The organism is Rhizobium sp. BK418 (assembly GCF_004341105.1).
Taxonomy (GTDB): domain Bacteria; phylum Pseudomonadota; class Alphaproteobacteria; order Rhizobiales; family Rhizobiaceae; genus Rhizobium.
In genome coordinates this window covers 172,640-403,325 of sequence record NZ_SLZK01000004.1, presented here as the reverse complement: position 1 = coordinate 403,325, position 230,686 = coordinate 172,640, and the positions used below count along the sequence as shown (strand labels likewise).

Below are 230,686 nucleotides of genomic sequence, written 5' to 3'. Positions count from 1 at the left end.
CACAGTCATGCGGCATGTCAGCGAGGGGATGATCGAACATGTTTCAACCCCTGCGATCGAGGATCAAGCCGAGCGCGTGCAGTCGTTGTTTTCCACCAATATGAATATCTACATGTTCAAGTTCGCGATGAACTTTCTGATGAATTTGATGACGCAATTTGGCTATGCGGGGATTTTTGCTCTCGGCAGCTATTACGTGATCACCGGAAAGACCGAGGTGGGCACCATCGTCGCCTTCGTCTCAGGCCTTTCGAAGATAACCGATCCCTGGGGCGCTTTGGTGGACTGGTATCGCGACCTCAAAGTTACACAGGTCAAGTATGCAATGATCCGCGACGCCAGCGACAAGATTGAAGCGTCGCAGGATGCCGCATGAAGCCGGCCGGCTGACTTTAGCCGTCGGCCGGCAACATGCGTCCGTTTACCCGCAGATTGTCCTGCCATGCCAGCGCCTCCTCGATCAGATGCGGAGTATGACCGCCCCGAAGCATCGCGCGTCTGAGGTAGTCCGCCAAGACGTCCCGGTATTTTGGATGAACGCAGTTGTCGATAACGACCCGTGCCCTTTCCCGCGGTGCGAGGCCCCTGATGTCGGCAAGACCGATTTCGGTGACAAGAACATCGACATCGTGCTCGGTGTGATCGACATGACTGACCATCGGCACGACGCGCGATATCGCGCCACCCTTGGCAAGCGACTTCGTTACGAAGATCGACATGTAGGCGTTACGAGCGAAGTCACCCGATCCGCCTATGCCGTTCATTATATGCGTGCCGCCGACGTGGGTTGAGTTCACGTTGCCGTAGATGTCGAACTCCAAAGCAGTATTGATGGCGATGATCCCGAGCCGGCGAATGACTTCCGGATGATTACTGATCTCCTGTGGGCGGAGTATGAGGCGAGATTTGTACTTCTCAATATCGTCGAGAACCCGCCGGTGCTTGTCCGTCGACAGCGTCATGGACGATCCGGAGGCGAAATTCAGCCTGCCGGCGTCCATAAGGTCGAATGTCGAGTCCTGGAGGACCTCGGAATACATGGTGAGATCATGAAACGGCGAGTTCGCGAAACCTTGCAGCACCGCATTTGCGATCGTGCCGATGCCTGCCTGGAGGGGCAAAAGCCTCTCTGTCAGCCGACCCCGCCGCACCTCGTTTGTCAGGAACTCGGTGAGATGTCCGGCGATGGCATTTGTGTCCGCATCAGCCGGTTCCACTGCAGAGGGGCTGTCGCTGTTTTCCGTCGCCACGATCGCAGCAATCTTCTCGGGAGGGATGGGAATGAAAGGCGAGCCGATCCTGCTTTCGGGAGCGACGACCGGAATAGCTTCTCGGGTCGGCCTCTTGGTGGGAATGTATATATCGTGGAGCCCTTCGAGGGCTTCCGGCTGCGACAGGTTGATCTCGACGATCACCTTCGGCGCAAGGATGGCGAAGCTCGCGGAGTTGCCGACCGATGTCGTTGGAACGATGCAGCCGTTTTCCGTAATGGCTGTCGCCTCGACGACCGCGACATCGACGGGCGGTAGCTGACCGCTGCGCAGGAACTCGACGGTTTCCGACAGGTGCTGGTCGATGAACATGACCTCACCGGTATTGATCGCTTTGCGCATGACGGGGTCCGATTGGAATGGCATCCTGCGCGCGACTGCATGTGCCTCGACCAACGTCTTGTCGAGATTGTTGCCGAGCGAGGCGCCGGTAATCAGGGTGATCTTCAACGGATCACGTCGTGCGCGCTCGGCCAATGCCAAGGGGACAGCCTTTGCTTCCCCCGCGCGCGTGAAGCCACTCATCCCCACGGTCATGCCGTCATGAATTAAGGCCGCGGCGTCATCGGCATTCACGATCCGGTCCCAGAGCTCAGGGTTCCGAAGTCGATCTTTGAACATGTATGTACCTTCAGTGCGATAGGAAGACGGGAAGAAGAACGTTCGTCAGCACCGATTTCGTCGCTCCACCGAGCACGAATTCGCGCAGCCGCGAGTGGCCGAACCCACCCATCACGAGGAGATCGGCACGTAGCTCGAACGCCTTTGCCTGCAGTACGTCTCCGACCGGTTGGCCGTCAGCCCGGGCGTGTATTATCTCCGCTTTGACGCCGCTTCTGTGCATGTTTTCAACGAGATGATTTCCGGTCTCGTCGTCAACGGCCTTCTCGTCGGTTACGCAGACAAGATAGACTTTCGAGGCGTACTCGATAAAAGGCTCGGCATCGTGTACCGCGCTGACAGCAGAGGCGCTGCCGTCCCACGCGACGGCCACGCTGTCCATTCTACCATTGAAACTCTGACGAGGATAAAGCATGAGCGGCCGGCCGGATTCAAACAGGACGGCCTCAACGACTGCACGGTGCAAGCCGGCTGCTTCGAGCAGAACGAGGTCGTAGGCGCGTGCGGCTTCTGCAAGCATGCCGGGGACGAATGGTTCGCCGACCCTCATCTTCCTCGTCCGGATTTCCACGGAGGCGGCCTTTGCTTCGTCGATCGCCTTCTGCACCAGAAACGCGCCTCGCTGCCGGCTCAACGCTTCAGCCTCCTGCGCCAGTTTGACAGGATCCAGGATCAGCGAGCCAAGCGCCGCTGAAACATGCGGGATCACAATCTCAACGACAGAGGTCGTCAAGCTAGCATTCATATGCCGTGCGAGGGACACGGCGTTGGCTATCATGAACTCCAATGTGGGGTCCGGATAGGTGAGAAGTGGCAGGAAGATATGTCTTTGCATCGAGTGTCGCGGCCTTGTCTTACTCGTTCCATTTTCAACGAAGATGTCACTTTCCCATTCTCGTGCATTGACTTGCCGCAAACGAGCGCCAGAGCGCCATGTGTCGTCGGGCACAGGCGCGACAGCGACGTTGCGACTATCCTTACCGGGATTATTGCATGGCTTAGCTTGCAATATCGGGGAAAGACCGAAATTGGCGCATCAATGCGCTCGCGTTTCACCCGCAGACCGCTCGCTGGCCGGAAAGCATTCTATGACTGGCTCGCCAGGACGATCACGATCGACGGCATCCAGAAGATCGAGCGCGATACCGAGTTCGACAATGAAAGTTATCGCCGCAGCGGCATCCGCCTCTACTACCCGAGACAACCGGAACGAAATCGGACCTCAAGGAGGGCGTGTTACCCGAAGCCGGATTCGACACTGTGGCGCCCAATATCAACAAGAATATCAACTCGTGGGCTTTCGATTACGCGTCATCGCGCGTCGAGCTGATCGATAATCGCGCGCTAGCCGTGCCCTGCTACGAGTCCGCTACACACTTGTCGAGAAGCTCCAGGCCATTTCCACCAAATATCGCAAGCAGCAGGAAACTGGACAGTTCCCGGCCAATTTTCTCCGGCATTACTACGACGTCTACTGCCTGCTCGACCAACCGGACGTGCGAGCTTTTATCGGCACGAAGTCGTATATTGCGCACAAGCAGAAGCGCTTCCCGAAGGCTGACAATCAGGACATTAACAGTAATCCCGCGTTCAGTCTTTCCGACCCCGAGACGTTCCGGCTCTACGAACGCTCATATGAGCGGACTTCGGCGCTCTATTTTCATGGCAGGCCCAGCCTGAAGGCGATCCTTGTCCGCATCATTTCCTACGCAGATCGTCTTTGACGACTCCGTTGAAAGACAATGTGCTTCACGATGGTCTTTTGGCGTCGACTGGCAGCGGCGCCACACGGCCGACTCCGGCCAGGCCTTCATGATCCCAACCATTGAGCCTGGACCTGACATCGCGCCTTACCATGATCGTCATCCTCCGACTGGTATCTTTTACTACCCAAGCGCGGATATTTCCAAACCAGTCGGGGAGTTTCAACTATTAGCAATTCCAAATGTTCCTGGACTGCATGCATCAGGGTTAATTTTTCGGTAACTCCCGTCGGCGTGTTTTCGATGCATGGCAGGTAGGCATCAACGAGCCGCACCTGTCTTCCTTCCTGGGCGAGGTGAGCCTGCGGCGCCTGCAAATCACCAATGGTTCGGTCGACGTCGCCATCAGCAGGTCGGGTCGCCATGTTGTGCTCGACGTTATTGATCGGCGAAGCAATGTTCGGATGCTCACGACAGCGTAGGCGAAGCAGCGTGCGAAAGGAAATCCCGGATATGGACGCTCAGGCCTCTGAGCCGATCGCGTCGGCGGTCACGCGAGCTCCGGCTGTCTTGGCGGCAATTGCCAAGGTCAAGCGACGGTAGTGCGCCATCTGCCCGGCCACCCAGGTCGCGAACTGAAGGAGGGTATCGTCGGGCATGAGCGCCAGTTCGCCACCTGCAGAAACGCAGTACCAGCCTTTCTCCGCCGCCTCGTCGAGGATGTTGCTGATATGCTGGCGCGATACGTCGAAGCGCTCGGCAAGCGCCCGATAGGATAGGCCTCCGGAGGCCTTGCGGATTGCGGCCGGCTGGCGCAACGCCTCCACCATGACGGCACAAAGGACGAGATGACCTGCATCTCTTTCGCTGTGTCGCACGATGATCGGAAAAGGACCAAACAGATCGTCCTTTCGCGCATAACGTTCGGCAGAGAGAGCTAGCCAGAACGCAAGCAGATTTTCATCCATGCCCAGGTCTTGCGGCCGGATCGGAACCTGGGGCGCGCATAATTCGGAAGCTGTCAGAATGGCGAGCGGTGAATGGGCGATCTCGCGCATCAATAACAGGCTGGGCTTGAGGATTTGCGTGCGACGGTCCGTTTCGAGCGACGTCGCAATAATAAGGCCGCGGTCACGCAATCCGGTGATGAAGTCGGAAATCTGGCGCGGGCTGCCCGGGGCCGACCGCTGGAGAAGGGCAAGCGCTGGTGCCGGGCCGCGTCCTTCGAGCCATTGCACATAAAGACAAATCAGTACGAAGCAGACGAGATAGCGTTGCTTCCGAGCAAACAGCTTGTTGGCCGGCAATAGTCTTGGCACTCGGGCCGTCACTGCCTCGCAATAGGACACGAGCGCGCTCGCATAGGATGGCTGCTGCATCAAGGCCGCCGCCTCGACCCACAGACTGTCCGCTGCGAACTCATCTACTCCGGCAAAGAGGCCTGTCTCGTTCAAGTTCATTCGTCTGCTCACATAATACATGCAATGTTTTGACTCTGCCGCACAACGGGACGCTTTATACAGCTTTTGCGATCAAATTTTCGGTAAAGCTGATTCTGATGAAAACACACGGCCGTTTTTCATTCCATTCCGTCACTGCCGGTACGGCCGTTGTCACCTTCTTTCTCTCAGCGGTTGCTGCCCGAGCCGATTCCTCGCTCAATTCTTATGTTGAGATCAGCAATGGCTCCGAGCTGGGAACGGATCAGGTCGACATGTCGACAGGGGGATGGATCAGGTCCGTGGCGGCCGGAACCGTCGATCTCGTTCCGGAAATCGATATCTTGAGCGGTGCCACGGTGCGTTTCTCCGCCATCCCCGGAAGCAACCTCAATCTAGACCTGTTTTGGCTCCGCGGGGGCGCGGAAGTTCATTTCGGCGGCGGCGCCGACAGCGGCACCGTCACGCTTGCAGATATATTCTTTTCCGACGGAGACAAAGACGTTTTTGTCGATTCCGGTACATTGGTGGTTCCAGGCCAAGGCCAAGGCGCGATTTTACGGTCCAGCGCGATAACCGTCGCATCCGGCGCAACCATCGATCTGGGGACACACAGCGATTGGATCGCCTCCCTTGCCGGCAACGGCACGATCCGTCTCAGCAACGCTGATCTGGAGATTCGGGACTTCACCTTCAATGGCACGATCGACGGCGCAAACCGCGTGATCTTCAGCCGGGGCGGAGATTGGCAGGGCAGGTTTGTCGATGTCGGCGGCGTCGTGCTATCGGCCAATCGGACGCTCAACATTCTCGATGCGGGTACCGCTGCAAATCTCTCCGCGCTGGATTCGGTTCAGCTCTCATCCGGCTCGGTCCTCGACTTGAGGACCTATGACGCGTCGCTCAACAGCCTCTACGGCGCTGGGTTCATCGGCACTACGGGAACGCTTTCGATCGGATCGGGCGACTATTCCGGCGCGATCGTTGCGAGCGGCGGGCTGACCATTGCCGGCGATTTTCGGTGGTCGGGACAGTCACAGGGAGCTTTGTCAATCAACGTCCTCTCGGGCGCGACCCTGACTGCGGACGGCGGCAACGTGTTCGCAGGCTCGGCCGACATCCGCCTCGACGGCGCGCTCGGCATAAATGCCAGCGAAGCTGTAGACGCGTTGACCGGCAGCGGCACCGTCGAGGTCGCCAGCAATGCCGTTCTGTCAGTCGGCGCCGGTGACAGTTCCGCGACCTTTAACGGCGAAATATCTGGTGATGGCGGTCTGACCAAAGCCGGCACCGGCACCTTCACTCTGGCCAACCGCCAGTCCTACACGGGCGCGACGACCGTATCGGCAGGTGAATTGCAATTGATGGCCGCCAACGCGCTTTCCGCCTCATCTCAGCTTGAGATACGCACCGGCGCGCAAGTGAACATGGCCGGTTTCAATCAGGCTGTCGCCAGCCTCTCGGGTAACGGTAACGTCCTGCTCGGCAGCGCGAGCCTATCGGTCGGCAGTTCCGGCGCAAGCGGATCATTCAGCGGCGTCCTATCCGGGAGCGGGTCGATCACGAAACTGGGTGCGGGCACTGTCGGTCTTTTTGGCAACAACAGTTTCTCGGGCGCAATGAATGTGCTCGGAGGAACGCTTTCCATCTCGTCCTCCGCCTCTCTCGGCGACGGGAGCGCCACCAACATCCTGACCCTCGATGGCGCGACGCTGCAAACATTCGGTACCGTGGCCTCTCCCGCAGCCAGAGGCGTTGTCATCGGAAGCGCCGGTGGAACGATCGATACGAGCGGTAATACGGTGACATTTGCCGGGACAGTCTCCGGGACGGGCCGTCTGACGAAGACCGGGGCAGGCACGCTCACGCTTTCGGGCAACAACACGCGTTCCGGCGACATCGAAATCGCACAGGGGCGGCTGGCGGTGCAGAATGGCAATGCCTTGGCCGACGACGCCCGCGTGAACCTTGCAGATCGTGCCGGCTCCGGGCTCGATGTCGCCGCCTCAGAAACAATAGGCTCTCTTTCCGGCGCCGGGTCTTCCGGAGGAAATGTCAATTTTTCCAATGGCGCGATCTTGACCGTCGGCGGCGACGACAGCTCTTCCATTTTTGGCGGCTCTATCACCGGAGACGGTGGTCTCGTCAAGACCGGGACGGGCCTGTTTCGGCTGAACGGCAGCAGCAGCTACGCCGGGGACACCGACGTGCTCGGCGGAACGCTTTCCGTCAACGGCAGCCTGAGTGGCGCCGTCAACATCGCGTCCGGAGCAAGGCTTCAAGGCACGGGAACTGTCGGGGCCACGTCGCTTGCTGCAGACAGCGTTCTTGCTCCCGGCAATTCGATCGGGACTTTGACCGTCGCAGGCGATCTGACCTTGGATCCGAGCAGCCTCTTCGAAATTGAAATCGGTAGCACTGGTCTCAGCGACAGCGTCGTCGTCAGCGGCACCGCGTTCCTGAAGGGTGCCAGCATGCAGACGATCCTGTGGGATCCGGCAGTCAGCTACGTCAACGGCCAGTCCTACAAGATCCTGTCGGCCGGTACCGTCTCAGGCGCGTTCGGGAATTTGGAGATCGATTCGGCATTTCTGAAGTCTTTCCTCAGCTATTCGGCCACTGACGTCACATTGACTCTTCGCACTGCTCTTAGCCCTGGCTCCCTGTTTCCGAGTGCGGCGCTGACGGAAAATCAGCAGCAATCCGCCTTGGGCCTCGACTTTCTCGATCAGACGAGCGGCTCAAGCAGCCTCGCGCTCTACAACGCCATCCTCTACACCGACAGGGGCGAAGCACGATACGCTTTCGACCAGCTTTCGGGTGAAATCCACGCCTCGCTTCAAAGCAGCCTTTTTGGCGAGGCGGACGACGTTCGCAATGCCGTTTACGACCGGCTGGACGAGGTGTTTGGAAACAGTGCCAGAGTGTGGACAACCGCCTACGGCAATTTTTCCGAGATGGGATCGGATGGAAACGCCTCCAGTACAACGAGCGCGCGGGGCGGGATGCTTTATGGTGCAGATTGGATGATCGACGATATGTCGGCAGGAATCTTTGCCGGTTTCGGACAATCCTCTTTCCGCATATCCGACCTCGGCTCGACCGCGAACATCGACAGCGTCCACCTTGGCGTCTACGCCGTCCATAAAATCGGCAATCTGCAGGTGAAGCTTGGTGCGTCGAACAGCTGGCATGATATCGAAACGCGCCGGAATATTGCCTTTGACGGTTTTTCCGATACGCAAGAGGCGAGCTACCACGGCAACACGGCACAGGTCTTCTCGGAGGCATCCTATGATTTCGCGGTCCCCCATGATCTGACGCTTTCGCCTTTTGGGAGGCTCGATCTTGCGATCGGCCGACGCGACAGCTTCCGGGAAACAGGCGGGGCGGCGTCGCTTTATGGTGACGGCGCACTGGAAGACATCTTTGCAACCACGATCGGCCTGCGGGCTGAGCGACAGGCAATGATCGCTGGCAAGCCCGCGACCGCCGGTCTTGGCGTCGCCTGGAGAACGATCATCGACCAGGACGTGCCGCGCTCCGATCTGACATTCGAAAACGGCGGCAGCTTTACGATAAAAGGACTGCGTGACATTGAAAACACGGTCTTGGCGGGCGGGTCAGTGGCGCTTCAGCTAGCAAATCAAGCAACCCTGTCCGTGTCCTACCGCGGAGAATTCGGCGATGGTCTCAACCGCCACAGCGCCAGCGCAGCGCTGAAGCTGCAGTTCTAAACGATCGCAGCATGCTCGATCGCAAGGGCGATCCGAAAGGACGGCCGGTTTCCTGACCGGCGAGGACAATCGCGCTTGGTCATTGGATCAGGCTCGACAAGGGGCCGCGGCGCATGCTCGTGCGCTTGATCTGACCCCTCGTGACGGGCAAATATGCTCGAGTTTCAGAGCATTTGATCGCCTACTTCACGACGGTGGCGCCCGATTACGATCTACCCGGGAGTGACCATCGCACGGACTCAGTATGTCTCGTTCGGCAGTGGTTGCTCGCCGACATTGAGCGGCAACAATATCTCAGCGATCAGGTTTCGAATCCAACGATGGGCGGGGTTGCCAGTCGCGCGCTTGTGCCACGCGCCGACAATGAGTGCCGGCGGAAGCGGCATGGGCGGGATATAAAGGGAGAGCCCGAAAAGATCGGCCAAACGTTCGGCCATTTGACGAGGGACGAGTGCAATATGATCGCTCTCGCTCACAGCTCGGCAGACGCCGAAGAAAACGGGAACCGTCATGACGACCTTCCGGGATCGTCCGATCTTGGCCAGTGCTGCATCACCCATGGCTTTTGTTTTTCCTTCGGGCGAGAAGAGGATGTGTCCGAGGGCGCAAAACAGGTCGATCGGCAAGGCTGCGCCAGCCTCTATTCCGGCTGCTTCGATCGCAGCGTTTCCTCTGCGGGCAATCGTTGTGAAGGACGATCGGAATAGCGGACGTCGGTCGATCCAGTCTGGAAATTCTGCATCAGGGATGAGAACCATGTCGGCTTCATACCGTTCAAGCGAGTCGATATAGCTGTTTGGCACGAGGTCGACCAATTGCACCCGAACACCCGGTGCACGCTGATGAATCTCTCGTGCCAGCCGCGGCATCAGCATCTCCGCAAAGAAATCGCTGCCTGCCAGCTTGAAGGTGAGGTTGGCGCTAACAGGATCGAAAGAGGTGCCGCTCAACAGCGCCTCCACCCTGTCCAGCGTCTCGCGAAGAGGCAGGGCCAAACCTCTTGCGTAATCCGTCGGGCGCAAACCTTGGCCATGACGGACGAACAACTGATCATCGAGCGCATGACGCAGCCTGGAAAGTGCGCCGGAAACCGCTGACTGGGACATTCCCAGTTTCTCACCCGCCTTCACTGTCGAGCCTTCTCGCAACAGTGCGTCGAGCACACGCAGAAGATTGAGATCAAAGGTCACGAAATTCATTTCACCGATAGCTTCTATATCATCAAACGATTTTTTTGAATAATGGACGTGATGGTAGAAACTACAAGACGAAAGCGCTTTCGTTTCATTCTCACAAGGAGGAAACGATGATTGACCTACTTCAATGCCCAGACACGATTGAATGGCTGGGAGTTACCTATCGAACTATTCTCACAGCTGCAGCAACTGGCGGGGCGATGTCGATCGTCGACAGCCTCTCGCCCCTTGGAAGCGGACCGCCACGTCACATCCATGAGCGAGAGGACGAAACCTTCGTTCTTCTTTCGGGCTTGTGCGAATTCTGGTTGGAAGGCGAGACTGTTACCAAAAAGGCGGGCGAAACGGTCTTTGTACCGAGGGGAGTGGAGCACACCTTCAGGGTTATCGGTGACAGGCCCTCGCGGCACCTTGTCATCCTTACGCCGGGTGGCTTCGAAGGCTTTTTCGCTGAAATGGCCGAAGCCCAGTTCCAGATCCCCCGGGATATGGATCGCATCGCAGAATCTGCCGGCAGGCACCGCCTTCGATTCACTGGACCGCCGCTTGGCGTAGCCTAGTCAGTGCGGCTGGGGGCTCGATCGCCCCCTGCCTAATCGAGAAAAAGCGAAGCGAGCCGATATGGTATTGTCCACCGGCCGAATGAAGCTGCCGACGGACCATTTCACTACCTCTCGTTTCAGCTCTGCCTATCCATCGCGGCTAAGGAAAGGCTCAGTAATCATCTCACAGCAAGTCTCTGCAGAAGCTCGGCTACTTCGCCTTGTTCAAAAAGCACGAAGGCTCCGCCGTCTCGCAGATATCGACGCTTTGCACGTCCAAGCCCCGAACCGTCGAGGTTTGTTTCCTCGGCAGCAGCATGGCGGATGAGCGGCGCCGGGCCAAACGGCGAGGTCATCCGCAAGGCAGGCATCACGACGATCGTTTTGAAGGGCGGTGACGTCATCGAGCAGAGACTACCCGCCCCGCCTTTCCTGCCATTGGAACGGGTCTGAAAGGCTCGCACAGGCTTTGCCTGGATCGAGGCTATCGGACATGTCGCCGAACTGGTGCGGCGACCGCCGATCCAGCTGTCATCGTGAGCGCAATGCCGCCTTTCACTTTTTCCCTGTGATAGAGCCGGTAGCGATCCGTCGGCATGCCATTTTCGGAGTAGGCCGGCTCATGAGCGGTGACATGACGCGGTTTTTCAGCGTCAGATGCTTGAGTTGAAACGACTGCAGAAGGGGGTCTTTGGAGGACATGTCCGCACTCGTGCTTGGGTAGGAGTGGCAATCGAACCACATTCTGACCCATGCCGCCTGAAATGACGATCAGATCGGCGTCGCTTTCTAGCCGACGTGCGCCCGTCGGCTACAGCTGAGGTCGACGGCTGTATGCCAGAGAACGGCTGCGAAGATGATGGCGCCGCCGAAGAAGGTGGCGATAGGCGGTTGCTCGGAGAACAGAAGCCAGACCCAAAACGGGGTCAGCACGATCTCCATCGTCCCGATCAGGGCGGCTTCGGCCGGCGGCATTCGCTTGGCTCCGGCCAGGAAAAGCACAAGCGCCAGCGAAAAATTGGTCGCACCGAAAGCAGCCAGCACGATCCAGTTGTGAAGATCAAGCGAGCCGACCGAGCCGAATGGAGCGAAGATGGCGAGCGTCAGGAAGGCACTGACGACTGTCGGCGGCAGGCTCGGCACCTCGGGATCGATGCGCGGGATGATGATGACGAGCGCGAAGGAAACCGTCATCCCAAGCGCCAGCAGGTCGCCGACCCCGGTGCCACCGCCGATCGACGAGGCAACGATAACCACGACACCCAGAAGGGAAATGGCTCCGGCAATCAGCGTGCGCCTTCCGACACCCTCTTTCAAAATGATCCATCCAAACAGGGCGGCGATGAAGGGTGCGGTCGAATAGATCATCGTCACATTCGCGACGCTGGTCATATAGAGCGCCCCGATGAAGCAGCCCTGGCTGACCGTCTGGCAGACAATCATCGCCAGACCGGACGGATGCAGGACCGAACGCCACTGCTTTCGTGATATCCCGCCTTCGAGGAACAGGCAGGGGATCAGCAGGAAAAGCCCCCCGAACAGCGATCGCCAGGCGATCGCCGTCCAGACATCTGTCGTCAGGAGCCGCGAGTAGACCCCGCTGGCACTCCAGGCAAGTGTCGCCCCGATGACGAGAAGGATGCCCTTCTCGCGCTCGCCGGCACCGAGGTGCCTGGCCGGATGGTCAATGGTCACGCAAGTTAGTCTCGAAGGAGGAAAAGTCGAACGCACCTCCTTTCTGCACCCGCTATTGACATCAGACAAACGAATAGTAGAGATGGATGTCATCGATTTTTTCTATGGCTGTCCATGCGCGAGCCCATCGAGAGCGATCTTCTCCGGACCTTCCTCGTCGTCGTCGAGACCACCAATTTCTCGGCGGCTGCACAGCGCGTCGGCAGAACGCAGTCTGCGATCAGCGCGGCGATCAAGAAGCTGGAAGACACGATCGGCGAAACACTGTTCGAACGCGGCGCCCGAGGGGTGGTGCTGACACGTCAGGGCGTCCAGCTCGTCCCCTATGCCCGCCGTGTCATCGATCTTCTGAGCGAGGCGGCCGCAACGATCCGCAGCAAACCGCTCGGCGGACCGGTTCGCATCGGCATTCCCGAGGAATATAGCCAGACCGTGCTGCCCGCAGCGCTTGCGGCCTTCGCCGTGCGTCATCCGGCTGTCGAGGTCACGATCTCCTGCGATTATACTGTCCGCAATATCGCCGCCCTCGAACGCGACGAACTCGATCTCGCCGTCGTCTTCGATTGGAGCGATCAGATGAGTGGTGAAGTGCTCTGCATCGACCCGACCGTCTGGGTGACCTCGATCGTCCACCGGCTGCACGACATCGACCCGTTGCCGATCGCAACCTATCGGGACTCGAGTTGGTGTCGCGACTTCGCATTGAAGTCGCTGCACCAGCTCGGGCGCAATTACCGGGTCGCCTTCATTGCCGATACCAGCTCCGGACTGAAGAACGCCGTGACTGCCGGTCTTGCCGTCACCACGCTATCGCGCAGCAACATCCCACCCGGCTGCCGGGAACTGACGACCGAAGACGGCTTCCCGCCGGTCGATTCCTCAAGAGTCGTGCTTCGTCGCAACACCTTCAGGTCCAGCGAAGCGGTTCGCGAGCTTGCCGAGATGGTGCGCGATGCCTTCCAGCCTATGGCTGGACCTCCGATGGTCTGACCGGACGCCGCAGCCTTCGCCGCGTTTGCGAGGGGCTTTCGGAATAGCTTGCCCGATAGCTTCGCGCGAAGGCGGAAGCTGAATTGAAGCCGGTCGCGGCTGCAATGTCGGCGAAGGACGCCGTCGTCTCTACTACCTTGCGCCGCGCCGCGTTCAATCTAAGGGCGAGATAATGGATATGGGGCGGCGCACCGATCGAGGCCTGGAAGAGATCCTGCAAGTGTCGGGCGCTGATCCCCACCCTCCGGGCAAGGCGCGCCAGCGCGATCGGCTGCTCGATATTGTCCTCCATCAGCCGCACGGCGTGGGCCACCCGCGGATCATTCATGCGCAAGCCTGCCGACAGCGCCTCGTCTGGATGAAAGGATGGCTGCTCGTAGCGGAACAGCCGGCTGACCTCGAGCGCCAGCGAATAGCTCTGGCGCCGCCGGATGACCTCCAACATCAGGTCCACGGTCGGTAGCGAGCCTGACGTCGTCAGCCGTTTGCCGTCGATGACGAACCGATCCTTGACCGCCGACACCTGCGGATACGCGAGCGCGAAATCCTCGTAATCCTCCCAATGCACGGTCGCCGACAGGTCGTCGAGCAGGCAGGCTTCCGCAAGCAGCCAGGTGCCGGATTCGATGCCGGCGATCATCGTCCGGTGGCGCGCCGCTTGCGATAGCTGCATCTTCAGGCCCGCTGTCGCGCTCTGCCGCCAGTTGTAGCTCGCCAGCACGAAGAGCGGCGTGTCCGATGCCGTCGTCTGGAACCTTCCTTGAGCTGGTATGGCAATGTGGCTGGTTGTCGGTATGGCTTCGCCGTCAGGCGTGAAAATGCGCCAACGGTACAGTTCACTGCCGGAGATGCGGTTTGCTGCGCGCAGCGGTTCGATGACGGAGGCAATGAGAATGAGATTGGTGTCCGGCAGGACAAGAAGATCGATATCGAGGCGTTCCGTCGATCGCTCCAGCATAATCCCCTCCCTGGTGTTCCGATAATGTATCGATCGATTCCGAAATTGCAAAGCATCGTCTCTGATCCTGGCGCGTAATGCCCTCAAGACGAGGGAGAACAACAAACATGCCTCTTGCGATGAACCGCGATGTTTTCATCACCTGCGCCGTCACTGGTGCCGGCGATACGGTTTCGAAATCCAGCCACGTTCCCATTACTCCCAAGCAGATCGCGGACTCCGCGATCGATGCCGCCAAGGCTGGGGCGGCAGTCGTTCACTGCCATGTCCGCGATCCTCAAACCGGTGCCGCAAGCCGCCGCAACGACCTCTACAGGGAGGTGACCGACCGCATCCGTTCGGCCGATGTCGATGTGGTGCTGAACCTGACGGCCGGCATGGGTGGAGATCTGATTTTCGGTGATGTCGAAAGCCCGCTTCCCTTGAAGACGGCAGGGACGGACATGGCAGGAGCAACCGAGCGCGTCAGCCATGTCGCCGAATGCCTGCCGGAAATCTGCACGCTCGACTGCGGCACGATGAACTTCAATCTCGGCGATTACGTCATGACCAACACGCCCGCCATGCTGCGGGCGATGGCCAGGAAAATGACCGATCTCGGCGTGCGTCCCGAGATCGAGGCCTTCGACACCGGTCATCTGTGGTTCGCCAAGCAGCTCGCCGAAGAAGGCCTGATAGAAGATCCGGTACTGATTCAGCTCTGCATGGGCATTCCATGGGGCGCCCCTGACGATCTCAACACCTTCATGGCAATGGTCAACAACGTGCCCGATAGCTGGACATTTTCGGCCTTTTCGATCGGCCGCAACGCCATGGCTTATCCGGCTGCCGCGGTTCTGGCGGGCGGCAATGTTCGCGTTGGCCTGGAAGATAACCTCTATATCGGCAAGGGCGCTCTCGCCACGAATGCGCAGCTCGTCGAAAAGGCCGTGCAGGTGGTCGAAGGCATGGGTGCCAGGATCATCGGTCCTGAAGACGTCCGCAAGAAACTGAACCTGACGAAGCGCTGAGGACGACATGACAGGGATCACCAAAGCGGCCTGTATCGGCGGCGGCGTCATCGGCGGCGGATGGATTGCACGTTTTCTGCTTGCCGGCATTGATGTGAGCGTCTTCGATCCGCATCCCGAAGCAAGCCGCATCGTAGGCGAGGTCCTTGCCAATGCGGAAAAAGCCTATGCAATGCTGACCGGCGCACCGCTGCCGCCGCGCGGCCGGCTTACCTTCGAAACGTCGCTGCAGGAGGCTGTCTCCGGTGCGGACTGGATCCAGGAAAGCGTGCCGGAACGGCTCGACCTCAAGCGCCGCGTATTGACGGAGATCGATGCTGCCGCACGACCGGACGCGCTGATCGGCTCGTCCACCTCCGGCCTGCTGCCGAGCGACCTGCAGCGCGACATGAAGCATCCCGAACGCCTCTTCGTCGCCCATCCCTATAATCCCGTCTATCTGCTTCCGCTGGTCGAAATCGTCGGCGGCGAAAAGACCTCGAAAGCGACCGTCGAGGCAGCGATGGCACGCCTTGCCCCGATCGGCATGAAGGGCGTCCATATCGCCAAGGAGATCGAGGCCTTCGTCGGCGACCGGCTGCTCGAAGCGCTCTGGCGCGAGGCGCTCTGGCTTATTCACGACGATATCTGCACGGTCGAGACACTCGACGACGTCATCCGCTATTCCTTCGGACTGCGCTGGGCACAGATGGGTCTGTTCCAGACCTATCGCATAGCCGGCGGCGAGGCCGGGATGCGCCATTTCCTCGCGCAGTTCGGGCCTTGCCTTGCCTGGCCCTGGACGAAGCTGACCGATGTTGTCGATCTCGATGAGGCGCTGATCGAAAAGATCGGAAGACAGTCAGACGAACAGGCGGCAGGTCTTTCGATCCGTGCACTCGAGCGCATCCGCGACGAAAATCTCGTCGGCATCCTGCAGGCGCTGAAGGCCGGAAACGGCGGCAAGGGCTGGGGCGCCGGCGAGTTGCTGAAGGATTTCGAACGGTCCCTGTGGGCCGCAGGCGACGGGAAAACCGCTGCTGCTGATCCTGAAGGCCCCCTCAAGCTCGTCGAGACCAAGGTGAGCCCGGCCTGGGTCGATTATAACGGCCATATGACTGAGCATCGCTACCTGCAAGTCTTCGGCGATACGTCCGACGCGCTTCTGCGCCTGATCGGGGTCGATCTTGCCTATGTCGAGGCCGGGCAGAGCTACTATACGGTCGAGACTCATATCCGCCATCTTGGCGAGGCAAAACTCGGGCAGGCGATCCATTCGACCTGCCAGATCCTCGCACTCGACGACAAGCGGCTGCACCTCTTCCACACGATCTGCGACAGCGAGAGCGGCGGCGTGCTCGCCACTGCCGAGCAAATGCTGCTGCATGTCGATACCGAAGCCGGCAAGGCGACACCGGCGCCAGGCGCAGTCCTTGACAAGGCAAATCTGATCGCAGCTGCCCATGCAAAGCTGCCTCCCCCCGATGGGGTTGGCCGCCATGTCGGCCAGAAACGATAGGAAGATCGACATGGATTTCGGCCTCAGCGAAGAACAGGAAATGATCGTCGAGACGGTCCGCGGCTTCGTCGAAACCGAAATTCATCCGCATGAGAACGAAGTCGAGCGCACGGGTTTCGTTCCGCCGGATCTTGCGGCTGATATCCGGCGCAAATGCATCGATCTCGGCTTCTACGCCTGCAATTTTCCCGAGGAGGCGGGCGGCGCCGGCCTCGACCATGTCACCTTCACGCTGGTCGAGCGGGAACTCGGCCGCGGCTCAATGGCACTGACGGTCTTTTTCGGCCGTCCCTCCGGCATCCTGATGGCCTGCGAAGGCGAGCAACGTGAACGGTATCTGCTTCCTGCCGTCCGCGGAGAAAAGATCGACGCGCTGGCGATCACCGAGCCCGATGCCGGTTCTGACATGCGCGGTATGAAATGCGCCGCTCGCAGCGACGGCAGCGACTTCGTCCTCAATGGCACCAAGCATTTCATCTCGCATGCCGATGTCGCCGATTTCATCATCGTCTTTGCCGCGACCGGCGAAGAGGAAACGCCGAGAGGCCTCAAGAAGAAGATCACTGCATTCCTCGTCGATCGCGGCACGCCAGGCTTCGAAATCCTAAAAGGCTATGATTCCGTCTCCCACCGCGGCTATCACAATTGCACCTTGAGCTTTGCCGATTGCCGGATTCCGGCAACCCAAGTGCTCGGCGAGGTGCATCATGGTTTCGAACTCGCCAATCAATGGCTCTACGGCACGCGACTGACAGTCGCCGCCACCTGCGTTGGCCGGGCGCGGCGCGTCTTCGACATGGCTTTATCCTATGCCGCCGAGCGCAAGCAGTTCGGCAGGCCGATCGGCGCCAATCAGGGCGTCTCCTTCAAGCTTGCTGACATGATCACCGAGATCGACGCGGCCGACTGGTTGACGCTTTCGGCAGCGTGGCGTCTGGATGCAGGCTTGAGTTCCGATCGCGAAATCGCCTCGGCCAAGCTTTACGCCTCAGAAATGCTTGCCCGCGTCACGGATGAGGCGATCCAGATCTACGGCGGCATGGGCCTGATGGACGATCTGCCGCTTGCCCGCTTCTGGCGGGATGCGCGGGTCGAACGTATATGGGACGGCACGTCGGAAATCCAGCGCCACATCATCAGCCGCGATCTGCTGCGGCCTCTGGGAGCGTAGCCGATGACAGCACGCGCGCTCGACCGCCTGTTCAGACCGCAAACGATCGCCGTCTTTGGCGGCCGCGAAGCGCGTCGGGTGATGGAGCAGTGCGACAGGATGGGGTTTGCAGGAGAAATCTGGCCCGTTCACCCGACGCTCGACGAGCTCCTCGGGAGGCAGTGTTACAGAAGCGTTTCCGAACTGCCGTCGCCGCCGGACGCCGCCTTCGTAGGGGTCAACCGGATATCGACCGTCGAAATCGTGCGCAGCCTGTCGGCGGCGGGTGCCGGCGGTGCGGTCTGTTATGCCTCCGGCTTCAGCGAGGCCGTGGCGGAACTTGCCGATGGCTGCCAGCTGCAACAGGCATTGGTTGGCGCTGCAGCTGACATGCCGATCCTTGGACCAAACTGCTACGGCTTCATCAACGGCCTCGACGGCGCGCTGCTCTGGCCCGATCAGCATGGCATGAAGCGCGTCGAAGGTGGTGTGGCGATCCTGACCCAATCGTCGAATATAGCGCTCAACCTGACCATGCAGACACGCGGCCTGCCGATCGCCTATGTCGTGACGTCAGGCAACCAGGCGCAAACCTCGCTATGCGATCTCGCCTGCGGCCTGCTTGCCGACCCACGCGTGACGGCGCTTGGCCTCCATGTCGAGGGCTTTGGCGACAAAGCTGCGCTCGAGCGCCTTGCCGCCACAGCCCGCCTGACGAAAAAGCCCGTCGTTGTTTTGAAAGTCGGCAAGTCCGAACAGGCAAGACAGGCAACGCTCTCCCATACCGCATCCCTTGCCGGCGGCGACGCCGTGGCCGATGCAGTGCTTACCCGCCTCGGCATCGGACGCGTCGAAACGCTGCCGGCGCTGCTTGAAACGCTGAAACTCCTGCATGTGGCAGGCCCGCTGCAAGGTGCCACTATCTCCTCGATGAGTTGTTCGGGCGGCGAAGCCTCGCTGATGGCGGATGCTGCAGTCGGGCGCTCCGTCACGTTCCGAGATCTCGAACCAAAGCAACTGCCGCGCCTGAGAAATATTCTCGGCGACATGGTGACGCTCTCCAATCCGCTCGATTACCACACGTTCGTGTGGGGCGATCTTGCGCGTCAGACGGAGGCTTTCGCGGCCATGTTCGAAGGCAGCTATGACCTCAATCTCATCGTCCTCGATTTTCCGCGCGGTGATCGATGCGAGGCGACAGATTGGATGACGGCGGCTGACGCGGTCACCGTTGCGGCGTCTACGACAGGCGCGCTTACCGGGATTCTGGCGACCCTTTCCGAAAACATGCCGGAAGCTGTCGCCGACCGTCTGATCGCCGAAGGCGTCGTCCCCTTCTGCGGTATTGATGAAACCCTGATCGCCGCGGAAGTCGCAGCCGGAATCGGCCATGCCTGGCGCAAACCCCCTTCCCTGCCGCTTCTCAACGTGGTGTCTGTCGAAGGCGCAATCGAAACGCTGAGCGAGGCCGATGCGAAGACGGAACTCGATATCGCCGGCCTTCGTATCCCCAAAGGCCGGGTTGCAACTTCGCCGCTTCAGGCGGCGGATTGTGCCGAGCGGCTTGGCTTTCCTGTTGTCCTGAAAGCCCTTGGCGTCGCGCACAAGACCGAAGCGGGCGCCGTCGCACTCAACCTGAAGGATGCTAAGGCCGTATTGGATGCCGCATCAAAGATGGCTGCGACAGACGGTTTTCTGATCGAGAAGATGATCGACCGGCCCGTCGCGGAGCTGATCGTCGGCGCTTCCCGCGACCCCGTTTTCGGATTATCGCTAACGCTGGGTGCCGGCGGAATTTTCGTCGAATTGCTGGAGGATTCCGTCATTTTGCCGCTGCCGACGACGAGATTGGAAATTTCGGAGGCAATATCGCGTCTTAAGATCGCAAAATTGATCGAGGGATATCGCGGGCGTCCGAAGGGAGATCTTGAAGCGACCGTGACGGCTGTCGCGCGGGCGGCAGATTATGTCGTAATGAATGCGGCACGGCTGGAGGAACTGGACATTAATCCATTGATGGTTCTTCCCGAGGGGCACGGCGTGGCCGCAGTCGATGCCCTGATCCGGCGGAGGAGGTAGCATAGGTTGAGCGAGCCCATTCGGACCCGACGGGTCGGCGCAGTGCTGGAAGTCATCCTCGAGCGGCCGAAGGCGAACGCCATCGACCTTGCCACCAGCCGCGCCATGGGACTGATATTCCGCGATTTCCGGGACGACACCGCGCTCCGGGTTGCAATCATCTCCGGCGCGGGTGAGAAATTCTTCTGCGCCGGATGGGATCTGAAGGCTGCCGCGGCAGGCGACGCGGTCGACGGGGACTATGGCGTTGGCGGTTTCGGCGGGCTGCAGGAACTGCGCGATCTCAACAAGCCGGTCATCTGTGCCGTCAACGGCATCTGTTGTGGAGGCGGACTGGAGATCGCACTTTCCGCCGATCTGATTCTTGCCGCCGAGCACGCGACCTTCGCCCTTCCGGAAATCCGCTCCGGCACGGTTGCCGATGCCGCCTCGGTGAAGCTGCCGAAGCGCATCCCCTATCATATCGCCATGGACATGCTTTTGACCGGCCGCTGGCTTGACGTCCATGAGGCGCATCGCTGGGGCTTCGTCAATGAGATATTGCCCGCGGACGGGCTGATGGAGCGGGCTTGGGATCTCGCCCGCCTGCTCGAAAGCGGGCCGCCGCTCGTCTACGCCGCAATCAAGGAAATCGTCCGTGAATCGGAGGGTTCGACCTTTCAGACTGCCATGAACAAAATCACCAAACGGCAGTTTGCGACGGTGGACCGGCTTTATTCGAGCGAGGACCAATTGGAAGGCGCACGGGCTTTCGCCGAAAAACGAAGCCCTAACTGGAAAGGACGGTAACAAGGCGGCGGCAACCGCATCATCTTCCCGCAAGCGTGCGGGCACCTGGGACGGAAGAGGAAACCGTTCGGGAATCTGCCCAAAAATCGAAGTCAACGCACCATAAGAAGGAGAAGGGGAATGAACGACTACACTAAATATCTCGCAAGCCGGGTGACCGCCGGTGGCCTCAGCCGCCGCGAATTCCTGGGACGCGCCATGGCGGCCGGCCTGACGCTTACTGTTGCCGACAAGCTCTTTACCGAAAGTGCCGAGGCCGCCGAGCCGAAGCGTGGCGGTCATTTGAAACTTGGGCTGGAGGGCGGGGCTGCAACCGACTCCAAGGACCCGGCGAAATTTCTGTCGCAATTCATGTTCTGCGTCGGTCGCTGCTGGGGCGACATGCTGGTTGAATCCGACCCGCTGACGGGCGCTGCCGTACCGGCGCTTGCCGAATCCTGGGAACCGTCGAAGGATGCGGCAACCTGGACCTTCAAGATCCGCAAGGGCGTCAAGTTCCACAATGGCAAGGAACTGACGATCGACGACGTAGTCGCCACACTCAAGCGCCATACCGACAAGAAATCGGAATCCGGCGCGCTCGGCGTCCTCGGCTCGATCAAGGAAATCAAGGCCGACGGCGGCAACCTCGTCCTGACGCTTTCGGAAGGCAATGCCGACATGCCGCTGCTATTGACCGATTATCATCTGGTCATTCAGCCGAATGGCGGTGTCGACGATCCGCTCGCCTCGATCGGTACTGGCCCGTACAAGCTCATGAGCTTCGAGCCTGGCGTGCGCGCCACTTTCGAAAAGAACAAGGACGACTGGCGCACCGATCGCGGTTATGTCGATTCCATCGAAATCATCGGCATGAACGATGCCACGGCGCGCATCGCCGCGCTTTCGTCCGGCCAGGTGCACTACATCAACCGTGTCGATCCGAAGACCGTCAACCTCTTGAAGCGCGCTCCGAATGTCGAGATCCTTTCGACTGCCGGGCGCGGCCACTATGTCTTCATCATGCATTGCGACAAGGCGCCGTTCGACAATAACGACCTGCGCCTCGCGCTCAAATACGCCATGGACCGCGAAACCATGGTTCAGAAGATCCTCGGCGGCTACGGCAAGGTCGGCAACGACTTCCCGATCAACAGCACCTACGCGCTCTTTCCCGAGGGGATCGAACAGCGTGCCTACGATCCGGACAAGGCGGCCTTCCACTACAAGAAATCCGGCCATAGCGGCTCGGTTCTGCTGCGCACTTCGGAGGTCGCCTTCCCCGGTGCCGTCGATGCGGCCGTCCTTTATCAGGAAAGCTGCAAGAAGGCAGGTATCGAGATAGAGCTCAAGCGCGAGCCCGGCGACGGATATTGGACCAACGTCTGGAATGTCCAACCTTTCTCGACCTCCTATTGGGGCGGCCGCCCGACGCAAGATCAGATGTATTCCACCGCCTATCTCTCGACGGCCGACTGGAACGATACCCGCTTCAAACGTCCGGATTTCGATAGGCTGCTTCTCCAGGCGCGTTCCGAACTCGACGATGCCAAGCGCAAGGAACTTTACCGCGCCATGGCAATGATGGTGCGCGACGAGGGCGGTGTGATCCTTCCGATGTTCAACGACTTCGTGAACGCCTCCACCAAGCAGGTGAAGGGTTATGTCCACGACATCGGCAACGACATGTCGAACGGCTACGTCGCGACCCGCGTCTGGCTGGAGGCCTGAAGCCGGGACATCTAAGTCCGATCTCCAGCGAAGCCGGGACCGCGGGACAAAACCCGCGGTCCTCCTGACGTTTCAGCGCGAGGCCTTCACCATGTCCAGTCCGACCTCAGGCAATATCCTGCCCGGCCTTAGGTTCCGGCAGCGTTTTCCGCTGCTTGCCCTCATTCTCGAGCGCTTCGTGCTCAGCATCATACTGCTCTTTGCCGTCTCCATCCTGATCTTCGGCGGTCTGGAAGCGCTTCCAGGCGATTTCGCCACGACCTATCTCGGTCAATCGGCAACGCCGCAGGCGGTCGCTAATATTCGCAAGGATCTTGGGCTCGACCGGCCAGTGACGACGCGATACGTCGAATGGCTTGGCAATGCCGTTCAAGGAGATTTCGGCACATCATGGGCCAGCAAGAACTCCGTCAGCGAACAGATCGGCAAGCGGCTCGGCAATTCGCTGTTTCTGGCCGGTTTTGCCGCCCTAATCTCCGTGCCGCTGGCCGTCGGACTCGGCATGGTCTCGGCGCATTTCCGGGGCCGCCTGCCGGATAAGATCATCAACATTATTTCGCTTGCGGCGATCTCGCTGCCGGAATTCTTCATTGGCTACCTGCTGATCATGTTTTTCGCGGTGAAGTTCGGCGTCGCGACCTTTCCCGCCACCGTCTATGAGAGCATGAGCGTTGCCGATCGTCTGAAGGCAATCGCCCTACCGACGGCGACCCTCGTGCTGGTCGTGCTTGCCCACATGATGCGCATGACGCGTGCTGCAATCCTGTCCGTGATGTCGTCTGCCTATATGGAGACGGCTGAGTTGAAGGGGCTTTCTGCGTTCCGCTCGATCGTCAAGCACGCCGCGCCGAACGCGCTCGCGCCGATCATTAATGTCGTGGCGCTGAATCTCGCCTATCTGATCGTTGGTGTGGTCGTCGTCGAGGTGGTCTTCGTCTATCCCGGCATGGGCCAGTATATGGTCGACGCCGTGAGCGTGCGCGACATGCCGGTAGTGCAGGCCTGCGGTCTGATCTTCGCTGCCGTCTACATCTTCCTCAACATGCTGGCCGATATTCTTGCGATCATCGCCAATCCCAGGCTGAGGCATCCGAGATGAAATTGAGAGATATCCCCACTACCGCCTGGATCGGCATGATCGGCATTGCGATTGCCTTCGTCTTCGCTCTCTTTGCACCCTTGATCGCGCCCTACGGGGAGACCGAGGTCGTCGGCAGCGTCTGGCAGACGCCTGATGCGCAATATGTCTTCGGCCTCGACAATCTCGGCCGCGACATCCTCTCGCGGTTGATCTACGGCGCACGAACCACGCTCTTCGTGGCGCTTGCCGCGACGGTCATCTCTTTCTCGCTCGGCGTCATCTTAAGCTTCACGGCAGCCGTGTCGCGCGGGCTGGTCGATATGATCTTCTCCCGTTTCAACGACCTGATGATGTCGATTCCGACGCTGATCTTCGCGCTCGTGGTTCTGGCCGTACTGCCACAGAACATCATCGTGCTGATCCTCGTCATGGCGATCCTGGATTCCACCCGCGTCTATCGTCTCGGCCGCGCCGTGGCACTCGATGTCGCTGTCATGGAATTCGTCGAGGCGGCCAAACTTCGCGGCGAAGGAAAACTCTGGATCATCTTCCGGGAGATCCTGCCGAACACGCTGACACCGCTGCTTGCCGAGTTCGGGCTGCGTTTTGCCTTTTCGATCCTGTTCCTCTCGACATTGTCCTTCCTCGGCCTCGGCATCCAGCCGCCATCGGCTGACTGGGGCGGCATGGTCAAAGACAACAAGGACGGCATTATCTTCGGCATTTCGGCAGCCCTCGTCCCGGGGAGCGCGATCGCCGCCCTCGCAGTCTGCGTCAACCTGGTCGTCGACTGGCTTTTGAAACGAACCTCGAGCCTCAAAGGAGGGCGTGGCGATGCCTGATCTTCTTTCCGTCCGTAATCTGAAGATCGAAGCCACCAGCTATCCGCCGGGTGAAGCGCCGAAACGCGTGACCATCGTTGACGGCGTTTCCTTTGATTTGCTGAAAGGCCGGGTGCTAGGGCTGATCGGTGAATCCGGGGCCGGCAAGTCAACGATCGGACTCTCGGCACTTGCCTATGGCCGAGGCGGTGCCGAGATCACCGGCGGGGAAGTGCTGCTCGACGGCGACAATATCCTTGCCCTTGGCAGGAATGGCATCAGACAGATCCGCGGCGCCCGCGTCTGCTATGTGGCTCAGTCGGCCGCAGCCGCCTTCAATCCCGCCCACCGGCTCGGCGACCAGGTGATTGAGGCTTCCGTCAAACACGGGCTCATGAGCAAACAGGAAGCGAAAAAGCGAGCGCTCTACCTCTTCCAAGTGCTTGGCCTTCCCCATCCCGAAAGTTTTGGCGAACGCTTCCCGCATCAGGTCTCGGGCGGCCAGTTACAGCGCGCCATGACGGCTATGGCGCTTTGCTCCAACCCCGAACTGATCGTTTTCGACGAACCGACGACGGCACTTGACGTCACCACCCAGATCGACGTGCTCGCGGCGATCAAGCATGCGATCGAGGCAACGCATACAGCGGCCCTCTATATCACCCATGATCTCGCCGTCGTTGCCCAGATCTCCGATGACATCATGGTGCTGCGCCATGGCAAGACGGTGGAATACGGCAGTGTCCAGCAAATCATCGAAGCGCCACGGGAGGACTATACCCGCGCGCTGGTCAACGTCCGGCAGACACTGAGGGACGAAGCTGTCGATCAGTCCGATGCACTGCTGAAGATCGAAAATGTCAGCGCGGAATATTCTAATGGCTTCAAGGTCCTGAACGATGTCAGCCTGCATGTGCCGAAGGGACAGACATTGGCGATCGTCGGTGAATCGGGCTCGGGAAAATCAACGCTCGCCCGCGCCGTCACCGGGCTGCTTGCGCCAACCGCCGGCACGATATCGTTTGCCGGCAAAGCGTTGACGCCCGACGTCCGACACCGGCCACGCGACGACCTGCGCCGCATCCAGCTCATCTACCAGATGGCCGACACAGCGATGAACCCGCGTCAGACCGTGCGCGACATCATCGGCCGGGCGCTGACCTTCTATTACGGCCTCAGGGGAGTCTCAAAGACGGACCGTGTGAAGGAACTACTCGACCAGATCGAGATGGGTAACGGCTTCCTGAACCGCTACCCGGCAGAGCTCTCGGGCGGCCAGAAGCAGCGTGTGGCGATAGCGCGCGCGCTGGCTGCAAAGCCCGAACTCATCCTGTGCGACGAGCCGACCTCGGCTCTCGATCCGCTGGTGGCTGAAGGCATCCTGAAACTGCTGCTGCGCCTGCAAGAAGAAGAAAAGCTATCCTACATCTTCATCACCCATGACATCGCCATCGTCAGGGCTATTGCCGACAGTGTCGCGGTCATGCATCGCGGCAGGGTCGTGCGGTTCGGCCCGAAATCGAAGGCGCTTTCCCCGCCCTTCGATGACTATACCGATCTGCTCCTGAAATCCGTCCCGGAGATGGAGATTGGCTGGCTCGAAAAGGTGCTGACCACCCGGCGGATGGAAAGTGCCGGCAACTGAACCGTCAACGCAGCCGGTTCCGCCGGCTCAACGATTGCTGCCAGGGAAAACACATGAGCCAACGCTCCTTCACGACGATCGAAAACCAGTGGATCACACTTGGCGATGGAACGCGCCTGGCCGCGCGGATCTGGATGCCTGATGGCGCAGACGCCGACCCGGTGCCGGCCGTCTTCGAGTTCCTGCCCTATCGCAAGCGCGATGGAACGAGCCTGCGCGACGAATCGACCTACCCCGTCTTTGCTGCCGCCGGCATTGCCGGAGTGCGTGTCGATATCCGGGGTTCGGGCGAATCCGAAGGCGTGATCGATGGCGAATATACCGAACTTGAGCTTGCCAACGCCTGTGAACTGATCGATTGGATCGCCAGCCAGCCCTGGTGCAACGGCGCGGTCGGCATGATGGGCATTTCATGGGGCGGCTTCAACAGCCTGCAGGTAGCGGCCCTTCGCCCCCCGGCATTGAAGGCTGTCATCTCGATCGCCTCGACTGTGGATCGTTACAATGACGACATCCATTACAAGAATGGCTGTCACCTGTCCGCCCAGCTTTCCTGGGCCGCGACGATGCTAGGCTACCAGTCCCGCCCGCCGGATCCGGCTGTTGTCGGCGATCGCTGGAGGGAGCTGTGGCTGGAAAGGCTGCAAAACGAGCCCTTCTTCATGGAGGAGTGGCTCGCCCACCAGCGACGAGACGCCTTCTGGAAACACGGTTCGATCTGCGAGAATTTTTCAAGTTTGGAAATCCCGGCGCTGGTAATCGCCGGCTGGGCCGATGGCTATCGCAATACACCGCTGAAGGCAATCGCGGGGCTTGGGACGAGAGCAAAGGCGCTGATCGGTCCCTGGGTTCATAAATATCCGCATTTCGCCTTCCCAAAGCCACGCGCCGATTTCCATGGCGAGGCGATCGCCTGGTGGAACTGTTGGCTGCGCGGAGAGAAGAACCATGCGGAAAACACGCCGCAACTGCGCGCCTATATACTCGATGCCGTGCGCCCTGCCCCGCGCCGGGAAGCTGATCCCGGCTTCTGGGTCGCAATCGACGCGTGGCGAGCACCAGCGGTGCAATATTTCCACGCAGGATCATCGGGCCGGCTCGACGAAGGAGTGGTTAGATTGCAGACGTTGGCGCAAGACGTCCATCTGCGCTCGCCACTTGATACCGGTACGGCATCGGGGGAATATTTCACACTGAAACCGGATGCCGAAATGGCGATCGACCAGCGAGGCGACGATGCCGGCTCTCTTGTCTTTGAAACCCCACCGCTTGCCGAGGATTGCGACTACCTCGGCCAGCCTGTCGTCACTCTGGCGCTACGCTGTGAGGCAGACACTGCAAATCTCTGCGCGCGGCTCGTCGATGTACATGAGGACGGCATGGCGACACGCGTTTCCTTCGGCGTCCTCAATCTTGCTCATCGCGATGGCAGCGCCGAGCCAAGACCCATGAAAAGCGGCGACCGCGTGATTGTACGCCTTGTTCTGGATGCCTGCGGCTATCGTTTCCGCGCCGGCCATCGCATCCGCCTTTCACTTTCTACCGCCTATTGGCCGATGATCCTGCCGCCGCCGACTGATCCCGGCCTTGTCATCGATACGACTTCAATCGAACTTGCCTTGCCGATGCTTGCCAATCATCGCCTAATTGCGGTGAAGGAGCCGGATAATCCCGATCCGCTGCCGAAATATATCGAACATGCGCCGGCTGACACGAAAAGGCAGGTCGTCAAAGAGCTTTGTGCCAATCGAACCGAATACCGTATCCATGAGGATACCGGGCTTTTCGAGCATCCCGATACAGGGCTCAGTACGCGCCAACTGCGCGATGAGACATGGTCGATCGCGCTAGACGACCCGCTCTCCATGACGGGCCAATCCACCTGGACCTGCGACATGCAACGTCCCGGCTGGTCGGTGACGACGGTGGCGACTGCCGCGATCGGCTGCACGGCAACACACTGGGTTATCGCCGCCAACGTCACGGCCTACGAGGGTGGGGTAAAGGTCTTCGAAAAGGATTTCGAAGAAAAGAAGATCGCGCGCGACCTGATGTAGCGATCAGCGCGAAGCAAAGAGTCTGACTGCCTCGCATATCGCCACGAACCCGGCGCGAGCGCCTTCACTCATGTAGCGCGCCCGCAGCCAAGCGTGCACCATCTGCGGTTCCTCTCGGAACCAGACTTCAACGCCGGCCTCCGCGAGCCGGCCTGCGTAGCTGCGCCCGTCGTCTCGCAACGGATCGAAACGTGCGACCGTGATAAAGGCAGGTGCAAGTCCCGCAAGTGAATCCGCGTGGAGCGGCTCGGCCACAGGATGTCCGGACGGAGCCCGCAGGACGGTTCGGTAATAGGCAACGTCGGCCGTTGTCAGGCCCGGCGCATTTGCCATGTCGACGTAGGAACCCTTCTCCAGGTCCCCGCCGAGCGTCGGGTAGATAAGAACCTGGCCAACCAACCCCGGCAGCGCTTCCCGTAACGATCTGACGGCAAGACCTGCCGCAAGATTGGCGCCCGCGCTGTCGCCGACTACCACCACCTTGCTGCGTGGAGACGACAACAGGTGCTGAAGGACGATGAAACAATCCTCGCTTTGCGACGGCCAGCGATGTTCCGGCGCCAGTCGATAATCGACGCTGATGAGTTCGGCGCCAGCGAAATCGGCGATTTCAGCACAGATCGAATGATGGCTTTCGAGCGATCCTGCGACGAAACCGCCGCCATGCAGATAGAGGAGAACGGTCGATGTCGTTATCGTGCGCGGGCGATATCGCCGGATCGGGATACGCGACACCATGCCATCGGCATAGGTCAGCCCCTGCGGCAAGGGGTGGTCAAATCGCGCGCAGAGCCGATCATACCACTGTCGCTGCTGTGAGATCGATGCGTCGACCGCGTCCGGCGGATAGAAGCTCTCGCAAATCTTCAGAAACTCCCGGATGCCTTCTTCCGTGGGTATGGGTCGGGCGATCGACATCAGGATCCTCCGCGCTCTCGCAAGATGCTGTCTGGCGGTGACGAGCCAGCCACCACTGCATCATGCATGGGTTAGGCCACGATGCACGTCTTGGCGCGACCCGTTGTGTCGCCTGCAGATCTGTCCCCGGAAGCGCTTTGAGCGAGCGTGCGGAACAACCAATGTCGGAGAAGCGATAGTGCGCAGTCATTAAGTCGGCTATCGTCAGAGTGCCGATTGCGTCCCACGCCGCCGAGAGGATCACTGATGCGACGACCAGTGCCGCTCCTGAAGATAATAATGGATCTGATCGACGCCTGCCGACGCGGACCGGTGGCCGATGCGAACGGGCAGTTCGGCCAGACAGTCGTCAACTGGTGGCGCATGCATCTCTGAGCCGCTCCCCCCAATAGAACCAACGAATAAGAGTAGCAGCGAGACATCATGGCGCGCCCCAATATTCTCATCATCATGGTCGACCAGCTGAACGGTACTCTGTTTCCGGACGGACCGGCTAATTTTCTTCATGCACCGCACCTGAGAAATCTGGCATCGCGTTCGGTCCGCTTCGCCAACAGCTACACAGCAAGCCCTCTCTGCGCTCCAGCGCGTGCATCGTTCATGTCGGGCCAGTTGCCGAGCCGGACGCGGGTCTATGACAATGCGGCCGAATTTGCCTCCGACATTCCGACCTATGCTCATCATCTGAGGGCAGCTGGCTATCACACCAGCCTGTCGGGCAAAATGCACTTCGTCGGCCCCGACCAGCTGCATGGTTTCGAAGAACGTCTGACGACGGATATCTATCCGGCCGATTTCGGCTGGACTCCCGACTATCGCAAGCCTGGTGAGCGTATCGACTGGTGGTACCATAACCTTGGATCGGTGACCGGCGCCGGTATCGCGGAAATCACCAACCAGCTCGAATATGACGACGAGGTCGCCTATAACGCAACCCGCAAGCTCTACGACCTGTCGCGGCGACTAGACGAGCGCCCTTGGTGCCTGACCGTCAGTTTCACCCACCCTCACGATCCCTATGTCGCCAGGCGCAAATTCTGGGATCTCTACGAGGATTGCCCGGCCCTTGATCCGACCATCGCGGCCCTGCCGTTCGATGAGATGGATCCGCATTCGAGGCGCTTGCTGGAAGCCTGCGACTACAAGGCCTTCGACATCACTACCGAGCAGATCCGCAGGGCAAGGCGCGGCTATTTCGCCAATATCTCCTATATCGACGAGAAGGTCGGGGAGATCCTCGACGTACTGGAGCGCACACGCATGCGGGAAAACACCGTCATCCTGTTCGTGTCGGACCACGGCGATATGCTGGGCGAGCGCGGTCTCTGGTTCAAGATGTGCTTCTTCGACGGTTCTGCGCGCGTGCCATTGATGATATCGGCACCGGGCTGGCAGCCTGGCGTGATCGATCAACCGGTCTCCACTCTCGATGTCACTCCGACGCTTGCCGGGCTTGCCGGGCTTGATATTTCTGCCATTTCCCCCTGGACGGATGGCGAGAACCTGGCCGAGCTCTTGGGCGGCAGCAAGGCCCACGGTCCGGTCCTGATGGAATATGCCGCTGAAGGATCGATTGCACCGCTTGTGGCCATTCGTGCCGATCATTTCAAACTGACGGTCTGCGAAACAGACCCGCCCTTGCTATTTGATCTTCGGGCCGATCCCCATGAGCTCTCCAATCTCGCAGATGATCCCGCCCATGCGAAAACGCTGGACGACCTGCTTTCTCAAGTCCATCTCCGCTGGAACCTCTCGGATTTTGATGCGCAGATCCGAGAAAGCCAGGCCCGTCGGTGGGTCGTGTATCCCGCATTGCGGGAAGGATCCTATTACCCGTGGGACTATCAACCCCTGCAGAAAGCCGCCGAGCGATACATGCGCAATCATATGGATCTCAACGTCTTGGAGGAGAACCAGCGGTTTCCTCGCGGTGAATGATGGGCAGCACGAATAATCACGACACCTGGACACTGGCCCGTTGCTCCGGGCGATTTCGGCGGACCGACTTTGCTGGCTCGACTTTCAGGCTCTCGCAGCGTCCTGCAACTTCCGGTGCGATGTCAGGCCCATGGCGAAAACGCGGCGTTGCTTGTTGGATTCCGTCGACTTTTCCGTTCTCGCTGAAGCGTGCCTTGAAGGCACAAAACAACTTGCGAGAGCGTGAGCTGTGCACCGATCGCCGGCAGGAAAGTGCGTAAGCACTGGTCGTGTTGAAGCTCAACCTCCAGGATCCGACCTCCGATATTGTGGGGCACTGGAAAAATGGCCAGATTCTGAAGAGCTTCCGAAACGTGTCACTTCATGCGGGACCCGGGTTGGCCGACATCATGTCGTCAGCCAATGAACAGCTGTCATGCTCAGCCCGATCAAGTCTGGCGAGCAATCCGCGAAATCTGTCATCGAGATCCTGCGGAATGGAGAAGGCCCCAAGCCGATGCAGCTGGCGCGCCGCCTCGGGATGACGTGAAAAGTGCGGGACCGTTCTTTTGAGGTTGTCCTGTTCCATCGTCCTAGAACTCGATAACCAAACCAATTGTTCCGTCTTAGCCGGCCGTCAAAAAGAGTCAGGATTTGGCTGGTGTTGAAAACGCCGCAGCACGTGGCTGACCAGCCTCCTTGGCGCTTTCGAACAAAAGAACGCCATTTGCGTTAATCGCGCAAAGGAGTTGTCCATGCGCGTGATCATCGAGAGCCGTTTAGGATATATGCCGGGAGAGTATCCTGATGCGGCGAGCCTGGACAGAGCTCAGCAGTGCGTCGATGAATTCCTCCTCTTCGTCAAGGCGAACGATATCGGCAGTGACATTATCGACGAGATCGAACTACCAGTTTCCAAGGCGTTTCTGATCGGTGCGTTCTCCATCGTCATCGCCGCAGAACGGCGGCCCGATGTCAGAAACCTGCTGATCAAAGCTGGGATCTCGCTTGCCCAATACCGGCCAGGCCTTGGCCCTCGCATCCGAATAAGGCCGGGTTCGCCCCGGTGGCGCCTAGAGCCATTCATGACGAAGGGAGCCGCTCTTCGTCTGGAACGCACCTTGGACAGTGTTGCTTGCGAGCGCGTCCAACTCGCCGAAGCCTACCTCGCGGCGATCCGTCGCTCTCTCAACTAGCTCGCATGTCGACAACGCGATATCAGAACCTGCCAAGCCACAGCCATGCGCTTTCGGGAATCAAAGGATCATCACCGACGAGGTCATTTTAATGCCCCTAGTCGCAAAGCAGTGTCCCTCTATCCGCGCCTTGGACTGACGCACTTCGGCGCCCTTGCCTGACCTTTCATGATCGGCTAAAAAGTGCGGCCGGAGCAATTCACCAACGGAGGCGTGCAATGACAGATATTTCTTCGTCCAACGCCTCTTTGGCATAGGCTTTCGAAGCTCCTAACCCTCGGCTTTCATCGAGACCTTTCAAGCTTCACCATCCAGAGATGGCACCCCGTTTCGCACGTAGCGTTTTGGCACGGCAACGCCTGCGCCGTCGCTGCGCATTCTCAGCTTGAAAGAAGGGCGGCCCCGAATTCTGGCCGCGAATACTCATGAACAAGCAAAACACCGGCGAGAACTTGTCGGCATCCGTGACCGAGCTCTGCTCGCGATTCAGCTTTCGAGAAATCCTCGTCGCGACCATTATTGCTCGATGGCGGCGTCGCCGCGTTGTTAACAGCGTCGACGCCTTCCCGTCATGGCTGCGCCACGACCTCGCTTTGTCTGATAAATAGATCGGATCCCTTGCAGATGTGCCCGGGACGACCGTTAGGATGATCTCCAGAGGAGATCATCCCGACAAGTCTGCTGGCATCAGGACGACGGCAATCAAATCGCGGCCCAGAGGTCGCGGAGCATCTGACGCAGTTGCAGGGCCTCCGCCCACCGACCAGTGCTGTCACTGCCGTCACGAGTGCTAATTGCATACGGCTTTGGCCCCAGTTCACAGGTGAAGACGAGCTCGGCATTGGCCGACGCCCGAGCGCGCCAGTCACGCATGCCGTAGTCCCACCACTGACGGAAGAGCCCGACCCACGGCCGATGATGCGGAAAGGAGATTTCGATCTGCACTTGTCCGCACGATGCGACCCTGCCGTGAAAGGCATGGGCATTTCGCAGGACGCGATGGATCATCGCGTGAATTTCGGCATCGACAGGATAGGCGAACTCGCGTGCGACCGTAAAGTGCGAGAGATCGGCAAGCAACGGCAGGTTCGGCCGTTTCTCCAGCAGATCGAGCGTAAAGAACAGGTCCGTCGTCATCCGGTTGCGATGTGTTTCGATAAGCACGGGAATGCCGGCATCGTCGGCAAGCTGCATCCAGCCATCCAATATTGGCAGGCAATCCTCGACGCGGCGCAGGCGGATATCGGGCTGCAGACAGATATGGCTGACCGGAAATTCCGTGGCGAGTTCGAGCGTCAGGCGCAAATCCTCCACTGACTGGGGAAAACAGACACCTTCGATCTTCAATCCGGTGCCGCGGATCGCATCATTCAGCCCAATGACATCGGCACGGTTCGTATAGTGGGCACTGATGCCGTCGAAGCCGGCCTCTAATATCATTGTAATATTCTCGTCGAGGCTACGCTCATACCCGTCAGGATGCCGACGCTCCATGGCCCAGAGCGACTGGAAGATCATGAGCTTCTGCATCAGGCCGCCCGCGCGCTCTTCAGAAGCGCCTTGAGGTTCAGGTTGGCATTGGCTAGCGCGGCGGTATCGGGACGAACGCCCGCAGCGATCAACATCTCGGCAAGCTTGATATCCTTGGCAACCGCGTTACCGATACCGAGGCCGGCTGCGGCGACGAGACGTCCTGCGTCCAGATAGAATTCAAGTTCGCCATCGCCAAGCGGCCGGACCACGCTTTGATGCGCCGGCTGCGGCAGCCCGACCACCTGGAGGCTGAGATCGTATTGATCCGACCAGAACCAGGGGATTGCGGTGAAAGGCTCCAACGAACCGATCATAGTGCGCGCCGCGGTTTCGGCTTGAGCTCTGGCATTCCGCCAGCTTTCGAACCTGATGTGGCCGCCATCAGTCTGGCTTACTGCCGCGCAGTCACCTGCAGCGAAGATATTTGCTGCGCTGGTGCGCAGATGAGTATCGGTCAGAATGCCGTTGCCCGTTGCCAGTCCAGCGTCTTGCGCCAGTGTGATCTCCGGCATGACACCGATGGCGCTGATGACAAGTTGTGCTTGAACCATGCTGCCGTCGGTCAGTATGACGCCATCATCGGTGATTGCCGCGACGCCTCGGCCGAGATGAAAATCGACGCCTTCTTCGATGTGCCTGGCATGCAGCTTTTCGGCAAAGCGCGCCGGGACAGCGCGTCCAAGGGTCTTTGGTGCGGCTTCGATGACGCTCACGGCAATGCCCTCGCCGCGCAGCACCGACGCAAGCTCCATTCCGATCAAGCCGCCGCCAATGACCGCGGTGCTTCGGGCTACCCCGGCACGGGAAAAAATCGCTTCAGCATCGCCATGCGTGCGGAAATCGAGCGCCCGCTCGGCACCGGGGCAAGCAAGCCGCCTCGGGCGCGCGCCAGTTGCCAGCAACAGCTTTTGATAGGCCAGCACGCGCCCATCGCTCAGCGTCACTGTGCCGGCATCGGCGTCCAGCTTCGAAGCCGACACGCCCTTGAGATAGTCGATGCCCGCGTCAGCCAGACCGTCCTTCGCGCAGATCAGCTTCATCCGCACAGCGTCACTCGCCGGCTTCGATAGTGGCGGCCGTTCATAGGGCAGATGCGGCTCGGCTCCGACCAGCACAACGGACCCTGAATATCCGGCTTCGCGCAAGGCGAATGCAGCACGCGTTCCGCACTCCCCCGCGCCGATGATGACAATGCCGCTCATAAAGCTCTCCATGGAAAAAGAGGCCGGCGCTCGTGAGGAGGAGACGCCGGCCAGGGAGGATCATCAGGCGAGAGCCACGCGCACTACCCCGTCGATCACTTCGGCCGGATAGGTTTTCAGGTTCTCGCAGGCGGGAAGCCGGAGAGCCTCGCCGGTGCGGTAGTCGAAGGCGCCGGAATGTTTGGGACATTCCACTTCGAATTCCATGACCAGTCCTTCTGCGAGATGGATCGACTCGTGGGTGCAGAGACCGGCGGTGCAATAGACGCTGTCGTCCGGGCCGCGATAGATGGCATAGGTACGGCTGTCGTGATCGAAACGGATGGCACCTTCCTGTTCGATGTCATCGAGTTTGCAGGCAGTGATCCAGCTCATTCGGCCGCTCCCTTGATTTCCATGCCGGCCTTGCCGGCTGCGAGCTTTTCCTTACGTCGACGATAGCGCTCCTGCATCCGGGCCTCGCCTTCGGGCGAGCCGTCGTGCCAGGTGCCGAACCACCGATCGAGCGGGATCAGCGTATCGCCGTAATTCACCTCGAAATATTTGTGGTGCAGGTAATGGGCATAGGCATGGCTATCGACCAGCTTGCCCTCGCCGATCTCGACCTTGTCGAAACCCACATGGCCGGGAATGGCTCCGTAACCCGCATAGTGGAGTTGATAGAGCATCAGGACCGGGTTGGATGGCAGGATCAGGTGATAGAAGGCCGTTCCGAGATAAAGCAGATGCTCGACCGGATGCATCGACAGCGACGACCAGGGCGATGGGTTGACTGAATTATGATGGACCGAGTGCACCCACTTGTAGAGAAACGGGGTGTGGATGAGCCGGTGGATGCAGAAGAAGTGGAATTCGTGAATGATCGGGACGATCAGCGCGACAATGGCAAGCGTCCAGGGATGTTCGGCAAAGCTCAGCCACGGCACGTAACCATTGGCATAGGCCAATAGCATGCCCGCCTCGATTGCCGTCCAGATCGTCACGCCTGACAGGAAGGTGCGCAACATATTGTCGACGTTCTGGCTTTCGAACCAGAAGGCCTTGCTTTTCTGCTCAGCCGGGAATTTTCCATTGTACTTGAACCGGTTTTCCTGGCGCTTCAGCACATAGAGATGCACCTCGAAGGCGCCGTAGAAGAGCAGAACGCAGATTGCATTCATGGCATAGAGCCAGGCAATCCAGCCGAAGCCGAAGGTTCGCATCGTCTCGACAGGCGGAATGACCCAGGCCCAATAGGCGACGGCGGACGCAGCAAAGATCGCATTCCAGGGAAAGAAATAGTGCGGCAGCCATTTCAGGATGGTCATCAGCCGCGGCGGAAAGGCAAAGAGCGGCGCGGTCTCGACGGGCTTGTTGGGTGCCCAGTCGCCGCGTTTGTTGCGCATGCCGAATTTCAGATCGTCCATTTCACTCTCCTCCAGGCGAAGCCGTCATTTCCGCTTCGCATACGTTCGTTTGAAAGAGAGCGCTGGCGCGCCTAATCCGGTGTCGCTCCTCTCGACGCTCCGGCTCTCCTCCTGGCATTGAAATTAACAGGAGAGCGTCGCGGCGCCGAAGGCATCGTTGATCAAATTAGATCAAAGCCCTTCCTTGGTGATGGTGATGAAACGGATGGGCGCCCGATCCGGCTCGATATCGGTCAGACCGATGCGGCGCAGGACGAGATCGAGCGATCGCCGCGCCTGCGCTTCCGGCGCCTGGTCGAGCACCACATCCATGACATCGTCCTGCAGGGCTTTGCGGGTGTAATCTGTGAGTTCATGGCCGACGAAGAAGATATTGCGCTCGCGCGCATGACGACGCAGCACATCGATCAGTGCGGAATTGGCGCCGCCGGCATTGTAGAGCCCGGCGAGATCCGGATAGGTTTTAAGGGCCGAGAGCAAAAGCTCGGCGCTGAAGTGCTCCTCATCAAGGCCGAAGCCCAGCCATTGAAAGCTGGTGGCACCCGGATGCTCCAGAAAATAATCGGAAAACCCGCGGATGCGATCGCGATGCACCTGATAGATCGGGTGACAGATTGCGACGACTGGCCCTTGCCTGCGGGCCATGCGACTGATGAACAGCGCGGCGGTCCGTCCGGCGGCATAATTGTCGATGCCGACGAATTCACCTGAACGGTCGGACGCGCGGGTGACGACGTGGACGACCGGCAATCCCTTGGCGACGACTTTCTCAACAGCTGCCTGGATCACCGGACTATTCGGCACCGCAAGGATCAGGCCGGCGCGCGGCATGTCGGTTGACAGGATGCGCCGGGCAATTTCCTCCGGCTTCATCTCCTCGGTGAAGCTGCGATGCACGACGACCAACGGATCGAGGGTCGCGGCGGTCCGCTCGAATGCCTTGGAGAGTCGCTGATAAAAGGTCGTCTCGGGGCGGACCATCAGCACCTCGATGCGCAACAGACTGCGATGGGGGTCTGGAAGCGTGCGCGGATAGTCGAGGCTGCGCGCGGCGATGATGACCTTCCCGACCAGTTCGGGACGAACTCCGCCGCGGCCATTCAGGACCCGTTCGACGGTAGCGGTTCCCACACCTGCCTGGCGGGCAATATCCCGATAGTTCGGCTTGCTCACTATATGTCCTCGATGCGCGAAGGCTGGATTTCTAATTTTCCAGCAATATCCATGAGTTAGAAGTCAGGAACAATTCGAATTGCCTTCCAGGATGCATAGAAATGCTCCTCAGAAACTAAACGATTGAATTTTCTGAAATCTAAATATTAAGTTGGACGGCAAATACATGAATCCCATGTCGCATCATCATGCGGCTCCAGATTGGCTGTTCACTCAAAAGTATCCCATCCCATGAGCCTCGATTCCGTACGCGCCTTCTTCGCAATCAATGCTCCCGATATTGCCATCGTCGAAACGGCCGAAAGCTCTTCGACCGTCGCGCTCGCGGCAGAAGCACATGGTGTCGAACCCGCGCAGATCGCCAAGACGATCTGCCTTCGCGTCGGCGACCGCACCATGCTGATCGTAGCAGGCGGCACGGCGCGTCTCGACAACAGGAAATTCAAGGACACTTTCGGCGGCAAGGGCCGCATGCTCGATGCCGAAGAGGTATTGGCGGCAACGAGCCACCCCGTCGGTGGCGTCTGCCCCTTTGGTCTGCCAGCCCCGCTGCCGATCTACTGCGACGTGTCGCTGAAGCAATTCGATGAGGTTGTGCCGGCCGCCGGCTCGACCAATTCTGCGGTACGAATCGCGACTGACCGACTGGCTAAAATCACCGGAGCTGAATGGGTCGACGTCTGCCAGTAGCAACGCGCAACTTCACAGGGCAGAAAGACTACCTATATTAGGCCCGACGTGCCGTTTAGCGCATGATAGGAGATTGCAAGAATGCCCAGTGCCGTTTCGCGTTTTGCTAGGATCGCGGCGATTGCCGTCCTCGCGAGCGCCACCGTCTTTGCCACGATCAGCGATGCCGATGCGCGCCGCGCCGGCGGCTTTGGCGGATTCGGAAGCCGCGGCACGCGGACTTTCAGCGCGCCTCCGGTTACCCGCACCGTTCCTGCCCCTGCTGCGCCCATCGAACGCTCGATGACCCCGCGCCCGCAGACGAACACACCCTATAACACGCCGCAGCCTGGCTATGCGCAGCAGCGCCCCGGCTTCTTCGGCGGTTTCGGCCGTTCGATGATCGGCGGCCTGATTGCCGGTGGCTTACTCGGCATGCTTCTAGGCCACGGTTTCGGCGGCGGTTTCGGCTTCCTGGGCATGCTGTTGCAGATTGCGCTGATCTTTGGCGCGATCACGCTTGCGATGCGCTTCTTCGCCAATCGCCGACAGCCCTCTTATGGTGCAGGCGGCCAGAGCTATGGCGGACAGCAATCCTATAACATGCCGCCGGCCAATGGCGGATCGTCTTTCCATATTCCGGCGATCGGTTCGGGCGCCGGCAACCAGCAGCAGCGTAATGCGCGCCCGAGTGATGAGATCGGCCTCGCCCAGGCGGACCTGGATCAATTCGAGGAATTGCTGACGAAAGTTCAGACCGCTTATGGCGCGGAAGATTACGGCGCGTTGCGCCGCCTGACGACGCCGGAAGCCATGTCCTACCTTGCTGAAGAGCTTGGCGAAAACGCCACCAATGGCGTGCGTAACAAGGTTTCCGACGTCAAGCTGCTGCAGGGCGACATTGCCGAGGCGTGGCGTGAGAACGGTCAGGAATATGCGACGCTTGCAATGCGCTATTCTTCGATCGACGCTATGGTCGAGCGCAATACCGGCCGCGTCGTCTCAGGCGACGACCGCCGCCCGAGCGAAAGCACTGAGGTCTGGACCTTCGTACGCAAGCCCGGCGCCGACTGGAAGCTTGCCGCGATCCAAGGCACGGGCCAGCGCGCCGCTTAATTAACGGACACCGGCTTGGAGCGCATGCGGAACACCGTTTCACGCTCCGCCCGCTTGCAGCGCATCGGCGGCAGGCCGCGATCCATTAGATCCATATCCTCGAGAACCATGTCGCCCATCTTCTTGAAGGCGACATCGAGCGCGCCGGCGCGATGGGCCGAGCGGATGAAGCCCTTGAGATTTCGAACCGGATGATCTGACGCCAGCGGTTCCTGCGGATAGACATCGCTTGCTGCAACGATATGGCCTGATGCGACAGCCGCCATCAGCGCATCGAAATCCACGACATCGGCGCGGCTGAGCAGAATGAAGGCTGCTCCCTTGCGCATGCTGGCAAAGGCATCCGCGCCGAGGAAGCCCCTGTTCTCACTGGTGACGGAAGCGACGACAAAGACGAAATCGCTCTGTGTCAGCACTTCGTTCAGGCTTGCCGGCTCAACTCCGTTTTCCTCCAGGATCGAACGCGGCAGCCAGGGGTCGAATACCCTGATCCTGGCACGGAAGCCGGACAGAACCCGCCGCAGCGCCCTGCCAAGATCGCCGAAACCGACGATGCCGATATCGGAACCCGATATTAGCCGGGCGCTGGCATTGCCCTCGCCACCCCAAAGTTCATGGCCCTCCCGGAAAGCCACATCGGCATCGATGATGCCTCGCGCCAGACTGAGTGCAAAACCGAGGCCAATCTCCGCCACTGGCTCGGCAAAGACCTGTCCTGTCGTCACGACATGAATGCCGCGCTGAAACAGGATATCATAAGGCATGTTGTTAAGGAGGTTGCTCTCGACATTCAGGATCGAGCGAAGCTGCGGCATACGTCCAAGCGTCTCCGCCGACAGCGGCGGCTGACCGATGATGTAGCGCGCCTTGCCGAGGACGTTGTCGCCAAGGCCATCAATGTTTTCGGGGTCGGCCTCGACGATCTCATATTTAGCGTTGAGTTCGGCGCGCGCTTTGTCGCTGAAAATCAGATCGAGCGTACGCGGCTCCGGCGCGCTGATCGCCAGCGGCCTTTCAGAATTCGTCATGGGATCCTCCTCAAGATGCGGTGGCTTCCGCCTCTCAATGTGATTGATAATCCGGTTCAACAGCGCTTGTGAAGCCACCTTTCGAAAACGGTTGTTCATGCTTTAAGCAGCTGAAAATTCTTCCTGTTTATCCGCTTTTCGTTTGACTTCATCGCAGATCGCAGGCGGCCTTGATGCCGACGTGGGCGTACCTGACCGTCTTGATCTGAGGCTCGCGCCTTTTCCGTAGTTCATCCCACATTGAGCACCCGACAGATGAGCGTCCTCTGGGCGCCTTATGTTTGCGGGATTTGACTCAAGTCAATTCCAAGCGCGCGCCGCCGATGTATGAAGAGACAGACGATCGAAGCGTGTATCCAAATTGACGCAGGTCAAGCCAGACAATTGCAGCACGAGCGCGAAAGTCTGTATAATAATTTCAGAAATTTCTGAAATCACAGACACAACGGAAATGACAATGAACCTTCCGCCGCTCGTCCAGTCCTTCGTTCTGCACTTCGGAGAAATGGGCTCCCGCTGGGGCATCAATCGAACAGTCGGCCAGATCTATGCCCTGCTCTACGTCTCGCCTTCGCCGCTCTGCGCCGAGGAGATCGTCGATGCGCTTGGCATATCACGCTCGAATGTCTCCATGAGCCTGCGCGAGTTGCAGGCCTGGAATCTCGTCCTGCTGCGCCACAAGCCCGATGACCGGCGCGACTTCTTCACCACACCCGACGATGTCTGGATCATTCTCAGAACGCTTGCCGAAGAGCGCAAGAAGCGCGAGGTCGATCCGACGCTGTCTGTGCTGCGCGAGATCCTCATGCAGCGCCCGGCAAGCGAGGCCGAACGTCACGCGCAGGAGCGCATGGCCGAGATGCACACGCTCATCGAGCAGCTGACGCACTGGTACGAGGACGTAAAACAACTTGAAACAGAAAGGCTTGCGACGCTACTCTCCTTAGGTGCAAAGGTGACTAAGCTGCTGGAGGCCAAGGACCGGGTCGTTTCGCTTGGCCGCCGCCGTCCTAATCCTGCGAACAAGAGCTAGCGCCATGGGCAGTGCTTTCTTTGACGCGAGAGACCGGCAAGAGCTGAGGGCACTTGTCGAGCGGGCTGCGGCGCGCAAGCCGGCCAAGGCCAGAAGCCGCCTGCGCATCGCTGCGATGCTCCAGGCATTAGCGGCTGCTCTCTGGATCCCACAGGCCGGCCTGCTCGCCTGGTCCATCGGCGGGCTCGCCAATGGCCGAAGCCTTGCAGATATCCTCTGGCCAGCCGTCTTCATCCTGCTACTCGGTATCGTCAAAAGCTGTCTCGATGCGGCCGGCGGCCGCCTTGCCTTCCGCACGGCGCGAGTCGAACTCAGTGAGAAGCGCGCTGCGGCAGCAGAACTGCTTGCCCGCCTCTCGCCTGTTGACGCCAGCCGGCCTGCTTCCGGCGAAGCCGCCAGCGTGCTCGGCGAACAGGCCGAATTGATCGTTCCTTACCTCTCCCGTTTCCAGCCGGCGCGGATGAAGGCGAGCCTGGTGCCGCTCGTCATCCTGGCCTCCATTTTTCCGATCTCCTGGATTGCCGCGCTCGTGCTGCTGTTTTCAGCACCACTCATTCCGATCTTCGTGGCGCTGATTGGCTGGCGTGCGCAGGCTGCGAGCGAAAAGCAGCTTGTCGCAACCGGCGGCCTCAACGCTTTCCTGCTCGACCGACTGCGCGGTCTTGCGACAATCCGCTCGCTCAATGCGGTCGATGCCACAGCGCTGAGACTTCGCGCGGAAGCGGAAGCGCTGCGTACGCGTACCATGGCGGTGCTGAAGATCGCTTTCCTGTCGTCGGCCGTGCTCGAACTCTTCTCAGCGCTCGGCGTGGCGATGACCGCGGTCTATGTCGGCTTCAGCTTGCTCGGAGAAATCCGTTTCGGCGCCTGGTCCGGCGGCCTTGACCTCTCGCAAGGCCTGTTCATTCTGCTCCTCGCACCTGCCTTCTTCGAGCCGCTGCGTGAACTCTCCACCGTCTGGCACGACCGCGCTTCGGGCGAAGCCGCGCTGAAGGCGCTGGAGGGGCTGGCTGCCGGAGGCATGGCACTCCCCAATGATAAACGTGCGCCGGACCCGGCTGCGGCCGCAAACTTCGATATCCGTCTTGAAAATATCGGGTTCCGCTATCGGCCCGACCATCAGCCCGTTCTCGATGGTTTTAGCCTTGCCATCCTCGCCGGCGAACATGTGGCGCTGCTCGGCGCCAGCGGCAGCGGCAAATCGACATTGCTGTCGCTGATCGCCGGGCTGGCGCCCTGTAACGAGGGCCGCGTTCTGATCGGCGGGGCAGCCGCAGATCGCAGCAGGATGGCCTGGATCGGCCAGAAGCCGCATATTTTCGCGGGCACCCTTGCAGGCAATATTAAGCTGGGCCGACCGGGCGTTACGAAGACAGATATCTCCGAGGCGCTCGATCTCGCCAGGCTTGGTGGCGTTGCGAAGGCCTATGGCCATCGCCCGCTCGGGGAAGGCGGCATCGGCCTTTCCGGTGGCGAGGCGCTGCGGCTTGCGATCGCGAGAGCAGCCTGCGACCCCGAGATCCACATCATCCTTGCTGATGAGCCTACTGCTCACCTCGATGCCGAGACGGCAGCCGGAATCACCGAAAGCCTGCTTGCTCTTGCGATCGGGCGCACGCTGATCGTCGCTACGCACGATCCTCTTCTGGCCGCGCGGATGAACCGCACCATCCGCCTCGATGCGGAACATCTTCGGGAGGCCGCCGAATGATCATCTTGTTCAAGGACCTCAAGCCGGTTCTGCGCCTGTTCATTCAAACTCGGCGAAAGGAATTGTTGCTCGGCGGCGCACTATCAGCCGCGACCGTTGCAGCGGGCATTGCCCTGCTTGGCCTTTCGGGATGGTTCATCACGGCGACCGCGCTCGCAGGTCTTTCCGTCACCGTTGCCGCGACTTTTGATGTCTTCGCGCCGTCGGCGGGCATCCGATTCCTTGCGATCCTGCGCACGGCTGCACGCTATGGCGAAAGACTGACGACCCATAATGCGACGCTTGCCGTGCTTGCCGCCTTGCGCGAGCGTCTATTCCGTTGCTGGGCCTCTGCCGGCGCAGCGCGCGCGCTACTCAATCGCCCAGCCCGGCTACTCTTCCGGTTGACCGCCGATATCGATGCGTTGGATTCGCTCTATCTGCGCGTTCTTGTGCCGGCAACTGTGGCAGTCGGCGCAGCGCTCGTCGCCAGTCTCACGCTCGGGCTGATGCATCCGCTATTCGGTCTGCTTTTCGGCCTCAGTCTCATTTTGACAGGGCTTGGCCTGCCACTCGCTGCCGGTCGGCTGGCGGTGAAGCCGGCGCGCCGCCGCGCCTACGGCGTCGAAACCATCCGCTCGCGGACTATCGATCTCGTCGCCGGACAGACCGACCTTCTCATGGCAAACCGGCTTGCGGCGCAGCAGCAGGCAATCGCCGCTGCCGACACTTATACCGCAAAGGCCGACGACTGGCTGAATCGTATCGAGACCGGCGTGAGCTTCGGCTTCGGTCTTTTCTCTACTGTGCTGCTAGTCGCGGCGCTGCTGACCGTTGCCGTACTGATGCAGTTCGGCGCGATCACCGCGCCCGTCGCGGCACTCGGCCTGCTCGTCGTCTTTGCGGCAACGGAACCCTTTGCCGCATTGCGTCGTGGGGCCATGGAATTCGGCAGGACGATACTGGCAGCCAAACGCATCGGGCCACGTCTTTCGGCCGCTGAAGCCGATTTCGCACCGATGGCTCCGGCGCATGAGCTTGCCTTTGCGCTCCAGAATATCACCGTCGCCCATGACGGCGCTGCGCTGCCAGCATTGCGAAATGTATCGCTCGAACTGCGCCGCGGCGAGCATATCGCCATCATTGGCAGGAGCGGCGCAGGTAAATCGACGCTACTGTCGCTGCTGGCTGGCGAATTGCCGTCGGCTGACGGCATTGCGGCAGCGCTCGACGCGACCTTGCTCACGCAACGTACCGAACTTTTCCAGGATACGCTGCGAGGCAACCTGCTGCTTGCCGCTCCCGGTGCCGATGACGATCGGCTGCGCGAGGCGCTCGATGCTGCCGGTCTGCTTGCCGATGTCGATGCGCTACCCTCAGGCCTCGATACGCCACTCGGCGAAGGTGGCATGGGGCTCTCCGGCGGCCAGTCGCGGAGGCTGGCACTCGCCCGTCTCTTTCTGCGCGACACACCACTCTGGCTGCTCGATGAGCCGACCGAGGGGCTTGATGGCCGCACCGCGCGCGACGTGCTGCACCGCCTCGCGTTGAGCGCCGAAGGTCGCGCGCTCGTCATTGCCACGCATATTCGCCGCGAAGCGGCGCTCGCAGACCGCATTGCGATCATCGCGAATGGCCGCATCACAGAATTTTCGCGCCGTGGAGAGGCGGCGTTCGAAAAGGCGCTCGATCAGCTTCGGCCGGATTGAGCGAACAGGCATGCCCGCAGGGCCAGCCGGCCATGCGGAACTCTTGATACCCCGTGGGACCGTGGGAGAAAGACAATGGAACTAGACATCGTAGCGCTATCGCGCTTCCAATTTGCGCTGACCGCGCTTTATCACTTCCTGTTCGTGCCCCTGACACTCGGCCTTTCCGTGCTGCTCGCCATCATGGAGACAACCTATGTCATGACCGGCCGCCAGATCTGGCGGCAAATGACGAAATTCTGGGGCACTCTTTTTGGTATCAACTTCGTGCTCGGTGTCGCAACCGGCATCGTGATGGAATTCCAGTTCGGCATGAACTGGAGCTATTACAGCTACTATGTTGGCGACATCTTTGGCGCGCCGCTTGCGATCGAAGGCCTGATGGCCTTCTTCCTCGAAGCGACTTTCGTCGGTCTCTTCTTCTTCGGCTGGGACAAGCTGTCGAAGGTTGGCCATCTCATCGCTACCTGGGCCGTCGCGATTGGTTCCAATTTCTCGGCACTCTGGATTCTCGTCGCCAATGGCTGGATGCAGAATCCCGTCGGTTCCGCGCTCAACCCGCAGACGATGCGGATGGAGATAACAAGCTTCTTCGACGTCGTCTTCAACCCGGTCGCCCAGGCGAAGTTCGTCCATACGGTTTCAGCCGGTTATGTCTGTGCCTCGATCTTCGTGCTGGGCGTTTCGGCCTGGTACATGCTGAAGGGCCGGCATATTGAACTTGCCAAGCGATCAATGACGGTTGCCGCATCCTTCGGTCTCGCTTCGGCGCTCTCAGTGGTCGTGCTCGGCGACGAAAGCGGTTATCTGGCAACCGAAAACCAGAAGATGAAGCTTGCCGCGATCGAAGCCATGTGGGGAACCGAGCCGGCTCCGGCTCCCTTCACCGCCTTCGGATTCCCGGATCAGCAAGCCCGCGAGACGCATTTCGCCGTGCGTATCCCATGGGTGATGGGGCTCATCGGTACACGCTCGCTGACGACGGAGATACCGGGCATTGACAAGCTGGAACAGCAGGCCGAGACCCGCATCCGCGATGGCATCAAGGCCTACGATGCACTGACGCAGATCCGCTCTGCACCGACCCTGGATCAAGTTGCCCAGGAAGTCCGCACCTCCTTCGAGGACCTTGGTCACGACCTTGGCTATGCTCTGCTCCTGAAGCGCTATGTCGACGATCCGCGTCAGGCAACCGACGAACAGATCACGCAGGCCGCACGCGACACCATTCCGCATGTGCCGACGCTCTTCTGGTCGTTCCGCATCATGGTTGGTCTCGGCATGTTCTTCATCGTGCTCACGGCAGCTTTCTTCTGGCTATCGGCCCGCCGGCATCTGGATAAGTATCCGCTTTTGCTGCGCGTCGCGGTATTCGCCATACCGTTGCCCTGGATCGCCATCGAGGCCGGCTGGGTAGTCGCCGAGATCGGCCGCCAGCCCTGGGTGATCGAAGGCGTTCTGCCGACGGCGGTCGCCGTCTCCAATCACGGGGCCTCGGCGGTTCTGCTGACGATCATCGGCTTTGCCGCGCTCTACACCACACTGATCATCGTCGAGATGAGCCTGATGCTCAAAGCGATCCGCCAGGGGCCGGAGCCGGACCATGAGCCGGAGGCCAAACTCATTTCTGAAACCCTCGTTCACGCCGCGGAGTGACCAGTCATGATCCTTCACGAACTCATAGACTATGAAACCTTGCGTATCATCTGGTGGGTGCTGCTCGGCGTGCTGCTGATCGCCTTCGCCACCACCGACGGCTTCGACCTCGGCGTCGGAACGCTGTTGCCTTTTGTTGCCAAGACCGATGCGGAACGCCGCGTCGCCATCAACGCGATCGGCGCCACCTGGGAGGGCAACCAAGTGTGGCTCATCCTTGCCGGTGGCGCCATATTTGCCGCCTGGCCGCCGCTCTATGCGGTCTCCTTCTCGGGCTTTTATCTGGCGATGTTTGCGATCCTTTTCGCGCTCATCCTTCGCCCGGTCGGCTTCAAGTACCGCTCCAAGCGCGACAGCGCACGTTGGAGGGCCGGCTGGGACTGGGCGCTTTTCATCGGCGGATTCGTGCCGTCGCTGATCTTCGGTGTGGCCGTCGGCAATGTGCTGGAGGGCGTACCCTTCCGCTTCGCCGACGACATGCGGATCTTCTATGAGGGCTCGTTCTTCGCACTTCTGAACCCCTATGCCCTGCTCTGCGGTCTGCTATCCGTTGCAATGCTTATGATGCATGGCAGCGCGTGGCTGGTGCTGAAGACAACGGGACCAGTAGCCGAACGAGCACGTCGCTTTGGCAGCATCGCAGCGCTAGCCGTCGTCCTGCTCTTTGCTCTCGGCGGCCTGTTCCTGTGGATGGGCCTCGATGGCTATCGCATCACCAGCGATATCAGCCCGATCGGCCCATCAAACCCGCTTTTGAAAACAGTGACACTGGAAAGCGGTGCATGGCTTGCCAATTACGGCGCCCACCCCTGGATGCTCATCGCTCCGATCCTTGGACTGCTGGCTGCGGCAGCTGCCTTCCTCACCATGCAGGCGCGCCGGGAGATCATGACCCTGCTCTTCAGCAATATCTCGATAACAGGCATTATCTCGACGGTCGGTCTGTCGATGTTCCCGTTCATCCTGCCTTCTTCACTCGACCCGAGGTCGAGCCTGACGGTCTGGGATTCATCGTCGAGCCACCTGACTCTGTTCATCATGCTGGTGGCCACGGTCATCTTCCTGCCGATCATCTTTGCCTACACCGCCTGGGTCTACAAGGTGCTATGGGGCAAGATCGACGAGAAGAGCGTCACCGACAAGAACAGCCACGCTTATTAAGGGGACGAGACGATGTGGTATTTCGCATGGATGCTCGGGTTTCCGCTAGCGGCCTCATTCGCCGTTCTCAATGCCATGTGGTACGAGCTAGCGGATGACGAAGCGAAGAAAAAGGCTTCAGGGGAACGCCGATAAAAAGTCGAGGGCGCGGTTCAAGCCGCGCCCTTATTCTTTAGATCATCGGCATACGGCCATCAGGAAAGACGGTTTCGGGACCGCTCCGCAAGCTCGACGACAATGCCGTCTGGGTCACGGACAAAGGCAATTCTGTGCAGCATCTCTGAATGGACGGCAAAACGCGGCCGTTCCTTGATCTCGACACCGGCTTCTTCCAGCCGCGCGAAAATCTCTTCAATATTCTCGAAGTGAAAAGTTATGTGCTTTACTCCAGCGGTTCCATCCGGAACGTCTTTGGCTCTTGTAGCCCCGCCGGGCGGCGCAAACACTTCCAGCATGCCACCACCTGCATCGAGGAAGGCGACCTGCATGCCGTCAGGCATCTGCTTGCGCAGATGCAATTTCAGTCCGAGCAGACCGCAATAGAATGCGACCGCGCGGTCCATGTTGCTAACCGTCATTCCGATATGTTCGAATGATTTCAGCATCGCATTCTCTTTAGGTCGCGGCTCCCAAGCGCAGCCCTTCCTCCGGCAGCCAGGAATGGTAGAGCGGATGGTCCGCCGTAATCGGCATCGGCGTCGGCCGGCCAGTTCGCTGCGAATGATAGGCGGCAGTTACCAGTTCCAGCGAATTGCGCGCATCCTGCAGGGTTACCGGCGGATCGCTATCCTCGGTGATCGCCCGATGGAAGAGTTCGAACTGCCGTGTATAGCCATCTTCCTTTACCTGAAAATCCGCCAGTACCGCGTCGATGCGGTTCTGATGTTCCTCCGTTCCGGCGATGAAGCTCCAGGGGTCGCGACCCATCGTATAGGGCTCCAGAATGCTTTCGGCGACGAGATCGCTGAAGCAGAAGCGCAGCCTCGAGATTTCCTTGCGGGAACCGAGCGTCATGGAGAGCGTGGCGAGCGAACCGTTCTTCATCTTCACCGACAGCGCGGCCGTGTCCTCAACCTCGATCGGGTTGACGAGCGTCGCGCCGTAGGAAAATACCTCAGCACAGGGACCATGCACGTAATTCAGCATGTCATGGGCGTGGATCGCATGACCGAGCAGGCCGCCGCCGAGCTCTGTCGCCCATTTGCCGCGCCACGGCACGGCATAGTAATCGGGACCGCGCCACCAATGCGTTTCGATGGTCGTGAGGAACGGCTTGCCGGCAAGGCCGCGCTCGATCAACAGTTTCAGCTTCTGCAGACCACTGCCATAGCGATACTGAAAAATCGGCATCAGCTTACGGCCGTTCGAACGCGCAAGAATCTTTGCCATTTCATCGACTTCGGCAATCGAACCGAAGAGCGGCTTTTCGCAGATCACGTGCTTTCCGCTTTCGATAGCCTTCTTGCAAAGCTCGAAATGTGAACTCGGAGGCGTGGCGATGTCGATGATATCGAGATCGTCACGTGCAAAGAGCGAATCCGCATCCTGCGTATATTCGGGAATCGTGTGCTCCTCGCAAAGCGGCTGGCCGCGATCTGCGTCGAGAGAGCAGAGAACAGGAACCTCGAAGAGATCGTTGTTCCAGCCGAAGCCTGTCAGATGCCGTGCGGCAATGCCCGCACCGAGGACGCCGACGCGCAATTTCCGTGTCATGATGTTTTCCTCAGCGGGTGCCTATACGGGCAGCTTTTGTCTGGGCCTCGAGCGAGAGACGGCAAACTTCGTAGACATGATCCTGCGTCATCGCCGTTTCGCTGCGGTCGCGCACATCCGCAGCGAAAGCATCGAAATAGTCAAGCTTTTCGCTGCTGCAATCGATATGCGTCATCTCCTTGCCGTTGACGAGGAAGAGGTGGTCCTTTCCCGGACGCCCGGCGATATCGATATATTTACGCAGCTCGATGTAGCCCTCAGTACCGAGGATGGTCAGACGACCGTCGCCCCATGTCGGCAGCGCCTCCGGTGTAAACCAGTCGACACGGATATAGCCGGTTCCCTTGTCTGAGCGCAGCAGCACTTCGCCGAAATCCTGGAAGGCTGGCTTTTCCGGCATGCCGAAATTGCCGACCGAGCTTGCGACCACCTCACCCGTCGTCGAGCCCGTGTAGAACAGGAACTGATCGACCTGGTGTGAGGCGATATCGACGATGATGCCGCCAAAAGCTTCCGGGTCGAAGAACCAGTCCGGACGTGTCGGCAGCTGCAGCCGGTGCGGCCCCATCCCAAGTGTCTGGATGACCTTGCCGATCGCTCCTTCTTTCACCAGCTTACCGGCCTTGACGGCGGAGCGCACGCAATGGCGCTCGGAAAAGCAGATGGAGAATATCTTGCCGGTTTCAGCAACAGTGCGCTTAACTTCTTCAAGCTGAGCAAAAGTCGTCACACCCGGTTTGTCGGTCATGACATCCTTGCCCGCCTTCATGGCGCGAACGGCAAGTCCGGCGCGGTCGCGCGGAACGGCGGCAATGCAGATCACGTCGATCGAGGGATCGGCGAAGATCTTTTCCCGGTCAATCTGCGGTGCATCCGGATAGGTCTTCTCGAACATCTCGCGGATCGCAGGTACCGTGGTCTGCGGACAGTAGCCGACGAATTCGGCGTCTGAGGCCAGCAATCCCTTCACATGATCGAACGTGTGCCCATGGTCGATCCCGACGACGGCAAATCTCAGCATCGCAATATTATCCTCCCGGGGAAAATTTCGCAGGTCGGCATCCGCCGACCCTCCTCCATGGTGCAAACCAGATAACGAAAGAGAGGTCCTGTCAAGGCGAGATCGGCGGCAAAATAGTTTTCCCCCATAGGTAAGTATATGAAACAGAAGAGTTATTTTGTATCTAAATAGTTATAAGTTATGACGAAATGCCGCTATGGCACGCAGTTGCTTCACCGGAGCATAAAGCCGGCGCAAACTTCTTTCTGCCTGATGAGCCTTGCTCTTGCCCGACGAATGTGCTCGATTTTCAGGCGCCGTCGGGTAGGAGGACGGCAGCTATCCATATCTGCAGGAGCGCTCCCCGCTCCATCTGTGACGGAAGATCACCATGTCCCATTCTCCCCTCGATGCTGCCGCTTTGGGCGGCCTGTTTGTCGGCCGTACCTGGAACCCGGAAGTTGCCGGACCGAGCATTGTGACGCTGCGCGACGGCGCCCTCGTCGACATCAGCTCTTCCGCAACCCCGACCCTGAGCGCTCTGCTGGAGCGAGCCGACGCAGCGGAGTTCGTTCGCGGAGCAGCGGGCAAGCCGCTCGGCACTCTGGAGGAGATCGCGGCAAACAGCACCGGCAAGCCGGATGCGCGCAAAGCCTTTCTTCTCGCCCCTGCCGACCTGCAGGCAATCAAGGCCTGCGGCGTGACGTTCGCACAATCGATGATCGAACGCGTCATCGAGGAAAAAGCGGCCGGCAATCCGGACCGGGCCGCCTCCATTCGCGAACGCGTCAGTGCCCTGATCGGCGGCAGCCTGACCAATATCAAGGCCGGTTCCCCGGAAGCCGCCAAGGTCAAGCAGGCGCTGATCGAGGAAGGCATCTGGTCACAATATCTCGAAGTCGGCATCGGCCCGGATGCGGAGGTGTTCACGAAGTCGCCGGTCCTCTCAGCCGTCGGCTGGGGCTCGGACGTCGGCCTTCACCCGATCTCGACCTGGAACAATCCGGAGCCGGAAATCGTCCTGGCGGTCAACAGCCGCGGCGAGATCAAGGGCGCCACACTTGGCAACGACGTGAACCTACGCGATGTCGAAGGCCGCTCCGCTCTGCTGCTCGGCAAGGCGAAGGACAACAATGCATCCTGCTCCATCGGCCCCTTCATCCGCCTCTTTGATGAAAGCTACAGCCTCGATGACGTGCGCAAGGCCGAACTCGACCTCAAAGTCACTGGTGAGGACGGCTTCGTCCTGCACGGCAAGAGCTCGATGTCGCAGATCAGCCGCGATCCGACTGATCTCGTCAAGCAGACGGTCGGCGCCCATCATCAGTATCCTGACGGATTCATGCTGTTCCTCGGCACGCTCTTTGCGCCAACACAAGATCGAGATGCGAAGAACCAGGGCTTCACGCACAAGATCGGCGACGTGGTGGAGATTTCGTCGGCAGGCCTCGGGGCACTGGTCAATACCGTCAAGCTTTCGACCGAATGCCCGCCCTGGACTTTCGGCATTTCGGCGCTGATGGGTAATCTCGCAAAGCGTGGACTGCTTTAGGTTATTGGTTCCGCCTGATGCCCTGCAGGAGGTCGAGAACGGAGTTCGCGGCCTCCAGCACATTCGTGCCCGGACCGAAAACGGCGGCAACACCGTGTTCGTGGAGGAATTCATAGTCCTGGCGTGGAATAACGCCGCCACAGACGACAATGATATCGCCACCGCCCTGCTCCTTCAGCCGATCGATCAACTGCGGCAATAGCGTCCGGTGACCGGCCGCTAGTGACGAGACGCCGATGACATTGACTTTCTCTTCGAGCGCCATGCCAGCCGCCTCTTCAGGAGTTTGGAACAACGGTCCGGCGAGAACGTCAAAGCCGACGTCCCCGAAGGCGGAGGCGATCACCTTGGCGCCGCGATCATGCCCGTCCTGGCCGAGCTTGGCGACCATGATCTTCGGCTTGCGGCCCATGGCTTCGGTTACGTCGGCCATCCTGGCTTTCAGGACTTCGAGTTCAGGCTCGTCGCGATAGGCAGTGCCATAAATGCCGCGGATCACCTTCGGTGTGGCGAAATGATCGCCGAAAACCTCGCGCATTGCATCGGAGATTTCACCGACGGTGGCACGCGCCCTGGCGGCTTCGACGGCAGCGGCCAGCAGGTTGCCGTTACCGGTGCGGGCGACCTCAGACAATTTCGCCAGCGCCTCCTTCGCCTTCGCGCCGTCGCGACGGCGCTTGGTTTCCTCGATACGGCGGATCTGAGCGGCACGCACCGCGCTGTTGTCGATCTCCAGAATGTCGATCGGCTGCTCGGTCTCCAACCGGTATTTGTTGACGCCGACAATGACCTCGTCGCCCTTGTCGACTGCTGCCTGGCGCCGAGCCGCAGCCTCCTCGATCAGCCGCTTCGGCAGGCCCTCGTTGACGGCTTTTGTCATGCCGCCGAGAGCCTCGACTTCCTCGATCAACGCCCAGGCCTTTTCGGCCAGTTCCTTCGTCAGGCTTTCCACATAGTAGGAGCCCGCGAGCGGATCGACGACTTTGGTGACGCCGGTCTCGTGCTGGAGGATGAGTTGGGTATTGCGGGCAATACGAGCGGAAAATTCCGTCGGTAGCGCAATCGCCTCGTCGAAGGAATTGGTGTGAAGCGACTGCGTGCCGCCGAGCACGGCCGACATCGCTTCGAAAGCCGTGCGGATGATGTTGTTATACGGATCCTGCTCCTGCAGTGACACACCCGAGGTCTGGCAATGGGTACGCAACATCAGCGAGGAGGCCTTCTTCGGCTGGAACTCCTCCATGATGCGGGTCCAGAGCAGGCGGGCGGCGCGGAGCTTGGCCGCCTCCATGAAGAAGTTCATGCCGATCGCAAAGAAAAAGGAAAGCCGGCCGGCGAAATCATCGACATTCAATCCCTTGGCGATTGCCGCGCGCACATATTCGCGCCCATCGGCGAGCGTGAAGGCAAGCTCCTGGACCAGCGTCGCACCTGCCTCCTGCATATGATAGCCGGAGATAGAGATCGAATTGAATTTCGGCATCTCCCTTGCCGTGTATTCGATGATATCGGCAACGATGCGCATCGAGGGCTCGGGCGGGTAGATATAGGTGTTACGGACCATGAACTCCTTGAGAATATCGTTCTGGATGGTCCCTGAGAGCTCTGCCTTCGAAACACCCTGCTCCTCGCCGGCGACGATGAAGCTGGCCAGAATTGGAATGACCGCGCCATTCATGGTCATAGAGACGGACATGTCCTGCAGCGGAATGCCATCGAAGAGGATCTTCATGTCTTCGACGCTGTCGATTGCCACGCCCGCCTTGCCGACATCGCCCACGACGCGCGGATGATCGCTGTCATAACCGCGATGGGTGGCGAGATCGAAGGCGACGGAAAGTCCCTTCTGGCCGGCGGCAAGATTGCGTCGATAAAAGGCGTTGGATTCCTCGGCGGTCGAGAAGCCGGCATATTGCCGGATCGTCCAAGGGCGGCCGGCATACATGGTGGCGCGCGGGCCGCGGGTGAATGGCGCAAAGCCGGGAAGGGTGTCCGCATCGGCACCATCGAGATCAGCAGCCGTATAAAGCGGTTTGACGTCGATGCCTTCGGGCGTGTGCCAGGTCAGCGCTTCCGGCGCTGCACGCAGCTCCTTTTCCGCCAGTGCCTCCCAGTCCGAGAGCGTCTTCTTGGTCATTTCATCCTCCGGCATTGTCCGCGCACACGCTATCACCTTGCGGTTACGCAGCGCGATACAGCCTTAGGATAATTTGATCGGCAAAGCGATGATAGACCTTCAGCGATGCGCAGCCCAGGGCACGAGGAGCCGCTCGATCAGCCGCGCCAGTAATTCCAGCAGGAAGGCGATCGCTGCGATGACGATAATGCCGCCGATAACGATATCCGTTACCAGAAACTGCGCCGCCGACTGAATCATGAAGCCGAGGCCTTGGCTTGCCGCCACCAACTCGGCTGCGACCAGCGTCGACCAGCCGGCGCCGAGCGCAATGCGCGTGCCAGTCAGGATCGACGGAATGGCGCCTGGTAGAATGACATGCAGCAGCACCTGCAACCGGCTGGCACCGAAGGAGCGGGCGGCGTTGACGAAATCTGCAGGGGCGGATTTGACACCCGACGCCGTCGACAGGATGATCGGCGGCAGCATCGCAAGCGAGATCACCGTAACTTTCGAGGCCTCGCCGATCCCTACCCAGATGATGATCAGCGGCAGATAGGCAAGCGGCGGCAACGGGCGTAGAAACTCGACGATCGGATCAAGAATGCCCTTGCCAATGCGGCTGGTGGCGATGGCAAGGCCTGCAGGCACGCCGATGAGGAGCGAAACCGCAAGCGCCGCAAAGATACGCAACAGGCTTGCCACAGTATGTTCGGCAAGCGTGGAATCAACGAAGCCGTTGACGGCCACATTGACGAGCGATTTTACAACGGTGAGTGGTGATGGCAGGAAGACCGGCGAGACGGCCCCATAGGCCGAGGCAAGGCTCCAGCCAGCGATGATGACGGCAATTGACGCTAGCGAGATCGTCAAGGTGCCACGACGTTTGGGCTGCGCTTCTACCAGCTGATCGGAAACCGCAGGCGTGAGAGTTTCTGTCTCGACACTCATGCGGCAATCTCCTCTTCATCCCCGTGGATGAGAGCGGTCAGTTCGTCGTGCAGGCTCTTGAATGCTGCGAACATCTTGATCTCCTTGACACTTTTACCGTCCAGAAGCGCCTTGCCAAACTCGGTCCTGACATCGGCGACGATACGACCGGGATTGGGGGCCAGCACGATGACGCGCGTGGCAAGCAGCAGGGCCTCGTCAATACTGTGGGTGATGAGCAAGGCAGAGGTCTTGCTTCCGGCCCAGACCTCAAGCAGGAATTTTTGCATACGGCTGCGCGTCAGGGCATCCAGCGCGCCAAGTGGCTCATCGAGCAGAAGGAAGCGCGGACCGGAGGCAAGGGCGCGCGCGATACCAACACGCTGGCGCATGCCGCCGGAGAGCTCCCAGATATTCTTGTGACCCGCGCCTTCAAGGCCGACTTTCGCGAGCAGCTCCTCTGCGTGGCTCTGTCTTTCGGCCCTGGCAATGCCCTGAAGCTTCAAGGGAAAGGCAACATTCCCGACAGCGCTCAGCCAGGGATAGAGCGCATCATCTTGAAAGACGACAGCCCGGTCAGCGCCTGGGCCGTCAATCTCTTTGCCGTCTACCGAGACGCGTCCCTCACTGGGCTCCGTGAAACCGGCCGCGAGATTGAGAAGGCTGGTCTTGCCCGAGCCCGACCGGCCGATGACGATGACGAACTCATCCGAAGCGATATGCAGGTTGATGCCGTCGAGCACACGTCTCTTCTGACGGGTGCCCGCCTCAGCGTAGTCGAGCGATAGGGATTGCAGTGAAAGTATGCTCATGGGGATCACCTGTTCAAAACCGGCGCAGTCAAGCCGCGCCGGAACCCTCGGGAGGATCAGAGACCCGCTTTTGCGGCTTCCTTGACCCAGCGGTCGGAGACGTAAGGGCCGTAATCCTTCAGCACGCCGGGGATCTTGCCCTGCTCCAGAAGGAAGGACGAGGTTTCGGCGACGGCCTTGGCTGTGCCGCCTCCAAGAAGGTCGGAACTAGCCTGCTCCTGCAGGGTCGGAAAATAGTAGCCTTTGAGCAGAGCCGGCACTTCATCGGTCTTGGCGCCGGTCAGCTTGGCGATCTTTTCGGCTTCCGGCGAGGTCGCGTTCCAGCTATCGGGATTGCCACGATAGGACGCATAGGCGGCTCCCGTGACCTTCACGAAGCTGGTGACGGCTTCGGGGTGGGCCTCGGCAAATTTCTTGCTGACGATCCAGGCATCGAAGGTTGGGCCGCCCCACTTGGTAACATCTGCTGATGTGGCAAGCACGCTGCCGTTCTTCTTCAATTGCGCCAGGACCGGATCCCAGACATAGGCGCCGTCGATATCACCCCGCTCCCAGGCAGCCGCGATTTCCGGCGGGCGCAAGTTGAGGATCTGCACCGATTTCGGATCGACGTTCCAATGCTTAAGCGCCGTCAGCAGGCTGTAATGCGCGGTCGAGACGAAGGGCGTGGCGATCTTCTTGCCCTTCAGGTCTTCCGGCTTGTTGATGTTCTTGACGGCGAGCGCTTCAGCCTCGCTGATCAGTCCCACGATATAAATCGTCTCGATCGGCAGTTCGCGACTCGCAGCAGCGGCGAGCGGCGACGAACCGACATAGCCGATATCGATGGAGCCGGAGGCGATGGCAGTGATGACATCAGCGCCGCTGTCGAATTTCTGCCAGTTGATCTTGGCACCGGTTTCCTTCTCATAGGTGCCGTCGACCTGCGGCACGCGCGACGGCTCGACGATCGGCTGATAGCCGATGTTCAGAGTGACGTCGGCAGCGTGGGTCGCATAGGTGGTGAAGGTGAGGGCAGCAGCGGCGGCCGTGCCCAGCAGGTTGCGTCGGTTGATTTTCATATCCCTCTCCCGCAATGTTCAAAATCATTCCGCCTCGGGAATGTGAATAGATCATCGTAAATTTATAGATTTTATAGAGATAGAAAATTTCCGGAATTGGGGGTAAGGGACAATTTGCTTCTAATTTGGAAGGAAGAAACGGTGGTTTCCCGACCCGCTCGCGATTCCTCGAAGTGACCGACGAAATTCGCAGGGACAGTATTCGATGAAGAAAATGCAGATCTACGCCTTCGACATGAACTGCGTCGGCCATATCAATCACGGTATGTGGACGCATCCGCGCGATCGCTCCGTCAATTACACCGACCTTGATTACTGGGCGGACTTTGCGCGCACGGCCGAACGCGGCAAGTTGGACGGAATATTTCTTGCTGATATTGTCGGCGTTTACGATGTCTATAAGAACAGCCCGGCCCCTGTCATCGAAACGGGTGCACAGATTCCGGTCAACGATCCGCTAATGCCGATCTCGGCGATGGCTTACGTCACGAAACATCTCGGCTTCGGCGTGACCGTCAATACGACCTATGAGCCCCCCTTCCTTTTGGCACGGCGCATGTCGACGCTTGACCACCTGACCAAAGGCCGCATCGGCTGGAACATCGTTACGGGCTATCTCGACAGTGCGGCCCGCAGCATGGGTTTCGACAAGCTGCCGGAACATGATGCGCGTTATGACGCTGCTGAGGAATATCTCGAAATTCTCTACAAGCTCTGGGAGGGAAGCTGGGATGACGATGCAGTGCTGCGTGATCGGGAGCGCAATATTTTCGCCGACGCTTCCAAGGTCCGCGCCGTCAGCCATCACGGACGATATTACAAGATGGAAGGCATCCATCTTGCCGAGCCTTCCCCGCAGCGTACGCCCCTTCTCTTCCAGGCTGGCGCCTCAGCCCGCGGACAGGATTTTGCCGCCCGCCATGCCGAATGCGTTTTCATCGCGGGACCGAACCCACAATCGGCGCGGCCAACCGTCGATGCGCTTCGCGCCAAGACGCTAGCGAATGGTCGCGGTGCGGATGCGATCAAGATCCTGAGTCTGATCACCGTCGTCGTCGGCACGACCGAAAGCCAGGCACAGGAGAAGCTTGAAGACTATCGCAGGCATGCGAGCGTCGAGGCTTCGCTTGCGCATTATTCCGCCTCTGTTGGCGTTGATCTCTCGAAATATGACCTCGATGACGTGATTGACCAGAGCTGGACCAATGCCAATCAGTCGGCGTTGGCCGCGATCACCAGGCAGGCGGCAAAGCCGGTCACCAAGCGCCAGATCATCGACCAAATGGTGCTCGGCAGTCGCATGAAGCCGATCGTCGGCTCGCCCGTGCAGATCGCCGATACACTGCAGCGCTGGATCGAAGAGGGTGGCATCGACGGCTTCAATCTGGCGCGCACCGTGGCGCCCGAAAGCCTCAACGATTTCGTCGATCTCGTCGTGCCCGTGCTTCAGGAGCGCGGACTGTTCAAGGCAGACCATACAGAAGGACCCCTGCGCCAAAAACTATTCGGTGGAAATGGCCGGCTGCCGGCCAGCCATCCCGCCGCACAGTTCAGACGTAGTTTTTAGCGATGATCGAGGCGGGCGACCAGTCGGTCGCCCAGCCACTGGATGCCGCAGACGAGCACAATGAGCACGACGACGACCGCAATCATCACGTTGGTTTCGAAACGCTGGTAGCCGTAGCGGATAGCAAGATCACCGAGACCGCCGGCACCGATGGCACCGGCCATGGCCGATGCGCCGATCAACGTCACCAGCGTCACCGTGAAGCCCGCGACAATGCCGGGCAGCGCTTCTGGCACTAAAACTTCGCGAATGATCGTCCAACGATTGCCGCCCATGGCGCGCACCGCATCGATCAACCCACGGTCCACCTCGCGCAACGACACCTCGGCGATGCGGGCATAATAGGGCGTGGCGGCGATAGCGAGTGGAACGATAGCAGCCCAGGTGCCGATCGCAGTTCCGACGATCAATCGCGTCATCGGAATCAGTGCCACCAGCAGGATAATGAACGGCACCGAGCGGAAGCCGTTAATGACGGCGCCGAGGATACGATTGATCCAGAGATTTTCGGCAATGCCGCCGCGGTTCGTCAACACTAGCGCCAGACCCAGCGGCAGGCCGGCGACCAGCGAGATCACGCCGGAGCCCGCCGTCATCAGCACTGTCTCCCAGAGGGAACGCAACAGCAGATCAATCATGATCGGTGTCATAACCAAGCACCTCCACCCGGGCGGACCGGGCCTTCAGAAATTGTTCGACCTTTCCGGCAAGCGCTGGATCGCGCGCCGGTACAGCAATGAAGAACCGCGCCACGGGTTGGTTCTGAATATGGTCGATACCGCCATGCACGAGGCGGAAGGAATGCGGCATCGCTGCCGACAGATCGGCGAAGAGCGCGCCTTGCGCTTCTGGCCCGGCAAGATCAACGCTCATGATGGCTTCCGTGCCACCCGCCTGTGACAGGCGCGCGGCGATGTGTTCGGGAAGTTGCGGGCGGATGCCGCCGAGCAGGCTTCTGGTAATTGCCGTCTGCGGGTCGCCGAAGATCGACCAGACCTGCCCCTCTTCCACGATACGGCCGGTATCGATGACAGCAACACGATCGGCAATACCGCGTACCACTTCCATCTCATGGGTGATCAGCAGTATCGTAAGCCCGAGCTTACGATTAATGTCTTTCAGGAGAGTGAGGATCGAGCGCGTCGTCTCTGGATCGAGCGCCGAGGTCGCCTCGTCTGACAGCAGCAGGGCCGGACGAGCGGCAAGAGCGCGAGCGATGCCGACACGCTGCTTCTGGCCGCCTGACAGCGAAGACGGATAGGCGCTGGCCTTGTCGGAAAGGCCGACCAGTTCCAGCAGTTCGTGCGCCCGCTTCGACCGCTCGGCCTTGACAACACCCTCGATCTTCAACGGCAATACAACATTCTCCTCGACCGTCTTGGCTGACAAGAGATTGAAGTGCTGGAAGATCATGCCGATGCGGCGTCGCAACGGCTGCAGTTCCTGTTCGCCAAGGCCAGTAATGTTGCGGCCTTCAATGACGATCTCGCCACTATCGGCGCGCTCCAGACCATTGAGGCAACGGATCAGCGTCGACTTTCCGGCACCGCTGCGGCCAATGATGCCGAGGATTTCGCCCTTCTTCACACTCAACGAAATACCGTCGAGCGCCGGTGTCGTGCCGAATCTGCGCCGGACATCTGTCAGGCGAACGACCTCTTCTGCGTCGTCGGGCCGCGTCTCGATCCTTGACGCGGAGACAATAGAATTCATGCTCGTTCCTTCGCAAACGGTGAAGGCGGCCCCGGCAAAGACCCGAGCCGCCTCAATTTTGCCGCCCTCAGGAGGGCGGCTCATCAGTAGGCGCTGAGACCCGTGCCCTTGTAGACCTTGTCGAACTCTGCCTTCACCGTATTGTTCTGATAAGAGGAGACGAGGGCCTTCACCCAATCGGCACCCTTGTTCTCTTCCTTCACCGCGATGAAGTTACGATAAGGATTGTCAGCGATCGGCTCCTGCGCGATGCGCTCTTTCGGCGAGAGACCGCTCTTCAGCGCCCAGTCGGTGTTGACGACGCCGCCGTCTAGGTCGTCGATCGAACGGCCGACGATGCCGGCATCCAGTTCCTTGATCTCGATATTCTTCGGGTTTTCGGCGACGTCGGCGATCGTGGCGAGAATGCCCGTTCCATCCTTGAGCTTGATCAGACCTTGGTTCTGCAGGACGCGCAGTGCCCGGCCTTCGTTGGACGGATCGTTCGGAATGCCGATCACGGCGCCCGCGGGCAGTTCAGCGACCGACTTGTGCTTCTTGCTGTAGAGGCCGATCGGCCAGACACCGGTATAACCAACACGGACGATATGATAGCCGTTCTGCTTGATCTGATTATCCAGATAAGGCTGATGCTGGAACGCATTGGCGTCGATTTCGCCGCGCTCCAGCGCTTCGTTCGGCTGAGTATAATCGTTGAAGGTGATCGTCTCGATCTTGAGACCCTTCTTGGCAGCCTCGCTGGCAACAACGCGCCAGACGTCCTCATCCTCGCCGCTCATGATGCCAACCTTGATCGCTTTGTCTGCTGCAAAAGAAGGAGCCGGCGCTGCAAAGGCAATAAGTGCAGCCGCAGAGGCGGCGACAGTGAGAGCCGCGCGGCGCGAAAGCGAAATGGCGCCGAAATTCTTGTTCTTGGTCATTTTATATCCCGTCTGACTTGATGAGGCCGAGCCCCGAGCAGGCGGATCATTGCAAATGCGCCGATTGCGGGCGAAGCACGAACATCCGATGTCTTCTAACCGGAGGAAAAACTCTTGCCCCGCCCTCGATAGGGACAGGATAATATTCTGCTAAATTCATCGATTAAATTGGGAACTTGGCGTGTCTAACGAAAAAGGCGCCCAGCGGGCGCCACTAAAATCAGTCTCGGGATGGCACTCATTCCGCTGCAATAAGCGTGGAACTTCTGCCCGGAAAGAAAGCGGCAAGCTCCCCGATAACCTCGCCGATCCGCTTGGAAAGCTGTTCGGAGGAGACGCGATAGTCGGCGAAATCGCGATCTGAAGCATAGATGGCCGTTGGCAAAGTATGGGCCATGAAGAAGCCAAAGAGCGGACGAAGCTGATGCTCGACCATGAGCGCATGGCGATCACCCCCACCGGTTGCTGTGATGACAATCGGCTTGGCGCGCAGCTCATGCGGATCGATGAGATCGATCAGGTGCTTGAAGAGGCCCGGATAGCTGCCCTTGAAGGTCGGCGCTCCGATGACGAGAGCATCTGCAGCGACGATGTCTGCGATGATTTCCTTGGCACGATTATCTAGATCATCTCGACGCAGCGCCTGACCGAGCGACGTGCCGACATCGGTTAGATCATAGATCGTGTTATTGAAGCCGTATTTTTCCGCGGCAAGGCCGGCGATATTTTCTACCAGCGCAAAGGTCTTCGAGGGACGGTTGAAGCTGCCGGCAAGACCGACCAGTTTGGGTGCAGACATGTCATTTCCTTCCACTATCGCGCCGTCGATGGCTGCATCATGGAATAGATATTATCTATCAAAATAGTGTATTAAAGGAATGACGATCCGTCTTCACTTGAGGCCGGGGAAAATATGTTCGCTTAAGCGCGCTCACGACTTGCTCGCAACCAAAAGGCACCGGAAGATCTTCCAGCGCCTTTGTCACTTCGCTCAATGCGATGTTTAGGCAGCGCGGTGTTTCGGGATACGCGGCAGGAAAATAGTGAATAGGCCGAGCAACGGCAGGTAAGAGCAGATGCGGTAGACAGATGCGATGCCGTGCGTATCGGCAAATTCGCCAAGGAAGGCTGCGCCGAGGCCGCCGGCGCCGAAGGCGAAGCCGAAAAAGACCCCGGCAATCAGACCGACACGACCGGGCACCAGTTCCTGCGCGAAAACGACGATCGCCGAAAAGGCGGAGGCGAAGACCAGGCCGATGATGACACTGAGCACGCCGGTCCAGAAGAGGTTCGCATAGGGCAGCAGCAGTGCGAAGGGGATGACGCCCAGGATCGAGAACCAGATGACGAAGCGGGCGCCGAAACGGTCGCCAATCGGTCCGCCGAGGAAGGTGCCGGCGGCAACAGAGCCCAGGAACAGGAAGAGCATGAGCTGCGCCTGCTGTACATCGAGCTGAAAGCGATCGATGACGTAGAAGGTGAAGTAACTCGACACACTTGCCATATAGACGTTTTTCGTCGCCGTCAGCAGCACGAGAATGAGCAGCGCCCAGACGACCTTGTTCTGCGGCAGCGGCAGCGTGCGACTCGGTGCTGGCTTGCTGGCGTTCTGGCGACGGTGGCTCATATACCAGGTGCCGACCCAGCTCAGCACCAGCATGCCGATCATCGCGATGCCGGACAGCCAGGAAACGCTGTGCTGGCCATTCGGCAGCACGATGAAAGCCGCAAGCAGCGGCCCGATTGCCTGCCCTGCATTGCCGCCCACCTGGAAGAAGGACTGTGCAAAACCATGGCGGCCGCCGGAGGCGAGGCGCGCGACACGCGAGGATTCCGGGTGAAAGACGGCCGAGCCGAAGCCGATGAGGCTTGCGGCGACCAGGAGCAGCTCGAAGCTGCCGGCATTGCCGAGGAGAATCAGGCCGCAGAAGGTGCTCGCCATGCCGACTGGCAGTGAATAGGGCATCGGCCAGCGATCAGTGACGATGCCGACGAGCGGCTGAAGCAGCGAGGCGGTGACCTGGAAGGTCATAGTCAGAAGGCCGATCTGCACGAAATCGAGGTCGTAATTGGCCTTGAAGAGCGGGTAAAGCGAGGCAAGCAGCGACTGCATGATGTCGTTGAGCATGTGACAGAAGCTGACTGCCACCAGGATGGACATTGCGGTCTTTTCAAAGCGAGGGGCGCTCTCGGCAACAGACGCCATGGGTCTTCCTCCTGCGCGGCCGGAAACATGCCGGGCCATCGTCGGTTTCGTGCGGGCTGTTATTAGGGCGATCGGGGCTTGGGAAGTGAATTGTCAGCGGCGGTCGCTGAAAGTGCATTTATCGTATGAAGAGAAACCATTACAGCCCAGTTTCGCGCAGATTGGTACGCAGCCAGGCAATTTTTGCTTCGGCTCTGCCATTTTGGCCACGTCACACGCCGCTCGCGCCCGATGATCCTTCCGAGCTATGCCACGGTATGGAGTAAATGCCGAATTTCTAATATAATATCAAAAACAAATCGTAGAAAAGCGGTGCGATGCCGTCTACAAGGCAATGAACTGAAATGCGAAAGAGACAGAAGGTAGGCCATGAACGTCAAAACACCGAACGCGATTGATACCTATGTCGGCATGCGCATGCGCAAGCGCAGGCAGCTTCTCGGCATGAGTCAGGAGCGACTTGCCGAACAGATCGGCGTCACCTTTCAGCAGGTGCAGAAATACGAAAAGGGTATCAACCGCATCGGCGCGAGCCGTCTGCAGAAGATCGCCGAAGTGTTGCGCATCTCGCCAGCCTTCTTTTTCGAACAGGATGATTCGGAAGTGCCGAGCTTCGCCGGCCTCGATCTTTCCGCTCCGGTTGATCCTGTCGCAGAATTTCTGCGATCGAAGGAGGGCCTCGTCCTCAACAGAGCCTTCGCGAAGATCGAGGACCGGCGCATCCGTGAGACGATCATCTCCCTCGTGAAGGCGATGGCACAGACCGACAGCAACGACATCCCGCTTGACGCTCTAAGGGTGAACGAGCCGGAATCCCGCAGAGATTAAAAACGTAAGATACCAGTCCTTTGGCCTTTGCCCTGTAGTCGCGGTCGAAGCCGACGATACAAGCGCCCTAAGGGCCGAGAGAGATTCAGCCTGCTTATTTCAACGGATTAGGCGCGGCGAAATGGCAGGCCGATAACTGGTTTGGGACGACTTCACGAAGCGCCGGCCGCTCAATCTTGCAAATGTCCTTCGCAATCGGACAGCGGGTGTGGAAGCTGCACCCAGGCGGGACGCGAGACGGGCTCGGAACGTCGCCCTGCAACACGATGCGGCTTGCCTTGCGATCCGGATCGGGCTCGGGTGCTGCCGATAGCAGCGCCTGCGTATAGGGATGCTGCGGCATGGAGTAGACGGATTTTTTCGGTCCGATCTCGACGATCCTGCCGAGGTACATCACTGCCACGCGGTCTGCGATATGGCGGACGACTGCAAGATCATGGGCGATGAAGAGATAGGAAAATTTCCGCTCAGACTGCAGATCCTGCAGCAGGTTTACGATCTGCGCCTGCACGGAAACATCGAGCGCTGAGACCGGCTCGTCAGCGACGATGAATTGTGGGTTGACCGATATCGCGCGGGCAATGCCGATGCGCTGCCGCTGACCGCCCGAGAACTGGCGCGGGTAACGATCCATGAAACTTGGAGAGAGGCCGACCTGTGTCAGCAGTTCCGCCACGCGATCGCGACGCTGCCTTGCCGATTTCGCCATTGCGAAGACTTCGAGCGGTTCGGAGATGATCTGTGCGATCGAACGACGCGGGCTCAGCGAGCCGTAGGGGTCCTGAAAGACCATCTGCATCTTGGCGCGCATAATGCGCATTTCGGCAGCGCTGAGAGAGGTGATATCGCGTCCCTCGAATAGTACCTCACCATCGGTCGGCTGGATCAGCCGCAACAGAAGACGGCCGAGTGTGGACTTGCCACAGCCGGATTCACCGACAAGCGCCAGCGTCTCGCCCGGTTTGACGGAAAAAGACGCGCCATCCACCGCGCGCACGCCGCCGGACGACTGGCCTCCGAACGACAGTCCGCCCGCGTCGGAAAAAGTCTTGCCGAGGTTTCTGACGGTCAACAAGTCGTCGACGCTGCTTGTTTCTGTCATGCTGTTGCTCCGGCGGTGACCCAGCAGGCCGCCTTGTGTCTTGGACCAAAGGAAAACATCGGCGGCATCTCGCTGCGGCACCTGTCGATGTGCAGCGGACAACGTGCGTAAAACGGACAGCCCTGCTTCACCGAACCTGCCGTCGGTACCGAGCCGGGGATCTGGTAGAGCCGCTTCTGATCGTCGTCCAGACGCGGAATGGATTTGAGCAGACCCTGCGTATACGGATGGCTCGGATTGGCGAAAATAGAGCGGACATCGGCATCCTCGACGACGCGGCCGGCATACATGACGATCACCCGGTCGCAGACCTCGGCGATCACGCCGAGATCGTGCGAGATCAGCAGAACGGCCGTGTTCAGCGTCTTTCGCACCCTCGCCATCAGGTCGAGGACCTGCGCCTGGATGGTGACGTCGAGCGCCGTCGTCGGTTCGTCGGCGATCAAAAGTTTCGGGTTGCAGGCGACTGCCATGGCGATCATCACGCGCTGGCGCATACCGCCGGAGAACTGATGCGGATAGGCGTCGAGACGACCCTCGGGATTCGGGATGCCCACGAGTTTCAGGAGTTCGATGATGCGCGCGCGCCGCTGCTCGCGGCTCATCTTCTCATGCAGTTTGATCGCTTCGCCGATTTGGTCACCGATGGTCATGACCGGGTTCAGAGAACTCATCGGTTCCTGGAAGATCATCGCGATATCGCGGCCGCGGATCTCGGGCAGCTTCGTCTTGGGCAGATCAAGCAGGTTGACGCCTTCGAGTTCGATACGCCCCTGCGCGATGCGGCCGGGTGGATTGGGGATAAGACCCATGATCGCCAGCGAGGTGATCGACTTGCCCGAACCGGACTCGCCGACAATACCGACAGAACCACCCGCTTCGATCTCGAACGAGACGCCGTTCACGACGCGGATTGGAGAATCTTTCGGGCCGAATTCGACTGCGAGATCTTCGACCTTGAGCAATGGTGTCAGTGATATGGACGTCATTGGCTCGTCTCCGGATCCAGCATATCGCGTGCAGCATCACCGATCAGGTTGAAGGACAGGACCACACAAGTGATGGCGAAACCGGCGGCAATGATGGGCCAGGGCGATCCGAAGAGATTGTTGAGGCCGTCGCGGATGATATTGCCCCAGCTCGGGTTGGGGGCGCGGGTGCCGATGCCGAGGAAGCTGAGCGAGGCCTCAAGGCGGATGGCGGAGGCCACCCACAGCGTCATCAACACAACGATGGGGGCTGCAATATTCGGGATGATGTGCCGGAAGATGATGACGGGCGTACGGACACCGACCGCAATCGCCGCCTCCACGTAAGGCTCCTGCTTGACGGAAAGGGTCGAAGCACGGGCCACGCGAGCAAAGCCAGGAATGAAGGCGACGGTGATCACGGCGATAATATTCCAGAAGCCGCCGCCGAGCACGGCTGCGATGATGATCGCCAGCAGCAGTTCCGGAAAGGCAAGCAACAGATCGATGAGACGGCTGATGATGCGGTCGACCAATCCGCCGAAATAGCCAGCGGTCACGCCGAGCGCTGTGCCGAACAGCGCTGCAAGCGCAGGCGAAATCAGGCCAAAGAGCAGCGAATTGCGCGAACCATGGATCATACGCGAGAGCACATCGCGCCCGAATTGATCGGTGCCGAGCCAATGGGCAGTCGATGGCGGCTTGTTGATCGACAGGATGCTCTGCGCCAACGGATCATAGGGAGAAAGCACCGGCGCGAAGATCGCGACCAGAAGGAAGACGAGCGCGATCGCCACCGCGAAGAGGGTCGAGGGCCGCCGCAGCAGCGTTCTGGACAGAAGCGACAGCAGGCCGGGCGCAGGCGCCAGCAGGGGTTGCTCGGAAGCCTGCAAGGGAGACCCCGGCGTTTGAGTGATGATGCTCATTATTTCACCCGGATGCGAGGATCGATGACGATGTAGAGAAGATCCATCACCAGATTGATGAGAAGGACGAGGAGCGCGAAAACAACGACGCCACCCTGGATGATGCCGTAGTCACGCTCGTTGATCGCCTGAATGAGCAAGCGTCCGAGACCGGGCCTGTTGAACACCAGCTCGACGGCGACCGAACCCGACAGCGTGGCAAGCAGGCTGAGCCCCATGCCGGTCGAGAGCGGCAGCAGCGCATTGCGCAACCCGTGACGATAGATGACACGCGGTTCACGGGCACCCTTGGCGCGAGCAGTGCGGACATAGTCCTTGCCGAGCGTTTCCAGAAGTGCCGTCCGCGACAGCCGGCCGATGAAGGCGGCCTTGACGAGGGCGAGTGTGAGGGCCGGCAGCACGATATGATACATGCGGTCCATGAAGCCATCGCCGCCGCCATTGATCGGGAACCAGCCGAGGTTCAGCGCGAAGCCGATCAAAAGCAGTGCTCCGAGGTAGAAGTCTGGGATGGCATAGCCGACAAGGGCGAAGACACGCATACCGGAATCCGGCAGCCGGTCGCGATGGGTTGCCGCAAGCACGCCGAAGGGCACGCCGGCGCCGACGCCGATGATCATCGCCACAACGGTGAGCTCGATCGTATAGGGCAGATTGGCGGCGATCAGCTTCAGCACTGGCTCGCCGTTCATGTAGGACTGTCCGAAATCGAGGCTGAGCACGCCGATAAGGAAGTTGATATATTGCTGCCACAGCGGCACATCGAGCCCCATCTGGTGGCGAAAGGTTGCAAGCTGCTCAGGGAGAGCCATATCTCCCAGGGCTGCAATCGCCGGATCGCCCGGCAGGATCCGCATCGCGATGAACACGAGCGTGAGCACCAGCCAGATTGTCGGAATGGCATCCGCCAGCCGGAGGAGAAAATATCTAGCCATGTTCATTCACTCGCATTCATCGCGACCTGTGATCAGGCCTTCTTGGTGGCGCGATGGAAGCGCCAGCGCGCATAGCCGCTCTGCACCTTATAGCCGAGGTCGAGACGTGCATTGCGGGCGACCGTGAAGGAGAGCGTCGACATGCCGATCAGCGGCAGGTCGCGCAAGACCTGAAGTTCGATCTGCTGGCAGTAGTCGACATAGGCCTTGTAGTCGGTCGCCTGCAGCGCCTTGGAGAGCAGGTCGTCAATGCCTGGCATAACCACGCCGTAGTGGCTGTAGTTGATACCGCCAGTTCCGTCCGGCTTGACCTCCGCCTTCGTCGAAAGCTGCTGGACGTAGAGCTGCGTCGGGATCGGCGGATAGCTGGACGAATGCAGGGCCAGCGTATTTTTGTCGTGCTGGTTGTCTGCATGATAGGCGGTGTGATCACCGATATGCAGGTTCATGCGCATCCCGACAGCGCGCAGCTGCTCCTGCACGATCAGCATGATCGAGGCATAATCCTCGCGCTGGCTGACATTGCTTTCGAAGTCGAAACCGTTGGGGAAGCCGGCTTCGGCCAAAAGCGCCTTCGCCTTGTCAGGATCGTAATTGTACTGGAGCTCCGGCGGCAGGTCTTCGGTCTTGAAACCACCCGGGAAATTCTCGGGCTGCAGGTCGGCCGTAAAGCCGCCCATCGGTTTCATCGCATTGGCAACAGCATGCCGATCGACGGCGTACATGATCGCCTGACGCACCTTGATATTGTCGAAGGGCTTGCGCTTCAGATTGACATGCAGCGTGTTGAATGAGCCAGGCGACGTCATATCGAACTGAAGCGTGGAATCGCGCTGCAGCATGGAATCGACCCAGCCCGGCGCGCGGACGGCCTCGATCATGTCGACATCACCTGACAGAAGCGCAAGCGTGCGCGCCGTCGTATCGGCAATGTAGACGGATTCGACCTTGGCAACCCTGGCCTTTTCGCCCCAATAGCCTTCGTGGCGCTTCAGCGCCGTGCCCCATTGATTGTCGAAACGGGTGAGCTCGTAAGGACCGGTGCCAACAGCGTCCGTCTTGAACTTATCCGCACCCATCTGATCGACAGCCTTCTTCGAGACGATCGAGGTGTTGTTGAGGAAGATCGACGTGCCCAGCAGGTTCACGTCCGAATTCTTCAGCGTGATGACGACTTCATAGGGGCCGTTGGCGACGACATCGGCGATATTCGACAGGATCGGCTTATTGGTGCCGTCGGCCATCGCGCGCTTGAAGGAGAAGACGACGTCTTCCGACGTCATTTCGCCAAAACCCTTATGAAACTGCACCCCCTGGCGGAGCTTGAATGTCCAGGTCCTGGCATCGGCCGAAGCTGACCATTCGGTGGCAAGCGTCGGGCGGTACTGATCCGGCGTCGTGGCGAAAGTGCCGTCGTCGGGGCGCACCAGCTGTTCGTACATCTGCTCGGTCGCCCAGTTGTCGCCGCCCTGCGTCGTGTAATTCGGATCGCTGGTGCGCGGTCCGTTGGCGGCAATGCCGATGCGGATCGTATCGGGATCGCTTGCCGCACGGGCGAGAGCAGGTCCAACCATGCTCATTGCAGCCGTGGCAGCGCTCAATTCCAGAAACTGACGTCTTCTCAAGTTCATGTCATTCCCTCCCTTTGTCAGAATATTCAGCTTCGCCGCTTGTCGAGCTCGGCGTCGTTGACGAGCAGGCCGATACCAGGGCCGGACGGCACTTTGAACTTGCCGTCTTCGGGGATCGGTGGGTTCGTGAAGCCGACATGCATGCGCGTCGACGGATCGGAGAATTCGGCGGGCTTGGTGTTGTGCATGAGCGTTGCCAGCACGTGCAGATTTGCTGCATGGGCAATGGTCGGCTGCGTCTGGTGCGGAACGAGCTCGACGCCGTGGGCAAAGCAGATCGCGGCACACTGCATGAGGCCGGTGATGCCACCCATCTTGACGATGTCGGGCTGTACCATGCGGACGCCGGCATTGATCATGTCGACAACGGCCTGAGTCGTATAAGACTGTTCGGCAGCCGAAACCGTGATGTCGAGGCGCTGGGCCACCTCCCCCATGGCGCGAACATTGTAGTGCTGGACCGGCTCTTCGAACCAGATATAGCCGAGTTCTTCGAGCGCCCGGCCGACCCGGATGGCGCCGCCGACGGAATATTGGTTGTTGGCATCGAAGGCGAGCGGGAAGTCGTCGCCCACCAGCTTGCGCACGGCCTTGGCCTTGGCGATGTCACCGGGGATATCATAGTCCTGGCGCGTGCGGTCGCCGTCCCAACGGATCTTAATTGCCGCCGGCTTTTCGGCCTTCCAGCGCTGCTCGACTACACGAACTGTTTCATCGACGGTGCGGCCCGCATTGTTGCCGACCGATGAATAGAAGGGCAGGTCGGTGCGCCAGGCACCGCCGAGCAGCTTGTAAACCGGCAGGCCGAAATACTTGCCCTTGATGTCCCAGAGGGCGATATCGAGCGCGGCCAGCGCACCTGTAACAGCGCCTTCCGGACCGAGCTTCACATATTTATGCAGGAGGCGGTCGTAGAGGACTGCCTGATCAAGTGCATCGGCGCCAACGAGCGAGGCTGCGAAGTCTCGGACAACGCCGAGCGAATGTTCGCCGCCCATCATCGGCGAGGCTTCGCCGTGCCCGACGATGCCGTCTTCCGTCGTCACGCGCACGAAAGCCGTGCGACGGCTCGGCGGCTCATTGGGCTCCCATTTCACCTGAAAAGCTTCGACGGACTTGATGATCGTACCCACTGACATTTCCTCGGAGAACGGGCCTTTTGCAGCGCCGCTGTTGTCGTCAACAGGAGCATCTTTCAATTTGCATCCGTATGCAACAGGTCGATTGAATTGAAATTGGAACAGGTTTTATGTCAGAATCTGCAAAGATGCCGACGCGCGGAACTGATATATAAGCAGATAATAGAATTGCTTATTTCACCGGCAATATGAATGCTAAGGCGCACATATTGTCCTCTCTGTGAGAAATCGAAAGCAGTGAGATAAAAAATCATGGAAGCAATTGAATCTGCTGCATCCGAATGCAAGAAGAGTGAGATAGAAGTGGCAAACGGGGAAAGAACCATGCGCAAACAGGGATCGCCATCCTTGCAGGGGGAGCCGCCCGGTGAAGCGTTAAGCCGCAAACCGATTACAGCGCGTGAATTGGCACGCATGCTCGGCGTCAGCCAGTCAGCCGTCTCACGCGCCTTCACCCCGGGGGCAAGCATCGCGGCGGATCTGCGCAAACGGATCCTGAAATATGCGGCCGAGGTAGACTATCAGCCGAACGCAATCGCCAGCATGCTGTCAAAGAGCCGTACGAACATCATCGGGATCGTCGTCTCCGATATGCAGAATCCCTTCTATCCGGGCCTGATCGAGAAACTCTCTCGATCGCTGCAGCGCATCGGCCTGCAGAGCCTTCTCTTCAACATCACCAAGGGCTCCAACCTCGAGGAGCAGCTTTCAGCGCTGCGGCGATACAATGTGGATGCCGTCATCGTCATTTCAGCGACGATCCTCTCCGGTTCTACACTGAGCTGGGCGACGGAAGGTCGACCGGCCATCCTGATCAACCGCGTCATTGAAGACACGAACCTCAGTTGCGTCGCCTGCAACAATGTCGAGGGTGCTCGCGCGCTCGCCGATCATTTCTACCAGCAGGGAGCCCGCAGGGTCGCCTATGTCGCCGGCCTCAGCCATACGACCACCAACCGCGAGCGCCAGAACGGTTTCGTCACACGGATTGCCGAGCTCGGCATGACGCTGAGCGCCCAGATAGAGGGACGGGAATACAGCTATTATGCCGGCCGTAAGGCCGCCCTCGAAATCGCTGCCAGGAAGAGCACCGACGCGATCTTCTTTGCCAACGACATTCTGGCGATCGGCGGCATCGATGCGCTAAGGGAAGAAGCTGGCTGCCGCGTTCCCGACGATATCTTCGTTGCCGGTTTCGATGATATCCCGATGGCCGGCTGGCCTCATTACAGCCTCACCACCTTTCGTCAGCCGGTCGACGAGATCGTCCGGGTCGTCGTCGAAATGATCGAGGGTGATACGTCGGCGCTGTTGCGGGCAGCGACAGTCATCCGCCTGTCGGGAGACCTCATCGAAAGGCGCTCGACCGGCGTCGAGCCCAAGGCGCGATGAGACAGCTTGCGTACACGTTCACATATGCAATGCGTTCCCCAGAGCTTTGAGTGCCGCTTCCATCACTGCCTCGCTGCGGGTTGGATGAGCATGGATCGTGCCGGCAATATCTTCCAGCCGGGCACCCATTTCGATGGCGAGCGCAAAGGCAGCCGAAAGCTCGGAGACTCCGGCGCCCACCGCCTGCAGGCCGAGAACCAGATTAGTGTCGGTGCGCGCCACCACCCGCACGAACCCCTCCTCCGAGAGCATGGTCATCGCCCTTCCGTTGGCGCTGAAGGGGAACTGACCGGTCCTGATGTCATAGCCCTGCGCACGTGCTTCCGCCGGTGAGAGGCCCGCACTGACGATCTCCGGATCGGTAAAGCAGATCGCCGGAACGCAGCGCTTGTCCCAGGCGCGTTTCCTGCCCGCAACGATTTCAGCGACCATCTCCCCTTGCGCCATGGCTCTATGCGCCAGCATCGGCTCGCCGGTGACATCGCCGATCGCGTAAATGCCGCGCATGGACGTGCGGCAACGATCGTCGATCCTTAGATAGGGGCCGGCGCGATCGAGGTCGAGTTCTTCGAGACCTGAGCCCGCTGTTCTCGGACGACGGCCGACCGTCACGAGAATAAGGTCCGCGGCAAGCGTCTGTTGCTGCCCGTCAGAGGTTTCGACGACAAGTCCTTCGCCGGTATCGGATAGGCCGATTGCCTTTGCACCGGTCAGCACGCGAATGCCGCGCTCGGCCATCTTGCGCAAGACGGGCCGCACGAGTTCGGCGTCGTATTGCGGCAGCACCTGCTGCGTCGCCTCTACGACCATTACCTGCGACCCCATCTTTGCGAAGGCTGTCCCGAGCTCAAGTCCGATATAACCGCCGCCAACCACGACCAGATTTTTCGGCACCTCGCCCAATGACAGCGCCTCGGTCGAGGAGATGACGCGGCCGCCGAAAGGTAGGTTCGGAAGCTCCACGGGATCGGAACCTGTCGCAATCACCACGGTCTCGGCGCGAATGATCTGTTGGCCAGTCTCCGTTTCCACCTCGACCGTCTTGCCGTCCCGGAAGTGGGCGCGACCGTGCACGATCTTGACCCGTGCCCTCTGTAACAGGCCGGAGACACCGCTGGTCAGCCGGCCGACAATGCCATCCTTCCAGGCGATTGTCCGGGCGAGGTCGATGGAGGCGCCCTCAACACGGATACCCATCGGGTTCTTGCCCGCCAGCATCCTTTGCGTGGCATCGAATTCCTCTGCCGCATGGATAAGTGCCTTGGAAGGAATGCAGCCGACCGTCAGGCACGTGCCACCGGGTTTGCCGGCCTCGACGATGACGGTATCGATACCGAGCTGGCCGGCACGGATGGCGCAGACATAACCACCGGGACCGGCGCCGATGACGAGGAGCTTGCAGACAATCTCTTTCATAGCTCAGCCTTCGATGAAAATGAGCGCCGGCGTTTCGAGCAACGTGCGAATACGCCGTACGAAGGTCGCCGCATCCCAGCCGTCGATAATGCGGTGATCGAAGCTGGAGGAGAGGTTCATCATCTTGCGTGGCACGAATTGCGTCCCGTCCCACACTGGACGCGTCGCGATCTTGTTGACGCCGACGATCGCAACTTCCGGATGATTGATGACAGGCGTGGAGACGATGCCGCCAAGCGCGCCGAGCGAGCTGATGGTAATGGTCGAGCCTGACAATTCATCACGTGTCGCCGTGCCGGAGCGTGCCGCCTCTGCCAGCCGATTCATTTCGACAGCGCAATCGAAGATGCCGCGGGCTTCGGCATGGCGCACCACGGGCACGATCAGGCCCGCAGGCGTCTGCGTGGCGATACCGATATGCACGGCGCTATGGCGCGTGATGATGCCGGCGTCGTCGTCAAAGGTGGCGTTGACATCGGGCTGCTCGGAGATCGCCTTGACCAGAGCTCGCATGAGGAAGGGCAGTATCGTCAGTTTGGGATGCTCGGCCTTGCGGTCGGCATTCATGGTGACGCGCAGTTCCTCGAGCGCCGTCATATCCACCTCCTCCACATAGGTGATATGAGGAATACGCGAGGTGGAGAGTACCATCTTCTCAGCGATGCGGCGGCGAAGGCCGGTCAGCTTGATCTCCTCGGTCGCTGTCTTCTTCGCCAGACCAGCCCGCGCCAGGATGGGCGTCGCCCCCTGGCTCAGGAATTGCTCGACATCCTCGCGCAGAATGCGGCCAGCCGGCCCGGTGCCTTGCACCTGCCGCAGATCCACACCGCGCTCGCGCGCGAAGAGTCGTACGGATGGCGCAGCAAGCGGCTTTTCTGCAAGTGCGGTCGTGGCTGGGGGTGCGGATACCGGCGCCTTCGGAGCGGTTTTGGGCGCCTCGACTTTCACCGGCTCAGCAAGCGCAGCAGGCTCGGTTGCGCCGACCTCCCCCAATGTCTCGATGCGCACAAGCGGCGCCCTGACTGCGATGCGGTCACCGATCTCGCCGGCAAGCCAGGTCACGGTGCCATTGACGGGAGACGGGATTTCCACCGTGGCCTTGTCGGTCATGACGGCGGCGATCACCATGTCCTCGCGCACCGGATCGCCTGTCTTCACATGCCATTCCACGAGCTCGGCCTCGGCAACACCTTCGCCGACATCAGGCATCTTGATGGTGAATTCGCCCATGGCTCAGGCCTCCATGACTTCGGCGAGCGCCCGTCCGACGCGGCCGGGTCCGGGAAAATAATCCCACTCCTGCGCATGCGGATAGGGTGTGTCCCAGCCGGCGACGCGCACGACGGGAGCTTCGAGCTGATAGAAGCAATGTTCCTGCACCAGCGACACGACTTCGGCGCCGAAACCCGAGGTCAGAGTGGCTTCGTGGACGACGACGCAGCGTCCAGTTTTGGTGACAGATTTGACGATCGTATCGAGATCAAGCGGCAGGAGGCTTCTGAGATCGATCACCTCGGCATCGATACCGGCATCCTCGGCGGCGGCAAGCGCCACATGCACCATCGTGCCATAGGCGACGACAGTCACGGCCGAGCCCGCACGCCGCACTTCGGCCTTGCCGATCGGGATCGTATAGTACCCCTCCGGCACTTCGCCGAGATCGTGTTTCGACCACGGTGTCACCGGTCGTTCGTGGTGACCGTCGAAGGGTCCGTTATAGAGCCGCTTCGGCTCCAGGAACATGACGGGATCGGGATCCTCGATCGCAGCGATCAGCAGGCCCTTGGCGTCATAGGGGTTGGAGGGTACGACCACTTTCAGACCGCAGACATGGGTGAAAAGCGCCTCCGGACTCTGGCTGTGTGTCTGGCCGCCGAAGATGCCGCCGCCAGTCGGCATGCGTACGACGATCGGGCAAGTGAAATCGCCATTCGAGCGATAACGGATACGCGCCGCCTCCTGCGTCAGCTGATCGTAAGCCGGATACATGTAATCGGCAAACTGGATTTCGACGCAGGGCTTCAGTCCATAGGCCGCCATGCCGATCGCCGTGCCGACAATGCCGGATTCGCTTATCGGCGTGTCGAAACAACGGGTCTTGCCGTATTTTGCCTGCAGGCCCTGCGTACAGCGGAAAACGCCGCCGAAATAGCCGACATCCTCGCCGAAAACCACGACGTTGTCGTCGCGCGCCATCGAGACGTCCATGGCGCTACGCACCGCCTCGATCATCGTCATCCGGGTCATATCAGTACCCCGCCTTCTGCCGCTGACGACGAATGTGCGGCGGCATTTCGGCATAGACGCCTTCGAAAAGGTCGCGCACTGAAGGCTTGCCGCCATCATGCAGCGTGCCATGCGCCTCGGCCTGGCGCTGGGCCTCGATCACCTCGTCCATGATCTCGGCCTCGGCCTGGGTATGGCGCTCCTCCGACCATACGCCCCTGACGATCAGGTGCTTCTTCAGCCGCAGAACAGGATCGCCGAGCGGCCAGGCTTCGGATTCCGTTTTCGGGCGATAGGCGCTCGGATCATCCGAGGTCGAGTGGGCGCCAACGCGATAGGTGACATATTCGATCAGAGTCGGACCGAGATTGCGTCGCGCCCGCTCCGCAGCCCAGCGGGCGACAGCATGAACGGCGAGATAGTCGTTTCCATCGACGCGCAAGGCCGGAATGCCGAAACCGAGACCCCGGGCGGCAAACGTGCCGGAGCCACCGCGGGCAATGCCCTGGAAGGTGGAGATCGCCCATTGATTGTTGACGATGTTGAGGATGACCGGCGCCTTGTAGGTAGAGGCGAAGACTAACGCCGAATGGAAATCCGATTCCGCCGTCGAGCCGTCACCGATCCAGCCGGCTGCAATGCGGCTGTCGTTCTTGATCGCCGAGGCCATGGCCCAGCCGACTGCTTGCACATATTGCGTGGCGAGATTGCCCGAGATCGTGAAGAAGCCGTGTTCCTTGGAGGAATACATGATGGGCAATTGCCGCCCGTGCAGCGGATCGCTCTCGTTCGAGTAGATCTGGTTCATCATCTCGACCATCGGATAGTCGTCAGCGATGAGCAGGCCGGCCTGCCGATAGGTCGGGAAGTTCACGTCTCCTTTCCGCAATGCCTTACGAAAGCCGCAGCTGACGGCCTCCTCGCCGAGATGCTGCATGTAGAAAGAGGTCTTGCCCTGCCGCTGCGCCATCAGCATGCGGGCATCGAAGGCGCGCAGCTTCATCATGTTGCGAAGCCCTATCAGCAGTTCCTCATCGCTCAGCGATCCCGCCCAAGGGCCAACGGCCTCGCCGTCGCGATTGAGCACACGGATGATCGAATAGGCGAGGTCGCGGATATCTTCGGAAGCGACATCCACCTCCGGCCGTGGCACCGCCCCTGCCTTTGCAATCTTGACGTTGGAAAAATCGGGTTGGCCGCCCGGACGGACAGCAGGTTCTGGGACATGCAGGCTCAAACGAGCAGATTCCACCATGTGGTCTTTTTCCTCCCTTTATCGGCCCAGCCCCTCTCCTCCAGAAGCAGGGCCTCGTTCTTATAAGTTGCGGGCAATCACCATGCGCTGCACGTCACTTGTTCCCTCATAGATCTGGCAGATGCGCACGTCGCGGTAGATGCGCTCCACAGGATAATCCGCCATATAACCGTAACCTCCATGGATCTGGATCGCGTCGGAGCAGACACGTTCGGCCATTTCAGAGGCAAAGAGCTTGGCCATCGAAGCTTCCGATAGACATGGCAATCCTGCCTCCCGGAGCGAGGCAGCATGGAAGACGAGTTGTCGGGCCGCCTCAATGCGCGTTGCCATATCGGAAAGCCGAAAGGCGACGGCCTGATGTTCAACAATCGGCTTGCCGAAGGAACTGCGTTCCCGGGCATAGCCAAGCGCCGCCTCGAAAGCAGCCCGCGCCATGCCGACAGCCTGCGCCGCAATGCCGATACGCCCGCCCTCCAGATTGGCAAGCGCGATCCGGTAGCCCTCACCTTCCTCACCGAGCCTAAGTTCTATCGGAATATGCATGCCGTTGAAGGCGATCTGGCAGGTATCGGACGAGTGTAGCCCGAGCTTTTCCTCGACACGGATCACCTCGTAACCGGGCGTATCGGTCGGCACGATGAAGGCGGTAATGCCTTTCTTTCCGGCATTCGGATCGGTAACGGCAAAGACAATGATGATCTGTCCGTTCTTACCGGAGGTGATGAACTGCTTGGCGCCATCGAGTACATAATGATCGCCGTCGCGGCGCGCCCGTGTCTTGAGGTTCGAAGCATCGGAGCCGGCCTGTGGCTCCGTCAGTGCAAAACCACCGATCCAGTCCCCGCTGGCGAGCTTCGGCAGGAAGCGCTTGCGCTGCTCTTCAGTACCGAATTTCAAGATCGGCACGCAGCCGACCGAACTGTGCACGCTCATGATGGTGGAGCAGGGCCCGTCGCCGGCTGCGATCTCCTCCAGCGCTGCAGCATAGGCGATGATGCCAGTATCCGATCCGCCATAGGCCTCAGGCACCAGCATGCCGAGAAGCCCGAGCTCGCCCATATCCTTCAATTCTTCTCGCGGGAAGAGCGATTCCCGGTCACGTTTTGCCGCTCCCGGCGCCAGGCGTTCCCGAGCGAAATCACGGGCCAGATCCCGGATTTGCTGCTGAAGTTCGGAAAGGATCATTCGGCCCTCCTCCTCCCTTAGTGCCGCTCGATCGCAACGGCAGTCGCCTCGCCGCCGCCGATGCAGAGCGCCGCCATGCCGTGCTTCAGGTCGTAACGCTCCAGCGCCGCCAATAGCGTCACCAGAATACGGGCGCCCGAGGCGCCAATTGGATGGCCGAGCGCACAGGCGCCTCCATGCACATTTACCTTCTCATGCGGCAGATGCAGGTCGCGCATCGCCGCCATGGCGACGACTGCGAACGCCTCGTTGATCTCAAAGAGATCAACGTCAGACAACGGCAGGCCTGTGCGGTCCGACAGCTTCTGCAAAGCGCCGATCGGAGCGGTGGCGAAAAGATTGGGTTCCTGCGAATGTGTGGCATGGCCGAGAATGGTGGCAAGCGGCTTTAGCCCGCGATGGTCCGCCTCCGAACGGCGCACCAGCACGAGCGCGGCGGCTCCATCGGAGATGGAGCTGGAATTGGCAGCCGTCACTGTACCTCCCTCTCGGAAGGCTGGCTTCAGCGTCGGGATCTTGTCAAGCTTTGCCTTGCCCGGCTGCTCATCACGGCTTACCACCAGTTCCACCTTGCCAGACCTCACCAGGACAGGCACGATTTCACGGTTGAAGCTGCCTTCCGCGATCGCCTTCTGCGCCCGCGTCAGCGACGTCACGGCATAGGCGTCCTGCGCCTCGCGCGTGAACTGATAGGCTTCGGCGCAATCCTCGGCGAAACTGCCCATCAAGCGCCCCTTGTCATAAGCGTCCTCCAGCCCGTCGAGGAACATGTGATCCACGACCCGCCCATGGCCGAGCCTGTAACCCGCACGGGCACGATCAAGGAGATAGGGCGCATTCGTCATGCTTTCCATGCCGCCGGCAACAGCTATCGAGCCGCTGCCAGCTGCGATCAGGTCATGCGCCATCATGACCGCCTTCATCCCGGAGCCGCACATCTTGTTGACGGTGCTGGCCCCTGTCGCAAAAGGCAGCCCGGCATGGATCGCCGCCTGGCGCGCCGGTGCCTGCCCCTGGCCGGCCGGCAATACACAGCCGAAAATGACTTCCTCGATTGCGCCGGCCGCAATGCCGCTGCGCTCAAGCGCGGCGCGGATCGCTGCCGCGCCAAGTTCTGGCGCTGCCACATCTTTGAGTTCTCCCTGAAAGCTGCCGATTGGCGTGCGGGCGACGCCGACGATGACGATTGGATCTTGCAGAGCCATGTTCTCTCCTTCGGGGCGACCGTTCAGCGCACGCCCATGCGCAACGCACCGTCGAGTCTGATGACCTCGCCGTTCAGCATGCTGTTTTCCAGGATATGGCGCACCAGAGCAGCAAACTCCGTGGGATGACCAAGACGCGGCGGGAAAGGCACGCTCTTGCCAAGTGCTTCCCGCACCTCCGTCGGCATGCCGGCCATCATCGGCGTTTCGAAAATGCCCGGCGCAATCGACACGGTACGAATGCCGTGACGCGCAAGCTCGCGGGCGATCGGCAGCGTCATTGCCGCGACACCGCCTTTGGAAGCGGCATAGGCCGCCTGACCGATCTGCCCATCGAAAGCAGCGGCCGAAGCCGTATTGATGATCACGCCGCGCTCGCCTTCCGCATCCGGTCCGGCATTCTGGATGGCGGCGGCGGCAAGCCGGATCATATTGAAAGTGCCAATGAGATTGATGCTGATTGTTCGCGCAAAGCTCTCCAGCCGATGCGGGCCGTCACGACCAACCACCTTTTCGGCCGGCGCCACCCCGGCGCAATTGACGAGCCCTCGAAGCGGGCCGAAGGCCTCCACGGCAGCAGCGATTAGCGCCGCGCCGTCTTCTGCGTTGGTCACGTCAGCCCTGACGAAGCGCGCATACCGCCCCAGATCGCGGGCCGCCGATTCACCTGCATCCACGTTGAGATCGGCGATCGTCACCCGTCCGCCAGCTTCGACAAGCATGCGAGCCGTTGCTGCTCCGAGCCCGGAGCCGCCCCCGGTTACGATGAAACTTGCGCCGCTGATCTGCACGGATCGTTCCTCCCTACCCGGCAGTCACCTCCTCCAAGAGCTGCCTGAAATGAGATTCTATTCCTTCCGCCTATTGCAAGCGATGACAGAACTGCTCCATTATTTCGGCCAGTTTTGCCATTCCCCATTTTACCAGGATAGAGCGGCGATGACCGAAATCGAACGCCGCATGATTGCACCGGGCTTCGTCGAGGAAGCTCTCGACAGCCTGCGTCGGCTCGGCAAACCGGTGGCGCCTGTTCTGGCCGAGCTCGGCCTGCCGCTGGCGATTGATCAACCGATCTCGGCCGAAACCTATGGTGCTCTATGGTTGGCAATTGCCGCCGAGCTCGACGATGAATTCTTCGGCATGGGTGCCCGGCCGATGCGCCGTGGCAGCTTCACTCTGCTCTGCCATTGCGTGCTGCACGCTCCGACGCTCGGCCATGCTTTGCGACGGGCCTTGCGCTTCCTCGATGTCGTTCTGGACGATCCGCGCGGCACGCTCGTCATCCGGGACGGGCTCGCCCAGATTGAGCTTCGGGACGCCGGCGAGCCGCGCTCGGCCTTTGCCTATCGCACCTACTGGATCATCCTCCATGGCATTATCTGCTGGCTGGTCGGCCGTCGCATTCCGATCCGCCTCGTCGATTTCCGTTGCGCTGAACCAAGCCAGGGCGCTGATTACCGGCTTTTCTTTGGCGCACCGGTGCGCTTCGCGCAGCCGATCAGCCGGCTTGGCTTCGACAGCTCTCTTCTCGATCTGCCGATTTCGCGCAGCGAGCAGGCCCTGAAGCAATTCCTGCGGGGGGCTCCTGCCAATATTCTCGTGCGTTACCGCTACGATGCCGGCATCGCCGCTGCTGTTCGCCGTCGTCTCTCTCAGACGCCGCCAGCCGCCTGGTCGAGCTTCCAGATACTCGCTGCCGACATGCGCATGCCGCCCTCGACGCTGCGGCACCGTCTGCATGACGAGGGCCAGAGCTATGCCGGCATCAAAGACGATATCCGCCGCGATCTCGCCGTTGATATGCTGATGAACACATCGAAGACCATCGGCGAGATAGCCGTGCAACTCGGCTATTCCGAACCCAGCGCCTTCTTCCGCGCCTTCCGGAAATGGATGGACAGGAGTCCCGAGGCTTTTCGGCGCGAAGAGACAAAATCGGCCCAATGGGAATAGGCTTCGATCAAGGGAGCTTTGAACCGGCCGCAACCCGCGCTACATGTTTTAGCGGGAGGAGTGCCATGTTTGATTTTTCGCTCGGCGAAACCGCGGATGCGATCCGCGAAGCGACGGCACGATTTGCCGCCGACAACATTGCTCCGCTGGCAGCGGAGATCGACGAAAGCAACACGTTTCCACGCCAGCTTTGGCCACAGATGGGGGCGCTCGGCCTACATGGCATTACCGTCGAGGAAGAATTCGGCGGTGCAGGCCTCGGCTATCTCGAACATGTCGTCGCCATGGAAGAGATCTCTCGGGCATCGGCTTCCGTTGGCTTAAGCTATGGCGCCCACTCCAATCTCTGCGTCAACCAAATCCGCCGATGGGCTACGCCAGAGCAGAAGCAGCGCTATCTTCCGAAGCTGATTTCCGGCGAGCATGTCGGTTCGCTTGCGATGTCGGAAGCAGGCTCCGGCTCGGATGTCGTTTCCATGCGACTCAAGGCCGAGCGCAAGGGTGATCGCTATGTTCTCAATGGCACGAAATTCTGGATCACCAATGCGCCGCATGCCGATGTGCTCGTCGTCTATGCCAAGACTGATCCGACGGCCGGGCCGAAGGGTATTTCGGCCTTCATCATCGAAAAGGGCATGTCCGGCTTCAGCGTTTCGAAGAAGCTCTCTAAGCTCGGCATGCGCGGCAGCGATACGGCCGAGCTGGTTTTCCAAGATTGCGAGGTGCCGGCGGAAGCGCTGATGGGCCGGGAAGGCCAGGGTGTGAAGATCCTGATGTCGGGCCTTGACTACGAACGCGCCGTGCTGGCTGCCGGTCCGCTCGGCATCATGCAGGCCTCTCTCGACGTGGTGCTGCCCTATGTGCGGGAGCGCAAACAGTTCGGCAAGGCGATCGGCGACTTCCAGCTGATGCAGGGCAAGATCGCCGACATGTATGTCGCGCTGAATTCGTCGCGCGCCTATGTCTATTCCGTGGCGCGGGCCTGCGATGCCGGCCGCACGACCCGCTCGGATGCGGCAGCTGCCATCCTCTTTGCCAGCGAGAATGCCGTGAAGGTGTCGCTGGAAGCGATCCAGGCGCTCGGCGGCGCGGGATATACCAGGGAATGGCCGGTCGAGCGGTTCCTACGCGACGCCAAGCTCTACGATATCGGCGCCGGCACCAATGAGATCCGCCGCTATCTGATTGGCCGGGAGCTCATCGCATCATGACGGTGATTTCCTCTGCCATCGATCGCGACAGCGAAACCTTCAGGGCCAATGCAAGCAAGAACGGAAGCCTGATCGCAGAACTCTATGCGCGATCGGCGAAAACCCGCGAGGGTGGTTCGCAGGCCGCGCGTGAGCGCCATACCGGCAAGGGCAAGCTCCTGCCGCGCGACCGCATCCAGCTGCTGCTCGACGCCGGTAGCCCGTTTCTGGAAATCGGCACGCTGGCGGCAAACGGTATGTATGGCGATGAGGCCCCGGGGGCGGGTATCATCACTGGCATCGGCCGCGTTTGCGGTCGCGAGGTAATGATCGTTGCCAATGACGCCACGGTCAAAGGGGGCGCCTATTTTCCCCTTACGGTGAAGAAGCACCTGCGGGCGCAAGAGATTGCCATGCAGAACCGGCTACCCTGCATCTATCTCGTCGATAGCGGCGGCGCTAATCTTCCGCATCAGGCTGAGGTCTTTCCCGATCGCGATCATTTCGGGGCGATCTTCTACAATCAGGCGCAGATGTCGGCCGAAGGCATTCCGCAGATCGCCTGCGTCATGGGAAGCTGCACGGCGGGCGGTGCCTATGTACCCGCCATGTCCGACGAGACGATCATCGTGCGCAATCAAGGCACGATCTTCCTTGCCGGCCCGCCACTGGTGAAGGCTGCGACCGGCGAAATCATTTCGGCCGAAGAACTCGGCGGCGCCGAGACCCATGGCCGCCGCTCTGGTGTGGTCGATCACGTGGCGGAAAATGACGAACATGCGCTGCTTCTCGTGCGCGATATCGTGGCGAGCCTCAACAGCGTGAAATCGGTCTATATCGACATTCAGGCGCCTCGCCCGCCGAAACTCGACCCCGAAGATCTTGGTGGCATCATCCCTGAGGACGTCCGTTCGCCCTATGACGTGCGCGAGGTCATCGGCCGCATCGTCGATGGCTCCGAGCTGCATGAGTTCAAGCCGCTCTATGGCGCGACCCTGGTCTGCGGTTTTGCGCGTATATGGGGCATGCCGGTCGCCATTATCGCCAATAATGGCGTGCTGTTTTCCGAGAGCGCGCTGAAGGGCGCACATTTCATCGAGCTTGCCTGCCAGCGGCGTGTGCCACTGCTGTTTCTGCAGAACATATCGGGCTTCATGGTCGGCGGCCGTTACGAAGCAGGCGGCATCGCCAAGGATGGCGCTAAACTTGTCACCGCCGTCGCCACCGCCACCGTGCCGAAGATCACCGTCATCATCGGCGGCAGTTTCGGCGCTGGCAATTACGGCATGTGCGGACGTGCCTACCGCCCGCGTTTCCTCTTCACCTGGCCGAACAGCCGCATCAGCGTCATGGGCGGCGAGCAGGCGGCTTCCGTGCTTGCCACCATTCGCCGCGATGCGATGGAGGCGCGCGGCGAAAGCTGGTCGGTCGAAGATGAAGATGCCTTCAAGACGCCGATCCGCGCCGGCTACGAGGCCGAAGGCAATCCCTACTACGCCACCGCGCGTCTCTGGGACGACGGCATCATCGATCCGCGCCAGACGCGCGACGTGCTGGGCCTTGCCTTCTCCGCCTGCCTGAATGCGCCAATTCCCAAAGGGCCGCGCTTCGGCGTCTTCCGGATGTGAGGTGGCGCGATGATGGAAAGCCTGCTCATAGCCAACAGGGGCGAGATCGCCGGCCGGATCATCCGCACGGCGAAAGCCCTCGGCATCCGCACCATTGCCGTTTATTCAGAGGCCGATGCGAGCCTGCCCTTTGTAGCGGAGGCGGACGAAGCTCTTGCCATCGGCCCAGCGCCTGCTCGCGAGAGTTATCTTTCGCAGGAGCGCATTTTGGAGGCTGCCCGCAGAACAGGTGCGGCCGCAATCCATCCCGGCTACGGCTTCCTGTCGGAAAACGCCGAATTTGCCGAAGCCGTCGAGAATGCCGGCATTATCTGGGTCGGCGCCCCGCCTGCGGCCATCCGAGCCATGGGACTGAAGGATGCTGCCAAGCAACTGATGCAGGCCGCCGGCGTGCCGGTTACGCCGGGCTACATGGGAGGGGATCAGAGCGAAAAACGGCTTGCTGGCGAAGCGGATGCGATCGGCTATCCCGTACTCATCAAGGCGGTTGCCGGCGGTGGTGGCAAGGGCATGCGCCGCGTCGATCGACGCGAAGATTTTGCAGAACTCCTCGCCTCCTGCCGCCGCGAGGCAGCCTCCTCCTTCGGCGACGATCGTGTCCTGATCGAACGTTACATCACCAATCCGCGCCATATCGAGGTCCAGGTCTTCGCCGATCGCTTCGGCAATTGCGTCCACCTCTTCGAGCGCGACTGCTCCCTGCAACGCCGGCACCAGAAGGTGATCGAAGAAGCGCCGGCTCCCGGTCTCGATACCGCTACCCGTACGGCAATCTGCGAGGCCGCCGTCAAGGCGGCCAAGGCAGTAGACTATGTCGGGGCCGGCACGATCGAATTCATCGCCGACGCCTCGGAGGGACTGCGACCGGATCGCATCTGGTTCATGGAGATGAACACCCGGCTGCAGGTGGAGCATCCTGTGACTGAGGCCATTACTGGTGAAGACCTGGTACTATGGCAATTGAAGGTCGCCGCAGGTCAGCCGCTGCCGAAGCGGCAAGAAGACATCACGATGAAGGGCTGGGCCTTCGAAGCTCGCCTCTATGCCGAAAATCCCTCCTCCGGCTATCTGCCCTCGATCGGCCGGCTCGACCATTTGCGTTTGCCGCAATATGTGCGGATCGACAGCGGCGTCGAGGAAGGCAACCAGATCACCGCCTTCTACGATCCGATGATCGCCAAGATCATCGCTCATGGTCCGAACCGTGAGGCCGCCCTCTCCAAACTCGCCAAAGCCTGCGAAAATATCGAGGTCTGGCCTGTCAAATCCAATGCCGGCCTTCTCGCGCGCGTCGCCGCCGATGCAGATTTCCACGCGGCAAAGGTCGATACCGGTTTCCTCGATCGCCACGGCGAGACCCTCCTGTCAAAAGAGCCCAGCGATATGACAATCGACAAAGCAGCTACGGCGCTGACAGCAAAAGGCGCGACCGATCCGTGGTCCGCGCTTGCCGGTCTACGCATATCGGCCGCAAGCGATAGCCGCACACGCGTCCGCGTTGGCGATCGTCTCTATTGGGGTCATGTCCGGCCCGGTCTCGAAGCCAATGTCGTCACGTTCGACGAAACCATGGTCCTTTTCGATGCCGGCAATGCCTGGCCGATCGGCCTGCCTGTCGCAAGCGAAGTCGAGGCGCACCAGGGCGCCGGCGATGGTGCGATTCTCTCGCCCATGCCGGGCCTTGTCATCTCGGTCGATGTTGCGGAAGGCGACCACGTCGCCAAGGGCGATCGGCTGCTGACAGTGGAAGCGATGAAGATGGAACATACGCTGCGCGCGCCTTTCGACGGCATCGTCGGCAAATTGCCTGTCTCTGCAGGCGCCAGGGTCTCCGAGAATCAGCTGGTCGCCAGCATCATGAAGGGAGAGAAATGATGGCCGGCCGTTATTTCGACGAATGGACGGTCGGCGATCGCATTGTCCACGAGATCCGCCGCACGGTCACGGAAACCGACAACCTGCTCTTCACGACACTTTCTCATAACCCGCAGCCGCTGCATCTCGATGCCGATTATGCGGCGGGTACGGAATTCGGCCGCATCGTCGTCAATGGCACGTTCACCTTCGCGCTCACTGTCGGCATCTCGGTCGGCGATACGACACTCGGAACGCTGGTCGCCAATCTCGGCTACGACAAGGTGACGATGCCGAAACCGGTCTTCATCGGCGATACGCTGCGGGTGGAAACCGAGGTGATGGAACTGCGCCGCTCCAACTCCCGGCCCGATGCCGGGATCGTCACGTTCCGGCATGTCACGCTGAACCAGCGAAACGAGACCGTCTGCCAGTGTCTGCGCACCGCCATGCTGCAGGTGAAACCGTCATGAGGTTGCGCTCGCTGCTCTTCGTGCCCGGCGATCGGCCGGAGCGCTTCGACAAGGCACTCGCCTCGGGCGCCGATGCTGTCATCCTCGATCTGGAAGACTCCGTATCCGTGCAGAACAAGCCGAAGGCACGGGATGCCGTGCACGACTTCACCATGCGCCGCGCGGCCGATACGGCTCTTGTCATCCGGATCAATCCCCTCGCCTCGCCCGCCTTCGAGGACGATCTTGCTGCACTCAGCGATCTTAATCCCTTCGCGATCATGCTGCCGAAGGCGGAAGGTTCGGCATCCGTGCGCCAGCTCACAAGCCGCCTCTCATCCACCGTTCCCATCCTGCCGATCGCCACTGAAACGCCGGCCGCTATCTTCGAGATCGGCAGCTACCGGGATGTCGCGTCTCATCTTTGCGGACTGACCTGGGGCGCGGAAGATCTGCCTGCCGCAATCGGCGCGACAACCGCCCGCGAGGCCGATGGACGCTATACCGCGCCTTACGAGCTCGCCCGCTCCCTCGTTCTCTTTGGCGCTCACGCCGCCGCCGTTCCCGCCATCGAAACAGTCTATCCCGATTTCCGCGATCACGATGGCCTCAAAGCTTATGTGGCGCGCGCCAGACGCGACGGTTTCTCGGGCATGATGGCGATCCACCCGAGCCAGGTCGAACCGATCAATCGTGCCTTCACGCCCGATGCGGCGGAGATCGCCTGGGCCGAAAGGGTTGTGGCCGCATTCGCCGGCTCGCCCGAAATTGGCGTTGTCCAACTCGAGGGACGCATGCTCGACCTACCGCATCTCAAACTCGCGAAACGCATTCTGGAGGCGGAAAAAACATCGAGCGATGGGTGACTCTGGCTGCTTTGCTCGCTGGCTCCTCGCGTGACAGTAAAAAACGGCTGGCTGTAAGGCCGTGAATAGGTCGATTCATGAACACCAAAGACGCCCCAATAACAGGCAAATAGACAAGATGTCGTAAATAGAATATCAGATGCCGCGTTCCGGAAGCTCAACGCACAGCTGTACAAAGCTATTTCCGATGTCGAAATCGACCGATGGCATGTTGTTCTTGATCGAGACTTATGCGATTTACGAAATACTCGCAATAAGAAAATCTATTAATGGATTTGAATAGGCGCGCCCACTTTTACGAAAGCCAGCTAAATTCATATATAAACAGAATGTAGGCGACCGCAACGACTAAAACTTCGAACTCAATGTATTGAATATCCCCAAAGTCTCAGAAAATTGGCATATGAATATTTTATGACAGAAAGTTTCTACTCTATTCATGTCATGGAAACTTCATTGGTTACCGCAAATTGAACCAGTTAATAGGGCGTGCGCTCAAGAGGGGGCGCGTCCTATTTTTCGAGGGTTCTCATGCAAGCCAAGCTTCTCGGCGCCGTAGGCGCCCTTCTCGCTTCAGCTTTCGTTGCTGCTGGTCCCGCCGCTGCTGCCGAAAAGACCAAGATTGACTTCTGGTTCGGCAACTCAGGCGATATCGCTACGCGCGTTCAGGAACAGTGCGACCGCTTCAACAAGTCGCAGAACGACTTCGAAGTCGTCTGCACCAGCCAGGGCTCCTACGATGCCTCGCTGCAGAACACGATCGCCGCTTTCCGCGCCGGCAAGCAGCCGACCATCGCTCAGGTCTCTGACGCTGGAACGCTCGACATCATGCTTTCGGGCGCTTACTACCCGGCCAACAAGCTCATGACGGACATGGGCTACAATGTTGACTGGAACGACTACTTCTCCGGTATCGCCGGCTACTACGCCACTTCCAAGGGCGACATGTACTCCTTCCCCTTCAACTCCTCCACGGCTCTGCTGTACTGGAACAAGGACGCCTTTGCCAAGATCGGCAAGGACCATGCTCCGGCGACCTGGAAGGAAGCTGGCGAAGACTTCAAGGCTCTGAAGGACGCAGGTTATGCTTGCCCGCTCGGCTTCGACATCTCCAACAACGAAGTCTGGCAGTTCATCGAGCAGTTTGAAGCCGTCAACGGCGAACCGATCGCTACCAAGAAGAACGGCTTTGAAGGCCTCGACGCCGAGCTGGTGTTCAATAAGAACCCGATGCTCGTCAACTTCGTCAAGGATCTGAAGGGCTGGTATGACGCCAAGGAAGCCGTCATCAAGAACAAGGCTGTTGGCCAGACCTTCGTTGAAGCCTTCGCTGCCGGCGATTGCCAGGTCATCCTGACCTCCGTTGGCGACCATGGCAACATCGGCCGCACTGCCAAGCAGGGGATGAACTGGGGCGTCGCCATGCTCCCGACCTACGGAGATGCTACCCGTCACAGTTCCTACGTTGGCGGCGCTTCGCTCTGGGTTCTGAAGGGTCATTCGGACGCCGAATACAAGGCTGCTGCTGCCTTCTTCAACTTCATCGCAAAGCCGGAAGAAGCTCTCACCTGGTCGACCGTTACCGGCTACATCCCAGTTCGTAACTCGGGCTTCGAATACCTGAAGAAGCAGGGCTTCTACGACAAGGCTCCTTACGCCGGTCGCGAACTCGCCATCCAGAGCCTGACCGCTTCCCCGGCTGGCGACACGTCTGCCAAGGGCATCCGTCTCGGCGGTCTCCTCCAGATCCGTACCGAAATCGCGAACGGCCTACAGGCAATCTTCGTCAATAATGCCGACGTACAGGCTTCACTCGACTCTGCTGCCGACCGCGGCAACCAACTCCTGCGTCGCTTCCAGCAGACCTACAAGGGCGTTCAGCTGCCCTAATCGACTGACATGAGCCGCACCCGGCCCGCTTCCGGCGCGCCGGGTGCGTCTTCATACATCCCTACCGGCTGCGGCAGCGATATCGCCGCCCGCACCAGAACCAAACCAGGGCGAAAACGACCACTCATGGAAAAGCGCGTCACTTTCTCCTCGACGACAATCGGCCTTCTCTTCGCATTTCCGATGCTGCTGCTGATCTTCGTCTTCTTCTACTGGCCAAGCGCGCAGGCGCTGTATTGGGCATTCACGCTCGAACAGCCATGGGGCGGCGGCAACGCCTGGGTCGGTTTCGACAATTTCAAGCAGCTGCTGAGCGACCCGATCTACTGGGACTCCGTTACCCGCAGCATGATCTTCGGCTTCGCCTCGACCGCCATTGCCATGGGCCTGGCTCTCATCCTGGCGCTTCTGACCGATCGTGAACTTCGCGGCCACAAGATTTATCGCTCGGTTTTCATCTGGCCCTATGCAATTGCCGCTCCTGCCCTCGGCCTTGCTTTTCGTTTCATCCTGGCGCCGGAAGCCGGCCTTCTATCGGTCATCAACCACGTCTGGCCCGGCCTCTGGAATCCGGCATTCGATGGCAAGGATGCGATGATCGCCGTCATCATCGCCTTTTCCTGGAAATATATCGGCTATAATTTCATCTTCTTCCTGTCGGCCCTGCAGGGCATTCCGCGCTCGCTGATCGAAGCGGCCGCGATGGACGGCTCCGGACCAATGCGCCGCATGTGGGATATTCAGTTGCCGCTGCTGACCCCGACGCTGTTCTTCCTGCTCGTCATCAACATCACCGAAAGCTTCCAGGATTCCTTCGGTATCGTCGATGTCATGACCCAGGGGGGGCCGGCCCGCGCAACCGAACTCATGGTCTACAAGATCTATTTCGACGGTTTCAAAGGCCTGGATTATTCGGGTGCGGCAGCCCAGTCCATGATCCTGATGGGCCTCGTCATCCTGCTCACCATATTCCAGTTCCGCTTTATCGAGCGGCGCGTGCACTACAAGTGAGGTCACGGACATGATCGAACGCACGCCAATCTTCAATTTCGTCTGCTACACGCTGCTGGCTCTCGGCCTGGTGATCGCACTCCTGCCATTCGTCATCGTCATCATCGCATCGACACTCGATCTCGAGACCGTCAACCGTGTGCCGCTGCCGCTTATTCCAAGCGGCCATTTCTGGGAGAATGTGCAGACCGCCTGGGTTCGCGCCGATCTCGGCAACAAGCTGTTCCACAGCATCATCTTCGCTGCCACGGTCGGCGCCGGCAAGGTTATCCTCTCGGCCATGGCCGCCTTCTCGATCGTCTATTTCCGCTTCCGCGGCCGCTATCTGATCTTCTGGATCATCTTCATCACGCTGATGCTGCCACTCGAAGTTCGCATCGTGCCGACCTATTCGATCGCTGCTAACGCGCTTCAGCCCTTCCAGGCGATCCTCGATGTCAGCGGGATCAGCTGGCTGATCGCACAGGTCACCGGCATCCAGGTCAAGCTCGAATGGGGTCTCTTGAACTCCTATCCCGGCCTCGTTCTGCCGATGGTGGCGACGGCGACCGGCACCTTCCTCTACCGGCAGTTCTACCTGACGGTTCCGGACGAACTCGCAGAAGCATCGAAGATGGATGGTTCAGGCGCGGTCCGCTTCTTCTGGGACGTGCTTTTGCCGCTGTCCCGCCCGAACATGATCGCGCTCTTCACCATCATGTTCGTCTGGGCCTGGAACCAGTATCTCTGGCCGCTGCTTATCACGACTGACCCAAAATTCGGCATCGCCGTTACTCAGCTCAAGACACTTATTCCCTCCGAATTCGGGCTGCCCGACTGGAACGTCGCGATGGCCGGAACATTGATTATCATGTCCCCGCCGCTGATCCTCGTCATCCTGATGCAGCGTTGGTTCGTGCGCGGCCTTATCTCCACCGAGAAGTGAAAGGAACAGACCCTTGGCACCGATCTCCATCCGTGGCGTGAAGAAAAGCTATGGCAAGAACGCCGTCGTTCATGGCGTCGATCTCGAAATTCAGTCCGGCGAGTTCATCGTCATCCTCGGCCCGTCCGGTTGCGGCAAGTCCACCCTGCTGCGCATGGTCGCTGGCCTGGAGGAAATTACCGGCGGCGAAATTGCCATCGACGGCCGCGTCGTCAACCAGCTGGAGCCGCGTGAACGTGGCTGCGCCATGGTGTTCCAGAATTACGCGCTCTATCCGCACATGAGCGTCGCCGAGAATATCGGCTATGCACTCAAGGTCGCCGGCGTGCCAAAGGCTGAGCGTGACCGCCGCATCGCCGATGTCGCCAAGGCGCTGAGCCTGGAGCCCTTCCTCGAACGTCGCCCGGCGGCCCTCTCGGGCGGCCAGCGCCAGCGCGTGGCCATGGGCCGCGCCATGATCCGCGAGCCGAATGTCTTCCTCTTCGACGAGCCGCTTTCTAACCTCGATGCCAAACTGCGTATCGCTATGCGCGCCGAAATCCGCCGCCTGCATCGCCGCCTCGGTGCGACCTCGATCTTTGTCACCCACGACCAAAACGAGGCCATGACACTTGCCGACCGCATCATCGTCATGAACGCCGGCAATGTCGAACAGATCGGCACGCCGGAAGAGGTTTACCACTATCCCGCAAGTCGTTTCGTTGCCGGCTTCGTCGGTACGCCGGCGATGAATCTTCTGGAAGGCCGCGTCAACGAAAACGGCATCTTCATCTATGACGAAGGCCGCACCGTCACGCTTCCGGCGGAGCGCGGCAAGCAACTCGCCGGCCAGCGTGTCGTTCTTGGCGTGCGCGCTGAAGCGGCTCGTCTCGTCGCCCCGGATGCCGCGGGTGCGCTTATCGCCACTGCCGACTTCATCGAAGAACTCGGTGCGAGCCGCGTCGTGCATGCTGATTTTGATGGTTTGCCCTTCGCCGTCGCCATGACGGGGTCGGTCGCGCTGAAAACCGGCGATCGGATCGGCATTGCGATCGATCAGGATTCGATGCATTTCTATTCGGCAGAAACTGGCGCCGTACTCGTCGCGCCGGCACGGAGCCGCGCTACCCCTGTCAACGCCTGAGCCAGATACCGATGAAAAGCTTTCTGGATCTCGCCAACGACGACCGCAACCTTGTTGTGGCCGCCGTGGAGACGCTTGCCGTACCGTCTGCCGCCTTCTTCGATGAGGCGCGTGCCGCCGAACTGACACAAGCCGAACATGATCGCTTGACCGCGACTCTGCCCGCGCTCTCCACGATCGAAGTGGTAAGGACAGCCAACAATACCACGACAACCAACGGTCTTGTCGTCGCCGCATGGAATGCGGAACGCTTGAAGTATCATGCTCCGTCGGTGGAACTCGTTGGTCAGAGTGGCGCGGATATCCTGCTGCTGACGGAGGCCGATCTCGGCACAGCGCGTGCCGGCAACCGCCACACCGTCGCCGATCTCGCCCACGCCCTCGGCATGTCCTATGTTTTTGGCGTGGAGTTCGTGGAACTTGGCCTAGGAGATTCCCGCGAGCGCGAATGGCATAAGGGTCAGAGGAATTCCGTCGGCTTCCATGGCAATGCGCTGCTCTCCCGCCTGCCAATACTGGACGCAGCACTGATTCATCTCGATGATGGCGGAACCTGGTGGACGGATGCAAAGGACGGCCAGGGCCGGATCGGTGGGCGCATGGCGATCGCGGCGAAGATCGATACCGCATTCGGGCAGATCCTCGCCGTCAGCGTGCATCTGGAAAGTAAGACCGATATTGAGGATCGAGCCCTTCAGACAAAAAGGCTGATTGCTTCAGTCGATACGCTTGCCGATGGTTTACCTGTGGTGATAGGCGGCGACTTCAACACCAACATCCTCCCTGCGGGATCGCGCGAGCCGGAAGCGTATGAACCGCTCTTCAACCTTCTTGCGGACGCTGGATATGATTGGAAAACGGCCAATGACTTCGCGCTCACGCAACGGACCCGCCCGGACGGGACACCCGAACCGCCCTTTGCCCGCCTTGACTGGCTCTTCGCTCGCGGGCTTGCAGCGCACCAAGCCGTGACTGTTGCCGCCGTCGATGTCAACGGCGCAGCAATTTCCGATCACGAACTGATCAAGGCGTGTTTCTCCGTCTCCTGATCGGCCACACTGACCCATTGCCTCACAATGGGTTGGCTTTTCGGCTCCCAACCTTTCATAAAGTGTTGCATCCGCGCACTAGCGGGAATGCTTTAGATCTTGATAACGTTTTCGACGATTGGCGGGGGCCGGTTGCAAGCGTTCGACGAGGGGGCGCTTGCTTAAAATGGGATGGCTGCGCATTGCTATCAGCGGCCATCCCATTTTTTGTTCGAACCGAGAGCCTCATCGGCCGGTTGAAAGCCCTAGAAAACAGCCGACGCGAACCCGGGAATAAACGCCAAGCGGAACAGTCGGCGCGCACTATCGTTATGTTCGCAAAGAATGGAGGACGGCATGTCTAACGTCTCACGAACGGGAAACGACGAGATCAACAATGCGACAAATCCGAACACCTTCGGGCGCTCGGTCGAGAGCAAGGCGCAAATGGAAGACGTGGCGGCGGAGACTGCAGCGCGTCCCGCAGGAGAGCCTCTTGGCGTTTATCGACTTGAACCGATCGCAGCTCCAGATGATCCGAGATGGGCGAATTCGCCGAACCATGGCGTTGTGGTGGTCGCAGCAAGAACGGCAGGCGACGCCCGGATTGTCGCGGCCGGGCGCGAACTTGACTTCATGGAGGTCGATGCAGCACCTGCCGAGGATGTGACCACGACAAATGCGAGCTCATTTCGCGACGACAAGCTTTACACGGTGGTCGAGATCGATCGGAATCGCACCGATCTCGTGCGAGGCGTTCTTGAGGGCGAGGTCTCAGTGGATACGATTCGGCCCGTACAGCCCGATTGAGTAAAGCAGATGGAGAGATTTTCCGGCAGCCACTCCCCTTCCAGAAGCTCCTATCAATCCGCTGTTTCACCCCAGAGTATCGCCGACATAAGCGCCGTGCGTTCCTGTGGCCCTGAGCCATCCTGTTGTCATATCTTTCGCGGTCGGATGTTCGAGCTCGGCATTCAGCTCAGGCCCTTTCTGCCTTGGTTCGGCATACGATGAATGCGTGGTGCAAATCCTCCATTGGATTGTTGATGGCGCGGGTCGAGCATCTGTGGAATTTCGATCAGCGCCGATTGATAGGACTTCGGGAAGGATGTCGTGAAATTGAGAGCGCGAACGCCTATATAAGTGCCGAATCTTTTTGAAAGGAAATCCGTCATGAATATCAATGGAAGCCTGCTCGTTGCGGGATCGGAAAAGCGCGGCACGCGCGGCGAGCTTTTCGGCGTCGAGGCGGCCACTGGAGCGGCGTTGCCCGTTTCTTTCGGTGGCGCCTCCGCGGAAGACGTCGAAGAGGCGACCAAGCTTGCGTGGGAAGCCTTCGCCTCCTACCGGGAAACTGACCTCGAAACGCGGGCGGCCTTTCTGGAGACCATTGCCGGTGAGATCGAAGCGATCGGCGATGATCTGATCGTCCGCGGTATGGCGGAAACCGGTCTTGCGCGTGGACGGTTGGAAGGCGAGCGCGCCCGCACGACCGGACAGCTTCGGCTGTTTGCGAAAGAAGTTCGTGAGGGTCGGTTCCAGGAGCTCCGTTTCGACGGCGCGGATCCTTCCCGCAAGCCTGTTCCGAAGCCTGACCTGCGCCTGCGCAACATTGCTCTCGGTCCTGTCGCGGTTTTCGGCGCATCGAACTTCCCGCTTGCCTTCTCCGTCGCCGGCGGCGACACGGCATCGGCGCTCGCTGCCGGATGCCCTGTCGTCGTCAAGGCGCACTCCGCCCATCCGGGCACCTCGGAACTGGTAGGCCGCGCCGTTCAGCGCGCTGTCGCCAAGGCCGGCCTGCATGTCGGCACATTCGCGCTTCTCTTCGACACCGGCTTCGAGGTCGGGCAGAAGCTCGTGGCGGACGCCAGAATTCGCGCCGTCGGTTTTACCGGATCGCGCCGCGGCGGCACCGCGCTGATGAAGATCGCTTCCGAGCGCAAGCAGCCGATCCCCGTCTATGCCGAAATGAGCAGCGTCAACCCGGTTATCCTCTTCCCCAATGCTCTGAAAAGCCGCGCCGCAGAGATCGCCACTGGTTTCGTAAGTTCGCTGGTTCTGGGCGCCGGACAATTCTGCACCAATCCGGGCCTCATTCTTGCCGTTGAGGGCGAGGGCCTCGATGCCTTCATCACCAAGACGCAGGAATTGTTGCCGGAGGTTAGCGCGCAGACCATGCTTACCGGATCGATCGCCAAGGCCTTCTGCGAAGGCGTCGGTCGTCTGGAGAAACATCCCGAAGTCCGCCTCGTCGCCAACGGCAAGCCGGGCAACGAATTTGAAGGCACTGCTGCCCTTTTCGAGACGACGGCCGCAGCATTCCTCGCACATCACGAGCTTCAGGACGAGGTCTTCGGAGCAGCCGGTCTCCTCGTACGCTGCCGGAATCTCGCCGAACTCGAGCACGTCCTTGACGGGCTGGAAGGACAGCTGACCGTTGCCCTCCACATCGCCAGCGACGACGAGCCGGAAGCAAAGCGCCTCGTACCTAAGCTGGAGATGCTTGCCGGACGCCTGCTGGTGAACGGCTTCGGAACCGGCGTCGAAGTATCGCCCGCAATGGTGCATGGCGGCCCCTACCCGGCAACCGCTGACGGCAGATCGACCTCGGTCGGGACGCTGGCGATCTACAGGTTCCTGCGTCCGGTTTCCTATCAGGACTTCACGACGAACCTGCTTCCAGCTCCGCTGCGTTGATCGTTCGGAGCTTGCCAGCTCAACGCAAGGCCTTTGCGGAGGTCATGGAGGGAATTGGCAAGCTCCAACCGGTGGCAGCGGGAGAATCCTCATTCGTAAAACCGTCATTTTTGCCCGTGACAGCGGCGCCATTCTCTGCGAGAAAGGTGGCGTTGAGAGACAGGGGCGCCGGTTCTTGAAGAACAGGCTGAGAAGCACCCTTCGAACCTGAACCGGATAATGCCGGCGGAGGGAGTCGCTCGGGTCGCAGTCATGCTCTGGCATGGTCTTTCCCGCGCCTACCCCGCCTGAAAGGGGTACTATGGAGAACAAGACGCCCGGAGCACTATTGACGGCCATGCGCGCCAGACCGCCGCTCGTCCAGTGCATCACCAACTATGTGGCTATGAACATCGCCGCCAATGTCGTGCTTGCGGCGGGCGCCTCGCCCGCCATGGTCCATGCGGCCGAAGAGGCAGGAGAATTTGCGGCGATCGCCGGCGCATTGACCGTCAATATCGGTACGCTCTCTACACAATGGATCGATGGCATGCATGCGGCGGCGACGTCCGCAAACGCGGGCGGCAAGCCCTGGGTCCTTGATCCAGTCGCCCATTACGCCACCGCCTTCCGCCGCAAGGCCGTTACTGACCTCCTGGCGCTTCGCCCAACCATCATTCGAGGCAATGCATCCGAAATCATTGCGCTTGCCGGCGGCGAAAGCCGCGGCCAGGGTGTCGATAGTCGCGATCCGGTCGAACAGGCCGAGGCTTCCGCGCGGTTGCTTGCCGAGCGGCATGGCGCAGTCGTCGCCGTCACCGGCGTGGTGGATTTCGTCACTGACGGTGCGCAGGCGCTGCGCATCGAAGGTGGTTCGCCGCTGATGCCACAGGTTACCGCCCTCGGCTGCTCGCTCACCTGCCTGACTGGCGCCTTCGCTGCCACCATTCCCGCAGATCCTTTCGCAGCAGCTGTTGCAGCGCTCGCCACTTTCGCGGTCGCGGGCGAAGAGGCCGCAAAAGATGCGGGCGGCCCTGGCTCCTTCTCCTGGCGGTTCCTCGATGCGCTTTCCGCGCTCGATGGCTCAAAACTCGATGCGAAAGTCAGGATCAACGCAGTATGAAACGCTTCGATCTTTCCCTCTATCTGGTTCTCGACCCCGATCTCTGTGCCGGCATAGGCATGGTCGAAACGACGCGACTTGCCGTTGCAGGTGGCGCGACCATGGTGCAGCTTCGCGACAAACGGGGTGGAACTGCCAGGATGGTGGAAACAGGTCTTGCCCTGAAAGAAGTTTTGAAGGGCAGTGACGCTTTGCTGATCGTCAATGACGATGTGGAGGCGGCGATCGCGATCGGCGCCGATGGATTGCACATCGGCCAGGACGATATTGGGCCTGCCGCCGCCCGCGTAATGATCGGTCCGGACATGATCCTCGGACTGTCGGTGGAGACCGAAGCTCTGGCAGCGGCCGTCGATCCCGCGGTCGTCGATTATGCCGGTATTGGGCCGGTCTTCGCGACGCCCACCAAGACCGACCACAAGCAGCCGATCGGTTTCGATGGGCTGGCGAAGCTTGTTGAAGCGGCACCCGTTCCAACGGTTGCGATCGGCGGCCTGAAGAGCGAGCATGTCTCCTTCGTCCTTGCAGCGGGCGCCGATGGGCTTGCCGTCGTCTCGGCGATCTGCGGCACGCCTGATCCGAAGGCCGCGACGCTTCGCATTGCCGAGGAAATCCGAAAGGTTCGCCGATGATCCACAACGTCTTATCCATCGCCGGCTCCGATCCATCTGGCGGGGCCGGCATCCAGGCCGATCTCAAGGCCTTCTCCGCCCGCGGCGTCTACGGCATGGCGGCGCTGACGGCACTGACGGCGCAAAACACGCAGGGGGTGACCGGCGTGCATCTCGTGCCGCCGCACTTCGTTGCCCAGCAGATCAAGTCCGTCTTCGCTGACGTGCGCGTCGATGCCGTCAAGATCGGCATGATCGCCAATGCCGGCATTGTCGAAGCGGTCGCCGAGGCGCTGGCGCCGCATCGCGGCATCCCCATCGTCGTCGATCCGGTCATGATCGCCAAGGGCGGCGCAGCGCTCCTCGACCCGCAAGCCGTCGATGCACTAACACAGCACCTTTTGCCGCTTGCCACACTGCTTACTCCCAATCTGCCGGAGGCAGCCGCGCTGCTGCACGAACAGGTTGCCGAAAACCGCGAGCAGATGGGGGCGCAGGCCGAACGTTTGCGTGCGCTCGGCCCCAATATGGTGCTGGTCAAGGGCGGCCATCTCGAAAGCGATGAGAGCCCCGACGTGTTGTCCATCGCATCCGGTCTTCACTGGTTCGAAGCCAAGCGCGTACCGACGAAAAACACGCATGGCACGGGCTGCACCCTCTCAAGCGCCCTTGCAGCCGAGCTCGCCAAGGGCGCTTCGCCTCAGATGGCCGTCGCGGCAGCCAAGGCCTATCTGGCGCAAGCGGTTGCCGCCGCGGGCGAATTGACGGTCGGCTCCGGACATGGACCCGTCCATCATTTCCATGCCCTGTGGAAAGACGCGGACCTCTGAGCCGGGGCACAATTCAAGGATTACCAGGCGGCCCGGTCAAACCGGGCCGCTTTCTTTCTGGCTACCCTCAGTTGAACTGAGGCCAGCCGGCAAAAGCCTGTTGACAACGCCGCCCAGATATCCAAAGCTATGACATTAAAAGGGGATACATTCCGTAATAACGGAATATCTGGAGGAAAAACGGGTGTCCGACCTGCTTGTGAGCTTATATTCCACGAAGCTCGCCGAACTGAAAGCAAAAGCCGACTCCGTCGGTATTGCGATCCGTCCGGCCCTACCGCCGGAACTTTACATCGTGGTGAGCTGGGTGCGGGAGCATTTCAGCGAAAACTGGGCAAGTGAAGTCACCGTCGCCTTTTCGCGCCAGCCCGTTGCCTGCCTGATTGCCGTCGAGGACGGAAAGCTGCTTGGCTTTGCCTGCTATGACACGACTGCCCGCGGCTTCTTCGGTCCGACCGGCGTCGATCCTGCCGCACGTGGTAAGGGTTTCGGCCTCGCCCTCTTTTCCGGCTGCCTGCAGACCATGAAGACGCTGGGTCATGCCTATGCCTTCATCGGCGATGCCGGCCCTGTCGATTTCTACGTCAAGACCGCCGGCGCGGTCGAAATTCCTGCCCCCGACAAGGGCATTTACGAAGGCATGCTGCGAAGCCAGCCGAAATGACCATCTGATACCGGAGTTTGAAATAGTGTCCTCGACCCCGCTCGCTCTCTTCGTCGGCCTCCCCAATCCGACGCTGTCAGACGATGAATTTGCCCTCTTCCGCGAGACCAATCCGCTCGGCCTCTTCGTCGGCCGCCGCAACCTGCGCAATCCGGAGCAGGCAAAGATCCTGATCGAGCGTTTCCGCGAGGCCGTCGGCCGCGACGACGCGCCCGTCTTCACCGACCAGGAAGGCGGCCGCGTGCAGCATCTCGATGCCGGCGCCTGGCCGATCTTTCGCAGCTTCGGCCAGTTCGCCGAGCTCGCGCGTCGTGATTTCGAAGTCGGTAAGAAAGCGCTGCGTCTTTCCTCCCAGGCCATGGGCGCGATGATGAGCGAACTCGGCCTTTCGAGCGGCTGCTCGCCCGTTCTCGACCTCGTCTTCGAAACGACGAGCGCGGTCATCGGCGCCCGCTCATTCGGCCCTGATCCGGATTTTATCGCCGCTCTTGGGCGTGAAGTGGTCGACGGCCTCCTGGAAACCGGCAACATGCCGGTCATGAAACACATTCCCGGCCACGGCCGAGCGACACTTGATTCCCACAAGGAGCGCCCGGTCGTCGACGCTTCGCGCGAGACGCTCATCGCCACCGACTTCAAGCCCTTCGTCGCCCTGAAGGACGCGCCCTGGGCCATGGTCGCTCACGTCGTCTACTCCGCCTATGATGCGGAACTGCCGGCCTCGATCTCGCCGCTCATGCATGACGTGATCCGCAACGAGATGGGCTATGACGGCGTGCTGATCTCCGATTGCATCTTCATGGAATCGCTGCGGGGCACCCTGCCGGAACGCGTCGCCCAGGTCCTTGATGCTGGCTTCGATATCGCACTTCACAGCCACGGCGATCTCAAGGAAAGCGAGGCCGCCGCCAAGGCTGCTCGCCCACTCACCGAGGACGCGCAGAAGCGTATCGCCGCCGGCAAGGCCCGCCTCGGCAATCTCAAGATCGACTACCGTGCCGCCCATGCGAAAGTCGAAGCCATGTTTGCGAGCGCGCTGGTCTCCTGACCGCGCGGCTATTCTTCACCGCATAAGAAAAGGGGAATTTGACATGAAGAAATATATCCTGGCGGCTGCGGCCCTGACCATGTTGTCAGGCTCAGCCACAGCGCAGACCATCCTGACGGCCAATATCGAGCCGGCGACGACCTGGGTGCGCAACTTCAACCCGTTCAACCAGACCTCGTCGCGCCAGTCGACGCTTGACTTCATCTATGAGCCGCTGGTCATCTTCAACCGCTTCGACAGCAACAAGCCGGTCTATCGCCTGGCCGAAAGCTTCAAGCTCTCCGACGACCTGAAGAGCATCGATTTCAAGCTGCGTCCAAACCTGAAATGGTCCGACGGGCAGCCGCTGACGTCCGCCGACGTCAAGTTCACCTATGACTATCTGAAGAAGTTCCCGGCGCTCGACTTCGTCAGCATCTGGACGTTCATCACCGACGTTCAGGCCGTCGATGCTCAGACGGTTCGCTTCACGCTCGCCAATCCGAGTTCGCTGGCGGCCGAGCAACTCTCGCAGCTGCCGATCGTGCCCGAGCATGTCTGGAAGGACGTTGCCGACCCCGTTACCTACGCCAACGAAAATCCTGTCGGCAGCGGCCCGCTGACGGAAGTGCCGCGCTTTACCGGCCAGACCTATGACCAGTGCCGCAACCCGAATTACTGGGATGCCGAGCACCTGAAGATCGACTGCATGCGCTTTCCGCAGCTTGCCGACAACAACCAGATCCTGACGGCGACGGCCGACGGCACACTCGACTGGGGCGTCTCCTTCATTCCCGATATCGACAATGTCTATGTTTCGAAGGATCCGGACCACTATCATTACTGGTATTCGCCGAGCAGCATGGTCGCCTTCCTGTTCAACCTGGAGACCTCCAACGAGGACAACAAGAAGGCCTTCAACGACGTGAAGTTCCGCCGCGCGGTCTCCATGGCGCTTGACCGCAAGACGATGATCGACGTTGCCGGCTACGGCTACCCGACGCTGAACGAAGATCCGGGCCTGATGGGCGAGCTCTACAAGAGCTGGGCGGACCCGTCCGTCAAGGCCGACTTCGGCAAGTTCGGCGCCTATGACGCCGATGCGGCCAAGGCGCTGCTCGACGAAGCCGGTTATGTCGACAAGGACGGCGACGGCCTGCGCGACAATCCTGATGGTTCGAAGATCTCCTTCTCGATCATCGTTCCGAACGCCTGGACAGACTGGATCGACACGGTCAACATCGCCATCGAAGGCATGCAGGCCGTCGGCATCGACGCCAAGATCGAGACGCCGGAAGAAGCCGTCTGGACCTCCGACCTCATCGACGGCAAGTTCGATGCGGCGATCAACAGCCTGCCGGCCTCGGCCTCGCCCTACTACCCCTACAAGCGCGCCTTCAGCGCTTCGGACAAGGGCAAGACCCGCTTCACCGCCCAGCGCTGGTTCAGCCCGGAAGTGGAAGACCTGGTGACCCAGTTCACCCACACTGCCGATCTCGACAAGCAGAAGGACGCGATGAACAAGGCTCAGCGCATCGTTGCCGAAAACATGCCTGTCATCCCGGTCTTCAACAATCCCAACTGGTATCAGTACAATACCAAGCGCTTCACCGGCTGGTCTACGAAGGAAAACCCCTTCGTCAATCCGTCCATTTCGCGCACAAACCCGGCACGTCTTCTGAACCTGCTGGCGCTTGAGCCGGTCAAGTAAGCCACGATTACAAACGGCGGAAGCGGCGCGACAAGCGCCGCTTCCGTTTTGACGGAGTCCCCATGGCCTTTCTGCTTCGCCGCCTCGTCTTCTACCTAGCAGCCTTCATCGCGGCAGCGACGATTAACTTCTTCCTGCCCCGGTTGATGCCGGGCGATCCTGTGCGCATCATGTTTTCGAGCGCGGGCGCCGAACTGCCGCCGGAAAGCCTGCAGGCCCTGAAGCTCACCTTCGGCTTCGTTGACGGACCACTCTGGCAGCAATATCTCACTTACCTCGGCAGCATCTTCACCGGTGATCTCGGTCGCTCGATCAAGTATTTCCCGCTGCCGGTCACATCTGTGCTTGGCCATGCGCTGGTCTGGACTGTCGGCCTCATGGGCACGGCGACGATCGTCAGCTTCGCGCTCGGCACCTTCCTCGGCATCGTCGCCGCCTGGCGGCGCGGCAGCAAGTTCGACGTCATCGTCTCAATCGGCGCGATCTTCGCGACATCGGTACCAGCCGTCGTCACCTCGCTGATCGTGCTTTTCATCTTTGGTTTCACGCTCGGCTGGTTTCCGAATGGCTACGCGGCCGATCCCTCGCTCGATCCGGCCTTCAGCTTCCAGTATATCGGCAGTGTGGCCTATCACGGCATCCTGCCGATGATCACGCTCTGCACCGTGCTGGTCGGCGGCTTTACCGTGACCATGCGCAACAACATGATCAACCTGCTCGGCGAGGACTATATCGTCATGGCCCGCGCCAAGGGCCTGTCGGACCGGCATGTGATGCTTTGGTATGCGGCCCGCAACGCTCTGCTGCCAACCGTATCGAGCCTCGCAATCGCCATCGGCACCATTCTCGGCGGCTCGCTGGTGACGGAGGTTGTCTATAATTATCCCGGTCTCGGCAACATCCTCTACCAGGCGATCCTCGCCCGCGATTACCCCGTCATCCAGGGCCAGCTTCTGATCATGACCGCGACCATGCTGATCGCCAATTTTATCGTCGATGTCAGCTATGTGCTGCTCGATCCGCGACTGAAGGGAGCGTGAGATGAAAAGCCTGCTCCGCAATCGCAAGGCGCTGATCGGCCTCGCCATCATCGCCTTCATCGTCATCGTGGCGATCGCAGCACCGCTGCTGACGCATTACGATCCCGCCGCCCGCACCGGTCGCCCGCACCAGCCGCCGTCGGCGGAGCATATTCTCGGCACGACCCGCATCGGCCAGGATGTCTTTGCCCGGATGATCTATGGCGCGCGCACCTCGCTTGCCGTCGGTTTCGGCGCCGGTCTCCTGATCACCGCCGTCGGTACCGCGCTCGGCATCATCTCCGGCTATCGCGGCGGCAAGACCGACGAGGTCATCAGCTTCTTTACGAACATGGTGCTCGTCGTGCCGAACCTGCCGTTGCTGCTCGTCCTCGCAGCCTTCATCGGCCAGGCGAGCCCGCTTGTCATCGCGCTCATCCTTGGCGGCACGTCCTGGGCCTGGGGTGCGCGCGTCACCCGCGCCGAAACGCTCTCTGTCAAGCAGAAGGACTATGTCAAATCGGCTGAGATGATGGGCGAGCCGCAATGGCGCATTATGACATTCGAGATCTTCCCCAACGTGATTTCCATCGTCGGCATCAACTTCATCGGCAGCGTCATCTTCGCGATCATCACCGAAGCAACGCTGGAATTCCTCGGTCTCGGCGACCCGCGCGTCGTGTCCTGGGGCACCATGCTCTATAATGCGCAAAAGGCATCCGCGCTTTCGGTCGGCGCCTGGTGGGATATCCTCACACCCTGCTTTGCGTTGGCCTTCCTCGGCATCGGCATGTCGCTGCTGAACTTCGCCGTCGACGAAATCGCCAATCCGCGCCTGCGCACCGGCAACCAGCTCGGCCGCTGGACCGCTCTCATCCGCTCCGGGGAGGGTCGCCTGTGACGCAACCCTTGCTTTCCGTAAAAAACCTCACGATCGATTACATCGGCGAGGAAAAGGACTTTCGCGCCGTCGATAATGTGAGTTTTGATGTCGCCCCGGGCGAAGTCTTCGGCCTGGCCGGCGAATCTGGTTGCGGTAAGAGCACGATCGCCTTTTCCATCAGCCGGCTGCACAAGCCACCGGCGCTGATCCGCAAGGAGAGCCAGATTCTGCTTGCCGGCCGCGATGTACTGGATCTCGATCCAAAGGCGCTTGCCGCCTTCCGCTGGCGCGAAGTCGCCATGGTCTTCCAGAGCGCCATGAATTCGCTGAACCCGGTGCTGCGCATCGAGGACCAGTTCTACGACGTGTTGCGTACCCACAAGGGCATGACAAAGGCTGAGGCGCGCGAGCGTACGGCCGAGATGCTGCGGCTCGTCGATATCGCGCCGGATCGCATGCGCAACTATCCGCACCAGTTTTCCGGTGGCATGCGCCAGCGCATCGTCATCGCCATCTGCATGGCGCTCGATCCGAAGCTCGTCGTCATGGACGAGCCGACGACAGCGCTCGACGTGGTCGTGCAGCGCGAAATCCTGCAGCGCATCAATGAACTCAGGAAGCAATTCGGCTTCTCGGTGCTCTTCATCACCCATGACCTCGGGCTGATGGTGCAGTTCTGCGACCGCATCGGCATCATGCTCCAGGGCAAGCTCGTCGAGCAGAATGGTGCCGAGGCAATCTACAAGACGCCGCAGCATGACTATACCAAGAAACTCTGGGCCTCCTTCCCCTCGCTTCGCGGAGGTGTACTGCTATGAGCGATGCCATCCTCGCCCTCGATCGGGTGACTAAGACCTTCGGTCACGGTGCTTCCGCGGTTCACGCCGCCCGCGCCATTTCCTTCTCCCTCCGTGCCGGCCGCGCTTTGGCGCTCGTCGGCGAATCCGGCAGCGGCAAGACGACCTGCGCGCGCATGGCGATGCGCGAATATCAGCCAACGGCTGGTCAGATCCTCTACAAAGGCCGGCCCGTCGAAAGCTCAAGGTCGGACGAGATCGCCCGTTACCGGCGTTCCGTGCAGATGATCTTCCAGGATCCCTTCGCCTCGCTGAACCCGGCCCACACGATCGCCCACCACCTCCAGCGACCGCTGAGGCTGCATCGACCTGACATACGTGGCAAACAGGTTGATGCGACCGCGCGCGAACTGCTTGAGCGCGTGAAGCTTGATCCCGATATTGTCGCGCCGAAATATCCGCACGAACTCTCCGGCGGCCAGCGCCAGCGCGTCAATATCGCCCGCGCCCTCGCCGCCCAGCCGGAAGTGATCGTCGCCGACGAGCCCACCTCGATGCTCGACGTTTCCGTCCGCCTGGGCGTTCTCAATCTCCTGAACGACATGAAGAAGGAGATGAATCTCGGCCTGCTCTACATCACGCATGATATCGCCACCGCTCGTTATGTGGCAGAGGATATCGCCGTCATGTATTCCGGCCAGATCGTCGAATGGGGGAGCACCGCCAAGGTGATCGACAATCCCTCGCATCCCTATACCCGGCTGCTGCTGTCGGCGGTCCCAGACCCGGATGTGCGCTTCGACGATCCGAGAACACGTCTGCAGCCGCAGGAGGTCGAGGATATTCGCCGCCGCTCCGCCGTGCCGCAGGATCAGGTGGTGGAGCATGAAGCCGACCATTTCATCCGAGTTGTCTGAGCAAGGCTTGCTGGCTTCGATCGTCGCCCTATGCTAGGTGACGGTTCCTTTCAGTGAGACAAAACCACCATGCTGCCCTGGATCCAGCTCGATTCCGCGACCATTCCCGGCGACGGTGGAGAGCTGCGGCTAAAGCAGCGCGGCAACGAGTTTTCGATCATGCTCGGCGCCAACGAGCTGATGAACAGCCGCCTCAGCGGCTCCGAGGAGGCGCTGGCCACGCTATCCTTTGAGCGGATCAAATCGCATCCGAAGCCGGAGATCCTGATTGGCGGGCTCGGCATGGGCTTTACGCTAAGGGCCGCACTCGCGGTCGTACCTGAGAATGCAGGTATCGTCGTCGCCGAGCTTGTGCCTGCGGTCGTCGCCTGGGCGCGCGGCCCGATGGCGGAGGTCTTCAAGGGCTGCCTCGACGATCCGCGTGTCTCGATCCATCAGGGCGATGTCGGTGAAGCTATCCGTGCCGGCAAGGCCGGTTACGATGCCATCCTGCTTGATGTCGATAACGGTCCTGACGGCCTGACCCGCAAATCCAATGACCGGCTCTATAACTATGCCGGGCTGAAATCCGCCCACGAAGCGCTTCGCCCTGGCGGCGTTCTCGCCGTCTGGTCCTCCGGACCGGAGCTATCCTTCACCCGCCGGCTGAAGGATAGCGGCTTTGCCGTCGATGCCGTCAATACGCGCGCCAACGGCAAGCGTGGCGGAGCGCGGCACGTCATCTGGCTTGCAGTCAAAAGCGGTCGCTGACGTATCTCCCGCAATAAAATGCGCCTTTATCCGAGAAGGCGACGGAAGCGCACGCAAGAGAGCTTGAGATTGGTGCAACAATAATCGTATCCCATTCACATGGATCGCGAAGACGAGGAGGTCTCGCGGCCGTTCATCGGCTGAGCCGCACGCGGAGGCGTGACGTGCCGGCCCTCGATTGGATACAGGTATGCGCCTTTCAGATTGCCATAATTTCCACGATTTCCGCCGTCTCGCCAAGCAGCGTCTTCCCGGCCCGATTTTCAACTATATCGATGGCGCAGCCGATGACGAGGTGACCTACCGGCGCAACACCTCCTCCTTCGAAACTTGCGATCTTCTGCCAAGCGTGCTGCGTGGCGTCAGCGAGGTCGACATGTCGGTCACCGTCATGGGCCAGAAGCTCGCTATGCCGATCTATTGCTCGCCGACGGCGCTGCAGCGGCTCTTCCACCACGAAGGCGAACGGGCGGTCGCCCATGCCGCCGGTAAATTCGGCACGATGTTCGGCGTCTCCTCGCTCGGCACGATCAGCCTGGAAGAGGCAAGGCAGATCAGCAACGGGCCGCAGGTCTATCAGTTTTATTTCCATCGGGACCGCGGTCTCAACCGTGAAATGATGACGCGGGCGAAACAGGCGGGCGTGCAGGTGATGATGCTGACTGTCGACAGTATTACCGGTGGCAACCGCGAACGCGACAAGCGCACCGGCTTTGCCATTCCCTTCAAGCTCAACCTTGCCGGCATGGCACAGTTTGCAGTCAAGCCCGGCTGGGCGATCAATTATTTCACCCATGAGAAATTCCGCCTGCCGCAGCTCGACAGCCATGTCGATATGGGCAGCGGCACAATGTCGATCAGCCGCTATTTCACCGAGATGCTCGATCCGGCCATGAATTGGAACGATGTCGCCGACATGGTCAAGACCTGGGGCGGGCATTTCTGCCTGAAGGGCATCATGACGGTCGAGGATGCCAAGCGCGCCATCGATATCGGCTGCACCGGCATTGTGCTTTCCAATCACGGCGGGCGTCAGCTCGATGGTTCCCGCAGCGGCTTCGACCAGCTGGCGGAAATCGTCGATGCCGTCGGCGACCGCATTGACGTGATGGTCGATGGCGGCGTCCAGCGCGGCACGCATGTTCTGAAAGCTCTGTCGCTCGGCGCCAAGGCCGTTGGCGTCGGACGCTATTATCTCTTCCCGCTTGCCGCCGCCGGTCAGGCCGGCGTCGAACGCGCCCTTCTGCAAATGCGAACGGAAATCGAGCGCGGCATGAAGCTGATGGGCTGCGCCTCCGTCAGCGAGCTTTCGCCCGGCAATCTGCGTTTCCGCACCTGCTGAAACAAAGCCTGGCCTCCCTCCTTTGGGGCGAGGCCAGGCTTCGACAGGGAATGATCAGGCGCTCACAATCTTGCGAGGCGCAGATGCGCCGGCATCCTGCTGGCGCTCGCGGATGATGGCCGATGCATCATGCGGATCGGGCGGCAGCACCGCATTCTTCAAGGCGATCGAATACTCGTGCTGAGGATTGTCGAGCACTGTGCGCGCGTCACCGCTTTCGACCACCACGCCTTTGCGCATGATGATGACCCGGTCGGCAATGTAGTAGGCGGTCGCAAGATCATGGGTGATATAGATGATCGACACTTTCAGTGTGTCACGCAGCTCGCGGAACAGATTGACGATCGACATGCGCAGCGATGCGTCCACCATGGAAACGGGTTCGTCGGCGACGATCAGCTTCGGTTCGGGAATAAGCGCGCGGGCGATCGCCACACGCTGTAGCTGGCCACCCGACAATTCGTGCGAATAGCGACCGCGGATTTCCGCAAGAGAAAGGCCGACCCGCTGCAGTGCCACATCGGTAAGTGCTTCACGATCAGCGCGGTTCTTCGCACCCTTGAAGCGGTGGGCGGTGGAAAATAGATACTCGTCTATGCGCGTGAGTGGGTTGAAAGCCTCGAACGGGTTCTGGAATACCGGCTGGACCCGGGTCATGAAGGCTTCTCGGGCTCCACGGCTGCGCATACCGGCAACGTCTGCACCATCAAAGCGGATCGTGCCACGGTCGGCCGTCTCGCTGCCCAGGATCATCTTGGCAAGCGTCGACTTGCCGGAGCCCGATTCGCCGACGATCGTGAATATCTCCGGTCGACCAGTTTCCAAGGCGAAGCTGACCTCATTGACTGCTGTCATCCTGGCGCGCGAAAAAAAGCCGCCGATCGGGAAAAACTTGCTGACATTGTCAAGTTCGAGAAGGTTTTCGCCGCTCATTGGATCTTGTACTCCCCTGCCCTGAAACAGGCCACACGCCCGCCAGTCGCACTCGGCAGCATGGCCGGGACTTCCTTCGAGCATCGGTCGATCGCGATCGGGCACCGCGGATGGAAGCGGCATCCCGATGGCGGATTGGAAAGAGCCGGCGGTTTGCCCTGCAGGCTCTTTCTCGTTCTCGTATCGCCGATCCGCGGTAAGCTGCCGATCAGGTGAACCGTATAGGGATGCTGCGGATTGTCGAAGATCGCCTGGGTTGGCCCCTCTTCGGCAAGCCGCCCAGCATACATGATAGCCAACCGATCAGTGATGGCGGCATGCACTGACATGTCATGGGTCACGAAGATGACAGAGGACTGCATACGCGCCTGCACTTCCTTGATCAGCGCCAGAACATCTTGCTGTACGAGCACGTCAAGCGCCGTCGTCGGCTCATCGGCGATGATGAACTCCGGCTCGCAGACGGTCGCAAGCGCAATGGTCAAACGCTGCCGCATCCCGCCGGAGAGCTGATGTGGGAAAGCCTCAAGCACATGCGGATCGAGATGCAGGCGGGCAAGATGGGCCTCGACACGCTGACGGAAGGCCGCCGGATCGAGGTTCATGTGCCGGGAGGCGAAGTCGTTGAAAGCGTGTTTCACGCGCCGAACCGGGTTCAGCACATTCATCGAACCCTGCATTATATAGGAAAGGTGACGCCAGCGGGCGGCACGCATCTTCTGCGGCTCGCCATAGACGTCGATTGGCTTGCCACCGAAATTGAAATTGACCGTGCCGCCAACCACCCGCATCGGCGGGCGGATGGCGCCGGCAAGCGTCTTGATGAGCGACGTCTTGCCGCTCGAGGATTCGCCCGCGATACCGTAGATCTCGTTCTTGCGGACGGTCAGGCTGATATCGTCGACGGCACGGATCTCACGCCGGACCCCGAAATAATCATTGACGTAATAGCATTTCAGTCCGTCGATCGTCAGCGCGTCCCGGGAATTCTCGACAAGGGTCAAAGGCGCTTTCCTCAAAAGGTTCTGCATCGTCTCAGGCTCCCATTCGGGCGAGCCGCGAGCGCGGATCGATATATTCGTTGACCGACATGGCGAGCATGAAGAGGCCGAGGAAGAGGATCACTACGAAGAGCATCGGGAAGGCGACCCACCACCAGACGCCGGCGACCATGGCGGAATGGGCATTTGCCCAATAGATCATGCCACCCACCGTTGGCCGGTTGATGTCGGAGAAGCCCAGGATGGAGAGAGTCACCTCCAGACCGATCGCCCAGATGAGGTTGTTCATCGTCGTGAAGAAGACGATCGGCATGACATAGGGAAGGTGCTCGCGAATGAGGATCTGCGACGTGCGCATGCCGGAAAAGACCGCATGCCGCGTGAATTCGCGATGGCGGAGAGAAAGCGCCACCGAGCGGATCAGCCGGCTGTCATGCGTCCAGCCAAGCAAGGCTGCGACGATCGCCAGCACCGACCACGTCATCTGGTCGCGCAGCACGAAGACCAGCAGAAGCAGGATCGGAATGTTCGGCAGCGCACCGAGCGTATCGTTGATGCCCATGATGATTTGGTCGGTTCGCCCGCCGACGTAACCCGAGACCAGCCCGACAACGAGCGCAATGAGGCGGCTGACGACGGCGACGATGATGCCGAAGAGCAACGTGTTACGCAGCGACGCGCCGATCTGCCAGAAGACATCCTGACCGCGCGACGTCGTACCGAACCAGAACTCGGCCGATGGCGGCATATCGGGGATCACGACATAGATGGCAGTCTCGTCGTAGGGAGAGAAGAAAGAGGAGACGATCAACCCGACAATGATCAAAATCAGGATCGTCCCGAACAGGAACTCCTTGTTGTAGCGGAGCAGGTCTCTGAGGATCTTGAACATCGCACTTATCCCAGTTTCACGCGCGGATCGATCAGCGGATAGATGATGTCGATCACGAAGACGGCAGAGGCGACGGCAATGATCGCGATCGTGGTGACGCCGAGCACCAGGCTGTAATCGCCGGAATAAATGCCCGAGATCAGGAGCTTGCCGATGCCTGGGTAGTTGAAGACGAATTCGACGATGACGGCGCCGCCGAAGACATTGCCGAGGCTGAGCGCCAGGCCCGTGACCTGCGGCAGCATGGCGTTGCGCGCCACATAATGCGAAAAGATGCGGCTTGAGCGCACGCCGCCGAGCTCGGCATAGACGACATGATCGTCGGTGACGATGTTGGAGACGAGCGAGCGCATAGAGATGAACCAGCCGCCGATACCGACGAGCACAAGCGTCAGCGCCGGTAGGATGCCGTGTTCGATCACCGAGCTGATGAAGGTCCAGCTGAAAGCAGGCGCGAGATTGACCTGCGCGCCGTCACTAATCGGCAGGATCGGCCAGATGAAGCCGAAAAGAATGACGAGGCTGAGACCGATAATGTAAGTCGGGATCGGCTGCAGCGCCATGATCACGATGCCGGCAAGCTTGAGCACGCGGCTGTTTCGGAAATAGCCGGCAAGCGCGCCAAGCAGATTACCGATGATCCACGCAATGATGGTCGCGAGCGTCAAGAGGCCGACTGTCCACGGCAAGGCACGGCCGATGACAGTCATGACCGGTGTCGGGAAGGACGATAGCGACGGACCGAAATCACCAGTCAGCACCCGCCCCCAGAAAGTGAAATATTGTTCGAAGAGAGGGCCGCCGGTCCCATAGAGTTCCCGCAGCGACTGGCGCAGGATCTCGACCGCCTGCGGATCGGTGGAGCCGAAGCTGGTCAATAGCGAGACGGTCTGTTCCACCGGGTCGACCGGAGAGAAATGCGCAATCAGGAATGCAAGCGTGATGCCGGTGACGACGACGAAGAGGAACTGCAAGAAACGCTTGCCCACATAGATCAGAAAACCATTCATGGCATTCACCCTCCAATAGCATGAAGGGGAGCGGCCGGCAGCCCGGCCACTTCCCATGTCGACGCGATCAGTTTTTGGGAGCGTTCTGATTGGCCTTCAGGCCGGTCACCATGTAGCGGATGTTCGACCAGTTCGGACCCGAGGCCGAATAAGGGTTCTCGGCACTCGGATAATTGGTCCAGTAGGTCGTGTCGAACGGCGCGAACTTGTTGTAGGCCATCAGCGGGATCATCGGCATCTCCTCGACGGCCAGCTTCAGGAAGTCCTGGCCGACCTTCGTCACATCAGAGGAATCGAAGGCAATGGATCGATTTTTTGCGATGATCTGGTCGAGGCGCGGATCCTGCCAGCGTTGCAGGTTACGCGGCGGCTGGATCTGGCCGAGCGGCTTGATGAATTCCGAATGGTAGCTGTCCAGGAAGAAGGACAGGTCCGGATGGCCGCCCCACGTTTCGATGCTCCAGTAGATCGCAGCTTCGAAATCGCCGGTACTGAGGCGCTGGCCGTTGGTAGGGCCAGCAACATCCACTTTCGTGGCAATGCCGTTCTGGCTCCATTGCTGGGCAATGACCGTGCCGGCACGTGCGAGCGTCGGAATGGCGTCGCCTTCGACCTGAAGGCGGATCGTGAACGGCGTACCGTCGGGCTTCAGCCATTGATTGCCGCTCTTCTTGAAACCGGCCTTCTGCAGCAGCTCACTCGCGGCTTGCACGTCTTGTTTCCACCAGCCGAAACCGAAGGTGCGCTGAAGCTGCTTCGGATCGGTGGGAATCTGGTCGCCCCACTGACCGCGAACCATGGTGGCGATCTGCGCGGAAATATTGGGGTCATAGGGCTTGATCTTGCGGCTGCCGGTATCGAGCTCGAAATTGGTGAGCCAGTCCTGCATCGGCGCGTAATAATCGTCCGGTGCGGAACCCGTCGGCGGCGTGGCGAGCGCTGCGAGGTTGGCGGCACCGCGATAGGAGCCAAGTGCGACAGCACGGATATCGATCATCAGTGCCAGCGCCCAGCGGACATCCTTGTTATCGAAGGGCGGCTTCTTGGTGTTGAACAACACGGACGGCAGGGTCGGGTCCGGATGGGCGTAGGGGAAGCCCTTAAGCCAGGAAGCGACGCTCTTGCTGTCGCGCATCATGGCGAACATACCTTCGGGCGCCATGTCATTGATGACGTCGAGATTATGGTTGCGCTGCTCGATGACGCGGGCTTCCGGATTACCGGCAGCACGATAGACGACATATTTGACTTGCGGTGGTTCCTTGGCGGCCATGCCGATGGAGGTGCGCTGCCAATCGTCTCGTAGCTTCCAGATGGTCCAGTTGCCGCCCTTGTCATAGCTCTGCAGCACATAGGCGCTGAGAGACACCGGCGGATTGTTCTTGAATGCCAGAGGATCGCCGACTTTCTCGAAGACATGCTTGGGCATGATCCAGGCGGCGTTCCACCGCACTGTAAATAGCGTGTGGAAGCGTGAATTGGGCTTCTTCAGATGGAAGACCACTGTCAGCGGATCAGGGTTTTCTACGCTGGCAACGTTGACGGAAAACGGCGCGCTCCAGGACATGCCGGGATGGTCGATCTGAGTCTTGACCGTATAGACCACGTCATCGCTGGTGAATTCGACACCGTCGCTCCAATAGATGCCCTTGCGCAGCTTCACGGTCATTTGCGTGAAATCGGCATTGTAGGCCGGCGGCTCGGTGGCGAGCGCATTCTGCCAGGCGTCCGGACCGCCCTCTGGATTGATGAACCAGAACGTATCCGTCGTCAGCTGCTGCAGGCCGTTGACATTGGCAGCCCCGCCACCGCCTGGCGCCCAGACATTAAACCAGTCGGCATTCTGCTGCGGCGTGCCCTGGATGATCAGAGTTTCATTGCGCGGAATACCCGCAATGAAATCCTGCGCATAAGCAGGCAGAGCGGCGAGAGACAATAAGGCAATGACTGCAAATCTTGGGAACTTCATCGGACGCTCCTCCTCCTTGGCCCGCAGAGGCGGGCGCTTCCCGTAATCCGTTATCGATCGCGTTCCGGCGAAAGCGTCTTCATAGGGACCTGACAGTCCATATGACTCCTCCAGACGGCAAGCTTCGCCTCAACATTTATCGACAATTTTTCGCAAAACGGCAACAGGAAATTTTCAGAAAGCCAAAAACTCGCGGAATTTCCAGCATTTTTTAATCGCCGTCTAAGCATGAGTTTTTATATTATTGACAAAATGGCTGTTTCGCTTAGCTTTTGCGGCGAGCGCGGCGCCCTCCCAAGACGGCCGCACTTCATCACAAATTGGTCGGTCGGCCTTCGGGAGGAGGCTGAGGCATGACCGTTCAAGAGGAAAAGACGATGACGAGTTCCTATGACGTGACCATCACCGTTCACGCCGGCAGGCCGACCGGGCCCTACAAGCCACTGTGGAACTGGTTCGGTTATGACGAGCCGAACTATACTTACTCCCCACATGGCAAGAAGCTCCTGAAGGAGTTGACCGAGCTCAGCCCCGTCGCGCCACGCATCCGCGCGCATAATCTATTGACAAGCGGAGACGGCAAGCCTGCCCTGAAATGGGGCTCGACCAATGCCTATACGGAGGATGCCGACGGCAATCCTGTTTACGACTGGACGATCATCGATCGGATCTTCGATGCCTATGTGGAAGCGGGCAACATCCCGCTGATCCAGATCGGCTTCACGCCGGAAGCGCTTTCCGATTTCGACGGCCCCTACAAGCATCATTGGGAGCCTGCCGACAAATATGCGACGATTACTACCGGCTGGACCGCACCGCCGAAAGACTTGAAGAAATGGGGCGACCTGATCGAGGCCTGGGCACGGCATCTGGCCGATCGCTACGGCGAAGACGTCGTCTCCTCCTGGCCATGGGAAGTCTGGAACGAACCCGACGGCCATTACTGGACCGGTACGATCCCGGAATTCTGCGCCATGTATGATGCAAGCGCACGAGCGGTGAAACGCGCCCTGCCGAAGGCCCGCGTCGGCGGCCCGCACACGTGCGGCGCCTTTGCCAACGAGAAGGCCCAGACCTTCCTGCGCGCCTTCCTGCGCCACGTCGTCGAAAACAAGCCTCCGCTGGATTTCATTGCTTTCCACGCCAAGGGAAATCCGGTCATCTTCGACGGCCATGTGCGCATGGGCCTGCACAAGCAGCTACGCGACATCGAAACCAATCTTGCCATCATCAACGAATTCCCGGAACTTCGGCACCTACCCGTCGTCATTGGCGAGTCCGATCCCGAAGGATGCGCCGCCTGCTCCGCGCGCGTCCATCCGCAGAACGGTTATCGCAACGGTCCACTCTACGGCGTCTATGTCGTCGAAAGCATGATCCGCACCTACGAACTGTCACGCCGCGCCAATATCGAGATCGAAGGCGCGGTGACCTGGGCCTTCCTCTTCGACGACCAGCCTTATTTCGACGGCTTCCGCGACCTGGCGACCAATGGCGTCGACAAGGCGGTGCTGAACGGCTTTCGCATGCTCGGCAAGCTCGGCGGCGAATGGCTGGAATCGGAAAGCGACTATCGCCGCGATATCGAGGACATCATGAGCCACGGCGTTCGCGACAAGCCTGACGTGAATGTCGTGGCGACCCGCGACGACAAAGGCGTCTCGGTTCTCGTCTGGCACTATCATGATGACGACGAGACCGGCCCTGCCGCTGAGGTCGATCTTTCGATCGATGGCTGGGGCAATCGCCCGGCTGCGCTCAAGCACTTCCGTATGGACGAGCAGCATTCCAACTCCTTCCGTATCTGGAAGGAAATGGGCAAGCCGCAGGATATTGCAGACGCCGACTACGCCAAGCTCGAAGCCTCCGGCAAGCTTGCTGAGATCGACAACAAGGCTTCAGTTTCGGTCACGGACGGCAAGATCGATCTCAAGTTCTCCCTGCCGCGTCAGGGCGTGTCTCTCCTGCGCCTGGACTGGTGAGACGGCAGGCCACAGGGAGCGCAACTCTCCAAGTTGCGCTCCCTGCCCCCCTGGAGATTCGGTGTGCGATCCTTCCTTTCTCGATCGGGCCATTCACTACGCCCGTCTGCCGGCGAGATATCGGACTGCGCCGAGAGCGGGACGCGTCTTACATACAATGATGCGCACCTCCTGGAACAACCTCCGGCATCGCTGACCGGGTCGCCGCGCCCTGTGCCCTTGCGCCACCTTTAATCCACAGCTTCTCCGCATCACCTGTGACCATTCATCAGAAACAGGTTTACAGCCAACAACTGACATGTTAGCCATTCGACACTGACATGAGGGAGACATATTGGTGACGGGGTTTGGTTTATCGGTCGCGTTGGCGACGCCTTTCAAGAGCAGCGGTGAAATTGCCACTGAGGTCATGCTCGCCCAGGCAAAACGCAGCCTCGAATCGGGTTGCGCCAGCGTCACGCTATTCGGAACGACCGGCGAAGGCGCTTCCATCGGCAGCCGGGAGCGGGAGCGGATCCTTGACACTTTCATTGCCTCCGGCATCCAGCCCCGACAGATCGTCGTCGGCGTGCTCGTCGATGCTGCCGAAGATGCCGCTCACCAGATCTCACAAGCGCTGTCAAAGGGAGCGCGCAATATCCTGCTCGCCCCGCCTTCCTATTTCAAAAATGTGAGCGACGACGGTATCTTCGCCTGGTTTGCCGATGTGTTTGCACGTGTGGGCGACGCCGCACGTGACGTGCTGGTCTACAACATCCCCCCGGTAACGATGGTCGCGTTGAGCATCGACCTGATCAGCCGCCTGCGAAAGACCTTCCCCTCCATCGTCACCGGCGTCAAGGACTCCTCCGGCGACTGGCCCTATACGGAAGCCTTGCTGCGCCAGCACAGCGATCTAATCATCCTGATCGGTGATGAACGGCACCTTGCAAAGGGTGTCCGTATGGGCGGCCAGGGCGCAATTTCCGGCATGGCCAATTTTGCACCGCACGAAGTTCGCGCCATGGCCGTCGACGGCAAAGACGATCCGCGAGTGGAAGACTTCGTCGCCGAGCTTCTCAAGCATCCCGTCACGCCGGCCGTGAAAGTCATGGTGTCAAAGATGACGGGCGATGATACATGGCTTGCGGTTCGCCCGCCTCTGACGACAATCCCCGCAGATGGCCAGCGCGAGCTTGTTCTTGCCTTTGACGCACTTTTTCGCACAAAGGCAGCTTAGCGCTTATGTACGAGGAGAACCCGATGGATGGAGCCGACGAGCAGCCGACGCTGAGAGAGAAAGCCTATGAGAGCTTTACCCGGCATCTGCTTGCGCGTGACGTCCGTCCCGGGCAATTCGTCTCCCAGCGCAGGCTTGTCGAATTGACCGGCCTGACGCTCGGCGCCATCCGTGAGCTTATTCCGCGGCTTGAAGCCGAGGGCCTCATCAAGACCGTGCCGCAACGCGGCCTGCAAATTGCCCATATCGATCTCAATCTCATCCGCGAAGCTTTCCAACTTCGGCTTTTTCTCGAAAAAGAAGCCGTCGGGATCTTCACGGAGACGGCCAGCGACGAGACGATCGGGGCACTCCTGAGACAGCATCGCGAGATCGTGGCGGCAATCGAGGGCGGCAACCATTCGCATGAACTGGAAGTCCACGCCCAGGCCGTCGACTGGGGCATGCATGACGCCTTTATCGACGCGCTGGGCAATACCATCATTTCCAACGCCTATCGCGTCAACTCGATCAAGATGCGGCTAATCAGCCAGGAACGTTTCCGCATCGACGGACGCGTCGGTCCTGTCATGGGCGAGCATCTTCGCGTGCTGGAAGCGATCGAGCAGAGAAATACGCAGGAGGCCGTCGATGCCCTTGCCGCACACATCAACCACGCGCGCAGTCGCGCGCTGAGAATTTAAACTGATGCCTGCGGTGAGGAGATCGCAGGCCACATACCAGGAGGAGAACAGCATGACATCATCATTCATTCGCCCCACGCGCCGAAACTTTCTGGCGGGTTCAGCCGCGATCGGCGCTGCCGGGCTACTCGGCATCAAGCCTGCTTCGGCGGCAGTCGATTGGAAGCGTTTTGCCGGAACGACGCTCGAGGTAAACCTCGTCAAGAGCCCGCGCAGCGAAACGATCCTCAAATATCTGAGCGAATTCGAAGCGCTCACCGGCATCAAGGTCAACGCAGAAGCGACACCCGAGCAGCAGCAGCGCCAGAAGACGACGATCGAGCTTAGCTCCGGCAAGCCGAGCTTCGACGTCGTCCACCTCAGCTACCACGTCCAGAAGCGCCAGTTCGAGAAGGGCGGCTGGCTTGCCGATATCAGCGGTTTCGTCAAGGATCCGTCGCTGACCGACCCGTCGTTGGTCGAGAGCGACTTTGCGGAAGCCGGCTTGCAGTTCGCCAAGGATTCGCAAGGGGTACTGCGCTCGCTTCCCTTCTCGGTGGACTACTGGATTGTCTACTGGAACAAGGAACTGTTCGAGAAGAAGGGTCTCTCCTACCCCTCAACCTTCGACGAGATGGCCAGTGCAGCTGAAGCACTGACTGATAAGTCCTCCAATACCTACGGCTTCGTCGCTCGTGGCCTGAAGAATGCAAACGTGCCCGTCTGGACGACCTTGCTGCTCGGTTATGGCTCGACGCCGCTTGGCCCTGACGGAAAGCTGCGCACGACATCGGACGAAGCCATCCAGGCCGCCACAATGTATCAGCGCCTGATGACGAAGGCCGCCCCCGTCGGCGTTTCCGGCTTCAACTGGGCGGAAGCACAGTCGGCCTTCCTGCAGGGCAAGGTCGGCATGTGGCTCGACGGCGTCGGCTTTGCTCCGCCGATCGAAAATCCCGAAAAGTCCCGTGTCGTTGGCAAGGTCGGCTACGGCATCATGCCGAAGGGACCGAAGGCGCAGGCTGCCGCGACGACCGGCGACGGCATTGGCGTGACCGCTGCCAGCAAGAACAAGGAAGCAGCCTATCTCTTCTGCCAGTGGGTCATTTCTCACGACATGGGTGCGCGCCTCCTGCAGGCCGGCGCCGGCGTTCCCTTCCGCAATTCGGTCCTCGAAGATGCAAAGGTTCGCGAAGGCGTCACCATGCCGAGCACCTGGGTCGATGCCGTTGCCGGCTCGGCCAAGGTTTCGCAGCTCGCCCTGCCGGTCATCATTCCGGTCACCGAGTTCCGCGACATCTATGGTGTCGGCCTGACCAACATGATCGGCGGCGCCGATCCGGCAGCGGAACTGAAGAACGCCACGGCGCAGTTCGAACCGGTCCTGGCCCGAAGCGAGGGATAATGGCATCCGTGAGCATGGACACCCCGCGATCGAAAAGCATCGCAAATGGGAGGGGCAAGCCTGGCAGGCTTGCTCCGAACTACTGGCCCTTCGTTGTCCCGGCGCTGGTCGTCATCGCCGCGGTCATCGTTTTTCCCTGGGTGTTTACGCTCTGGATGAGCGTCAACAGCTGGACGCTGGGCCAGCCGGTGGTTTTTGCCGGACTGGACAATTACGCCCGGCTGCTGGTGGACATGCGCTTCTGGGAGTCACTGTGGCACACGGCGCTCTACACGTTTCTTGCCGTCGTCGCTCCGCTGTTTCTGGGCACCCTCGCCGCCTTGATCTTCGACGCGCAGTTTCCCTTTCGTGGGCTGCTGCGCGGCATTTTCGTTATGCCGATGATGGCGACACCCGTCGCCATCGCGCTCGTCTGGACCATGATGTTCCACCCGCAGCTCGGCGTGCTCAACTACCTGCTCTCTTTGATCGGCATCGGGCCGCAGGAATGGATCTACAACCAGAACAGCGTCATTCCCTCGCTGGTGCTGGTCGAGACCTGGCAGTGGACGCCGCTGATCATGCTGATCGTTCTGGGCGGCTTGGCGGCCGTTCCGCGCGAACCCTATGAAAGTGCGGAGATCGACGGCGCAAATGCCTGGCAGAAGTTCCGCTACCTGACCCTGCCGATGATCGCGCCCTTCCTGATGATCGGCGTCATCATCAGAAGCATCGATGCGGTCAAAAGCTTCGACATCATCTATGCGATGACACAGGGTGGCCCGGGAACGGCCTCCGAAACGATCAACATCTACCTCTATAACACAGCCTTTTCCTACTATGACATCGGCTATGGATCGGCGATGGCGGTCGTCTTCTTCGTCATCATCGTCGCGCTTTCCTTCGTGCTGATGATGGTACGCCAACGCGCCAACTGGTCGGACACGGAGACACGCTGATGAAACGCAAGACAATCGACCGTATCGGCCTGCTGTTTGTCGCCCTCGTCATGGTCTCCCCGGTCATCCTGTTTTTCCTCTGGATGATCTCGCTCTCGCTGAAATACGAAATCGATAACGGTGCCTACCCGCCGATCTTCATTCCCGAGCGTTTCGCTTGGTCGAACTACATGAAGGTCTTCGAGGAAAACAATTTTTTCCTCTATTTCTGGAATTCGATCCTCGTGACCGGCGGCGCTACCCTGCTCGCGCTGCTGATCGGCGTGCCTGCCGGTTACGGCATTGCGCGGTTGAAGGCTGAGCGTTCCGCCATGGTCATCATGATCGCCCGCATGACACCCGGCCTATCGTTCCTCATTCCGCTTTTCCTGCTGTTCCAATGGCTCGATCTTCTCGGCACGCTCTGGCCGCAGATCATCATCCACCTGGTGGTGACCGTACCGATCGTCGTCTGGATCATGATCGGCTATTTCGAAACGACGCCAATGGAGCTTGAGGAAGCAGCCAGTATCGATGGGGCGACGTCCTGGCAGGTGTTTCGCCTGGTGGCGCTGCCGATCGCAAAACCGGGCATCGTGGTTGCCTTCATCCTGTCGGTCATCTTCTCCTGGAATAATTTCGTATTCGGCATCGTGCTGGCGAGCCGTGAAACCAGAACCCTGCCGGTCGCCGTCTACAACATGCTTTCGTTTGAACAGGTCAGCTGGGGGCCGCTTGCTGCGGCTGCACTTATCGTCACGCTACCCGTACTCGTGCTGACGATATTTGCGCAAAAGCAGATCGTCGCTGGCTTGACCGCTGGCGCCGTCAAGGGCGGCTAAGCCGAGCACTGAAAGGACAATCAAAAATGGCTAATGTGAACATTCGAAACGTCCAGAAGCGCTTCGGTGCCGTTAACGTGATCAGGGATATCAGCGTCGATATCGCCGACGGAGAATTTGTCGTCCTCGTCGGTCCGTCCGGCTGCGGCAAGTCTACTCTTCTGCGCATGATCGCAGGACTTGAGGAAATGAGCGATGGCGAAATCCGGATCGGCACCCGCGATGTCAGCAATCTGCGAGCCCGCGACCGGGATATTGCGATGGTCTTCCAGAACTACGCGCTCTATCCGCATATGAGCGTCGCCGACAATATGGGCTTTGCCCTGAAATTGAAGAAGGCCGATACATCGGAAATCTCCGAACGGGTCAATAAGGCCGCAAACATTCTTGGCCTCGAAAAACTGCTCGATCGCTATCCGAAGCAGCTTTCGGGCGGGCAGCGTCAGCGCGTTGCCATGGGCCGTGCATTGGTGCGCGATCCGCAGGTCTTCCTGTTCGACGAACCGCTTTCCAATCTCGATGCCAAGCTGCGCGTACAGATGCGCGCCGAGATCAAATCGCTGCACCAGCGCATCAAGACCACGACGATCTATGTCACCCATGACCAGATTGAAGCGATGACGATGGCCGACAAGATCGTGGTCTTGCATGATGGTGTGATCGAGCAGGTCGGGGCTCCGCTGGATCTCTATGACCGGCCCGCCAATCTCTTCGTTGCCGGCTTCATCGGCTCGCCATCGATGAATTTCATCGACGGCAGGATCGAGGAGGGTGTTTTCCGCACGGAAAAGGGTCTGATCTTGCCGCTGCCCAATAATATCAAGAGCGCACCGACTGCCGGGCCACTCGTATACGGCATTCGCCCCGAACATATCCGCGCGAACCAGGGCGGAATTGCCGGCCGCGCCGAGATCGTCGAGGGAACCGGATCGGAGATCTTCGCCAAGCTCGACTGCAGCGGCGAGCAGATTTCCTGCCTCTTTCGAGAGCGACTGGCCATTGCCTATGGCGATACGGTCTCGATTTCCATCGATCCGGAAAGCGCCCACCTCTTCGATAAATCGACTGGCCAGCGCATTTGAATATGACCTCACCCACTGCGGATTGCAGGCCGCGCCACGTCCTGTGCGTCGGTGCGGCCGTGCTCGATACGCTGTTTCGCGTCAAGGCAATTCCGCAGGTACCGGGGAAGGTTCTGCCCTACGACATGTTGCAGGTGGCCGAGGGCATGGCATCAAGCGCGGCCTTTGCCATTATCCGCCTCGGCGGCATGGCAAGCCTATGGGGTGCCGTCGGCGACGACCAGGCCGGAGAGCAGATCCTGACCGAGTTGCAGCGAGCTGGTATCGATGTCAGTGGCAGCGCCCGGGTGGCCGGTGCCCGCTCCGCCGTTTCGACGATCCTCATCGACGATGATGGCGAACGGTTGATTGTTCCGTTCTATGACCCACGCCTGCACGAGAACGTCAGGGAAGTAACGGCCGACGATCTCACCGCATTCGATTCCGTCATGGTGGATGTGCGTTGGCCGGCTCTCGCCCTTAAAGTGCTGCGGACCGCAAGGACAGCGGGCAAGCCCGCGATCCTAGACGGCGATGTCGCACCGCCTCACATTATCGACATGCTGGCCAAAGAGGCCGACCACATCATCTTTTCAGAACCGGCAGCTCATAGCCTTTCGCAGATCAGTGATCCGGCCGGCATGGTCTCGTTTCTGAAGCGGCAATATCGGCAAGCACTGGTCGTCGTCACGGCCGGAGAGCGTGGCAGCTACTGGTGGGATGAAGAGATGGGCACCGTCGCCCATATGCCGGCTTTTCGGATAAAGACGATCGACACACTCGCGGCTGGAGATATTTTCCACGGTGCCTATGCACTGGCGATCTCGGAGGGCTTGGCGACCGATGCTGCGATCCGGATGGCCTCGGCCGCCGCGGCGCTGAAATGCTCTGTCTTCGGCGGGCGGCTCGGCGCACCGGATCGCATCGCGGTTTCGGCCCTTTTGGACGAAGCTGCATGCAGATAATCGGCGGCCGCCGACACGATCGCCGGCCAAGCCGTCTAGGGCCTCAATTCTCGCTTACATAGGCGAGATAACGCTTCTTGCTCGGCTGCAGATGATCGACACAGAGCTGCGCCAGAACCCAATTGTCCCGGCCCTTCAGCATCTCGATCATCAGCCGATGATGTTCATGCGAGATCTGCAGGGATTCCTTGCTCGACATAGAGTTGGCGCGCACCGGCAGGCTGAGGCGCATATAAAGTTCGATCGATTGCACGAGATAGGAATTGCCGCAGGCGCCGAAAAGCGTCAGGTGGAATCGGTCATTCGTCTCGTGCACGCCGCGTAGGTAGCCGGCTTCGACGTGACGGCCGTGCTCTTCATGCAGGGCCGTCAGATCGGCGATCAGTTTGTCGGGTGCGGGCAAGGGAATCCAGAGAGCAGCCTGCCGCTGCAGCAGTTCGCGCACATCATAGATCTCCTGCACCTGGCGAGGGGTCAGCGAGCGCACAGTGGCACCCTTGTTGCGCTCGCGCACGACGATGCCCATCGTTTCCAGCTGGACGATCGCCTGGCGGGCGAAATGACGGGTGACGTGGAAGCGCGCCAGCAAGGTATCTTCAGTCAGACGTGTACCAGGCGCCAGCCGTCCGAAGATGATGTCTTCTTCAAGCGCGCGTGCGATGCTCAGATCGTCATGTTCGATCTGGTCTTCCCTGATGTCATCGAGCGTCTGCATCAATAGTCCTCCGACGGCGAGCCATCTTATCTTGGTTTGCGTTGAGCGTCGAACCGGCTTCGCCGATAGATCTCTTCGACCAGCGCCAGTGTCTTCATGTTATCATCGGGCACCGTCTCCATCTTTACGCGACCGTCCAGCCCATCGAGGAAATGCGCGATTGTCGCGTCATAAGCCTCCTGATAGACGGTATCCGCATCGAACTCTTCCTCGCGACGAACAAGGCCCGTCGCCGACAAACGGCTTCCCTCCAGCTCCAGCGTTGCCTGCGCCCCGAAGATCCGCAGATGATCACGCGGCGCCGGCGGCGCACCATGCACCGCGAGATTGGCGTTTACAGTGATGATCACGCCGTCGTCCAGACGGCGCAGAACGACGGCAGCGACATCTTCGGCAATGATGTCGTCGTTGCTGCGCTCGAGCCGTGCCGCAATCACCTCCATCTCGCCAAGCAGGTACCGGAGCGTATCCAAGTGATGGATCATTATTTCCATGACCAGCAGACGCTGCTGCCTACGGAAAAACGGCTGGCGGATCAGAGCCGGCCTGTCCCCTTCGGCATCAGCGATCATGCCGCTCGAGAAGAACTCAAACTGCACCTGCCTGATCTCACCAGCCAATCCCTCCTGAAGCCACGCCTTGAGCCGCCGGTAATAGGCGCGGAACCGCCAGTTCTCATGCACCATCAAGCGGGTTGACTTGGGCAGGCCTGCGATGAGAGCGGCAGCCTGATCATAATCGGGTGCCAGCGGCTTCTGACAAAGAATATCGACACCATTGGCTGCCGCCAGTTGCACAAGCTCCACATGAGCCTCACGTGGGGCGCAGATATCGACGGCGTCGAGTGTTTCTTCGGCGAACATCGCCTCCGCGCTGGGGTAGCTGCGAGCAATGCCAAAATTCTGGCTTTTGGCCTCAAGTGCTCGCGCGGAAGGATCAGCAATCGCCACGATGTCGGCGCGTGCGGACTGCTTCTTCCATGCCGGTAGGTGATACTCGCTGACCCAACCGGCGCCAATCATCCCTACTCGTCTTCGCCTGATCTCTGCCATGCCTCACCTCATGTCATTTTATCGATAATCTAGACGCCGCCTCGCCGAATGCCAATGCACAAGCTCGTGCAAAAATAGAAATTATCACGATTTATCTTAGGTTTTTTCCGTAAGATACGACAATCAAAGTGATGGACACGGGTGGAGACGCATCTTCTTTATTGACAATCATGCATATCCCACTAGGCTTGATCTCGAATTAAGAGAGACGAGGGAGGAACAATGTCGAGCGGTCTTCGTCGCAAGCTGACGAGTTACGGCGATCAGGGTTTTTCCCTTTTCCTCAGAAAGGCGTTCATCAAGGCGATGGGCTATTCAGACGATGCTCTGGATCGGCCGATCGTGGGAATTGCCAATACCTACAGCGATTTCAACCCATGCCATGGCAATGTCCCACAGCTGATCGAAGCGGCCAAGCGCGGTGTTATGCTGGCTGGCGCCATGCCGATGGTCTTCCCGACCATTTCCATCCACGAGAGCTTCGCCTCGCCGACCTCGATGTATTTGCGCAATCTGATGGCGATGGAAACCGAGGAGATGATCCGCGCCCAGCCGATGGATGCCGTCATCCTCATCGGTGGCTGCGACAAGACGCTGCCGGCGCAGATCATGGCCGCCGCGAGCAGCGAGATCCCGGCAATCTTCCTGCCGACCGGACCGATGGCCGTCGGCCACCACAAGGGCGAAAGGCTTGGCGCCTGCACCGATTGTCGGCGTTTCTGGGGTCGCTTCCGCGCCGGCGAAATCGACGAGGCCGAAATTATCGACGTCAACAATAAGCTAGCGAGCTCAATCGGCACCTGCACGGTCATGGGAACGGCAAGCACCATGGCCAACCTGACAGAAGTGATGGGCCTCTGCCTTCCTCGGGCAGGATCGGCACCTGCTGCTGAATCCGAGCGTGTGCGTTTGGCAGAGGAAACCGGTCGCGTTGCTGCCGGACTTGCATCGAACCCGGCTGCTCCGACCGTGCGCGATATCCTGACGCCAGCCGCGATCCGCAACGGCCTCGTCGCCCTACAGGCGATGGGCGGCTCGACCAATGCCGTCGTCCACCTTGCCGCCATTACCGGGCGACTTGGCATTCGCCTCGACATGGCCGAACTCGACAGGCTCGGCAAGATCATCCCGCTGCTCGTCGACCTTCAGCCCTCCGGCCAGCATTACATGGAGCAGTTCCACGAGGCCGGCGGCGTGCAAACGCTGCTGAAGGCGGTACGCCACGAAATCGACGGCGGCCAGCGGACTGTCTATGGCAAAACGATCGGCGAGGTGATCGATGCGGCACCCGACGAGCCCGGCCAGACCATCATCCGCACGGTCGAAAGACCACTGAAGCCCATCGGCACGATCGCCGTGCTCCAGGGCAATCTCGCGCCGCGCGGCGCCGTGATCAAACAATCGGCTGCGTCAAAGGATCTGTTGCAGCATGAAGGGCGCGCGGTTGTCTTCGATTCCGTCCAGGACATGACCTTGCGGATCGACAGCGACGATCTCGATGTCAGCGCTGACGATATTCTCGTCCTGCGCAATGCCGGCCCAAAGGGGGCGCCGGGTATGCCGGAAGCCGGCTATCTGCCGATCCCGCGCAAACTCGCCCGCCAGGGCGTCAAGGATATGGTGCGCATCTCCGATGCCCGCATGAGCGGCACTGCCTTCGGCACCATCGTGCTGCATATTGCCCCCGAGGCCGCCGCCGGCGGGCCGCTGGCAATCGTCAGAACCGGTGACCGTATCCGCCTCGACGTCAAGGAACGACGCATAGACCTTACCATCGATCAGGCAGAATTTGACCGGCGGATGACGGAACTCGGAAATATATCGGCAGCCGAACCGGCACGCGGTTATGCGAAGCTCTATCACGCGCGCGTGCTGCAGGCTGATGAAGGCGTCGACTTCGATTTCCTCCAGCATGAGGATCTGGAGGCGAAATGAGCATGGTGGATAGCGATGCCCCGCTCTGCCTGCCGCGCTTGCCATTGACGCGCCTACCGGCGAACCCATTGCCGCAAGACACGATCGACACGCATTTTCATGTCTTCCGATCCGGAGCGCCGCTTAATACGCCGCGCAGCTATACGCCCGATATTGCGACAACTGCCGACTGGATCGCCTTTGCCGACCGGCTCGATATCGGCAGGGGTATCCTTGTCCAGCCAAGTGTCTACGGGCTCGACAACCAGGTTCTGATCGAAGCACTCACCGCCTTCCCGGATCGCCTCCGTGGTATCGTCGTCATCGATCCCGAGACAACACCTGGCGAGATCGCCCGTCTTGACCGGCTCGGTGTGCGCGGCGTGCGCATCAACACCCGCAACAAGGGCGGTCTGCCGCTTGCGGCCGCTGAGGTATTGGCGGCTGCAATCGGCGATTTCGGCTGGTCGCTGCAGCTTCAAGTCAGTCCGGAGCAAATTGGTGATCTTGCCGGGTGGCTGCCCCATCTCGGTATCAGGTTCGTCATCGACCATCTGGGCTTCATCCCCCTCGCTGACGGCGCATGGCGGAACTATGTTCCGGCCTTCCAGCGGCTGGCGGATAGTCCCGGTGGCTACATCAAGCTCACGGCACCTTATAGGCTGACGCGCGAGCGCCGTTATGCAGGTTTTGCCGAGGTGGTGCGCGCACTCGCAGCCAGCCATCCGGAAAAGCTGCTTTGGGGCAGCGATTGGCCTCATACCGAACTCTGGAATGATATGCCCGACGATGCCGACCTGATCGACGGAATCCAGGAGGCGATCGGCGAGACCACGCTCGCCCGCAAGATCTTCATCGACAATGCCGAAAGGCTGTTCTTTGACCGGTAGGCTGGAAGTGCGTTGATGATGGCAAGCAGCGCCTATGTGACTGCGGGTTGCCAAGAAGGCCTACGTGTCGGCGGATGCCAGGCGTGGCATTGAATGCCGCTCATTTCGACGCTATATAACGTCAGTATTAACGACACTGAGATGGAATCATGGGCCTCGCACAATACGCAGATGGCGGTCTGTTTGCGCCACGCAAAATCGCCGATGCCTTCCGCACGACGAGCGAAGAGATCGCTCGTACTGCCGGTCTCGGCAAGGATGCGATCCAACGCAAGGATCGTCTGCGCTCCGACAAGACGCAGCGACGCCTGCGTGAAATGATCGAGGTCGTCAACAAGGTCGAACCGCGCTTCGGCTCGGCGCTGATGGCCTATGCCTGGTATCGTTCCGAGCCTCTGTCCGGCTTTTCGGGCCAGACGGCTATGCAGCTCGTCCGCGACGGACGGGCAGATGAGGTCATGGATTATATCGACGCGATCGATGCCGGTATTCACGCCTAGTGCCTATGCGGTATGAAGGCAAACTCTACCGTGCCCTGAACCCGATCTATGCGCGTGAGCCGCTCTCCGGGCGGGGAGCAGAACTCTACGGCGGCCGGTTCAATCCCAAGGGAATGCCGGCGCTTTATACATCCCTGTCCGTTCTGACTGCGCTCAGGGAAGCCAATCAGGTCGGCAGCCTGCAACCGACGACCCTTGTCTCCTACGAAGCTCAAATCGAGCGCATCTTCGACAGCAGGGACGAGGCTGCGCTAAAAGCCGAAGGGATCGATGCCGAAGCGATGGCCGCAGCGAGCTGGCGCGATGAGATGAAGGCAAGCGGAGAGGCACGAACACAAACCTTTTTCCGTAAACTCGTGTCTGATGGCTATCATGGCCTCCTCGTCAGGAGTTTTGCTCCTGCGGCGAGAAGCGACGATCTCAATCTCGTGCTCTGGCGATGGAGCGACACTGCTCCTTGCCGCCTAACATTGATCGATGACGAAGGCAGATTGTCGTAGCCTTAAGCGTGATCGGCGCCGACTTATCCGCCGGCGCTGATCGCGTCTGGGTCTCAGGCGGCGCGAACCTTGTTCGGCCGTGCCCATTCCGGCAGCCAGTCGCCGTGGGTGGCGAGCAATTCGTCCACCAGCGACCAGATCTGGTCGAGATCGAGTTCGGCGGCCGTATGCGGATCCATCATCGCGGCATGGTAGATATGCTCGGGATTTTCCGTCATCAGTGCCTGGACCGTCAGCTCCTGGACATTGATGTTGGTGCGGATCAGGGCGGTCAACTGCGGCGGCAGGTCGCCGATATAGGTCGGTTGGATGCCGGAGGCATCAACGAGGCAGGGCACTTCGGCAGCGCAATTTGATGGCAGCGAGGTGATGCAGCCATTGTTGCGGACGTTGCCGTAGATAACCGAGGGCTCGCCGGTCCAGACGGAATTGATGATCGAGGAGGCATATTCCTTCGATTCCTTGACTTCGATCTTGTCTGCGGACCGATAGGCTTCCGCCTGGCCTTTCCAGCGGGCGATCTGTTCAATGCAGCGCTTCGGATATTCGTCGAGAGGAATGCCGAACTTCTCGATCAGGTCCTCGCGGCCTTCCTTGATGAAGTAAGGCGTGTATTCGGCAAAATGCTCCGAGCTTTCGGTGACGAAATAGCCGAGGCGCGTCAGCATTTCATAACGCACCTTGTTCGGGCAACGCGGATTCCAGCCAGGCTTCGGCGCACGTCCCTCGCGATAGGCGCGCACGAGATCGGGATAGAGGTTCTTATAGGAACCATCCGGCTGGCGATGCTCGAACTTCAGGTAGAAGGCCATATGGTTGATGCCGGCCGAGCGGTAGCGGATCTCTTCATAGGGGATGTCGAGATCATGGGCGAGCTCCATCGCCGTGCCCTGAACTGAATGGCAGAGGCCGACCTGCTTGATATCGGGATATTTCTCCGCGATCGCCCAGGTATTGATCGCCATCGGGTTTACATATTGCAGCATGATGGCGTTCGGGCAGACGGCGCGCATATCCTCGCAGATTTTCCAAAGATGCGGCACAGTGCGCAGGCCACGCATGATACCGCCGACGCCCAGCGTATCGGCGATCGTCTGGCGCAAGCCGTATTTCTTCGGCACCTCGAAATCGGTCACCGTACAGGGCTCGTAGCCGCCGATCTGGAAGGCGACGACGACGAAATCGGCGCCAGACAGCGCCTTGCGCTGATCGGAGTAGGTCTCAGCCTTCGCTTTCACGCCAAGTGTCGAGATCAGCTTGTTGACGACGATGGCGCTTTCTTCAAGCCGCTGCGGATTGATGTCCATCAGCGCGATCGTGGCGCCCGACAGCGCTGGACGCTGCAGAATATCGCCGACGATATTCTTCATGAAAACGGTGGAGCCAGCTCCGATGAACGCTATTCTGGGATTTGCCATTATGAACCTCCGGCATTCTGAAATTAGGCTACCTCGAAAGCGGCTCTGACGAGCCGTTCGGTGTAGGGTGTCTTGGGATTGGAAAGGACTTCGTTGACAGGCCCCTCTTCCATGATCTTGCCGTGCTGCATGACGATTACACGGTGGCAGAGGGCGCGCACGACCTTCAGGTCATGCGAAATGAAAAGGTAGCTGAGACCCCGCTCGTCCTGCAGCTTGCGCAGGAGTTCGATGATCTGCGCTTGGATGGAGAGATCGAGCGCCGAGGTCGGCTCGTCGAGCAGGATAAATTCCGGCTCCAGAGCGATCGCTCGTGCGATGGCGATGCGCTGGCGCTGACCGCCGGAAAATTCATGGGGAAAGCGTGAGAGGATATTGCCCGGCATGCCGGCAGCAATCAGCGCCTCGCGAACGCGGTCCAGCCGCTCGCCCCTGGTGGCGCCAAGCTTATTGACAACAAGCCCCTCCTCGATGATCTGGCCGATCGTCATGCGCGGGTTGAGGGAGGCGAAGGGATCCTGAAAGACCACCTGCATGCGCGAGCGCAAAGGTCGCATTTCGGCCCGCGACTTGCCGTGGATCGGCTGCCGGTCGAAATAGATCTCGCCGTTGTCAGTGTCACTGAGCCTCAGCAGAGCCTGGCCGAAGGTCGTCTTGCCCGAACCCGATTCGCCGACGAGACCCAGCGTCTCGTGACGCCTGAGTGTCAGATTGAGGCTGTCGACAGCGACCAGCTCGCGCAATTGCGGCTTGAAGAAACCGCCATGGCGCATCATGAAGGAGACGCGTACGCCGCGGGCATCTAGAATAATATCTGATCCCTCAGGCAGCGGATTGGCCTGGCCGCGCGGCTCGGATGCCAGCAAATGCTTGGTATAGGGATGCTGCGGATTGGCGAAGAGCTGTTCAGTGACGTTATGCTCGCGCATCTCGCCGTGCTGCATCACATAGACATAGTCGGAGAATTTGCGCACGACCGTCAGGTCGTGGGTAATGAGGATCACCGCCATCCGTAATTCGGTCTGAAGGTTGCGAATGAGGTTGAGGATCTGCGCCTGGACGGTCACGTCGAGCGCCGTCGTCGGCTCGTCGGCGATCAGCACGTCGGGATCGTTGGCGAGCGCCATGGCGATCATCACGCGCTGACGCTGGCCGCCCGAAAGCTGATGCGGATATTGCCGCAGCCGTGCCTCGGGATCGGGAATCTGCACCTGCTTCAGCAGTTCCAGCGCCTTAGCGTCGGCCTGCTTGCGGCTCATCTTGCGGTGAACGCGGATCGCTTCGACGATCTGGCTGCCGATCGTATAGATCGGGTTCAGCGAGCTCATGGGCTCCTGAAAGATCATCGAGATGCGGTCGCCACGCAGTTTGCGGCGCGCCCTCTCGGAAAATTTCAGGATATTGTTGCCGTCATATTCGACGCTTGAGCGCGGCGAAATCACCGCCCGCTTGGACAAGAGGCCCATCACAGTGCGCGCCGTCACCGACTTGCCGGAGCCGGATTCGCCGACGATGGCGATCGTTTCGCCGCGATAAAGCTGGAAGGAAATATCCTTCACAGCTTCGACGGTGCCATGTTCGACCTTGAAGTTCACGCCGATATTGCGCGCATCGATAACAGGGGCTTCCTTGCGGCCGTCATGGTCGTGACGGACGGGCGGGGCGAAGGAACTGACGAGAGCAAGAGCCATCTTCATCACCTCAGTAGGGGTCGACCGCATCACGCAGACCATCGCCCAGCGCATTGAAGGCGAAGACGGTGATCAGCACGAAAGCGACGGGCGTCAGAATCCAGGGATAGGTTCCGATGACGGAATAGTTGGCCGTGTCCTGCAGCATCAGCCCCCAGGAGATCAGCGGCGGCTTTACGGCAAAGCCGAGGAAGCCGAGGAAGGATTCCAGCAGCACAACGCTTGGAATATGGATCGTAACGGCAACGATCACATGGCTCATCACGTTCGGGAAAATATGCTGAAAAATGATGCGCCGATCGGTTGCCCCGACGGCCATTGCAGCCCGCACATATTCGATACGCGCCAGCGCCAGCGTCTTGCCGCGCACCTCGCGTGACATCTGCGCCCAACCAAGCGCCGACATGACGAAGATCACGAAGGCGAGGAAGACATTCGTGGGCGCCGTGATCGGGATCAAAGATGTCAGCGCCAGATAAAGCGGCAGCTGGGGGAAGGCGAGCACCAGCTCGACGAAACGCTGGACCCAGACGTCGAAAGCGCCGCCATAATAGCCAGAGACCATACCGACGGTCGTCCCGACGATGGTGACGATGAAGACGACGGTCAGCGCGATCATCAGCGAGATGCGTGAGCCGATAATGGCGCGCGACAGCACATCGCGACCAAATTTATCCGTGCCGAGGAAGTGCACCGGCTGGCCGTCCACGGAACCGAAGAAGTGTCGATTGGCCGGGATGAGGCCTAGCAGGTTATAGTCCGACCCTTTCACGAAGAAACCTAGGGAGCGCGGATTGTCGTAGTCAAGGCCGACGATCGGCTGGAAAGTGACGGGATCGAGTTCTTCGGAATCGGCCAGCGCGTAGATCCGCGGCCAGACGAAATTGCCTTCCTTGTCATGGATGCTGATCAGTTGCGGCGGTGCGAAGCCGACATCGGTCGCCTTCGGATCCATTGGCGCAAAGAAATCGGCAAAGACCGCCATGATGATCAGCAGGCCGACGAGGACAAGGCCGATCATGCCGGTCCAGGAGCGTCGCAGCCGGCGCCAGACGAGCGCCATATAGCTCTCGTTGCCGTGACCGGCATTCCTGACGGTTTCCTCATGCGGTGGCTGCGGCGTGGAAGAGTCGAAGGCAAACATATCAGGCTCCTCCATATTGACGGACCCGCGGATCGAGCATGGCAAGCAGCATATCGGCGATGATATTGCCGACGATCAGTGTTGCAGACAGCACCAGCATGAACGTTGCAGTGACATAGACGTCACCGATCGCCATAGAGCCGACGATCGCCGGACCGACGGTCGGTAGCGCAAAGATAATCGCGGTCTCGATCTCGCCGGTCAGCATATAGGGAAGCACGACACCCTGATACATGACGAGCGGATGCAGCGCGTTGGGAACGGCGTGGCGCATGACAACCGCGCCCCCCGAAAGCCCCTTGGCGCGCGCTGTCTCGACATATTGAGCGTTCAGCGTATCGAGCAGGTTGCCGCGCATGACGCGCATGTTATAGGCGAGCCCGCCGAAGGTGGCGATCGCTACGACCGGCCAGACGTGGCTCACGAGATCCATGAATTTCGCCCAGGACCATGGCGCTCCGCCATATTGCGGCGAGAAGAAGCTGCCGATTTCCGTCACATTGAACTGGAAGACGAGCAGGTAGACGATGATCAGCGCCATGAGAAAGCGCGGTACCGTCATGCCGAGGAAAGAGATGCCGGAGAGCAGGCTGTCGATCCAGCTATATTGGCGGGTCGCCGCCCAGATGCCGAAGGTGATGCCGAGGATAGACGCAAAAATGTGGCAGACCAGCGCGAGCGCCAGCGTGCGCGGCAGGCGCTCGCCGACCACGTCGGCAACCGGCTTGTTGTAGAACATGCTGTAGCCGAAATCGCCTTTGGTTACGATGCCCGTGATCCAGTTGACGTATTGGACGACAAGCGGCTGATCGAGGCCGTGTTCGACACGGTAGGCCTGGGCCTGGGCATCGGCTTGCGCAAAGGAAGCCCCGCCCTGATTGATCAACTGCGAACGGATGTAATCAGCATAATCTCCGGGCGGTGCCTGGATGATGGCGAAGGTCACCACGCTCAGGATGAAGAGGACGGGGATCGCCGAGGCGATACGCATGAGCAGGAATCGTAACATCAGACGGTTCGCTTCTCCTTGCCGCCAGTCGCTCGTCTCAGCGCGGCCGGCTTGTTAATTATGACCGGCCGCGCGCAGCACGCGCGACCGGAAGCTCTTGTCGTTCGGGAGGGAGCTCCTCGAGCATCTCCATTTTTCGAGCCATGGAGATGCTCTATCTCTTTGTTTTCACGCAATCCCGCACGCAAAACCGCTGCGCACTTTTGCTGGGAATTGCTCTTAGTTTATCGGACCCTTGTCCCCGGGCTTACCGGGAAGCTGTTGAGGGAAGAGTTCGTACTTGCCCTGCTTGTCGGCAGCCACCCACACACGCTCGCGGATGATGGAATCCTCGGCCCAATTGAACATCATGATCGGCGTACCCTCGGGAATGTTCGAGAAGCGCTTGTTGATGATGAGCGCGCCCGGATATTCGGTCAGGCCGACGGTATCGACATGTTCGGTCGCCGTCTTCTGGTACTGCTTCATGAGCGCAACGCGTTCCTCATTGTCCTGGCTCGTGCGGAACTTGTTGACGATATCGGCAAGCTCCTTTTCGTAAGGCAGGAGGTCGAGCTGATTATCCTTGCCGGCACGGTGGTGCCAGCTGGTGCGCGGGCCGACAGCGGCAAGCTGTTCGGTGTTCTGCACCACTGAGGCGAGCTCGGTTGTGTTGCGCTGGATCAGCCAGTCGAACTGGCCGGCATAATGCGCGTTGTCGCGCTTCGGGCCATCAAGGGCATTGATGATGATCTTGATGCCGAGCTTCTCCATCTGACCGACGACACCCTCGGCAAGACTCTTGTCCGTCGTGTAGTCGTTGTTGACGAGAAGCACGATTTCGACGTCCTTGCCGCCTGCGGTTCCGGCCGGGAAGTTCACGAAACCATCGCCATCGGTATCCTTCAGGCCGACCTTGGCAAGCAGCGCCTTGGCACCCTTTAGGTCGAAGGGATAATAGACGGTCGAGTTGCGATCATAGAAACTCGTCCCGGATGAGAGGCCACCTGCATAGATCGCCGTGAACGGTCCCTTGACGAGGGAGTCGCCGATCGCCTTGCGGTCGACTGCCATGGTCACCGCCTTGCGGAAGTCCTCGTTTCGGTTGAGTTCGCGAATGGCCTGACCGCGGGCGTCGGGATCACCCCAGCCATTGCCCGAGAGGTTCATGCGCAGGTTATAGCCGATAAGGCGCGGGCCGAAGGCGAGACGCGCAGGAGCGGTCTTTTCGGCAGCACGCTTCAGCGAGGCCACGAAATTTTCCGGCTGCTCGAGGTTCGAGAAATCGGCAGAACCGGCAACCGCCTGCACGTCACGGTCGGCCCAGGTGGAGAGCTTGTAGTGCAGCTCGTTGAGATAAGGCAGCTGGTTGCCCTTCTCGTCGACCTTCCAATAATAGGGATTGCGGCGCATGACGATGATGTCGTCGGGCCGATATTCGACCGGCACCCAGGCGCCCATGACCGGCATATTCATGAATTCCGGCGGGAAAGCGTTCTTGAACTGATCGTAGGTGTTCTTGGAATATTTCGGGTGCTGGGGCTTCAGGATATGCGACGGACCCGGGCAGAAGTTCGGATAGGCCATCGTATAGAGATACTGCTTCGGGAAGGCTTCCTTGAAGGTCCATTCGACCGTGTAGTCATCGATCTTCGTAAGGGTCGTTCCCTCGCCGAAAGCTTCCGGCGATGCGCCGCCGCCGAGCGGCGAAACGTTCGGGTCGATGACTTCGTCTTCCCAATAGAACATGAGGTCATCGGCATTAAAGGGCGCGCCGTCGGACCACTTGGCGCCTTCGATCAGGTGCATGGTCAGCTTGTGGCCGTCCTGCGACCACTCCCAGCCCTTGGCAAGGTTGGGCAACGGCTCGGTATCCTTGGCCTCCACCTGGAAGAGCGGTGCTGTGCGCGTCAGGCATTCGGAGAGGCCGATGTCGATGCCGCCCCAGCCCTGCGTCTGGCCGGCGCCGTAGTTCCAGCCCTCCGGCCGGCCGCCGATGACATGGCGCATCACGTCGCCATAGACGCCGGGACCATCAGGCATGTTCTCGGTCTTGAAGACCATCGGTTCCTTAGGCAGGCGATCCTTGACCGCCGGCAGCTTGCCGGTATCGACGAAATTCTTCGTCACCCAGTCCGGCTCATGGTATTCGGGCAGCGCCTTGAACTCCAGGATGGAATCGCGGGACACATATTTGATCTTGCCTTCCGCCGGGAAGGCCGGCGGAGCCGGCGGTACCGTCGGCTCGGACGCATAGGCATGCAGCGCCGCGACTGAAACGCCAAGCGCCAGTCCCGCCAAGATGCCGATCTTACGGAATTTCGTCATCGTCTCTCCCTCTTGTTCCGGAGCGCTTGCTCGCGTCTCCGCTTCTCCTCAAACGACGATGAAGGAAGCTTCAGCGCGATGGTCTTCCTCCCGAAGGACCGCCGCAGCTTCTTTCATCTAATTCAAACAGCCTGCTTCAGCGCCGCCTTTTCGACGCGAAGCTCCTCGATGGAGCGGACGTGGCGACGCGCGGCCCCTTCCCACTCCCTCGTCTTCACCTTCGCGTTCGCCAGCCGCTCCTTGGCAGCCGGAACGGCATCAGCATATTGCGGCAGCCAGCGGGCCTGGGCGACGACCATTTCGTCCACCATCTGCCAAACTTCTTCGGGCGTCGAAACCGCACCAACCAGCGGGTCGTGCAGGACCGCAAGCTTCAGAAGATCGATATCGCCCGAAATAGCCGCATGAACCGACATGCGCTGGACATTGATCGATGAGATGCAGGTCGCCGCACAGGCTTCTGGAATGGTGATGCCGGAGACCATGTTGATGCCGAAGCGATCGACGAAGCCGGGCGACTCGATGATCGCGTCTGACGGCAAGTTGGTGATGACACCGGTATTCTTGACGTTGAAATGTCCGCGATAGACGCGACCGGTTTCCAGCGCCTCGAGGATATGGCTTGCATGCTCGTTGGATCGCTTGGCCGGATCGATGGGCTTTTCGGCCGAGGCGAGGAATTGCGGGAATTCCGTCTCGAACCAGTTGCGGGTCTCGGTCGAGTGGCGCAGATAACCGCCGGTTTCGCCGTGGATCCAGTCAGACATGTCGATCCACTTGGTGATTTCGTCAGGCCGCTTGCGATACCAGGGCAGGTATTCGGAGAGATGGCCGTTGCTTTCGGTCGAGTAGACACCGAAACGCTTCAGGACGTCGATGCGCAGCTTCTCCTGCTGCGAATAGACCGGATGGGCCTCGAAGGCTGCGACCAGCTCATCCTTGCCGATCTTGCGGCCATTGAGACGCAGATCGACGAACCAGGTCTGGTGATTGATGCCGGAGCAGATGTAGTCCAGTTCGTTTGGTGACTTGGCTCCGAGCACTTCGGCAATCTGTTCGGCGCCGTGCTGGACCCCGTGGCAGAGGCCGACCGTATCGATCTTGCCGTATTCGATGGCCGCCCAGGTGTTCATCGCCATCGGATTGGCGTAGTTCAGGAATTTCGCACCGGGTGCCGCGACCTCGCGGATATCTTTGCAGAAATCGAGGATGACCGGAATATTGCGCTGGCCGTAGAGAATGCCACCGGCGCAGATCGTATCGCCGACGCACTGGTCGATACCATATTTCAGGGGAATTCTGATGTCGTCGGCATAGGCTTCCAGCCCGCCGACGCGCACGCAGCTGATGACATAACGGGCACCTTCCAACGCCTTGCGGCGATCTGTCGTCGCCGTCACCTTTGTCGGCAGCTTGTTCGACTCGACGATCTTGTCGAGGATCGCCTTGATCATCTGGAGGTTATGCTCGCTGAGGTCAGTCAGCGCGAATTCGATGTCCTTGAATTCCGGCACGCAGAGAATGTCCGTGAACAGCTTCTTGGTGAAACCGACACTGCCTGCCCCGATGATAGCGATTTTGAAACTCATATCCTTCACCTCGATCCGATCAAATGCTAGGGAGAAAGACAACAAAGGAGGGCCGGACGGCATGCTAGCACATGTCGGCTAAAAATACCGGAAATGGTGCCTGTATTCCTCCCGGCCATTCTTTCGACCGCGATCTCTTCCTCTTGTGAGAGGGGATTATGCGCATATTCGAAGGAGCGGCCAGAGAAGGATTATGCTTTCGAGGGTAATTTTGTGCTGCAGGATTTGATCGCCAACGGACAGTCGATGAGGACAGTTTCGCTGCCGCGCGGGCGCCAGCGGCTGCATGCCATGCCGACAAGCGCCGGCTACGAGGTGCGCGAAGACGAAACCTATGACTGGGACGGCAGAAAGCGCGGCCAGACCCCTTTCACGGTGCTGCAGCACACGATCAGCGGCACCGGCCGCCTGCGCTACCAGAACCGCAATTACAAGCTCCAGAGCGGTGACACGATGATGGTGCTGGTGCCGCACAATCACCGCTACTGGCTGGAAAAGGGCGAGCGCTGGGAATATTTCTGGATCTCGATGAATGGCGAGGAGACGCTGCGCATCCACAAGATGGTGCTGGCGCTCGCTGGTCCCGTGCTGAAGCTGCAACCACAGACCATCGACCATCTGGCCGATTGCAGCCTGCGCCTCGTCAAGGGTGCAAACACTCCCGGTTCTGCCTCGGCAATCGCTTATGAAGCCGCAATGGCGCTTTACGACGATATTTTTGGCGCGCCGGCCTTCATGGCCGAACAGAGCGTCATGCAGCCGGTAATCGATCACATCAATGCCAATCTGGAAAAACCGTTGCCGGTCAATGATCTTGCGGCGATCGTCGGCCTGAGCCGCGCTCATTTCTCCCGCAGCTTTGCCGAAAGCGAGGGCGTGCCGCCGGCCGAATATGTGCTGCAGCAGCGCCTGCAGCGCGCCGCAAAACTATTGACCAAGGCTGATTTTCTGCCGGTCAAGGAAGTCTCGATCATGTGCGGCTTCGAAGACGCCAACTACTTCGCCAAGGTTTTCCGGCGCGTATACGGCATCACTCCGACCGAATTCCGAACGACCGGCATGTATGCGAGCATCGGCCGCAGCCGGTAGGGTTACTTTCCGTTCGTGCTTCCTGATTGTTTGGTGGCTGCCTTGGTGCCTTCCCGCAAATCCGCCTCGTCAGCAAGAATGGCGGCGGACTCGTTCAGCAAGACGTCTTTTGCATTCTTGCGGGCATTTTCAATGGCAATATCAGCGCTCAGACTGCGCTCGTCTGACTGCAGACCGTCATCTCCGCCGGTATCTTCGCCATCGCTTGATTGCGCACGAGACTTGAGCCGCTCTGCTCGGGCAGCCGCTTCTTTGCGGCGCTCGGCTTCATTGAGGGAGATAACCCCTTTCTCGCGCTGCGCCTTCAGGTCTGCAATGTCCTTTATCAGGCGTTGGAAATCCGGGTCGCTCGCAACCCGCGCATCGTGGCGGCTTTGCAATGCCGGCAACAACGTCGAGACGGTGTCGACGGGCGTATAGTTGGCGGGCTTGATCTGCGCCCACGGCAGGGCATTGTCATAACTGGTCTCGCCGAGGCTCGTCGGATCGGAAAGTCCCGGCAAGCTGATATCAGGCGTTACCCCGCGCAGCTGCGTCGTACCACCATTGACGCGGAAAAACTGGGCGATCGTCACCTTGAGTTCGCCGAATTCGGGTTTGCTGTTGCGAACCACCTGGTCGAGATCGACCACGGTCTGAACCGTACCCTTCCCGAAACTGGGTTCGCCGATGATCACACCTCGGCCGTAATCCTGGATGGCCGCGGCAAAAATTTCCGAAGCCGACGCTGAGCCGCGATTGATCAGGACACCCAGCGGGCCTGTCCAGACAGGCGCCGAAAGGTCAGCGCTTCTCACCTCGACCTTGCCGTCGCTGCTGCGCTGCTGAACGACGGGGCCGTTGCCGATGAACAGGCCGGTCAAATCAATTGCCTCGTCCAATGAACCGCCGCCATTGTTGCGAATATCGATGAGAACGCTATCGACCTTTTCCTGCTTCAGCTCGTCGAGAAGCTTTGCGACGTCGCGACTTGCACTTTTGTAGTCCTTGTCCCCTTTGCGCCGGGCTTCAAAATCCTCGTAGAATACCGGCAGAGTAATCACCCCGATTTTGCGTGTGGCGTCGCCCACTTTTACGGATAGCACTGTCTTGCTGGCAGCCTGCTTTTCGAGACTGATTTTATCACGCACCAGGCTGATGATGCGATGAGCGCCATCCGCTCCGGCATCGGCCGGCAGGATGTCCAGACGCACGACGGAGCCTTTCTTTCCGCGTATCAGCTGCACGACCTCATCGAGACGCGTACCCACTACCTCTTTGACCGGCCCATTCTTGCCTTGGCCAACGCCGGTAATGCGGTCTCCGACTGCGAGCTTGCCGGATAACTGTGCCGGCCCGCCGGGCACGAGCTCACGGATCGTCGTGTAACCGTCGCGGTCCTGCAGCACCGCACCGATACCAAACAGCGAAAGCTTCATCGAGATATTGAAATCGGCGGAAGCAGCTGCGCCAAAATAGTCGGTGTGCGGGTCGACCGACGTTGCATAGGCGTCCATGAACGACTGGAAAACATCGTCGCTTTTATATTTGTAAACGCCATCGAGAGTGTTTGCGTAGCGTTTGTCGAGCGTCTGACGAATATCCGCGTCGGTCCTGCCGCCCAATTTCAACCGCAACCAATCGTTTTTGACGCGCTTGCGCCAAAGCTCATCGCTCTCGGCCACAGACTTAGGCCAGGGCTCTTTGTCGCGCAGCACGGAATAAGTTTCCTGCGTGCTGAAATCGAAGCCCCGCTTAAGCAGGTCGCGCGCATAGGTCATACGGTCGATAACGCGCTGTTCGTACACATTGAAGATGGCAAATGGGATCTTCAAGTCCTGCCGTTCGATGGCATCGTCGATTTCGTTGCGGTCAGACATGAATCTGTCGATATCCGCTTGCAGGAAGAGCATGCGATCCGGATCAAGTGATTTGATGAACCGATCCATGATCCTGGCCGACATGGCATCGTCGAGAGGAATGGACTTGTAGCTGTAACGCGTGAGAAATTGCGCACTCAGCTCAGCAGCCTGCGCCTGTCGCTTCAACGGCACCAGAGCAGGCGGTGCTGCGACTTCAGCATAAGCGCACTGTGCGATTGCAAGAAATGCACCGAGAAAAACGTAGGGTATGCGCATTCAGCCGTGATCCAATTTTCAATGCCGGTGGTCGATGTGCGATCTAGGTGGAGCAATTATGGTTTTTTGGCAACCAAATGGTTCATCTGTGCCGATTCTTCCCGGCCTCATAGGTTACAAATTGGAAAACCTTCGATCGTCCGCCAGATCTCACGAATAAGGTCCGTACGCCAGGACCATGAAGTGGGCTGTCACCGAATCCACATTGGCACTTCGTTTCTCGTCGAGGTTCGGGTCCATTACGGTTTCACCCTGTCGGGATGCGCCTCCTGGAAGGCCGCTAGCTCGGCACATCTGGCGTCGACGGCGACGATGCGCCTGAAATCGGTCATATCGACTCCCCAGCGGCGGGCATTGTAGACTTGTGGAACAAGACAGAGATCCGCCATTGTCGGCGCATCCCCAAGGCTGAACTCCCCTTCGAATTTGCCGATCATGGCTTCGAGTTTACGAAGTCCGTCCGTGATGAAGTGTTTCATCCATTCCTCGCGAGCGTCAGCCTTGTCAGTTATGCTCGTTAGATGCGTCACGACATGCATGTTGCATATCGGGTGGATATCCATGGCGACCGCATATGCGACGGCGCGCACTTTTTGACGATCGGCAATATCCGCTGGCAGCAATACGCATTCCGGCCGAACCTCGGCCAGATATTCGATGATTGCCAGTGACTGGGTCAAAATTCTACCGTCGATCACCAATGTCGGCACGAGCCCCTGCGGATTGAGCGCCAGATATTCAGGTTTCTTATGCGCTCCCTCCAGCAGGTTGACGGGAATTATCTTATATTCGATCGCCAGGAGATTGAGCGCGATGCGGACGCGATAACTCGCCGATGACCTCCAGTAGTCGTAAAGAACGACCTCGCTCATCGCAGCCCGTTCCCCTTGTATCTTTCGACCGTCTGCTCGATCGCCCCGAAGATTGAATGACCGGCATGATCTTTCATCTCGATGCGGACCTGATCGCCGAACTTCATGAATGGAGTTTTTGGCAATCCAGTTTCTATCGTCTCGATCATCCGTATTTCAGCGATGCATGAATAGCCTTCCCCTCCGTCTTCGATCGCCCTGCCCGGACCGCCGTCCAGCTTGTTGGAAATCGTTCCCGATCCGATGATCGTCCCGGCCGCCAGATTGCGAGTTTTGGCGGCATGGGCGATGAGCTGGCCAAAATCAAACGTCATATCGACACCGGCGTTCGCCTTACCGAATGCCTTGCCGTTCAAGCTCACAAGCAGCGGAAGATGCACCTTGCCCCCGTCCCACGCCTCCCCCAATTCGTCTGGCGTTACCGCGACCGGAGAAAATGCCGATGACGGCTTGGACTGAAAGAAACCAAATCCCTTGGCCAATTCGTCCGGTATGAGACCGCGCAGCGATACATCGTTGACGAGCATCACCAGCCGAATGGCGCTACGCGCCGTATCCGGATCGGAGTCGATGGCAACATCGCCAGTGATGACGGCAACCTCGCCCTCCATGTCGATCCCGTAAGCCTCGTCAGCCACCACGATCGGGTCGCGCGGCGCAAGGAACCCGTCGGAACCACCTTGATACATCAGCGGATCGGACCAGAAGCTCGCCGGCATCTCGGCGCCCCGTGCCCTACGAACCAGTTCAACGTGGTTGAGATAGGCCGAACCGTCGGCCCATTGGTAGGCGCGTGGCAATGGCGACGCGGCATTGTGTTCGTAAAACCTGATCGTCGGCTGGGCTCCAGTCTCGACGCCTTCGGCAATCAACGCGAGCCTCGGGGCGACGTGCTCCCAATCATCGAGAGCAGCCTGCAACGTGCGGGCAATGTGAGTGACTTCGGAGCAGCGGGTAAGATCGCGCGAGACGACAACGAGCCGGCCGTCTCTCGTGGAGTCTTTCAACGTCGCAAGCTTCATGTTCCTTTCCCGTGCCAGAAGATGCTTGGCCGATCATCACTTGATGCCATCATTTGATACCAGGGGTTCCGTCGAACTTGCGTTCCAGGCCGTCCCAACACTCCAGGTAATTGTCCTGCAGCGTTTCAAGCTCGGCTGCGTATTTCGTCAGTTGCTGCGGGTACCGGGTCTCGAACATGAAAGCCATGGTATTATCCAGCTTCACGGGTTTGAGCTCGGAATTGGATGCCTTTTCGAAGGCGAGCGCGTCCGGCCCGTGGGGAAGCATCATATTGTGCAGGCTCATGCCGCCCGGCACGAAGCCCTCCTCCTTGGCGTCATATTGGCCATGGATCAGGCCCATGAACTCGCTCATGATGTTGCGGTGATACCAGGGCGGGCGGAATGTGTGTTCGGCGACAAGCCAACGCGGCGGAAAGATCACGAAGTCGACATTCGCGGTCCCTGCATCTTCAGTCGGCGCGGTCAGCACCGAAAATATCGACGGATCGGGATGATCGAAGCGGATTGCGCCGACTGGCGCAAAGGTCCGCAAGTCGTATTTGAAGGGGGCGTAGTTGCCATGCCAGGCCACCACATCGAGCGGCGAGTGGCCGATGTCAGTGACGTAGAATTTTCCGCACCACTTTACATGCACGCGGCAGGGCTTTTCCTTGTCCTCAAAAGCCGCCACAGGTGTCTTGAAGTCGCGGGGGTTTGCCAGGCAGTTCGCTCCGATGGGTCCGCGTTCCGGCAGCGTGAATTTCGCGCCGTAGTTTTCGCATATATATCCGCGCCAAAAAGTCTGCTCGCCGCTGCCCAGGACCTTAAACATCATGCCGCGGGGGATCAGGCATATTTCCAGGGGCTCGACATCCATGATGCCCATTTCGGTGAACACTTTGATGGCACCGAGCTGCGGCACGATCAGCAATTCGCCGTCGGCGTTGAAGAAATAATCGTCGACCATGTCCTCATTGAAGACGTAGGCGTGTGCGGCCATGCCCACCTGGGTCGTGACATCGCCCGCCGTCGTCATCGTCCGCACCCCCTGAAGAAACGTCAGCGTCTCCGTGGGCGTGGGGATGGGATTCCAGCGAAGCTGCCCAAGGGGAAGCGAATGTTCGTCAAGACAAGGTGCGGTCTTCCAGTGCGGATAGAAGGCATTCGAGAAGCGGCTTGTGTGACGCACGCTCGGGCGAATGCGATAAAGCCAAGACCTTTCATTCGTGCCGCGCGGTGCAGTGAAAGGGGAGCCGGAAAGCTGCTCGGCATAAAGACCGTAGTTGCATTTCTGAGGGCTGTTCTGCCCTTGCGGCAAAGCGCCGGGAAGGGACTCGGTTTCGAAGTCATTGCCGAAGCCCGGCATATATTTCAGTTTATTTGCCGTCAAGGCTTCACCATCCGATGGCTGGATCGATGTCTGGTCCATGCTCAGCTCCTCCCCGAAAACTCTGCGGTACCCGCGCGTCGCTCAGACGCGCGAGATCGCTCCGAAAGTTTACTCCGCTGCAGTGCCGATGACACCACGTTTGATCTGATCGGCCTCGATCGACTCGAAGAGGGCACGGAAGTTACCCTCTCCGAAACCCTCGTCGCCCTTGCGCTGGATGAACTCGAAGAAAATTGGCCCGATGACGGTTTTGGAGAAGATCTGGAGCAGGATTTTCGTCATGCCGCCGTTCACCACGCCTTCGCCGTCGATGAGGATGCCGTGCTTCTTCATGCGGTCGACAGGTTCGCTATGGCCGTTCACGCGTTCATAGGACATGTCGTAATAGGTCTCCGGAGGACCAGGCATGAACCGCAGGCCATTGTCGGCGAGCCTGTCGGTCGCCTCGTAGATATCTTCCGTCCCAACGGCGATGTGCTGGATGCCCTCGCCCCTGTATTTCTTCAGATATTCCTCGATCTGGCTGGTGTCGTCTTTCGATTCATTCAACGGAATACGGATCTTGCCACAGGGCGATGTGATGGCGCGGCTCACCAGCCCGGTGATACGCCCATCAATGTCGAAGAAATGGATCTGCTTGAAATTGAACAGGTTTCGGTAGAAATCCCACCACTTATCCATGTTGCCGCGAAATACGTTGTGGGTGAGATGGTCGAGATAGTAGAAACCGATCCCCTCTGGATGCGGGTTGCGCTCCCCGAGCCAGTCGAACTCGGCATCGTATGCCGATCCTTTTGCCCCATAGGTCTCGACGAAATAGAGCAGTGAACCGCCAATGCCGATGATCGCCGGCACATCGAGCGCCTTGTCATTCCCTTCATAGGGGACAGCGCCTTTTGACACCGCGTGGTCGAAGGCATGTTTGGCGTCGACAACGCGCCATGCCATCGACGGAGCGCAAGGACCATGTTCTGCGACGAAACGGGCGGCATGGCTGCCCGGCTGAGCGTTCAGGATATAGTTGATGTCGCCCTGACGCCAGACGGTGATGTCTTTCGTCTTATGCCTTGCGACTGGGACATAACCCATGCGTGCGAAGAGCTCGCGCAGCGTCTCGGGTTCAGGATGGGCGAATTCAACGAACTCGAATCCGTCGGTGCCGGCCGGGTTGTCGGCGGTAATTTCCGAGGGTGGCGCATCATGCGGAAAAGGGCCCATTTTCTCCTCCTGGGAACTGGACTTTGATAATGCAAAGTGTGGCCCAAAACGGGCGCAAAGTTCTTGCATTCTTCATGCTGATGGAAAAGATTATGCACGGTTCGTGAGGATTTTTGAGGTTTCACGCAATGGATGAACAGCTCGACAAATTGGATTTGCGCCTGCTCCAGGAACTTCAAAAAGACGGTCGGTTGACGAATAACGAACTGGGGGAGCGGATCGCGCTTTCACCCTCGCAATGCTCGCGCCGGCGCACGCGACTGGAGTCCGAGGGATATATTCGCAGCTACCGGGCCTATCTGGATCAACAGAAGTTGGGGCTGGATATGCTGGTGGTCATTTCGGTGACGCTTGCGACCCACAACAGGGACAATGCGCGCAGATTTTCGCAGCTGATCAACGGTTTGCCGGAGGTTCTCGAAGCCTATGCGCTGACCGGTGAAATGGACTATCACCTGAAGGTCGCGACCCGCGGGCTCTCCGACCTCTCCAAATTCGTCAACGACGTTTTATTGCCCCACGAGTCGGTACAGCACGTCAAGACGTCGATCGTGCTCGATACGCTGAAGACCTTCGAAGGCTTTCCGATACACATGCCAAGCAGTTGGCATGGCGACAGCACGCGGTGACCCGGCACCAAGTCTCAGAGCGGCAGTTCGGTCGAGAATTTCAGCTCGCGCAGCACAAAGCTGGATACGACCGTGCGCACATGCGGATTGCGCATGAGGTAGCGGGTCATGAAGGCTTCGTAACTTTCCACGTCCTTGGCCCTTATCTTCAGCATGTAGTCGAAGGCGCCTGACAAGGCATAGCATTCCATAATCTCCGGCCGCTCCAGCACCACCGACGCGAAAGAGGCAACCGCTTCTTCGTGATGATCTTCCAGCGTCACATGCGCGATGACACAGAGCTTGAGATCAACTTTTCCGGGATCAAGCAACGTTACGCGTTTTCGGATGACGCCATCGGCTTCCAGCTCCTGGATCTTCCGCCACGCCGAGCTCTGCGACATGCCGGCTTTTTCCGCGAGGTCTGCCAGCGAAAGGCTGCCGTCGGCCTGGATGAGCTGCAGAAGCGTACGGCGAAAATTCCCAGGTTCTTTCATCTTTTGCATCATATCAGGGAATATTTCTCAATATTATGGCAATAGTCGCGTGGAAAGAAAAGAAAATCCTCCAAATTCGGATCATAATGGCAGGAATATTGCTGTGCCTGGGAGGATCAGCCTGTGACCAAGGAAAGCACGTACACCGCCAAACTGCCCGGTCCGGATGGTTTGTATTCCTACACTCCCGAAGAAGATGCGATTTGGGGCGAGCTGTACCGGCGTCAGATGAAACTTCTCGCCGATACGGCCTGTCGCGAATATCTTGACGGCGTCAAAATGCTAGGGCTGAAGCCAGACAAAGTGCCTCAGCTTCTCGATGTGAACCGGCGTCTAAATGAAACCACCGGCTTCGGCGTCGAGGGCGTTCCGGCGCTTATCCCGCCCTCGCGCTTTTATGAACTCCTGTCGCAGGGCAAATTTCCGCTTGCAACGTTCCTCCGCCGCCGCGAGCATATCGACTATATCGAGGAACCGGACCTGTTTCACGAGGTTTTCGGGCATTGCCCCATGCTGACCAACCAGAGTTACGCCAATTTCGTCCGGCATTTCGGCGAAACTGCCGTCCGCCTTGGTAAGGGTTACTCATGGCATCTGTTCCGGATCTTTTGGTTCACCGTCGAATTTGGCCTGCTCAATACGCCGCAGGGCCGCCGCTGCTTCGGCGCGGGCATCGTCTCATCGCCAAGCGAGGCGAAGGCGGCAACAGAAGGCACGGCGTGCGAATTCAGACCGTTCGATCTATTGACCGTGCTGAGGACGCCGTACCGGATCGATATTCTCCAGCCAATCTACTATGTCATCGACAGCTTCGCGGATCTTGAAGCGATCGTGGAGCAGGATATCGGGGGCACGATTCTCAAGGCGAAATCGCTAGGTGATTTTGCCCCCGCTTTCGAGGCCAAAGCTTCCTGAATCGCCGGATGATCGACCGCCTGAGCAGGACCGAGCCGGACTACCAGCGGATTGGTTCATGGAGCCATAAACCCTTTGCCGCCAGTGCAGCGGCACACCTTGCAGGGGGCACAGTGAACGTCGCCGAACCAATGACGCTCACGTTGAGCCGCGACAACAAGTAGGAGTATTTTTCCTGCGGCACCGCACGAGCGGATAAATATCCCTGGGCAGCAGCAGGTGGCTGCGGGATAAGTGTCATCGACAAGAGAGAGGCCGATCGCCTCTCGCGATCGCTTGCAGTGAAAGCTCTCTCCTATGCGCCGGACCTCTGTTTGTCTTCGAATGTGCGGCCTGATTGGCTAATCCGTGCATTTGCGGTTATAGAGCCGCCAGTTTATGAAGACGAACGCTTAAGAGCATAGGCATGACAACGCAACATCCGGGCCAACAAGCGGCTGCCAACACCGCGGCAAACGGTCAGTTCCGAAGCGATCCGGCGGGCGCGACACATTCGGTGCCGATGGTGGCTTTCCAAGGCGCCGGAAAGCGCTACGGGCCTGCCGGCGAAGGAGGCTTCACAGCCGTCGAGAGCGTCGATCTCACCGTTGGCCGCGGCGCCATCACCGGCATTATCGGGCGCTCGGGCGCTGGCAAATCGACTCTGATCCGCATGGTCAACGGGCTTGAGACCGTAACGTCGGGCAAGGTGCTCGTTGATGGTGTGGACGTGGGGGCGCTCGGCGAGGACGGATTGCGGAGCCTGCGCCGCCAGATCGGCATGATATTCCAGCACTTCAACCTTCTGTCGTCACGCACGGCTTTCGACAATGTGGCGCTGCCGCTGGAGATCGCCGGCGTCGATAAAAAGACGATCCGCACCAAGGTCGGGCCGCTGCTTGATCTCGTCGGTCTCGGCAACAAGGCCGGCAGCTACCCGTCGGAGCTTTCCGGCGGCCAAAAGCAGCGTATCGGCATTGCCCGCGCGCTGGCCACCGATCCGAAACTGCTGCTATCCGACGAAGCGACCTCGGCGCTTGATCCGGAGACGACGCAGTCGATTCTTGAACTCCTGAAGCGGATCAATGCCGAACTCGGTCTCACAGTTCTCCTGATCACGCACGAGATGGAAGTCGTAAAAACCATCGCCAGCCACGTAGCCGTCATCGACGCCGGCCGGATCGTCGAATCCGGCCGCACCTTCGATGTCTACACGCACCCACAGCACGACACGACGCGAACGTTGCTCGCCTCGGCCCTGAAGCTGCCGCAATGGCTGCGCTCCACCGTCAAGCCGCAGCCGTCTGCCGGCGCCCGGGTGCTAGTCCGGCTGGTGTTTTTCGGGGATACAGCTTTCAAGCCGCTCACCGGTCGGCTGGTCGCCGAACTCGACTCCGACCTCAATATCCTCGCTGGCGCGATCGAGGAGATAGCAGGCGAGCCATTCGGTTCGCTTGTCGTCTCCTATTCGGCTGAGCCGGATGTCGTGGCGCGCGCCAATCGCTTCTACGCCGAAACAGGTCTCGCCACGGAGGTGCTCGGTTATGTCGCCTGATATGCTCTTCAACCTGCTCTCCAAGGCGCTGATGCAGACCCTGCAGATGGTCTTCGTCGCCGGTATCGTCGGCTCTATCATCGGACTGCCGATCGGCGTATTTCTTGCCACCAGCGGCAGAGGCGAGCTTTTTCCGGCGCCCACCACCAATCGCATACTCGGCCTTATTATCAATGCGGCGCGCTCGACACCGTTCATCATCCTGGTCGTTGCCATCGTACCGCTGACACGGCTTTTGACCGGTACGTCGATCGGGACCTGGGCCGCGATCGTGCCGCTCACTATCGCCACCATCCCGTTCTTCGCGCGCCTAATCGAATCCGCGATCCGCGAGGTCGACAAGGGCCTGATCGAAGCCGCTCGCGCCATGGGAGCGACACCGTTCCAGATCGTCTTCAAGGTGCTGCTCGCCGAGGCGCGGCCGAGCATCATCATGGCGCTAACCATGACGATCGTCAGCCTGATCGGCTACTCGGCCATGGTCGGGGCTGTCGGCGGCGGTGGTCTGGGTGACCTCGGCATCCGCTTCGGCTACCAGCGCTTCAATCCCGAGATGATGGTGCTCGTCGTCATCGTGCTGATTGTGCTCGTGCAGGTGGTCCAAAGCGCCGGCGACGGGCTTGCCCGGCGCTTCGACAAGCGCAACCGGAAGACCTGATCTCTTACATGCATACCCGATAGACATACCAAGGAGATACCAATGAAGAAGTTCATCATCGCAGCCGCGATTGCGGTCTTTGCTGCTGGCTCGGCCTTCGCCGAAGACATCAAGGTCGGCGTCACGCCGGGCGAGCACGCCCAGATCATGGAAAAGGTTGCCGAAATCGCTAAGACCAAGGGGCTCAACATCGAGATCGTCGAATTCTCTGACTACGTCGTACCGAACCAGGCGCTCGCCGATGGCGACATTCAAGCCAACTCGTTCCAGCACCAACCCTATCTCGACAATCAGATCGCCGATCGCAAGTTCGACCTCGTCAGCATCGGCACGACCATCACCACCCCGATGGGCGTCTACTCCAAGAAGGTGAAGAGCCTCGATGAGTTGAAAGAAGGCGCGACCGTCGCCATCCCGAACGACCCGACCAATGGCGGCCGCGCACTTCTGGTTCTCGCTAGCAAGGGCCTGATCAAGTTCAAGGAAAACCCGGGCATCAAGGTGACTGTCGCCGATATCGTCGAGAACCCGAAGAACATCGAGTTCGCCGAGATCGATGCCGCGCAGCTGCCGCGTTCGCTTGAAGATGTCGATGCCGCCGTCATCAACACCAACTATGCCATGGAAGCCGGCCTGCATCCGAAGACCGACGCTATCGCCATCGAAAGTGAAAAGTCGCCTTACGCTAACGTCATCGTCGTTCGCGCTGCCGACAAGGACGCGCCCTGGGCCAAGACGCTGGTCGAATCCTATCACGATGAAAGCATCCGAAAGTTCATCAACGAGCAATTCAAGGGTGCCTTGATCCCGTCCTGGTAAGGCCGCTACACGCAGTAATGACACGGAACGGTCCGGCCCTGCCGGGCCGTTTTTTGTTGATCGGCGGCTGGAATCGATACGGTTTAAGCCACTGGATTGAATGGCTGGGCGTCCGTGGCGTGAGGCGCCTGAGCCGCAACTCTCAATTTCATCGATATCCGTCCCATTCGCCTCTTTTCGTTGGCTGGTAGAAGTCGGGACGTCGGGATTGCTAGCGGGGCTGTTTCTCATCCGCTTCAACCAACGTTTCGAAGCTGCCGTCCTTTCTAATTATGGAGAATGACAAGACAATCCCGCTCTCCTCTCCCCGAGGCGGGATCGGCAACCTATATCAGCGCCAAATCATTGCGCAGTATTTGCTGCCCTTACACGGAGACCTGTATGAGCCAAGACCCATACGAGCTTCTGGGCGTGAAACGGGATGCGACCCAGAAGGAAATTCAGAGTGCATTCCGCAAGCTCGCCAAGAAGCTCCATCCCGACCTGAACCCCGGCGACAAGAAGGCCGAGGCGAAGTTCAAGGACATTTCTACCGCCTATGAAATCCTGGGCGACGAAGAAAAGCGCGGTCGCTTCGATCGTGGCGAGATCGACATCACCGGAGCCGAGCAGCCGCCCCGCAGCTATTATCGCGACTATGCCTCGGCGAGCGGCCCGGGCGACGCCTACCATAACGGCGCCGGCTTTGCCGATTTCGGCGAAGCCGACGATCTCTTCGCAAGCTTCTTCTCGCGCCGTGCCGCGGGTGGCGGTAGGCAGTTCCGCTCCCGTGGCCAGGACATGCACTTCTCGATGGACGTCGATTTCCTCGATGCCGTCAACGGGACGAAGACGCAGGTGAAGTTGCCGGGCGGACCGGCGCTCGATGTGCAGATCCCGCCCGGCTCGCGTGACGGCCAAACGCTGCGTCTGCGCGGTAAGGGCGAGCCCGGTGTCGGCGGCGGCCCCGCCGGTGATGCGCTGATCGATATCCGCGTACGCCCGCACCGCTTCTTCACCCGCACCGGCGACGATATCCGCCTCGACCTGCCCGTGACGCTTGCCGAAGCGGTGCTCGGCGGCAAGGTGCGTGTGCCAACGCCCTCCGGCCCCGTCAATCTGACGCTGCCGCCCAATTCCAGCAGCGGTAAGGTCCTGCGCCTGAAAGGCAAGGGTGTTCCAAAGCGCGGTGGCGACGCCGGCGATGTCTATGTCACGTTGAAGATCATGCTGCCCGATCAGCCGGACGAGCAGCTGGCTGCCTTCGTCAGGAACTGGGCGGGCGCAAACGCGCATGATCCCAGGAGCAAGATGGAGATCTGACCATGGACGATCATGAATTCCGTCTCCACCTGAAAATCGAAGTGAGCGAACTCGAACTTTGGGTAGAGCAGGGCTGGCTAGTCCCTGCCATACGTGAGGGCCGGCGCCGGTTCGGCGATGCCGATCTCGCCCGCGCCCGTCTCATCTTCGATCTGACGCACCGCATGGGCGTCAACGAGGCCGGCGTCGATCTCATCATGGACCTGGTCGATCAGTTGCATGGTATGCGCGGCACCATGCGCCAGCTCGTGACGGCGATCAACAGGCAGGATGTGGAGATCCGGCAGCGACTGCTTGGCGCACTGGGCGAACTCGACGATATCGGCCGCTTATAGATCAGGTACGGCTTTCACTAATGTCGTCCGGCACTCGCTTGTGCACGTTTCCTGGTCTCTAACGACAATGCTCCGCAAGGGGCAAGACTGAGATGCCGCACGACCCGTGACGGGCCGGTGACCTGTGGCAAGGCAAGCTGTTCGGGCACCTCAATTCGCCGCGACATGCTTGTCCGTGCAGGCCTTCACCGCTGCCAGTCACGGAGCCGCATTTGGATGGCTTGAAGAAGCCGGCCGGCCTTCGGCATTCGCAAGGGTGGGCTCCGAACCTTTCTCCCCGATGAGATGGATGATTTCATCGGCGATCCTTTCTGCAGGCCGGGTGGCGTCAAGGCGCGGCCATGCAACGTCACCCGTGTCGTGTGCAAGCTGATGCGCCAGGATATCGATCGTTGCATCGGATGGGCCGCCGGTCCGCGCCGCAACGCGCCGCAGCAGCAATGCCGCATCAGCTTCGAGCCAGAAGGCCGAGAAAAGATGGTGGCCTTCTTCTGCCGCTTCGTCGATCATCCGCCGGTTGGCGGGCTTGTCGAAGACTGCATCCGCCACCGCCGAACCGCCTTCAGCAAGAATGAGCCGGGCGCGCCAGGCCATCTCCTGATAGACCTTTGCGGAAATCTCGGGTCGATATGCGGCCTGCGGCAACCTCGTCTCGGCCGGAACGCCATGCATCGCCTTGCGAATGCGGTCGCTTTCGATGATACGCGCGCCTGGCGCCAGACCGATGCGCGGCGCCAGCGCTTCCGCAAGCGTCGTCTTTCCCGATCCGCTGAGGCCGCCAATAGCCACGAGCCGTCCCGCCGCCGGCTGCAGCAAGGAGCGGGCAAGCTCAAAATAGGAGCGCGCCTCGCCGGCCAGCATCGCCGCCCGTTCACCCGCGTCTTCCGCCTGGGTGGCGGTCACATGCGCCCGCACAGCCGCGCGCACGGCGATGAAGAAAGGCAGCGCGGCAAAGCCGGCTTCCTCGTCCATCTCGTCAAGATAACGGTTCATCACCAGATTTGCGTATTCGGGATGCCCGCGATGCCAGAGATCCATCAACAGGAAGGCAAGGTCGTAAAGGATATCGGTCGTCGCGATCTGATCGTTGAACTCGATACAATCGAACAGGCAGGGTTCGCCATCGAGCAGGAAGATATTGCGAAGATGAAGATCGCCATGACAACGCCGAACCTTGCCCGCCTGTTCCCGCTGGTCCAGCAATCCCGCCAGTTGCGCCAGACGGCGATCGAAGGCCGCTGTCAGTTCGCGAACCTCTTCGGCAGAAAAAACATGGCTGGTCGCAAAGCCGGCCTCGTTGACCTTCAAAACGGCAGCCATATTGGCCGCGCCTGAGCTGTCATGGATGATCGGGGCGAGACGGTGGAACCGGACGATCGCCTTCGCCAGCGAGCTCACCATCGATGCCGTCAGTCCGCCTGACGTGGCGACACGGTCGAGCAACAGCGACTGATCGAAACGCTGCATCTCCACGAGAGCATCGACCAATTGCCCCTGGCCGTCGAGCGCAAGATTGCCGTCCCCTTCCTGCGTGATCGTCCTGACGCCGAGATAGATGCCGGGCGCGGTCGGGGCATTCAACTCGATTTCCTTGCGGCATGCGGCGAGGCGTATCTCCGGAGAGGAGAAATCGGCATAGGGCAGCTTCACGGCGCGCTTCATCTTGTACGCCCGCTCCCCGGCCAGGAATATCCGCGATATATGCGTCTCGATCGTTTCGACAGGCGCAGCATTTCGGGACAACGTGTCCCTGAGAAAGGAAATGGTTGCCGACTGGTCTTCGGTGATCATCTGCAGACCTTTCAGTTCCCCTGGCTTCGTCAGTATTGCGATCCTCCCATGACAACGCATTGACCCGCATCAATGATCGGATCGATGCCGCAGAATAGGGAAGAATCGACACCGTGGCGCTGGCGGGGAGATGATGATGGGCCTGTCTTTATCAAGACGATCGAAACCGGATCCGATACCGCCCCATCCCGATAGCGCCACTCAAGGCTTCAGGACAGCCGCGCCGCTCAGACGGCCGGCGCGCAGATCGTCAAGCGCCGCATTGGCATGCGCAAGCGGATAGGTTTTCGTGTGGGTTCGGACACCTGCCTGATAGGCAACGGGGAAGAATTCCTCGGCGTCCTTCCTCGTTAGATTGGCGACCGAAACCACCGCTCGCTCCCCCCAGATCAGCGAATAGGGCATTGCGGGCAGGTCGCTCATGTGGATGCCGCCGCAGACGACCCGGCCTCCCTTCCGCACCGCCTTCAATGCGGCAGGCACGAGTTCGCCGACGGGCGCAAAAATGATGGCCGCATCGAGCGCTACAGGCGGCAGTTCATGCGAGCCTCCTGCCCAGACGGCGCCGAGTTCGAACGCGAAGCGTTGCGCTGTCTCATCGCCCGGGCGAGAGAACGCGTAGACCTCGCGGCCCTGCCAACGGCAGATCTGCGCGATGATATGCGCGGCCGCGCCGAACCCGTAGAGCCCTATCCTCTTGCCGTCACCTGCCTTCTTCAGCGAACGCCAGCCGATGAGGCCCGCGCAGAGGAGCGGCGCAAGCGCAACGGGATCGGCCGAACTGTCGAGTACAAAGGCATAGTCGGCATCCGCAACGACATGGGTGGCAAAGCCCCCGTCACGCGTGTAACCGGTAAACTGTGGCTCGTCGCAGAGGTTTTCCTCTCCGCTCCGGCAGAAGGAGCAGCAACCGCATGTGTGACCGAGCCAGGGCACGCCGACCCTTTGCCCGATGCGCGACGGCCCGACCCCCTCCCCGACCGCCTCGACGATGCCGACGGTCTCATGGCCGGGAATGAGCGGAAGCTTCGGATTGGGGAGATCGCCATCGCAGACATGAAGGTCCGTCCTGCACACGGCGCAGGCCTCGACCCTCATCATCAATTGCCCCGCTGCGGGCACGGGATCAGGCCGATCCATCGCACGCAGGGGCGTCCCGATCGCTTCCAGGACCATTGCCTTCATGAGCTGCTCCTCATCGTCAGGATGTCATGATCTTGAAATCACGACAAACGGTCATTGACGGTTGTCAAAAACAGGCCATGTGCGCCCATGGGAATTCGTCTCCGCGAGGATTTGATCCGACGCAATGGGGCCGCCAGCTGTGATTGGCTTTCGTGAAATCAGGGAGATCGAGAAATGGAACGTCGTCGCTGGCAAGACCACAGCGCCTTCATCATCGCTGTATAGCTTATCGCCTCCCCCTGGGCACTTGGAAGCTTCAGTCCGGATTCTGTACCGCTCGGCACTGACGCCTGGAACGTCCTCATCTGCGGCGTCGCCGTCGCCATCCTCAGCGCTGCAGCACTCGCCTCCTACCGTCTGTGGGAGGAGTGGGTGAATCTCTTGATCGGTATCTGGCTTATTGTTTCGCCATGGATATTCCGCGACGCCGCAAAGCTGATCTTCTTCTGGAATGCACTGATCTGCGGCATCTTTCTTGTGGTTCTCGGCCTATCCGTTCTTCGCAGCACGAAAGCGCGAGAAGGCCGCTGAAGAACCCTTACTGCTGTGATCGGACCATCAGACGATGTCGAGACTGGTAATTCGGCGCTTTCGGCGACTCAGTCTGGCGCTCAACGCATGATGCCCACCGGCGCTGGCAGATGCCCGTGATTTTTCGGGCCTCTTCAACCCGGCTCGATGTTCAGGCACGCATGCATATGCCCCGGTGCCGCCTCACGCAATTCCGGTCGCCTGGAGCAGCATTGGTCCGTCGCCATCGGACAGCGCGGATGGAAATGGCAACCGGACGGGGGATTAAGCGGCGACGGGATTTCACCGTTGATTGGCATGAACTGACGGCGCTGGAGAGAAATCTTCGGCATACCGTCGAGCAGCATGCGCGTATAGGGATGCGTCGGGGCGGCGAAGAGCTGCTCGGTTTCCGCAAGTTCCACAACACGGCCAAGATACATGACGGCGACGCGGTCGCAGAGATGGCGGATGACGCCGAGGTCGTGGCTGATGAAGATCATGGCGAGACCGCTGTCACGCTTGATGTCCATCAGCAGATTGATGATCTGAGCCTGCACCGAAACGTCGAGAGCCGCCACTGCCTCGTCGCATATCAGCATATCCGGCTTGACGGCGAGCGCCCGTGCAATGCCAACGCGCTGGCGCTGGCCGCCGGAAAACTGGTGCGGATAGCGGTTGATGCTATCGGCCGGCAGACCGACGCGAGCGAGGATGTCGATGACGTAGTCGCGCATCTTCGAGCGCCGCACCAGGCCATGCAACACGGCCGCCTCGCCGACGATCTCGCCCACCCGCAAGCGCGGATTGAGCGAAGAGAGCGGGTCCTGGAAGACCATCTGAATCTTCAGTGCGTCCTTTTTGCGAGCAAGGAAGCTCTCATAGACCTCGCCTCGAAATCGCCGCTCGCCTGAGGAAATCGGCAGGATGCCGGCAATCATGCGCGCCAAAGTCGATTTCCCGCAACCGGACTCACCGACGACGCCGAGCGTTTCACCGGCCTTCAGCGACAACGAGACGTTGTCGACAGCACGCAGGGCGGCGGGCGGATGGATGTCAGCAAGCCTGTCCACCAGTTTCTGCAGGGCGCTGCGCCCCACCATGAAGCTGCGCGACAAATCCTTCGCCTCGAAAATGGTCTCGTTCACGCTTTCAGTCCTCGAATGGGTGGTAGCACCAGATGCGGTGCGTGGCAGATGCCTCCGTCGCCGACACCGGCTCATTGCAGACCGCTGTGGCACGCTCGCAGCGGCTCGCGAAGGGACAGCCCTTTCCGAGCGTCAGCAGCGAAGGCATGTTGCCCGGGATCTGCTTCAGCTTCTCGCCCGGCACGTTGCGCGAAGGCACAGAATCGAGAAGCTTGCGGGTATAGGGATGGCGCGCCGCCCCGATGATTTCCTCGGTCGTGCCGACTTCCATCGTCGCGCCGGCATACATGACCATGATCCGGTCGGCGAGTTCGGAAAGCGTCGAGAGATCATGAGTGATCCAGATCATGCCGAGGCCACGCTCGTCGATCTGGCGGCGGATATGGTAGATGATCTGCGCCTGGATGGTGACGTCGAGCGCCGTCGTCGGCTCGTCGGCGATGATCATGTCGGGATTCATCAAGAGAGCAGTGGCGATGACGACGCGCTGGCGCATGCCGCCGGACATTTCGTGCGGATAGGCGTTCAGCCGCTCTTCGGGAGAGGGAATGCCGACCGCTTTCAGCGCCTCGATGCAACGGTCGTGCATTTCCCTGCGGGAAACGTTTTCGTGCTCGCCGATCGCCTCATACATCTGGTCCCGCACCCGCATCAGCGGGTTCAGCGTCATCAATGGGTTCTGGAAGACCATGGCAATCTTCCGGCCGCGATAGGGGCGCATCTCCTTGAAACTGAGCGCGGTCAGTTCCTCGCCGTCAAGCATGATCGAGCCGGAGACGATACGGCCGGGCTCGTCGATCTGGCCCATGATCGACATGCCGGTCACCGATTTGCCCGAGCCGGATTCGCCGACGATGCCGAGCACTTCGCCGCGGCCGAGATTAAAGGAAATGTCGCGCACCGACTTGATCACTCCCTGACGGGTGAAGAACCAGGTATTGAGGCCGTCGACCTGAAAGAAGGGTTTTGTCATCTCCGGCTCCTCTAGCGGTCGAGTCGCGGATTGTTGAGATCGCGCAGCCGATCGCCGAGCAGGTTCATGGCGACGATCATCACCAGCAAGGCAACACCCGGATAGATGCTGATCCAGTATTTATGCGAGAAGATGAATTCATAGCCGCTGGCAATTAGCATCCCGAGCGAAGGGCGGGTCAGGGGCAGGCCGACGCCGAGGAAACTCAGCGAGGATTCCAGCGAGATCGCAGCGGCGATATTGAGCGTGAAGAGCACGATGATCTGCGGCATGCAGTTCGGCAGCACGTGACGCAGCATGATACGCATCGGCGAAAGGCGCAGACAGCGGGCCGCCTCGACATATTCCTTGCCGAGCTCGCTCATGGCGAAGGAGCGTGCCGTGCGCGCATAGTAAGACCATTGCACAATGACGATGGCGAGCACCACCTTGCTGACGCCGTTACCGAGGATGGCGAGGATCGCCAGACCGACGAGCAGTGCCGGCAGGCCGAGCATGAAGTCGACGGCGCGCATGATGAGCGCGTCTGTCACTCCGCCCCGCCAGGCAGAAAGCAACCCGAGACCGGTACCGATCACCAAAGCGGAGCCCGCCGCCACGAGACCGACGAAGACGCTGATGCGGATGCCGTAAAGGATCGCCGAAAGCATATCGCGGCCGAAGCTGTCGGTACCGAGGCGGAAGACGAAGCCGGTTTCCTGATCCATCGACTTCGCGATGGCGACGAAGCTGAAATTCGTCGGAAGCGTTCCGGTCAGCCTGACCTTGCCGCCCTCGGGATTGGTAACCGTCCACCAGGGCTGGGCGATGTGTTTCTTGCCGCCCTCGACTGTCACACCCGCCGGCAGGTTGCGGATCTGCAGGCTGGCGAGCGGCGTGCCTTCCGGTTGGATGCCGACGCTCAGACAGTTCTCGCCGCAGGACGTCGTGACGATCGTCTCGCGGGTCTGGACCGTCGCGGCGGGCTGGGCCGAGATCGCGGCTCCTTCAATACGGAAATCGGCGCGGATCTCTTCACCGCGCAACACGTGTTTGGAGCCGGCAGGCTTCAGCGCATCCGAAAGCTGCAGCTTGGTCAGGTCGTAAGGATCGGTGGGTGAAATCAGCGGCGCAAAGAGCGCGCAGAACACGAAGACGAGACAGATGAGAAGGCTGATGACGGCACTGCGGCTTTCTGCAAAACGCCGCACGAAGTCCCTGAAACCGGTAGTGCTCATGATGCGCGCCTCAGAACGGATTTGACGCGCGGATCGATCGCCATATGCAGGATATCGACGATGAAATTGATGGCGATGAAGAGTAGCGCCGTATAGGTGAGCTGCGCGACGATCAGCGGTCGGTCGAGAACCTTGATTGAGTTGATGAGAAGTTTGCCGAGCCCTGGCCACGAAAAGACTGTTTCGGTGATGACGCCATAGGCGAGCAGATTGCCGAGTTCGATGCCGGTGACGGTGATCAGCGGCACCAGCGCATTGCGCAGGATATGGCCGACGACGACCTTGCGGGTGCGCACGCCCTTGGCATAGGCGAACTTGATGAAATCGAGGCGCGAGATTTCCATCGTTGCTGCGCGCGTGACACGCATCAGGAGTGACATCTTCAGAAGCGCCAGGCTAAAGGCCGGCATGACGATGTGCGACCAGCCATCGAGCGTCCAGAGACTGGTGGTGATGCCGAGATGGGTGGCGACCTGTCCCCTGTCGCCGACGGGCAGGATCGGGAGCGCAATGCCGAAGGCGACGATCAGCAGCATCCCTTGCCAAAAGGTGGGAATGCTGACGCCGATCAGCGAGAAGGCCATGATACCGCGGCCGATCGGCGATTGTGGTCTCAGCCCCGCATAAAGCCCGGCAGGCACAGAAATCGCGATCGCGATAACGAAGGCGACCGCGCCGAGTTCCAGGCTTGCCGGCAGGCGCTGCAGGATGATGCTGACCGCCGGCTCCTTGTAGACGAAGGAGGCGCCCCAGTCGCCATGTACCGCATTGTTCAAAAAGACGAGATATTGCTGCCAGAGCGGCTTGTCGAGGCCGAGCGCGGTGATCGCCACAAGCCTGTCCGTCTCGGAGGCTTCCGAGGAGATCAGGATATCGGCCGGATTGCCGATCATCCAGACACCGACGAAAAGCACGACCGACAGAACAAGGACGACGATTATACTTTGCAGCAGGCGTTGCAGCACGAAGGGGAGCATCAGCGGTCGGCCCTCAGGTAGACGTTGATGTTGCGCGCTTCGGCCGTCGGGATCGCCTCCGCGATATCAGCGGCCAGTGATCCATAATACTGCGCATATTCGGCGCAGATGCCGCTGATGCTGCCCTTTTCGAGTCGGCCTTCGATATCCGAGGCGAGCTGCGCGCCACCCGGCAGATGCGCAAGCTCCTCCAGGAACGGCGACTTGCCATCGGCCGCAGCGATCGCGGCGTCATGCACCAGCTCGTGGCCCCGATGCTTGCCGAGCGTTTTGCCGAGCTGCATCATGGCATATTCGCCGAAGATCGAACCATGCGACAGGTCGAGATTGGCCCGCATCCGTGCCGGATCGACATGGAGGTCACGCACCAGAAGTTCGGTCCGCACGAGGATTTCGGAAATGGCGTTGATGACCTCGGCCAGTCCGTCCTCGAACATCTGATTGGCGCTTCCGTCCGACTCGAAGGGGCGGTGTGCTGTCGCCATCAGCATGCCGGCGCAGGAATAGAGCCTGTTACTGTTGGCGACGATGCCGTAGCAGAGGATGGGGTTGATCTTCTGCGGCATGGTGGAGGAGCCGATGGTGCCTTCGATACGACCCTCATGCAACTCTCCGTATTCTTCCGATGCGCTCTGATAGACCTCCTCGGCGATCTTATGGCAGACGGAGGCCGCAAGGCTCAGTGCATTGACATATTCGCACATATGCGTGCGGATCGCCCGCGAGGGAATTGCCATCTCCCCCATGCCGAGCAAGGCAGCGACACGCGACTGGAAGGCAGGGCCTTCACGGCCGAGCGCCGAGAAGCAGCCGACCGCGCCGCCAGTCATGACCACGAAAGCCCGCTTTTCGGCTTCCTTCAGCCGGTCCGCGGCCTGCAGGAATTCCTCGATCCAGACGGCGACCTTGAAGCCGAAGGTGATTGGCACGGCGTGGCGGTAATGGGTCCGCGCCGCCATGACAGTATTGGCGTGGTTGCGCGCATGGCGTCCGAGATGACGCAGGATATCGGCGAACAGTCCGTCAAGCACCGTCTGCGCACGCTTGGCGACCAGGAGCAGACCTGTCTGGATGACGTTCTGCGTCGTGATACCCCAGTGGACGTAACCGCCGTGCTCGGGTCCGCAGAGCCTGAGGAGTTCGTTGATGAGCGGCATCAACGGATGTCGGGTCGTGCGGTAGGAGACTTCGAGCCTCTGCATGTCGAGACATTCATAGCGGCAATGGCCGGCGATAACAGTGGCGGAGGCCGACGGTATCATGCCGAGCTCCCCCTGAGCGAGCGCCACGGCCTTCTCGACATCAAGGAAAGCCTGGTAGAGCGCAGGTGCCGCAAAAGCTTCCCGCAGTCCTCGATAGTCGTATTGCGACGCGAGCGCGTCGTTGAATTCAGTACCCATCTGGCTTCGAACTCTCGTGAGGAAAGGGGCAAGGCGGAACGAAGCCGCCTTGCCAAGTTACCGCGCGTTATTCGGGACGCGCTGTGTAGAAAATGTTGGTCAGGTTTGCATTGGCATCGAAATGCACGCCGTTGCGCACACCCCAGACGCCGAACTCGTGATAGAGCGGCACCAAAGCCTCGTCCTTGCGGGATTGGGCGACGGCGGAGCGGAGCAGTTCGTCACGCTTGGCGTCGTCGAGCGTCGACTGCGCCTCTTCCAGGAATTTGTCGGTCACCGGGCTCGAATAGCGGCCGCGATTGGCGCCGCCCCAGCCGCGATCCGGATTGCGGGTACCGACGACGTTGATCATCTGGCTGAGGCCTTCGCCGGTATCGGCGGCAGCACCCGCGAGATAGAGGCTGAATTCGTAGGCGCTCGCCTTGGTGAAGTAGATGCTGAGCGGGAAAGTCTCGAGCGTCACGTTGAGTCCGATCTGCGAAAGCATGGCCGTGACTGCCTGAGCCACTTGCGCGCCGTTGACGTAACGGTCGCTGGGCGCGCTCAGCGTCAGCGAGAAGCCGTTCGGATAGCCGGCCTCGGCGAGCAGGCGCTTTGCCTCCTGCGGATCGTAGGGGTAGGGTTCGAGCGTCGGATTATGTCCGAAGATGCCGTCGACGATGATCTGGCTCGCCGGCTGCGCCATGCCACCCATGATCTTCTCGGCGATTTCGTCGCGGTTGATGGCGAGGCTCAGCGCCCGGCGCACGCGCGGATCGAGGAAAGGGTTCTTGCCATTCGTGCCGGAAACTTTCGGCGTCGGTTCCTGGCCCTGGTCTGGCAGCAGGAAGATCAACAACGTCGAAGGCATGGAGGAAAGATGCAGCTTGTCGGAGGACTGGATACTGTCGATGCTGTTGATCGGCACGGCATTGATGACGTCCACCGAGCCACCGAGTAGTGCAGCGATGCGGGCACTGTTATCGGGCAGCGATTTGACCAGCACGGTATCGTAGGCGGCGGGCGTGCCGTAATATTGTTCGTTGCGCTCCAGCGCGATCTCGACATCGGGTGTGAACGTCTTGACCTTGTAATGGCCAATACCGGGCGAGATTTTGCCATTGTTGAAGCCGGCCGTATCCAGCCAGTTGTCATTGCCGCAAGTCTTGTCGTCATAGGCCAGCGTACGGCCCGTGGGGTTTTCGACGATGCCGATATTGCTGAGGCTGCGCAGAAGGTTCGGATCGGGCTTCTTGGTGTCGATCTCGATCTTTCCGTCGCCGATATCCTTGATGCCCGCGATCGTGGCGATGAAACTGGAAAAGAGACCGGGGCTGTTCGGAACGTTGCGCACCCGGCAGAGCGAATAGATCACGTCGTCGGCGCCGAGCGGATTGCCGTCATCGAACTTGGCCTTCGGCTCCAAGGTGACGATCCATTTCGTGTCGCCTTCGATGCGCCAGGATTGCGCAAGGCGCGGTTCGACACTGCCGTTGACGCCGTTGGCATAGACAAGCGCATCCGAGACGTTTTCGCGAAGATCGAAATTGTAGCCGGCGCGGTGGAAGTGCGGATCGACCGAGGTCGCGAGCGCGGCGAGGCCGACGCGCAATTGTTCGGCCGAGGCCGGAACGGCGGCGAGTGCGGTGGCGGTTGCAAGCGCTGCGGCTAGGCTTGCCAGTGACAGGCGTTTCATTGTTCTCCTCCCATTCATTCCTGCAGTAACCGTAATGCCGCTCCAGGAGGCAAAAAATCGAATTTTTTTCCTCTCGATTGAGTTTTTCTCAACGAAAAGTTATGGAGAAGACGAGGAGGATGAGGGATGGTGCAGAGACCGGGGCGGAGCCTGCCGCCGATGACCTCGCTGCCGATTTTCGAGGTGGTCGGGCGGCACATGAGCATCGCCAAGGCGGCTGACGAACTCTGCCTGACGGCCGGCGCCGTCAGTCGGCAAATTCAGAATCTCGAAACCTTTCTCGGCTGCGATCTCTTCGAGCGCTCGCATCGGCGCATTTCGTTTACGCCTGCCGGTGAGGTCTACTGGGCGAAAATTCATGGCTCGCTCGATGCGATCCGCGGTGTGACGAGCGATCTTGCCGTCGGCATCGAACGGCGGCCGCTGGTAATCGGCAGCCCGCGCGTCTTCCTGCAAAAATGCATCATGCCGGCGCTCGGCACACTTTATGCCCGCAACCCCGATATCGTGGTGAAATTCGTCACCAGCGCTCAGGACATCGAGAGCGTCGACGGCACGATTCATGTCGGCGAAGCGGTCAGCCGCAAGGGCTTCGTCTGTGAAATGCTCGGCGACGCCGACCTGACACCGGTCTGTAGCCCCTCGTATCTGCGCCGCGCCCCGAAACTCGAAACACCTGAGGATCTGGAGTGCCATACACTTTTGCGCTCGGCCGAATTCACCCGCAACTGGGAACGCTGGCTCGGCCCCCGCGCGCCAAGGATCTTCGCCCATACGCGCTTCATCGACATGGAAAGCTCCGGGCTTGAACCGACCGCCGCCGTCGAAGGTCTCGGTATCGCCATCGTACGCCGCCGGCTGGTCGAGCAGGAGCTCGCCCACGGCCAGCTCGTCGCCCTCTTCGAAAACGAAACGGTACACGAACACTATTTCTTCCTGTTCGCCGAATCGAAGCTCCGATCCAGAACGTTCCGCCTCTTCCGCAACTGGCTTAGAGAGGAGCTGATGGAGTAGCGGTGCACCGTCTGCCGTACGCCGGCTAGCGACCGCCACCGATCCTCAACCAAACAGGACGATCCCGCCTCAGCCGACGCGTTTGGCTTTTGCGAGCGACCAATAGGCCGGTCCCGACTCGACCTTGTAGCCGATATCGACCCGCGGGTTCCTGGCGATCACGTAGGACAGCGCGATGATCCCAAGCAGCGGCAGGTCCGTCAGCACCTTCTTCTCCGCCTCCTGAATGAGGGCGATGCGCTTGTCGAAGTCCGGCTCGTTCTGCGCTTTGGCAAGGAGGTCGTCGATCCCGGGAATAGCGACGCCGTAGTGGCTGTAATTGCCGCCACCCTTGCCGTCAGTCTTGACCTCCGCGGAAGCGGCGAGCTGCGATGCGAGCGTCAGCGTTGGAACCGGCGGGAAGCTCGAGGAATAAAGCGCGAGCGCGTTCTTGTCCTGGCGATTGTCGGAGTGGAACGTGGTGTGATCGATGATCTTCAGGTCGAGCGTAATACCGGAGGCGCGCAACTGCTCCTGGATCATCAGCATGATCGAGGCATAGTCTTCCCGCTGGCTGACATAGCAGGGAATGGTAACGCCGTTGGGAAAGCCCGCCTCGGCAAGCAGTGCCTTGGCCTTTGCCGGATCCGGTTTGTATTGCAGTTCCGCAGGCAGATCCGCCACCTTTACCGAGCCTGCAAATTGCGAGGCGATAATTCCGACCATCGGGCTTGCGATGCCCTGGAAAGCGGCGGCAATCGCCGCGTTGTCGATGCCATAGCGGATCGCTTGACGGACCTTCAGATTGTCCAGCGGCTTACGCGTCAGATTGATGTTCAGCGTGTTGTGCGAGCCAGGAGCCGTCGCGTCGAAGATGGTGTCAGCCGACCGCTGCTTCATCGTCTCGATCCATCCCGGCGCGCGCACGCCTTCGATCATGTCGACCTGGCCGGCCGCGAAAGCGAGCGTTCGTGCGGTCGTATCGGCGATGAAGGTAATGCGAAGGTTGGGGGTCGCCGGCGGTCCGTCGAAGTGTTCAGGAAAGGCAGTGAGAAGAAGGCCGTCATTGGCATCAAAGGTTTGAAGCTGATACGGCCCAGTACCGATCGCGTCGGTATTGAACCGCTCCCCTTTTTCCTCGAATGCCTTCTTCGACAAGATCGAGACGCTGAGCGTGGAAGCGCAGCTTCCATTGAAGAGCGGGTCAGGGCTCTTCAGGGTGAAGCGGACGGTCATGGGATCGACGGCTTCGCAGCTGGCGATATTGGCGTAGATCACCTTGTTTGCCGTCACCTGCTTGGGGTCGAGCTGCCGCTGGAAAGTGAAGACCACATCGTCGGCCGTGACCTCGCCGTAGTTCTTGTGGAATTTGACGCCCTTGCGGATCTTGTACGTCCATGTCTTGGCATCGGCCGACGATTCCCAACTCTCAGCAATGCTCGGCAGGAATTCATCCGGCTTGACGGCCCAACGACCCTCCGGCGGCTTCACCAGCGTGTCGAAGAGCTGGTTGACCGCCCAGTTGTCACCACCGTTCAGGCCAGTCTGTTGTGGATTGAGGCCGACCGGTGCGCGGGATGCGAGCGCGATCGAAATCGTATCCATATCGCCGGCTCGGGCTCTGCCCAGACCGATCGTCGAAGCGACGGCGGCCGTCGTGACGGCCAGTCCGGACTGAATCAGAAATTCTCTGCGTGACGAGCTCATTTCCTTCCTCCCAAGGATAGTGTTGCTGCGGCTAATGCTGTATTGCGATTTTGCGCCGCTCCATTTCAGCGGCATCGAATTCCATACCGAGGCCCGGTGCCTGCGGCAGTTCGAACCGGCCGTTCTTCGGCTCCGATGGATTGACAAATACGGGAGCTCCTCTCTCCCAGTTATCCGCCAGTTCAACCGGCTTGGCTAAATGCATGATGGTGCTGAGAACGTGAATATTGGCGAGATGGCCGACGGTCGGCTGCGTCTGGTGCGGCACGAGCTCGACGCCGGCGGCATGTGCGATGGCTGCACATTTCATGATGCCGGTAATACCGCCCATCTTGACGATGTCGGGCTGGACCATACGGACACCTGCATCGATGAGATCGCGCAGGGCCTGCAACGTGTAGGTCTGTTCTCCGGCCGAGACGGTAATGTCGAGCCGTTGCGCGACCTCACCCATGGCGCGGACGTTATAGTGCTGCACCGGCTCCTCAAACCAGGTGTAGCCCAGATCCTCCAAGACGCGGCCGACGCGCATGGCGCCGCCGACGGAATAGCCATTATTGGCGTCGAAGCCGAGAACGAAATCATCACCGAGCAGCTTGCGCACGGCTTTTGCCTTGGCGATGTCGCCGGGGATATCGACATCTTGACGGCTACGGTCGCCGTCCCAGCGGATCTTGACGGCAGCTGGATTTTCCTTGGCGACGCGCCTTTCGACGATGCGGACAACCTCGTCGACCGTTCTTGCCGCGTTACCGCCGATCGATGAATAGCAGGTAAGGCTGGTTTTCCAGGCACCGCCGAGCAACTTATAGACAGGCTGCTTGAACAGCTTTCCCTTCAGATCCCAAAGAGCAATATCAAGAGCGGCAAGAGCCGCAGTGGTAATACCTTCCGGTCCGAGCTTCACGCAGCGATGAAAAAGCTGATCGAGCAGAACCGCATGATCGAGAACATCTTTGCCCACCAGAAACGGCGCCATGTCCCGGGCGATGACGACCAGCGAGGCATAGCCCCCCTGCATGGGCGAGGCTTCGCCGAGGCCAAATTCGCCATCCTCCGTCTCGATGCGGACGAACGCGCTCTTCGATGAGCCGGCACCTTCGCCAAGCGTTATCTGAAAAGGTTCAACTTTGGTAATCTTCAATGTTCTTCCTCCCTAATGCGGCCTACCAGGTGGCCGCGATATATTTGGTCTCCGAAGATTCCAGGATGCCGTGATGAGCGCCTTCGCGCCCGAGGCCGCTCTGCTTGACGCCGCCGAATGGCGCGGCGGGTCCGAGACGATGCCGCGGTTGAGGCCGATCATGCCAGCCTCCAGTCGCTTCGAAACGCGCAGGCCGCGGGCGAGATCGCGTGTATAGACATTAGGCTGATGAGCTCGGCAAGCATGTCCTTGCCTTCGATCATCAACTCGAAGCAACGGCGCAGGATCTCCGACTTCCTGCGCGGAGCCGTCGCTGCCCAGGCCGGTCCAGCCTCGTAAGCGGCACTCACAGCATCGAGCGCATCCTCGATCGAGGCGTCCGCCACAGCGGCGATCACCACACCGGTCGAGGGGTCGAAGACATCGAGACGCTTGCCGGACGAACCGTCCCGCGATTTGCCGCCGATGAAAAGATCGGTCGGAACAGATTTGAGATCGAAACCGACCTGCGGGGTAATCTTCTGCGTCATTGTCATCGTCAGTTTATCTTTCGTGCACCTGCGTTGGCTCTCAGGCGGGCCCTATCGCCTGTGAAGGCAGCGTTCACCAGGATCGCCATCGTCGTCAGGTCGAGAGGACGCGGATTGTTCTTGATCAGCCGGGCGCTGCTCATGGCCTGTTCAGCCACCTGGGGCAGTTGCGCCACGACGATGCCTAGATCGGCAATGGTTTTCGGGATACCGATGGACGCGAAGATGGTGGCGACAGCATCGATCGTGGCGTCAGCCCTTTCGGAGATGGACTTGTCCGCAAGCTCCAGCCCCATCGCCTGGCCGATCTCGGCAAGCTCCAGTTCGCAATAGCTGCGGTTGAATTCCATCACATAGGGCATCATTACGGCCACCCCTGCTCCATGTGCGGTATGCGTCATCGCGCCTACGGGATATTGCACGGCATGCGCCGCCGCCGTCCCGGCCGTGCCGAAGGCAAGCCCGGCGGCGGTGGCTCCTAACATCAGGCGTTCGCGGGCTTCCCGGTCATTGCCGTTCTCACACGCGCGCTTCAGGCTGGCGGAAATGTGGGAGATCGCCATCAGCGCATAGGCGTCGCTCAAGGCATTTTTGCCGAGGAAGACATGCTCGTGGACGATGCTTGCCGTCGGCTGGCGACGGATCGTCGTATAGGCTTCGATTGCATGCGTCAGCGCATCCGCGCCGGAGACGGCAGTCAGGACGGGCGGGCAAGAATAGGTCAGTTCGGGGTCACAGATCGCGGTATGGCAGATCAGGTGCGGGCTGGCGATACCAACCTTGATCGCCCGGTCCGGGTCGGTGATCACAGCGACCGGCGTCACTTCCGAACCGGTTCCCGACGTGGTCGGCAGCAGAATGAGCGGCAGGACGGGCCCAGGAACCTTGAATTCGCCGTAGTAGTCCGAGGCCTTGCCGGGATGGGCGAGCAGCAGGGCCGCGACCTTGGCTGCATCGAGGCAACTGCCGCCGCCGATTCCGATGACAAGATCGACGCCGAAGGCCTTGCCGGTTTCGACACCCTTGGCGATACATTCGAGCGGCAGTTCGGCAATCGTGCCGTCGAAGATGCTGAACTCGACGCCTGCGGCCTTCAGCCCATCCATGAGCCTGCGGAAATCGGCGTCTTCACTCAAGCGGGCATCCGTAACGACGAGCGCACGGCGGCCGAGCCTGGCCGCATAGCCTGGAAGTGCGCCGCGCTGACCCGCCCCGAAGACGAGATTGCGCGGTGTGCGCATGGCTCCAAATAGCGACAAATCCAAACCTCCTGAATTTCTATGCCGCGGCCTTGACGCCGGCCAATACCTGTAGGCGTTCCCAGACCTCGTCCGCGATCGGGACGCCTTCGCTCAAGCGCTTGTCGCGGCAGGCGCGGCCACGCTCGCCCGGGACGAGCACCTCGGAAAAGCCTTCCGCCGGCAGTGCATTGCGAATGTCTTGAAGATATGCCTGCAGGTCGCGGCGCGGGCCGTCGATGACGATGAAGAGATCGCCCTTGTTGCAGACGCTGGTATCGTCAAGCGTGCCACGGACGTCACGGCCGAGCGCGGCACCCGTCAGGCTGCTGACCATAAGCTCGAAGCCGAGGCCGAGCGCATAGCCCTTGGCCTGTCCGAAGGGCGCGATCGAGCCGTTCTTTGCCGCATTGGCATCGGTCGTCGGATTGCCGTCGGCATCGAGCGCCCAATGGGGCGGAATCGCTTGCCCGCGGCTGGCGTGATCGTGGATCTCGCCCATAGAGACTAAGCTGGTTGCGGTGTCCATCATGAATGGCTGACCGCCGGTCGGGACGCCGATGGAGATAGGATTGGTGCCGAGCATGGCCTTGCGGGCACCCCATGGATGCACCAGCGCCTCGCTGGTCGAAAGCGCGATGATGGTGAAGCCGTCCGTGGCGATACGTTCGGCGTACCAGCCAAGCATGCCGATATGATTGGAATTGCGGATGGCGCCAATGGCGACGCCGGTCTCCGTCGCCCTCGTCTTTAAGGCCTCCAGCGCCGCATTGGCGATCACAGGCCCAAGGCCCCGTTCGCCGTTAACTGCGAGGAAGGCGCTTCCCCGCCATTCGTGGCTGCCGCGCGCCTTCGGATTGGTCACGCCATTCCGGATACGCCGGATGATACGGTCGAGCCGCAACAGCCCATGGGACGATACGCCGCGCAATTCCGCTTCCATCAGCAGATCGCGCTGTTGGATCGCATGGTCACTAGGGACGCCAGCCCTCTCAAGAGCACAGTCAGCAAGATTCGCGAGACGGGCGGCATCAACAACAGTCACGACGTAAAATCCGATCGGATATCTGATTGCAGCGAGGCCACTATGCTGATAGGAGGATTTGGCGTCAAGGGAGCATATCGAGAATGGCAAAAGAGATTAACGGCTCAATTCGAAACGAGACCGGCCTGCTGCGTCGCCCGCCGCGCCTTGGAGACGAGGTCTACAGCGCCATCTATGCGCAGCTGATGTCGCTCAAGATTCCACCCGGAGGCCGTATATCCGTCGATAACCTCGTTCGCGAGCTCGGGGTTTCGCAGACGCCGATCCGCGAAGCGCTTTCGCGGCTGGAAGCTCAAGGCCTCGTCGTCAAGACGCATCTGATCGGCTACAGTGCGGCCCCGCAGATGGATCGCTACCGATTGCAGGAACTTTACGAACTGCGGCTGCTCGTCGAACCTTTCGCCGCAGCTCGCGCCGCCGAAATGATGAGTGAGGAGATGATTGCCTCTCTCGAAGCCATCGATGGCGAAATGCGTAGCATCCGGCAAGAGGATGCGCGGCTAGCCTATGGTCGGTTCGCCCAGAGCGACGGCGCCTTTCACGACATGATCGCACTCGGCAGCGGGAACGGCCTCATCCACGAAACGCTGACGCGCCTGCACACGCATGTGCATCTGTTCCGCCTTTATTTTCATTCGCGCGCGACATCCGACGCGAACGATGAACATGCCCGCATCATTCTCGCCATCAAGCAACGGGATTCGGCTGCGTCCGAAGCAGCGATGCGCGACCATATCGAACGGTCGCGCAAGCGCTTCATGGTCATCTTTACCGGAGAATAGGGCCGCCTTGCTGTCTTGCACGGCTCGATGAGCTCGAACGCGATGTCACCGAACGAAGCCGGCATCGGAAACCGGTCCGCTGGATCTAAAGTTCGAACCATACGCGCGGGTCTTCGCCAGACTGGATCATCAGCCAGCGAAGATCGGCATCCTTCCAGTCCCTGATTTCATTCGTACGGTTGTCAAGCACCAGGTCGCCACGGTCGGTCCTGACGACCAGGACCGCGTGGCCTTTGCCGCTGGACGTCTTGGTGACGGCAATGCGCAATGCTTTCGACGGCCAGCCCAGCGCGATCAGGTGGTCACGCTTTGTCAGCGCATAATCCTCGCAATCGCCGGACTCGACGTTCTCCTGCCAGACATCGCCCTGATCGGACTGCTCGTCGACCGGACGAATCGAGCCGTTGACCGAGGCGTTAACAGCGTGAAGCTGCTTGTCTGCAAAAGGGCTCAGCAGGATTTGCGAAGCTTTACCGCGAACAGAGCACTCATCCGGATGTCGGGCACAAAACATTACGTGCGCAAAGGGCGCGGCAGTCCGGCGTCCTTCGGAAATATAAAGGAATATTGGTGCCGACTTGAAGCTACGGGCAACACCGCCGGGACCGTCCGCTTCTACAGTCTGGGCAGCAAGCAGCGATGCAAGCACGAGAACGAAAGACAGCTTATGGCGAGACATTTGCAACCTCCATGCGCTACCTCATCGACCGATGTTCGAGTCAACTGGCGTCGGTGACGAAACCATTGGGCAGTCGTCATTCGAAAGCTGGCCCGATGATCGCTGATCCCATCCGAAGCCGCACCGACGACCGCCTCGGAAATGCAACTATTCGATCATATTCCACGATTCAACAATTTAAACTAGACTGTCGCAGCCATTTCAATAGGAGCGCCGCACTATCCGAAGATGGGCAACCTGCGCGACTTTCTGGGTCCGCGGGTATTCAGGCCAATGCTCGACATAGGTCCAATTCTATTTCCAGATGCACATTCATTGAGCAACTGGATGCACTTTTTAAGCAACGCTCCGCAGGAAACGTAACTTTATCATTAAAAATCAACCGGATGTAAGATCTGGCATAGCGCTTGCTTCGATATGAACAGAGTTGGTGGCTAGGGTTCCGGCGCTTTCTGAAGCGCGGCTGGTCCGAGAGCCATCACCGGCGGGGGAGAAATCCTGTCGGGTGCACGGCGGGACAAAAGCCCGGGAGACCTCGTAAGCCAAGGGATTGGCGGCACGATGGTCATTGCCGATCCCTTTTGAAGAAAAGCAAAAGGGGAATTTCAATGCAGACTTTTTCGAAGATCCTTTCCATCACCGCCCTTTCGGCGTCGCTGGCGCTGGGTTTCAGCTCCATCGCCACGGCCGAGCAGAAGAGCGAATTCAAGGTCGCCTGGTCCATATATGTCGGCTGGATGCCCTGGGGCTATGCCGCAGATCACGGCATCGTCAAGAAATGGGCCGACAAATACGGCATCAAGATCGATGTCACACAGTTCAATGACTACGTGGAGTCGATGAACCAGTACACGGCGGGAGCCTTCGATGCCGTGACGCTGACCAACATGGATGGCCTGTCGATCCCGGCCGCCGGCGGCGTCGATACAACAGCGGTGATCGTCGGCGACTTCTCGAACGGCAATGATGCGGTCATCCTGAAGGACAAGACTGCCCTTGCCGATCTCAAGGGCCAGAACGTCAACCTCGTCGAATTCTCCGTCTCGCACTACCTGCTCGCCCGCGCGCTCGAAAGCATCAAGCTGACGGAGCGTGACGTTAAGGTGGTCAACACCTCCGACGCCGACATGGTCGCGGCCTACAAGACACCAGACGTTACCGCCGTCGTCACCTGGAACCCGCTGGTCTCCACCATCCTCGAAGACCCCACGGCCAAGAAGGTTTTTGACAGTTCGCAGGTGCCGGGCGAAATCATCGACCTGATGGTCGCCAATAGCGGCGTATTGAAAGACAATCCGAACTTCGGCAAGGCGCTTGCCGGCATCTGGTACGAGACGGCCGCCCTGCTGCGCGCCGAAACCGCCGAGGGCAAGGCAGCCCGCGAGGCCATGGGTTCGGCATCCGGCACTGATCTTGCCGGCTTTGACGCTCAACTCGCCGCCACCAAGCTTTTCGACAAGCCGGCAGATGCCGTTGCCTTCACCGCCTCGCCGAGCCTGCCGAAGACTATGGATCTGGTGCGCAACTTTCTCTTCGAAAAAGGGCTGCTCGGCAACGGTGCGCCGTCAGCCGATGTCATCGGCATCGAAATGCCTGATGGCAAGGTTCTTGGCGATACCGGCAATGTGAAGCTGCGCTTCACCGAGACCTACATGAAGGCCGCCGCCGACGGTTCGCTCTAATCGCAGGGAGGCGTGGTTTACCGCCGCCTCCCCTCCTTCACCAGCGGAGCATTTCCCATGCGTTGGATCAACACGAGGCCGAGCCGCGGGGCACAGTTAGCCTTGATGATGCTGCCCTTCGTGCTGCTTGCCCTTGCCTATGCCTTCGGCTCGGCCACACGACTGGCTGCGAACGCCAATGACAAGCTTCTGCCGAGCCTTGCCGGCTTTGCCGATGCGATCAATCGTCTGGCCTTCGTCGCCGATCCGCGCACCGGCGAATTCCTGCTCTGGTCGGACACGGGCGCAAGCCTGATCCGCCTGCTCTCCGGCCTCGGCATCTCGACAATGATTGCACTCGTCATCGGCATGCTGATTGGCATGCTGCCCTATCTCAGGGCGCTTCTTGCCCCTTTCATTGCCGTCATCTCCATGGTGCCGCCGCTGGCGCTCTTGCCGATCCTCTTCATCATCATGGGGCTCGGCGAAACCTCGAAAATCACCCTCATCGTCATTGGTGTCGCGCCGACGATGATCCGTGATCTCGCACTGAAGGCTCTGGAATTGCCGCGCGAGCAGATCGTCAAGGCCGAGACGCTCGGCGGCTCCTCCTGGCAGATCGGCCTGCGTGTCGTGCTGCCGCAGATCCTGCCGCGGCTGATCACCTGCCTAAAACTGCAGCTCGGCCCCGCATGGCTGTTCCTGATTGCGGCCGAGGCGATCTCCTCGGAATCCGGCCTCGGCTACCGCATCTTTCTCGTCCGCCGCTATCTCTCGATGGACATCATCTTTCCCTATGTCGTCTGGATCACCCTGCTTGCCGTCGTCATGAACGCCCTCCTCGACCGCCTGCGCATCGCCGTCTTCCCGTGGTCGGAACTGGAGAAGCAAGGATGAGCGAGCTGAAGATCGAAAGGGTCTGGAAGGAATATGGCGACCAGATCGTGCTCGAGGACCTGTCGCTGACCGTCGCCTCGCGCGCCTTTCTCGCCCTTGTCGGCCCGTCGGGCTGCGGCAAAAGCACCTTCCTGCGCATGCTGCTCGGCCAGGAGCGGCCGACCAGGGGCAAGATCCTGCTCGACGGTGAGCCGCTGCCGCCTGAGCCGGGAGCGGATCGCGGCGTCGTCTTCCAACGCTATTCCGTCTTTCCGCATCTGACGGTGCTCGGCAATGTGCTGCTCGGCAAGGAACTATCCGCCGCGCGCTACAAGGCCAGGCTCTTCGGCGCTGCGCGCCGCAACGCCATTGCGGAAGCGCGAGAGCTGATCGCCGAGGTCGGGCTCGCCGGTTCGGAGAGCAAATATCCGGCTCAGCTCTCCGGCGGCATGCAGCAGCGCCTGGCGCTCGCCCAAGCGCTCATCATGAAGCCGAAGGTGCTGCTTCTCGACGAACCCTTTGGTGCGCTCGATCCCGGCATTCGCGCCGAAATCCACACGCTGATGAAGCGGCTCTGGCACGAAACGCAGATGACAGTCGTCATGGTCACGCACGACATGCGCGAAGCCTTCACGCTGGCAAGCCGCGTCGTCGCCTTCGAACGGCGCCGCGACCGACCGGAAGAAAAAGAGCGCTACGGCGCCACTATCACCAAGGACATTTCCATCTGGCCGCCGCGCCTTGCCGGCGAACCATCGATGTTCAGCCCCGACCGGGACGGCCCGGTCGCTTCCCTGGGGCGCAGCCGGGACGACCTGGCACCGTCAGGAGAGATGCGATGATGCATGTGAGACGTTCCCCCGAAGAGATCGCCGCCAATCGCGCGCGCTATGAGGAGCATCAGAAGAAGGGGCTGGAATTCGCCCCCAAGGCCCTGCCTAGCCCAAGCCCTTTGCCGGCTCCGGTAATCGCCGCCGCGGCTATCATCCATCAGGAAACCGTCCCCGGCGGCTGGTATTGGTCGACGAAACTTCAACGCGGCGAGGCGATCCGCGTCGATCAGGCCGAGGGCAATTCCACCGTGGCCCTGGTCGCCTGGAGCGCCGCCGATACCAGCGAACGGATCAATCTTGTCGATACGGCAAAGGTCCAATGGACGACGGCGCTCGGCAAGGGGCGCGTGATCTTTTCCGACATGGGCCGCGTCATGTTCTCGATGACGGAGGATAGTTCCGGCGCCCATGACTGCCTGATGGGCGGCTCGACGGCTGCCTCGAACGCCGCCAAATATCCCGGCGAGAAGACCCGCAACACCCGCGACAACCTGGTCCTCGTGGCCGGCAAGCTCGGTCTCGATCGCCGCGACATCCCCGGTATGCTCAATCTTTTTGCCCCTGTCCGCCTCGCCGAGGCCGGCGGCTTCAGCTGGCAGGGCAAGCGTTCCAATAGCGGCGATTACGTCGAGCTGCGCGCCGAGATGGACATGCTGGTCGGCTTTTCCAATTGCCCGCATCCGCTCGATCCGGATCCCGCCTATCAGCCGAAGCCTGTCGTCATCACCCGCTACAGGGCGGCCGTGCCGGCTGCGGATGATCTTTGCCGCACGGCAACGGCCGAAGCCGTGCGCGGCTTCGAAAACAATGCCCTGATGCTGGCCTGAGGAAACGATCATGTCCGATTTCATCCAGACCTCCCCTGCCCGCAGCCCGCAAAACGCCGCTCAGGATCATTTCATAGCGGCCGAAGCCCCGTGGTCCGGCATCGTGCGCAAGGGTCAGACGATCCGCATAGAGGACAGTTTCGGCCAGCAGGCGATCGACACGCTCTTCTACCGGGCCGATGATTTCTCCGAGCGCTATTCCAATCAGGACACGATGCGCACGCAGGGCGCCGCCTATATCGGCATCGGCACGAAGATCATGTCGAACGAAGGAAACGTCATGCTGACCATGACGGCCGACAGCTGCGGCCGTCATGACACGTCGGCCGGCGCCTGCTCCTGCGAGAGCAATACGGTGCGCTTCGGCCACGGCACGAAATATCTGCATGCGTGCCGCGACAACTTCCTCCTCGAGGTCAGCAAACATGGCATGAGTAAGCGCGACATCGTGCCGAACATCAATTTCTTCATGAACGTGCCGATCAAGCCGAATGGCGAGATGACGATCGTCGATGGCATCTCCGCGCCCGGCGACTATGTCGAGCTCGTCGCCGAGATGGATGTGCTCTGCGTCATCTCCAATTGCCCGCAGATCAACAATCCCTGCAACGGCTTCGACCCGACGCCGATCCGGGTGCTGATCTGGGACGGCGAGGACTGAGCATGTTCAAGAAAGTCCTGATCGCCAACCGGGGCGAAATCGCCATTCGGGTTATCAAGAGCCTGAGACGGATGGGCATCGCCTCCGTCGCCGTCTATTCCGATGCCGACCGCTTCACAAAACCCGCTTTAATCGCCGATGAAGCGGTCCGCCTTGGGCCGGCGCCGGCCAGCGAAAGCTATCTCAATGTCGATGCCGTCATCGCCGCCTGCAGGGCGACGGGCGCGCAAGGGGTACATCCCGGATACGGCTTCCTTTCGGAAAATATCAGCTTTGCCGAGCGCCTTGCCGCCGAAGGCATCACCTTTATCGGTCCCCGACCCGAACATCTTTCGGCCTTCGGCCTCAAGCATACGGCCCGTGAACTTGCCAAGGTGAGCGGCGTGCCGCTTTTGCCCGGCACGGGTCTGCTTTCAAGCGCCGATGAAGCGCTTTCGGCCGCCGAGACGATCGGCTATCCCGTCATGCTGAAAAGCACGGCCGGCGGCGGCGGCATCGGCATGCAGCTCTGCGCCGATCCGGAAAGCCTGAGGGCTTCCTTCGAAAGCGTGCAGCGCACCGCGCGGGCAAGCTTCGGCGACGCGCGCGTCTATATCGAGCGTTTCGTTGCCGAGGCCCGCCATGTCGAAGTGCAGATCTTCGGTGATGGCAAAGGCAAGGTTATCGCGCTTGGCGAACGCGACTGCTCGCTGCAGCGGCGCAACCAGAAGGTGGTCGAGGAGACCCCTGCCCCCGGTCTTTCGGCAGCGACCCGCGCCCGCCTGCACAAGGCGGCCGTCGGTCTCGGTTCGGCCGTTTCCTACGAGTCTGCCGGCACCGTCGAATTCATCTACGATCCCCAGCGCGAGGAGTTCTATTTCCTTGAGGTCAACACCCGCCTGCAGGTCGAGCATCCGGTCACCGAAGCCGTGTTCGGCATCGACCTCGTCGAATGGATGATCCGCCAGGCTGCGGGCGAGGATGTTCTTTCTGGCGCGGAGACCTTGCAGCCGAAAGGGGCCGCGATCGAGGTACGCGTCTATGCCGAGATGCCGCATGCCGATTTCCGCCCGAGTGCCGGCCTGCTGACGGAGGTATCCTTCCCTGAGGATGCACGTGTCGACGGCTGGATCGAGACCGGCACGGACGTGACGCCCTTCTATGATCCGATGCTCGCCAAGGTGATCGTCTCAGCCGACGACCGTCCGGCGGCGATCGAGAAGCTGAAGACCGCCCTTGCCGGCACATTGATCTCCGGCATCGAAACCAATCTCGACTACCTCAGAACCATCGCCGGCTCCGAACTGCTTGCCGGCGGCAAGGTTGCAACGACGGCACTGCGTGATTTCTCCTTCGTGCCCGATGTCGTCGAGGTGATTGCACCCGGCGCGCAATCAAGCATCCAGGAGCTGCCGGGCCGGCTTGGCCTCTGGCATGTCGGCGTGCCGCCGAGCGGCCCGATGGACGAACGTTCCTTCCGCCACGCCAACCGCCTCGTCGGCAATGGCGATATGGTCGCGGCGCTGGAGCTGACGGTGTCCGGGCCAGTGTTGAAATTCCATACCGATACGGTGGTTGCCCTTGCCGGCGCCAGGATGGCGATGCACGTCGACGGCAGGAAATTGCCGCATGACGAGGCCGTCACCATTCATGCCGGCCAGATTATCGCGATCGGCAGCATCGACGGGCCAGGACAGCGTGCCTACCTTGCCGTGGCAGGCGGCTTTGCCGCTCCCGTCGTGCTCGGTTCGCGCGCCACCTTCGGCCTCGGTCAGTTCGGAGGCAATGCCACCGGCACGCTGAAAACAGGCCATGTGCTGCATCTTGCCCGCCAAGCCGCGGCCGAGGCGCCGAAGCCGGCGAACGAGCCGGCGCAGCTGACGCGCGAATGGGAGGTCGGCGTCGTCTATGGCCCGCATGGCGCGCCCGATTTCTTTCAGGAAGGCGATATCGAGACGCTGTTTTCGACAAGCTACGAGGTGCACTTCAACAGCGACCGCACCGGCGTGCGGCTGATCGGTCCCGCGCCGAAATGGGCGCGCAGCGACGGCGGCGAGGCTGGCCTCCATCCCTCCAACCTGCATGACAATGCCTATGCGATCGGTGCAATCGACTTCACCGGCGACATGCCGATCATCCTCGGGCCGGACGGGCCGAGCCTCGGCGGCTTCGTCTGCCCGGCAGTGATTGCCCGTGATGAACAATGGAAGATGGGCCAGTTCAAGCCGGGTGACCGCATCCGCTTCCACCCCGTCGCGCGGCCCGAAGATCCCATCGCCGGTCCGGTGGTGCATCGGGTAAAGGAGGAGGTCGGCTCGCCTGTTATCGGCAAACGCGAGGATGGACCGGTCTCCGTCGTCTATCGTCGTCAGGGCGATGACAATCTGCTGGTCGAATACGGACCGATGACGCTTGATATCGCCTTGCGGCTCAGGGTGCATCTTTTGATGCAGGCCGTCTCGCAGGCGCGCCTGCCCGGAATCATCGATCTCACACCCGGTATCCGCTCGCTGCAGATCCATTATGATGGGACGGCACTCACCCGCAAACGCCTGCTTGGCCTGCTGGCCGAGATCGAAGCGAGCCTTCCCGCAGCCCAGGACGTCAAAGTGCCGAGCCGCATCGTGCATCTGCCGCTTTCCTGGAACGATCCGGATGCGGAACTCGCCATGCGCAAATATCAGGAACTCGTGCGCCCGAACGCGCCCTGGTGCCCGTCCAATATCGAGTTCATCCGCCGCATCAATGGGCTTGCGGACGAACAGGCTGTGCGTGATATCGTTTTTAGCGCCAATTACCTCGTGCTCGGCCTCGGGGACGTCTATCTCGGCGCACCGGTCGCGACCCCGGTCGATCCGCGCCACAGGCTGGTCACGACGAAGTACAATCCGGCCCGCACCTGGACGCCGGAAAATGCCGTCGGCATCGGCGGGGCCTATATGTGCATCTATGGCATGGAAGGCCCCGGCGGCTACCAACTCTTCGGCCGCACCATTCAGGTATGGAACACCTGGCGGCAGACGCCGGTCTTTGCCAAAGGCAAGCCATGGCTGCTCGATTTCTTCGATCAGATCCGTTTCTTCCCGGTCGACCACCGGGAACTGGCGGACGCCCGTAGCGCCTTCCCGCATGGCGGCTATCCCGTCCGAATCGAGGAGAGGGAATTTTCCTACGCGGCTTATGACAAGGAATTGCTGGCGAACGCGGCTTCGATCGGAACCTTCAAGGCAACCCAGCAGGCGGCTTTCGATGCCGAGCGCCAGCGCTGGAAGGAGGCAGGCCTCGACAGCTTCGTGGCCGACGAGGGCACCGGCGAAAGCCCAGATGGGGACATTCCCGATGGATGCTTCGGGGTTGCCAGCGCCGTGCCCGGCAATATCTGGAAATTGCTGGTCGAGCCGGGCGCACCGGTTGCTGCCGGAGACACGCTTGCCATCATCGAATCCATGAAAATGGAAATCAACGTCACCGCACATGCGCCGGGCCGTGTCCGCGACCTGCGCGCCGGCCCCGGACGAAACGTCAAAGCGGGCGATATCATCGTCGTTCTAGAGGAGTGCTGACCAATGCTGCCGACCATTCTTGATCTGACGAGCCTTCGCGCAGCCTATGAGGCAGGTACAACACCGCTGGAGGTCGTCGAGACCGTCATTGCCCGACGTGCAGCCTCGGAGGATCCGGCAATCTTCATCACGCCGACACCGGATGAAGCAATGCGGGCCGAAGCCCGGGCGCTGATGGAGCGTGCGCCGCAGCCGAACAGCCTGCCGCTCTGGGGCATTCCCTTTGCCGTCAAGGACAATATCGACGTGTCGGGATTGCCGACCACGGCGGCCTGCCCGGCTTTCGCCTACCTTCCCGAGAAGGATGCCACCGTCGTCGCAAGGCTGCGGGCAGCAGGCGCGATCGTCGTCGGCAAGACCAACCTCGACCAGTTTGCAACGGGCCTCAATGGTACACGCTCGCCTTACGGTGCGCCGCGCTCGGTCTTCGACAGGAACTATGTGTCGGGCGGTTCGAGCTCCGGCTCGGCGGTCGCCGTCGCCTCGGGCTTGGCAAGCTTTTCGCTCGGCACGGATACAGCCGGCTCCGGTCGCGTGCCGGCGGCTTTCAACAATCTCGTCGGCATCAAGCCGACACCGGGACTGGTGCCGAATGTCGGGGTCGTGCCGGCCTGCCGCAGCGTCGATGTCGTCACCGTCTTTGCCCCAACGGTCGGCGACGGCGTCGCGATCCGCCAGGTGATGGAGGGCTACGATGCCGCCGATCCGTTTTCGCGCAAGGCGGCTCCATCCACCCTGCCCGCCTCGGGTTTGCGAATCGGTGTGTTAGACGGCGCCGAGCGGGAATTCTTCGGCAACCGGCAGGTCGAAACTCTCTACGACGCCGCAATCGAAAGAGCGCGCGCGCTCGGCGCCACCATCGTTCCCTTCGATTACGCGCCGTTCCGGCAGGCCGCCGAACTGCTCTACAACGGTCCCTGGGTTGCCGAACGGCTGGCGGCGGTCAAGGAGTTCCTGGCGACAAACAGCGACGACTTTGATCCCACAGTGCGGGCCATCATCGAGGAGGCTGGAGCTTATGATGCCGTCGCGGCCTTTGAAGGCCGGTACAAGCTGGAAGCCTTGCGGCAGAAAACAAGGGTCGAATGGGAGAAGGTGGATCTGCTGATGCTGCCGACGTCCCCCACAACCTATACCGTCGAGGAGATGCAGGCCGACCCGATCGTCAAGAACAGCCATTTCGGCCGCTATACCAACTTTGCAAACCTGCTCGACTGCGCGGCGATCGCCATTCCCGCCGGCTTTGACGCGAGCGGCCATCTGCCTTCAGGCGTGACGCTGGTCGGACCTGCCTTCACCGACGATGCGATCGCGCCCTTCGCCGACGCCATGCACCGGGCAGCGGAAACCGGCATGGGGAAGGACCGCAGCGTCGCGTTACCGGAGGCAAGCCGCGTGATGCCGCCCGCCGATGGCTTCGTCCCGATCGTGGTTGTCGGGGCGCATCTGACGGATATGCCGCTGAACCATGAGCTGACGCGACCGGGCGGATACAGGGTGAAAGCAGGCCGGACGGATGGCAGCTACCGGCTCTTTGCCCTCAATGGCACGATCCCTCCCAAGCCGGGGCTGGTGCGAGATCCGGACTTCAGGGGCGAAGGCGTCGAAGTTGAAGTCTGGGCCCTGCCACCGGCGGCATTCGCCCGCTTCGTGCAGAATATTCCGGCTCCACTTGGCGTGGGCAAGATCACCCTGAACGACGGAACTTGCCTTACGGGATTTCTCTGCGAGGGCCATGCCGCGACCGGCGGACGGGAGATCACCGAGTTCGGCGGCTGGCGCAACTATATCAGGGCAACCAGTCCGTCGGCCTGAAGGGAGACGAGATGCAGAAACTTCTGTCAAAGGCGATGCAGCTCGTTCTCCGGGGTCTCATTGCCAGGACCCGCGCGATCTGAATGGGTAGGCGGGAGCGACGGAGTGCTTTTGCTTAGATTTGGGTCATTGATTTCTGTGCGTCGCTGTCCGGCATCGGCGCATATTTTCATAAGGCATGCCCTCAATTCAAACCTGTCCGTGATAGCAGAGGCTCCCGAAAGCGATAGGGCTTCTCCAGCCTCTAAAAGGCATCGGCATGGGCGCAAATTGATGCTTTTCGTGCGCAATAATTTTCCCTACTCACTGCTTGATAAGCAATGAGAGGTGCGCAGATGGCATTGCCATTCTACTGGAACGAACTGAACAGCTACGATTTTGCCGGACTTTCAGCCGACACCACAATCGCCGTGCTTCCCATCGCCTCGACCGAACAGCATGGCCCCCATCTGCCTATTGCAACCGATGTCGCCATTGCCAACGGCATGCTTACCGAGCTGCAGAAGCAGAAACCCGCCGATCTCGATTGTCTGGTGCTGCCGACACAGGAGATCGGCAAAGCCAACGAGCATGTTTACGGGCCGGGAACGTTGTCGCTCGCCGCTGAACTGCTCATCCCGGTCTGGACCGCGATCGGCGCCAAGGTGGCGGAAGCCGGCATCCGCAAGATGGTGATCGTCAATTCGCATGGCGGCAATGTCGATATCATGAGCATCGTCGCCAGAGAGTTGCGCGTCCGCCACCAAATGGCCGTCGTCTCGACGCAGTGGGGCCGCTTCGGCCATCCCGATGGCATGATCAGCGAGCACGAGTTGAAATACGGCATCCACGGCGGCGAGGTCGAAACCTCGCTTATGCTCCATTTCCGCCCTGATCTGGTACGAATGGACAAGGCGCAGAACTTTGCGTCCAAGGCGGAGTGGATGGGCGAGCAATCGAAATACCTTCAACCGCTGCCCCCCCATTCGCTCGCCTGGATCGCTCACGACCTCAATCCCTACGGCGTCGTCGGCGACGCGTCGCTCGGCACAGCCGAGAAGGGCGACGCTATCTGCCGCCATCAGGTCAAGGGTTTCATCGAACTGCTTTACGACCTCAAGCGCTACCCGCTTTCCGATCTTTTCTCGAAGTAAGTCTGTTTCTGCACGCGGTTCAGATCGCGGCCGATTTTTCTGCCACGATGTGTCCCTTCGCCTGCAGCTCCTCCACCAGACCGGCCAGCTCGGCCAGGAGATATTCGACGAAGAGGCTGGTGGCGGAATCAAGCGGCGCCCGCGCGCGGGCAAAGAGCTTCATCGCCTGATGGCGCGCGTGCGGCTCGGCGATCGGCCGAAAAACCAGTTCGCCCTGCCTGCACTCGACAATGACATCGAGCGGGTTCAACATGGTCACCCCTGCTCCGGATTTGACCAGTTTTTTCAGCATCTCCGATGCATTGGTTTCGAGAACGGGCTCGACGTGCACATCGAGGCGCGCCATTGCCAGATTGATCACATCGCGCAGACTTGTTCCCTGCTGCGCCAGCACCAGGCGCTCCTGGACGATATCCGCCAGATTGATCGGGCCGGGGCCGATCAGATGATGGCCGGGCGGCAGGACCACGCCGATCGGAATGTCGAAATTGCCGAGGGTGCGGATGCCGGGCGTTGCAGGAATATTGAAGCCGAGGCCAATGTCGACCTCGCCGGACAACACGGGATTGACAGTTAAAGTGCCGGCGTCGTTGCGCAATTGCATGAAGACGCGTGGATGTTCCGACTGGAACCGCGCGATGATGTCCGGCAGCGGGCCTGCCGCAAGGCCAACCGTCGTCACCAGCCGCACCTTGCCCGCCTGCTGCATCTTCAAGCTGCGGATGCGCCCCTCCAGCCGCTCGTAGTTCTTCAAGACGTCGCGAATATGCTCGATGCAGAGCTCGCCGGCGGCCGTCAGACGCAGCCCGCGCGGCAGGCGCTCGAACAGCGGCGCCCCCATTTCCTCCTCCAATGCGAGGATCTGCCGGTTGATCGCCGAAGACGCCACGTTCAAACGCGCCGCCGCCTTGCGGATCGAGCCCGATCGCGCGATCTCGTTGATATAGAGAAGCTTTCTGGAGTGCAGCATCGGGACCTCGTTGCACAAAAATCAAGCACGCAGCATAAATTAGGCACAGGCTTTGGGTGAGATGCCGAAAAGGCATCATTGCGCACGAAATTTGATGCTTTTCAAAGAGCAAAGCAATCGCTCCTATGAAGAAAATCGGACGTCGGCTCAGACGTTGCGAATTCAGAAGGGGAACGTCGACATGTCCAATATCTTGAAGCATAGCGTCTCTTCCGCACTTATAGGTCTTGGCGGCATGTTGGCCTGGATGGCCGGCGCGCAAGCGGCCGATAAAGTCAGCTATGGCACCAACTGGCTGGCGCAGGCCGAACATGGCGGCTTCTATCAGGCGGTTGCCGATGGCACCTACGCGAAACACGGTCTCGATGTGACGATCGTCCAGGGAGGCCCGAACGCGGCAAACAGCGCACTGCTGATCTCCGGCAAGATCGATTTTTACATGGGTGGGCCGCAGGGCGAGATCTCGGCCGTCGAACAGGGCATTCCGCTCGTCGACGTCGCAGCGATCTTCCAGAAAGATCCACAAGTGCTGATCGCCCATCCTGATGCCGGCATTGAAAAATTCGAAGACCTTGCGAAGCTCAAGACGCTGTTTCTCGGCAAGGACGGCTACCTCACCTATTTCGAATGGATGAAGGCGAACTTCAAAGGCTTCAGGGACGAGCAGTACAAGCCCTACAATTTCAGTCCGGCGCCGTTCCTCGCCGACAAGGAGTCAGCGCAGCAGGGCTACCTTACCTCCGAACCCTATGAGATCCAGAAGCAGGCCGGATTCGAGCCAAAGGTCTTCCTGCTTGCCGACAACGGATACTCTCCCTATTCGACGATGATCACCACGACGCAGGCGATGATCGACAGCAAGCCCGATGTCGTTCAGCGCTTCGTCGATGCCTCGATCGAAGGCTGGTACCATTATCTCTACGGCGACAACACCAAAGCAAACGAACTGATCAAGAAAGACAATCCGGAAATGACGGATGGTCAGATCGCCTACTCCATCGCCAAGATGAAAGAATACGGCATCATCGAATCGGGCGACAGCCTAGACAAAGGCATCGGCTGCCTGACGGACGCCCATTACAAGGCCTTCTTCGACGAGATGGTGGCGATCAAGGTGTTCAAGCCGGAAACGGATTATACGAAAGCCTTCACGACGAAATTCGTCTGCAAGGGCACCGGAATGGCGATGAAGAAGTAAGCCGAAACGCCGCCCGTGATCCGCGGTCAATGCGGATCACATACCATTGCGCAAACGAGACAGGCAATGCCACCAGCAGAAGTTCAGGCCCTATTCCCGAAAGAGACGCGCAAGCGGCCGCTGGTCGTCATGCAATCGGTTTCGAAGGTCTTCTCCAGTGGAACGGTGGCCCTTTCGAACATGTCGCTCACCGTGGAAAGCGGTGAGTTCATCAGCCTGCTTGGGCCTTCCGGCTGTGGCAAGTCGACGGCGTTGCGCATCATCGCAGGCCTCGGCGATGCCACGTCGGGCGCGATTGACTGGCCGAGTTCGCGCATCAATTCCAAGGGTCTCCCGGAGGGAGATATCAGCTTCGTCTTCCAGGAGCCGACGCTGATGCCCTGGAAGAACGTGTTCGACAACGTCCACCTGCCGCTGAAGCTCAAGCGCATTTCGAAGGCGGCGGCGCATGATGAAATCCTGGACGTCTTGAACACCGTCGGCCTGCAGGATTTCGCCAAGGCTTACCCGCGCGAGCTCTCCGGCGGGATGAAGATGCGCGTGTCCATTGCCCGCGCGCTGGTGACGAAGCCGAAACTCCTGCTGATGGACGAGCCTTTCGCCGCACTCGACGAGATCACCCGCCAAAGGCTGAACGATGACGTGCTGCGGCTTTGGAGGGCGACCGGCATCACCGTCATTTTCGTCACGCATTCGGTTTTCGAATCCGCGTATCTCTCCAACCGCATCGTCGTGATGAAGGCAAGGCCGGGGCGCGTGCATGCTGACCTTCCGCTGACGACCCGGCTGGAGCGGGACGCACATTACCGCACGTCGGAAGAATATCGCAAAGCCTGCGAAACGGTCTCGCATTCGCTCATCGGGGCGATCAACTCGGCGGAGGATCATTGATGAATGACGAAACCGAGATCTCATCGCTGCTCCTTGCCAGCGCGGCAAGGGCAAGGCGCCGCGATCTGGCTCTGCGTCTCTGCATTCCCTTCCTGTTGATCGCTTCCCTGATCCTGGTCTGGTACGCCTATGTGAAGCTGTCTGGCGTCCCGCCTTACATACTCCCAGGCCCGGCCGCCGTCGCCAGCGCCTTCGTGACCGACTGGCGCACGCTTGCCCCTGCTCTCTGGGTCACCGCGAAGATCACCTTCATGTCGCTGATGCTCGCCCTCATCGGCGGTGTCGGCTTTGCCATTTTCCTGGTGCAGTCGCGCTGGATCGAGCTCGCTTTCTATCCGCTCGCCGTCATTCTCCAGGTCACGCCGATCGTGGCGATCTCGCCGCTCATCCTGATCTATGCGCCGTCAACGCAGGTGGCGCTATTGATCTGCGCCTTCCTCGTGGCCTTCTTCCCGATCCTTTCGAACATGGTCCAGGGGCTGAAGAGCGTCGATCACAATCTGATCAATCTTTTCGAACTCTATGGCGCCTCGCGGTGGCAGACGCTGCTCTTTCTGAAGCTGCCGGCCGCCCAGCCGTATTTCATGACCGGTCTCAGGATCGGCGGTGGCCTCGCGCTGATTGCCGCCGTCGTCGCGGAATTTGCCGCCGGCTCGGCGGGCGCCGGCTCCGGGCTCGCGTTCCGCCTGCTCGAAGCACAGTATCGGCTCAACATTCCGCGCCTCTTCGCAGCGCTGCTGATGCTCTCCCTGCTCGGGGTCGCAATCTTTGCCATAACCTCGTTCATTTCCTGGCTTGCCCTGCACCGTTGGCACGAGAGCAGCCTGAAACGGGAAAACTGATGACCTATTCCTTCCTCTCCCCGCCTAATGCCGGCCGGTTCGTATTGAGCAACGCGACCCTGCCTGCCATCGCCGTCGCCAACTACGATGCGCCTTCTGCCGAAGGGTTGGTCAAAGCCGACATCGTCATCACGGACGGCATCGTTTCCGCCGTGTTGCCGCCGGGTGAAGCGCCGGTCGAATTCGCGAAATCGGACCTGAAGGAGGGCATGGTCTGGCCCTGCTTCGCCGACATGCACACCCATCTCGACAAGGGCCATATTTGGCCGCGCAATGCCAATCCGGACGGAACCTTCATGGGAGCGTTGGAGGCGGTGCGCGCCGACCGCGAAACCTACTGGTCGGCTGCGGATGTGAGAAAGCGAATGGAGTTTTCCCTGCGCTCGGCCTATGCGCACGGCACCAGCCTGATCCGCACCCATCTCGACTCGCTTGCTCCCCAGCACCGCATTTCCTTTGAGGTTTTTGCGGAAATGCGCGAAATCTGGAAGGACAAGCTTGCGCTGCAGGCGGTGGCGCTTTTTCCCTTGGATGACATCGCGCACACAAGCTATTTCGCCGACCTCGTCGCCGTGATCCGGGACACGGGCGGACTGATCGGCGGCGTCACCCGCATGAACCCCGATCTGAACAGCCAGCTCGATGTGCTTTTCAAAGCCGCCGCCGACAATGGGCTCGATATCGACCTCCACGTGGATGAAACCGACGATCCGAGCGCGGAGACATTGAAGGCGATCGCCGAGGCGGTGCTGCGAAACCGCTTCGAAGGCAAGGTGACTGCCGGCCATTGCTGTTCACTTGCCCGCCAGGACGAGGAAACGGCCAAGGGGACCGTGGAACTCGTCGCCAAGGCTGGCCTCTGCATCGTTTCGCTGCCGATGTGCAACACCTATCTGCAGGATCGCTATGCCGGCCGCACGCCGCGGTGGCGTGGCGTCACCTTGTTCAAGGAACTGGCGGCGGCCGGCGTCGCTACCGCGGTCGCCTCCGACAATACCCGCGATCCGTTCTACGCCTACGGTGATCTCGATCCGGTGGAGGTGTTCCGAGAGGCGGTTCGCATCCTGCATCTCGATCATCCGCTGGACACGGCCGCGCGCGTCGTGACCACCTCGCCTGCCGATATTCTCGGCCGGCCGGATATGGGTCGCATCGCCGTTGGCGCAGCGGCCGACCTCGTGCTCTTCAGCGCCAGGCGCTGGAGCGAATTTCTTTCCCGTCCGCAGTCCGACCGCGTCGTTCTTCGCCGCGGCAAGGTGATCGACCGCAGCCTGCCGGACTATCGTGAACTCGACAGTGTCGTTGGAGCCTAACATGCCGGATTATCAGACGATCAAGAAGGACCTCGAAGGCATCGCCATCGAAGATAATCCGGCGCTCGTGCGCCAGAAGAGCCGTGATTTCTACTGGTATTCACCGATCCTGAAGGCCCAGCTCGACAATGTGACGGCCGATCTCGTCGTCACGCCGAAAAACGAAGACGAGGTCATCCGGACGCTGAAGGTCGCCTTCGCGCATGGCGTGCCGGTCACGCCGCGCGGCGGCGGCACCGGCAATTACGGCCAGGCGATGCCACTCTCAGGCGGCATCGTGCTCAACCTTGCCGCTATGGACAAGATCAAGGAAATCCATCCCGGCCGGGTGATCTGCGAGCCAGGCATCATCATTGCCCAGCTCGACAAACAAACCAAGGCTCATTCCGGCCAGGAGCTGCGGTTCCACCCATCGACGGCGCAGATGGCGACCGTGGGCGGTTTCATCGCCGGCGGCTCCGGCGGCGTCGGCTCGATCACCTGGGGTGGCTTGCGCGATCTCGGCAATATTCTGCGCCTGCGCGTCGTCACCATGGAAGCCGAACCGCGCGTTCTCGATCTCACCGGCTGGGACTTGCAGAAGGTCAGCCATGCCTACGGCACCAACGGTGTCATCACCGAGATCGAAATGCCGCTGGCGCCCGCCTATGACTGGGTCGATGTTCTCGTCGGCTATGATGACTTCATGGCCTGCGTGCGCTTTTCGGACGCGCTTGCCAAATGCAACGGCATTCTCGTCAAAGAAATAGCGCCAATCGCTTCTCCGATCCCCCATGACTACTTCACCCGCCACAAACCCTATATTCGCAAGGGGCAGTCGGTGGTGGTGCTAATGATCGCGCCGCATGCGATGGACGCATTTCTCGCCTTCACCTCGGCCCACAAGGGCGAGGTCATCTTCCGCTCCGATAAGGCCGAGAGCATGAAGGGCATTCCGCATGCCTATGAACTTGCCTGGAACCACACGACGCTGCGCGCGCTGAAAGTCGATCCGGGTCTCACCTATCTGCAGGTCCAGTATCCTGGACCGGATCACGTGGCCAAGGTCGCCAAGATGGTAGAGATCTTCGGCGACGAGGTGCCGGGCCATCTCGAGTTCATCCGCTTCGACGGGCAGATCCAATGTTCCGGACTGCCGCTGGTGCGCTATACCACCGAGGAGCGGCTCGAGGAGATCATCAAGATCCACCAGGATCACGGTTGCCCGATCTTTAACCCGCACCGCTACACGCTTGAGGAAGGCGGCATGAAGCGCACCGACAAGGTGCAACTCGCCTTCAAACACGAAACCGATCCGAAGGGGCTTCTGAACCCCGGCAAGATGATCGCCTGGGAGAACCCAGACTTCGATTTTAATGCCGGCAAGAACTATCTCTTCCCAGGCCTTGCGAGCGTCATGGAGGCCTCATGAGGGTTCTCGTGCTGCACTCGCATCCGGTGGAGGAAAGCTACGGCAAAGCGCTCTATAGGCAGGCGCTGGAAAGCCTGCGCCATGCCGGCCACGAGGTGGATGGATGCGATCTCTACGCCGAAGACTTCGATCCCGTTCTTTCCCGGCATGACCGGCTCGCCTACCACGACTATCCCGGCAATACCGAGTTGGTGAAATCCTACGTCGAGCGGCTGAAGCGCGCCGAAGCGCTGGTTCTGGTCACGCCGGTCTGGAATTTTGGCTTTCCGGCAATCCTGAAGGGATACTTCGACCGCGTCTGGCTTCCGGGCGTCTCCTTCGAACTCATCGACGGCAAGGTGGAATCGCGGTTACGCCATATCAGGAAACTTGCCGCCGTGCTGACCTATGGCGCAACGCCATTCCGCGCCTTCGCGGCCGGCAATCCGCCAAAGAAAATCGTCAAGCGGGTTTTGCGGGCGCAGACCAATCCTCTGCGCCCGGTCACCTTCCTTGCTCATTACGACATGAACAACTGTACCGCGGAGACGCGAGCGCGTTTTCTGGCGAAGGTGAAGACGTCGATGGAGAATTTCTGAAAGCGCATGGCGCCACTGGGCATCATACTATCTTGGCGGCTGTGACTTCGACTTCGACGAGAAATTCCGGCCGGGTGAACCCGCTGATGATGACCAACGTCGAGACGGGCTTCGGTTCCAGCGTATATCTGTCGCGCACCGCCATATAGGCTGGGAAGTCCTCGCGTTTGGTCACGAATCCGGCAATGCGGATGACGTCCGCAAAACTCATCTGCGCATCAGCGAGAATGGCTTTGATCGCTTCGAAGCATAACTCGGCCTGGCCGCTGATGTCCTGCGGCACCTCGTCGTCGAGACCAATACCAAGCTGACCTGAGGTGACAAGAAGCGAAGCGCCCGGCGGCACAAGCAAACCATGATTATAATTTCCGAACGGACGGCGAACCGACGGCGGATTGAAGATCTTCTTCATCGGCATTTCCTCCTATAATCTCAAGACGACGCGTCATTCCATGTTGTTGGATAACAGGAGCGGAAATGGCTCGCGGGTGAGCGCACGACCTCAACTGTTTCGCGCGTTCGCCTCGCCGGTTGCGGCAAACACCGCGCTCGCATCACTGACCATCTCCACATGCAAATAGGCTGCTTGTGCGGCAGCAGTGCCGTCTGCTCGCATGATCGCGATCACGATCCGGCCATGCTCCTCGTAGGATCTTGCCAACCGGCCAGGCAGCCGAAATTGTGCCCGTCGAAATGGGGCAAGCCGCGCCCGCGTCTGGGTCACCATCTCCAAAACATGATCGTTATGCGCGCCGCGATAAAGGCGTGTGTGAAACTCGGTGTTATAAGCCGCATAGTCCTCTTCCGCGCCGGCATGCACGAGCCTCATCGAGGCCTTGTGCTCCAGTTCCAGCGTGCGCCGCTCATCGACCGTCATACGCTCTGCCGAGAGCCTCGCACAGATCGCTTCGAGTTCGGCCATCGCCTCAAACATGGAATGCAGATAGGTTTCGGTCACGGTGGTGACGACGGCGCTGCGATTCGGTTCCCGGTCGACGAGCCCCATCGCACCGAGCTCACGAAGAGCCTCACGGACGGGTGTGCGTGACACGTCAAAGCGCGCCGCCAGCGAAATTTCGTCAAGCTTGTCGCCCGGCTGCATCTGCCCAGTGACAATCATATCGGCAATCGCCCGTACCATCTGCTCGACGGTGGTTCCTGCCCTGATGAGCTCTCTGCGCCTGATTTGCTTCAATTGATGATTCTGCGTTGTTACGGTTGCATACACATGCGCGCTCGACCGAACAAAGTCAAACGTCGGCACATATAATTGATATGTCGAGAGAAACTGTACTTCTTCACTGGCCCTCCATATGGAAATCCACGCAACAGTGCAGAGATAAGGCTCTTTTGCAGGCTATGCATAATTTTTAATCTACCTTCTGGATGAAATTGCATGCACCTTTCGGCGTGCGGTGAAGCAATGGAAATTTCTTGCGTAGAATCAACAAGCTAAAATCTGGCATGACCATTGCATACACTTTTCTGTAACCAATTGAATCGGCCAAAACCGCCGCAAGGAGAGCATTTCGATGACCAGTTTCCTTTCCATGAAACGACGCCATTTCCTTCAGGCTTCTGCCGCTGCCGCTCTCGCCGGCGTCGTGCCCGGTCTTTCCTCGCGCGCGCTTGCGCAGACGGCCCTGACCTTGGGCTTCATCTATGTCGGGCCTAAGGATGACTATGGTTACAACCAGGCGCATGCCGAGGGGGCGGCGGCGGTCAAGGTGCTGCCCGGCATCACCGTCGTCGAAGAAGAAAATGTTCCCGAGACGGTAGACGCTCAGAAGACGATGGAATCGATGATCAATCTCGATGGCGCGACCTTGCTCTTCCCGACCTCCTTCGGCTATTTCGATCCGCACATGCTGGCCATGGCCGCTAAATATCCCGATATCCAGTTCCGCCATTGCGGCGGGCTTTGGCAGGAGGGCAAGCACCCGGCCAATACCGGCTCCTATTTCGGCTATATTTTCCAGGGCCAGTATTTGAACGGCATCGCTGCCGGTCATGCGACGAAGAGCAAGAAAATCGGTTTCGTCGCCGCCAAGCCGATCCCGCAGGTGCTGCAGAACATCAATGCCTTCCTGCTGGGTGCGCGCAGCGTCGATCCGATCATCACCTGCCAGGTGATCTTCACCGGCGAGTGGTCGCTGGCGGTCAAGGAAGCGGAAGCGACCAACGCGCTGATCGACCAAGGCGCCGACGTCATCACCTGCCATGTCGACAGCCCGAAGGTGGTGGTCGAAACCGCTGCCGGCCGCGGCGCCTTCGTCTGCGGCTATCACGCCAATCAGAGCCCGCTTGCGCCCGAGAAATACCTCACCGGCGCCGAATGGGCCTGGGGAAATGTCTATAGCGACTTCGTCAAGAAAGCGCAGGCCGGCGAGAAGCTCGACAACTTCGTGCGCGGCGGCCTGAAGGACGGTTTTGTCAAGATGAGCGCGCTTGGTCCGGGTGTTCCCGAGGCGGGCCGCAAGGCATTCGAAGCAACACATGCCGGGATGATGAAGGGCGGCTTCTCGGTCTTCAAGGGGCCGCTCAAGGATAACAAGGGCAACATCGTCGTCACGGCCGAGAAAAGCTACGCGGAGGATGCGATCGAGCTCGAAAGCATGAACTATCTGGTCGAGGGCGTCGTCGGATCCACGGCGTAAAGCTCGACCGGGAGAGGCGCCATGACCGTTCAGGCCAATGATCCCGCAATATCAGTCGCTTCCGAACCAGCCCCCCTGCGTCCCCTGCTCGAATGGACCGCGCGCAAGGCCGAACCGATCGTGCTTGGCCTTGCGGCCATCCTGATCGGTCTCGGGCTCTTCTCCCTATTCATCCTGGCGATCGGCAAGTCGCCGGCCATGCTCTTCCAGCTCATGTACACCGGCGGCTTCGGCAGCTGGTTTTCCGTACAGAACAGCTTAAGCCGCGCCGCACCCCTTCTCCTGACGGCGCTCTGCGTCGCCCTGCCCGCCCGCCTCGGCCTCGTCATCATCGGCGGGGAAGGAGCGGTCGTGCTGGGCGGCGTTGCAGCCGCAGCGATGGCCATGCCGCTCGTGGGGACGCCTGCCGTCCTACCCTCCCTTGTTCTCATGGCGATCGCCGCCATGGTGGTCGGCGGCGCCTGGATCGGCCTTGCCGGTTTCCTGCGCCATTACCGCGGCGTCAACGAGACCATCTCCTCGCTGCTGCTTTCCTATATCGCCATCGCGCTGATGAACCAGTTCGTCGAGGGGCCGCTGCGCGATCCCGCCAGCCTCAACAAACCCTCGACCAAGCCGCTGCCGGCGGACTATATGCTCGGCAATATCCCCGGCATGGATGTGCATTGGGGCCTTGTGATCGGGATCCTTGCCTGCATCCTCTCCTGGGTCCTGATCGAGGTAACGAGCTACGGTTTTGCCGCCCGCATCGCCGGCGGCAATATACGCGCCGCCCAGATCCAGGGATTGCCGGTCGGCAGGCTGATCGCAGGTTTCACCGCGATCGCCGGCAGCTTCGCGGGGCTTGCCGGCATGATCGAAGTCGTCGCCGTCCAGGGGAGCGCCAACGCCTCGCTCGCTGCGGGTTACGGCTATACCGGCATCCTCGTCGCCTTCCTTGCCCGCCACAATCCGCTGGCGATCATCCCGGTTGCAATCCTGCTGGGGGGCATCGATGCTTCCGGCGGCCTCATTCAGCGCCGCATGGGCCTGCCGGATGCCACGGTGCTGGTACTGCAGGGCACGCTCTTCATCGTCATCCTCTTCTGCGAAACCTTCTACGGCCGCTTCAAGATCTTCAATCCCGACCTCTGGAAAAGGAGCCTCTGATGGAAGAGACGGGCATCGGCATATGGGGCGTGCCGCTTGCGATCCTTGCGGGCGCCATCCGCGTCTCCACTCCCTTCATCTTTGTCAGCCTCGGCGAGACGATCACCGAACGCTCCGGGCGCATCAATCTCGGGCTTGAAGGTACGCTCGTCTTCGGCGCGATGACGGCCTACGCGGTCGCCGTCATGACCAATTCACCTTGGCTCGGCGTGCTTGCCGCCATGGCGACTGGCGCCGTCTTCGGTCTCCTTCACGGCTGGATCTGCAAATGGCCTAAGGTGAACGACATCGCGATCGGCATTGCCATGATGCAGTTCGGCCTGGGCCTCGCCTTCTTCCTCGGCAAGTCCTTCATTCAGCCGGCCGCTCCGCATCTGCCGTCGATCCCCTTCGGTTTCTGGTCACGCCTGCCGCAGATCGAGGCGGCGCTGAACATCAACGTGCTCTTCCTGCTTGGAGCGGCACTCGCCCTTGTGCTCTGGTGGGCTTTCAAGAATACCCGTGTCGGACTGATCCTGCGTGTTGTCGGCGACAGCACCGACGCAGCGCGCACCATGGGCATCAATCCGGATCGCGTGCGACTGCTCGCAACCGCCGTGGGAGGTTCGCTGGCGGCAATCGGGGGCGCCTACCTCTCGCTCTATTATCCCGGTTCCTGGAACGAGGGCATTTCTTCAGGCCAGGGCCTGATGGCAGTGGCGCTCGTCATCTTCGCGCGCTGGAACCCGATCGGCTGCTTCCTGGCAGCTCTGCTCTTCGGCGGCGCCGGCGCGCTCGGGCCGGCGCTCCAATCGATCGGCGTGACCCAGGGCTATTACCTGTTCTACGCCGCCCCTTACGTGCTCACGCTCGCCATCATGATCGTCACCTCCTCGCCCACGCGCTCGCTGTCCGGCGCGCCCGGCGCGCTGTCGCTGACGAAATGAGGAAGGAGGTTCGGCGTATCGAACGGGTCGAAGCGATCGAACCGCGACGGCAAACATTCAAACCCACGGGTGAATAGGAGAAGAAGACGATGGACGCCATGGTCGCGACCAAAGGACATTATATCGACGCTGATCCCTATCCCTGGCCTTATAACGGTGCCCTGCGACCGGATAATACGGCCCTCATCATCATCGACATGCAAACCGACTTTTGCGGCAAGGGTGGCTATGTCGATCACATGGGCTATGACCTGTCGCTGGTTCAGGCGCCGATCGAGCCGATCAAAACGGTCTTGGCCGCCATGCGCGCCAAGGGCTATCACATTATCCACACCCGCGAGGGCCATCGGCCCGATCTTGCCGACCTGCCGGCCAACAAGCGCTGGCGTTCACAGCGCATCGGCGCCGGCATCGGCGATCCAGGCCCTTGCGGGCGCATCCTCACACGCGGCGAACCCGGCTGGGACATCATTCCGGAACTTTATCCGGTTGAGGGCGAGACCATCATCGATAAACCCGGCAAGGGCTCCTTCTGTGCTACCGATCTCGAACTGATCCTCAACCAGAGGCGTATCGAAAACATCGTCCTCACAGGCATTACCACCGACGTCTGCGTTTCCACGACCATGCGCGAAGCCAACGACCGCGGCTTCGAATGCCTGCTGCTCGAAGACTGCTGCGGCGCAACCGATTATGGCAACCACCTCGCCGCCATCAAGATGGTGAAGATGCAAGGCGGCGTCTTCGGCTCCGTCTCCAATTCCGCAACGCTCGTGAGCCAGCTGCCATGAGAACGATCCGTGACACGCCGCTACCGCAAGCCGGCAAGGCTGTCGGTCTCGACACGATCGACATGACGATGCGCTTTGGCAGCTTCACCGCGCTCGACCATGTCTCGATCAACGTATCCTCGGGCAGCTTCCACGCTCTGCTCGGTGAAAATGGCGCCGGCAAGTCGACCCTCGTCAAATGCATCATGGGCTTCTATCACGCCACCTCCGGTTCTCTCTCGGTCGATGGTCGCGAGGTGGCGATTGCCTCGCCCAAGGACGCGGCGAGCTACGGCCTCGGCATGGTCTATCAGCATTTCACGCTGGTCCCTTCGCTGACGGGCGCCGAAAACCTCGTCATCAGCCGCGCGGAAGTCCCCGCTATCATCAACTGGGCCAAGGAGCGGAGGGATCTTTCCGTCTTCATGGAGCGGATGCCGTTCAAGATCCCGCTCGAGCGACCGGTGAGCGAGCTTGCCGCCGGCCAGAAGCAGAAGCTGGAGATCGTCAAGCAGCTGTATCTCGGCCGCTCCTTCCTCGTCCTCGACGAACCGACCTCAGTGCTGACGCCCGCGGAAGCCGACGAGATGCTCGGCCTCGTGCGCGCGATGACCGAGCGCGGCGAGCTCACCGTGCTGATGATCTCCCACAAGTTCCACGAGGTGACGAAATTCGCCGATGCCGTCTCAATCCTGCGGCGCGGCAAGCTGGTCGGCACAGGAAAGGTCGGCGAGCTCTCTACCGCAGATATGGCGGCGATGATGATCGGGGACGTCAAACTGGCCAAGCTCGATACCCGCGTTCCAGTCTCCGAGAGCGCCGGTCCGGTGCTGAAGGTCGAACAGGTGAAGGCGCCGGATCGATCCGGTCTCAAAACCATCGAGATCGACAATCTGATGGTCCGTTCCGGCGAGATCGTCGGGATCGCCGGCATCTCCGGCAACGGCCAGAAGGAACTGACGGAAATCCTCGCCGGCCAGCGGCCGACCGATGCCGGCAGCGTCAGCGTCAACGGCGAGCCCTACGGCGCCACACGTCGCGAGACGCGCAAGAACAATGTCCGCTTCATCCCCGAGGAACCGCTGCAGAACGCCTGCGCGCCGCGCATGACCGTCAGCGAAAATCTTTCCTTTCGCACCTTCGACCTCAAGGCGGACGGCAAAGACGCGATCTGGCTGAACAAGGGCAGGATGAAGAAGCGCGCCACGACGCTGATCTCCGACTTCAAAGTGAAGACGGCCTCGTCGTCCTCGCCGATTGCGTCGCTTTCCGGTGGCAATGTCCAGCGCGCCGTGCTTGCCCGCGAACTGACCGGCGAAGTGGACCTGTTGATCGTGTCGAACCCATGTTTCGGACTCGATTTTTCCGCCGTTGCCGAGATCCGAGCTCGCATCATGAAGGCGCGCAATTCCGGCGCGGCGGTGCTGCTGCTCTCCGAGGACCTCGACGAACTGCTCGAGATGTCCGATCGTATCATGGTCATTTCCGAAGGAAGACTCGTCTACGAGACGCCGGCGCGTTCGGCCGACATCGGCGTGATCGGCGCCCATATGGCAGGGCATCACTGATGGGGGAAATCAAGGCAGAACCCTTCGTCTTTCCGGTCAAGCCCGACCGGCTCGCCCTCATTGTCATCGACATGCAGCGCGATTTCGCCGAGCCCGGCGGCTTCGGCGCCAGCCTCGGCAATGATGTCAGCCGCATCACGAGGATCGTGCCCGATGTGAAGCGACTCATCCAGGGCTTCCGTTCCGCCGGGCTGCCGGTCATCCACACGATGGAGTGCCACAGGCCCGATCTTTCCGATCTGCCGCCGTCCAAACGCGATCGTGGCAATCCCTCGCTCAGGATCGGCGACGAAGGCCCGATGGGCCGCATCCTTATCTCCGGCGAACCTGGCACGGCTATTCTCCCGGAACTTGCACCGGTCAAAGGTGAAGTGGTTATCGAAAAACCAGGCAAAGGCGCCTTCTATGCGACGGAGCTCGGCGAAGTGCTGCAGCAGAAGGGCATCCGGCAGCTCGTCTTCGCCGGCGTGACGACGGAGGTTTGCGTGCAGACGACGATGCGGGAGGCGAATGACCGCGGTTACGAATGCCTACTCGCCGAGGATGCGACGGACAGCTATTTCCCCGACTTCAAGGCCGCCGCCATTGCAATGATACGCGCCCAGGGCGCGATCGTCGGCTGGACGGCTCGCGTCGACGATATTCTGGAGAGCATCGCCCATGCCTGAAACCACGCACGAACTCCTGACTTCGGGCGGCTGGAAGGACCTTGACTTCGGCCCCTTCCGCGAGGGGGTCACGATTCACTGGATCCGGTCCTTCGAGGGTGACCAACCGGGCGTGGCACTCTTGAAGTATGAAGCCGGCGCCTCTGTTCCGCGCCATCGGCACGAGGGACTCGAAACCATTCTCGTACTCGAAGGCGTCCAATCCGATGAGGCGGGCGACTACGGCCGCGGCAGCTATATCGTCAACGCTCGCGGCACCGAACATTCTGTCTGGAGCGATACAGGCTGTGTCGTGCTCATCCAATGGGATCAGCCGGTGAATATATTGGAAGAAAAATAGGATGGTCGATTTTGGCGCCGCCCACGGGCCTGCGCAGGAAGAACCGGCCGGTTTGCACCGGCCGGGCTGAAGTCAGGCCTTCATAAAAAGGTCGCTGGTGAAAAACTGCTCGGGCGGCAGCGGATCCTTAACCGTGCCGAACTCCGCAAACATCTTGTTGAAGTCCAGCAGCCACTTGTTGACCGTGCCATCCTTGGTGAAATCGTCCAGTTCCTTGCTGGTGAGGATCTTCCGGCTGCGGGCAACCTTCTCGGTTGTTTCCGCCGGCGCGTTGATGAAGGCGGTCGTGATCTCGATAGAACGATCGAGATTTGCCGCGCGATAATCCATCGCCTTTTTCATGACGCGCAGGAATTTCTTCACAAGGTCAGGATTCTGTTCGACGATCTCGTTGCGGGCGACGAAGGTGTTGATGAACGAGGTCTGGGGATAGAAGTCCTGGTTGGATGCCAGTTCCTTCATCTCGGGAACGCGTGGCTTGATCGTATCGATCAGCGGGTACCAGATGCCGGCGCCATCGATCTGCTTCGAGGTGAAGGCGGCTACCACGGTCGACGGATCCATCGGCACCACCTGAATGTCGCCGATCGTCATACCGGCTTTGGTCAGTGCCATGCGCAGGATCATGTCACCGGATGTTCCCTGCGGAACGCCCACTTTCTTGCCCTTCAGATCCTGGATCGATGCGATATTGGCTTGCGCGATGACGCGATCGGAGAAGCCGATATCGTTGACGCCAAGCACTTTGGCCTTGCCGCTTGCAGGAAGCCAGAGGGCGCCGGGGCCGATCGTACCGAAATTCAGGCTGCCGGCACCCATGGCCTGGATCTGGATCGGACCATTGGTGAAGACCTTGATTGACGGCGTTACGCCTTCGGCTTCCCAGAGCTTCTGATCCTCGGCAATTGCCAGCACGCTCGCATTCGGAAAATCGGGAATGTAGCCGATTGTCATGTCGGCCGATTGTGCATTGGCCCTTCCGCCGATGGAAAACGCGCTCACCGCAGCCACGGCCGCTGTGGTCTTCATCAGATTACGTCTCGTCAGCATATTCATTTCCTCCTTGTGACAGCCGATGATGAACGCAAAGGTCAGGCGGCGGCCGGATGGTAGACCGACCGCCAGACCTCGTTACGCAATGTCGAAAATTCCCTTGAAAGCCGCATCTCCTCCGTGCGCGGATAAGGCAGATCGACCGGTATGATCCGGTGGAGACGGCCCGGCCGGGCGGCCATGACGACGACGCGGCTCGCCAGATACACCGCCTCGTCGACATCATGGGTGATGAACATGACTGTGCGACGCTCCTTGCTCCATGTGGCAAGCAACTGGTCCTGGAGCTGTACGCGGGTCAACGCATCGAGAGCACCGAAAGGTTCGTCCATCAGCAGGATCTTGGGGTTCACCGCATAGGCTCGCGCAATTGCGCAGCGCTGCTTCATGCCGCCGGAAAGCGTCTTCGGCAGCGAATCGGCAAAATCACTGAGGCCGACGAGACCGATGAAGTGATCGGCAATCCTGCGCCGCTCCGCCTTGGCATGACCTGCAACCTTCAAGCCGAACTCGACGTTCTGGCGAACCGTCAGCCAGGGAAAGAGGGCATATTGCTGAAAAATCACGCCGCGTTCAGGCCCAGGGCCTTTCACCGATACATTGTCGACCAGCACCTGCCCTGACGAGGGCGCAATAAGGCCGGCAGCAATGTTCATGGCAGTCGACTTGCCGCAACCGGACGGACCGACAACGGTGATGAACTCGCCATCCTCGATGTCGAGGTTAAGACCTTTGAGCGCAGCGAAGGATGTCTGCCCGGCAATATCGAAAGTCTTGTTGACGTTCTGGAACGAGATCTTGGTGCTCATAGCTTTTCCTGCCATGCCGTCAGCAGACCATCGATCACGATCACGATGCGGTCCATGATGAGACCGAGAACACCGATGGCGATGAGGCTGACGAAAATCGTCGGAAGATCATAGTAGAGTTGGGCCTGTTGCATGCGGAAGCCGAGACCCGACTGTGCTGCGATGAGTTCGGCAGCGACCACTGTCGCCCACGATGAACCGAGACCGATGCGTATGCCGACCATGATATAGGGCAGCGAGGCCGGCACGATGACGCGACGGAAGATGGTGAAGTCGTTGGCACCAAGCACACGGGCGGCGTTGATCAGCGTCTTGTCGACATTGACGACGCCCTGGTTGGTCGCAACAACGCTGGTCAGGAACGAGGCCAGGAAGATGACGAAGATCTTCGGCGTTTCGTCAATGCCCATGGTGACGATCGCCAGCGGAATGATAGCGAGCGGTGGGATCGTGCGAAAGAACTGGACATAGGGTTCGACGATGCCGCGAGCAATACGATACCAGCCCATCAGGAAACCGACGGGGATGGCGACGATGATTCCAAGGGCGAACCCAGTAAAGACGCGGCCGAGGCTTGCCAGCGCATCCGACCAGAGAAGGCCGTTCTCAGCCTGGATCACGGCCTGTTCGGCGACTGCGATCGGTGTCGGCAGACCGACAACGCCCTGGCTGGTGACGAGCGCCCAAATCGCAATCCCGACGACGACCGCGATGATGTTGATGATCAGCATGCCTGCCGACCCGGACAGGAGGGATGGCCGTACCGCGGGCTCCGGCTTTTCTTCACTTGTTGCAACGGACAATGTCATGCCTCCCTCGCGAAAGCGTGTCTGAATGCGGAAGCCGACCGTTCATCGGGCACCTGCCATCACGTCACGCGTCTTGAAGTTCGAACTGATCAGCCAGTCGCGCATAACGTCGAGAAGCTCCTGCTTCTGGCCAGCGTAAACGGGGTCGCTCCAGAGGTTGTTGACCTCCTTCGGATCGTTTTCGAGGTCGAACAGCTGACCGTCCGTCGATCCTTTGAAGTGAACGAGCTTCCATCTCTCGCTCCTGACCCCTGTCATGAATTCCACGCCTCCAGCCATCGCAACGTCGCCGATCTGCTCGCAAAACACATGACTGCGCGGGATCCAGTCCCGGCCTTCGAGCGCCGGCTTGAGGCTCCGGGCCTCGAAGCTTTTTGGCGGGGCGATCCCGGCATATTCGAGGATTGTCGGGCCAAGGTCGAAGAGCTGGCAGAGCCCATCGATCGAGCGGCCGCCTTCGAAGCGATTGGCGGTCGACCAGATGACCGTCGGTACGCGGGTGACGACGTCGTACATCGACCACTTCTGGATCAACCCATGCTCGCCGAGGCACTCGCCGTGGTCGGACGTAAAAATGACAATCGCATCCTCCAGATAGCCGCGCTCCTTCAGCGCGGCCAGAAGCTCGCCGATTTTTTCGTCGATCAAGGTGACGTTGCCGAGATAGTGCGCCCAGAGCCGGTGCATCTGGTCCGGCGTCGGATCGAGGCTCCAGACGACGGAGTCATGATCGACTTCAACATCATGCTGCCGCTTGTCCTTCAGCTCCTGGTGCAGCGACTGCAGCTCTTCCGGCGCGGGCTTCGGCAATGGCAGGTCGTTGCGTTTCAGATAAATTTCCGAGTAACGCGCCGGCGGATCGAAGGGCGGGTGCGGTCCAGGGAAGCCGACCTGCAGGAACAGTGGCTCGGTTAGCGGATAGGTGTTGACCCACCACTTGGCCATGTTGCCGACAAAGGCGTCGGCGTGCAGTTCGTCGGGCAGTTCCCAATCGAAGCAGCCAAGCCGCTCGCGATAGTCATCGCGCGTGCGGTAGGATTCGCGCTGCTGTTTGACGAGGCCATTGACGGCAAGCGCCTTGTCCCACTCGTCAAAGTACCAGCGGCCTTCTAGGTAGCGGTCCTTGTTTTCCACGACGTACCGCTCGTGGAAACCTGAATCCGAATTATAGGGGATCGTGTGCATCTTGCCGACATTGACGCAACGATAGCCGGCGTCGCGCAGTTGCTCGACCCACGTTCGCTGCCATTTCTGGCCATTTGCCAACACGCCGGTCGTATGCGGGTAGTAGCCGGTAAAAAGGCTTGCACGCGAGGGAACGCAGCTCGGCGCGGTAATGTGACAGTTGGTCAGTGCCACGCCTTTTTCGATAAGCGCATCAATATTCGGAGTCATGGCATACGGAAAACCGAGCGCCGCAATCGTGTCGTAGCGCTGCTGGTCCGTCATGATCAGAATGATATTCGGCCTTTCAGCCATGCTTTCTCCTCCAGCCCGCCGATCCCGGCACTGGGCTTCCGACTGTTGAAATGGGCAGACGCCGTTCCTCTCCGCTTGCCTCTCGATCAAAAAAATGGCATAAAGTTATCGATAACGCAACGCTCACTTTGGCGAGTTTCACGCGAATGGAATTTGAGACTGTCGAAAAGGATGCGCGCAACGCGCCGACACTTGCCTCGATCGCGGAGAAAGTGGGCGTTTCAGTCAACACCGTTTCACGCGCATTGCGCGCGCCCAACACGGTCAGGCCGGAACTTCGCCGCCGCATCAATGCGGCAATGGAGGAGCTGAACTACGTACCGAACCGCCTTGCCGGCGGCCTGTCGAGCACGCGCTCCGATATTGTCGGCGTCGTCGTGACATCGCTTTATTATTCGGAATTCGCGAGCATCATCGATTCATTGCAATCGGCACTCCTGGAGCGGGATATGCAGGTCATGCTCGCCAATACGAGGTACGATGCCGCTCAGGAGCTGCGGCTCGTTCGTTCGCTTCTCAGCTGGCGCCCCGCAGCGGTCGCCATCATCGGCGTAGATCACGCGCCGAAAGTAGTCGAACTCCTCAAGGCATCCGGCATTCCTATCATCGAAATGTGGGATACCGGCGGCGAGGTGATCGACACGGCCGTGGGCTTCGATCACACCGCAGTCGGCGCGGCGCAGGCCAGCCAGCTGATTGCCGGCGGCTATCGGCGACTTGCTTTCCTCGGCAGCGTCCGAGAGAACGACAGGCGTGCGCAGAAGCGCCTGAAAGGGCTGCAGTCAGCCGCCGCCATGGCCGGCCTGCCGGAGATCGTCACGCATACCGATCAGCAGGGCGGCAGCTCCGAACTCGGAGAGCGCCTTGCACACGAGCTTCTCGAACGTCACCCGCACATCGATGCGATTGCCTGCAACAGTGATGTGGTCGCATTCGGCGTACTTCGTGCACTCAAGAAACGCGGCAAGCGCATACCCGAAGAGATCGGCGTGATCGGCTTTGGCGATAACGAGGCGGCCGGTTGCGTGAGCCCGGCGCTCACGACGATCCGCCCGGACCGCGAGACGATCGGTCGGCTGACGGCCGAAGCCATATTCGCGCGGATCAATGGAGCGCAGCCGAGCACGACATTGGTCGAGTGGAAGATGATGGTGCGGGAAAGTGCCATTCGCAAGGAAACACGATGACAAGCTGAATGCCGCAGGCGATGGTGGCCTGGTGCGCCTTGCGAACGTTTCCGTGGCTATGCGGAGCAGGAGATAGCTTCCGGCGATCGCAAATAGATCAGAAGATATTATCGGCATCCCGCCTTATTTCGCTAGTATGATCCAGTCGTCGAAGTGACGGGCTTTCGAATACTATTTCACCGGTACAAAGAGTTTCTCCCTCATCACTTGCGGTCAAGTCCTTGGCGCGTCGCTTGGCCGCAAACCGTCGAGAAATTCCTCCGTCATCGCAATGATTTCCTGCAGCCACAGATGAATGCCAAACAGGCCGCCGGCCTCTTCGACAAGAGCCGAAGCGAAGCGCTGGCCGTGGTCAACAATCTCATCGAGCGAAAGGTTATCGGACAGCTGAGCGAAGCGCAGACATTGCACCGGTACAGCGAGGAACTCGACCGGAGGCGTCGGGAGGCAGTCGGCGAGACCTTCTAACCGTCGGTGGATGAGGCAGGTCGTCTTTCCTTGATGAGCAGAAACCGGCGTGCAACGTGTCTACGCACCCGAAAGGCGTTCAAACGCCGCTACGGCGTCCTGTTCATTCTCCGACCTGTCGCGCGTTGCTTGTTGGCGTGCGGCCGGAATGGGCCCCGAACTTGACGCTTGCCAGCGTCCAACCTTGCGTCTTCAGCGCACTTCTGATCCGCCATTTCAGGATTTCTGCGATCAATTCCTGCTTGGTGCCTTGATGGGTCGCATCGTCCCAAAGGTTGTTGATCTCCTTCGGGTCGCGTTCCATGTCAAACAGCTGGCCTTCATCACTATCGACGAAATGCACGAGCTTGTAGCGCTGGCTGCGGATCATGGTCATGAATTCGCTGCCGTTGAAAATGCGATCGCCAGCATGTTCGGAGAAGACGAACTTGCGCGGCTCGCAGTCCTTGCCTTCGAGGTAGGGCGTCAGCGATTGCGCCTCCATCCAGTCGGGAACGGGCAAACCGGCCATTTCGAGAATGGTAGGCGCAAAATCGAAGAGCGAGACGAGGTCGTCGACAACTCGGCCCTGGGCTACCCGCCCCGGCGACCAGACGATAGCAGGAACACGTACGCTCTGCTCGTACATCGACCATTTCTGGCTGTGGCCGTGATCGTTCAGGCTGTCGCCGTGATCCGAGGTGAAGATGATGATCGTATCATCGAGAACACCCCGCCGCTCGACAGCCTCGATCAGCTTGGCCATCTGCGCGTCGATCATCGAGACATTGGCGAAATAATGCTGCCGCTGGCGGCGCAACTGCTCCTTGGTCGGCTCGGCCAGATGCACGACGGCATCATGATCGACGGCGAGATGCTGCGCTCGCAGCTTCTTCAAGGCCATCGGCTGCGCGGCAAGGTCGTCGTCGCTGAGGATCGGCTCGGGGAGATCGACGCCTTCATAAAGGTCCAGGTAGTGCTGCGTGGGGTCATAGGGCGGATGCGGGCCCGGGATGCCGATCTGCAGAAAAAACGGTTCGCTACCCGTGTAGCAATCCAGCCACATCTGGGCGAATGCCGGGACGAAATTATCCGAATGGAGCTCGTCCGGGAGTTCCCAGACGAAGGCGCCGAGCGATGAGCGATAATCTTCCCGCCGACGATAGGTGACCCGGCTCGGTTTTTCAAAACCGCGAGCCCAGATCGCCTTGTCCCAATGATCCAGAAAAAACGGCAGTCTCGCCGTTGCCCGGTCCTTGTTCTCGACCACGTGGCGCTCGTGGAAGCCGAAGGCATCCTCGAAAGGGGAAGTATGCATCTTGCCGACATTGACACAGCGATAGCCGGACTCGGCCAGTTGCTGCACCCAACTGAAGGCCCATTGCTCGTCATTGCGAAAGACGCCATTGGTGTGCGGGTAGACACCGGTAAACAGACTGGCACGCGACGGAGCGCAGGAGGGTGACGTTACATAGGTCTGACGGAAATAGGTCCCTTCCCTTGCCATCCGGTCGAGGGTCGGCGTCTTCATGTGCGCAAAGCCGCCGGCGGCAATCGTATCGAACCGCTGCTGATCCGTTATGACGAAAATGATGTTCGGACGCTTCTCGGCCGTTCCCACCTATTCCCTCCAATGCTTGTGTCTTCGTCCGCCACACGCCCTTGGGGACATGCGCTACGGAGCCTCAACTCCGTCCGGCTGGACATCGTAGGCGATGCGGAAACCGGTATTGCTGGATGCGCTGTCTGGAGACAGGCCCATTCTGGCTGCGATACGGTAGCGGAAGCAGTAGCTCTTGTGGCAAAGAAAAGAGCCTCCCTTCAGGACCTTGTCGGCGCTTTGCCTTGCCTGCTCGTTGCGGATCTTTGCCTGGCGCGACAAAGAGCGCACGCGAAACGGATCGCTCGTCCATTCCCAGACATTGCCGGAGAAATTGTAGAAGCCGTCCTCGGTCGGCGCAAAGCTGCGTGCCGGTGCCGTACCGTAGAACCCATCCGCCCGTGTATTGTCATGCGGGAAACGCCCCTGCCAGATATTGCAGAAGATCGTCTCGTCGGTCGGTTCGTCGTCACCCCAGGGATACCGTCGCCTTCGGGTGCCGCCGCGTGCGGCGTGCTCCCATTCCGCCTCGGTCGGCAGGCGACCGCCAACCCAGCTCGCAAAGGCGACCGCATCGTTCCAGGAAACCTGCGTGACGGGATGGTCCAGACGCTCCTCGACCGAACTCCCGGGACCTTCCGGCATGCGCCATATGGCGCCGTCCACCCTCCCCCACCATGGGGTCAGCGTAACGCTTTGCGCAAGCAAAGCCTTGTCCCGCAGCAGGCCGGAAAAGACCGCAGCACAGCCGAAGGTTTCGGCTTCCGTCACATAGCCGGTCGCCTCGACGAACGCGGCAAAGCGAGCGACGGTGACCGTCTCGGCTTCGAGGAAAAAGTCGTTAATCGTGACTTTGCGTTCCGGCCCCTCGCCGTCCACAGCAATTACGGCATCATTCGTTCCGACGAAACTCTCACCGCCCTTGACGGCGATCACCGCGCCGGCCTTACCGCGGGAGACGATCTTCGTGACATTTTCCGGCCCGTTGGCCTCATTGTTGCGGCTGACTGCCGAACAGCATGCGCTCATACTTACATCCAATATTATCGACCAGTGCCACGCGTTTTCACGAGCTACCTGCCACTGTCGAATTGCATTTCGAGGTGGAAGAGATGAGAGACTCCGCGCGGTATCGGTACCAGCGCCCCACTCTCGCGCAACTGATGTCGCCGCAATCGATCGTGAGCCGCAGCTTCGATGCAGACTAGATTTATTCCTTCGTCCGCGTTGCGCAAGGTCTGCAGGAAGGATAGTTCGTCGCCATCAGAAAGCTCGACCTCGCATCGGGTCGCATCGGACGGCCGCACCTTAATACCGTTATACGCCAGGCAATCACGCGATATATCGTCACCGTTGAAGCATTTAATCTTCGAGGACGGGGCCGTTCCAGCCTTCGGAGATCAAGCCGCGCCGCATCAGGAAATAGCTGTAGCGCCTGCCGCCAGGACAGCACCTATGAATCGGTGGGCGTTCAACGCGTCATCCCCGGTAACGCGAAGCAACGCACCGTTTTCGATCGCATCGATGAAATTTCCGATCAACGCCCGGTGCATATCGTGGCCAAACGCCATCGGATTTGCCCCCGCCCCGCTTCCAGTCGTTTCACCGCCCGCTATTTCTCTGGTACCGTCGATAAAGGCAGCGTCCAATCTGTCACCGGTCAGGACAGCGGTGCCGTTTGTACCGATCAATTCGATGCGCTCTGTAAAACCAGGATAGGCGCAGGTCGTGGCGTTGAGCGAACCGATTGCGCCGCCTTCGAAGGAGAAGGCTGCGGCAACGAGGTCCTCCGTTTCCATCCTGTGAACAGGGGTTGTGCGGACGAATGCGGAGATCCCTGTGGGCATACCCGCATAGTTCAGCAGCAGGTCGATCGTGTGAATGCCTTGGGTGAGCAGCACGCCACCGCCGTCGCGCGCCACCGTCCCGCGACCTTCGGCGTCGTAATAGCTTTGCGGACGCCAGTTGCGGATCGCAGCCGATGCTTCCACGAGATCGCCCAGGCGCCCGGACTTAACGATTTCATCGAGTTTGAGCGCGGCATCGCGAAACCGGTTTTGCAGCACCACCCCGAGGAGTATGCCGGCGTCTTTCGCTGCCTTGACGATCGCTTCGGAGCGGTCGAGGGAGATGTCCAAGGGCTTTTCGAGCAGAACATGTTTTCCGGCCGCTGCAGCGCGACGGACGAGTTCCAGATGACTGCCCGGGGGCGTCACGATCAGGATTGCCGCAATCGACGGATTTTCAAAGATCGCATCGAGGTTGTCGCTTATGGGGATGGTCGGAAACTGTTCGGCAAAAACCTGTCGTCGGCCGGCCGTCCGGCTGTAGGCGGCCACGCATTCGATGCGGTCAGAGAGATCTAACAGGGCGCGGGCATGATGGCCCGCTGCCATACCGAGCCCGATTATCGCGACCCTTGTCTTCGCCATTGTCTCCATCCGTGTTCGTCGTCGATCTCAGCCGAGGGCTTTTCGCCGGCGGCTGGCATGCCCAAGAAAGATGGCGGGACGGACATTTTCACCCGTCTATGAGAGCCGCACGCCTGACGCTGCATCGAACAGATGACTGTTTGCCGGAGCAAGCGTCAGATTGAGCAACTCACCCGTCTTGACGACGAGACGTTCGCGTAGCTGTGCGGAGATCTTTTGGCCATCGACCATGCCTTGAACGAACGTCTCCGAGCCGGTGGGTTCGATATTGGTGACTACAACTGGAATGCCGTCCCCGTTTGGCGCGATCGTCAGGTGTTCGGGGCGGATGCCGTAGCTGACGGCGGCGCCGGACGCAAGCAAAGCCTCAGACCCGACAGGCAGACGAATGCCGTTTTCCGTCACGACCGACTTTCGGTCCTCACCGATCCTGGCCGACAGGAAATTCATCGACGGTGACCCGATGAAGCTTGCAACGAACGTATTGACCGGCCTGTCATAGAGGTCGAGGGGCGAACCGATCTGCTCGACAATACCGTCGCGCATGACGACGATACGGTCGGCCATTGTCATTGCCTCGATCTGATCATGGGTGACGTAAACGGTAGTGGTCTTGAAGCGCGCGTGGATATCCTTCAATTCGGCTCGCATCTGGACACGCAGTTTGGCGTCGAGATTGGAAAGCGGTTCGTCAAACAGGAAGACTTTCGGATTGCGTACGATAGCACGTCCCATGGCGACGCGTTGGCGTTGGCCGCCGGACAGCTGCTTCGGGTAACGCTGGAGATAATCGCCAAGACCGAGGATGCGCGCCGCATCGGCCACCCGTGTGGCGATCTCCTCCTTGGAGGCCTTGGCGAGCCGCAGCGAAAAGCTCATGTTCTCGGCAATAGTCATATGCGGATAGAGCGCATAGTTCTGAAAGACCATGGCAATGTCGCGGTTCTTCGGCTCGACATCGTTGATGACGCGACCATCGATACGGATCGTGCCGCCGGTGATCTCTTCGAGCCCCGCGATCATCCGCAGCAAGGTGGACTTGCCGCAACCCGAAGGCCCGACCAGCACAACGAAGGCGCCGTCTGGTACTTCGACAGAAACGCCCTTGATGGTTTCGAAGTCGCCATAGGCTTTGCGGACATTCTGGATTTCAACGGAAGCCATAAGTTCATCCTGATTTTCGAGTGGTCGACTGCAGACGGTCGACAGCGTGAATGGCTGCAAGCAGACTAAGACCGGTATGATAGCCGGGGTCGAGATCGGGTGTGGCGGGCACGAAGTCGACCGGCCCGTCCGTGGTCATGGTCTGGTAGGCGATCGGCGGCGTGCCGCGCCAGTAGTGCTTGAAGAAGGCAGCATGTGCTGCCGTCCACACCCGCAAGCTCTCGGCGCTGCCGGTGCGGGTATGCGCAAGCGCGGCCGCCCGGATCGTTTCCGGCAGCGACCACCAAGGGCAATAGGGGCTCTGTGCCTGACCGGTCGCAATAGAGACCGTCAGCGCGATGCCAGGCTCGACAAAGCCCTTGTCGAAAGAGGAGATTGCGATGCGCTCCAATATCTCGATCAGTGCCGGATCGGCATTTTCGTCGAGATAGTCAAATGCGAAACCGGCGAACTCAATGCCGTGGCCGACATTGCAGAGATCTTCTCCTGGCACATTGCGTAGCAGACCGGTCGCGGGGTCGAAATGCCGATCGATGACATGGGCGATGAAACGATCGGCAAATGCCAGATGAGCCGTATGGCCAAAGCGCTTCAGCATGGCTGCTGCGCCAAGCAGGATCATGCGCGGGCCGAAGTCATCGGCCTGATCGGCGAGACTGTCGAGGGACAGCGGACGACGTTCGTCGATTTGGAAGCGACCGCTCTCTATTGCAGCGATGACCCTGTCGAAATAGGCGAGATGATCGGCAAGGCCCGGCAACCCGTAGCGGCTTGCGGCTGCGACCAGTCCCTTGGCAACGAAGGCGTCCGAATAGGAATAGATCAGCGCCGGCTTCTCCTGCGCGAAGATGCGATTGGCGCCATCGGCATAAATCGCGGTCATGGCACGATCGTAGCAGAAATAGGCATGGCCGTCCGGCATCTGCAACGCGGCCAGACGATCATAGAGCCGCCGGCCAGCTTCATCGAGCTTTTCGGCGAGCGGCGGCAGTTCCGTCTCGAAGAATTCGGCGTGACCGACCAGTGCTTCCAACCCGCGTCCCTGGATCCATCCATAGGTGTAATCCGGACCGCGCATTGCGTCTTGCCCGCTGTAATCTTGCAGCGTCAGGCTGTTCTGCTTCGTGTTCAAGAACCCGCCATGGAGCACCGGTCGCTGCAGCATCCAATAGAGCGTGCCGGCATTGGCTGCGGCATAGGTCTTGCGTGCCTCGTCTAAAAACGCCACTGCCGCTACTCCTTGAGACCGGTGCTGGCGACGCCCTGAACGAAGTTTCGTCGCAGGATGACAAACAGCAGGATGGATGGGATGAGGACGATGGCGGAAGCGGCGCTGAGGCGCCCGAGATCGACGGTAAAGCCGGTCTGGAAGAGCGCAAGGCCCACTTCGATCGTGTAGCTCGACCTTGTCGTCGCAATGATGATCGGCCAGGCGAAGGCGGTCCAGGCCTGGAAGAAGGCAAGCACGGCGAGAGCCCCGAGCGCGCCGCGAAGCAGCGGCAGGACAATGCGGAAGAAGATCCAGAACTCGCCGGCGCCATCGATACGCGCAGCCTCCAGCAACTCGTCCGGGATCGAATGGATGACGTTCTGGCGGACGAGAAAGATGCCGAAGCTCATCACCAGATAACCGAGTAGCAGACCCCAGACGGAGTTGAGGATGCCGAGGCTCTTGGCCTCGAAATAAAGTGGGATCATATAGACTTCGAACGGCACGATCGCGGTTGCCAGGAACAGCGCGAAAAGGATGTTCATCGTCCGGAAACGGAACTTCCCGAAAACATACCCGGCAATGGACGAGGTCGCGACGATCGCGATCGTCGACATCACCGCGAAGGCGATGCTGTTGCCGATCCAGCGGATAAGCGGCGTGTCGGCAAGGACAGCCCTGAAATTGGCGGTCGTCGGGTCGTGCGGAATGACGGTCGGTGGCCAGGCCAGCATTTCCGCCGGCGTCTTAAAGGCATTGGCAACCAGGAAGACGAGCGGCAGCAACATGAGGATGGAGACGATGAACAGAAACACGTCGATCGCAAGATTGGTCAGCTTTTTCTTACGGCGCAGGCGCTGTCCCTCTGCCAGTTCCTCGGCGGTGGGTTCGACATGGATCAAGGAAAGTTCTGCAGTCATGCCCTTCCCCTTTCTCTCAGCATGGAGAACTGGATCAGCGTCAATACCAGGACGATAACGAGCAGCACGACTGCCTCGGAAGCCGCATAGCCGACGCGGTAATTGCGGAAACTGTTTTCCAGCATGTCGAGCACGAGCACCCGCACCTGACGTCCCGGCGCGCCTTGGGCGTCCGAGGCGAGCACGAAGGCCTGGGCATAGACGTTGAAGCCAGAGACCAGGGTCACGACCGAAACGTAAAGCGTGATTGGTTTTAGCATCGGGATCGACAGATACCGGAAGCTCTGCGGTCCTGAGGCGCCATCGAGCTTGGCGGCTTCGTAAAGCGAAACCGGCAGGTTCTTGAAGCCGACGAGATAGATCAGCACCGCATAACCGAGCGCCTGCCAGGAGCACAGCACGATAATGCAGATGACCGAGAGGACGGGATCAAACAGCCAGTTCTGCGCCGGAATGCCGATGAAGGTCAGCATCGCATTGAGCGGCCCGAGGCGAGCATCGAAGATCCACTTCCAGGCCATGGCGGCCGGGACCAGCGACACGACGTGGGGAATAAACACGGCGGTTTCGTAAAACCCTGCCATGCGCGAGCGTGTGCGATGGAAGATCAGCGCGGCAATGATCAGCGCCATCGGGATGGTCAAAATCAGCACTCCGAAAGCGATGATCGTCGTGTTGACCAGGGCGTCGAGAAACAGGTGATCGCCCATCAGCTCGCGAAAATTGGCAAGCCCGATAAAGGGCTTGTTCTTCGAGAGGATGTTCCACTGGAAAAGGCTGAGCCTCAACGTGTCGGCGATTGGATACAGCCGCACATAGGCAAAGATCGCCAGTGTCGGCAGGATCGCGAGGATCGCAAAGAGGAATCGTTTGCGCTTCAGCATTCAGATAACCTGTAGACGAGCGGCTTGGCGCACCGGGAGCAAAGCCTGATTCTCGGATGCGCCCGGGACGATGCGATGATGCCCCGGGCAGGCGATGTCAGCCAGAACTGCCGGCGATTATTTCGCGAGCAGACCTTCGCGATCGAGAATCGTGTCCACTTCGTCGCTCGTCTTCTTCAGGAAAGCATCGATCTTGGCATCATCGTTCGCAAGCGACGGATCAGCGAAGGCGACGACGAGCTGGGCTGCAACGCGGGTGAGGATTTCCTCGATTGGACCGATCGACGGCAACGTGAAGAACTTGTAGCCTTCGGGATAGTCGACAAAGGCCGCAAAAGCCGGCTGCTTGGAAGTGACCGGCGCGTAGTCGACGCCTGAACGGTTCGGAAGCCAGCCGACATTCTGCAACAGCCAGACGAGGTTTTCCGGCGAGTTCGCCTCTTTGGCAAATTCCCAGCCGATCTTGGCGGCGGCGTCGTCGCCGACGACATAGAGATTGGTCGGCAGCGCGATCGATCCGGTCGGAAGCGGTGCGGTCGCATATTTCAGGTTGGGCGCCTTCTGGGCGATGTCTCCGATGACCCAGGATTCGCGAATGAACATCGCGGTCTGGCCCCGCTCGAAGGCATCGGCATCGGCAGGCATTTCCGGCGTTACCGTTTTGTCGGTGAAGACGAGCTCGAGATATTGCTTGAGCGCCTTGCGGCCAGCCTCATTGGCGAAATCCGTCTTCCATTTGCCGTCGCCGGCTGCCACCAGGATCGCACCGCCATACTGGTGCATGTTGGTCCAGAATTTTTCGGCAATGCCCTGCCCGCCCCCCGACAAACGCAGGCTCCAACCGGAAACGGTCGGCTTGCCCGATCCGTCACGCTGGGTCAGCTTCTTGGCGTATTCTGTGTAGTCTTCCATGGTTTTCGGCGGCGTTGTCAGGCCGGCTGCCTTGAACATGTCGGTATTGTAGAAAAGCGAACCCTGGCCGCGAAAAAGTGGGACGCCGTAGACCTTGCCGTCATAGCTGGCGATATCGGTGAAGAACGCATCAAAATTCTTCGGATCCTTGACGAAGGCGGAAATATCTTTCGGTGCCTCCGGCAGGATGCCGTTTTCAAGATAGCGGGTGGCCGTTGAGCCGGATAGCTCGATGACGGTGGTCCCTTCCTGACCGCCGCCGGTCAGGCCGAGCGCGACGCGTTTTTCGTGCTCGCGCAGAGCAATCGCCTCCACCTTTACATCGAGGTCCGGATGGCTGGCCTTCATCCCCTCGGCAACATGCTGGTAAAAGGGGGCCATTTCCGGATAGCCGCTCCAGACCGTCAGCGTTTCGGCCGAAGCGCCGCTCACGCCGCCGGCGAACGTTCCGGCAAAGATTGCACTCAGAAGCAATGCCCGGGTGGAAACCCTGGTCGTGACTGGTGTGATTTTCATATCCTGTTCCCTTGTTGTTATTGACAAAAAGCTCTCATGCAACCGGTTGCGTGTCAAGCTTTGCATGGTTTTTGACGATCACATGGATCATCCCTTCTTCCTCCTCAACCGCGGGTCGCAAGTGCGATCGCGCATTCGGCAAGCGCTTCTGCGGCGCCCGGAGCAAAGCTCATCGGCAGCCCGTAATAACGGTGGGCCTCATCGATCTCGTAGCCACCGAACCGGAACTCGCTCGCCGGCGGGATGTAGCCCGGATTGTCATCTGCAAACCCGATGACGAAGGCCGGCCTGTCGCGACCGAGCGCAGCACGGATGGAGAGCGCCGTCTCGGCAAAAATTTCCCCCGGCAAGGCGACAACCGGCGCGCCGCCCCAGTCGAGGACAGTGACACGGGCCGCAATGGGTTCGGGCATCACTGGCGCGATGGTTTTCGCCCAGTCGGCCCAATAGCACAGAAGCGCTCTGTGGGCTGGTTCAGCCATCAGAGCCTCTGTTCGCCAGCGCCGTTCGAGGACAGCAGCGGCTTCCGTTTCACGCCGCTCGAAACCAAGCGCAACGGTGCCGTTGCGAACGCTCACCAGATCGGACACCGGCTGCTCTCCGGCACGAAGCGCGGCCTCGGCGATTTTGCGGCCGATCCGGCCGGCCATGTCGAACGTCCGATCCTGACTGGCCGAAAGCGTGATCGAAGCGTGAGCCGAGTGACCTGTATTGGCGTCACCGACGCAGCCGGTCATGAACAGTGCGACAGCCCCCGGATACACCTCCTCCAGGCACTGACGGACGAAGTGCGGATAGTCCGCGGTCCAATGGCGGTTGTCTGCACCAAGCACGACCGGATGGCAGGCATAGGCTATAACAACCGCGATCATCACGTCGTCTTCGCCACAAATACGCAGTATGGGCAGGCATGTGTCCACCGGCCCGCCGGGATGGCGCCGGTTGCGGGCGACCTCCGGGTCGGCGCCCTGCCCGACCGTGATCATGGCTGGCCTTCGTGCGCAAACTGCCTTGTCGATTGCGGCGACGCAGGCATCCTCCAGACGCTCCAGATAGGCCGGATCGGCAGTAAGACTGAGCCTTCCCGCCATCGAAACCGGGCCGCCATGGGTGTGAAGAGCCGCCACAACGACATTTTCGGCCGGGAGCATACACCGATTGCGGATCCGCGCACTCATCGTCGCATCGATGCCGATGACATCGGCAACGACAATAGCAGTTTCGCCGATCACCACTGCGCGTGCCGTCAAGTCATCATGCGTGCCCTCGGCCGGCAGGGTACGGGCCGCAAAGCCGGACATCGGCAAGCCTGGCGTTGGCGTGATATCGACGATGGCAGCTCCGGCCAGGATCATCTGCAAAACGCCCTTTCACCGTGGACCCAGGTCTCGCGGACTTGGAGCGCGCGATCGCCTTGCGACCAGTCGAAGCGAATGAGATCGGCCCTCGCACCAACCTGCAGCCGCCCGCGCCCCCCGACCAGCCGGCCTGGGTTGCGCGTAGCGAGCAAAAGCGCCTCGGCCAGAGGCAGGCTTGCCATTTCGGCGGCCATCGCGACATTTGCCGACAGCGGCAGGCTGGCACCGGCAAGATAGGGGGTGCCGGCAATACCGATGCGCCCCTCGGCCGAGACCTCGACAGTGCCGCCGACGGACTGCTCGTAAAGGCCGGCCGGCATGCCGGCGAGCGCCACCATGTCGGAAACGAGGAATGCCCGTTCCATGCCCTTGGCGCGCAGCATAGCCTTGAACGTATCGGCAGGCAGATGCCAGCCGTCGGCGATGAAACCGGCCGTCAAGCGATCATCGGCAAGCTGCGCCCAGATGACGTTTGGATGGCGTGGCAAGACAGCCGCCGCGCCATTGCCAAGATGCGTGGAGACGCTCGCGCCTGCCTCCGCAGCCGCATGGATTTGCTCCGGCGTCGCTGCCGTGTGGCCGAGTGCGACAAGGACGCCTTTGGCGCTCAAAGCCCGGATGTAGTCGCTGCTGCCTTCCAGCTCCGGTGCCAGGGTTACCATGGCGACGAGATTGCCGGATACCTGCTGCCAGCGCTCAAATTCGGCAACCGAGGGCGGCCGGACATGTGCCAAGGGATGCGCGCCTCGCGGACCATCTTCCCTGGAAATCGATGGTCCTTCGACGTGCACGCCCGGCACCATCTCAGCAATCAGCCGGTGGCCGGCGCGGCTTTTGCCGATCACCTGGAGCGCCTGCAGGATCGCCGATTCCGGCGCCGTGATGAGTGTCGGGAGCCAAGTGGTCACGCCGACGCTCAACAACTCCTCGCAAAGCGACAGCATGATATTTTCCGTCACCTTGCCGGCGTTGAGATCAAAACCGCGAAAACCATTAACTTGTAGGTCGACGAGGCCCGCAGAAAGAAAACTCTTGTCCGTCTTCTCCGCCGGTCGGATCGCGGCAATCGTCCCGTCGAGGATATCGACGCTGATACCCTTGCCGCTGCTCGGATCGATACCGTCGACGGTGACCATCAGAGCGCCTTCACCCGTCCCTGGAAATTTGCGATGAAGCGGCCGTTCGCCTCGTCGCCGCCAGGCGCATTGCCGCTGCGCCAGACAGGTGGCTCGATGCCCCTTTCGGCGAGCTTCGCAACCGTCCGGATGACGAGGCAGTTCAATGTGAAGGCGTTGGCGAAGGTGGAAACTGCCGCGATATTTTCGCCCATGCCCGCCACACGGACAACAGCATCGCCGATCGGTACCTTGCAGTCGATCGCGACATCGACGATGTCGTGCAGATTCTGTTTCGTAGGATGGCGGGCTGGATGATCCGCGGAGGTGTTGATCGCATGCTGGCGAGAGCTGACGCCGATCAGGAAGACGCCACGCTGGCGCGCTTCCAACGCCGCATCGATCAGCGCGGCATTGATCCCATAGGCGTTTACCAGGATCAGCAGATCGCTTTCACCGAGACGCTGATTGGCGATCACCACCTTGCCGTAGCCTGGCGTACGTTCAACCGCCATGGAGCGCAGCGCACCGTTTGAGAGCAATGTGCCTTCATCGAGGATGGCGCTGATATGCATCAGGCCGCCGGCGCGGAAAAAGACTTCTTGGGAGGCGAGGTTCGAATGGCCGCCGGGGCCGTAAATGTACACCAGACGATCGACGGCGATCTGATCGGCAAGCTTTGACGCCGCCTCATCGAGCGGCACCCTCTCCTCTTCCAGCACGCGGCGCATCAGGGCCTGGGTGGCGGCAAAATAATCGGCGCAAAGCGCATCGGCATCAATGGCGTCGGTTTCAGGCATCGGGGTCGGAGTCCCTGTCGATATAGAGAGTGCAGGCCTCGTGGTTGCGCAGGATGGTGGCCGGGCAATCGGTGCTGAGCGGCCCGAAAAGGGTTTTCGACACCGCATCGCGCTTGACCGCGCCCGGCACGACGCAGAACAGACGACGTGCGCGAAGCAGGCGCGGCACGGTCAGCGTAATGGCTTTGTGCGGTACCGATGCAAGATCGGGGAAGCAGTCGTCATCTACCTGCTGCTTTCGGCAGACATCGTCCAATTCAACGATCTTCACGTCCAGCGGATCGTTGAAATCTGCGACCGCTGGGTCGTTGAAAGCGATGTGGCCGTTCACACCGATACCCAGGCACACCAGATCGATCGGCGCCTCGTTCAACAAACCGGAATAGCGGGCGACCTCCGCCTCGACATCCGGCTCCGGGGTTATCCGGTGAACTGCGGCAAACGGCAGCCGCGTGAAGACATAGGTGTCGAGCCAATTGGCAAACCGCGCCGGTGAAGTCGGATCAAGGCCGATATATTCGTCCATGTGAAAAGCCGTTACCCGCGTCCAGTCGATGCCTGGCTGAGCGGCAAGTGCCGAAAGCATCTCGGCCTGGCTGGGGGCGGCCGCAAACACCATGCGCACGGTCGACTGCCCGGACAGACATTTGATGAGCGCGCCGGCAATGTCTGCGGCAGCGGCAGCTCCCATCTCGGTCCGCGTGGCGAAGCTTTCGACCGTCAGCCTGTCGATGGCCCGGCTTGTTCGCGGCGACGGACGGTGAGCGGTGGCAACGTTCAAAATGGGCTCCATGTCGGCGATGGGAGCAAGCGTCGCACGACCGCAGGAACGGCGGCGTCCGGTCATGTTCCCTTTGTTCTAATTGACCTCAGAATTCCATGCAACCGGTTGCATGTCAAGCGATTGAGTGGCAGTGTCGGTGCGTTGATTGATGCGGCTCCAAATTTCGTGGTAAGCGGAGCCGAGGGGCAAGGGTTTCCGGTGACCATGATTAAACGTGCCAAGGGCGTTACCATCAGTCAGGTCGCAGATGCGGCAGGCGTCGCAAGATCCAGCGTTTCGCGCGCCTTTACGAGACCAGAGATGCTGCTGCCGGAGACCGTCGAACGGATTATGAAGGCCGCTGAGGCCCTGGGCTATGTGCCCAACCATACGGCCCGCGCGCTCAGCACGGGGCGCCACGGAAATATAGGCCTCATCGTGCCCGATATCGCCAATCCATTCTTCCCGCCGCTCATTCAGGCCGCCCAGCTCGAAGCGGATCGGTCCGAATTCTGCATCTTCCTCGGCAATACCGGCGAAAGCCCGAAGCAGGAAGACAAGCTGGTGGGGCGCTTTGCCGGCCAGGTCGAGGGTCTGGTGCTGGCGTCTTCGCGACTTTCGGAAGAGCGCATCCGCGCCCATGCTGCGCAGCTGCCGCTCGTGCTGATCAATCGCGATATCGAGGGCATTCCCCGCGTTCTCATCGACAGTGGCCCAGGTGTGCGCGAGGCTGTCGACCATCTGGCAAGGCTCGGTCACCGCAAGATCGCCTATGTCAGCGGACCGGCAAATTCCTGGTCGAACAATCAGCGGCGCAATGCGATCCGCAGCGCCGCGGCACCGGCGGGCATCGAGGTCGAGATCGTGGCGGCAGCCCTGCCGAGCTACGAGTCCGGTCGCAATGTTGTCAAGGCGATCCTTTCGACCGGCGCAACGGCGGCTGTCGCCTTCGACGACGTGACGGCGCACGGCGTTCTGGCAGGGCTGTCCGAAAACAAGGTCTCGGTTCCGCGTGACTTCAGCCTCATCGGCTGCGACGACGTGCTGGGCGCCGTCACCTACCCGGCACTCACCTCGGTCTCGAACCGGTCCGTAGAGGCCGGCCGTGTCGCCGTGTCGCTGCTTCTCGATATGCTGCGGGCCCACGCCATGCGGGATGAGCGCTGCGTGCTTGAGACCAATCTCGTTGTTCGCAGCACGACGGCTGAGGTCGATTGACGTGCCTCGGTCCGGCCTCCGGCAGTCTATGCTCGCTCACGTCTCTCGGCCATTGTGCCGGTCAGCGGGAGCTCCCGACCTCCGTCATCATTTGCGACGAGCAATGAATTCACGAAGAAGAGGAAGAAAGAAGGCCTTGCTGGCACCGGCGCCTGTCGAGAAATAGCAGCCAAGCGATCCCAATGAGACCAGAGAGGGCACTGACCACCGCGGTGCCGGAATAGCTGGTGATGGCTGTGCCAACCGCAAAGAGAAGAGCGCTCAGTCCGGCGCTGAGAAAGATATTGACGGAAATGAGAGCGCTGCCGAGACCGGGCCGCTCGGCGATCAAATCCTGCAGATAGGTGATTGGAATGGAGATCAGCGACGCCGCGCCGATACCGCTGATTACCGTGAGTGCATAGACATGCCACGGCTCGTGGGCAAGCGACAGAAGCAGCAAATAGACGGCATAGATCACCGCGCCGGCGGCAAGCGCTGCGAGTTGGCTGATGCGGCGCAACAGACGCGACCAGACAATGATGAAGACGACCTCGAGCAGAGCGACGATTCCGACTAAAATACCGATATCGGCGACGGTGCCGCGTGCAGCGCCGGTTACGACGAGCGGGAAGACGGCGTCGTTGACATGCAATGTGCTGCTGATCAGCGCAACGGCCGCGACCCGGCTAAAAATTTTCGGTGAGATCACCTGGCCAAGTGCGGCGAGATAGGAAAGATGGTGTGTAGCTGCGCGAAGCGTACCGCTTTGTCGGGGCAATAGGAAGCCGACGAGCCCCACACAGACGAGACAGGAAATTGCGGCGAAGAGATAGGCCGGCAGCATCGTCGCAGAAGAGGAAAGCAGAACGCCAGTAAGTCCAGGAACCAGGACCCAGGAAAGCGAGATCATTGCCCGCACGCCGGAATTGACGGTCGCCACGTCGGCTGGTGCCATTCCATGCGTTGCAGCTCGGACATTGGCAAAGAGCAACGAGTTCAGGCAACCATAAACCGGCAGCACCAGAAGCGCGCTGAGGACAAATATGACCTGCGTCGGAAAGAAGAAGACCGCGCCATAACCGATAACACCGAAGGCCGCCGCGACAAGCATCATCGTGCGGTACTCACCGAGCCGGTCGGCAAGATTGCCGAGCAGAATGCTGACGATCACGTTGACCGCCGCTGCGGCGAAGATCAGTGCGGCATAAAGCTCATTCGAGAGGCCGAGCTCGCGGATGCCGACCACCGATCGATAGGGGGTCGTCGTCGCTCCAGCAAATCCGAAGGTGAAGATGGCGATCATGCTCACCCGGATTGCAGGATTACGGAATACGTTGGGAATGTAGCTGTTCATTATCGTCGCCAGCCGGCTTTAAGGCGATCCTGGTGCGGACGTGGAACGAGCGTTCCCGCACAAGGATCGTCAAGATCAATCTCGGTCGCGCCTGAGGGTGGGAAGGCGCGCGTGCGGCGTGTAGCCGAAATCCTGATTCAATGGAAACGCAAAGCGGCGGTACCGGACGCTCAGCCGATATTCGATGCCTCGACCGACCAAACCCTTTGTAAGGACCGGCGGTCATTTACCGACGTCCATCTTCGTCATTGCCGGCTCAAAGCCTCGGGCTAAGCGGCACGATCGCTGCAAAACGCTCCCAATTCTTCGACGCCTTCGGCGTCCACGCAGCTTCAGCAATTGCCGGAAGGCGCGGGAAGACGAGGCGGTTGAAATAGCCGCGCGAGAGGAAGTGCTCCGACCAGATGCAGGCTTGAACGCCTTTGAGCTTGTGCTTCAACGTGTCAGGAAACTCGCCGGCTGCTTCATAGCCATAGGTGTGGGCCGGCGGTACCGTACCGGCCCAGCTCGCGCCCGGTTCCTGGAAGGCCTCTGCCTGGACCATGTCGAGATAATAGGCCTGGCCCGGCGTCATGACGACGTCATAGCCCTGTTCGGCAAGCTCGATGCCGACCTGCGGATTTTCCCAGGCCATCAAGAGGCTGTCCTTCGCAGCGACCCCGCCGCCATGAGCGACCTCGTTCCAACCCGCGAGCTTGCGACCGCGCTTGTCGAGCATCGTCTTGATCTGTTTCAGGAAGTAGGACTGCAGGCCGAACGTGCCGGAAATCCCTTCTTCCGCCATCAGCTTCCTGGCAAGCGGCGAAGCGAGCCAGGAGCCGTCCGCCACCTCGTCGCCGCCGATATGGATGTAGGATGAAGGGAACAGCTCGACCATCTCGTCGAAAACCTTTTCCAGGAATTCGTAGGTCAGCGGCACGGCGGGATTGAGCGCATTGTTGGGATAACCCTGGACCGAATGGTAGCTTTCCGGTGCCTCCTGTCCATCGGTCAGATCGGGCAAGGCAACCAGCGTCGCCGCATTGTGGCCGGGAATGTCGATCTCCGGAACCACCTCGACGTTGAGGGAACTCGCATGCGCGACGATGTCCCTGACATCGTCCTGCGAATAGAAGCCGCCGACCGGCTCGGCACCATTGCCGAGTTGTGGCAGCAGCGGCTCGTTCGGACCTCGCAACACGCCTGTTGTCGTCAGTTGCGGATAGGCCTTGATCTCCAGCCGCCAGGCCTCGTCATCTGTCAGATGCCAGTGGAAGATGTTGAGCTTGAACCAGGCAAGAATGTCGATCAGCCGCTTGACGTCATCAACCGGATAAAACTGCCTGGAAACGTCGAGATGGCAGCCGCGCCAGCTATAGCGCGGATGATCGGAAATCGTACCCGAAACAGGGAAACGGAATTTGCCATTGGTGACGCGCGCACCGTTCAGCATCTGCGCGAGCGAGGTCAATCCGTATTGGCGCCCGGCGGAGCCGGAATAGGAAAGTGTCACGTGATCGGCCGCGAACGTGAGCCGGTAGGCTTCGGCGTCTAGCGAGGCGTCCCAGTTGAAAATGAGAGCGCAGCCTTGTGGCGAGGCCACCAGATTGAAAACCGAATGGTCGCTTTCGAAAAGGCGGCGCGTCAGGGCAATGCATGTCGATATCGCCGACAATTCGTCTGCGCTGGCGCCTTGCGGATAAAGGATGACCGGAAAACTATCGCCCGGCTTCGCATCGATCTCGGCAGGCCACGGCTGCAAGGCAAAGGGCAGGTCGAGCCGGCCTTCAGGCAGGAGCGAAGGCGGAGGCTCGCTCACTCGGCCTTCGAGAAGCAGATCGGAAACGGCGACCGGCACATGCTTTCCGGATGACAGCGTCAGATAGGCGGACTTGGCGCCGTCCGTGCAATGGCGCGCCGGGCGATGCAGGCCAGCGACCGTAAAGGTCCAGCTTTCACCGGGGGCGAGGACCAACCCGGCCGGCGGCTCGAATTCGTGAAAATTGGCATTGCGTCTCAGAAACGTGGCGTTGCCGCATGCCGTGGCATCGATGACGCGAGTGAGGGAGGTGTAGACGAGCTTGAAACCGGAGAGTGCCTCACCGGATAAATTGAAAAGCGTGAAAGTAAACGCACCATGCGGTCCGCCACCAGGGTTCCAGCTGCTTTCCAGGCGATAGTCGGCCGGCTTCATATCTCGCTCCTCTTGTTGTCTGTTTCGATTTCAATAGTGCTCGGACTGGGAAAAAGTACGGGCAAGCTCGGCCTGGCCGGCCATCAGGCCGCAGTCTACCGGCAGGCAGACGCCGGTGATCGCTGCAGCCTGCGGCCCAGCCAGGAAGGCGACGGCATTGGCGACGTCCTTCGGATCGACGACACGCTGCAGTGGATACCAACGGCGGGCATCCTCGAAGACATTGGGATTGGCGGCAGCACGGACCTCCCATGCCTGTGTCTTCACCGTTCCGGGAGCAACGGCGTTCGCGCGGATGGAGAATTTTCCGTATTCGACGGCGACCAGCCGGGTGAAGTGCAAAAGTCCGGCCTTGGCCGCGCTGTAGGCCGGATGGCCGAACACGTTCATGCCGTTGACCGAGGCAATATTGACCATCGAGCCCCGCGACGCCTTCAGCTGGTCTTCGACGGCGCGAAAACAGAGAAATGCCGCTTCGAGGTTGAGCGCATTGTCGGCACGCCAGATTTCCGGCGTCGTATCATGCAGGCTGACGGCGCGGGCAGCACCAGCATTGTTGACGAGCGTGCGCAGACTGCCGAGCCCGGCGGCGCGCGCGGCAAGAGCCGCAACGCTTGTCTCGCTGGTCACGTCGCATTCGACGACGACGAAGCGGTCGGCCGGTCCGAGTGCGCCGGCAACGGCTGCCGCAGCGTCGGGATCGATGTCTGCGAGCACGATAACATCATGATCGTCGGCGAGCCGGCGAGCGATTGCGGCCCCGATATCGCCTGCTGCTCCGGTCACGATGGCCACTGATCGCGTCATTGCTGCTTCCTTCTGTTGATCAATCGCCGAGCAGTTGCTTATCGTCATCGCCGTCGCGGTGGGTGATCAGCTGTCGCTTGATGCGCCTCAGCGTGACCGTCGCCTTCGGCTGGACGGCGTAGGCGACAAGGCTCGCCAGGATATCGACGGTCGCGATATAGGCGATGCGCGTCGATGTCGGGCGGTAGATGTTCGTGCCTTCGGGAATATCGATCGGCACGACGATCTCGGCGGCCTTGGCGACGGCGCTGCCAGTCTGGGTCAGCGCAATGGTTTTGACCTTGGCTTCGCGTGCCAGCGCAAAGGCTCGAACGAGCTCGGCATTGCGACCGGAAAAAGACGAGCCGATGATGACGTCGCCGGACCTTGCCGCTGCTGCCATCATCAACTGCATGCCGTGGTCGGAGCTCGCCGTGATGCGCAGGCCAAGCCGAAAGAGCCTGTTTTGCAGTTCATCGGCGATCATCGAGGAATTGCCGCCCGAACCGAAGGCATAGATCATCTCCGCCTTGGCGATCTGCGCGACAGCGGCTTCGATAGCGGCGAAATCCAGCGAGCGATGCACCAGAAAAAGGGCGTTCTGCGCCTTGGTGATGATGTCCTGGGCGACATCGGCCGGATCGCTGCTCTTTGATTCCGGCTTCAGGTAACGGACGCCGACATGGGCGGTGCGGGCGAGCTGCACCTTGAAATCGGAGAAGCTCTCGCATCCAAGGCGGCGGCAGAACCGTGTCACCGTCGGTGGCGAGACCTCCGCGCGTTCGGCAAGCTCAATGATCGAGGCATTCACGGCGAATTCGAAATCGTTGACGACAATGTCGGCGATACGGCTCTCGGAGGCGGAGAGCCGGGCCCTGTCTTCCTGCAATGTGGAAAAGATGTCCAAGCCGCTCCTCCAGCCGATCCGTCAGTCAACTCTTCTTCTTGTAGGCAACGCAGTCGATCTCAACCTTGCAATCCACCATCATCGACGATTGGACGCAGGCGCGGGCCGGCGGATGCGCGCCGAAATAGTCCTGATAGATCTTGTTGAAGGTCCAGAAATCGCGCGGATCGTCCAGCCATACGCCGACGCGCACCACATCCTCGACCCCGTATCCGGCTTCCTCGAGAATGGCGAGCACATTGGCGATCGTCTTATGCGTCTGGGCAACGATATTGCCATCGATGATCTCGCCGTTTTCCATGGCCACCTGGCCGGAAACATAGAGCCAGCCATCGGCCTCCACGGCGCGCGCGAAAGGCAAAGGCTTCCCGCCGGCGCCGGTCTGAACAGTGCCATACCGCTTGATGGACATTCCTGATCCCTGCAAATTATTTTCTTGATAAGTTGACAAGGGACCATAGAAAGCGGATTTTGACCAGTGAAAAACGCTGTTTATGAAAAGAATTTAAATCGGGGACGGAATATGCGTGATCCTTTCGAAAATCCTTTCCCACTCTCCGATACCGCGCGGCACGCGATCTGGGAGATGCTGGTGCCCCGCGACATCGATGCCTTTCTGACCGCGGACTGGTCGATGGTTCAAGATGATTTCATCGAGGAAGGCTTCATCGGCATCGATGGCCGCAAAGAGGTCAGCCCTGACAAATGGCGCCTCGCATTTCCGACGCTTTCGGCCTATCGCGACGAGTGGCTGAGGCAGGCAAGGGACTTTGCGACGCAGAGCTTTGCCGAGGATACCCGCACGGCGATCTTCACCACAACGACGCTCGAGGACATCGAGATCGAGGGCGACATGGCGCTTGTCCGCAAGAAGTTCGATGGGGGCCTGACGAAGAGTGATGGCACTCGCGATATCATGCAGTGGCAGACGCTCTATTATTGCAGGCTCCACGAGGGACGGTGGAAGATTTGCGGATTTACCGGCTACCTGCCGAACCCGATGGGTTGAGGCGGCGGCGCGAAACAAGGCTAACCCACTTGCGCATTTTCACGGCGGCACTCGCGACTGAAACCAACACGTTTTCCCCGATCTGCGTGGATCGCCGCGCTTTCGAAGCGTCTCTCTATGCGCCGCCCGGCCAGCATCCGGAAACGCCGACCCTCTGCACTGCGCCGATTACGGTTGGCCGCCGCGTCACCGCTGAAAAAGGCTGGGAGCTGATCGAGGGCACAGCAGCCTGGGCGGACCCCGCCGGCCTCGTCAACCGCCAGGCCTATGAAGGGCTGCGAGACGAAATCCTCGACCAGCTCCGCGCTGCAATGCCCGTTGACGCAGTGGTGATGGGCCTGCATGGCGCGATGGTGGCTGCAGGATATGAAGATACGGAAGGCGACCTCCTGACCCGCATGCGCGATATCGTCGGGCCGGACGTGTTGATCTGCGCCGAACTCGACCCTCATAGTCATCTCACCGCCAAGCGCCTCGAAGCATTGAATTTCGCCGTCTATTTTAAGGAGTTCCCGCATACTGATTTCGTCGATCGCGCCGAGGATCTCTGGCGCATTGCCGTCGACGCGCTTGAGGGCCGGGTCAAGCCGGTGAATTCGGTGTTCGACTGCCGCATGATCGATGTCTTCCCCACCTCACGCGATCCAATGCGCTCCTTCGTCGACAAGATCATGCGGATCGAGAAGGAAGACCCGGAGATCCTGTCGATCTCGGTGGTCCACGGCTTCATGGTCGGCGATGTGCCCGAGATGGGCACCAAGCTGCTTGTCGTCACCGACGACAATCCAAAAAAGGGCGCGGCGCTGGCGCGCGAACTCGGCATGGAGCTGTTTTCCAAACGCGGCACCTTCATGGTGCCGCAGATCGACGAGAAGGAAGCCGTGTCGCGGGCGATGGCCGCCAAAAGCTGGCCGGTCGTCATTGCCGATGTTTGGGACAATCCGGGCGGTGGAACTGCCGGCGATGCCACTGTCCTTCTCGAAGAGCTTCTGGCCCGCGGTGTCAAGAGTGCCGCGATCGGCACGATCTGGGATCCGATCGCCGTTCAAATCTGTTTTGCCGCAGGCGAAGGCGCTGAAATTCCGCTGCGCTTCGGCGCAAAGTCGGCACCGGGGACCGGTAACCCCGTCGACGGCACGGTAAAGGTCGTCAGACTGGTGAAGAATGCCGAGATGCAGTTCGGCGAGAGCCTGGCACCTTTCGGTGATGCGGCCCATATCGTTTTGAACGGCATAGACGTCATTCTCAATTCGACGCGGGCGCAGAGCTTCGATCCGAGTCTGTTCTCTGTGATGGGCATCGATCCGACCAAGCAGAAGATCCTGGTGATCAAATCGACCAACCATTTCTTCGCATCCTTTTCGAAGATCGCTGCTGAAATCCTGTACTGTTCGGCAGGAACACCCTATCCCAACAACCCGGCGACGACCCATTATCGCCGGGCGCCGAAGACCATCTGGCCGATTGTGGCCGATCCCCATGGAACCGCACGCGGAGCTGCCTGACATGCATGACAACCGCTTTGCCGTCGTCGCCAAGGCTGGAGACAGGGTCGCAGATCTTTCCACACCCCGTCCGATCATCGACGAGAACAAGCTGGCCGCCAACATTTTTCGGGTCCAGTCCTACATGAACGAGCACGGGCTGAATTTCCGCCCGCATATCAAGACCCATAAGATACCCGCACTTGCCGCGGCCCAGGTTGCGGCCGGCGCCAAGGGCATCAACTGTCAGAAAGTGACGGAAGCCGAGGTCTTTGCCGAAGCCGGTTTCGACGACATCTTGATCACCTTCAACATTGTCGGAACTGCAAAGCTTGAACGGCTCGCTGCCCTGAACGACCGCATTTCGGCTCTCAAGGTCGTCGCCGACAGCGACGTGACGGTCGATGGGCTGGCGGCACATTTTTCCGGCCGCAAACCGCTCACCGTCCTCGTCGAATGCGATACCGGCGGTGCACGCTGCGGCGTCCAGACGCCGGAGCAAGCTGTCGCACTGGCACGGCGTATCGCTGCTGCCGATGGACTGGTATTCGGCGGCATTCTCACTTATCCGAAGCCGCAGGCGGCTGACGCCGTCGAAGCTTTCATCCAGGAGACATTGAAGCAGTTGGCGGCAGTGGGCGTCGGCTGCCCGATCGTCAGCAATGGCGGCACGCCGAGCCTGTTTCAGGCGCATCTGGTCAAATCGGCGACGGAGCATCGCGCCGGGACCTATATCTACAATGACCGACAGATGATCCGGATGGGGCATTGCACGCAGGACGACTGCGCAATGCACGTCCTGGCAAGCGTTGTGTCGCGGCCGAATGCGGATCGCGCCGTCATTGACGCGGGCTCGAAGGCGCTGACCTCCGACCTGCAGGGATTTACGGATTTCGGCCTCGTCGTCGGCTATCCTGAGGCGAGAATAGCCTCACTCTCCGAAGAGCACGGCGTCATCGACCTTTCGGCCTGCACCGCCGCGCGGCCCGAGATCGGCGAAAAGCTCTTCATCATCCCGAACCATACATGTGTGGTTTCGAACCTGTTCGACACGATGGTCTTCCATCGCAACGGCGTCGTTACGCGCGTCGAGGACGTCGCCGCGCGCGGGCTTGTCTGGTAACCGATCCCGGGGATGGAACGGCTGTTCACGCCGTGACAGGAGCCAGAAGGCTCATGTCGATATCGGTGAGCTCGACGCGGCGTTCGAGGGCGCGCCCCTCCTCGTCGAAGAGATGGCAATCAACAGCGTTAATACCGACGGCAACCGGCGCGTCCGCACGGATGCCGACACTGCCGGGAAGCATGGCGCAGAAATTCTCCGTCTCGCTGCCGAGTGCCGCATAGGCCACGGTGTTTGCGCCAAGCCGTTCGATAACACTCGGCGTAACCGTCAGCGAAATGTCGCCGCCGCCGAGCTGGATATGCTCCGGCCGGATACCGAGCGTCATCACCTTGCCGACCATGCCGTCGCGGGGCTTCACCGGCAGGGTTGCCGTCTGACCGCGATAGTCGATGGTCGCGCCCGCCTCGCTTGCGGATGTGCAGGTCACGGGAAGGAAATTCATCCTCGGATTGCCGATAAAGCCGGCGACGAACTGGTTGGCGGGCTTGTGGTAGAGCTCGAGCGGTGCGCCGGTCTGGGAAATATTGCCGGCATCCAAGACCACGATGCGGTCGGCCATCGTCATGGCTTCCACCTGGTCGTGCGTCACATAAATCATCGTCGCCCTCAGCTGCCGGTGCAATTTCGCAAGTTCGATGCGCATATCGGCGCGAAGCGCGGCATCGAGGTTGGACAGCGGCTCGTCAAACAGGAAGATCTTCGGCTCGCGAACGATGGCGCGACCGATCGCGACGCGCTGGCGCTGTCCGCCAGAGAGCATGCCGGGCCTCTGCTGCAGGCGCGTGTCGAGATGCAGGATGCGTGCGGCATTCTCGACTTTGGCTTTGAGCTTTTCCTCCTCCATCTTCTCGACGCGCAGCGGAAAGGCGATGTTTTCGAAAACCGTCATATGCGGATAGAGCGCGTATGACTGGAAGACCATGGCGATGCCGCGCTTGACCGGCGGCAGGTCGTTGACCCTGACGCCATCGATGATGATGTCGCCTCTGCTTGTCGCGTCGAGACCTGCGATCATGCGCAGGAGCGTAGACTTGCCGCATCCAGAAGGCCCGACGAAGACGACGAATTCGCCGTTCTTGACGTCAAGCTCTACGCCTTTGAGAACTTCGTAGTCGCCATAGAATTTTTGAACCTTATTGAGCTGAAGCTGTCCCAAAAATCTGTCTCCGGTCCCGGCCTGAATGCGCAAGAGTTTGGTCGGTGAGGACCGCAGATCGTGAACCTGCGATCCTCAGGATCGATTTATTTGAAGGCTTCGATCTCGCCGGCAGCTTTCTTCAGCGCGGCTTCGGGCTCGGCCTTGCCGGTGACCACGGACTGGATCATCTCGATCATCGAGTTTTGAAAACCCTTGTAGTCGGTGAAGAGCGGCTCAGGACCACCATAGCTGATGCCCTCGATGAACGGCTTCCAGAAAGGATCCTTGGCGACGAATTCGTCGACCTTTTTGGACGGACGCAGCGGGGTGAGGCCTGCGCCCCCCTGCAGTTCGTATTCACCCTGGATGTCTGGCGAGGTGATGTACTTGGCGAATTCGATCGCCTTGTCCTCGACGCCCGAGCCCTTGAAGATCGCAAGGCTGTCAGTGATCAGCAGCGTGCCCGGACCCTTGGCATCCGGACCGAGCGGCAGTGTGGCGACGCCCCAGTTGATCTTCGTATCCTTCAGACGATAGGCAGCACCGGAGCCTGCCTGAATCATCGCAACCTTGCCATCAAGGAAAATGGCGCGGACCTCGTTTTGTTCATAGGCGGTCGGGCCTTCCTCGGCATAGGCCGAAATATCCTTGTATGCCTTCAACGCAGCAAGGATCTGCGGGCTGTCGAGCGTGATCTTGCCTTCAGCGTCGGTTACGGCGCCATTGTTGGTGTAAACCCAATGCATGAACTGGTGCATCGTGTTGTCGAAGGTCTTGGCAGAAAGACCGAAGCCCGGAGTGCCGGTCTTTTCCTTGATGGTCTTTGCCATCTGGATTTCTTCAGCCCAGGTCTTCGGCGGCGTCTCCGGGTCGAGGCCGGCCTGCTTGAAGAGATCCTTGTTCCAGTAAAGCGCCTTGGTGGAGAAGGCGATAGGAACGCCCCACTGGTTACCGTCGAAAGTGACCGTATCGACGATGTGCGGATAGTAGCCCTTCTTTTCGTCGTCCGTCATCGGAACGGGAACGATGAGGTCGTTCTGCGCGAATTCCTTCAGGGTGCGCGAGCCGACATAGGCCATGGCGACCGGCGTGCCGGCGGCAGCCAGCGTCGTCGCCTTGTCCTGGCACTGGGCCCAGCCGACGACTTCCGGCGCGATCTTCCAGCCGGCGTTCTTGGATTCCCATTCCTTGATGTATTTGGTGTGGATCGGGTCGATCGTGTCGCCGCAATAGATCCAGCTGATTTCCTTGTCGGCTGCCTGGGCCGTGACCGCAGTCAACGCTGTCGAACCAAGCAGGGCGAGCGCCATAAGGCCTGTCTTGATGGTAATGCTCACGTCGTTACTCCCATTCTCTGTGTTAGCTGTTCACTCTTATTGTTGGTCTTATTGTTTCACCGCACCGGCGGTCAGCCCGCCGACGAGATAGCGCTGAAGGAAGAAGATGACGATCATCGCCGGCGCGATGCCGACGAAGGAGGCCGCCATCAGTTCGTTCCAGATGACCTCCTGCTTGCCGAAGTAAGCGAAGAGTCCCACCGGCAGGGGCATGTATTCGGTCTTCGAGTTGAAGGTCAGCGCGAAGATGAACTGCTGGGCATAGGCGCCGATGAAGGTAGTGATCGCGACGACGATAATCCCCGGCATCGCAATGGGCAGAATGACGCGGCGCAGCGTATAGAAATGGCTGGCGCCGTCCATGTAAGCGGCTTCGTTGAGTTCCTGTGGGATGCGGATCATATAGGTACGCAGCAGCCAGATCGCCGAGGGGATCAGGAAAGCGACGCCCGGGACGATCATGGCGAGATAGGTATTCAGCACGCCCATGCTGCGCATCAGCCGGAAGAGCGGGATGAGCAGAACGGCGCCGGAAAACATGTTTACCGTAAGGAAGGCGCCGAGCAGGATGCCCATGCCCTTGAACTCGAATTTCGCGAAGGCATAGGCCGCCGGAATGACGAGGCAGAGAACGATGACAGTGACGATGATCGAGATGAAGAACGAGTTGAAGATGTAGCGACCGAAGCCTGGCACGCTGATCCACATGGTCCGGTAGGCTTCGAACGAGCCGTTTTCCGGCCAGAAACGATAGGGCGAGGAAAAGAGCTGGGCGAGCGGCTTTAGCGACACCAGGAAGCCTTCGACGAAGGGCGACAGCACGAAGAACAGGAAGAGCGCTATGCCGCAATAGATGAGGATGATTTCCCACCAGCTGTAGCGATCGATCATGGGACGGCTGCTCATGCGCGCTTCTCCGGGTTGAGGCGGCGGGTGACACGGAAATAGACAAAGCAGAAGAGCGACAGGAAGATGCAGATCAGCACCGCGCGCGCTGCCCCTTCGCCATATTTCTTCGAACCGATCGCCGTATGATAGGTGTCGATGATCATCGTCGTCGTTTCGCCGCTTGGACCACCTTGTGTCAGGATCCAGATGATGTCGAAAGAATTGAAGGTCGCGATCAGCGACAGCATCGACATCGTGATGATCGCCGGAACCATCAGCGGCAGCGTGATGCGGCGGAACCGGTACCAGCGGCCGGCGCCGTCGGTCCATGCCGCTTCGTAGAGGTCCTTTGGGATCGACTGGATCGCGGCGAGGAAGTAGATCGTCACCAGCGGCACGCCGATCCAGACGTCGGTGACGATCGTCGCCCAGAAGGCGGTGCTGCCATAGGCGAGGAAGGCGACCGGACCATCGACGAGGCCGAAACGCTGCAGCAATCCGGAGATCATTCCGAATTGGCCATTATACATCCAGCCCCACATAAAGATGCCGATGGCCATCGGCACGATCCATGGCGGCATGGTCAGCAGACGAAACAGCGACCGCCCCGGCACGGCGGCATTCAGCATTGCGGCGCCGAACGTGCCGATGATCATCTTCAGGGCGACCGAAAAGAAGGTCCAGATGAAGGTTCGGGCGATAACTTGCACGAAGGTGGCGTTGAAGATCTTCTCGTAATTGGCCCAGCCGACCCAGTTCGTCACCTTGCGCAGCGATGCATCCGTAAA

At 60.1% G+C, this 230,686-nt stretch carries 206 protein-coding genes, 3 pseudogenes and 2 riboswitches (2 of these 211 cut by a window edge); of the genes and pseudogenes, 105 read left to right on the top strand and 104 right to left on the bottom strand.

The genetic code is table 11. From position 1 onward, the window contains the following. On the top strand, positions 1 to 376 hold the final stretch of the coding sequence (locus tag EV281_RS18795) for an ABC transporter ATP-binding protein (RefSeq protein WP_132655032.1). Its footprint begins 560 nt before the window's first position; 376 of the gene's 936 nt are visible here — the last part of the coding sequence; the start codon falls outside the window, past its left edge; the stop codon is at positions 374 to 376. Between the two features lie 16 nt (positions 377 to 392). Here EV281_RS18795 and EV281_RS18790 read toward each other — a convergent pair whose 3' ends face one another. From EV281_RS18790 to EV281_RS18770, 4 genes are all read right to left on the bottom strand, one after another. After that, entirely contained in the window at positions 393 to 1,892 is a 1,500-nt protein-coding gene (locus EV281_RS18790; RefSeq protein ID WP_132655030.1) for an acetyl-CoA hydrolase/transferase family protein, read from the bottom strand. A gap of 10 nt (positions 1,893 to 1,902) precedes the next feature. Further along, positions 1,903 to 2,499 (bottom strand): universal stress protein, encoded by a 597-nt coding sequence (locus EV281_RS18785; RefSeq protein ID WP_245508303.1) that lies wholly within the window; start codon positions 2,497 to 2,499, stop codon positions 1,903 to 1,905. A gap of 1,203 nt (positions 2,500 to 3,702) precedes the next feature. Further along, a complete protein-coding gene (locus EV281_RS31210) occupies positions 3,703 to 4,020 on the bottom strand; it encodes a hypothetical protein (protein ID WP_165911915.1) in 318 nt (105 codons plus the stop codon). A gap of 96 nt (positions 4,021 to 4,116) precedes the next feature. Continuing rightward, complete coding sequence (locus EV281_RS18770; protein ID WP_165911924.1) at positions 4,117 to 5,055, bottom strand: MarR family transcriptional regulator; 939 nt, start codon at positions 5,053 to 5,055, stop codon at positions 4,117 to 4,119. A 98-nt stretch (positions 5,056 to 5,153) separates the two neighbouring features. On the opposite strand from EV281_RS18770, the gene EV281_RS18765 reads away from it, so the two are divergent. Further along, complete coding sequence (locus EV281_RS18765) at positions 5,154 to 8,771, top strand: autotransporter domain-containing protein (protein WP_165911923.1); 3,618 nt, start codon at positions 5,154 to 5,156, stop codon at positions 8,769 to 8,771. A gap of 239 nt (positions 8,772 to 9,010) precedes the next feature. Here the strand turns inward: EV281_RS18765 and EV281_RS18760 are convergent, their stop codons facing one another. Beyond that, positions 9,011 to 9,970 carry a LysR family transcriptional regulator gene (locus tag EV281_RS18760; RefSeq protein WP_132655022.1) on the bottom strand — a complete coding sequence of 320 codons (960 nt, stop codon included), beginning with the start codon at positions 9,968 to 9,970 and terminating at the stop codon, positions 9,011 to 9,013. A 107-nt stretch (positions 9,971 to 10,077) separates the two neighbouring features. Here EV281_RS18760 and EV281_RS18755 point away from each other — a divergent pair, with 107 nt between their 5' ends. Both EV281_RS18755 and EV281_RS32010 read left to right on the top strand, forming a co-directional pair. Beyond that, a complete protein-coding gene (locus tag EV281_RS18755; protein ID WP_132655020.1) occupies positions 10,078 to 10,527 on the top strand; it encodes a cupin domain-containing protein in 450 nt (149 codons plus the stop codon). A gap of 306 nt (positions 10,528 to 10,833) precedes the next feature. Continuing rightward, the gene (locus EV281_RS32010) at positions 10,834 to 10,962 is read left to right on the top strand and encodes a hypothetical protein (protein ID WP_281026869.1); all 129 of its coding nucleotides are present in this window, start codon (positions 10,834 to 10,836) and stop codon (positions 10,960 to 10,962) included. Positions 10,963 to 11,298: 336 nt separating this feature from the next. On the opposite strand, the gene EV281_RS18745 is transcribed toward EV281_RS32010, so the two are convergent. Continuing rightward, positions 11,299 to 12,204 carry a DMT family transporter gene (locus EV281_RS18745; protein ID WP_132655018.1) on the bottom strand — a complete coding sequence of 302 codons (906 nt, stop codon included), beginning with the start codon at positions 12,202 to 12,204 and terminating at the stop codon, positions 11,299 to 11,301. Between the two features lie 114 nt (positions 12,205 to 12,318). Here EV281_RS18745 and EV281_RS18740 point away from each other — a divergent pair, with 114 nt between their 5' ends. Further along, the gene (locus EV281_RS18740) at positions 12,319 to 13,194 is read left to right on the top strand and encodes a LysR family transcriptional regulator (protein WP_132655016.1); all 876 of its coding nucleotides are present in this window, start codon (positions 12,319 to 12,321) and stop codon (positions 13,192 to 13,194) included. Here EV281_RS18740 and EV281_RS18735 read toward each other — a convergent pair. After that, a complete protein-coding gene (locus tag EV281_RS18735; protein WP_132655014.1) occupies positions 13,169 to 14,152 on the bottom strand; it encodes a GlxA family transcriptional regulator in 984 nt (327 codons plus the stop codon). The genes EV281_RS18740 and EV281_RS18735 overlap by 26 nt on opposite strands. Positions 14,153 to 14,259: 107 nt before the next feature. On the opposite strand from EV281_RS18735, the gene EV281_RS18730 reads away from it, so the two are divergent. The 10 genes from EV281_RS18730 (at position 14,260) to EV281_RS18685 (ending at position 27,992) form a co-directional block, all read left to right on the top strand. Then, positions 14,260 to 15,162, top strand: a complete 903-nt coding sequence (locus EV281_RS18730) for a 3-keto-5-aminohexanoate cleavage protein (protein ID WP_132655012.1) — start codon at positions 14,260 to 14,262, stop codon at positions 15,160 to 15,162. Positions 15,163 to 15,169: 7 nt separating this feature from the next. After that, positions 15,170 to 16,660 carry a carnitine 3-dehydrogenase gene (locus EV281_RS18725; protein ID WP_132655010.1) on the top strand — a complete coding sequence of 497 codons (1,491 nt, stop codon included), beginning with the start codon at positions 15,170 to 15,172 and terminating at the stop codon, positions 16,658 to 16,660. Positions 16,661 to 16,670: 10 nt separating this feature from the next. Next, the gene (locus tag EV281_RS18720) at positions 16,671 to 17,831 is read left to right on the top strand and encodes an acyl-CoA dehydrogenase family protein (RefSeq protein ID WP_132655439.1); all 1,161 of its coding nucleotides are present in this window, start codon (positions 16,671 to 16,673) and stop codon (positions 17,829 to 17,831) included. A gap of 3 nt (positions 17,832 to 17,834) precedes the next feature. Further along, entirely contained in the window at positions 17,835 to 19,889 is a 2,055-nt protein-coding gene (locus tag EV281_RS18715; RefSeq protein WP_132655008.1) for an acetate--CoA ligase family protein, read from the top strand. 6 nt (positions 19,890 to 19,895) lie between these two features. Beyond that, positions 19,896 to 20,678, top strand: a complete 783-nt coding sequence (locus tag EV281_RS18710) for a carnitinyl-CoA dehydratase (protein WP_132655006.1) — start codon at positions 19,896 to 19,898, stop codon at positions 20,676 to 20,678. A gap of 120 nt (positions 20,679 to 20,798) precedes the next feature. Next, positions 20,799 to 22,388 (top strand): ABC transporter substrate-binding protein, encoded by a 1,590-nt coding sequence (locus EV281_RS18705; RefSeq protein WP_132655004.1) that lies wholly within the window; start codon positions 20,799 to 20,801, stop codon positions 22,386 to 22,388. Positions 22,389 to 22,479: 91 nt separating this feature from the next. Next, positions 22,480 to 23,487: an ABC transporter permease gene (locus EV281_RS18700; RefSeq protein ID WP_132655002.1), complete on the top strand. Its 1,008-nt coding sequence runs from the start codon at positions 22,480 to 22,482 to the stop codon at positions 23,485 to 23,487. Beyond that, complete coding sequence (locus tag EV281_RS18695; protein ID WP_132655000.1) at positions 23,484 to 24,311, top strand: ABC transporter permease; 828 nt, start codon at positions 23,484 to 23,486, stop codon at positions 24,309 to 24,311. The genes EV281_RS18700 and EV281_RS18695 overlap by 4 nt, the downstream gene beginning before the upstream one ends. Continuing rightward, positions 24,304 to 25,935: an ABC transporter ATP-binding protein gene (locus EV281_RS18690; protein ID WP_132654998.1), complete on the top strand. Its 1,632-nt coding sequence runs from the start codon at positions 24,304 to 24,306 to the stop codon at positions 25,933 to 25,935. The genes EV281_RS18695 and EV281_RS18690 overlap by 8 nt, the downstream gene beginning before the upstream one ends. A gap of 53 nt (positions 25,936 to 25,988) precedes the next feature. Further along, positions 25,989 to 27,992 (top strand): CocE/NonD family hydrolase, encoded by a 2,004-nt coding sequence (locus EV281_RS18685; protein WP_132654996.1) that lies wholly within the window; start codon positions 25,989 to 25,991, stop codon positions 27,990 to 27,992. 3 nt (positions 27,993 to 27,995) lie between these two features. Here the strand turns inward: EV281_RS18685 and EV281_RS18680 are convergent, their stop codons facing one another. Further along, the gene (locus tag EV281_RS18680; protein ID WP_132654994.1) at positions 27,996 to 28,910 is read right to left on the bottom strand and encodes an alpha/beta hydrolase; all 915 of its coding nucleotides are present in this window, start codon (positions 28,908 to 28,910) and stop codon (positions 27,996 to 27,998) included. Positions 28,911 to 29,333: 423 nt separating this feature from the next. Between EV281_RS18680 and betC the strand changes: the two genes are divergently transcribed. Continuing rightward, on the top strand, positions 29,334 to 30,848 hold the full coding sequence (betC, locus tag EV281_RS18675) for a choline-sulfatase (RefSeq protein ID WP_132654992.1): 1,515 nt from the start codon (positions 29,334 to 29,336) through the stop codon (positions 30,846 to 30,848). A 361-nt stretch (positions 30,849 to 31,209) separates the two neighbouring features. On the opposite strand, the gene EV281_RS18670 is transcribed toward betC, so the two are convergent. Then, entirely contained in the window at positions 31,210 to 31,416 is a 207-nt protein-coding gene (locus EV281_RS18670) for a hypothetical protein (RefSeq protein WP_132654990.1), read from the bottom strand. Positions 31,417 to 31,582: 166 nt separating this feature from the next. Here EV281_RS18670 and EV281_RS18665 point away from each other — a divergent pair, with 166 nt between their 5' ends. After that, on the top strand, positions 31,583 to 32,023 hold the full coding sequence (locus tag EV281_RS18665; protein ID WP_132654988.1) for a hypothetical protein: 441 nt from the start codon (positions 31,583 to 31,585) through the stop codon (positions 32,021 to 32,023). A gap of 425 nt (positions 32,024 to 32,448) precedes the next feature. Beyond that, positions 32,449 to 32,631: a hypothetical protein gene (locus EV281_RS18660; RefSeq protein ID WP_132654986.1), complete on the top strand. Its 183-nt coding sequence runs from the start codon at positions 32,449 to 32,451 to the stop codon at positions 32,629 to 32,631. 94 nt (positions 32,632 to 32,725) lie between these two features. On the opposite strand, the gene EV281_RS18655 is transcribed toward EV281_RS18660, so the two are convergent. The 5 genes from EV281_RS18655 to EV281_RS18635 form a co-directional block, all read right to left on the bottom strand. Beyond that, a complete protein-coding gene (locus tag EV281_RS18655) occupies positions 32,726 to 33,553 on the bottom strand; it encodes a sugar phosphate isomerase/epimerase (protein WP_132654984.1) in 828 nt (275 codons plus the stop codon). Next, on the bottom strand, positions 33,553 to 34,758 hold the full coding sequence (locus EV281_RS18650; protein WP_132654982.1) for an FAD-dependent oxidoreductase: 1,206 nt from the start codon (positions 34,756 to 34,758) through the stop codon (positions 33,553 to 33,555). Before EV281_RS18650 ends, EV281_RS18655 begins: the two co-directional genes overlap by 1 nt. Positions 34,759 to 34,821: 63 nt before the next feature. Beyond that, on the bottom strand, positions 34,822 to 35,133 hold the full coding sequence (locus tag EV281_RS18645) for a MocE family 2Fe-2S type ferredoxin (RefSeq protein ID WP_132654980.1): 312 nt from the start codon (positions 35,131 to 35,133) through the stop codon (positions 34,822 to 34,824). Next, a complete protein-coding gene (locus EV281_RS18640) occupies positions 35,130 to 36,164 on the bottom strand; it encodes a sterol desaturase family protein (protein WP_132654978.1) in 1,035 nt (344 codons plus the stop codon). The genes EV281_RS18645 and EV281_RS18640 overlap by 4 nt, the downstream gene beginning before the upstream one ends. A 171-nt stretch (positions 36,165 to 36,335) precedes the next feature. Further along, positions 36,336 to 37,337 (bottom strand): LacI family DNA-binding transcriptional regulator, encoded by a 1,002-nt coding sequence (locus EV281_RS18635; RefSeq protein ID WP_132654976.1) that lies wholly within the window; start codon positions 37,335 to 37,337, stop codon positions 36,336 to 36,338. A 231-nt stretch (positions 37,338 to 37,568) separates the two neighbouring features. On the opposite strand from EV281_RS18635, the gene EV281_RS18630 reads away from it, so the two are divergent. Both EV281_RS18630 and EV281_RS18625 read left to right on the top strand, forming a co-directional pair. Then, a complete protein-coding gene (locus EV281_RS18630) occupies positions 37,569 to 38,027 on the top strand; it encodes a YbaK/EbsC family protein (protein WP_132654974.1) in 459 nt (152 codons plus the stop codon). Between the two features lie 81 nt (positions 38,028 to 38,108). After that, a complete protein-coding gene (locus EV281_RS18625) occupies positions 38,109 to 39,122 on the top strand; it encodes a Tim44 domain-containing protein (RefSeq protein WP_132654972.1) in 1,014 nt (337 codons plus the stop codon). Here EV281_RS18625 and EV281_RS18620 read toward each other — a convergent pair. After that, a complete protein-coding gene (locus tag EV281_RS18620) occupies positions 39,119 to 40,150 on the bottom strand; it encodes a hydroxyacid dehydrogenase (protein ID WP_132654970.1) in 1,032 nt (343 codons plus the stop codon). The two genes, EV281_RS18625 and EV281_RS18620, sit on opposite strands and share 4 nt — an antisense overlap. A 457-nt stretch (positions 40,151 to 40,607) precedes the next feature. Between EV281_RS18620 and EV281_RS18615 the strand changes: the two genes are divergently transcribed. The 6 genes from EV281_RS18615 to cydX all read left to right on the top strand — a co-directional run bounded on the left by EV281_RS18615 (position 40,608) and on the right by cydX (position 47,534). Continuing rightward, a complete protein-coding gene (locus EV281_RS18615; RefSeq protein WP_132654968.1) occupies positions 40,608 to 41,183 on the top strand; it encodes a GbsR/MarR family transcriptional regulator in 576 nt (191 codons plus the stop codon). Positions 41,184 to 41,187: 4 nt separating this feature from the next. Beyond that, on the top strand, positions 41,188 to 42,894 hold the full coding sequence (gene cydD / locus EV281_RS18610) for a thiol reductant ABC exporter subunit CydD (RefSeq protein WP_132654966.1): 1,707 nt from the start codon (positions 41,188 to 41,190) through the stop codon (positions 42,892 to 42,894). Next, positions 42,891 to 44,582 (top strand): amino acid ABC transporter ATP-binding/permease protein, encoded by a 1,692-nt coding sequence (locus EV281_RS18605; RefSeq protein ID WP_132654964.1) that lies wholly within the window; start codon positions 42,891 to 42,893, stop codon positions 44,580 to 44,582. Before cydD ends, EV281_RS18605 begins: the two co-directional genes overlap by 4 nt. Before the next feature lie 75 nt (positions 44,583 to 44,657). Next, on the top strand, positions 44,658 to 46,238 hold the full coding sequence (locus tag EV281_RS18600; RefSeq protein WP_132654962.1) for a cytochrome ubiquinol oxidase subunit I: 1,581 nt from the start codon (positions 44,658 to 44,660) through the stop codon (positions 46,236 to 46,238). A 6-nt stretch (positions 46,239 to 46,244) separates the two neighbouring features. After that, positions 46,245 to 47,399, top strand: coding sequence for a cytochrome d ubiquinol oxidase subunit II (gene cydB, locus EV281_RS18595; RefSeq protein ID WP_132654960.1), 1,155 nt, complete (start codon positions 46,245 to 46,247; stop codon positions 47,397 to 47,399). Positions 47,400 to 47,411: 12 nt separating this feature from the next. Beyond that, on the top strand, positions 47,412 to 47,534 hold the full coding sequence (gene cydX / locus EV281_RS18590; RefSeq protein ID WP_132654958.1) for a cytochrome bd-I oxidase subunit CydX: 123 nt from the start codon (positions 47,412 to 47,414) through the stop codon (positions 47,532 to 47,534). A 59-nt stretch (positions 47,535 to 47,593) separates the two neighbouring features. Here the strand turns inward: cydX and EV281_RS18585 are convergent, their stop codons facing one another. Genes EV281_RS18585 through EV281_RS18575 form a run of 3 tightly spaced genes read right to left on the bottom strand, consistent with a single transcriptional unit; the run spans position 47,594 to position 50,133 of the window. Continuing rightward, positions 47,594 to 48,004, bottom strand: a complete 411-nt coding sequence (locus tag EV281_RS18585) for a VOC family protein (RefSeq protein WP_132654956.1) — start codon at positions 48,002 to 48,004, stop codon at positions 47,594 to 47,596. Positions 48,005 to 48,014: 10 nt separating this feature from the next. Further along, positions 48,015 to 49,112 (bottom strand): Gfo/Idh/MocA family oxidoreductase, encoded by a 1,098-nt coding sequence (locus tag EV281_RS18580; RefSeq protein WP_132654954.1) that lies wholly within the window; start codon positions 49,110 to 49,112, stop codon positions 48,015 to 48,017. Between the two features lie 10 nt (positions 49,113 to 49,122). Next, positions 49,123 to 50,133 (bottom strand): Gfo/Idh/MocA family oxidoreductase, encoded by a 1,011-nt coding sequence (locus EV281_RS18575; protein ID WP_132654952.1) that lies wholly within the window; start codon positions 50,131 to 50,133, stop codon positions 49,123 to 49,125. Between the two features lie 370 nt (positions 50,134 to 50,503). On the opposite strand from EV281_RS18575, the gene EV281_RS18570 reads away from it, so the two are divergent. Beyond that, positions 50,504 to 51,664, top strand: a complete 1,161-nt coding sequence (locus EV281_RS18570) for a fumarylacetoacetate hydrolase family protein (protein WP_132654950.1) — start codon at positions 50,504 to 50,506, stop codon at positions 51,662 to 51,664. Between the two features lies 1 nt (position 51,665). Here the strand turns inward: EV281_RS18570 and scpA are convergent, their stop codons facing one another. The 4 genes from scpA to tauA all read right to left on the bottom strand — a co-directional run bounded on the left by scpA (position 51,666) and on the right by tauA (position 56,583). Then, positions 51,666 to 53,801, bottom strand: coding sequence for a methylmalonyl-CoA mutase (gene scpA, locus EV281_RS18565; protein WP_132654948.1), 2,136 nt, complete (start codon positions 53,799 to 53,801; stop codon positions 51,666 to 51,668). 99 nt (positions 53,802 to 53,900) lie between these two features. After that, positions 53,901 to 54,731 (bottom strand): ABC transporter permease subunit, encoded by an 831-nt coding sequence (locus EV281_RS18560; RefSeq protein WP_132654946.1) that lies wholly within the window; start codon positions 54,729 to 54,731, stop codon positions 53,901 to 53,903. Further along, positions 54,728 to 55,522, bottom strand: coding sequence for an ABC transporter ATP-binding protein (locus EV281_RS18555; RefSeq protein ID WP_132654944.1), 795 nt, complete (start codon positions 55,520 to 55,522; stop codon positions 54,728 to 54,730). Before EV281_RS18555 ends, EV281_RS18560 begins: the two co-directional genes overlap by 4 nt. Positions 55,523 to 55,578: 56 nt before the next feature. Continuing rightward, complete coding sequence (gene tauA, locus EV281_RS18550) at positions 55,579 to 56,583, bottom strand: taurine ABC transporter substrate-binding protein (RefSeq protein WP_132654942.1); 1,005 nt, start codon at positions 56,581 to 56,583, stop codon at positions 55,579 to 55,581. Between the two features lie 205 nt (positions 56,584 to 56,788). On the opposite strand from tauA, the gene EV281_RS18545 reads away from it, so the two are divergent. Then, positions 56,789 to 58,150 carry an LLM class flavin-dependent oxidoreductase gene (locus EV281_RS18545; RefSeq protein ID WP_132654940.1) on the top strand — a complete coding sequence of 454 codons (1,362 nt, stop codon included), beginning with the start codon at positions 56,789 to 56,791 and terminating at the stop codon, positions 58,148 to 58,150. Here the strand turns inward: EV281_RS18545 and EV281_RS18540 are convergent. The 5 genes from EV281_RS18540 to EV281_RS18520 form a co-directional block, all read right to left on the bottom strand. Continuing rightward, positions 58,147 to 58,800, bottom strand: coding sequence for a methionine ABC transporter permease (locus EV281_RS18540; protein WP_132654938.1), 654 nt, complete (start codon positions 58,798 to 58,800; stop codon positions 58,147 to 58,149). The genes EV281_RS18545 and EV281_RS18540 overlap by 4 nt on opposite strands. Then, positions 58,781 to 59,863, bottom strand: a complete 1,083-nt coding sequence (locus EV281_RS18535; RefSeq protein ID WP_132654936.1) for a methionine ABC transporter ATP-binding protein — start codon at positions 59,861 to 59,863, stop codon at positions 58,781 to 58,783. Before EV281_RS18535 ends, EV281_RS18540 begins: the two co-directional genes overlap by 20 nt. A gap of 83 nt (positions 59,864 to 59,946) precedes the next feature. Then, positions 59,947 to 60,783 (bottom strand): MetQ/NlpA family lipoprotein, encoded by an 837-nt coding sequence (locus EV281_RS18530; RefSeq protein ID WP_132654934.1) that lies wholly within the window; start codon positions 60,781 to 60,783, stop codon positions 59,947 to 59,949. A 238-nt stretch (positions 60,784 to 61,021) separates the two neighbouring features. Then, positions 61,022 to 61,582 (bottom strand): FMN reductase, encoded by a 561-nt coding sequence (gene msuE, locus EV281_RS18525; protein WP_132654932.1) that lies wholly within the window; start codon positions 61,580 to 61,582, stop codon positions 61,022 to 61,024. Between the two features lie 204 nt (positions 61,583 to 61,786). Then, positions 61,787 to 62,989, bottom strand: a complete 1,203-nt coding sequence (locus EV281_RS18520; RefSeq protein WP_132654930.1) for an MFS transporter — start codon at positions 62,987 to 62,989, stop codon at positions 61,787 to 61,789. 369 nt (positions 62,990 to 63,358) lie between these two features. Between EV281_RS18520 and EV281_RS18515 the strand changes: the two genes are divergently transcribed. Continuing rightward, a complete protein-coding gene (locus EV281_RS18515) occupies positions 63,359 to 63,817 on the top strand; it encodes a helix-turn-helix transcriptional regulator (RefSeq protein ID WP_132654928.1) in 459 nt (152 codons plus the stop codon). 94 nt (positions 63,818 to 63,911) lie between these two features. Here the strand turns inward: EV281_RS18515 and EV281_RS18510 are convergent, their stop codons facing one another. Genes EV281_RS18510 through EV281_RS18485 form a run of 6 tightly spaced genes read right to left on the bottom strand, consistent with a single transcriptional unit; the run spans position 63,912 to position 70,512 of the window. Continuing rightward, complete coding sequence (locus EV281_RS18510; RefSeq protein WP_132654926.1) at positions 63,912 to 64,919, bottom strand: dipeptide ABC transporter ATP-binding protein; 1,008 nt, start codon at positions 64,917 to 64,919, stop codon at positions 63,912 to 63,914. Further along, positions 64,916 to 65,908, bottom strand: coding sequence for an ABC transporter ATP-binding protein (locus tag EV281_RS18505; protein ID WP_132654924.1), 993 nt, complete (start codon positions 65,906 to 65,908; stop codon positions 64,916 to 64,918). The genes EV281_RS18510 and EV281_RS18505 overlap by 4 nt, the downstream gene beginning before the upstream one ends. Continuing rightward, positions 65,905 to 66,813 (bottom strand): ABC transporter permease, encoded by a 909-nt coding sequence (locus tag EV281_RS18500; protein ID WP_132654922.1) that lies wholly within the window; start codon positions 66,811 to 66,813, stop codon positions 65,905 to 65,907. The genes EV281_RS18505 and EV281_RS18500 overlap by 4 nt, the downstream gene beginning before the upstream one ends. Continuing rightward, a complete protein-coding gene (locus tag EV281_RS18495; protein ID WP_132654920.1) occupies positions 66,813 to 67,748 on the bottom strand; it encodes an ABC transporter permease in 936 nt (311 codons plus the stop codon). Before EV281_RS18495 ends, EV281_RS18500 begins: the two co-directional genes overlap by 1 nt. Positions 67,749 to 67,780: 32 nt before the next feature. Next, positions 67,781 to 69,379 (bottom strand): ABC transporter substrate-binding protein, encoded by a 1,599-nt coding sequence (locus EV281_RS18490; RefSeq protein ID WP_132654918.1) that lies wholly within the window; start codon positions 69,377 to 69,379, stop codon positions 67,781 to 67,783. 26 nt (positions 69,380 to 69,405) lie between these two features. Continuing rightward, positions 69,406 to 70,512: a mandelate racemase/muconate lactonizing enzyme family protein gene (locus EV281_RS18485; RefSeq protein WP_165911922.1), complete on the bottom strand. Its 1,107-nt coding sequence runs from the start codon at positions 70,510 to 70,512 to the stop codon at positions 69,406 to 69,408. Between the two features lie 330 nt (positions 70,513 to 70,842). On the opposite strand from EV281_RS18485, the gene EV281_RS18480 reads away from it, so the two are divergent. Next, positions 70,843 to 71,910 carry a LacI family DNA-binding transcriptional regulator gene (locus EV281_RS18480; protein ID WP_165911921.1) on the top strand — a complete coding sequence of 356 codons (1,068 nt, stop codon included), beginning with the start codon at positions 70,843 to 70,845 and terminating at the stop codon, positions 71,908 to 71,910. A gap of 18 nt (positions 71,911 to 71,928) precedes the next feature. Here the strand turns inward: EV281_RS18480 and lpdA are convergent, their stop codons facing one another. Genes lpdA through EV281_RS18445 form a run of 7 tightly spaced genes read right to left on the bottom strand, consistent with a single transcriptional unit; the run spans position 71,929 to position 79,991 of the window. After that, positions 71,929 to 73,326: a dihydrolipoyl dehydrogenase gene (gene lpdA, locus EV281_RS18475; protein WP_132654912.1), complete on the bottom strand. Its 1,398-nt coding sequence runs from the start codon at positions 73,324 to 73,326 to the stop codon at positions 71,929 to 71,931. Positions 73,327 to 73,329: 3 nt separating this feature from the next. Continuing rightward, the gene (locus EV281_RS18470; protein ID WP_132654910.1) at positions 73,330 to 74,556 is read right to left on the bottom strand and encodes a dihydrolipoamide acetyltransferase family protein; all 1,227 of its coding nucleotides are present in this window, start codon (positions 74,554 to 74,556) and stop codon (positions 73,330 to 73,332) included. Positions 74,557 to 74,559: 3 nt separating this feature from the next. Then, on the bottom strand, positions 74,560 to 75,573 hold the full coding sequence (locus EV281_RS18465) for an alpha-ketoacid dehydrogenase subunit beta (protein ID WP_132654908.1): 1,014 nt from the start codon (positions 75,571 to 75,573) through the stop codon (positions 74,560 to 74,562). A gap of 1 nt (position 75,574) precedes the next feature. Beyond that, positions 75,575 to 76,807, bottom strand: coding sequence for a 3-methyl-2-oxobutanoate dehydrogenase (2-methylpropanoyl-transferring) subunit alpha (locus tag EV281_RS18460; protein WP_132654906.1), 1,233 nt, complete (start codon positions 76,805 to 76,807; stop codon positions 75,575 to 75,577). Between the two features lie 60 nt (positions 76,808 to 76,867). Then, positions 76,868 to 77,995 (bottom strand): acyl-CoA dehydrogenase family protein, encoded by a 1,128-nt coding sequence (locus tag EV281_RS18455; protein ID WP_132654904.1) that lies wholly within the window; start codon positions 77,993 to 77,995, stop codon positions 76,868 to 76,870. A 17-nt stretch (positions 77,996 to 78,012) separates the two neighbouring features. Then, positions 78,013 to 79,200 (bottom strand): acetyl-CoA C-acyltransferase, encoded by a 1,188-nt coding sequence (locus tag EV281_RS18450; RefSeq protein ID WP_132654902.1) that lies wholly within the window; start codon positions 79,198 to 79,200, stop codon positions 78,013 to 78,015. Positions 79,201 to 79,223: 23 nt separating this feature from the next. Next, positions 79,224 to 79,991, bottom strand: a complete 768-nt coding sequence (locus EV281_RS18445) for a 3-hydroxyacyl-CoA dehydrogenase (protein ID WP_132654900.1) — start codon at positions 79,989 to 79,991, stop codon at positions 79,224 to 79,226. Between the two features lie 82 nt (positions 79,992 to 80,073). Between EV281_RS18445 and EV281_RS18440 the strand changes: the two genes are divergently transcribed. The 12 genes from EV281_RS18440 to EV281_RS18385 all read left to right on the top strand — a co-directional run bounded on the left by EV281_RS18440 (position 80,074) and on the right by EV281_RS18385 (position 93,930). After that, entirely contained in the window at positions 80,074 to 81,153 is a 1,080-nt protein-coding gene (locus EV281_RS18440; protein WP_132655437.1) for an AraC family transcriptional regulator, read from the top strand. A gap of 65 nt (positions 81,154 to 81,218) precedes the next feature. Continuing rightward, positions 81,219 to 82,364, top strand: coding sequence for an isovaleryl-CoA dehydrogenase (locus EV281_RS18435; protein ID WP_132654898.1), 1,146 nt, complete (start codon positions 81,219 to 81,221; stop codon positions 82,362 to 82,364). Next, complete coding sequence (locus tag EV281_RS18430) at positions 82,361 to 83,971, top strand: carboxyl transferase domain-containing protein (RefSeq protein ID WP_132654896.1); 1,611 nt, start codon at positions 82,361 to 82,363, stop codon at positions 83,969 to 83,971. Before EV281_RS18435 ends, EV281_RS18430 begins: the two co-directional genes overlap by 4 nt. 9 nt (positions 83,972 to 83,980) lie before the next feature. After that, complete coding sequence (locus EV281_RS18425) at positions 83,981 to 85,846, top strand: biotin carboxylase N-terminal domain-containing protein (RefSeq protein WP_132654894.1); 1,866 nt, start codon at positions 83,981 to 83,983, stop codon at positions 85,844 to 85,846. Next, complete coding sequence (locus tag EV281_RS18420; RefSeq protein ID WP_132655435.1) at positions 85,846 to 86,298, top strand: MaoC family dehydratase; 453 nt, start codon at positions 85,846 to 85,848, stop codon at positions 86,296 to 86,298. Before EV281_RS18425 ends, EV281_RS18420 begins: the two co-directional genes overlap by 1 nt. Beyond that, positions 86,295 to 87,143 carry a CoA ester lyase gene (locus EV281_RS18415; protein WP_132654892.1) on the top strand — a complete coding sequence of 283 codons (849 nt, stop codon included), beginning with the start codon at positions 86,295 to 86,297 and terminating at the stop codon, positions 87,141 to 87,143. The genes EV281_RS18420 and EV281_RS18415 overlap by 4 nt, the downstream gene beginning before the upstream one ends. A 531-nt stretch (positions 87,144 to 87,674) precedes the next feature. Further along, positions 87,675 to 89,033 (top strand): extracellular solute-binding protein, encoded by a 1,359-nt coding sequence (locus tag EV281_RS18410; protein ID WP_132654890.1) that lies wholly within the window; start codon positions 87,675 to 87,677, stop codon positions 89,031 to 89,033. A 126-nt stretch (positions 89,034 to 89,159) separates the two neighbouring features. Then, positions 89,160 to 90,044, top strand: a complete 885-nt coding sequence (locus EV281_RS18405) for a sugar ABC transporter permease (protein WP_132654888.1) — start codon at positions 89,160 to 89,162, stop codon at positions 90,042 to 90,044. Between the two features lie 10 nt (positions 90,045 to 90,054). Next, complete coding sequence (locus EV281_RS18400) at positions 90,055 to 90,969, top strand: ABC transporter permease subunit (RefSeq protein ID WP_132654886.1); 915 nt, start codon at positions 90,055 to 90,057, stop codon at positions 90,967 to 90,969. Positions 90,970 to 90,982: 13 nt separating this feature from the next. Continuing rightward, positions 90,983 to 92,092: a sn-glycerol-3-phosphate ABC transporter ATP-binding protein UgpC gene (gene ugpC, locus EV281_RS18395; RefSeq protein ID WP_132654884.1), complete on the top strand. Its 1,110-nt coding sequence runs from the start codon at positions 90,983 to 90,985 to the stop codon at positions 92,090 to 92,092. Positions 92,093 to 92,103: 11 nt separating this feature from the next. Next, a complete protein-coding gene (locus EV281_RS18390; protein ID WP_132654882.1) occupies positions 92,104 to 93,141 on the top strand; it encodes an endonuclease/exonuclease/phosphatase family protein in 1,038 nt (345 codons plus the stop codon). 336 nt (positions 93,142 to 93,477) lie between these two features. Next, entirely contained in the window at positions 93,478 to 93,930 is a 453-nt protein-coding gene (locus EV281_RS18385; protein ID WP_132654880.1) for a hypothetical protein, read from the top strand. A 66-nt stretch (positions 93,931 to 93,996) separates the two neighbouring features. On the opposite strand, the pseudogene EV281_RS31690 reads toward EV281_RS18385, so the two are convergent. Both EV281_RS31690 and EV281_RS18380 read right to left on the bottom strand, forming a co-directional pair. After that, a pseudogene (locus tag EV281_RS31690) lies at positions 93,997 to 94,107 on the bottom strand (ribonuclease); the annotation flags it as partial. Then, positions 94,095 to 94,295: a hypothetical protein gene (locus EV281_RS18380; protein ID WP_132654878.1), complete on the bottom strand. Its 201-nt coding sequence runs from the start codon at positions 94,293 to 94,295 to the stop codon at positions 94,095 to 94,097. The pseudogene EV281_RS31690 and the gene EV281_RS18380, both read right to left, overlap by 13 nt. On the opposite strand from EV281_RS18380, the gene EV281_RS18375 reads away from it, so the two are divergent. The 13 genes from EV281_RS18375 to EV281_RS18315 all read left to right on the top strand — a co-directional run bounded on the left by EV281_RS18375 (position 94,294) and on the right by EV281_RS18315 (position 107,470). Beyond that, positions 94,294 to 95,817: an aldehyde dehydrogenase (NADP(+)) gene (locus EV281_RS18375; protein WP_132654876.1), complete on the top strand. Its 1,524-nt coding sequence runs from the start codon at positions 94,294 to 94,296 to the stop codon at positions 95,815 to 95,817. The two genes, EV281_RS18380 and EV281_RS18375, sit on opposite strands and share 2 nt — an antisense overlap. Before the next feature lie 151 nt (positions 95,818 to 95,968). Continuing rightward, positions 95,969 to 96,068, top strand: a riboswitch (TPP riboswitch). A 50-nt stretch (positions 96,069 to 96,118) separates the two neighbouring features. Beyond that, positions 96,119 to 96,919 (top strand): hydroxyethylthiazole kinase, encoded by an 801-nt coding sequence (gene thiM, locus EV281_RS18370; RefSeq protein ID WP_132654874.1) that lies wholly within the window; start codon positions 96,119 to 96,121, stop codon positions 96,917 to 96,919. Further along, complete coding sequence (gene thiE / locus EV281_RS18365) at positions 96,916 to 97,551, top strand: thiamine phosphate synthase (RefSeq protein ID WP_132654872.1); 636 nt, start codon at positions 96,916 to 96,918, stop codon at positions 97,549 to 97,551. Before thiM ends, thiE begins: the two co-directional genes overlap by 4 nt. Next, complete coding sequence (thiD, locus tag EV281_RS18360; RefSeq protein ID WP_132654870.1) at positions 97,548 to 98,360, top strand: bifunctional hydroxymethylpyrimidine kinase/phosphomethylpyrimidine kinase; 813 nt, start codon at positions 97,548 to 97,550, stop codon at positions 98,358 to 98,360. The genes thiE and thiD overlap by 4 nt, the downstream gene beginning before the upstream one ends. 184 nt (positions 98,361 to 98,544) lie before the next feature. Continuing rightward, positions 98,545 to 99,024: a GNAT family N-acetyltransferase gene (locus tag EV281_RS18355; RefSeq protein ID WP_132654868.1), complete on the top strand. Its 480-nt coding sequence runs from the start codon at positions 98,545 to 98,547 to the stop codon at positions 99,022 to 99,024. Between the two features lie 25 nt (positions 99,025 to 99,049). Beyond that, positions 99,050 to 100,072 (top strand): glycoside hydrolase family 3 N-terminal domain-containing protein, encoded by a 1,023-nt coding sequence (locus tag EV281_RS18350; RefSeq protein WP_132654866.1) that lies wholly within the window; start codon positions 99,050 to 99,052, stop codon positions 100,070 to 100,072. 43 nt (positions 100,073 to 100,115) lie between these two features. Beyond that, positions 100,116 to 101,762: an ABC transporter substrate-binding protein gene (locus EV281_RS18345; protein ID WP_132654864.1), complete on the top strand. Its 1,647-nt coding sequence runs from the start codon at positions 100,116 to 100,118 to the stop codon at positions 101,760 to 101,762. 62 nt (positions 101,763 to 101,824) lie between these two features. Further along, positions 101,825 to 102,802 carry an ABC transporter permease gene (locus tag EV281_RS18340; RefSeq protein WP_132654862.1) on the top strand — a complete coding sequence of 326 codons (978 nt, stop codon included), beginning with the start codon at positions 101,825 to 101,827 and terminating at the stop codon, positions 102,800 to 102,802. Between the two features lies 1 nt (position 102,803). Next, the gene (locus EV281_RS18335; protein ID WP_132654860.1) at positions 102,804 to 103,682 is read left to right on the top strand and encodes an ABC transporter permease; all 879 of its coding nucleotides are present in this window, start codon (positions 102,804 to 102,806) and stop codon (positions 103,680 to 103,682) included. After that, positions 103,679 to 104,482 carry an ABC transporter ATP-binding protein gene (locus EV281_RS18330; RefSeq protein WP_132654858.1) on the top strand — a complete coding sequence of 268 codons (804 nt, stop codon included), beginning with the start codon at positions 103,679 to 103,681 and terminating at the stop codon, positions 104,480 to 104,482. Before EV281_RS18335 ends, EV281_RS18330 begins: the two co-directional genes overlap by 4 nt. Further along, positions 104,479 to 105,378, top strand: coding sequence for an ATP-binding cassette domain-containing protein (locus tag EV281_RS18325; RefSeq protein ID WP_132654856.1), 900 nt, complete (start codon positions 104,479 to 104,481; stop codon positions 105,376 to 105,378). The genes EV281_RS18330 and EV281_RS18325 overlap by 4 nt, the downstream gene beginning before the upstream one ends. A gap of 69 nt (positions 105,379 to 105,447) precedes the next feature. Next, complete coding sequence (locus tag EV281_RS18320) at positions 105,448 to 106,128, top strand: hypothetical protein (RefSeq protein ID WP_132654854.1); 681 nt, start codon at positions 105,448 to 105,450, stop codon at positions 106,126 to 106,128. A 190-nt stretch (positions 106,129 to 106,318) separates the two neighbouring features. Then, positions 106,319 to 107,470, top strand: coding sequence for an alpha-hydroxy acid oxidase (locus EV281_RS18315; RefSeq protein ID WP_132654852.1), 1,152 nt, complete (start codon positions 106,319 to 106,321; stop codon positions 107,468 to 107,470). Between the two features lie 54 nt (positions 107,471 to 107,524). Here EV281_RS18315 and EV281_RS18310 read toward each other — a convergent pair whose 3' ends face one another. From EV281_RS18310 to EV281_RS18290, 5 genes are all read right to left on the bottom strand, one after another. Further along, on the bottom strand, positions 107,525 to 108,403 hold the full coding sequence (locus tag EV281_RS18310; protein WP_132654850.1) for an ABC transporter ATP-binding protein: 879 nt from the start codon (positions 108,401 to 108,403) through the stop codon (positions 107,525 to 107,527). Then, on the bottom strand, positions 108,400 to 109,434 hold the full coding sequence (locus tag EV281_RS18305; RefSeq protein WP_132654848.1) for an ABC transporter ATP-binding protein: 1,035 nt from the start codon (positions 109,432 to 109,434) through the stop codon (positions 108,400 to 108,402). Before EV281_RS18305 ends, EV281_RS18310 begins: the two co-directional genes overlap by 4 nt. 4 nt (positions 109,435 to 109,438) lie before the next feature. Next, the gene (locus EV281_RS18300; RefSeq protein ID WP_132654846.1) at positions 109,439 to 110,296 is read right to left on the bottom strand and encodes an ABC transporter permease; all 858 of its coding nucleotides are present in this window, start codon (positions 110,294 to 110,296) and stop codon (positions 109,439 to 109,441) included. Between the two features lie 5 nt (positions 110,297 to 110,301). Beyond that, positions 110,302 to 111,306, bottom strand: a complete 1,005-nt coding sequence (locus EV281_RS18295) for an ABC transporter permease (protein ID WP_132654844.1) — start codon at positions 111,304 to 111,306, stop codon at positions 110,302 to 110,304. Between the two features lie 67 nt (positions 111,307 to 111,373). After that, positions 111,374 to 113,275 carry an ABC transporter substrate-binding protein gene (locus EV281_RS18290; protein WP_132654842.1) on the bottom strand — a complete coding sequence of 634 codons (1,902 nt, stop codon included), beginning with the start codon at positions 113,273 to 113,275 and terminating at the stop codon, positions 111,374 to 111,376. A 353-nt stretch (positions 113,276 to 113,628) separates the two neighbouring features. On the opposite strand from EV281_RS18290, the gene EV281_RS18285 reads away from it, so the two are divergent. The 8 genes from EV281_RS18285 to EV281_RS18250 all read left to right on the top strand — a co-directional run bounded on the left by EV281_RS18285 (position 113,629) and on the right by EV281_RS18250 (position 122,328). Then, on the top strand, positions 113,629 to 115,257 hold the full coding sequence (locus tag EV281_RS18285; RefSeq protein ID WP_132654840.1) for a beta-xylosidase: 1,629 nt from the start codon (positions 113,629 to 113,631) through the stop codon (positions 115,255 to 115,257). A 334-nt stretch (positions 115,258 to 115,591) separates the two neighbouring features. Next, a complete protein-coding gene (locus tag EV281_RS18280; RefSeq protein ID WP_132654838.1) occupies positions 115,592 to 116,476 on the top strand; it encodes a dihydrodipicolinate synthase family protein in 885 nt (294 codons plus the stop codon). A gap of 23 nt (positions 116,477 to 116,499) precedes the next feature. Beyond that, a complete protein-coding gene (locus EV281_RS18275) occupies positions 116,500 to 117,159 on the top strand; it encodes a GntR family transcriptional regulator (protein WP_132654836.1) in 660 nt (219 codons plus the stop codon). 52 nt (positions 117,160 to 117,211) lie between these two features. After that, positions 117,212 to 118,543: a sugar ABC transporter substrate-binding protein gene (locus EV281_RS18270; protein ID WP_132654834.1), complete on the top strand. Its 1,332-nt coding sequence runs from the start codon at positions 117,212 to 117,214 to the stop codon at positions 118,541 to 118,543. Further along, the gene (locus EV281_RS18265) at positions 118,543 to 119,481 is read left to right on the top strand and encodes a sugar ABC transporter permease (RefSeq protein WP_132654832.1); all 939 of its coding nucleotides are present in this window, start codon (positions 118,543 to 118,545) and stop codon (positions 119,479 to 119,481) included. The genes EV281_RS18270 and EV281_RS18265 overlap by 1 nt, the downstream gene beginning before the upstream one ends. Then, complete coding sequence (locus tag EV281_RS18260) at positions 119,481 to 120,302, top strand: carbohydrate ABC transporter permease (protein WP_132654830.1); 822 nt, start codon at positions 119,481 to 119,483, stop codon at positions 120,300 to 120,302. The genes EV281_RS18265 and EV281_RS18260 overlap by 1 nt, the downstream gene beginning before the upstream one ends. Before the next feature lie 26 nt (positions 120,303 to 120,328). Then, positions 120,329 to 121,384 carry a sn-glycerol-3-phosphate ABC transporter ATP-binding protein UgpC gene (gene ugpC / locus EV281_RS18255; protein ID WP_132654828.1) on the top strand — a complete coding sequence of 352 codons (1,056 nt, stop codon included), beginning with the start codon at positions 120,329 to 120,331 and terminating at the stop codon, positions 121,382 to 121,384. Between the two features lie 2 nt (positions 121,385 to 121,386). Further along, positions 121,387 to 122,328: a PfkB family carbohydrate kinase gene (locus EV281_RS18250; RefSeq protein ID WP_132654826.1), complete on the top strand. Its 942-nt coding sequence runs from the start codon at positions 121,387 to 121,389 to the stop codon at positions 122,326 to 122,328. A gap of 43 nt (positions 122,329 to 122,371) precedes the next feature. On the opposite strand, the gene EV281_RS18245 is transcribed toward EV281_RS18250, so the two are convergent. Together EV281_RS18245 and EV281_RS18240 are read right to left on the bottom strand one after the other, a co-directional pair. Next, entirely contained in the window at positions 122,372 to 123,043 is a 672-nt protein-coding gene (locus EV281_RS18245; RefSeq protein WP_132654824.1) for a GntR family transcriptional regulator, read from the bottom strand. Positions 123,044 to 123,069: 26 nt separating this feature from the next. Then, positions 123,070 to 124,095: a Gfo/Idh/MocA family oxidoreductase gene (locus EV281_RS18240; RefSeq protein WP_132654822.1), complete on the bottom strand. Its 1,026-nt coding sequence runs from the start codon at positions 124,093 to 124,095 to the stop codon at positions 123,070 to 123,072. 222 nt (positions 124,096 to 124,317) lie between these two features. On the opposite strand from EV281_RS18240, the gene EV281_RS18235 reads away from it, so the two are divergent. The 4 genes from EV281_RS18235 to EV281_RS18220 all read left to right on the top strand — a co-directional run bounded on the left by EV281_RS18235 (position 124,318) and on the right by EV281_RS18220 (position 127,899). After that, the gene (locus tag EV281_RS18235) at positions 124,318 to 126,030 is read left to right on the top strand and encodes an IlvD/Edd family dehydratase (protein WP_132654820.1); all 1,713 of its coding nucleotides are present in this window, start codon (positions 124,318 to 124,320) and stop codon (positions 126,028 to 126,030) included. Continuing rightward, positions 126,027 to 126,899: an amidohydrolase family protein gene (locus EV281_RS18230; RefSeq protein WP_132654818.1), complete on the top strand. Its 873-nt coding sequence runs from the start codon at positions 126,027 to 126,029 to the stop codon at positions 126,897 to 126,899. The genes EV281_RS18235 and EV281_RS18230 overlap by 4 nt, the downstream gene beginning before the upstream one ends. Positions 126,900 to 127,048: 149 nt before the next feature. Continuing rightward, a complete protein-coding gene (locus EV281_RS18225; RefSeq protein ID WP_132654816.1) occupies positions 127,049 to 127,399 on the top strand; it encodes an MbcA/ParS/Xre antitoxin family protein in 351 nt (116 codons plus the stop codon). 5 nt (positions 127,400 to 127,404) lie between these two features. Further along, entirely contained in the window at positions 127,405 to 127,899 is a 495-nt protein-coding gene (locus tag EV281_RS18220) for an RES domain-containing protein (RefSeq protein WP_132654814.1), read from the top strand. Between the two features lie 53 nt (positions 127,900 to 127,952). Here EV281_RS18220 and EV281_RS18215 read toward each other — a convergent pair whose 3' ends face one another. From EV281_RS18215 to EV281_RS18190, 6 genes are all read right to left on the bottom strand, one after another. After that, entirely contained in the window at positions 127,953 to 129,320 is a 1,368-nt protein-coding gene (locus EV281_RS18215) for an alpha-glucosidase/alpha-galactosidase (RefSeq protein WP_132654812.1), read from the bottom strand. Between the two features lie 20 nt (positions 129,321 to 129,340). Further along, complete coding sequence (locus tag EV281_RS18210; protein ID WP_132654810.1) at positions 129,341 to 131,008, bottom strand: ABC transporter ATP-binding protein; 1,668 nt, start codon at positions 131,006 to 131,008, stop codon at positions 129,341 to 129,343. 10 nt (positions 131,009 to 131,018) lie between these two features. Then, a complete protein-coding gene (locus EV281_RS18205) occupies positions 131,019 to 132,152 on the bottom strand; it encodes an ABC transporter permease (protein WP_132654808.1) in 1,134 nt (377 codons plus the stop codon). A gap of 1 nt (position 132,153) precedes the next feature. Continuing rightward, positions 132,154 to 133,161: an ABC transporter permease gene (locus EV281_RS18200; protein WP_132654806.1), complete on the bottom strand. Its 1,008-nt coding sequence runs from the start codon at positions 133,159 to 133,161 to the stop codon at positions 132,154 to 132,156. 219 nt (positions 133,162 to 133,380) lie between these two features. Further along, positions 133,381 to 135,468, bottom strand: coding sequence for an ABC transporter substrate-binding protein (locus tag EV281_RS18195; RefSeq protein WP_132654804.1), 2,088 nt, complete (start codon positions 135,466 to 135,468; stop codon positions 133,381 to 133,383). A gap of 122 nt (positions 135,469 to 135,590) precedes the next feature. Then, positions 135,591 to 137,057, bottom strand: coding sequence for an alpha-glucosidase/alpha-galactosidase (locus EV281_RS18190; protein ID WP_132654802.1), 1,467 nt, complete (start codon positions 137,055 to 137,057; stop codon positions 135,591 to 135,593). A 213-nt stretch (positions 137,058 to 137,270) separates the two neighbouring features. Here EV281_RS18190 and EV281_RS18185 point away from each other — a divergent pair, with 213 nt between their 5' ends. Beyond that, positions 137,271 to 138,146: an AraC family transcriptional regulator gene (locus EV281_RS18185; RefSeq protein ID WP_132654800.1), complete on the top strand. Its 876-nt coding sequence runs from the start codon at positions 137,271 to 137,273 to the stop codon at positions 138,144 to 138,146. Between the two features lie 2 nt (positions 138,147 to 138,148). Here EV281_RS18185 and EV281_RS18180 read toward each other — a convergent pair whose 3' ends face one another. From EV281_RS18180 to hppD, 5 genes are all read right to left on the bottom strand, one after another. Next, positions 138,149 to 140,263, bottom strand: a complete 2,115-nt coding sequence (locus tag EV281_RS18180) for a carboxy terminal-processing peptidase (RefSeq protein WP_132654798.1) — start codon at positions 140,261 to 140,263, stop codon at positions 138,149 to 138,151. 239 nt (positions 140,264 to 140,502) lie between these two features. Beyond that, entirely contained in the window at positions 140,503 to 141,135 is a 633-nt protein-coding gene (maiA, locus tag EV281_RS18175; RefSeq protein WP_132654796.1) for a maleylacetoacetate isomerase, read from the bottom strand. Then, positions 141,132 to 142,157 carry a fumarylacetoacetate hydrolase family protein gene (locus EV281_RS18170; RefSeq protein ID WP_132654794.1) on the bottom strand — a complete coding sequence of 342 codons (1,026 nt, stop codon included), beginning with the start codon at positions 142,155 to 142,157 and terminating at the stop codon, positions 141,132 to 141,134. Before EV281_RS18170 ends, maiA begins: the two co-directional genes overlap by 4 nt. Positions 142,158 to 142,206: 49 nt before the next feature. Further along, the gene (gene hmgA / locus EV281_RS18165) at positions 142,207 to 143,568 is read right to left on the bottom strand and encodes a homogentisate 1,2-dioxygenase (protein WP_132654792.1); all 1,362 of its coding nucleotides are present in this window, start codon (positions 143,566 to 143,568) and stop codon (positions 142,207 to 142,209) included. Positions 143,569 to 143,637: 69 nt separating this feature from the next. Continuing rightward, a complete protein-coding gene (gene hppD, locus EV281_RS18160; RefSeq protein ID WP_132654790.1) occupies positions 143,638 to 144,747 on the bottom strand; it encodes a 4-hydroxyphenylpyruvate dioxygenase in 1,110 nt (369 codons plus the stop codon). A 128-nt stretch (positions 144,748 to 144,875) separates the two neighbouring features. On the opposite strand from hppD, the gene EV281_RS18155 reads away from it, so the two are divergent. Beyond that, positions 144,876 to 145,376, top strand: a complete 501-nt coding sequence (locus tag EV281_RS18155) for an Lrp/AsnC family transcriptional regulator (protein WP_132654788.1) — start codon at positions 144,876 to 144,878, stop codon at positions 145,374 to 145,376. Positions 145,377 to 145,390: 14 nt separating this feature from the next. Here the strand turns inward: EV281_RS18155 and EV281_RS18150 are convergent, their stop codons facing one another. Beyond that, positions 145,391 to 145,852, bottom strand: a complete 462-nt coding sequence (locus EV281_RS18150) for an Lrp/AsnC family transcriptional regulator (protein ID WP_132654786.1) — start codon at positions 145,850 to 145,852, stop codon at positions 145,391 to 145,393. A gap of 123 nt (positions 145,853 to 145,975) precedes the next feature. On the opposite strand from EV281_RS18150, the gene EV281_RS18145 reads away from it, so the two are divergent. The 6 genes from EV281_RS18145 (at position 145,976) to EV281_RS18120 (ending at position 151,415) form a co-directional block, all read left to right on the top strand. After that, a complete protein-coding gene (locus tag EV281_RS18145) occupies positions 145,976 to 146,767 on the top strand; it encodes a phenylalanine 4-monooxygenase (protein ID WP_132654784.1) in 792 nt (263 codons plus the stop codon). Between the two features lie 502 nt (positions 146,768 to 147,269). Beyond that, positions 147,270 to 148,301: a methionine ABC transporter ATP-binding protein gene (locus EV281_RS18140; protein WP_132655433.1), complete on the top strand. Its 1,032-nt coding sequence runs from the start codon at positions 147,270 to 147,272 to the stop codon at positions 148,299 to 148,301. After that, positions 148,291 to 148,959, top strand: coding sequence for a methionine ABC transporter permease (locus EV281_RS18135; protein ID WP_132654782.1), 669 nt, complete (start codon positions 148,291 to 148,293; stop codon positions 148,957 to 148,959). The genes EV281_RS18140 and EV281_RS18135 overlap by 11 nt, the downstream gene beginning before the upstream one ends. A gap of 42 nt (positions 148,960 to 149,001) precedes the next feature. Next, positions 149,002 to 149,778, top strand: a complete 777-nt coding sequence (locus EV281_RS18130) for a MetQ/NlpA family ABC transporter substrate-binding protein (protein WP_132654780.1) — start codon at positions 149,002 to 149,004, stop codon at positions 149,776 to 149,778. A gap of 381 nt (positions 149,779 to 150,159) precedes the next feature. After that, positions 150,160 to 151,080 carry a J domain-containing protein gene (locus EV281_RS18125; RefSeq protein ID WP_132654778.1) on the top strand — a complete coding sequence of 307 codons (921 nt, stop codon included), beginning with the start codon at positions 150,160 to 150,162 and terminating at the stop codon, positions 151,078 to 151,080. Positions 151,081 to 151,082: 2 nt separating this feature from the next. After that, positions 151,083 to 151,415 (top strand): chaperone modulator CbpM, encoded by a 333-nt coding sequence (locus EV281_RS18120; protein WP_132654776.1) that lies wholly within the window; start codon positions 151,083 to 151,085, stop codon positions 151,413 to 151,415. 198 nt (positions 151,416 to 151,613) lie between these two features. Here EV281_RS18120 and EV281_RS18115 read toward each other — a convergent pair whose 3' ends face one another. Both EV281_RS18115 and EV281_RS18110 read right to left on the bottom strand, forming a co-directional pair. Next, positions 151,614 to 153,206: a bifunctional aminoglycoside phosphotransferase/ATP-binding protein gene (locus tag EV281_RS18115; protein WP_132654774.1), complete on the bottom strand. Its 1,593-nt coding sequence runs from the start codon at positions 153,204 to 153,206 to the stop codon at positions 151,614 to 151,616. 201 nt (positions 153,207 to 153,407) lie between these two features. After that, a complete protein-coding gene (locus EV281_RS18110) occupies positions 153,408 to 154,391 on the bottom strand; it encodes a zinc-dependent alcohol dehydrogenase family protein (protein WP_132654772.1) in 984 nt (327 codons plus the stop codon). A gap of 372 nt (positions 154,392 to 154,763) precedes the next feature. Between EV281_RS18110 and EV281_RS31685 the strand changes: the two genes are divergently transcribed. Then, complete coding sequence (locus tag EV281_RS31685) at positions 154,764 to 154,922, top strand: SPW repeat protein (RefSeq protein ID WP_245508302.1); 159 nt, start codon at positions 154,764 to 154,766, stop codon at positions 154,920 to 154,922. A gap of 134 nt (positions 154,923 to 155,056) precedes the next feature. On the opposite strand, the gene EV281_RS18100 is transcribed toward EV281_RS31685, so the two are convergent. The 6 genes from EV281_RS18100 to EV281_RS18075 all read right to left on the bottom strand — a co-directional run bounded on the left by EV281_RS18100 (position 155,057) and on the right by EV281_RS18075 (position 162,291). Then, positions 155,057 to 156,049, bottom strand: coding sequence for an oligopeptide/dipeptide ABC transporter ATP-binding protein (locus EV281_RS18100; protein WP_207896880.1), 993 nt, complete (start codon positions 156,047 to 156,049; stop codon positions 155,057 to 155,059). 4 nt (positions 156,050 to 156,053) lie between these two features. Continuing rightward, entirely contained in the window at positions 156,054 to 157,022 is a 969-nt protein-coding gene (locus EV281_RS18095; protein ID WP_132654770.1) for an ABC transporter ATP-binding protein, read from the bottom strand. A gap of 11 nt (positions 157,023 to 157,033) precedes the next feature. Continuing rightward, positions 157,034 to 158,239, bottom strand: coding sequence for an ABC transporter permease (locus EV281_RS18090; protein WP_132654768.1), 1,206 nt, complete (start codon positions 158,237 to 158,239; stop codon positions 157,034 to 157,036). Then, positions 158,236 to 159,216, bottom strand: a complete 981-nt coding sequence (locus tag EV281_RS18085) for an ABC transporter permease (RefSeq protein WP_132654766.1) — start codon at positions 159,214 to 159,216, stop codon at positions 158,236 to 158,238. Before EV281_RS18085 ends, EV281_RS18090 begins: the two co-directional genes overlap by 4 nt. Then, complete coding sequence (locus EV281_RS18080) at positions 159,216 to 160,616, bottom strand: adenylosuccinate lyase family protein (protein WP_132654764.1); 1,401 nt, start codon at positions 160,614 to 160,616, stop codon at positions 159,216 to 159,218. The genes EV281_RS18085 and EV281_RS18080 overlap by 1 nt, the downstream gene beginning before the upstream one ends. Positions 160,617 to 160,683: 67 nt before the next feature. Further along, positions 160,684 to 162,291: an ABC transporter substrate-binding protein gene (locus EV281_RS18075; RefSeq protein WP_132654762.1), complete on the bottom strand. Its 1,608-nt coding sequence runs from the start codon at positions 162,289 to 162,291 to the stop codon at positions 160,684 to 160,686. A gap of 126 nt (positions 162,292 to 162,417) precedes the next feature. On the opposite strand from EV281_RS18075, the gene EV281_RS18070 reads away from it, so the two are divergent. Further along, positions 162,418 to 163,305, top strand: a complete 888-nt coding sequence (locus EV281_RS18070; protein WP_132654760.1) for a LysR substrate-binding domain-containing protein — start codon at positions 162,418 to 162,420, stop codon at positions 163,303 to 163,305. Positions 163,306 to 163,374: 69 nt separating this feature from the next. Here the strand turns inward: EV281_RS18070 and EV281_RS18065 are convergent, their stop codons facing one another. The 6 genes and pseudogenes from EV281_RS18065 to EV281_RS18040 all read right to left on the bottom strand — a co-directional run bounded on the left by EV281_RS18065 (position 163,375) and on the right by EV281_RS18040 (position 168,948). Next, complete coding sequence (locus EV281_RS18065; RefSeq protein WP_165911919.1) at positions 163,375 to 164,991, bottom strand: ABC transporter substrate-binding protein; 1,617 nt, start codon at positions 164,989 to 164,991, stop codon at positions 163,375 to 163,377. A gap of 31 nt (positions 164,992 to 165,022) precedes the next feature. After that, positions 165,023 to 166,135, bottom strand: a complete 1,113-nt coding sequence (locus EV281_RS18060) for a mandelate racemase/muconate lactonizing enzyme family protein (protein ID WP_132654756.1) — start codon at positions 166,133 to 166,135, stop codon at positions 165,023 to 165,025. Between the two features lie 22 nt (positions 166,136 to 166,157). After that, positions 166,158 to 166,221, bottom strand: a pseudogene (locus EV281_RS31680) (hypothetical protein); the annotation flags it as partial. Between the two features lie 72 nt (positions 166,222 to 166,293). Then, positions 166,294 to 166,671 (bottom strand): aldehyde dehydrogenase family protein, encoded by a 378-nt coding sequence (locus tag EV281_RS31450; RefSeq protein ID WP_132654754.1) that lies wholly within the window; start codon positions 166,669 to 166,671, stop codon positions 166,294 to 166,296. Positions 166,672 to 166,673: 2 nt separating this feature from the next. Further along, complete coding sequence (locus EV281_RS18045) at positions 166,674 to 167,924, bottom strand: iron-containing alcohol dehydrogenase (protein WP_132654752.1); 1,251 nt, start codon at positions 167,922 to 167,924, stop codon at positions 166,674 to 166,676. A gap of 19 nt (positions 167,925 to 167,943) precedes the next feature. After that, positions 167,944 to 168,948 (bottom strand): Ldh family oxidoreductase, encoded by a 1,005-nt coding sequence (locus EV281_RS18040; protein ID WP_132654750.1) that lies wholly within the window; start codon positions 168,946 to 168,948, stop codon positions 167,944 to 167,946. An 83-nt stretch (positions 168,949 to 169,031) separates the two neighbouring features. Between EV281_RS18040 and EV281_RS18035 the strand changes: the two genes are divergently transcribed. Continuing rightward, positions 169,032 to 169,730: a GntR family transcriptional regulator gene (locus EV281_RS18035; protein ID WP_132654748.1), complete on the top strand. Its 699-nt coding sequence runs from the start codon at positions 169,032 to 169,034 to the stop codon at positions 169,728 to 169,730. An 85-nt stretch (positions 169,731 to 169,815) separates the two neighbouring features. Here the strand turns inward: EV281_RS18035 and EV281_RS18030 are convergent, their stop codons facing one another. Then, a complete protein-coding gene (locus EV281_RS18030; protein ID WP_132654747.1) occupies positions 169,816 to 170,409 on the bottom strand; it encodes a transglutaminase-like cysteine peptidase in 594 nt (197 codons plus the stop codon). Between the two features lie 423 nt (positions 170,410 to 170,832). Further along, positions 170,833 to 170,943: riboswitch (guanidine-I (ykkC/yxkD leader) on the top strand. Between the two features lie 74 nt (positions 170,944 to 171,017). On the opposite strand from EV281_RS18030, the gene EV281_RS18025 reads away from it, so the two are divergent. The 8 genes from EV281_RS18025 (at position 171,018) to EV281_RS17990 (ending at position 181,757) form a co-directional block, all read left to right on the top strand. Continuing rightward, positions 171,018 to 172,091 (top strand): putative urea ABC transporter substrate-binding protein, encoded by a 1,074-nt coding sequence (locus tag EV281_RS18025; protein ID WP_132654746.1) that lies wholly within the window; start codon positions 171,018 to 171,020, stop codon positions 172,089 to 172,091. A 57-nt stretch (positions 172,092 to 172,148) separates the two neighbouring features. Next, the gene (locus EV281_RS18020; protein ID WP_132654745.1) at positions 172,149 to 172,967 is read left to right on the top strand and encodes an ABC transporter permease subunit; all 819 of its coding nucleotides are present in this window, start codon (positions 172,149 to 172,151) and stop codon (positions 172,965 to 172,967) included. Continuing rightward, positions 172,964 to 173,788, top strand: coding sequence for an ABC transporter ATP-binding protein (locus EV281_RS18015; protein ID WP_132654744.1), 825 nt, complete (start codon positions 172,964 to 172,966; stop codon positions 173,786 to 173,788). Before EV281_RS18020 ends, EV281_RS18015 begins: the two co-directional genes overlap by 4 nt. Beyond that, positions 173,785 to 174,606, top strand: coding sequence for an urea amidolyase associated protein UAAP1 (locus EV281_RS18010; protein ID WP_132654743.1), 822 nt, complete (start codon positions 173,785 to 173,787; stop codon positions 174,604 to 174,606). The genes EV281_RS18015 and EV281_RS18010 overlap by 4 nt, the downstream gene beginning before the upstream one ends. Positions 174,607 to 174,616: 10 nt before the next feature. Further along, positions 174,617 to 175,267, top strand: coding sequence for an urea amidolyase associated protein UAAP2 (locus tag EV281_RS18005; protein ID WP_132654742.1), 651 nt, complete (start codon positions 174,617 to 174,619; stop codon positions 175,265 to 175,267). Positions 175,268 to 175,269: 2 nt separating this feature from the next. Continuing rightward, a complete protein-coding gene (gene uca / locus EV281_RS18000) occupies positions 175,270 to 178,809 on the top strand; it encodes an urea carboxylase (RefSeq protein WP_132654741.1) in 3,540 nt (1,179 codons plus the stop codon). A 3-nt stretch (positions 178,810 to 178,812) separates the two neighbouring features. Beyond that, the gene (atzF, locus tag EV281_RS17995; protein ID WP_132654740.1) at positions 178,813 to 180,624 is read left to right on the top strand and encodes an allophanate hydrolase; all 1,812 of its coding nucleotides are present in this window, start codon (positions 178,813 to 178,815) and stop codon (positions 180,622 to 180,624) included. Between the two features lie 335 nt (positions 180,625 to 180,959). Then, entirely contained in the window at positions 180,960 to 181,757 is a 798-nt protein-coding gene (locus EV281_RS17990) for a creatininase family protein (RefSeq protein WP_132654739.1), read from the top strand. Between the two features lie 19 nt (positions 181,758 to 181,776). On the opposite strand, the gene EV281_RS17985 is transcribed toward EV281_RS17990, so the two are convergent. Further along, on the bottom strand, positions 181,777 to 182,727 hold the full coding sequence (locus EV281_RS17985; RefSeq protein WP_132654738.1) for a LysR family transcriptional regulator: 951 nt from the start codon (positions 182,725 to 182,727) through the stop codon (positions 181,777 to 181,779). A gap of 235 nt (positions 182,728 to 182,962) precedes the next feature. Between EV281_RS17985 and EV281_RS17980 the strand changes: the two genes are divergently transcribed. The 6 genes from EV281_RS17980 (at position 182,963) to EV281_RS17955 (ending at position 188,960) form a co-directional block, all read left to right on the top strand. Further along, the gene (locus EV281_RS17980; protein ID WP_245508320.1) at positions 182,963 to 183,925 is read left to right on the top strand and encodes an ABC transporter substrate-binding protein; all 963 of its coding nucleotides are present in this window, start codon (positions 182,963 to 182,965) and stop codon (positions 183,923 to 183,925) included. Between the two features lie 66 nt (positions 183,926 to 183,991). Next, positions 183,992 to 184,816, top strand: a complete 825-nt coding sequence (locus EV281_RS17975; RefSeq protein ID WP_132654735.1) for an ABC transporter ATP-binding protein — start codon at positions 183,992 to 183,994, stop codon at positions 184,814 to 184,816. After that, positions 184,816 to 185,658, top strand: a complete 843-nt coding sequence (locus tag EV281_RS17970) for an ABC transporter permease (RefSeq protein ID WP_132654733.1) — start codon at positions 184,816 to 184,818, stop codon at positions 185,656 to 185,658. Before EV281_RS17975 ends, EV281_RS17970 begins: the two co-directional genes overlap by 1 nt. Then, on the top strand, positions 185,658 to 186,971 hold the full coding sequence (locus EV281_RS17965; RefSeq protein WP_132654731.1) for a cytosine deaminase: 1,314 nt from the start codon (positions 185,658 to 185,660) through the stop codon (positions 186,969 to 186,971). The genes EV281_RS17970 and EV281_RS17965 overlap by 1 nt, the downstream gene beginning before the upstream one ends. 1 nt (position 186,972) lies before the next feature. Further along, entirely contained in the window at positions 186,973 to 188,382 is a 1,410-nt protein-coding gene (locus EV281_RS17960; protein WP_132654729.1) for an FAD-binding oxidoreductase, read from the top strand. After that, positions 188,379 to 188,960: an NAD(P)H-dependent oxidoreductase gene (locus tag EV281_RS17955; RefSeq protein WP_132654727.1), complete on the top strand. Its 582-nt coding sequence runs from the start codon at positions 188,379 to 188,381 to the stop codon at positions 188,958 to 188,960. The genes EV281_RS17960 and EV281_RS17955 overlap by 4 nt, the downstream gene beginning before the upstream one ends. A gap of 22 nt (positions 188,961 to 188,982) precedes the next feature. Here EV281_RS17955 and EV281_RS17950 read toward each other — a convergent pair whose 3' ends face one another. Further along, positions 188,983 to 189,372 (bottom strand): Rid family hydrolase, encoded by a 390-nt coding sequence (locus EV281_RS17950; RefSeq protein ID WP_132654725.1) that lies wholly within the window; start codon positions 189,370 to 189,372, stop codon positions 188,983 to 188,985. A gap of 90 nt (positions 189,373 to 189,462) precedes the next feature. Next, positions 189,463 to 190,155: a GntR family transcriptional regulator gene (locus EV281_RS17945; RefSeq protein ID WP_132654723.1), complete on the bottom strand. Its 693-nt coding sequence runs from the start codon at positions 190,153 to 190,155 to the stop codon at positions 189,463 to 189,465. Positions 190,156 to 190,492: 337 nt separating this feature from the next. Between EV281_RS17945 and EV281_RS17940 the strand changes: the two genes are divergently transcribed. From EV281_RS17940 to EV281_RS17910, 7 genes are all read left to right on the top strand, one after another. Continuing rightward, a complete protein-coding gene (locus EV281_RS17940) occupies positions 190,493 to 191,617 on the top strand; it encodes a BMP family ABC transporter substrate-binding protein (protein ID WP_132654721.1) in 1,125 nt (374 codons plus the stop codon). A gap of 21 nt (positions 191,618 to 191,638) precedes the next feature. Next, positions 191,639 to 192,766, top strand: coding sequence for an ABC transporter permease (locus EV281_RS17935; RefSeq protein WP_132654719.1), 1,128 nt, complete (start codon positions 191,639 to 191,641; stop codon positions 192,764 to 192,766). Next, positions 192,766 to 193,692, top strand: coding sequence for an ABC transporter permease (locus tag EV281_RS17930; protein WP_132654717.1), 927 nt, complete (start codon positions 192,766 to 192,768; stop codon positions 193,690 to 193,692). Before EV281_RS17935 ends, EV281_RS17930 begins: the two co-directional genes overlap by 1 nt. An 89-nt stretch (positions 193,693 to 193,781) precedes the next feature. Further along, positions 193,782 to 194,483 (top strand): isochorismatase family cysteine hydrolase, encoded by a 702-nt coding sequence (locus tag EV281_RS17925; RefSeq protein ID WP_132654715.1) that lies wholly within the window; start codon positions 193,782 to 193,784, stop codon positions 194,481 to 194,483. Then, positions 194,480 to 196,030 (top strand): ABC transporter ATP-binding protein, encoded by a 1,551-nt coding sequence (locus tag EV281_RS17920; RefSeq protein ID WP_132654713.1) that lies wholly within the window; start codon positions 194,480 to 194,482, stop codon positions 196,028 to 196,030. Before EV281_RS17925 ends, EV281_RS17920 begins: the two co-directional genes overlap by 4 nt. Then, positions 196,030 to 196,698 (top strand): cysteine hydrolase, encoded by a 669-nt coding sequence (locus EV281_RS17915; RefSeq protein ID WP_132654711.1) that lies wholly within the window; start codon positions 196,030 to 196,032, stop codon positions 196,696 to 196,698. Before EV281_RS17920 ends, EV281_RS17915 begins: the two co-directional genes overlap by 1 nt. After that, positions 196,691 to 197,038, top strand: a complete 348-nt coding sequence (locus EV281_RS17910) for a cupin domain-containing protein (RefSeq protein WP_132654709.1) — start codon at positions 196,691 to 196,693, stop codon at positions 197,036 to 197,038. Before EV281_RS17915 ends, EV281_RS17910 begins: the two co-directional genes overlap by 8 nt. Positions 197,039 to 197,110: 72 nt before the next feature. Here EV281_RS17910 and EV281_RS17905 read toward each other — a convergent pair whose 3' ends face one another. From EV281_RS17905 to EV281_RS17890, 4 genes are all read right to left on the bottom strand, one after another. After that, on the bottom strand, positions 197,111 to 198,088 hold the full coding sequence (locus tag EV281_RS17905) for an aliphatic sulfonate ABC transporter substrate-binding protein (protein ID WP_132654707.1): 978 nt from the start codon (positions 198,086 to 198,088) through the stop codon (positions 197,111 to 197,113). Positions 198,089 to 198,129: 41 nt separating this feature from the next. Then, on the bottom strand, positions 198,130 to 198,900 hold the full coding sequence (locus tag EV281_RS17900) for an ABC transporter ATP-binding protein (RefSeq protein WP_132654705.1): 771 nt from the start codon (positions 198,898 to 198,900) through the stop codon (positions 198,130 to 198,132). Further along, a complete protein-coding gene (locus EV281_RS17895) occupies positions 198,897 to 199,631 on the bottom strand; it encodes an ABC transporter permease (protein ID WP_165911933.1) in 735 nt (244 codons plus the stop codon). Before EV281_RS17895 ends, EV281_RS17900 begins: the two co-directional genes overlap by 4 nt. A 120-nt stretch (positions 199,632 to 199,751) precedes the next feature. Beyond that, positions 199,752 to 201,188, bottom strand: coding sequence for a sulfatase-like hydrolase/transferase (locus EV281_RS17890; protein ID WP_132654701.1), 1,437 nt, complete (start codon positions 201,186 to 201,188; stop codon positions 199,752 to 199,754). A gap of 146 nt (positions 201,189 to 201,334) precedes the next feature. On the opposite strand from EV281_RS17890, the gene EV281_RS17885 reads away from it, so the two are divergent. Together EV281_RS17885 and EV281_RS17880 are read left to right on the top strand one after the other, a co-directional pair. Next, entirely contained in the window at positions 201,335 to 202,375 is a 1,041-nt protein-coding gene (locus EV281_RS17885; protein WP_132654699.1) for a LacI family DNA-binding transcriptional regulator, read from the top strand. Between the two features lie 240 nt (positions 202,376 to 202,615). Then, positions 202,616 to 202,843 (top strand): annotated as a pseudogene (locus EV281_RS17880) (chloride channel protein); the annotation flags it as partial. 103 nt (positions 202,844 to 202,946) lie between these two features. On the opposite strand, the gene EV281_RS17875 reads toward EV281_RS17880, so the two are convergent. The 12 genes from EV281_RS17875 to EV281_RS17820 form a co-directional block, all read right to left on the bottom strand. Beyond that, positions 202,947 to 204,443, bottom strand: coding sequence for a sulfatase-like hydrolase/transferase (locus tag EV281_RS17875; protein WP_132654697.1), 1,497 nt, complete (start codon positions 204,441 to 204,443; stop codon positions 202,947 to 202,949). Positions 204,444 to 204,497: 54 nt separating this feature from the next. After that, positions 204,498 to 205,451, bottom strand: coding sequence for a formylglycine-generating enzyme family protein (locus EV281_RS17870; RefSeq protein ID WP_132654695.1), 954 nt, complete (start codon positions 205,449 to 205,451; stop codon positions 204,498 to 204,500). Between the two features lie 386 nt (positions 205,452 to 205,837). Further along, positions 205,838 to 206,854, bottom strand: a complete 1,017-nt coding sequence (locus tag EV281_RS17865; RefSeq protein ID WP_132654693.1) for a Gfo/Idh/MocA family oxidoreductase — start codon at positions 206,852 to 206,854, stop codon at positions 205,838 to 205,840. Between the two features lie 96 nt (positions 206,855 to 206,950). Then, positions 206,951 to 208,018: a sn-glycerol-3-phosphate ABC transporter ATP-binding protein UgpC gene (ugpC, locus tag EV281_RS17860; RefSeq protein WP_132654691.1), complete on the bottom strand. Its 1,068-nt coding sequence runs from the start codon at positions 208,016 to 208,018 to the stop codon at positions 206,951 to 206,953. A 4-nt stretch (positions 208,019 to 208,022) separates the two neighbouring features. Next, entirely contained in the window at positions 208,023 to 209,246 is a 1,224-nt protein-coding gene (locus tag EV281_RS17855; RefSeq protein WP_132654689.1) for an AGE family epimerase/isomerase, read from the bottom strand. Positions 209,247 to 209,251: 5 nt separating this feature from the next. After that, the gene (locus EV281_RS17850; protein ID WP_184327439.1) at positions 209,252 to 210,148 is read right to left on the bottom strand and encodes a carbohydrate ABC transporter permease; all 897 of its coding nucleotides are present in this window, start codon (positions 210,146 to 210,148) and stop codon (positions 209,252 to 209,254) included. Further along, on the bottom strand, positions 210,145 to 211,032 hold the full coding sequence (locus EV281_RS17845) for a sugar ABC transporter permease (RefSeq protein ID WP_132654687.1): 888 nt from the start codon (positions 211,030 to 211,032) through the stop codon (positions 210,145 to 210,147). The genes EV281_RS17850 and EV281_RS17845 overlap by 4 nt, the downstream gene beginning before the upstream one ends. A gap of 117 nt (positions 211,033 to 211,149) precedes the next feature. Beyond that, on the bottom strand, positions 211,150 to 212,460 hold the full coding sequence (locus EV281_RS17840; protein WP_132654685.1) for an extracellular solute-binding protein: 1,311 nt from the start codon (positions 212,458 to 212,460) through the stop codon (positions 211,150 to 211,152). A gap of 104 nt (positions 212,461 to 212,564) precedes the next feature. After that, complete coding sequence (locus EV281_RS17835; protein WP_132654683.1) at positions 212,565 to 213,815, bottom strand: alkaline ceramidase; 1,251 nt, start codon at positions 213,813 to 213,815, stop codon at positions 212,565 to 212,567. Further along, positions 213,812 to 214,954: an amidohydrolase family protein gene (locus tag EV281_RS17830; protein WP_132654681.1), complete on the bottom strand. Its 1,143-nt coding sequence runs from the start codon at positions 214,952 to 214,954 to the stop codon at positions 213,812 to 213,814. The genes EV281_RS17835 and EV281_RS17830 overlap by 4 nt, the downstream gene beginning before the upstream one ends. Then, on the bottom strand, positions 214,954 to 215,733 hold the full coding sequence (locus EV281_RS17825) for a sugar isomerase domain-containing protein (protein ID WP_132654679.1): 780 nt from the start codon (positions 215,731 to 215,733) through the stop codon (positions 214,954 to 214,956). The genes EV281_RS17830 and EV281_RS17825 overlap by 1 nt, the downstream gene beginning before the upstream one ends. Continuing rightward, positions 215,726 to 216,424, bottom strand: coding sequence for a 6-phosphogluconolactonase (locus EV281_RS17820; RefSeq protein ID WP_245508319.1), 699 nt, complete (start codon positions 216,422 to 216,424; stop codon positions 215,726 to 215,728). The genes EV281_RS17825 and EV281_RS17820 overlap by 8 nt, the downstream gene beginning before the upstream one ends. A 297-nt stretch (positions 216,425 to 216,721) precedes the next feature. On the opposite strand from EV281_RS17820, the gene EV281_RS17815 reads away from it, so the two are divergent. Continuing rightward, positions 216,722 to 217,714, top strand: coding sequence for a LacI family DNA-binding transcriptional regulator (locus tag EV281_RS17815; protein WP_132655425.1), 993 nt, complete (start codon positions 216,722 to 216,724; stop codon positions 217,712 to 217,714). 109 nt (positions 217,715 to 217,823) lie between these two features. Here EV281_RS17815 and EV281_RS17810 read toward each other — a convergent pair whose 3' ends face one another. The 5 genes from EV281_RS17810 to EV281_RS17790 form a co-directional block, all read right to left on the bottom strand. Continuing rightward, on the bottom strand, positions 217,824 to 219,050 hold the full coding sequence (locus tag EV281_RS17810) for an MFS transporter (protein ID WP_132654677.1): 1,227 nt from the start codon (positions 219,048 to 219,050) through the stop codon (positions 217,824 to 217,826). A gap of 256 nt (positions 219,051 to 219,306) precedes the next feature. After that, positions 219,307 to 221,223, bottom strand: a complete 1,917-nt coding sequence (locus tag EV281_RS17805) for a beta-N-acetylhexosaminidase (RefSeq protein WP_132654675.1) — start codon at positions 221,221 to 221,223, stop codon at positions 219,307 to 219,309. Positions 221,224 to 221,253: 30 nt separating this feature from the next. Next, positions 221,254 to 222,030, bottom strand: coding sequence for an SDR family oxidoreductase (locus EV281_RS17800; protein ID WP_132654673.1), 777 nt, complete (start codon positions 222,028 to 222,030; stop codon positions 221,254 to 221,256). A gap of 19 nt (positions 222,031 to 222,049) precedes the next feature. Then, entirely contained in the window at positions 222,050 to 222,916 is an 867-nt protein-coding gene (locus EV281_RS17795; protein WP_132654671.1) for a MurR/RpiR family transcriptional regulator, read from the bottom strand. Between the two features lie 25 nt (positions 222,917 to 222,941). Continuing rightward, positions 222,942 to 223,328, bottom strand: coding sequence for a RidA family protein (locus EV281_RS17790; RefSeq protein ID WP_132654669.1), 387 nt, complete (start codon positions 223,326 to 223,328; stop codon positions 222,942 to 222,944). A 111-nt stretch (positions 223,329 to 223,439) separates the two neighbouring features. Between EV281_RS17790 and EV281_RS17785 the strand changes: the two genes are divergently transcribed. The 3 genes from EV281_RS17785 to EV281_RS17775 are packed head-to-tail and all read left to right on the top strand — an operon-like array spanning position 223,440 to position 226,532. Next, a complete protein-coding gene (locus EV281_RS17785; protein ID WP_132654667.1) occupies positions 223,440 to 223,925 on the top strand; it encodes a hypothetical protein in 486 nt (161 codons plus the stop codon). A gap of 29 nt (positions 223,926 to 223,954) precedes the next feature. Next, positions 223,955 to 225,430, top strand: coding sequence for a M81 family metallopeptidase (locus EV281_RS17780; RefSeq protein ID WP_132654665.1), 1,476 nt, complete (start codon positions 223,955 to 223,957; stop codon positions 225,428 to 225,430). Position 225,431: 1 nt separating this feature from the next. Further along, positions 225,432 to 226,532, top strand: coding sequence for a D-TA family PLP-dependent enzyme (locus EV281_RS17775; RefSeq protein WP_132654663.1), 1,101 nt, complete (start codon positions 225,432 to 225,434; stop codon positions 226,530 to 226,532). 25 nt (positions 226,533 to 226,557) lie between these two features. Here EV281_RS17775 and ugpC (EV281_RS17770) read toward each other — a convergent pair whose 3' ends face one another. The 4 genes from ugpC (EV281_RS17770) to EV281_RS17755 all read right to left on the bottom strand — a co-directional run. Beyond that, positions 226,558 to 227,691 (bottom strand): sn-glycerol-3-phosphate ABC transporter ATP-binding protein UgpC, encoded by a 1,134-nt coding sequence (ugpC, locus tag EV281_RS17770; protein ID WP_132654661.1) that lies wholly within the window; start codon positions 227,689 to 227,691, stop codon positions 226,558 to 226,560. Between the two features lie 86 nt (positions 227,692 to 227,777). Beyond that, a complete protein-coding gene (locus tag EV281_RS17765) occupies positions 227,778 to 228,983 on the bottom strand; it encodes an extracellular solute-binding protein (RefSeq protein ID WP_132655423.1) in 1,206 nt (401 codons plus the stop codon). Between the two features lie 75 nt (positions 228,984 to 229,058). Further along, positions 229,059 to 229,916 carry a carbohydrate ABC transporter permease gene (locus tag EV281_RS17760; RefSeq protein WP_132654659.1) on the bottom strand — a complete coding sequence of 286 codons (858 nt, stop codon included), beginning with the start codon at positions 229,914 to 229,916 and terminating at the stop codon, positions 229,059 to 229,061. Continuing rightward, positions 229,913 to 230,686, bottom strand: the 3' portion of a protein-coding gene (locus EV281_RS17755) for a sugar ABC transporter permease (RefSeq protein WP_132654657.1). 111 nt of this gene lie beyond the right edge of the window; 774 of the gene's 885 nt are visible here — the last part of the coding sequence; the start codon falls outside the window, past its right edge; the stop codon is at positions 229,913 to 229,915. Before EV281_RS17755 ends, EV281_RS17760 begins: the two co-directional genes overlap by 4 nt.

What these genes read in the sequence shown, in the direction of transcription:
- EV281_RS17935 (WP_132654719.1), top strand. Translation starts at nt 191,639, where the DNA reads ATGACCGTTCAGGCCAATGATCCCGCAATATCAGTCGCTTCCGAACCA.
- EV281_RS18420 (WP_132655435.1), top strand. Translation starts at nt 85,846, where the DNA reads ATGGCCGGCCGTTATTTCGACGAATGGACGGTCGGCGATCGCATTGTC.
- EV281_RS18200 (WP_132654806.1), bottom strand. Translation starts at nt 133,161, where the DNA reads ATGTTACGATTCCTGCTCATGCGTATCGCCTCGGCGATCCCCGTCCTC.
- EV281_RS18325 (WP_132654856.1), top strand. Translation starts at nt 104,479, where the DNA reads ATGAGCGATGCCATCCTCGCCCTCGATCGGGTGACTAAGACCTTCGGT.
- EV281_RS18670 (WP_132654990.1), bottom strand. Translation starts at nt 31,416, where the DNA reads ATGGAACAGGACAACCTCAAAAGAACGGTCCCGCACTTTTCACGTCAT.
- EV281_RS18440 (WP_132655437.1), top strand. Translation starts at nt 80,074, where the DNA reads ATGACAGAACTGCTCCATTATTTCGGCCAGTTTTGCCATTCCCCATTT.
- EV281_RS17825 (WP_132654679.1), bottom strand. Translation starts at nt 215,733, where the DNA reads ATGCCTGAAACCGACGCCATTGATGCCGATGCGCTTTGCGCCGATTAT.
- EV281_RS17830 (WP_132654681.1), bottom strand. Translation starts at nt 214,954, where the DNA reads ATGGTCACCGTCGACGGTATCGATCCGAGCAGCGGCAAGGGTATCAGC.
- EV281_RS18425 (WP_132654894.1), top strand. Translation starts at nt 83,981, where the DNA reads ATGATGGAAAGCCTGCTCATAGCCAACAGGGGCGAGATCGCCGGCCGG.
- EV281_RS17835 (WP_132654683.1), bottom strand. Translation starts at nt 213,815, where the DNA reads ATGATCCTGGCCGGAGCTGCCATCGTCGATATCACGCCAACGCCAGGC.
- EV281_RS18505 (WP_132654924.1), bottom strand. Translation starts at nt 65,908, where the DNA reads ATGACGTCCATATCACTGACACCATTGCTCAAGGTCGAAGATCTCGCA.
- EV281_RS18265 (WP_132654832.1), top strand. Translation starts at nt 118,543, where the DNA reads ATGGCATCCGTGAGCATGGACACCCCGCGATCGAAAAGCATCGCAAAT.
- EV281_RS18035 (WP_132654748.1), top strand. Translation starts at nt 169,032, where the DNA reads ATGGCAAAAGAGATTAACGGCTCAATTCGAAACGAGACCGGCCTGCTG.
- EV281_RS18015 (WP_132654744.1), top strand. Translation starts at nt 172,964, where the DNA reads ATGAGCGAGCTGAAGATCGAAAGGGTCTGGAAGGAATATGGCGACCAG.
- EV281_RS18180 (WP_132654798.1), bottom strand. Translation starts at nt 140,263, where the DNA reads ATGCGCATACCCTACGTTTTTCTCGGTGCATTTCTTGCAATCGCACAG.
- EV281_RS18300 (WP_132654846.1), bottom strand. Translation starts at nt 110,296, where the DNA reads ATGTTCAAGATCCTCAGAGACCTGCTCCGCTACAACAAGGAGTTCCTG.
- EV281_RS17765 (WP_132655423.1), bottom strand. Translation starts at nt 228,983, where the DNA reads ATGGCGCTCGCCCTGCTTGGTTCGACAGCGTTGACTGCGGTCACGGCC.
- EV281_RS18080 (WP_132654764.1), bottom strand. Translation starts at nt 160,616, where the DNA reads ATGGGTACTGAATTCAACGACGCGCTCGCGTCGCAATACGACTATCGA.
- EV281_RS18660 (WP_132654986.1), top strand. Translation starts at nt 32,449, where the DNA reads ATGAACAAGCAAAACACCGGCGAGAACTTGTCGGCATCCGTGACCGAG.
- EV281_RS17915 (WP_132654711.1), top strand. Translation starts at nt 196,030, where the DNA reads ATGGGGGAAATCAAGGCAGAACCCTTCGTCTTTCCGGTCAAGCCCGAC.
- EV281_RS17930 (WP_132654717.1), top strand. Translation starts at nt 192,766, where the DNA reads ATGGAAGAGACGGGCATCGGCATATGGGGCGTGCCGCTTGCGATCCTT.
- EV281_RS18390 (WP_132654882.1), top strand. Translation starts at nt 92,104, where the DNA reads ATGAAAAGCTTTCTGGATCTCGCCAACGACGACCGCAACCTTGTTGTG.
- EV281_RS17820 (WP_245508319.1), bottom strand. Translation starts at nt 216,424, where the DNA reads ATGGGAGCTGCCGCTGCCGCAGACATTGCCGGCGCGCTCATCAAATGT.
- EV281_RS18455 (WP_132654904.1), bottom strand. Translation starts at nt 77,995, where the DNA reads ATGATCCTTTCCGAACTTCAGCAGCAAATCCGGGATCTGGCCCGTGAT.
- EV281_RS18430 (WP_132654896.1), top strand. Translation starts at nt 82,361, where the DNA reads ATGACGGTGATTTCCTCTGCCATCGATCGCGACAGCGAAACCTTCAGG.
- EV281_RS18065 (WP_165911919.1), bottom strand. Translation starts at nt 164,991, where the DNA reads ATGAGCTCGTCACGCAGAGAATTTCTGATTCAGTCCGGACTGGCCGTC.
- EV281_RS17775 (WP_132654663.1), top strand. Translation starts at nt 225,432, where the DNA reads ATGCATGACAACCGCTTTGCCGTCGTCGCCAAGGCTGGAGACAGGGTC.
- EV281_RS18680 (WP_132654994.1), bottom strand. Translation starts at nt 28,910, where the DNA reads ATGTCGATCGCCCGACCCATACCCACGGAAGAAGGCATCCGGGAGTTT.
- EV281_RS18645 (WP_132654980.1), bottom strand. Translation starts at nt 35,133, where the DNA reads ATGAGCTGGATCACTGCCTGCAAACTCGATGACATCGAACAGGAAGGT.
- EV281_RS18400 (WP_132654886.1), top strand. Translation starts at nt 90,055, where the DNA reads ATGATCGAACGCACGCCAATCTTCAATTTCGTCTGCTACACGCTGCTG.
- lpdA (WP_132654912.1), bottom strand. Translation starts at nt 73,326, where the DNA reads ATGAAAGAGATTGTCTGCAAGCTCCTCGTCATCGGCGCCGGTCCCGGT.
- EV281_RS18625 (WP_132654972.1), top strand. Translation starts at nt 38,109, where the DNA reads ATGCCCAGTGCCGTTTCGCGTTTTGCTAGGATCGCGGCGATTGCCGTC.
- EV281_RS18125 (WP_132654778.1), top strand. Translation starts at nt 150,160, where the DNA reads ATGAGCCAAGACCCATACGAGCTTCTGGGCGTGAAACGGGATGCGACC.
- EV281_RS18030 (WP_132654747.1), bottom strand. Translation starts at nt 170,409, where the DNA reads ATGTCTCGCCATAAGCTGTCTTTCGTTCTCGTGCTTGCATCGCTGCTT.
- EV281_RS18740 (WP_132655016.1), top strand. Translation starts at nt 12,319, where the DNA reads ATGCGCGAGCCCATCGAGAGCGATCTTCTCCGGACCTTCCTCGTCGTC.
- EV281_RS17925 (WP_132654715.1), top strand. Translation starts at nt 193,782, where the DNA reads ATGGACGCCATGGTCGCGACCAAAGGACATTATATCGACGCTGATCCC.
- EV281_RS18555 (WP_132654944.1), bottom strand. Translation starts at nt 55,522, where the DNA reads ATGAGCATACTTTCACTGCAATCCCTATCGCTCGACTACGCTGAGGCG.
- EV281_RS18435 (WP_132654898.1), top strand. Translation starts at nt 81,219, where the DNA reads ATGTTTGATTTTTCGCTCGGCGAAACCGCGGATGCGATCCGCGAAGCG.
- EV281_RS18495 (WP_132654920.1), bottom strand. Translation starts at nt 67,748, where the DNA reads ATGGCTAGATATTTTCTCCTCCGGCTGGCGGATGCCATTCCGACAATC.
- thiD (WP_132654870.1), top strand. Translation starts at nt 97,548, where the DNA reads ATGATCCACAACGTCTTATCCATCGCCGGCTCCGATCCATCTGGCGGG.
- EV281_RS18480 (WP_165911921.1), top strand. Translation starts at nt 70,843, where the DNA reads ATGCGCAAACAGGGATCGCCATCCTTGCAGGGGGAGCCGCCCGGTGAA.
- EV281_RS18515 (WP_132654928.1), top strand. Translation starts at nt 63,359, where the DNA reads ATGAACGTCAAAACACCGAACGCGATTGATACCTATGTCGGCATGCGC.
- EV281_RS18585 (WP_132654956.1), bottom strand. Translation starts at nt 48,004, where the DNA reads ATGCTGAAATCATTCGAACATATCGGAATGACGGTTAGCAACATGGAC.
- EV281_RS18520 (WP_132654930.1), bottom strand. Translation starts at nt 62,989, where the DNA reads ATGGCGTCTGTTGCCGAGAGCGCCCCTCGCTTTGAAAAGACCGCAATG.
- EV281_RS18240 (WP_132654822.1), bottom strand. Translation starts at nt 124,095, where the DNA reads ATGGCAGAGATCAGGCGAAGACGAGTAGGGATGATTGGCGCCGGTTGG.
- EV281_RS18290 (WP_132654842.1), bottom strand. Translation starts at nt 113,275, where the DNA reads ATGAAGTTCCCAAGATTTGCAGTCATTGCCTTATTGTCTCTCGCCGCT.
- EV281_RS18605 (WP_132654964.1), top strand. Translation starts at nt 42,891, where the DNA reads ATGATCATCTTGTTCAAGGACCTCAAGCCGGTTCTGCGCCTGTTCATT.
- EV281_RS18075 (WP_132654762.1), bottom strand. Translation starts at nt 162,291, where the DNA reads ATGAAACGCCTGTCACTGGCAAGCCTAGCCGCAGCGCTTGCAACCGCC.
- EV281_RS18210 (WP_132654810.1), bottom strand. Translation starts at nt 131,008, where the DNA reads ATGGCTCTTGCTCTCGTCAGTTCCTTCGCCCCGCCCGTCCGTCACGAC.
- EV281_RS17885 (WP_132654699.1), top strand. Translation starts at nt 201,335, where the DNA reads ATGGAATTTGAGACTGTCGAAAAGGATGCGCGCAACGCGCCGACACTT.
- EV281_RS17805 (WP_132654675.1), bottom strand. Translation starts at nt 221,223, where the DNA reads ATGAAGCCGGCCGACTATCGCCTGGAAAGCAGCTGGAACCCTGGTGGC.
- EV281_RS18305 (WP_132654848.1), bottom strand. Translation starts at nt 109,434, where the DNA reads ATGCAGAACCTTTTGAGGAAAGCGCCTTTGACCCTTGTCGAGAATTCC.
- EV281_RS18630 (WP_132654974.1), top strand. Translation starts at nt 37,569, where the DNA reads ATGAGCCTCGATTCCGTACGCGCCTTCTTCGCAATCAATGCTCCCGAT.
- EV281_RS18755 (WP_132655020.1), top strand. Translation starts at nt 10,078, where the DNA reads ATGATTGACCTACTTCAATGCCCAGACACGATTGAATGGCTGGGAGTT.
- EV281_RS18025 (WP_132654746.1), top strand. Translation starts at nt 171,018, where the DNA reads ATGCAGACTTTTTCGAAGATCCTTTCCATCACCGCCCTTTCGGCGTCG.
- EV281_RS18700 (WP_132655002.1), top strand. Translation starts at nt 22,480, where the DNA reads ATGTCCAGTCCGACCTCAGGCAATATCCTGCCCGGCCTTAGGTTCCGG.
- msuE (WP_132654932.1), bottom strand. Translation starts at nt 61,582, where the DNA reads ATGTCTGCACCCAAACTGGTCGGTCTTGCCGGCAGCTTCAACCGTCCC.
- EV281_RS31210 (WP_165911915.1), bottom strand. Translation starts at nt 4,020, where the DNA reads ATGGCGACCCGACCTGCTGATGGCGACGTCGACCGAACCATTGGTGAT.
- EV281_RS18155 (WP_132654788.1), top strand. Translation starts at nt 144,876, where the DNA reads ATGGATGAACAGCTCGACAAATTGGATTTGCGCCTGCTCCAGGAACTT.
- EV281_RS18470 (WP_132654910.1), bottom strand. Translation starts at nt 74,556, where the DNA reads ATGGGCGAATTCACCATCAAGATGCCTGATGTCGGCGAAGGTGTTGCC.
- EV281_RS18545 (WP_132654940.1), top strand. Translation starts at nt 56,789, where the DNA reads ATGAAGAAAATGCAGATCTACGCCTTCGACATGAACTGCGTCGGCCAT.
- EV281_RS18450 (WP_132654902.1), bottom strand. Translation starts at nt 79,200, where the DNA reads ATGGCTCTGCAAGATCCAATCGTCATCGTCGGCGTCGCCCGCACGCCA.
- EV281_RS18385 (WP_132654880.1), top strand. Translation starts at nt 93,478, where the DNA reads ATGTCTAACGTCTCACGAACGGGAAACGACGAGATCAACAATGCGACA.
- EV281_RS18315 (WP_132654852.1), top strand. Translation starts at nt 106,319, where the DNA reads ATGCGCCTTTCAGATTGCCATAATTTCCACGATTTCCGCCGTCTCGCC.
- EV281_RS18580 (WP_132654954.1), bottom strand. Translation starts at nt 49,112, where the DNA reads ATGACACGGAAATTGCGCGTCGGCGTCCTCGGTGCGGGCATTGCCGCA.
- EV281_RS18560 (WP_132654946.1), bottom strand. Translation starts at nt 54,731, where the DNA reads ATGAGTGTCGAGACAGAAACTCTCACGCCTGCGGTTTCCGATCAGCTG.
- EV281_RS31450 (WP_132654754.1), bottom strand. Translation starts at nt 166,671, where the DNA reads ATGACAATGACGCAGAAGATTACCCCGCAGGTCGGTTTCGATCTCAAA.
- EV281_RS17980 (WP_245508320.1), top strand. Translation starts at nt 182,963, where the DNA reads ATGTTGGCCTGGATGGCCGGCGCGCAAGCGGCCGATAAAGTCAGCTAT.
- EV281_RS18790 (WP_132655030.1), bottom strand. Translation starts at nt 1,892, where the DNA reads ATGTTCAAAGATCGACTTCGGAACCCTGAGCTCTGGGACCGGATCGTG.
- EV281_RS18575 (WP_132654952.1), bottom strand. Translation starts at nt 50,133, where the DNA reads ATGCTGAGATTTGCCGTCGTCGGGATCGACCATGGGCACACGTTCGAT.
- EV281_RS18245 (WP_132654824.1), bottom strand. Translation starts at nt 123,043, where the DNA reads ATGCAGACGCTCGATGACATCAGGGAAGACCAGATCGAACATGACGAT.
- EV281_RS18620 (WP_132654970.1), bottom strand. Translation starts at nt 40,150, where the DNA reads ATGACGAATTCTGAAAGGCCGCTGGCGATCAGCGCGCCGGAGCCGCGT.
- EV281_RS17865 (WP_132654693.1), bottom strand. Translation starts at nt 206,854, where the DNA reads ATGGCGAAGACAAGGGTCGCGATAATCGGGCTCGGTATGGCAGCGGGC.
- EV281_RS18650 (WP_132654982.1), bottom strand. Translation starts at nt 34,758, where the DNA reads ATGAGCGGCATTGTCATCATCGGCGCGGGGGAGTGCGGAACGCGTGCT.
- EV281_RS17975 (WP_132654735.1), top strand. Translation starts at nt 183,992, where the DNA reads ATGCCACCAGCAGAAGTTCAGGCCCTATTCCCGAAAGAGACGCGCAAG.
- EV281_RS18405 (WP_132654888.1), top strand. Translation starts at nt 89,160, where the DNA reads ATGGAAAAGCGCGTCACTTTCTCCTCGACGACAATCGGCCTTCTCTTC.
- EV281_RS18085 (WP_132654766.1), bottom strand. Translation starts at nt 159,216, where the DNA reads ATGCTCCCCTTCGTGCTGCAACGCCTGCTGCAAAGTATAATCGTCGTC.
- EV281_RS18285 (WP_132654840.1), top strand. Translation starts at nt 113,629, where the DNA reads ATGACCGTTCAAGAGGAAAAGACGATGACGAGTTCCTATGACGTGACC.
- EV281_RS17920 (WP_132654713.1), top strand. Translation starts at nt 194,480, where the DNA reads ATGAGAACGATCCGTGACACGCCGCTACCGCAAGCCGGCAAGGCTGTC.
- ugpC (WP_132654691.1), bottom strand. Translation starts at nt 208,018, where the DNA reads ATGGCTTCCGTTGAAATCCAGAATGTCCGCAAAGCCTATGGCGACTTC.
- EV281_RS18150 (WP_132654786.1), bottom strand. Translation starts at nt 145,852, where the DNA reads ATGAAAGAACCTGGGAATTTTCGCCGTACGCTTCTGCAGCTCATCCAG.
- EV281_RS17850 (WP_184327439.1), bottom strand. Translation starts at nt 210,148, where the DNA reads ATGACTGCAGAACTTTCCTTGATCCATGTCGAACCCACCGCCGAGGAA.
- EV281_RS32010 (WP_281026869.1), top strand. Translation starts at nt 10,834, where the DNA reads ATGAGCGGCGCCGGGCCAAACGGCGAGGTCATCCGCAAGGCAGGCATC.
- EV281_RS18205 (WP_132654808.1), bottom strand. Translation starts at nt 132,152, where the DNA reads ATGTTTGCCTTCGACTCTTCCACGCCGCAGCCACCGCATGAGGAAACC.
- EV281_RS18190 (WP_132654802.1), bottom strand. Translation starts at nt 137,057, where the DNA reads ATGAGTTTCAAAATCGCTATCATCGGGGCAGGCAGTGTCGGTTTCACC.
- EV281_RS17890 (WP_132654701.1), bottom strand. Translation starts at nt 201,188, where the DNA reads ATGGCTGAAAGGCCGAATATCATTCTGATCATGACGGACCAGCAGCGC.
- EV281_RS17815 (WP_132655425.1), top strand. Translation starts at nt 216,722, where the DNA reads ATGATTAAACGTGCCAAGGGCGTTACCATCAGTCAGGTCGCAGATGCG.
- EV281_RS17840 (WP_132654685.1), bottom strand. Translation starts at nt 212,460, where the DNA reads ATGAAAATCACACCAGTCACGACCAGGGTTTCCACCCGGGCATTGCTT.
- EV281_RS18685 (WP_132654996.1), top strand. Translation starts at nt 25,989, where the DNA reads ATGAGCCAACGCTCCTTCACGACGATCGAAAACCAGTGGATCACACTT.
- EV281_RS18140 (WP_132655433.1), top strand. Translation starts at nt 147,270, where the DNA reads ATGGTGGCTTTCCAAGGCGCCGGAAAGCGCTACGGGCCTGCCGGCGAA.
- EV281_RS18490 (WP_132654918.1), bottom strand. Translation starts at nt 69,379, where the DNA reads ATGAACTTGAGAAGACGTCAGTTTCTGGAATTGAGCGCTGCCACGGCT.
- EV281_RS18690 (WP_132654998.1), top strand. Translation starts at nt 24,304, where the DNA reads ATGCCTGATCTTCTTTCCGTCCGTAATCTGAAGATCGAAGCCACCAGC.
- EV281_RS18335 (WP_132654860.1), top strand. Translation starts at nt 102,804, where the DNA reads ATGAAAAGCCTGCTCCGCAATCGCAAGGCGCTGATCGGCCTCGCCATC.
- EV281_RS18090 (WP_132654768.1), bottom strand. Translation starts at nt 158,239, where the DNA reads ATGAGCACTACCGGTTTCAGGGACTTCGTGCGGCGTTTTGCAGAAAGC.
- EV281_RS17910 (WP_132654709.1), top strand. Translation starts at nt 196,691, where the DNA reads ATGCCTGAAACCACGCACGAACTCCTGACTTCGGGCGGCTGGAAGGAC.
- hmgA (WP_132654792.1), bottom strand. Translation starts at nt 143,568, where the DNA reads ATGGACCAGACATCGATCCAGCCATCGGATGGTGAAGCCTTGACGGCA.
- EV281_RS18005 (WP_132654742.1), top strand. Translation starts at nt 174,617, where the DNA reads ATGTCCGATTTCATCCAGACCTCCCCTGCCCGCAGCCCGCAAAACGCC.
- EV281_RS17895 (WP_165911933.1), bottom strand. Translation starts at nt 199,631, where the DNA reads ATGCTGATCATCAACATCATCGCGGTCGTCGTCGGGATTGCGATTTGG.
- betC (WP_132654992.1), top strand. Translation starts at nt 29,334, where the DNA reads ATGGCGCGCCCCAATATTCTCATCATCATGGTCGACCAGCTGAACGGT.
- EV281_RS17845 (WP_132654687.1), bottom strand. Translation starts at nt 211,032, where the DNA reads ATGCTGAAGCGCAAACGATTCCTCTTTGCGATCCTCGCGATCCTGCCG.
- EV281_RS18730 (WP_132655012.1), top strand. Translation starts at nt 14,260, where the DNA reads ATGCCTCTTGCGATGAACCGCGATGTTTTCATCACCTGCGCCGTCACT.
- EV281_RS18275 (WP_132654836.1), top strand. Translation starts at nt 116,500, where the DNA reads ATGGATGGAGCCGACGAGCAGCCGACGCTGAGAGAGAAAGCCTATGAG.
- EV281_RS18765 (WP_165911923.1), top strand. Translation starts at nt 5,154, where the DNA reads ATGAAAACACACGGCCGTTTTTCATTCCATTCCGTCACTGCCGGTACG.
- EV281_RS18020 (WP_132654745.1), top strand. Translation starts at nt 172,149, where the DNA reads ATGCGTTGGATCAACACGAGGCCGAGCCGCGGGGCACAGTTAGCCTTG.
- EV281_RS17950 (WP_132654725.1), bottom strand. Translation starts at nt 189,372, where the DNA reads ATGAAGAAGATCTTCAATCCGCCGTCGGTTCGCCGTCCGTTCGGAAAT.
- EV281_RS17900 (WP_132654705.1), bottom strand. Translation starts at nt 198,900, where the DNA reads ATGAGCACCAAGATCTCGTTCCAGAACGTCAACAAGACTTTCGATATT.
- EV281_RS17810 (WP_132654677.1), bottom strand. Translation starts at nt 219,050, where the DNA reads ATGAACAGCTACATTCCCAACGTATTCCGTAATCCTGCAATCCGGGTG.
- EV281_RS17905 (WP_132654707.1), bottom strand. Translation starts at nt 198,088, where the DNA reads ATGCTGACGAGACGTAATCTGATGAAGACCACAGCGGCCGTGGCTGCG.
- EV281_RS18665 (WP_132654988.1), top strand. Translation starts at nt 31,583, where the DNA reads ATGCGCGTGATCATCGAGAGCCGTTTAGGATATATGCCGGGAGAGTAT.
- EV281_RS17785 (WP_132654667.1), top strand. Translation starts at nt 223,440, where the DNA reads ATGCGTGATCCTTTCGAAAATCCTTTCCCACTCTCCGATACCGCGCGG.
- EV281_RS18530 (WP_132654934.1), bottom strand. Translation starts at nt 60,783, where the DNA reads ATGACCAAGAACAAGAATTTCGGCGCCATTTCGCTTTCGCGCCGCGCG.
- EV281_RS18230 (WP_132654818.1), top strand. Translation starts at nt 126,027, where the DNA reads ATGAGCATGGTGGATAGCGATGCCCCGCTCTGCCTGCCGCGCTTGCCA.
- EV281_RS17940 (WP_132654721.1), top strand. Translation starts at nt 190,493, where the DNA reads ATGACCAGTTTCCTTTCCATGAAACGACGCCATTTCCTTCAGGCTTCT.
- EV281_RS18600 (WP_132654962.1), top strand. Translation starts at nt 44,658, where the DNA reads ATGGAACTAGACATCGTAGCGCTATCGCGCTTCCAATTTGCGCTGACC.
- EV281_RS18340 (WP_132654862.1), top strand. Translation starts at nt 101,825, where the DNA reads ATGGCCTTTCTGCTTCGCCGCCTCGTCTTCTACCTAGCAGCCTTCATC.
- EV281_RS18375 (WP_132654876.1), top strand. Translation starts at nt 94,294, where the DNA reads ATGAATATCAATGGAAGCCTGCTCGTTGCGGGATCGGAAAAGCGCGGC.
- EV281_RS18170 (WP_132654794.1), bottom strand. Translation starts at nt 142,157, where the DNA reads ATGAAGCTTGCGACGTTGAAAGACTCCACGAGAGACGGCCGGCTCGTT.
- tauA (WP_132654942.1), bottom strand. Translation starts at nt 56,583, where the DNA reads ATGAAAATCAACCGACGCAACCTGCTGGGCACGGCCGCCGCTGCTGCC.
- EV281_RS18510 (WP_132654926.1), bottom strand. Translation starts at nt 64,919, where the DNA reads ATGACAGAAACAAGCAGCGTCGACGACTTGTTGACCGTCAGAAACCTC.
- EV281_RS18735 (WP_132655014.1), bottom strand. Translation starts at nt 14,152, where the DNA reads ATGCTGGAGCGATCGACGGAACGCCTCGATATCGATCTTCTTGTCCTG.
- EV281_RS18195 (WP_132654804.1), bottom strand. Translation starts at nt 135,468, where the DNA reads ATGACGAAATTCCGTAAGATCGGCATCTTGGCGGGACTGGCGCTTGGC.
- EV281_RS18115 (WP_132654774.1), bottom strand. Translation starts at nt 153,206, where the DNA reads ATGATCACCGAAGACCAGTCGGCAACCATTTCCTTTCTCAGGGACACG.
- EV281_RS18705 (WP_132655004.1), top strand. Translation starts at nt 20,799, where the DNA reads ATGAACGACTACACTAAATATCTCGCAAGCCGGGTGACCGCCGGTGGC.
- cydD (WP_132654966.1), top strand. Translation starts at nt 41,188, where the DNA reads ATGGGCAGTGCTTTCTTTGACGCGAGAGACCGGCAAGAGCTGAGGGCA.
- EV281_RS18310 (WP_132654850.1), bottom strand. Translation starts at nt 108,403, where the DNA reads ATGAGCGGCGAAAACCTTCTCGAACTTGACAATGTCAGCAAGTTTTTC.
- EV281_RS18465 (WP_132654908.1), bottom strand. Translation starts at nt 75,573, where the DNA reads ATGACCCGGATGACGATGATCGAGGCGGTGCGTAGCGCCATGGACGTC.
- EV281_RS18270 (WP_132654834.1), top strand. Translation starts at nt 117,212, where the DNA reads ATGACATCATCATTCATTCGCCCCACGCGCCGAAACTTTCTGGCGGGT.
- EV281_RS17985 (WP_132654738.1), bottom strand. Translation starts at nt 182,727, where the DNA reads ATGCTGCACTCCAGAAAGCTTCTCTATATCAACGAGATCGCGCGATCG.
- EV281_RS18320 (WP_132654854.1), top strand. Translation starts at nt 105,448, where the DNA reads ATGCTGCCCTGGATCCAGCTCGATTCCGCGACCATTCCCGGCGACGGT.
- EV281_RS18695 (WP_132655000.1), top strand. Translation starts at nt 23,484, where the DNA reads ATGAAATTGAGAGATATCCCCACTACCGCCTGGATCGGCATGATCGGC.
- cydX (WP_132654958.1), top strand. Translation starts at nt 47,412, where the DNA reads ATGTGGTATTTCGCATGGATGCTCGGGTTTCCGCTAGCGGCCTCATTC.
- EV281_RS17790 (WP_132654669.1), bottom strand. Translation starts at nt 223,328, where the DNA reads ATGTCCATCAAGCGGTATGGCACTGTTCAGACCGGCGCCGGCGGGAAG.
- EV281_RS18540 (WP_132654938.1), bottom strand. Translation starts at nt 58,800, where the DNA reads ATGACACCGATCATGATTGATCTGCTGTTGCGTTCCCTCTGGGAGACA.
- atzF (WP_132654740.1), top strand. Translation starts at nt 178,813, where the DNA reads ATGCTGCCGACCATTCTTGATCTGACGAGCCTTCGCGCAGCCTATGAG.
- EV281_RS18010 (WP_132654743.1), top strand. Translation starts at nt 173,785, where the DNA reads ATGATGCATGTGAGACGTTCCCCCGAAGAGATCGCCGCCAATCGCGCG.
- EV281_RS18345 (WP_132654864.1), top strand. Translation starts at nt 100,116, where the DNA reads ATGAAGAAATATATCCTGGCGGCTGCGGCCCTGACCATGTTGTCAGGC.
- EV281_RS17970 (WP_132654733.1), top strand. Translation starts at nt 184,816, where the DNA reads ATGAATGACGAAACCGAGATCTCATCGCTGCTCCTTGCCAGCGCGGCA.
- scpA (WP_132654948.1), bottom strand. Translation starts at nt 53,801, where the DNA reads ATGACCAAGAAGACGCTCTCGGACTGGGAGGCACTGGCGGAAAAGGAG.
- EV281_RS17965 (WP_132654731.1), top strand. Translation starts at nt 185,658, where the DNA reads ATGACCTATTCCTTCCTCTCCCCGCCTAATGCCGGCCGGTTCGTATTG.
- EV281_RS18720 (WP_132655439.1), top strand. Translation starts at nt 16,671, where the DNA reads ATGGATTTCGGCCTCAGCGAAGAACAGGAAATGATCGTCGAGACGGTC.
- EV281_RS18070 (WP_132654760.1), top strand. Translation starts at nt 162,418, where the DNA reads ATGGTGCAGAGACCGGGGCGGAGCCTGCCGCCGATGACCTCGCTGCCG.
- EV281_RS18570 (WP_132654950.1), top strand. Translation starts at nt 50,504, where the DNA reads ATGTCCCATTCTCCCCTCGATGCTGCCGCTTTGGGCGGCCTGTTTGTC.
- EV281_RS18225 (WP_132654816.1), top strand. Translation starts at nt 127,049, where the DNA reads ATGGGCCTCGCACAATACGCAGATGGCGGTCTGTTTGCGCCACGCAAA.
- EV281_RS18640 (WP_132654978.1), bottom strand. Translation starts at nt 36,164, where the DNA reads ATGGACGATCTGAAATTCGGCATGCGCAACAAACGCGGCGACTGGGCA.
- EV281_RS18460 (WP_132654906.1), bottom strand. Translation starts at nt 76,807, where the DNA reads ATGGTGGAATCTGCTCGTTTGAGCCTGCATGTCCCAGAACCTGCTGTC.
- EV281_RS18380 (WP_132654878.1), bottom strand. Translation starts at nt 94,295, where the DNA reads ATGACGGATTTCCTTTCAAAAAGATTCGGCACTTATATAGGCGTTCGC.
- EV281_RS18415 (WP_132654892.1), top strand. Translation starts at nt 86,295, where the DNA reads ATGAGGTTGCGCTCGCTGCTCTTCGTGCCCGGCGATCGGCCGGAGCGC.
- hppD (WP_132654790.1), bottom strand. Translation starts at nt 144,747, where the DNA reads ATGGGCCCTTTTCCGCATGATGCGCCACCCTCGGAAATTACCGCCGAC.
- EV281_RS18095 (WP_132654770.1), bottom strand. Translation starts at nt 157,022, where the DNA reads ATGACAAAACCCTTCTTTCAGGTCGACGGCCTCAATACCTGGTTCTTC.
- EV281_RS18410 (WP_132654890.1), top strand. Translation starts at nt 87,675, where the DNA reads ATGCAAGCCAAGCTTCTCGGCGCCGTAGGCGCCCTTCTCGCTTCAGCT.
- ugpC (WP_132654828.1), top strand. Translation starts at nt 120,329, where the DNA reads ATGGCTAATGTGAACATTCGAAACGTCCAGAAGCGCTTCGGTGCCGTT.
- EV281_RS18110 (WP_132654772.1), bottom strand. Translation starts at nt 154,391, where the DNA reads ATGAAGGCAATGGTCCTGGAAGCGATCGGGACGCCCCTGCGTGCGATG.
- EV281_RS18655 (WP_132654984.1), bottom strand. Translation starts at nt 33,553, where the DNA reads ATGCAGAAGCTCATGATCTTCCAGTCGCTCTGGGCCATGGAGCGTCGG.
- EV281_RS18535 (WP_132654936.1), bottom strand. Translation starts at nt 59,863, where the DNA reads ATGAATTCTATTGTCTCCGCGTCAAGGATCGAGACGCGGCCCGACGAC.
- EV281_RS17760 (WP_132654659.1), bottom strand. Translation starts at nt 229,916, where the DNA reads ATGAGCAGCCGTCCCATGATCGATCGCTACAGCTGGTGGGAAATCATC.
- EV281_RS17960 (WP_132654729.1), top strand. Translation starts at nt 186,973, where the DNA reads ATGCCGGATTATCAGACGATCAAGAAGGACCTCGAAGGCATCGCCATC.
- EV281_RS18135 (WP_132654782.1), top strand. Translation starts at nt 148,291, where the DNA reads ATGTCGCCTGATATGCTCTTCAACCTGCTCTCCAAGGCGCTGATGCAG.
- thiM (WP_132654874.1), top strand. Translation starts at nt 96,119, where the DNA reads ATGGAGAACAAGACGCCCGGAGCACTATTGACGGCCATGCGCGCCAGA.
- EV281_RS18760 (WP_132655022.1), bottom strand. Translation starts at nt 9,970, where the DNA reads ATGAATTTCGTGACCTTTGATCTCAATCTTCTGCGTGTGCTCGACGCA.
- EV281_RS17990 (WP_132654739.1), top strand. Translation starts at nt 180,960, where the DNA reads ATGGCATTGCCATTCTACTGGAACGAACTGAACAGCTACGATTTTGCC.
- EV281_RS18220 (WP_132654814.1), top strand. Translation starts at nt 127,405, where the DNA reads ATGCGGTATGAAGGCAAACTCTACCGTGCCCTGAACCCGATCTATGCG.
- EV281_RS18235 (WP_132654820.1), top strand. Translation starts at nt 124,318, where the DNA reads ATGTCGAGCGGTCTTCGTCGCAAGCTGACGAGTTACGGCGATCAGGGT.
- EV281_RS18260 (WP_132654830.1), top strand. Translation starts at nt 119,481, where the DNA reads ATGAAACGCAAGACAATCGACCGTATCGGCCTGCTGTTTGTCGCCCTC.
- EV281_RS18715 (WP_132655008.1), top strand. Translation starts at nt 17,835, where the DNA reads ATGACAGCACGCGCGCTCGACCGCCTGTTCAGACCGCAAACGATCGCC.
- cydB (WP_132654960.1), top strand. Translation starts at nt 46,245, where the DNA reads ATGATCCTTCACGAACTCATAGACTATGAAACCTTGCGTATCATCTGG.
- thiE (WP_132654872.1), top strand. Translation starts at nt 96,916, where the DNA reads ATGAAACGCTTCGATCTTTCCCTCTATCTGGTTCTCGACCCCGATCTC.
- EV281_RS18500 (WP_132654922.1), bottom strand. Translation starts at nt 66,813, where the DNA reads ATGAGCATCATCACTCAAACGCCGGGGTCTCCCTTGCAGGCTTCCGAG.
- EV281_RS18130 (WP_132654780.1), top strand. Translation starts at nt 149,002, where the DNA reads ATGAAGAAGTTCATCATCGCAGCCGCGATTGCGGTCTTTGCTGCTGGC.
- EV281_RS17955 (WP_132654727.1), top strand. Translation starts at nt 188,379, where the DNA reads ATGAGGGTTCTCGTGCTGCACTCGCATCCGGTGGAGGAAAGCTACGGC.
- EV281_RS18295 (WP_132654844.1), bottom strand. Translation starts at nt 111,306, where the DNA reads ATGAATGGTTTTCTGATCTATGTGGGCAAGCGTTTCTTGCAGTTCCTC.
- EV281_RS17800 (WP_132654673.1), bottom strand. Translation starts at nt 222,030, where the DNA reads ATGACGCGATCAGTGGCCATCGTGACCGGAGCAGCAGGCGATATCGGG.
- EV281_RS18615 (WP_132654968.1), top strand. Translation starts at nt 40,608, where the DNA reads ATGAACCTTCCGCCGCTCGTCCAGTCCTTCGTTCTGCACTTCGGAGAA.
- EV281_RS18250 (WP_132654826.1), top strand. Translation starts at nt 121,387, where the DNA reads ATGACCTCACCCACTGCGGATTGCAGGCCGCGCCACGTCCTGTGCGTC.
- EV281_RS18725 (WP_132655010.1), top strand. Translation starts at nt 15,170, where the DNA reads ATGACAGGGATCACCAAAGCGGCCTGTATCGGCGGCGGCGTCATCGGC.
- EV281_RS18770 (WP_165911924.1), bottom strand. Translation starts at nt 5,055, where the DNA reads ATGAACTTGAACGAGACAGGCCTCTTTGCCGGAGTAGATGAGTTCGCA.
- uca (WP_132654741.1), top strand. Translation starts at nt 175,270, where the DNA reads ATGTTCAAGAAAGTCCTGATCGCCAACCGGGGCGAAATCGCCATTCGG.
- maiA (WP_132654796.1), bottom strand. Translation starts at nt 141,135, where the DNA reads ATGAGCGAGGTCGTTCTTTACGACTACTGGAGGTCATCGGCGAGTTAT.
- EV281_RS17870 (WP_132654695.1), bottom strand. Translation starts at nt 205,451, where the DNA reads ATGAGCGCATGCTGTTCGGCAGTCAGCCGCAACAATGAGGCCAACGGG.
- EV281_RS18120 (WP_132654776.1), top strand. Translation starts at nt 151,083, where the DNA reads ATGGACGATCATGAATTCCGTCTCCACCTGAAAATCGAAGTGAGCGAA.